The organism is Pseudomonas sp. AC255, from assembly GCF_979258175.1.
Map to the genome: position 1 here is coordinate 5001 of NZ_OZ409841.1, position 227034 is coordinate 232034.

218 protein-coding genes, 4 tRNA genes, 2 rRNA genes and 6 pseudogenes (2 of these 230 running past the window's edge) are annotated in these 227034 nt (G+C 60.1%); 134 read left to right on the forward strand and 96 right to left on the reverse strand.

The features are described from left to right. The 52 genes and pseudogenes from ACZZ0K_RS00025 to bfr all read left to right on the forward strand — a co-directional run. Positions 1 to 450 (forward strand): 23S ribosomal RNA (locus ACZZ0K_RS00025); it begins 2444 nt to the left of the window's first position. Between the two features lie 154 nt (positions 451 to 604). After that, positions 605 to 720, forward strand: a 5S ribosomal RNA gene (gene rrf, locus ACZZ0K_RS00030). Positions 721 to 852: 132 nt separating this feature from the next. Beyond that, positions 853 to 1806 (forward strand): bifunctional biotin--[acetyl-CoA-carboxylase] ligase/biotin operon repressor BirA, encoded by a 954-nt coding sequence (gene birA / locus ACZZ0K_RS00035; RefSeq protein WP_150742354.1) that lies wholly within the window; start codon positions 853 to 855, stop codon positions 1804 to 1806. Beyond that, complete coding sequence (locus tag ACZZ0K_RS00040; protein ID WP_056786910.1) at positions 1796 to 2548, forward strand: pantothenate kinase; 753 nt, start codon at positions 1796 to 1798, stop codon at positions 2546 to 2548. The genes birA and ACZZ0K_RS00040 overlap by 11 nt, the downstream gene beginning before the upstream one ends. A gap of 7 nt (positions 2549 to 2555) precedes the next feature. Next, complete coding sequence (locus ACZZ0K_RS00045; protein ID WP_463558925.1) at positions 2556 to 2987, forward strand: hypothetical protein; 432 nt, start codon at positions 2556 to 2558, stop codon at positions 2985 to 2987. Positions 2988 to 3129: 142 nt separating this feature from the next. Then, positions 3130 to 3214, forward strand: a tRNA-Tyr gene (locus ACZZ0K_RS00050). A gap of 25 nt (positions 3215 to 3239) precedes the next feature. Further along, positions 3240 to 3313, forward strand: a tRNA-Gly gene (locus ACZZ0K_RS00055). A 27-nt stretch (positions 3314 to 3340) separates the two neighbouring features. Continuing rightward, positions 3341 to 3416 (forward strand) — tRNA-Thr (locus ACZZ0K_RS00060). 85 nt (positions 3417 to 3501) lie between these two features. After that, complete coding sequence (gene tuf, locus ACZZ0K_RS00065; RefSeq protein WP_064361246.1) at positions 3502 to 4695, forward strand: elongation factor Tu; 1194 nt, start codon at positions 3502 to 3504, stop codon at positions 4693 to 4695. Positions 4696 to 4748: 53 nt separating this feature from the next. Further along, positions 4749 to 4824 (forward strand) — tRNA-Trp (locus ACZZ0K_RS00070). Between the two features lie 45 nt (positions 4825 to 4869). Further along, positions 4870 to 5238 (forward strand): preprotein translocase subunit SecE, encoded by a 369-nt coding sequence (secE, locus tag ACZZ0K_RS00075; protein WP_016772937.1) that lies wholly within the window; start codon positions 4870 to 4872, stop codon positions 5236 to 5238. 9 nt (positions 5239 to 5247) lie between these two features. Next, positions 5248 to 5781: a transcription termination/antitermination protein NusG gene (gene nusG / locus ACZZ0K_RS00080; RefSeq protein WP_007957598.1), complete on the forward strand. Its 534-nt coding sequence runs from the start codon at positions 5248 to 5250 to the stop codon at positions 5779 to 5781. A gap of 118 nt (positions 5782 to 5899) precedes the next feature. Next, positions 5900 to 6331 carry a 50S ribosomal protein L11 gene (rplK, locus tag ACZZ0K_RS00085; protein ID WP_003176435.1) on the forward strand — a complete coding sequence of 144 codons (432 nt, stop codon included), beginning with the start codon at positions 5900 to 5902 and terminating at the stop codon, positions 6329 to 6331. After that, complete coding sequence (gene rplA / locus ACZZ0K_RS00090) at positions 6331 to 7026, forward strand: 50S ribosomal protein L1 (protein WP_024014523.1); 696 nt, start codon at positions 6331 to 6333, stop codon at positions 7024 to 7026. Before rplK ends, rplA begins: the two co-directional genes overlap by 1 nt. Positions 7027 to 7224: 198 nt before the next feature. Further along, entirely contained in the window at positions 7225 to 7725 is a 501-nt protein-coding gene (rplJ, locus tag ACZZ0K_RS00095; protein WP_008081912.1) for a 50S ribosomal protein L10, read from the forward strand. 73 nt (positions 7726 to 7798) lie between these two features. After that, complete coding sequence (gene rplL, locus ACZZ0K_RS00100; protein ID WP_007962228.1) at positions 7799 to 8164, forward strand: 50S ribosomal protein L7/L12; 366 nt, start codon at positions 7799 to 7801, stop codon at positions 8162 to 8164. Between the two features lie 221 nt (positions 8165 to 8385). Next, positions 8386 to 12459 (forward strand): DNA-directed RNA polymerase subunit beta, encoded by a 4074-nt coding sequence (rpoB, locus tag ACZZ0K_RS00105; protein ID WP_016772939.1) that lies wholly within the window; start codon positions 8386 to 8388, stop codon positions 12457 to 12459. A 64-nt stretch (positions 12460 to 12523) separates the two neighbouring features. Next, positions 12524 to 16723 carry a DNA-directed RNA polymerase subunit beta' gene (rpoC, locus tag ACZZ0K_RS00110; protein ID WP_016772940.1) on the forward strand — a complete coding sequence of 1400 codons (4200 nt, stop codon included), beginning with the start codon at positions 12524 to 12526 and terminating at the stop codon, positions 16721 to 16723. Positions 16724 to 16939: 216 nt separating this feature from the next. After that, positions 16940 to 17311, forward strand: coding sequence for a 30S ribosomal protein S12 (rpsL, locus tag ACZZ0K_RS00115; protein WP_003186084.1), 372 nt, complete (start codon positions 16940 to 16942; stop codon positions 17309 to 17311). A gap of 107 nt (positions 17312 to 17418) precedes the next feature. Beyond that, positions 17419 to 17892: a 30S ribosomal protein S7 gene (gene rpsG, locus ACZZ0K_RS00120; RefSeq protein ID WP_016772941.1), complete on the forward strand. Its 474-nt coding sequence runs from the start codon at positions 17419 to 17421 to the stop codon at positions 17890 to 17892. A 30-nt stretch (positions 17893 to 17922) separates the two neighbouring features. After that, positions 17923 to 20028, forward strand: coding sequence for an elongation factor G (fusA, locus tag ACZZ0K_RS00125; RefSeq protein ID WP_016772942.1), 2106 nt, complete (start codon positions 17923 to 17925; stop codon positions 20026 to 20028). 31 nt (positions 20029 to 20059) lie between these two features. Further along, positions 20060 to 21253 (forward strand): elongation factor Tu, encoded by a 1194-nt coding sequence (gene tuf / locus ACZZ0K_RS00130; RefSeq protein WP_064361246.1) that lies wholly within the window; start codon positions 20060 to 20062, stop codon positions 21251 to 21253. Positions 21254 to 21407: 154 nt separating this feature from the next. Then, entirely contained in the window at positions 21408 to 21719 is a 312-nt protein-coding gene (gene rpsJ, locus ACZZ0K_RS00135; RefSeq protein WP_003186070.1) for a 30S ribosomal protein S10, read from the forward strand. Between the two features lie 80 nt (positions 21720 to 21799). Beyond that, positions 21800 to 22435, forward strand: a complete 636-nt coding sequence (gene rplC, locus ACZZ0K_RS00140; protein WP_003228738.1) for a 50S ribosomal protein L3 — start codon at positions 21800 to 21802, stop codon at positions 22433 to 22435. Positions 22436 to 22447: 12 nt separating this feature from the next. Further along, entirely contained in the window at positions 22448 to 23050 is a 603-nt protein-coding gene (rplD, locus tag ACZZ0K_RS00145) for a 50S ribosomal protein L4 (protein WP_003228735.1), read from the forward strand. After that, the gene (gene rplW / locus ACZZ0K_RS00150; RefSeq protein ID WP_002555488.1) at positions 23047 to 23346 is read left to right on the forward strand and encodes a 50S ribosomal protein L23; all 300 of its coding nucleotides are present in this window, start codon (positions 23047 to 23049) and stop codon (positions 23344 to 23346) included. The genes rplD and rplW overlap by 4 nt, the downstream gene beginning before the upstream one ends. Before the next feature lie 14 nt (positions 23347 to 23360). Further along, a pseudogene (rplB, locus tag ACZZ0K_RS00155) lies at positions 23361 to 24184 on the forward strand (50S ribosomal protein L2). A gap of 16 nt (positions 24185 to 24200) precedes the next feature. Next, positions 24201 to 24475: pseudogene (gene rpsS, locus ACZZ0K_RS00160) on the forward strand (30S ribosomal protein S19). A gap of 11 nt (positions 24476 to 24486) precedes the next feature. After that, a complete protein-coding gene (rplV, locus tag ACZZ0K_RS00165) occupies positions 24487 to 24819 on the forward strand; it encodes a 50S ribosomal protein L22 (protein WP_003103908.1) in 333 nt (110 codons plus the stop codon). A 13-nt stretch (positions 24820 to 24832) separates the two neighbouring features. Continuing rightward, positions 24833 to 25519 carry a 30S ribosomal protein S3 gene (gene rpsC, locus ACZZ0K_RS00170; protein WP_003176422.1) on the forward strand — a complete coding sequence of 229 codons (687 nt, stop codon included), beginning with the start codon at positions 24833 to 24835 and terminating at the stop codon, positions 25517 to 25519. A gap of 12 nt (positions 25520 to 25531) precedes the next feature. Then, positions 25532 to 25945 (forward strand): 50S ribosomal protein L16, encoded by a 414-nt coding sequence (rplP, locus tag ACZZ0K_RS00175; RefSeq protein WP_003228729.1) that lies wholly within the window; start codon positions 25532 to 25534, stop codon positions 25943 to 25945. Continuing rightward, entirely contained in the window at positions 25945 to 26136 is a 192-nt protein-coding gene (gene rpmC, locus ACZZ0K_RS00180; RefSeq protein ID WP_002555481.1) for a 50S ribosomal protein L29, read from the forward strand. Before rplP ends, rpmC begins: the two co-directional genes overlap by 1 nt. A 2-nt stretch (positions 26137 to 26138) precedes the next feature. Then, a complete protein-coding gene (gene rpsQ, locus ACZZ0K_RS00185; protein ID WP_003194644.1) occupies positions 26139 to 26405 on the forward strand; it encodes a 30S ribosomal protein S17 in 267 nt (88 codons plus the stop codon). 23 nt (positions 26406 to 26428) lie between these two features. Continuing rightward, complete coding sequence (rplN, locus tag ACZZ0K_RS00190; RefSeq protein ID WP_002555479.1) at positions 26429 to 26797, forward strand: 50S ribosomal protein L14; 369 nt, start codon at positions 26429 to 26431, stop codon at positions 26795 to 26797. A gap of 11 nt (positions 26798 to 26808) precedes the next feature. After that, positions 26809 to 27123 (forward strand): 50S ribosomal protein L24, encoded by a 315-nt coding sequence (rplX, locus tag ACZZ0K_RS00195; protein ID WP_003186046.1) that lies wholly within the window; start codon positions 26809 to 26811, stop codon positions 27121 to 27123. Between the two features lie 20 nt (positions 27124 to 27143). After that, positions 27144 to 27683 carry a 50S ribosomal protein L5 gene (gene rplE, locus ACZZ0K_RS00200; protein ID WP_003210069.1) on the forward strand — a complete coding sequence of 180 codons (540 nt, stop codon included), beginning with the start codon at positions 27144 to 27146 and terminating at the stop codon, positions 27681 to 27683. A gap of 13 nt (positions 27684 to 27696) precedes the next feature. Beyond that, entirely contained in the window at positions 27697 to 28002 is a 306-nt protein-coding gene (gene rpsN, locus ACZZ0K_RS00205; RefSeq protein WP_003186042.1) for a 30S ribosomal protein S14, read from the forward strand. 207 nt (positions 28003 to 28209) lie between these two features. Next, on the forward strand, positions 28210 to 28602 hold the full coding sequence (gene rpsH / locus ACZZ0K_RS00210; RefSeq protein WP_016772944.1) for a 30S ribosomal protein S8: 393 nt from the start codon (positions 28210 to 28212) through the stop codon (positions 28600 to 28602). An 11-nt stretch (positions 28603 to 28613) separates the two neighbouring features. Further along, a complete protein-coding gene (gene rplF, locus ACZZ0K_RS00215; protein ID WP_003228722.1) occupies positions 28614 to 29147 on the forward strand; it encodes a 50S ribosomal protein L6 in 534 nt (177 codons plus the stop codon). A gap of 10 nt (positions 29148 to 29157) precedes the next feature. After that, positions 29158 to 29508: a 50S ribosomal protein L18 gene (rplR, locus tag ACZZ0K_RS00220; protein WP_003186037.1), complete on the forward strand. Its 351-nt coding sequence runs from the start codon at positions 29158 to 29160 to the stop codon at positions 29506 to 29508. A 3-nt stretch (positions 29509 to 29511) separates the two neighbouring features. Continuing rightward, positions 29512 to 30012, forward strand: a complete 501-nt coding sequence (gene rpsE, locus ACZZ0K_RS00225) for a 30S ribosomal protein S5 (protein ID WP_007955637.1) — start codon at positions 29512 to 29514, stop codon at positions 30010 to 30012. A 2-nt stretch (positions 30013 to 30014) separates the two neighbouring features. Then, positions 30015 to 30191 carry a 50S ribosomal protein L30 gene (rpmD, locus tag ACZZ0K_RS00230; protein ID WP_003176408.1) on the forward strand — a complete coding sequence of 59 codons (177 nt, stop codon included), beginning with the start codon at positions 30015 to 30017 and terminating at the stop codon, positions 30189 to 30191. Positions 30192 to 30194: 3 nt separating this feature from the next. After that, positions 30195 to 30632, forward strand: coding sequence for a 50S ribosomal protein L15 (gene rplO, locus ACZZ0K_RS00235; RefSeq protein ID WP_258707259.1), 438 nt, complete (start codon positions 30195 to 30197; stop codon positions 30630 to 30632). Next, positions 30633 to 31961, forward strand: a complete 1329-nt coding sequence (gene secY / locus ACZZ0K_RS00240; protein ID WP_016772945.1) for a preprotein translocase subunit SecY — start codon at positions 30633 to 30635, stop codon at positions 31959 to 31961. 27 nt (positions 31962 to 31988) lie between these two features. Beyond that, entirely contained in the window at positions 31989 to 32105 is a 117-nt protein-coding gene (rpmJ, locus tag ACZZ0K_RS00245) for a 50S ribosomal protein L36 (protein WP_002555468.1), read from the forward strand. Positions 32106 to 32235: 130 nt separating this feature from the next. Next, a complete protein-coding gene (rpsM, locus tag ACZZ0K_RS00250; RefSeq protein WP_003186020.1) occupies positions 32236 to 32592 on the forward strand; it encodes a 30S ribosomal protein S13 in 357 nt (118 codons plus the stop codon). Positions 32593 to 32622: 30 nt separating this feature from the next. Beyond that, on the forward strand, positions 32623 to 33012 hold the full coding sequence (gene rpsK, locus ACZZ0K_RS00255; RefSeq protein ID WP_002555466.1) for a 30S ribosomal protein S11: 390 nt from the start codon (positions 32623 to 32625) through the stop codon (positions 33010 to 33012). An 18-nt stretch (positions 33013 to 33030) separates the two neighbouring features. After that, complete coding sequence (rpsD, locus tag ACZZ0K_RS00260) at positions 33031 to 33651, forward strand: 30S ribosomal protein S4 (protein ID WP_003176404.1); 621 nt, start codon at positions 33031 to 33033, stop codon at positions 33649 to 33651. A 22-nt stretch (positions 33652 to 33673) separates the two neighbouring features. Further along, a complete protein-coding gene (locus ACZZ0K_RS00265; protein ID WP_016772946.1) occupies positions 33674 to 34675 on the forward strand; it encodes a DNA-directed RNA polymerase subunit alpha in 1002 nt (333 codons plus the stop codon). A 42-nt stretch (positions 34676 to 34717) separates the two neighbouring features. After that, positions 34718 to 35104 carry a 50S ribosomal protein L17 gene (gene rplQ, locus ACZZ0K_RS00270; RefSeq protein ID WP_003176402.1) on the forward strand — a complete coding sequence of 129 codons (387 nt, stop codon included), beginning with the start codon at positions 34718 to 34720 and terminating at the stop codon, positions 35102 to 35104. 239 nt (positions 35105 to 35343) lie between these two features. Beyond that, positions 35344 to 36780, forward strand: a complete 1437-nt coding sequence (locus tag ACZZ0K_RS00275; protein WP_258707258.1) for a catalase — start codon at positions 35344 to 35346, stop codon at positions 36778 to 36780. Positions 36781 to 36947: 167 nt separating this feature from the next. Continuing rightward, a complete protein-coding gene (gene bfr / locus ACZZ0K_RS00280) occupies positions 36948 to 37415 on the forward strand; it encodes a bacterioferritin (RefSeq protein WP_016772947.1) in 468 nt (155 codons plus the stop codon). A gap of 65 nt (positions 37416 to 37480) precedes the next feature. Here the strand turns inward: bfr and uvrA are convergent, their stop codons facing one another. Then, the gene (gene uvrA, locus ACZZ0K_RS00285) at positions 37481 to 40315 is read right to left on the reverse strand and encodes an excinuclease ABC subunit UvrA (protein ID WP_039761937.1); all 2835 of its coding nucleotides are present in this window, start codon (positions 40313 to 40315) and stop codon (positions 37481 to 37483) included. Between the two features lie 191 nt (positions 40316 to 40506). Here uvrA and ACZZ0K_RS00290 point away from each other — a divergent pair, with 191 nt between their 5' ends. Both ACZZ0K_RS00290 and ACZZ0K_RS00295 read left to right on the forward strand, forming a co-directional pair. Beyond that, positions 40507 to 41904: an MFS transporter gene (locus ACZZ0K_RS00290; RefSeq protein ID WP_041477665.1), complete on the forward strand. Its 1398-nt coding sequence runs from the start codon at positions 40507 to 40509 to the stop codon at positions 41902 to 41904. A 9-nt stretch (positions 41905 to 41913) separates the two neighbouring features. Further along, positions 41914 to 42435 carry a single-stranded DNA-binding protein gene (locus ACZZ0K_RS00295; protein ID WP_041477666.1) on the forward strand — a complete coding sequence of 174 codons (522 nt, stop codon included), beginning with the start codon at positions 41914 to 41916 and terminating at the stop codon, positions 42433 to 42435. Between the two features lie 194 nt (positions 42436 to 42629). On the opposite strand, the gene ACZZ0K_RS00300 is transcribed toward ACZZ0K_RS00295, so the two are convergent. The 7 genes from ACZZ0K_RS00300 to ACZZ0K_RS00330 form a co-directional block, all read right to left on the reverse strand. Beyond that, positions 42630 to 43787 (reverse strand): glutathionylspermidine synthase family protein, encoded by a 1158-nt coding sequence (locus ACZZ0K_RS00300; protein WP_217852907.1) that lies wholly within the window; start codon positions 43785 to 43787, stop codon positions 42630 to 42632. Between the two features lies 1 nt (position 43788). Beyond that, positions 43789 to 44490, reverse strand: a complete 702-nt coding sequence (locus ACZZ0K_RS00305) for a DUF1190 domain-containing protein (protein ID WP_258707257.1) — start codon at positions 44488 to 44490, stop codon at positions 43789 to 43791. Between the two features lie 18 nt (positions 44491 to 44508). Next, positions 44509 to 44934, reverse strand: coding sequence for a DUF350 domain-containing protein (locus ACZZ0K_RS00310; RefSeq protein ID WP_016772952.1), 426 nt, complete (start codon positions 44932 to 44934; stop codon positions 44509 to 44511). Between the two features lie 15 nt (positions 44935 to 44949). After that, a complete protein-coding gene (locus ACZZ0K_RS00315) occupies positions 44950 to 45600 on the reverse strand; it encodes a DUF2491 family protein (RefSeq protein WP_041477669.1) in 651 nt (216 codons plus the stop codon). A 208-nt stretch (positions 45601 to 45808) separates the two neighbouring features. Then, positions 45809 to 46507, reverse strand: coding sequence for a PspA/IM30 family protein (locus ACZZ0K_RS00320; RefSeq protein ID WP_258707256.1), 699 nt, complete (start codon positions 46505 to 46507; stop codon positions 45809 to 45811). A gap of 17 nt (positions 46508 to 46524) precedes the next feature. Next, a complete protein-coding gene (locus ACZZ0K_RS00325) occupies positions 46525 to 47106 on the reverse strand; it encodes a YjfI family protein (RefSeq protein ID WP_225914461.1) in 582 nt (193 codons plus the stop codon). Positions 47107 to 47336: 230 nt separating this feature from the next. Continuing rightward, positions 47337 to 47891: a cysteine hydrolase family protein gene (locus ACZZ0K_RS00330; protein WP_258707255.1), complete on the reverse strand. Its 555-nt coding sequence runs from the start codon at positions 47889 to 47891 to the stop codon at positions 47337 to 47339. Between the two features lie 101 nt (positions 47892 to 47992). Here ACZZ0K_RS00330 and ACZZ0K_RS00335 point away from each other — a divergent pair, with 101 nt between their 5' ends. From ACZZ0K_RS00335 to ACZZ0K_RS00345, 3 genes are all read left to right on the forward strand, one after another. Next, complete coding sequence (locus tag ACZZ0K_RS00335; protein WP_258707254.1) at positions 47993 to 48973, forward strand: GlxA family transcriptional regulator; 981 nt, start codon at positions 47993 to 47995, stop codon at positions 48971 to 48973. 298 nt (positions 48974 to 49271) lie between these two features. After that, positions 49272 to 50381, forward strand: a complete 1110-nt coding sequence (locus ACZZ0K_RS00340) for a DUF3182 family protein (RefSeq protein ID WP_150742344.1) — start codon at positions 49272 to 49274, stop codon at positions 50379 to 50381. After that, positions 50371 to 51129 carry an alpha/beta hydrolase family protein gene (locus ACZZ0K_RS00345; protein ID WP_042610641.1) on the forward strand — a complete coding sequence of 253 codons (759 nt, stop codon included), beginning with the start codon at positions 50371 to 50373 and terminating at the stop codon, positions 51127 to 51129. The genes ACZZ0K_RS00340 and ACZZ0K_RS00345 overlap by 11 nt, the downstream gene beginning before the upstream one ends. A 103-nt stretch (positions 51130 to 51232) precedes the next feature. Here the strand turns inward: ACZZ0K_RS00345 and ACZZ0K_RS00350 are convergent, their stop codons facing one another. From ACZZ0K_RS00350 to ACZZ0K_RS00365, 4 genes are read right to left on the reverse strand one after another with little or no spacing between them, the layout of a single operon-like run. Then, on the reverse strand, positions 51233 to 52222 hold the full coding sequence (locus ACZZ0K_RS00350; RefSeq protein WP_041477676.1) for a lysylphosphatidylglycerol synthase domain-containing protein: 990 nt from the start codon (positions 52220 to 52222) through the stop codon (positions 51233 to 51235). Next, on the reverse strand, positions 52219 to 53493 hold the full coding sequence (clsB, locus tag ACZZ0K_RS00355; RefSeq protein WP_256810174.1) for a cardiolipin synthase ClsB: 1275 nt from the start codon (positions 53491 to 53493) through the stop codon (positions 52219 to 52221). The genes ACZZ0K_RS00350 and clsB overlap by 4 nt, the downstream gene beginning before the upstream one ends. After that, positions 53490 to 54287: an endonuclease/exonuclease/phosphatase family protein gene (locus tag ACZZ0K_RS00360; RefSeq protein WP_041477677.1), complete on the reverse strand. Its 798-nt coding sequence runs from the start codon at positions 54285 to 54287 to the stop codon at positions 53490 to 53492. Before ACZZ0K_RS00360 ends, clsB begins: the two co-directional genes overlap by 4 nt. Then, entirely contained in the window at positions 54284 to 55210 is a 927-nt protein-coding gene (locus ACZZ0K_RS00365; RefSeq protein ID WP_258707253.1) for a DUF72 domain-containing protein, read from the reverse strand. The genes ACZZ0K_RS00360 and ACZZ0K_RS00365 overlap by 4 nt, the downstream gene beginning before the upstream one ends. 387 nt (positions 55211 to 55597) lie before the next feature. On the opposite strand from ACZZ0K_RS00365, the gene ACZZ0K_RS00370 reads away from it, so the two are divergent. Beyond that, entirely contained in the window at positions 55598 to 57700 is a 2103-nt protein-coding gene (locus ACZZ0K_RS00370) for a mechanosensitive ion channel family protein (RefSeq protein WP_258707252.1), read from the forward strand. A gap of 123 nt (positions 57701 to 57823) precedes the next feature. On the opposite strand, the gene ACZZ0K_RS00375 is transcribed toward ACZZ0K_RS00370, so the two are convergent. Continuing rightward, complete coding sequence (locus tag ACZZ0K_RS00375; protein ID WP_258707251.1) at positions 57824 to 62110, reverse strand: DEAD/DEAH box helicase; 4287 nt, start codon at positions 62108 to 62110, stop codon at positions 57824 to 57826. A gap of 303 nt (positions 62111 to 62413) precedes the next feature. On the opposite strand from ACZZ0K_RS00375, the gene ACZZ0K_RS00380 reads away from it, so the two are divergent. Together ACZZ0K_RS00380 and ACZZ0K_RS00385 are read left to right on the forward strand one after the other, a co-directional pair. Continuing rightward, positions 62414 to 63298: a sugar nucleotide-binding protein gene (locus ACZZ0K_RS00380; RefSeq protein WP_041477681.1), complete on the forward strand. Its 885-nt coding sequence runs from the start codon at positions 62414 to 62416 to the stop codon at positions 63296 to 63298. Beyond that, positions 63291 to 64223, forward strand: coding sequence for an NAD-dependent epimerase/dehydratase family protein (locus tag ACZZ0K_RS00385; protein WP_243241573.1), 933 nt, complete (start codon positions 63291 to 63293; stop codon positions 64221 to 64223). Before ACZZ0K_RS00380 ends, ACZZ0K_RS00385 begins: the two co-directional genes overlap by 8 nt. Positions 64224 to 64594: 371 nt before the next feature. Here ACZZ0K_RS00385 and ACZZ0K_RS00390 read toward each other — a convergent pair whose 3' ends face one another. From ACZZ0K_RS00390 to ACZZ0K_RS00430, 9 genes are all read right to left on the reverse strand, one after another. Beyond that, positions 64595 to 65293 (reverse strand): OmpW/AlkL family protein, encoded by a 699-nt coding sequence (locus tag ACZZ0K_RS00390; protein WP_150638354.1) that lies wholly within the window; start codon positions 65291 to 65293, stop codon positions 64595 to 64597. Between the two features lie 246 nt (positions 65294 to 65539). Further along, the gene (locus ACZZ0K_RS00395) at positions 65540 to 66058 is read right to left on the reverse strand and encodes a DUF3299 domain-containing protein (protein WP_024014502.1); all 519 of its coding nucleotides are present in this window, start codon (positions 66056 to 66058) and stop codon (positions 65540 to 65542) included. An 11-nt stretch (positions 66059 to 66069) separates the two neighbouring features. Then, a complete protein-coding gene (locus ACZZ0K_RS00400; protein WP_056790749.1) occupies positions 66070 to 67335 on the reverse strand; it encodes an ABC transporter permease in 1266 nt (421 codons plus the stop codon). Between the two features lies 1 nt (position 67336). Further along, a complete protein-coding gene (locus ACZZ0K_RS00405; RefSeq protein ID WP_076567723.1) occupies positions 67337 to 68047 on the reverse strand; it encodes an ABC transporter ATP-binding protein in 711 nt (236 codons plus the stop codon). Between the two features lie 137 nt (positions 68048 to 68184). Then, a complete protein-coding gene (locus ACZZ0K_RS00410) occupies positions 68185 to 68778 on the reverse strand; it encodes a DUF2796 domain-containing protein (protein WP_056790744.1) in 594 nt (197 codons plus the stop codon). Positions 68779 to 68932: 154 nt separating this feature from the next. Next, the gene (locus ACZZ0K_RS00415; protein ID WP_024014498.1) at positions 68933 to 69499 is read right to left on the reverse strand and encodes a hypothetical protein; all 567 of its coding nucleotides are present in this window, start codon (positions 69497 to 69499) and stop codon (positions 68933 to 68935) included. After that, on the reverse strand, positions 69496 to 69903 hold the full coding sequence (locus ACZZ0K_RS00420; RefSeq protein ID WP_463558926.1) for a hypothetical protein: 408 nt from the start codon (positions 69901 to 69903) through the stop codon (positions 69496 to 69498). Before ACZZ0K_RS00420 ends, ACZZ0K_RS00415 begins: the two co-directional genes overlap by 4 nt. Positions 69904 to 70162: 259 nt before the next feature. Continuing rightward, on the reverse strand, positions 70163 to 70441 hold the full coding sequence (locus ACZZ0K_RS00425) for a hypothetical protein (protein WP_463558927.1): 279 nt from the start codon (positions 70439 to 70441) through the stop codon (positions 70163 to 70165). Beyond that, on the reverse strand, positions 70438 to 71019 hold the full coding sequence (locus ACZZ0K_RS00430) for a PAAR domain-containing protein (protein ID WP_225930982.1): 582 nt from the start codon (positions 71017 to 71019) through the stop codon (positions 70438 to 70440). Before ACZZ0K_RS00430 ends, ACZZ0K_RS00425 begins: the two co-directional genes overlap by 4 nt. A gap of 135 nt (positions 71020 to 71154) precedes the next feature. Here ACZZ0K_RS00430 and ACZZ0K_RS00435 point away from each other — a divergent pair, with 135 nt between their 5' ends. Next, positions 71155 to 71514, forward strand: coding sequence for a hypothetical protein (locus ACZZ0K_RS00435; RefSeq protein ID WP_258707250.1), 360 nt, complete (start codon positions 71155 to 71157; stop codon positions 71512 to 71514). Between the two features lie 112 nt (positions 71515 to 71626). On the opposite strand, the gene trxA is transcribed toward ACZZ0K_RS00435, so the two are convergent. The 3 genes from trxA to ACZZ0K_RS00450 all read right to left on the reverse strand — a co-directional run bounded on the left by trxA (position 71627) and on the right by ACZZ0K_RS00450 (position 73818). Next, positions 71627 to 72499 (reverse strand): thioredoxin, encoded by an 873-nt coding sequence (trxA, locus tag ACZZ0K_RS00440; RefSeq protein ID WP_258707249.1) that lies wholly within the window; start codon positions 72497 to 72499, stop codon positions 71627 to 71629. Positions 72500 to 72703: 204 nt separating this feature from the next. Then, positions 72704 to 73357: a class I SAM-dependent methyltransferase gene (locus ACZZ0K_RS00445; RefSeq protein WP_150742334.1), complete on the reverse strand. Its 654-nt coding sequence runs from the start codon at positions 73355 to 73357 to the stop codon at positions 72704 to 72706. Further along, entirely contained in the window at positions 73354 to 73818 is a 465-nt protein-coding gene (locus tag ACZZ0K_RS00450; protein WP_024014493.1) for a YbaY family lipoprotein, read from the reverse strand. The genes ACZZ0K_RS00445 and ACZZ0K_RS00450 overlap by 4 nt, the downstream gene beginning before the upstream one ends. Positions 73819 to 73946: 128 nt before the next feature. Between ACZZ0K_RS00450 and nrdR the strand changes: the two genes are divergently transcribed. The 12 genes and pseudogenes from nrdR to ACZZ0K_RS00510 all read left to right on the forward strand — a co-directional run bounded on the left by nrdR (position 73947) and on the right by ACZZ0K_RS00510 (position 82761). Further along, positions 73947 to 74411: a transcriptional regulator NrdR gene (nrdR, locus tag ACZZ0K_RS00455; protein WP_007910946.1), complete on the forward strand. Its 465-nt coding sequence runs from the start codon at positions 73947 to 73949 to the stop codon at positions 74409 to 74411. Next, entirely contained in the window at positions 74408 to 75541 is a 1134-nt protein-coding gene (gene ribD / locus ACZZ0K_RS00460; protein WP_258707248.1) for a bifunctional diaminohydroxyphosphoribosylaminopyrimidine deaminase/5-amino-6-(5-phosphoribosylamino)uracil reductase RibD, read from the forward strand. Before nrdR ends, ribD begins: the two co-directional genes overlap by 4 nt. Positions 75542 to 75588: 47 nt before the next feature. Continuing rightward, the gene (locus tag ACZZ0K_RS00465) at positions 75589 to 76251 is read left to right on the forward strand and encodes a riboflavin synthase (protein WP_016772981.1); all 663 of its coding nucleotides are present in this window, start codon (positions 75589 to 75591) and stop codon (positions 76249 to 76251) included. A 21-nt stretch (positions 76252 to 76272) separates the two neighbouring features. After that, positions 76273 to 77363: pseudogene (ribBA, locus tag ACZZ0K_RS00470) on the forward strand (bifunctional 3,4-dihydroxy-2-butanone-4-phosphate synthase/GTP cyclohydrolase II). A 90-nt stretch (positions 77364 to 77453) separates the two neighbouring features. Next, positions 77454 to 77930, forward strand: a complete 477-nt coding sequence (gene ribH, locus ACZZ0K_RS00475) for a 6,7-dimethyl-8-ribityllumazine synthase (protein ID WP_003228649.1) — start codon at positions 77454 to 77456, stop codon at positions 77928 to 77930. Then, complete coding sequence (gene nusB / locus ACZZ0K_RS00480; RefSeq protein WP_122506600.1) at positions 77927 to 78427, forward strand: transcription antitermination factor NusB; 501 nt, start codon at positions 77927 to 77929, stop codon at positions 78425 to 78427. The genes ribH and nusB overlap by 4 nt, the downstream gene beginning before the upstream one ends. Before the next feature lie 27 nt (positions 78428 to 78454). After that, positions 78455 to 79420 (forward strand): thiamine-phosphate kinase, encoded by a 966-nt coding sequence (thiL, locus tag ACZZ0K_RS00485; protein ID WP_258707247.1) that lies wholly within the window; start codon positions 78455 to 78457, stop codon positions 79418 to 79420. Beyond that, positions 79417 to 79920 (forward strand): phosphatidylglycerophosphatase A family protein, encoded by a 504-nt coding sequence (locus ACZZ0K_RS00490; RefSeq protein WP_024014487.1) that lies wholly within the window; start codon positions 79417 to 79419, stop codon positions 79918 to 79920. The genes thiL and ACZZ0K_RS00490 overlap by 4 nt, the downstream gene beginning before the upstream one ends. A 25-nt stretch (positions 79921 to 79945) precedes the next feature. Further along, a complete protein-coding gene (locus tag ACZZ0K_RS00495) occupies positions 79946 to 80683 on the forward strand; it encodes a substrate-binding periplasmic protein (RefSeq protein ID WP_258707246.1) in 738 nt (245 codons plus the stop codon). A 244-nt stretch (positions 80684 to 80927) separates the two neighbouring features. Further along, complete coding sequence (gene ribA, locus ACZZ0K_RS00500; RefSeq protein ID WP_041477692.1) at positions 80928 to 81545, forward strand: GTP cyclohydrolase II; 618 nt, start codon at positions 80928 to 80930, stop codon at positions 81543 to 81545. Next, on the forward strand, positions 81542 to 81961 hold the full coding sequence (locus ACZZ0K_RS00505) for an MFS transporter (RefSeq protein WP_073475718.1): 420 nt from the start codon (positions 81542 to 81544) through the stop codon (positions 81959 to 81961). The genes ribA and ACZZ0K_RS00505 overlap by 4 nt, the downstream gene beginning before the upstream one ends. Further along, positions 81961 to 82761, forward strand: a complete 801-nt coding sequence (locus ACZZ0K_RS00510; RefSeq protein WP_252882747.1) for a cobalamin-binding protein — start codon at positions 81961 to 81963, stop codon at positions 82759 to 82761. The genes ACZZ0K_RS00505 and ACZZ0K_RS00510 overlap by 1 nt, the downstream gene beginning before the upstream one ends. A 137-nt stretch (positions 82762 to 82898) precedes the next feature. On the opposite strand, the gene ACZZ0K_RS00515 is transcribed toward ACZZ0K_RS00510, so the two are convergent. The 4 genes from ACZZ0K_RS00515 to ACZZ0K_RS00530 all read right to left on the reverse strand — a co-directional run bounded on the left by ACZZ0K_RS00515 (position 82899) and on the right by ACZZ0K_RS00530 (position 88014). Continuing rightward, positions 82899 to 84758, reverse strand: coding sequence for a TonB-dependent receptor domain-containing protein (locus ACZZ0K_RS00515; protein WP_463558928.1), 1860 nt, complete (start codon positions 84756 to 84758; stop codon positions 82899 to 82901). Positions 84759 to 84897: 139 nt separating this feature from the next. Beyond that, positions 84898 to 86796, reverse strand: a complete 1899-nt coding sequence (gene dxs / locus ACZZ0K_RS00520) for a 1-deoxy-D-xylulose-5-phosphate synthase (protein WP_150638375.1) — start codon at positions 86794 to 86796, stop codon at positions 84898 to 84900. Between the two features lie 91 nt (positions 86797 to 86887). After that, on the reverse strand, positions 86888 to 87775 hold the full coding sequence (gene ispA, locus ACZZ0K_RS00525; protein WP_041477698.1) for a (2E,6E)-farnesyl diphosphate synthase: 888 nt from the start codon (positions 87773 to 87775) through the stop codon (positions 86888 to 86890). Further along, the gene (locus ACZZ0K_RS00530) at positions 87772 to 88014 is read right to left on the reverse strand and encodes an exodeoxyribonuclease VII small subunit (RefSeq protein WP_016772991.1); all 243 of its coding nucleotides are present in this window, start codon (positions 88012 to 88014) and stop codon (positions 87772 to 87774) included. Before ACZZ0K_RS00530 ends, ispA begins: the two co-directional genes overlap by 4 nt. 496 nt (positions 88015 to 88510) lie before the next feature. Between ACZZ0K_RS00530 and ACZZ0K_RS00535 the strand changes: the two genes are divergently transcribed. From ACZZ0K_RS00535 to ACZZ0K_RS00560, 6 genes are read left to right on the forward strand one after another with little or no spacing between them, the layout of a single operon-like run. Next, on the forward strand, positions 88511 to 89302 hold the full coding sequence (locus tag ACZZ0K_RS00535) for a YfaP family protein (protein WP_150742325.1): 792 nt from the start codon (positions 88511 to 88513) through the stop codon (positions 89300 to 89302). Between the two features lie 35 nt (positions 89303 to 89337). Further along, complete coding sequence (locus tag ACZZ0K_RS00540; RefSeq protein WP_252884891.1) at positions 89338 to 91050, forward strand: DUF2138 domain-containing protein; 1713 nt, start codon at positions 89338 to 89340, stop codon at positions 91048 to 91050. Next, positions 91035 to 91685, forward strand: a complete 651-nt coding sequence (locus ACZZ0K_RS00545) for a DUF1175 domain-containing protein (protein WP_041477701.1) — start codon at positions 91035 to 91037, stop codon at positions 91683 to 91685. Before ACZZ0K_RS00540 ends, ACZZ0K_RS00545 begins: the two co-directional genes overlap by 16 nt. Continuing rightward, positions 91682 to 96256 carry an alpha-2-macroglobulin family protein gene (locus tag ACZZ0K_RS00550; RefSeq protein ID WP_463558929.1) on the forward strand — a complete coding sequence of 1525 codons (4575 nt, stop codon included), beginning with the start codon at positions 91682 to 91684 and terminating at the stop codon, positions 96254 to 96256. The genes ACZZ0K_RS00545 and ACZZ0K_RS00550 overlap by 4 nt, the downstream gene beginning before the upstream one ends. Before the next feature lies 1 nt (position 96257). After that, positions 96258 to 97877: a DUF2300 domain-containing protein gene (locus ACZZ0K_RS00555; protein WP_258707244.1), complete on the forward strand. Its 1620-nt coding sequence runs from the start codon at positions 96258 to 96260 to the stop codon at positions 97875 to 97877. A 3-nt stretch (positions 97878 to 97880) separates the two neighbouring features. Then, entirely contained in the window at positions 97881 to 98693 is an 813-nt protein-coding gene (locus tag ACZZ0K_RS00560) for a YfaP family protein (protein WP_236168747.1), read from the forward strand. 6 nt (positions 98694 to 98699) lie between these two features. On the opposite strand, the gene ACZZ0K_RS00565 is transcribed toward ACZZ0K_RS00560, so the two are convergent. From ACZZ0K_RS00565 to exaC, 10 genes are all read right to left on the reverse strand, one after another. After that, the gene (locus tag ACZZ0K_RS00565; protein ID WP_224789911.1) at positions 98700 to 99134 is read right to left on the reverse strand and encodes a hypothetical protein; all 435 of its coding nucleotides are present in this window, start codon (positions 99132 to 99134) and stop codon (positions 98700 to 98702) included. A gap of 407 nt (positions 99135 to 99541) precedes the next feature. Beyond that, positions 99542 to 100288 carry a S24 family peptidase gene (locus ACZZ0K_RS00570; protein ID WP_041477707.1) on the reverse strand — a complete coding sequence of 249 codons (747 nt, stop codon included), beginning with the start codon at positions 100286 to 100288 and terminating at the stop codon, positions 99542 to 99544. Between the two features lie 319 nt (positions 100289 to 100607). After that, positions 100608 to 101135: an inorganic diphosphatase gene (ppa, locus tag ACZZ0K_RS00575; RefSeq protein WP_003205933.1), complete on the reverse strand. Its 528-nt coding sequence runs from the start codon at positions 101133 to 101135 to the stop codon at positions 100608 to 100610. A gap of 112 nt (positions 101136 to 101247) precedes the next feature. Further along, positions 101248 to 102060 carry a M90 family metallopeptidase gene (locus ACZZ0K_RS00580; RefSeq protein WP_258707243.1) on the reverse strand — a complete coding sequence of 271 codons (813 nt, stop codon included), beginning with the start codon at positions 102058 to 102060 and terminating at the stop codon, positions 101248 to 101250. Positions 102061 to 102064: 4 nt separating this feature from the next. Then, on the reverse strand, positions 102065 to 102715 hold the full coding sequence (locus tag ACZZ0K_RS00585) for a DedA family protein (RefSeq protein ID WP_016773001.1): 651 nt from the start codon (positions 102713 to 102715) through the stop codon (positions 102065 to 102067). A 228-nt stretch (positions 102716 to 102943) separates the two neighbouring features. Continuing rightward, positions 102944 to 103405 carry a GNAT family N-acetyltransferase gene (locus tag ACZZ0K_RS00590; RefSeq protein ID WP_007958617.1) on the reverse strand — a complete coding sequence of 154 codons (462 nt, stop codon included), beginning with the start codon at positions 103403 to 103405 and terminating at the stop codon, positions 102944 to 102946. Positions 103406 to 103520: 115 nt separating this feature from the next. Next, entirely contained in the window at positions 103521 to 104345 is an 825-nt protein-coding gene (eutC, locus tag ACZZ0K_RS00595) for an ethanolamine ammonia-lyase subunit EutC (protein ID WP_252878965.1), read from the reverse strand. Positions 104346 to 104350: 5 nt separating this feature from the next. Further along, positions 104351 to 105745 carry an ethanolamine ammonia-lyase subunit EutB gene (locus tag ACZZ0K_RS00600; protein ID WP_039761855.1) on the reverse strand — a complete coding sequence of 465 codons (1395 nt, stop codon included), beginning with the start codon at positions 105743 to 105745 and terminating at the stop codon, positions 104351 to 104353. Between the two features lie 52 nt (positions 105746 to 105797). Continuing rightward, positions 105798 to 107249 (reverse strand): ethanolamine permease, encoded by a 1452-nt coding sequence (gene eat, locus ACZZ0K_RS00605; RefSeq protein ID WP_024014466.1) that lies wholly within the window; start codon positions 107247 to 107249, stop codon positions 105798 to 105800. Between the two features lie 172 nt (positions 107250 to 107421). Then, positions 107422 to 108942, reverse strand: a complete 1521-nt coding sequence (gene exaC / locus ACZZ0K_RS00610) for an acetaldehyde dehydrogenase ExaC (RefSeq protein WP_024014465.1) — start codon at positions 108940 to 108942, stop codon at positions 107422 to 107424. Positions 108943 to 109244: 302 nt separating this feature from the next. Here exaC and ACZZ0K_RS00615 point away from each other — a divergent pair, with 302 nt between their 5' ends. From ACZZ0K_RS00615 to ACZZ0K_RS00630, 4 genes are all read left to right on the forward strand, one after another. After that, complete coding sequence (locus tag ACZZ0K_RS00615) at positions 109245 to 111158, forward strand: sigma-54-dependent Fis family transcriptional regulator (RefSeq protein ID WP_258707242.1); 1914 nt, start codon at positions 109245 to 109247, stop codon at positions 111156 to 111158. A gap of 266 nt (positions 111159 to 111424) precedes the next feature. Then, positions 111425 to 112774 (forward strand): UDP-N-acetylmuramate:L-alanyl-gamma-D-glutamyl-meso-diaminopimelate ligase, encoded by a 1350-nt coding sequence (mpl, locus tag ACZZ0K_RS00620; RefSeq protein WP_056790674.1) that lies wholly within the window; start codon positions 111425 to 111427, stop codon positions 112772 to 112774. After that, the gene (gene ubiX / locus ACZZ0K_RS00625; protein ID WP_041477713.1) at positions 112771 to 113418 is read left to right on the forward strand and encodes a flavin prenyltransferase UbiX; all 648 of its coding nucleotides are present in this window, start codon (positions 112771 to 112773) and stop codon (positions 113416 to 113418) included. Before mpl ends, ubiX begins: the two co-directional genes overlap by 4 nt. Continuing rightward, entirely contained in the window at positions 113411 to 113695 is a 285-nt protein-coding gene (locus ACZZ0K_RS00630) for a YceK/YidQ family lipoprotein (RefSeq protein ID WP_095181909.1), read from the forward strand. The genes ubiX and ACZZ0K_RS00630 overlap by 8 nt, the downstream gene beginning before the upstream one ends. A gap of 130 nt (positions 113696 to 113825) precedes the next feature. Here the strand turns inward: ACZZ0K_RS00630 and ACZZ0K_RS00635 are convergent, their stop codons facing one another. From ACZZ0K_RS00635 to ACZZ0K_RS00645, 3 genes are all read right to left on the reverse strand, one after another. After that, complete coding sequence (locus ACZZ0K_RS00635) at positions 113826 to 114467, reverse strand: oxidoreductase (RefSeq protein ID WP_016773010.1); 642 nt, start codon at positions 114465 to 114467, stop codon at positions 113826 to 113828. A 27-nt stretch (positions 114468 to 114494) separates the two neighbouring features. Then, positions 114495 to 116222 carry a C13 family peptidase gene (locus ACZZ0K_RS00640; protein ID WP_056790669.1) on the reverse strand — a complete coding sequence of 576 codons (1728 nt, stop codon included), beginning with the start codon at positions 116220 to 116222 and terminating at the stop codon, positions 114495 to 114497. Positions 116223 to 116324: 102 nt separating this feature from the next. Beyond that, positions 116325 to 116780 (reverse strand): MaoC family dehydratase, encoded by a 456-nt coding sequence (locus tag ACZZ0K_RS00645; RefSeq protein WP_016773011.1) that lies wholly within the window; start codon positions 116778 to 116780, stop codon positions 116325 to 116327. Between the two features lie 193 nt (positions 116781 to 116973). Between ACZZ0K_RS00645 and ACZZ0K_RS00650 the strand changes: the two genes are divergently transcribed. From ACZZ0K_RS00650 to ACZZ0K_RS00660, 3 genes are read left to right on the forward strand one after another with little or no spacing between them, the layout of a single operon-like run. Beyond that, entirely contained in the window at positions 116974 to 117336 is a 363-nt protein-coding gene (locus ACZZ0K_RS00650; protein ID WP_016773012.1) for a CidA/LrgA family protein, read from the forward strand. Beyond that, the gene (locus ACZZ0K_RS00655) at positions 117336 to 118052 is read left to right on the forward strand and encodes an LrgB family protein (protein ID WP_016773013.1); all 717 of its coding nucleotides are present in this window, start codon (positions 117336 to 117338) and stop codon (positions 118050 to 118052) included. Before ACZZ0K_RS00650 ends, ACZZ0K_RS00655 begins: the two co-directional genes overlap by 1 nt. Before the next feature lie 10 nt (positions 118053 to 118062). Further along, positions 118063 to 118653 (forward strand): LON peptidase substrate-binding domain-containing protein, encoded by a 591-nt coding sequence (locus ACZZ0K_RS00660; RefSeq protein ID WP_150742315.1) that lies wholly within the window; start codon positions 118063 to 118065, stop codon positions 118651 to 118653. Between the two features lie 87 nt (positions 118654 to 118740). On the opposite strand, the gene ACZZ0K_RS00665 is transcribed toward ACZZ0K_RS00660, so the two are convergent. The 4 genes from ACZZ0K_RS00665 to ACZZ0K_RS00680 all read right to left on the reverse strand — a co-directional run bounded on the left by ACZZ0K_RS00665 (position 118741) and on the right by ACZZ0K_RS00680 (position 126749). Beyond that, entirely contained in the window at positions 118741 to 122211 is a 3471-nt protein-coding gene (locus ACZZ0K_RS00665) for a calcium-binding protein (protein ID WP_258707240.1), read from the reverse strand. 69 nt (positions 122212 to 122280) lie between these two features. Continuing rightward, positions 122281 to 124152: a hypothetical protein gene (locus ACZZ0K_RS00670; RefSeq protein WP_463558930.1), complete on the reverse strand. Its 1872-nt coding sequence runs from the start codon at positions 124150 to 124152 to the stop codon at positions 122281 to 122283. A gap of 402 nt (positions 124153 to 124554) precedes the next feature. Further along, complete coding sequence (locus ACZZ0K_RS00675; RefSeq protein ID WP_041477718.1) at positions 124555 to 125871, reverse strand: bifunctional DedA family/phosphatase PAP2 family protein; 1317 nt, start codon at positions 125869 to 125871, stop codon at positions 124555 to 124557. Between the two features lie 152 nt (positions 125872 to 126023). Next, positions 126024 to 126749, reverse strand: coding sequence for a DNA-3-methyladenine glycosylase (locus tag ACZZ0K_RS00680; RefSeq protein ID WP_076564277.1), 726 nt, complete (start codon positions 126747 to 126749; stop codon positions 126024 to 126026). Positions 126750 to 126926: 177 nt separating this feature from the next. Between ACZZ0K_RS00680 and ACZZ0K_RS00685 the strand changes: the two genes are divergently transcribed. The 13 genes from ACZZ0K_RS00685 (at position 126927) to ACZZ0K_RS00745 (ending at position 139466) form a co-directional block, all read left to right on the forward strand. Then, positions 126927 to 128198 carry a glutamate-5-semialdehyde dehydrogenase gene (locus ACZZ0K_RS00685; protein WP_252868345.1) on the forward strand — a complete coding sequence of 424 codons (1272 nt, stop codon included), beginning with the start codon at positions 126927 to 126929 and terminating at the stop codon, positions 128196 to 128198. After that, positions 128167 to 128889, forward strand: coding sequence for a nicotinate-nucleotide adenylyltransferase (gene nadD, locus ACZZ0K_RS00690; protein WP_374046300.1), 723 nt, complete (start codon positions 128167 to 128169; stop codon positions 128887 to 128889). The genes ACZZ0K_RS00685 and nadD overlap by 32 nt, the downstream gene beginning before the upstream one ends. Positions 128890 to 128961: 72 nt before the next feature. Then, entirely contained in the window at positions 128962 to 129456 is a 495-nt protein-coding gene (gene rsfS, locus ACZZ0K_RS00695; protein ID WP_016773024.1) for a ribosome silencing factor, read from the forward strand. Between the two features lie 9 nt (positions 129457 to 129465). After that, positions 129466 to 129933, forward strand: coding sequence for a 23S rRNA (pseudouridine(1915)-N(3))-methyltransferase RlmH (gene rlmH / locus ACZZ0K_RS00700; protein WP_011063671.1), 468 nt, complete (start codon positions 129466 to 129468; stop codon positions 129931 to 129933). 10 nt (positions 129934 to 129943) lie between these two features. After that, positions 129944 to 131839, forward strand: a complete 1896-nt coding sequence (mrdA, locus tag ACZZ0K_RS00705; protein WP_071173699.1) for a penicillin-binding protein 2 — start codon at positions 129944 to 129946, stop codon at positions 131837 to 131839. A 31-nt stretch (positions 131840 to 131870) separates the two neighbouring features. After that, on the forward strand, positions 131871 to 132974 hold the full coding sequence (gene rodA, locus ACZZ0K_RS00710) for a rod shape-determining protein RodA (RefSeq protein WP_050977864.1): 1104 nt from the start codon (positions 131871 to 131873) through the stop codon (positions 132972 to 132974). 17 nt (positions 132975 to 132991) lie between these two features. Next, positions 132992 to 134002: a lytic murein transglycosylase B gene (gene mltB / locus ACZZ0K_RS00715; RefSeq protein WP_186532367.1), complete on the forward strand. Its 1011-nt coding sequence runs from the start codon at positions 132992 to 132994 to the stop codon at positions 134000 to 134002. Continuing rightward, complete coding sequence (locus tag ACZZ0K_RS00720; protein ID WP_463558931.1) at positions 134002 to 135009, forward strand: septal ring lytic transglycosylase RlpA family protein; 1008 nt, start codon at positions 134002 to 134004, stop codon at positions 135007 to 135009. Before mltB ends, ACZZ0K_RS00720 begins: the two co-directional genes overlap by 1 nt. Before the next feature lie 186 nt (positions 135010 to 135195). Beyond that, positions 135196 to 136353, forward strand: coding sequence for a D-alanyl-D-alanine carboxypeptidase family protein (locus ACZZ0K_RS00725; RefSeq protein ID WP_016773028.1), 1158 nt, complete (start codon positions 135196 to 135198; stop codon positions 136351 to 136353). An 86-nt stretch (positions 136354 to 136439) separates the two neighbouring features. Then, positions 136440 to 136715 carry a DUF493 domain-containing protein gene (locus ACZZ0K_RS00730; protein ID WP_024014446.1) on the forward strand — a complete coding sequence of 92 codons (276 nt, stop codon included), beginning with the start codon at positions 136440 to 136442 and terminating at the stop codon, positions 136713 to 136715. Next, positions 136715 to 137362, forward strand: a complete 648-nt coding sequence (gene lipB / locus ACZZ0K_RS00735) for a lipoyl(octanoyl) transferase LipB (RefSeq protein WP_076564273.1) — start codon at positions 136715 to 136717, stop codon at positions 137360 to 137362. Before ACZZ0K_RS00730 ends, lipB begins: the two co-directional genes overlap by 1 nt. 25 nt (positions 137363 to 137387) lie before the next feature. Continuing rightward, positions 137388 to 138386 (forward strand): lipoyl synthase, encoded by a 999-nt coding sequence (gene lipA / locus ACZZ0K_RS00740; protein WP_160768663.1) that lies wholly within the window; start codon positions 137388 to 137390, stop codon positions 138384 to 138386. Positions 138387 to 138518: 132 nt separating this feature from the next. Next, positions 138519 to 139466 (forward strand): S66 peptidase family protein, encoded by a 948-nt coding sequence (locus ACZZ0K_RS00745; protein WP_258707237.1) that lies wholly within the window; start codon positions 138519 to 138521, stop codon positions 139464 to 139466. A 94-nt stretch (positions 139467 to 139560) separates the two neighbouring features. Here the strand turns inward: ACZZ0K_RS00745 and ACZZ0K_RS00750 are convergent, their stop codons facing one another. From ACZZ0K_RS00750 to leuS, 5 genes are all read right to left on the reverse strand, one after another. Then, positions 139561 to 140883, reverse strand: coding sequence for a lytic murein transglycosylase (locus tag ACZZ0K_RS00750; RefSeq protein ID WP_123443274.1), 1323 nt, complete (start codon positions 140881 to 140883; stop codon positions 139561 to 139563). Positions 140884 to 140944: 61 nt separating this feature from the next. Next, the gene (arfA, locus tag ACZZ0K_RS00755) at positions 140945 to 141109 is read right to left on the reverse strand and encodes an alternative ribosome rescue factor ArfA (protein WP_016773035.1); all 165 of its coding nucleotides are present in this window, start codon (positions 141107 to 141109) and stop codon (positions 140945 to 140947) included. 145 nt (positions 141110 to 141254) lie between these two features. Further along, entirely contained in the window at positions 141255 to 142292 is a 1038-nt protein-coding gene (gene holA, locus ACZZ0K_RS00760) for a DNA polymerase III subunit delta (RefSeq protein ID WP_041477726.1), read from the reverse strand. A gap of 38 nt (positions 142293 to 142330) precedes the next feature. Next, a complete protein-coding gene (locus tag ACZZ0K_RS00765) occupies positions 142331 to 142936 on the reverse strand; it encodes an LPS-assembly lipoprotein LptE (protein ID WP_133339178.1) in 606 nt (201 codons plus the stop codon). Between the two features lie 88 nt (positions 142937 to 143024). Then, positions 143025 to 145631 (reverse strand): leucine--tRNA ligase, encoded by a 2607-nt coding sequence (gene leuS / locus ACZZ0K_RS00770; protein ID WP_252884882.1) that lies wholly within the window; start codon positions 145629 to 145631, stop codon positions 143025 to 143027. Between the two features lie 255 nt (positions 145632 to 145886). Here leuS and ACZZ0K_RS00775 point away from each other — a divergent pair, with 255 nt between their 5' ends. Beyond that, positions 145887 to 146210, forward strand: coding sequence for a hypothetical protein (locus ACZZ0K_RS00775; protein ID WP_024014441.1), 324 nt, complete (start codon positions 145887 to 145889; stop codon positions 146208 to 146210). A 104-nt stretch (positions 146211 to 146314) separates the two neighbouring features. Further along, complete coding sequence (locus ACZZ0K_RS00780) at positions 146315 to 147076, forward strand: YdcF family protein (protein WP_150742306.1); 762 nt, start codon at positions 146315 to 146317, stop codon at positions 147074 to 147076. A 115-nt stretch (positions 147077 to 147191) separates the two neighbouring features. On the opposite strand, the gene lnt is transcribed toward ACZZ0K_RS00780, so the two are convergent. The 5 genes from lnt to miaB all read right to left on the reverse strand — a co-directional run bounded on the left by lnt (position 147192) and on the right by miaB (position 152666). Next, positions 147192 to 148715 carry an apolipoprotein N-acyltransferase gene (lnt, locus tag ACZZ0K_RS00785; protein WP_150638417.1) on the reverse strand — a complete coding sequence of 508 codons (1524 nt, stop codon included), beginning with the start codon at positions 148713 to 148715 and terminating at the stop codon, positions 147192 to 147194. Positions 148716 to 148729: 14 nt separating this feature from the next. After that, positions 148730 to 149569 carry an HlyC/CorC family transporter gene (locus tag ACZZ0K_RS00790; RefSeq protein WP_024014438.1) on the reverse strand — a complete coding sequence of 280 codons (840 nt, stop codon included), beginning with the start codon at positions 149567 to 149569 and terminating at the stop codon, positions 148730 to 148732. A 5-nt stretch (positions 149570 to 149574) separates the two neighbouring features. Further along, positions 149575 to 150069 carry an rRNA maturation RNase YbeY gene (gene ybeY, locus ACZZ0K_RS00795; protein WP_016773042.1) on the reverse strand — a complete coding sequence of 165 codons (495 nt, stop codon included), beginning with the start codon at positions 150067 to 150069 and terminating at the stop codon, positions 149575 to 149577. Continuing rightward, positions 150062 to 151054, reverse strand: a complete 993-nt coding sequence (locus ACZZ0K_RS00800) for a PhoH family protein (RefSeq protein WP_016773043.1) — start codon at positions 151052 to 151054, stop codon at positions 150062 to 150064. The genes ybeY and ACZZ0K_RS00800 overlap by 8 nt, the downstream gene beginning before the upstream one ends. A gap of 283 nt (positions 151055 to 151337) precedes the next feature. Beyond that, complete coding sequence (miaB, locus tag ACZZ0K_RS00805; protein WP_041477732.1) at positions 151338 to 152666, reverse strand: tRNA (N6-isopentenyl adenosine(37)-C2)-methylthiotransferase MiaB; 1329 nt, start codon at positions 152664 to 152666, stop codon at positions 151338 to 151340. Between the two features lie 132 nt (positions 152667 to 152798). Here miaB and ACZZ0K_RS00810 point away from each other — a divergent pair, with 132 nt between their 5' ends. Continuing rightward, positions 152799 to 153128: a DUF1820 family protein gene (locus ACZZ0K_RS00810; RefSeq protein ID WP_016773045.1), complete on the forward strand. Its 330-nt coding sequence runs from the start codon at positions 152799 to 152801 to the stop codon at positions 153126 to 153128. Between the two features lie 124 nt (positions 153129 to 153252). Here the strand turns inward: ACZZ0K_RS00810 and ACZZ0K_RS00815 are convergent, their stop codons facing one another. The 4 genes and pseudogenes from ACZZ0K_RS00815 to ACZZ0K_RS00830 all read right to left on the reverse strand — a co-directional run bounded on the left by ACZZ0K_RS00815 (position 153253) and on the right by ACZZ0K_RS00830 (position 156769). Beyond that, complete coding sequence (locus ACZZ0K_RS00815; RefSeq protein WP_041477733.1) at positions 153253 to 153807, reverse strand: tetratricopeptide repeat protein; 555 nt, start codon at positions 153805 to 153807, stop codon at positions 153253 to 153255. Positions 153808 to 154031: 224 nt separating this feature from the next. After that, positions 154032 to 155315 carry a glutamate-1-semialdehyde 2,1-aminomutase gene (gene hemL, locus ACZZ0K_RS00820; RefSeq protein WP_073475652.1) on the reverse strand — a complete coding sequence of 428 codons (1284 nt, stop codon included), beginning with the start codon at positions 155313 to 155315 and terminating at the stop codon, positions 154032 to 154034. Between the two features lie 15 nt (positions 155316 to 155330). After that, complete coding sequence (gene thiE, locus ACZZ0K_RS00825) at positions 155331 to 155954, reverse strand: thiamine phosphate synthase (RefSeq protein WP_056790629.1); 624 nt, start codon at positions 155952 to 155954, stop codon at positions 155331 to 155333. Positions 155955 to 155972: 18 nt separating this feature from the next. Then, positions 155973 to 156769: pseudogene (locus ACZZ0K_RS00830) on the reverse strand (hydroxymethylpyrimidine/phosphomethylpyrimidine kinase). Between the two features lie 475 nt (positions 156770 to 157244). On the opposite strand from ACZZ0K_RS00830, the gene ACZZ0K_RS00835 reads away from it, so the two are divergent. The 4 genes from ACZZ0K_RS00835 (at position 157245) to ACZZ0K_RS00850 (ending at position 163741) form a co-directional block, all read left to right on the forward strand. Continuing rightward, positions 157245 to 159596, forward strand: coding sequence for a hybrid sensor histidine kinase/response regulator (locus ACZZ0K_RS00835; protein WP_258707236.1), 2352 nt, complete (start codon positions 157245 to 157247; stop codon positions 159594 to 159596). Positions 159597 to 159691: 95 nt separating this feature from the next. Beyond that, positions 159692 to 161341 (forward strand): acyl-CoA dehydrogenase family protein, encoded by a 1650-nt coding sequence (locus tag ACZZ0K_RS00840; RefSeq protein WP_150742300.1) that lies wholly within the window; start codon positions 159692 to 159694, stop codon positions 161339 to 161341. Between the two features lie 192 nt (positions 161342 to 161533). Further along, the gene (gene amn, locus ACZZ0K_RS00845; RefSeq protein ID WP_258707235.1) at positions 161534 to 163033 is read left to right on the forward strand and encodes an AMP nucleosidase; all 1500 of its coding nucleotides are present in this window, start codon (positions 161534 to 161536) and stop codon (positions 163031 to 163033) included. Positions 163034 to 163105: 72 nt separating this feature from the next. Then, the gene (locus ACZZ0K_RS00850) at positions 163106 to 163741 is read left to right on the forward strand and encodes a pseudouridine synthase (protein ID WP_258707234.1); all 636 of its coding nucleotides are present in this window, start codon (positions 163106 to 163108) and stop codon (positions 163739 to 163741) included. Here the strand turns inward: ACZZ0K_RS00850 and ACZZ0K_RS00855 are convergent. Together ACZZ0K_RS00855 and ACZZ0K_RS00860 are read right to left on the reverse strand one after the other, a co-directional pair. Continuing rightward, positions 163736 to 163945: a DUF2788 domain-containing protein gene (locus ACZZ0K_RS00855; protein WP_016773053.1), complete on the reverse strand. Its 210-nt coding sequence runs from the start codon at positions 163943 to 163945 to the stop codon at positions 163736 to 163738. The genes ACZZ0K_RS00850 and ACZZ0K_RS00855 overlap by 6 nt on opposite strands. A gap of 803 nt (positions 163946 to 164748) precedes the next feature. Beyond that, on the reverse strand, positions 164749 to 165228 hold the full coding sequence (locus tag ACZZ0K_RS00860; protein WP_007909658.1) for an Lrp/AsnC family transcriptional regulator: 480 nt from the start codon (positions 165226 to 165228) through the stop codon (positions 164749 to 164751). Positions 165229 to 165677: 449 nt separating this feature from the next. Between ACZZ0K_RS00860 and ACZZ0K_RS00865 the strand changes: the two genes are divergently transcribed. Then, positions 165678 to 166616, forward strand: a complete 939-nt coding sequence (locus tag ACZZ0K_RS00865; protein ID WP_463558932.1) for a DUF6515 family protein — start codon at positions 165678 to 165680, stop codon at positions 166614 to 166616. Here ACZZ0K_RS00865 and ACZZ0K_RS00870 read toward each other — a convergent pair. After that, positions 166610 to 167506 (reverse strand): cation diffusion facilitator family transporter, encoded by an 897-nt coding sequence (locus tag ACZZ0K_RS00870; RefSeq protein WP_252882728.1) that lies wholly within the window; start codon positions 167504 to 167506, stop codon positions 166610 to 166612. The two genes, ACZZ0K_RS00865 and ACZZ0K_RS00870, sit on opposite strands and share 7 nt — an antisense overlap. A 13-nt stretch (positions 167507 to 167519) precedes the next feature. Beyond that, a complete protein-coding gene (locus tag ACZZ0K_RS00875; protein WP_042610556.1) occupies positions 167520 to 167939 on the reverse strand; it encodes a hypothetical protein in 420 nt (139 codons plus the stop codon). 110 nt (positions 167940 to 168049) lie between these two features. Here ACZZ0K_RS00875 and hrpB point away from each other — a divergent pair, with 110 nt between their 5' ends. Then, complete coding sequence (gene hrpB / locus ACZZ0K_RS00880) at positions 168050 to 170569, forward strand: ATP-dependent helicase HrpB (protein ID WP_258707232.1); 2520 nt, start codon at positions 168050 to 168052, stop codon at positions 170567 to 170569. 29 nt (positions 170570 to 170598) lie between these two features. On the opposite strand, the gene ACZZ0K_RS00885 is transcribed toward hrpB, so the two are convergent. The 9 genes from ACZZ0K_RS00885 to ACZZ0K_RS00925 all read right to left on the reverse strand — a co-directional run bounded on the left by ACZZ0K_RS00885 (position 170599) and on the right by ACZZ0K_RS00925 (position 180692). Next, a complete protein-coding gene (locus tag ACZZ0K_RS00885; RefSeq protein WP_258707231.1) occupies positions 170599 to 171792 on the reverse strand; it encodes a hypothetical protein in 1194 nt (397 codons plus the stop codon). Positions 171793 to 171905: 113 nt separating this feature from the next. Then, on the reverse strand, positions 171906 to 173180 hold the full coding sequence (locus tag ACZZ0K_RS00890) for an aminotransferase class V-fold PLP-dependent enzyme (RefSeq protein ID WP_258707230.1): 1275 nt from the start codon (positions 173178 to 173180) through the stop codon (positions 171906 to 171908). Between the two features lie 92 nt (positions 173181 to 173272). Continuing rightward, entirely contained in the window at positions 173273 to 174169 is an 897-nt protein-coding gene (locus tag ACZZ0K_RS00895; protein ID WP_150742294.1) for an EamA family transporter, read from the reverse strand. 31 nt (positions 174170 to 174200) lie between these two features. Next, positions 174201 to 175430: an ATP-grasp domain-containing protein gene (locus tag ACZZ0K_RS00900; protein WP_252882725.1), complete on the reverse strand. Its 1230-nt coding sequence runs from the start codon at positions 175428 to 175430 to the stop codon at positions 174201 to 174203. Positions 175431 to 175461: 31 nt separating this feature from the next. Further along, positions 175462 to 176484, reverse strand: a complete 1023-nt coding sequence (locus ACZZ0K_RS00905; protein ID WP_463558933.1) for an ATP-grasp domain-containing protein — start codon at positions 176482 to 176484, stop codon at positions 175462 to 175464. 376 nt (positions 176485 to 176860) lie between these two features. Beyond that, positions 176861 to 178201, reverse strand: coding sequence for an ATP-grasp domain-containing protein (locus ACZZ0K_RS00910; RefSeq protein WP_252884875.1), 1341 nt, complete (start codon positions 178199 to 178201; stop codon positions 176861 to 176863). Between the two features lie 15 nt (positions 178202 to 178216). After that, complete coding sequence (locus ACZZ0K_RS00915) at positions 178217 to 178969, reverse strand: iron-containing redox enzyme family protein (protein WP_150742290.1); 753 nt, start codon at positions 178967 to 178969, stop codon at positions 178217 to 178219. A gap of 64 nt (positions 178970 to 179033) precedes the next feature. Next, positions 179034 to 179330 (reverse strand): 2Fe-2S iron-sulfur cluster binding domain-containing protein, encoded by a 297-nt coding sequence (locus tag ACZZ0K_RS00920; protein ID WP_150742289.1) that lies wholly within the window; start codon positions 179328 to 179330, stop codon positions 179034 to 179036. A 99-nt stretch (positions 179331 to 179429) separates the two neighbouring features. Beyond that, a complete protein-coding gene (locus ACZZ0K_RS00925) occupies positions 179430 to 180692 on the reverse strand; it encodes an MFS transporter (RefSeq protein WP_252882723.1) in 1263 nt (420 codons plus the stop codon). 148 nt (positions 180693 to 180840) lie between these two features. Here ACZZ0K_RS00925 and ACZZ0K_RS00930 point away from each other — a divergent pair, with 148 nt between their 5' ends. Next, complete coding sequence (locus ACZZ0K_RS00930; RefSeq protein ID WP_076564201.1) at positions 180841 to 181296, forward strand: winged helix-turn-helix transcriptional regulator; 456 nt, start codon at positions 180841 to 180843, stop codon at positions 181294 to 181296. Between the two features lie 13 nt (positions 181297 to 181309). Here the strand turns inward: ACZZ0K_RS00930 and ACZZ0K_RS00935 are convergent, their stop codons facing one another. Both ACZZ0K_RS00935 and ACZZ0K_RS00940 read right to left on the reverse strand, forming a co-directional pair. Then, positions 181310 to 182389 carry an endonuclease/exonuclease/phosphatase family protein gene (locus ACZZ0K_RS00935; protein ID WP_258707229.1) on the reverse strand — a complete coding sequence of 360 codons (1080 nt, stop codon included), beginning with the start codon at positions 182387 to 182389 and terminating at the stop codon, positions 181310 to 181312. A 75-nt stretch (positions 182390 to 182464) separates the two neighbouring features. Then, complete coding sequence (locus tag ACZZ0K_RS00940; RefSeq protein ID WP_016773061.1) at positions 182465 to 183139, reverse strand: YciC family protein; 675 nt, start codon at positions 183137 to 183139, stop codon at positions 182465 to 182467. Positions 183140 to 183316: 177 nt separating this feature from the next. Here ACZZ0K_RS00940 and ACZZ0K_RS00945 point away from each other — a divergent pair, with 177 nt between their 5' ends. The 5 genes from ACZZ0K_RS00945 (at position 183317) to ACZZ0K_RS00965 (ending at position 188151) form a co-directional block, all read left to right on the forward strand. Further along, positions 183317 to 184078: a DUF2076 domain-containing protein gene (locus ACZZ0K_RS00945; protein ID WP_236168723.1), complete on the forward strand. Its 762-nt coding sequence runs from the start codon at positions 183317 to 183319 to the stop codon at positions 184076 to 184078. A gap of 278 nt (positions 184079 to 184356) precedes the next feature. Next, the gene (locus tag ACZZ0K_RS00950; RefSeq protein ID WP_463559731.1) at positions 184357 to 184857 is read left to right on the forward strand and encodes a LabA-like NYN domain-containing protein; all 501 of its coding nucleotides are present in this window, start codon (positions 184357 to 184359) and stop codon (positions 184855 to 184857) included. 35 nt (positions 184858 to 184892) lie between these two features. Then, on the forward strand, positions 184893 to 185498 hold the full coding sequence (locus ACZZ0K_RS00955; protein ID WP_024014425.1) for a 3'-5' exonuclease: 606 nt from the start codon (positions 184893 to 184895) through the stop codon (positions 185496 to 185498). 324 nt (positions 185499 to 185822) lie between these two features. Next, on the forward strand, positions 185823 to 186758 hold the full coding sequence (gene yedA / locus ACZZ0K_RS00960; RefSeq protein ID WP_258707228.1) for a drug/metabolite exporter YedA: 936 nt from the start codon (positions 185823 to 185825) through the stop codon (positions 186756 to 186758). A gap of 52 nt (positions 186759 to 186810) precedes the next feature. Continuing rightward, positions 186811 to 188151, forward strand: coding sequence for a DEAD/DEAH box helicase (locus ACZZ0K_RS00965; protein WP_150742285.1), 1341 nt, complete (start codon positions 186811 to 186813; stop codon positions 188149 to 188151). A gap of 150 nt (positions 188152 to 188301) precedes the next feature. On the opposite strand, the gene ACZZ0K_RS00970 is transcribed toward ACZZ0K_RS00965, so the two are convergent. Further along, complete coding sequence (locus tag ACZZ0K_RS00970; protein WP_258707227.1) at positions 188302 to 189546, reverse strand: TIGR03862 family flavoprotein; 1245 nt, start codon at positions 189544 to 189546, stop codon at positions 188302 to 188304. A gap of 293 nt (positions 189547 to 189839) precedes the next feature. Next, positions 189840 to 190760: a histone deacetylase family protein gene (locus ACZZ0K_RS00975; protein WP_150742283.1), complete on the reverse strand. Its 921-nt coding sequence runs from the start codon at positions 190758 to 190760 to the stop codon at positions 189840 to 189842. Positions 190761 to 190842: 82 nt separating this feature from the next. On the opposite strand from ACZZ0K_RS00975, the gene ACZZ0K_RS00980 reads away from it, so the two are divergent. From ACZZ0K_RS00980 to ACZZ0K_RS00990, 3 genes are all read left to right on the forward strand, one after another. Continuing rightward, a complete protein-coding gene (locus ACZZ0K_RS00980; protein WP_024014420.1) occupies positions 190843 to 191412 on the forward strand; it encodes a GNAT family N-acetyltransferase in 570 nt (189 codons plus the stop codon). Between the two features lie 111 nt (positions 191413 to 191523). Beyond that, on the forward strand, positions 191524 to 192393 hold the full coding sequence (gene tesB, locus ACZZ0K_RS00985) for an acyl-CoA thioesterase II (protein ID WP_122610958.1): 870 nt from the start codon (positions 191524 to 191526) through the stop codon (positions 192391 to 192393). Further along, a complete protein-coding gene (locus ACZZ0K_RS00990; protein WP_056790576.1) occupies positions 192390 to 192983 on the forward strand; it encodes an HAD family hydrolase in 594 nt (197 codons plus the stop codon). The genes tesB and ACZZ0K_RS00990 overlap by 4 nt, the downstream gene beginning before the upstream one ends. A 133-nt stretch (positions 192984 to 193116) precedes the next feature. On the opposite strand, the gene ACZZ0K_RS00995 is transcribed toward ACZZ0K_RS00990, so the two are convergent. Together ACZZ0K_RS00995 and ypfJ are read right to left on the reverse strand one after the other, a co-directional pair. Beyond that, a complete protein-coding gene (locus tag ACZZ0K_RS00995; protein WP_258707226.1) occupies positions 193117 to 194070 on the reverse strand; it encodes an alpha/beta fold hydrolase in 954 nt (317 codons plus the stop codon). Continuing rightward, on the reverse strand, positions 194071 to 194955 hold the full coding sequence (ypfJ, locus tag ACZZ0K_RS01000) for a KPN_02809 family neutral zinc metallopeptidase (RefSeq protein ID WP_041477755.1): 885 nt from the start codon (positions 194953 to 194955) through the stop codon (positions 194071 to 194073). It abuts the gene before it with no gap. A 390-nt stretch (positions 194956 to 195345) separates the two neighbouring features. Here ypfJ and ACZZ0K_RS01005 point away from each other — a divergent pair, with 390 nt between their 5' ends. Then, complete coding sequence (locus tag ACZZ0K_RS01005) at positions 195346 to 196224, forward strand: DMT family transporter (RefSeq protein WP_041477756.1); 879 nt, start codon at positions 195346 to 195348, stop codon at positions 196222 to 196224. A 120-nt stretch (positions 196225 to 196344) separates the two neighbouring features. Here ACZZ0K_RS01005 and ACZZ0K_RS01010 read toward each other — a convergent pair whose 3' ends face one another. Next, a complete protein-coding gene (locus tag ACZZ0K_RS01010) occupies positions 196345 to 197679 on the reverse strand; it encodes an MFS transporter (RefSeq protein WP_041477757.1) in 1335 nt (444 codons plus the stop codon). Between the two features lie 361 nt (positions 197680 to 198040). On the opposite strand from ACZZ0K_RS01010, the gene quiC reads away from it, so the two are divergent. Then, complete coding sequence (gene quiC, locus ACZZ0K_RS01015) at positions 198041 to 199942, forward strand: 3-dehydroshikimate dehydratase QuiC (RefSeq protein WP_236168715.1); 1902 nt, start codon at positions 198041 to 198043, stop codon at positions 199940 to 199942. 102 nt (positions 199943 to 200044) lie between these two features. Further along, complete coding sequence (locus tag ACZZ0K_RS01020; protein ID WP_016773079.1) at positions 200045 to 200722, forward strand: TetR/AcrR family transcriptional regulator; 678 nt, start codon at positions 200045 to 200047, stop codon at positions 200720 to 200722. Between the two features lie 116 nt (positions 200723 to 200838). Here ACZZ0K_RS01020 and ACZZ0K_RS01025 read toward each other — a convergent pair whose 3' ends face one another. Both ACZZ0K_RS01025 and aroQ read right to left on the reverse strand, forming a co-directional pair. After that, a complete protein-coding gene (locus ACZZ0K_RS01025) occupies positions 200839 to 201693 on the reverse strand; it encodes a shikimate dehydrogenase (RefSeq protein ID WP_457265209.1) in 855 nt (284 codons plus the stop codon). A 5-nt stretch (positions 201694 to 201698) separates the two neighbouring features. Beyond that, the gene (aroQ, locus tag ACZZ0K_RS01030) at positions 201699 to 202139 is read right to left on the reverse strand and encodes a type II 3-dehydroquinate dehydratase (RefSeq protein WP_252884866.1); all 441 of its coding nucleotides are present in this window, start codon (positions 202137 to 202139) and stop codon (positions 201699 to 201701) included. Positions 202140 to 202466: 327 nt separating this feature from the next. Here aroQ and ACZZ0K_RS01035 point away from each other — a divergent pair, with 327 nt between their 5' ends. Further along, positions 202467 to 202895 carry a DUF4160 domain-containing protein gene (locus ACZZ0K_RS01035; protein ID WP_252884865.1) on the forward strand — a complete coding sequence of 143 codons (429 nt, stop codon included), beginning with the start codon at positions 202467 to 202469 and terminating at the stop codon, positions 202893 to 202895. Further along, positions 202892 to 203338: a DUF2442 domain-containing protein gene (locus ACZZ0K_RS01040; RefSeq protein WP_252884864.1), complete on the forward strand. Its 447-nt coding sequence runs from the start codon at positions 202892 to 202894 to the stop codon at positions 203336 to 203338. Before ACZZ0K_RS01035 ends, ACZZ0K_RS01040 begins: the two co-directional genes overlap by 4 nt. A 54-nt stretch (positions 203339 to 203392) precedes the next feature. On the opposite strand, the gene trmA is transcribed toward ACZZ0K_RS01040, so the two are convergent. Both trmA and ACZZ0K_RS01050 read right to left on the reverse strand, forming a co-directional pair. Further along, positions 203393 to 204472, reverse strand: coding sequence for a tRNA (uridine(54)-C5)-methyltransferase TrmA (gene trmA / locus ACZZ0K_RS01045; protein ID WP_252882712.1), 1080 nt, complete (start codon positions 204470 to 204472; stop codon positions 203393 to 203395). Further along, positions 204469 to 205764 (reverse strand): NCS2 family permease, encoded by a 1296-nt coding sequence (locus tag ACZZ0K_RS01050; protein WP_016773083.1) that lies wholly within the window; start codon positions 205762 to 205764, stop codon positions 204469 to 204471. The genes trmA and ACZZ0K_RS01050 overlap by 4 nt, the downstream gene beginning before the upstream one ends. A gap of 219 nt (positions 205765 to 205983) precedes the next feature. Here ACZZ0K_RS01050 and ACZZ0K_RS01055 point away from each other — a divergent pair, with 219 nt between their 5' ends. Then, positions 205984 to 206430, forward strand: coding sequence for a DUF4879 domain-containing protein (locus tag ACZZ0K_RS01055; protein WP_252878932.1), 447 nt, complete (start codon positions 205984 to 205986; stop codon positions 206428 to 206430). Positions 206431 to 206497: 67 nt separating this feature from the next. Further along, complete coding sequence (locus ACZZ0K_RS01060) at positions 206498 to 207049, forward strand: DJ-1 family glyoxalase III (RefSeq protein WP_056790548.1); 552 nt, start codon at positions 206498 to 206500, stop codon at positions 207047 to 207049. Between the two features lie 4 nt (positions 207050 to 207053). On the opposite strand, the gene ACZZ0K_RS01065 is transcribed toward ACZZ0K_RS01060, so the two are convergent. The 3 genes from ACZZ0K_RS01065 to ACZZ0K_RS01075 all read right to left on the reverse strand — a co-directional run bounded on the left by ACZZ0K_RS01065 (position 207054) and on the right by ACZZ0K_RS01075 (position 208969). Further along, positions 207054 to 207341 (reverse strand): HigA family addiction module antitoxin, encoded by a 288-nt coding sequence (locus ACZZ0K_RS01065; RefSeq protein WP_016773085.1) that lies wholly within the window; start codon positions 207339 to 207341, stop codon positions 207054 to 207056. Positions 207342 to 207355: 14 nt separating this feature from the next. Further along, positions 207356 to 207634 carry a type II toxin-antitoxin system RelE/ParE family toxin gene (locus ACZZ0K_RS01070; RefSeq protein ID WP_041477766.1) on the reverse strand — a complete coding sequence of 93 codons (279 nt, stop codon included), beginning with the start codon at positions 207632 to 207634 and terminating at the stop codon, positions 207356 to 207358. 99 nt (positions 207635 to 207733) lie between these two features. Continuing rightward, entirely contained in the window at positions 207734 to 208969 is a 1236-nt protein-coding gene (locus ACZZ0K_RS01075) for an MFS transporter (RefSeq protein WP_252882711.1), read from the reverse strand. Positions 208970 to 209437: 468 nt separating this feature from the next. On the opposite strand from ACZZ0K_RS01075, the gene ACZZ0K_RS01080 reads away from it, so the two are divergent. The 3 genes and pseudogenes from ACZZ0K_RS01080 to ACZZ0K_RS01090 all read left to right on the forward strand — a co-directional run bounded on the left by ACZZ0K_RS01080 (position 209438) and on the right by ACZZ0K_RS01090 (position 212145). Beyond that, positions 209438 to 210883, forward strand: coding sequence for a cytochrome ubiquinol oxidase subunit I (locus ACZZ0K_RS01080; RefSeq protein WP_041477768.1), 1446 nt, complete (start codon positions 209438 to 209440; stop codon positions 210881 to 210883). A gap of 3 nt (positions 210884 to 210886) precedes the next feature. After that, complete coding sequence (gene cydB, locus ACZZ0K_RS01085) at positions 210887 to 211894, forward strand: cytochrome d ubiquinol oxidase subunit II (RefSeq protein WP_016773089.1); 1008 nt, start codon at positions 210887 to 210889, stop codon at positions 211892 to 211894. Positions 211895 to 211978: 84 nt separating this feature from the next. Next, positions 211979 to 212145, forward strand: a pseudogene (locus ACZZ0K_RS01090) (DUF2474 domain-containing protein). Between the two features lie 72 nt (positions 212146 to 212217). On the opposite strand, the gene ACZZ0K_RS01095 reads toward ACZZ0K_RS01090, so the two are convergent. Both ACZZ0K_RS01095 and ACZZ0K_RS01100 read right to left on the reverse strand, forming a co-directional pair. After that, entirely contained in the window at positions 212218 to 213342 is a 1125-nt protein-coding gene (locus ACZZ0K_RS01095) for a methyltransferase (RefSeq protein WP_457265217.1), read from the reverse strand. Positions 213343 to 213516: 174 nt separating this feature from the next. Then, a complete protein-coding gene (locus tag ACZZ0K_RS01100) occupies positions 213517 to 214227 on the reverse strand; it encodes an autoinducer binding domain-containing protein (RefSeq protein ID WP_041477771.1) in 711 nt (236 codons plus the stop codon). A 314-nt stretch (positions 214228 to 214541) separates the two neighbouring features. On the opposite strand from ACZZ0K_RS01100, the gene ACZZ0K_RS01105 reads away from it, so the two are divergent. Next, entirely contained in the window at positions 214542 to 215318 is a 777-nt protein-coding gene (locus ACZZ0K_RS01105; RefSeq protein WP_095181864.1) for a ferredoxin--NADP reductase, read from the forward strand. 45 nt (positions 215319 to 215363) lie between these two features. On the opposite strand, the gene mscL is transcribed toward ACZZ0K_RS01105, so the two are convergent. After that, positions 215364 to 215777 (reverse strand): large-conductance mechanosensitive channel protein MscL, encoded by a 414-nt coding sequence (mscL, locus tag ACZZ0K_RS01110; protein WP_024014404.1) that lies wholly within the window; start codon positions 215775 to 215777, stop codon positions 215364 to 215366. Between the two features lie 285 nt (positions 215778 to 216062). On the opposite strand from mscL, the gene katB reads away from it, so the two are divergent. The 3 genes from katB to radA are packed head-to-tail and all read left to right on the forward strand — an operon-like array spanning position 216063 to position 219625. Beyond that, positions 216063 to 217604 carry a catalase KatB gene (katB, locus tag ACZZ0K_RS01115; protein ID WP_460094698.1) on the forward strand — a complete coding sequence of 514 codons (1542 nt, stop codon included), beginning with the start codon at positions 216063 to 216065 and terminating at the stop codon, positions 217602 to 217604. Positions 217605 to 217664: 60 nt separating this feature from the next. Continuing rightward, positions 217665 to 218210: an ankyrin repeat domain-containing protein gene (locus tag ACZZ0K_RS01120; protein WP_150742268.1), complete on the forward strand. Its 546-nt coding sequence runs from the start codon at positions 217665 to 217667 to the stop codon at positions 218208 to 218210. A gap of 47 nt (positions 218211 to 218257) precedes the next feature. After that, positions 218258 to 219625, forward strand: coding sequence for a DNA repair protein RadA (radA, locus tag ACZZ0K_RS01125; RefSeq protein ID WP_007909773.1), 1368 nt, complete (start codon positions 218258 to 218260; stop codon positions 219623 to 219625). Positions 219626 to 219723: 98 nt separating this feature from the next. Here the strand turns inward: radA and ACZZ0K_RS01130 are convergent, their stop codons facing one another. Beyond that, on the reverse strand, positions 219724 to 220092 hold the full coding sequence (locus ACZZ0K_RS01130) for a PilZ domain-containing protein (protein ID WP_071173654.1): 369 nt from the start codon (positions 220090 to 220092) through the stop codon (positions 219724 to 219726). 159 nt (positions 220093 to 220251) lie between these two features. Between ACZZ0K_RS01130 and ACZZ0K_RS01135 the strand changes: the two genes are divergently transcribed. The 3 genes from ACZZ0K_RS01135 to yjiA all read left to right on the forward strand — a co-directional run bounded on the left by ACZZ0K_RS01135 (position 220252) and on the right by yjiA (position 223660). Further along, on the forward strand, positions 220252 to 222318 hold the full coding sequence (locus tag ACZZ0K_RS01135) for a carbon starvation CstA family protein (RefSeq protein ID WP_041477781.1): 2067 nt from the start codon (positions 220252 to 220254) through the stop codon (positions 222316 to 222318). Between the two features lie 15 nt (positions 222319 to 222333). Next, positions 222334 to 222531 carry a YbdD/YjiX family protein gene (locus ACZZ0K_RS01140; protein ID WP_003228401.1) on the forward strand — a complete coding sequence of 66 codons (198 nt, stop codon included), beginning with the start codon at positions 222334 to 222336 and terminating at the stop codon, positions 222529 to 222531. Between the two features lie 151 nt (positions 222532 to 222682). Beyond that, positions 222683 to 223660 carry a GTPase gene (gene yjiA, locus ACZZ0K_RS01145; protein ID WP_041477783.1) on the forward strand — a complete coding sequence of 326 codons (978 nt, stop codon included), beginning with the start codon at positions 222683 to 222685 and terminating at the stop codon, positions 223658 to 223660. A 114-nt stretch (positions 223661 to 223774) separates the two neighbouring features. On the opposite strand, the gene ACZZ0K_RS01150 is transcribed toward yjiA, so the two are convergent. The 5 genes and pseudogenes from ACZZ0K_RS01150 to glyA all read right to left on the reverse strand — a co-directional run. Then, a complete protein-coding gene (locus ACZZ0K_RS01150; protein WP_463558934.1) occupies positions 223775 to 224116 on the reverse strand; it encodes an FCD domain-containing protein in 342 nt (113 codons plus the stop codon). A gap of 185 nt (positions 224117 to 224301) precedes the next feature. Then, a pseudogene (locus tag ACZZ0K_RS01155) lies at positions 224302 to 224478 on the reverse strand (GntR family transcriptional regulator); the annotation flags it as partial. A gap of 18 nt (positions 224479 to 224496) precedes the next feature. After that, on the reverse strand, positions 224497 to 225201 hold the full coding sequence (locus tag ACZZ0K_RS01160; protein ID WP_016773102.1) for a FadR/GntR family transcriptional regulator: 705 nt from the start codon (positions 225199 to 225201) through the stop codon (positions 224497 to 224499). Between the two features lie 49 nt (positions 225202 to 225250). After that, positions 225251 to 226564 carry a C4-dicarboxylate transporter DctA gene (locus ACZZ0K_RS01165; RefSeq protein WP_056790521.1) on the reverse strand — a complete coding sequence of 438 codons (1314 nt, stop codon included), beginning with the start codon at positions 226562 to 226564 and terminating at the stop codon, positions 225251 to 225253. Positions 226565 to 226898: 334 nt separating this feature from the next. Continuing rightward, positions 226899 to 227034 carry the 3' portion of a serine hydroxymethyltransferase gene (gene glyA, locus ACZZ0K_RS01170; protein ID WP_041477786.1) on the reverse strand. It continues 1118 nt past the right edge of the window, so 136 of the gene's 1254 nt are visible here — the last part of the coding sequence; the start codon falls outside the window, past its right edge; the stop codon is at positions 226899 to 226901.

A 227034-nucleotide genomic window follows, 5' to 3' on the forward strand; every position in this document is an offset into this window, starting at 1 on the left:
GCTGATACCGCCCAAGAGTTCATATCGACGGCGGTGTTTGGCACCTCGATGTCGGCTCATCACATCCTGGGGCTGAAGCCGGTCCCAAGGGTATGGCTGTTCGCCATTTAAAGTGGTACGCGAGCTGGGTTTAGAACGTCGTGAGACAGTTCGGTCCCTATCTGCCGTGGACGTTTGAGATTTGAGAGGGGCTGCTCCTAGTACGAGAGGACCGGAGTGGACGAACCTCTGGTGTTCCGGTTGTCACGCCAGTGGCATTGCCGGGTAGCTATGTTCGGGAAAGATAACCGCTGAAAGCATCTAAGCGGGAAACTTGCCTCAAGATGAGATCTCACTGGAACCTAGAGTTCCCTGAAGGGCCGTCGAAGACTACGACGTTGATAGGTTGGGTGTGTAAGCGCTGTGAGGCGTTGAGCTAACCAATACTAATTGCCCGTGAGGCTTGACCATATAACACCCAAGCAATTTGCTGACCTGAAAAGGCACCAGATTGCGGTGTGTGAAGACGAAACGAACCGAAAGTTCGAAATTCACAAACACCTAGCTGTCACATACCCAATTTGCTGAAGCGAGGCCGTCTGGTCCCGAGTCAGTACCCGAATTTCTTGACGACCATAGAGCGTTGGAACCACCTGATCCCATCCCGAACTCAGCAGTGAAACGATGCATCGCCGATGGTAGTGTGGGGTTTCCCCATGTGAGAGTAGGTCATCGTCAAGATTAAATTCCGAAACCCCAATTGCGAAAGCAGTTGGGGTTTTGTTTTGCCTGCGAGAAATGTGTCCGCTTGATTTCTATGCAACGGCCCGGGGCATGGCTATTATGCGGGCCTCATTGTGAGGCGATACCTGCATGCTGACGTTGTTGAATCTACTGAAGGATGGACGATTCCATTCCGGACAGGACTTGGGCGTTGCCCTGGGAATTAGCCGAAGTGCTGTATGGAAGCAGCTACAACAGCTTGAAGCTGAACTAGGCCTGTCGATCCATAAAGTTCGCGGTCGCGGATATCAATTGTCGGCGCCTCTGATGCTCCTTGATCCACTTGAAATAACCAGGAAGATGCCCGAATGGCCGGTGCGTGTGTTCGACTCCGTCGACTCGACAAATGCCGAAGCTTTGCGCTCCATCAGTGAGGGCGCCCCCGCGCCGTTTTTGGTGCTCGCGGAGCGACAATTGGCAGGCCGTGGTCGTCGAGGCCGCAAGTGGGTGAGCCCATTTGCGGAAAATCTTTATTACAGCCTGGTTCTTCGAATAGATGGCGGCATGCGTCAGCTTGAGGGGTTGAGCCTTGTTGTTGGCTTGGCCGTGATGCAGACCTTGCGAAGCGCCGGCGTGCCCAATGCCGGTTTGAAGTGGCCCAACGATGTTTTGGTGGGTAACAAGAAAATAGCCGGCATCCTGCTCGAACTCGTCGGCGATCCGGCGGATGTATGTCATGTTGTATTGGGTATAGGAATCAACGTGAATATGCAGGTTGCCGATGAGGTCGACCAGCAATGGACTTCTATAAAACTGGAGTCAGGCAAAGCCTGCGATCGCAATGCTCTGGTGGTTGAGTTGAGTAATCAACTCAAAGCTTATACCCATAAACACCAGCTCAACGGGTTCGCAAGTCTGCAGGCAGAATGGGCGGAAAATCATCTGTGGCAGGGTCGATCCGTGTCGTTGATCGCGGGTAACAGCCATATCGATGGGATAGTGCTCGGGATTGATAACCAAGGCGGGTTGCGCTTGATTGTAGATGGTGTTGAAAAAGTCTTTAGTGGTGGAGAGCTCAGCCTGAGGTTGCGTGATGATTCTTGAGCTTGACTGCGGCAATAGTTTTATCAAATGGCGCGTGCTGGATGCGTCGGCGAGTGGGCTGGTCTCGGAAGGAGTTGTAGATTCCAATCAGGCTTTGCTTGAGAGTCTACGGATCATAAAGTCGCTCTCGCTGCGCAAGTGTCGTTTGGTAAGCGTCAGGACTAACGAGGAAACCAGCGCTTTAACCGAAATGCTTGAGCGCGCGTTCGGTATTCCTATCGTGTGTGCGAAACCCGCCCGCGAGATGTCCGGTGTTCGAAACGGCTATGAAGACTATGAGCGTCTGGGGCTTGATCGCTGGCTGGCGATGCTCGGCGGCTTCCACCTGGCTGCCGGAAGTGCTTGCCTGGTTCTCGATTTCGGTACCGCGGTCACTGCCGATTTTGTCGCGGCTGACGGTGAGCATCTCGGGGGGTTCATTTGTCCTGGTATGCCTTTGATGCGAAACCAGTTGCGCACCCATACCCGTAAAATTCGTTATGGTGATGAAGCAGCAGAGCGCGCCCTTTCCAGTCACGTCCCGGGACGGACCACCGTTGAAGCGGTGGAGCGCGGTTGTTCTTTGATGCTGAGGGGCTTCGTTCTCACTCAATTAGAGCTGGCTCGAGCGTACTGGGGAGAGCAATTCGCCGTCTTTATCACGGGAGGGGATGCCGAGTTGGTTAAAGGCGTCGCGCCTGACGCCAGGGTTGTGCCCGACCTGGTTTTTGTCGGCTTGGCGATGGCTTGTCCCTTGTCTTGAGGTTTATATGCGTTGGTTGTTCCTGCTGCTGGTTGTACTCAATGTTTTTTACTATGTCTGGCATCAGCAGGAAGCGCCCTTGCGAGCCAAAGATGTAACGCCTCTTAATCTGTATCGTGGTTCGCAGCAGGATATCCGTCTGCTGAGCGAAACCGCAGGTGAAGGTCGAAGAGGCGAGGTGGCGCCGCGTCAGCAGTGCTTGTTCCTTGGTGGATTTTCTGACGAAGATTCAATTGCCAAGTTGCAACAGCGTCTGGTGGCGATGAAAGTCAATGTGCAATCCCTGCCGAAAGATGCTGCCGGAAGCGGGTACTGGCTGGCAGCTGCGCCGGACAGCCAGCGTTTGTTGGGCGATCTGCAGTTGCAAAACCTTTCCAAGGAATTCAATGAGTTAAAACATAAAATAATGCTGTGCGAAGGGGTTGCACCTGCTCAATAGTTTGCATAGAATGGCGCCCGCTCCACAGCGAACACCTTAAACGGGATTCGAAGTGAAGCGTGTCAACGCAGCTAACCTCAGGTTTTTAAATGAGAAAATGCTTGACAGGGGTTTGGCATGATATAGAATGCCGGCCTGATTAGGAGGGGTTCCCGAGCGGCCAAAGGGATCAGACTGTAAATCTGACGTCTACGACTTCGAAGGTTCGAATCCTTCTCCCTCCACCAGATTTAAGCGTGAGCTGCAGGCTCCGCGGGTATAGTTTAGTGGTAGAACCTCAGCCTTCCAAGCTGATGATGCGGGTTCGATTCCCGCTACCCGCTCCAAGTTTGCAGGTTGTGCAAAAGGGTTTTGCTCTTGTAGCTCAGTTGGTAGAGCACACCCTTGGTAAGGGTGAGGTCAGCGGTTCAAATCCGCTCAAGAGCTCCATATAACAAGGCAGATATGAAAATATCTGCCTTTGTTTTAATGGTTGATATTGTTTGTCTAATTTCTTCTGTAGAGGGTGATATCGATGGCTAAGGAAAAATTTGATCGTTCCCTGCCCCACGTCAACGTTGGGACCATTGGTCACGTTGACCACGGTAAAACCACTCTGACTGCTGCTCTGACTCGCGTTTGCTCCGAGGTTTTCGGTTCTGCAATCGTTGACTTCGACAAGATCGACAGCGCACCAGAAGAAAAAGCTCGCGGTATCACCATCAACACCGCGCACGTTGAGTACAACTCGAAGATCCGTCACTACGCTCACGTTGACTGCCCAGGTCACGCTGACTACGTGAAGAACATGATCACCGGTGCTGCTCAGATGGACGGCGCTATCCTGGTTTGCTCGGCCGCTGATGGTCCGATGCCTCAAACCCGTGAGCACATCCTGCTGTCCCGTCAGGTTGGCGTTCCGTACATCGTGGTCTTCCTGAACAAGGCTGACCTGGTAGACGATGCTGAGCTGCTGGAACTGGTTGAGATGGAAGTTCGTGACCTGCTGTCGACTTACGACTTCCCGGGCGACGACACTCCGATCATCATCGGTTCGGCTCGTATGGCGCTGGAAGGCAAAGACGACAACGAGATGGGCACCACTGCCGTCAAGAAACTGGTTGAAACTCTGGATGCCTACATCCCAGAACCAGTTCGTATGATCGACAAGCCATTCCTGATGCCAATCGAAGACGTATTCTCGATCTCGGGTCGCGGTACTGTTGTGACTGGTCGTATCGAGCGCGGTATCGTTCGCGTTCAGGATCCGCTGGAAATCGTTGGTCTGCGTGACACCACCGTTACTACTTGCACCGGTGTTGAAATGTTCCGCAAGCTGCTCGACGAAGGTCGTGCTGGCGAGAACTGCGGCGTTCTGCTGCGTGGTACCAAGCGTGACGACGTTGAGCGTGGCCAGGTTCTGGTCAAGCCAGGTTCGGTCAAGCCGCACACCAAGTTCACCGCAGAAGTTTACGTTCTGAGCAAGGAAGAAGGCGGTCGTCACACTCCGTTCTTCAAAGGCTACCGTCCACAGTTCTACTTCCGTACTACTGACGTGACTGGTAACTGCGAGCTGCCAGAAGGCGTTGAAATGGTAATGCCAGGTGACAACATTCAGATGACTGTTACCCTGATCAAAACCATCGCGATGGAAGACGGTCTGCGTTTCGCTATCCGTGAAGGCGGTCGTACCGTCGGCGCTGGCGTCGTAGCAAAAATCATCGAATAAGCGGTTGTAATGTATTTTTCGGGCCGGCATAATGGTCGGCCTGATTTTGTTTTAGGTCAGTAGCTCAATTGGCAGAGCGACGGTCTCCAAAACCGTAGGTTGGGGGTTCGATTCCCTCCTGACCTGCCAGATTCACTCGGTGTATCTGGCTTTCTTTTCACAGGATCTTCATAGATGACTCCTAAAGCTGAAGCTCAAGGCTCTCGCTTCGATCTGCTCAAGTGGCTTGTAGTAGTCGCTTTGGTGGTTGTTGGCGTTGTTGGCAATCAGTATTACGCTGCTTCGCCGATCCTGTACCGTGTACTCGCTTTGCTTGCCATTGCTGCCGTAGCTGCCTTTGTAGGCCTGCAAACCGCGAAGGGCAAGTCTTTCTTTGTACTGGTTAAGGAAGCTCGCACCGAGATTCGTAAAGTCGTGTGGCCAACTCGCCAAGAAACCACACAGACCACGCTGATTGTCGTGGCTGTTGTTTTGGTTATGGCGTTGCTGCTGTGGGGGCTTGATTCCCTGCTCGGCTGGCTTGTTTCCTTGATTGTCGGCTAAGGGTGTCCCGTGGCTAAGCGTTGGTATGTTGTGCATGCTTACTCGGGTTACGAGAAGCATGTGATGCGCTCGCTGATCGAGCGCGTAAAGCTGGCTGGCATGGAAGATGGCTTCGGCGAGATTCTGGTTCCCACTGAAGAAGTGGTTGAGATGCGTAACGGCCAGAAGCGCAAAAGCGAACGGAAGTTCTTTCCAGGCTATGTGCTGGTCCAAATGGATATGAACGAGGGTACTTGGCACTTGGTCAAGGATACTCCTCGGGTGATGGGTTTTATCGGCGGTACCGCTGACAAGCCTGCGCCAATTACAGATAAAGAGGCAGAAGCGATTCTGCGTCGCGTTGCTGATGGTAGCGACAAGCCGAAGCCGAAGACTTTGTTCGAGCCGGGCGAGACGGTACGTGTCAACGACGGTCCATTCGCTGATTTCAATGGCGTTGTGGAAGAAGTTAACTACGAAAAGAGCCGGATCCAAGTGGCTGTGCTCATTTTCGGTCGCTCTACTCCGGTGGAGCTCGAGTTCAGTCAGGTCGAGAAGGTCTAGCTGGACAAGCAATCCCAACCCCGCAGCCTTAGGCTGTGGGGTTTTGTCGTCACTGGGATAAACGCGCAAGTAACCGGGGAGCCTTTCGAGGCGTTCGAACCCGTAATTGGAGTGCCTCATGGCCAAGAAGATTACCGCTTACATCAAGCTGCAAGTGAAGGCCGCTCAGGCTAACCCAAGTCCACCGGTTGGTCCTGCTCTGGGTCAGCACGGCGTGAACATCATGGAATTCTGCAAGGCTTTCAACGCCCGTACTCAGGGTCTTGAGCCAGGTCTGCCGACTCCAGTGATCATCACTGTCTACAGCGACCGTAGCTTCACTTTCGAAACCAAATCCACCCCTGCTTCGGTTCTGCTGAAGAAGGCGGCCGGTCTGACCAGCGGTTCCGCTCGTCCGAACACCGTTAAGGTTGGCACTGTTACCCGTGCTCAGCTGGAAGAAATCGCGAAAACCAAAAACGCGGATCTGACTGCAGCTGATATGGATGCAGCCGTGCGTACTATCGCCGGTTCTGCTCGTAGCATGGGCCTTAACGTGGAGGGTGTGTAATGGCTAAGCTGACCAAGCGTCAAAAGGCTATCGCCGGCAAAATCGAAGCAGGCAAGGCCTACAACATTGTAGACGCCGCTGCTCTGCTGGCCGAGCTGTCGACTGTCAAGTTCAGCGAGTCGTTCGACGTTGCTGTAAACCTGGGTGTAGACCCGCGTAAATCCGACCAGGTTGTTCGTAGCGCTACTGTGCTGCCACACGGCACTGGCAAGACCGTTCGCGTTGCTGTGTTCACCCAGGGTCCAGCTGCTGAGGCCGCTCTGGCTGCCGGCGCTGATCGTGTAGGTATGGACGACCTGGCTGCCGAAATGAAAGGCGGCGACCTGAACTATGACGTAGTGATCGCATCCCCGGATGCCATGCGCGTTGTAGGTCAGTTGGGTCAGATCCTCGGTCCACGTGGCCTGATGCCTAACCCTAAAGTCGGCACCGTAACTCCAGACGTAGCCAACGCGGTCAAGAACGCCAAGGCTGGTCAGGTTCGTTATCGCACCGACAAAAACGGCATCATCCACACTTCCGTTGGCAAGATCGGCTTCGACGCCGTCAAGCTGAAGGAAAACGTTGAAGCCCTGATCGCTGATCTGAAGCGTATCAAGCCAGCTTCCTCGAAAGGTATTTACGTCAAGCGCGTTACCCTGAGCACCACTATGGGCCCAGGTCTGGTTATCGACCAGAGCTCGCTCGACGCGTAAGACAAAGGTTGGCGCGGATTGTCGCGCCAATTGAAAGATTGGGGTCCCTGCCTGGCGGGGGCTATCCAAGACCGTAGGCGGCGCAAGCCTTAAACCTCAAGCCTACGCAGATGGTGCTCCCGGTTCCTTACCGAATCAGACACCAAAACGACATTCGGTTCCGATCGAATGAAACGGTAACAAGCAGGAGTTAAACCCGTGGCAATTAATCTCGAAGACAAGAAGGCCATCGTCGCTGAAGTCAACGAGGCTGCCAAAGTCGCTCTGTCCGCTGTCGTGGTTGATGCACGTGGCGTAACAGTAGGCGCAATGACCGGACTCCGTAAAGAGGCTCGTGAAGCTGGCGTTTACGTACGTGTTGTACGTAACACCCTGCTCAAGCGCGCTGTTGCTGACACTCAATACAGTGTCCTCAACGACGTGTTCACCGGCCCGACCCTGATTGCATTCTCGAACGAACATCCGGGCGCTGCTGCCCGTATCTTCAAAGAGTTTGCCAAGGGTCAGGACAAGTTCGAGATCAAGGCAGCTGCGTTCGAGGGCAAGTTCCTCGCAGCTAATCAGATCGACGTACTGGCAACTCTGCCGACCCGTGACGAAGCAATTTCTCAGCTGATGAGCGTGATTCAAGGCGCAACCAGCAAATTGGCTCGTACTCTGGCGGCAATTCGCGACCAGAAAGAAGCTGCCGCAGCCTAAGGCTCGTCACTTCTCGCGTTTTTTGTTTATTTCGATGGTCGCGTAGGCCGTCCCCCAATTCAGGAATTGAGTCATGTCTCTGACTAACGAACAAATCATCGAAGCAATCGGCCAGAAATCCGTAGTGGAAATCGTTGAGCTGATCAAAGCGATGGAAGAAACCTTCGGTGTTACCGCTGCTGCCGCTTCGGCTGGCCCAGCTGTAGCTGCTGCTGCTGTTGAAGAGCAAACCGAGTTCAACGTTGTTCTGCTGGAAGCTGGCGAGAAGAAGGTTAACGTGATCAAGGCAGTTCGTGAACTGACTGGTCTGGGCCTGAAAGAAGCCAAAGAGAAAGTAGACGGCGCTCCTCAGGTTGTAGCTGAAGGCGTTTCGAAAGAAGCGGCTGAAGACGCCAAGAAGAAGCTGGAAGAAGCAGGCGCTAAAGTCGAGCTGAAGTAAGCATCGACTTTGCTCCTCCAGCCCGAGCGTCAAGCGACAGGCTGATGGCTGGTGGCTCTTGCCACCGGCCTTTTTCCGTTATTGGCAGCCGACTGGGTCGGTGCTGATAAAGGCGCTGTAACCACCCGATGCGGTGGCGCAAACCATGGGGTTTGCACGATTTTCTGGCTGCTCCCGTCGGGAGGGGCCAAACAAGCAGGTGACCAAGCTGGGGAACGCTGATGGCTTACTCATATACTGAGAAAAAACGTATCCGCAAGGACTTTAGCAAGTTGCCGGACGTCATGGATGTGCCTTACCTCCTGGCCATCCAGCTGGATTCGTATCGTGAATTCTTGCAAGCGGGAGCGACTAAAGATCAGTTCCGCGACGTGGGCCTGCATGCGGCCTTCAAATCCGTTTTCCCGATCATCAGCTACTCCGGCAATGCTGCGCTGGAGTACGTCGGTTATCGCCTGGGCGAACCGGCATTTGATGTCAAAGAATGCGTATTGCGCGGTGTAACTTTCGCCGTACCTTTGCGGGTAAAAGTGCGCCTGATCATTTTCGACAAAGAATCGTCGAACAAAGCGATCAAGGACATCAAAGAGCAAGAAGTCTACATGGGTGAAATCCCCCTGATGACTGAGAACGGTACCTTCGTAATCAACGGTACCGAGCGTGTTATCGTTTCCCAGCTGCACCGTTCCCCGGGCGTGTTCTTCGACCACGACCGCGGCAAGACGCACAGCTCCGGCAAACTGCTGTACTCGGCTCGCATCATTCCTTACCGCGGTTCGTGGCTGGACTTCGAATTCGACCCGAAAGACTGCGTCTTCGTGCGTATCGACCGTCGTCGCAAACTGCCGGCTTCGGTACTGCTGCGCGCACTCGGTTACACCACCGAAGAAGTGCTGGACGCGTTCTACACCACCAACGTATTCCACCTGAGCGGCGAAACCCTCAGTCTGGAACTGGTGCCATCGCGCCTGCGTGGTGAGGTTGCGGTTCTGGACATCCAGGACGAGAAGGGCAAGGTCATCGTTGAGCAAGGCCGCCGTATTACCGCGCGCCACATCAACCAGATCGAGAAGGCCGGTATCAAGACGCTGGACGTGCCACTGGACTACGTCCTCGGCCGCACCACCGCCAAGGCTATCGTGCACCCGGCTACCGGCGAAATCCTGGCCGAATGCAACACCGAGCTGAACACTGAAGTCCTGGCAAAGATCGCCAAGGCCCAGGTCGTTCGCATCGAGACCCTGTACACTAACGACATCGACTGCGGTCCGTTCGTCTCCGACACGCTGAAGATCGACTCCACCAGCAACCAATTGGAAGCGCTGGTCGAGATCTATCGCATGATGCGTCCAGGCGAGCCGCCAACCAAAGACGCTGCCGAGACCCTGTTCAACAACCTGTTCTTCAGCCCTGAACGTTATGACCTGTCTGCGGTCGGCCGGATGAAGTTCAACCGTCGTATCGGTCGTACCGAGATCGAAGGTTCGGGCGTGCTGTGCAAGGAAGACATCGTCGCGGTCCTGAAGACTCTGGTCGACATCCGCAACGGTAAAGGCATCGTCGATGACATCGACCACCTGGGTAACCGTCGTGTTCGCTGCGTGGGCGAAATGGCCGAGAACCAGTTCCGCGTTGGCCTGGTACGTGTTGAGCGTGCGGTCAAAGAGCGTCTGTCGATGGCTGAAAGCGAAGGCCTGATGCCGCAAGACCTGATCAACGCCAAGCCAGTGGCTGCCGCGGTGAAAGAGTTCTTCGGTTCCAGCCAGCTGTCGCAGTTCATGGACCAGAACAACCCGCTGTCCGAGATCACCCACAAGCGTCGCGTCTCTGCACTCGGCCCTGGCGGTCTGACTCGTGAGCGCGCAGGCTTCGAAGTCCGTGACGTACACCCGACTCACTACGGTCGTGTCTGCCCGATTGAAACGCCGGAAGGTCCGAACATCGGCCTGATCAACTCCCTGGCTGCGTACGCTCGCACCAACCAGTACGGCTTCCTGGAAAGCCCGTACCGCGTGGTGAAAGAGGGTGTGGTCACCGACGAGATCGTGTTCCTGTCCGCTATTGAAGAAGCCGATCACGTGATCGCGCAGGCTTCGGCGACCATGAACGAGCAGAAAGTCCTGATCGACGAACTGGTTGCCGTACGTCACCTGAACGAATTCACCGTCAAGGCGCCGGAAGACGTCACCCTGATGGACGTTTCGCCGAAGCAGGTTGTGTCGGTTGCAGCGTCGTTGATTCCGTTCCTCGAGCACGACGACGCCAACCGTGCGTTGATGGGTTCGAACATGCAGCGTCAGGCTGTACCGACTCTGCGCGCTGACAAGCCGCTGGTAGGTACCGGCATGGAGCGTAACGTAGCCCGTGACTCCGGCGTTTGCGTCGTGGCTCGTCGTGGTGGCGTGATCGACTCCGTCGACGCCAGCCGTATCGTGGTTCGTGTTGCCGATGACGAAGTTGAAACCGGTGAAGCCGGTGTCGACATCTACAACCTGACCAAATACACCCGCTCGAACCAGAACACCTGCATCAACCAGCGTCCGCTGGTACGTAAAGGTGATCGCGTTCAGCGTAGCGACATCATGGCCGACGGCCCGTCCACCGACATGGGTGAACTGGCACTGGGTCAGAACATGCGCATCGCGTTCATGGCATGGAACGGCTTCAACTTCGAAGACTCCATCTGCCTGTCCGAGCGTGTTGTTCAGGAAGACCGTTTCACCACGATCCACATTCAGGAACTGACCTGTGTGGCCCGTGACACCAAGCTTGGCCCAGAGGAAATCACTGCGGACATCCCGAACGTGGGTGAAGCTGCACTGAACAAGCTGGACGAAGCCGGTATCGTTTACGTAGGTGCTGAAGTAGGCGCAGGCGACATCCTGGTGGGTAAGGTCACTCCGAAAGGCGAGACCCAACTGACTCCGGAAGAAAAACTGCTGCGTGCAATCTTCGGTGAAAAAGCCAGCGACGTTAAAGACACCTCCCTGCGCGTGCCAACCGGCACCAAAGGTACTGTCATCGACGTACAGGTCTTCACCCGCGACGGCGTTGAGCGTGATGCTCGTGCACTGTCGATCGAGAAGTCCCAGCTGGACGAGATCCGCAAGGATCTGAACGAAGAGTTCCGCATCGTTGAAGGCGCGACTTTCGAACGTCTGCGTTCCGCACTGGTAGGCCACAAGGCCGAAGGCGGCGCCGGCCTGAAGAAAGGTCAGGACATCACCGACGAAGTACTCGACGGTCTTGAGCACGGCCAGTGGTTCAAACTGCGCATGGCTGAAGATGCGCTGAACGAGCAGCTCGAGAAGGCTCAGGCCTACATCGTTGATCGTCGCCGTCTGCTGGACGACAAGTTCGAAGACAAGAAGCGCAAACTGCAGCAGGGCGATGACCTGGCTCCAGGCGTGCTGAAAATCGTCAAGGTTTACCTGGCAATCCGTCGCCGCATCCAGCCGGGCGACAAGATGGCCGGTCGTCACGGTAACAAGGGTGTGGTCTCCGTGATCATGCCGGTTGAAGACATGCCGCACGATGCCAATGGCACCCCGGTCGACGTGGTCCTCAACCCGCTGGGCGTACCTTCGCGTATGAACGTTGGTCAGATTCTCGAAACCCACCTGGGCCTCGCGGCCAAAGGTCTGGGCGAGAAGATCAACCGGATGGTCGAAGAGCAGCGTAAAGTCGCTGAACTGCGCACTTTCCTGGACGAGATCTACAACCAGATCGGCGGTCGTAACGAAGATCTGGACAGCTTCTCCGATCAGGAAATCCTCGATCTGGCGAACAACCTGCGTGGCGGCGTTCCAATGGCCACTCCAGTGTTCGACGGCGCCAAGGAAAGCGAAATCAAGGCCATGCTGAAACTGGCAGACCTGCCGGAAAGCGGCCAGATGCAGCTGACCGACGGCCGTACCGGCAACAAGTTCGAGCGTCCAGTTACCGTTGGCTACATGTACATGCTGAAGCTGAACCACTTGGTAGACGACAAGATGCACGCGCGTTCTACCGGTTCTTACAGCCTGGTTACCCAGCAGCCGCTGGGTGGTAAGGCGCAGTTCGGTGGTCAGCGTTTCGGGGAGATGGAGGTCTGGGCACTGGAAGCATACGGTGCTGCTTACACTCTGCAAGAAATGCTCACAGTGAAGTCGGACGATGTGAACGGCCGTACCAAGATGTACAAGAACATCGTGGATGGCGATCACCGTATGGAGCCGGGCATGCCCGAGTCCTTCAACGTGTTGATCAAGGAAATTCGTTCCCTCGGCATCGATATCGATCTGGAAACCGAATAACACGTGACGCGAATCGAGAGCGGGGCAGGATTGCCCGCTCTCTGCTCCGCCAGGAGGAAAGGCCTTGAAAGACCTACTGAATTTGCTGAAAAACCAGGGTCAAGTCGAAGAGTTCGACGCCATCCGTATCGGATTGGCCTCGCCGGAGATGATCCGTTCGTGGTCGTTCGGTGAAGTTAAAAAGCCGGAAACCATCAACTACCGTACGTTCAAACCTGAGCGTGACGGCCTGTTCTGCGCCAAGATCTTTGGCCCGGTAAAGGATTACGAGTGCCTGTGCGGTAAGTACAAGCGCTTGAAGCACCGTGGTGTGATCTGCGAGAAGTGCGGCGTTGAAGTTGCACTGGCCAAGGTTCGTCGTGAGCGCATGGCGCACATCGAACTGGCTTCGCCGGTTGCCCACATCTGGTTCCTGAAATCGCTGCCGTCCCGTATCGGCCTGCTGATGGACATGACCCTGCGTGATATCGAGCGCGTTCTCTACTTCGAGAGCTATGTCGTTATCGATCCAGGCATGACCACCCTTGAAAAAGGTCAGCTGCTGAACGACGAGCAGTACTTCGAAGCGCTTGAAGAGTTCGGTGACGATTTCGATGCCCGCATGGGTGCTGAAGCTGTCCGTGAACTGCTGCACGCTATCGACCTGGAGCACGAGATTGGCCGTCTGCGCGAAGAGATTCCGCAAACCAACTCGGAAACCAAGATCAAGAAGCTGTCCAAGCGTCTGAAGTTGATGGAAGCCTTCCAGGGTTCCGGCAACCTGCCAGAGTGGATGGTGCTGACCGTTCTGCCGGTTCTGCCGCCAGATCTGCGTCCACTGGTCCCGCTGGATGGCGGTCGTTTCGCGACCTCCGACCTCAACGATCTGTATCGTCGAGTGATCAACCGTAACAACCGTTTGAAGCGCCTGCTGGATCTGTCGGCTCCGGACATCATCGTGCGCAACGAAAAGCGCATGTTGCAGGAAGCTGTCGATGCACTGCTCGACAACGGTCGTCGTGGCCGCGCTATCACCGGTTCCAACAAGCGTCCTCTGAAATCCCTAGCTGACATGATCAAGGGTAAGCAGGGTCGTTTCCGTCAGAACTTGCTCGGTAAGCGTGTTGACTACTCCGGTCGTTCGGTAATTACCGTAGGCCCGACGCTGCGTCTGCACCAGTGCGGTCTGCCGAAGAAGATGGCTCTCGAGCTGTTCAAGCCGTTCATTTTCGGCAAGCTGGAAATGCGTGGTCTGGCGACCACCATCAAAGCTGCCAAGAAAATGGTCGAGCGCGAACTGCCAGAGGTTTGGGACGTTCTCGCTGAAGTGATTCGCGAACACCCGGTTCTTCTCAACCGTGCACCAACCCTTCACCGTCTGGGTATCCAGGCGTTTGAACCGGTACTGATCGAAGGTAAGGCTATCCAGCTGCACCCGCTGGTCTGCGCCGCGTACAACGCTGACTTCGACGGCGACCAAATGGCCGTGCACGTACCGCTGACACTGGAAGCCCAGCTCGAAGCGCGTGCGTTGATGATGTCGACCAACAACATTCTGTCGCCAGCCAACGGTGAGCCAATCATCGTTCCGTCGCAGGACGTTGTATTGGGTCTGTACTACATGACTCGTGAAGCGATCAACGCCAAGGGCGAAGGTCGTGTGTTCGCGGATCTGCAGGAAGTCGACCGTGTGTTCCGTGCCGGCGAAGCCGCACTGCACGCCAAGGTCAAGGTTCGTATCAACGAAACCGTCAACGACCGTGACGGCAACAGCGTGAGCGGTACCCGTATCGTCGACACCACTGTCGGCCGTGCGCTGCTGTTCCAGGTTGTGCCGAAAGGTCTGTCGTTCGACGTCGTCAACCTGCCGATGAAGAAAAAGGCGATCTCCAAGCTGATCAACCAGTGCTACCGCGTGGTTGGTCTGAAAGAGACCGTGATCTTCGCTGACCAGTTGATGTACACCGGTTTCGCTTACTCGACCATCTCCGGCGTTTCGATCGGTGTTAACGACTTCGTTATCCCGGATGAAAAAGCCCGCATCATCGGTGCAGCCACCGACGAAGTGAAAGAAATCGAGAGTCAGTACGCCTCCGGCCTGGTAACCCAGGGCGAGAAGTACAACAAAGTGATCGACCTCTGGTCGAAAGCGAACGACGAAGTTTCCAAGGCGATGATGGCCAACCTCTCGAAAGAGAAAGTCATCGACCGTCACGGCGACGAAGTCGACCAAGAGTCTTTCAACTCGATGTACATGATGGCCGACTCGGGTGCGCGGGGTTCCGCAGCACAGATTCGTCAGCTGGCCGGTATGCGTGGTCTGATGGCCAAGCCGGACGGTTCCATCATTGAAACGCCGATTACTGCGAACTTCCGTGAAGGTTTGAGCGTACTTCAGTACTTCATCTCGACTCACGGTGCTCGTAAAGGTCTGGCGGATACCGCGTTGAAAACTGCGAACTCCGGTTACCTGACTCGTCGTCTGGTAGACGTGGCGCAGGATCTGGTTGTAACCGAGATCGATTGCGGCACCGAACACGGTCTGCTGATGACTCCGCACATTGAAGGCGGTGACGTTGTAGAGCCGCTGGGTGAGCGCGTATTGGGTCGTGTCATTGCCCGTGACGTATTCAAGCCGGGTACCGAGGACGTTATCGTTCCTGCCGGCACTCTGGTTGACGAGAAGTGGGTCGAGTTCATCGAGCTGAACAGCATCGACGAAGTGATCGTGCGTTCGCCGATCAGCTGCGAAACCCGCTATGGCATTTGCGCCAAGTGCTACGGCCGTGATCTGGCTCGTGGTCACCAGGTGAACATCGGTGAAGCGGTCGGCGTTATCGCTGCCCAGTCCATCGGTGAGCCGGGTACCCAGCTGACCATGCGTACGTTCCACATCGGTGGTGCGGCAAGCCGTACTTCCGCAGCCGACAGCGTTCAGGTGAAGAATGGCGGTACCGTCCGTCTGCACAACCTGAAGCACGTTGAGCGAGTGGATGGCCATCTGGTTGCTGTGTCCCGTTCCGGTGAGCTGGCAATCGCGGACGATTTCGGTCGTGAGCGCGAGCGTTACAAGCTGCCGTACGGTGCTGTGATTTCGGTTAAAGAAGGTGACAAGGTCGACGCTGGCGCAATCGTGGCCAAGTGGGATCCGCACACTCACCCGATCGTTACCGAAATGAAAGGTACCGTGACCTACGTGGGCATGGAAGAGGGCATCACGATCAAGCGTCAGACTGACGAATTGACCGGTATGACCAACATTGAAGTACTCGACGCGAAAGATCGTCCAGCTGCCGGCAAGGAAATCCGTCCAGCAGTGAAGATGGTCGACGACAACGGCAAGGATCTGTTGCTGCCAGGCACTGACGTTATCGCTCAGTACTTCCTGCCAGCCAACGCCCTGGTCGGTGTGGCTGACGGTGCGAAGATTGCGATCGGTGATGTTATCGCTCGTATCCCGCAGGAAACTTCGAAGACCCGTGACATCACCGGTGGTCTGCCGCGTGTTGCCGACCTGTTCGAAGCGCGTCGTCCGAAAGAAGCGTCGATTCTGGCTGAAGTCAGCGGCACCATCGCGTTCGGTAAAGAGACCAAGGGCAAGCGCCGTCTGGTCATTACCCCGAACGACGGTAGCGATCCGTATGAAGAGCTGATTCCGAAGTGGCGTCACCTGAACGTCTTCGAAGGCGAACAGGTAAACCGCGGCGAAGTTATCTCCGACGGTCCAAGCGATCCGCACGACATCCTTCGTCTGCTGGGTGTGAGCGCGCTGGCCAAGTACATCGTCAACGAGATCCAGGACGTTTATCGTCTGCAAGGCGTGAAGATCAACGACAAGCACATCGAGACCATCCTGCGTCAGATGCTGCGTAAAGTTGAGATCTCCGAGTCCGGCGATTCCAGCTTCATCAAGGGCGACCAGATGGAACTGACTCACGTTCTGGTCGAGAACGAACGTCTGAGCGCGGAAGACAAGTTTGTCTCCAAGTTCACTCGCGTTCTGCTGGGTATCACCAAGGCGTCGTTGTCCACCGAATCGTTCATCTCGGCGGCTTCCTTCCAGGAAACCACTCGCGTACTGACCGAAGCGGCAGTCACCGGCAAGCGCGATTACCTGCGCGGCCTGAAAGAAAACGTAGTCGTGGGTCGTCTGATCCCGGCCGGTACCGGTCTTGCCTATCACAGCGAGCGCAAGCGTCGCCGTGATGCCGACAAGCCGTTGCGCGTAAGCGCCAGTGAAGTGGAAGCTGCACTGACCGAAGCGCTGAACTCGAGCGGTAACTGAGTTCGGCGATAAACGAGAGTGAGGCCCTGATCGCTCCGTTCGTCGAATCGAGACATTAAGTCAAGGTTCGATGGGCGGGGAGGTCGGGGCCTTGCCTTGACTGGAATCAAGATCCTCTTTAGACTCTTGATCCCCTAAATTTGGCGGGAATTCGTTCCTGCCATTTTGCTTTTCTTGCAAGACAATAGCGTCGCAAGACAACAGTGGAGCTAGTAGATGGCAACTATCAACCAGCTGGTACGTCAGCCGCGTAAGCGTATCGTCGAGAAATCCGACGTACCTGCGCTGCAGAACTGCCCGCAACGTCGTGGCGTGTGCACCCGTGTGTACACCACCACGCCGAAAAAACCTAACTCGGCACTGCGTAAAGTATGCCGTGTGCGTCTGACCAACGGTTTCGAGGTTTCCTCGTACATCGGTGGTGAAGGCCACAACCTGCAAGAGCACAGCGTGGTACTGATCCGCGGCGGTCGTGTAAAAGACTTGCCAGGTGTTCGTTACCACACCGTTCGCGGCTCCTTGGATACTTCCGGCGTTAAAGGCCGTAACCAGGGTCGTTCGAAGTACGGTACCAAGCGTCCGAAGTAATCGGCCGTTTTGCAGATTTTTATTTTATTGAGTCGATAAGAGTAAGGTCGGGCACGCATCCTCTGGATCTGTCCCGAGCTAACCTGAAGACCGCTTGAGGGCTTATCATGCCAAGACGTCGCGTAGCAGCAAAGCGTGAGATTCTGGACGATCCGAAATACGGAAGCCAGATCCTCGCCAAATTCATGAACCACGTTATGGAAAGCGGCAAGAAAGCCGTTGCCGAGCGTATCGTTTATGGTGCCCTGGAAACCGTTGCGGCCCGTAAGGCTGGCACCGATCCCCTGGAACTCTTCGAAAAAGCACTCGACGCCATCGCTCCGCTGGTCGAAGTGAAGTCGCGCCGCGTTGGTGGTGCTACTTACCAGGTTCCGGTCGAGGTTCGTCCTTCCCGTCGTAACGCTCTGGCAATGCGCTGGTTGGTAGACTTCGCCCGTAAGCGCGGCGAGAAGTCTATGGCTCTGCGTTTGGCTGGCGAACTGCTGGATGCTGCTGAAGGTAAAGGTGCTGCTGTTAAGAAGCGTGAAGACGTGCACCGTATGGCCGAAGCTAACAAAGCTTTCTCGCACTACCGCTTCTAATTTTAGCTTCACTAATTTTGCGAGGGCTTTATGGCTCGTACTACTCCGATTAGCCGCTACCGTAACATCGGTATCGTCGCTCACGTGGATGCTGGTAAAACCACCACCACCGAGCGCGTACTGTTTTACACCGGCAAAAGTCACAAAATGGGCGAGGTGCATGATGGCGCCGCGACCACAGACTGGATGGTTCAGGAGCAGGAGCGTGGTATTACCATTACTTCTGCTGCCATTACCGCCTTCTGGAAAGGTTCCGAGAAGCAGTACTCTCACGAGCACCGTTTCAACGTAATCGATACCCCGGGCCACGTTGACTTCACCATTGAAGTTGAGCGTTCCCTGCGCGTACTCGACGGCGCTGTCGTTGTGTTCTGCGGTACTTCGGGTGTTGAGCCGCAGTCGGAAACCGTATGGCGTCAAGCCAACAAATACGGCGTTCCACGTCTTGTTTACGTAAACAAGATGGACCGTGCCGGCGCCAACTTCCTGCGCGTGATCGGTCAGATCAAGCAGCGTCTGGGTCACACTCCGGTGCCGATCCAGTTGGCCATCGGTTCCGAAGACAACTTCCAGGGTCAGATCGATCTGATCAACATGCAAGCTGTCTACTGGAACGACTCCGACAAAGGTATGGTTCCTGTTCGCAAGGACATTCCTGCCGAGCTGCAAGAGCTGGCGGAAGAGTGGCGCAACAACATGGTTGAAGCTGCCGCCGAAGCCAACGAAGAGCTGATGAACAAGTACCTGGAAGGCGAAGAGCTGTCGATCGAAGAGATCAAGGCTGCTTTGCGTCAGCGTACTATCGCCGGCGAAATCGTTCTGGCCGTTTGCGGTTCTTCGTTCAAGAACAAGGGCGTTCCCCTGGTTCTCGACGCCGTTATCGACTACCTGCCTGCTCCGACCGACATTCCTGCTATCAAGGGTTCCAACCCTGATAACGAGGAAGAAGAGATGGAGCGTCATGCAGACGACAACGAGCCTTTCGCGGCTCTGGCGTTCAAGATCGCTACCGACCCATTCGTGGGTACTCTGACCTTCGTCCGCGTTTACTCGGGCGTGTTGAACTCCGGCGACGGCGTGATCAACTCGGTCAAAGGCAAGAAAGAGCGCGTGGGTCGTATGGTGCAAATGCACGCAAACGCCCGTGAAGAGATCAAGGAAGTACGCGCTGGTGACATCGCGGCCCTGATCGGCATGAAGGACGTCACCACTGGTGAAACCCTCTGCAACGCTGACAAGCCAATCATCCTGGTTCGCATGGACTTCCCGGAGCCGGTTATTTCGGTTGCCGTAGAGCCTAAGACCAAGGATGACCAGGAAAAAATGGGTATCGCTCTGGGCAAACTTGCTCAGGAAGACCCGTCTTTCCGCGTTAAAACTGATGAAGAGACTGGTCAGACGATCATCTCCGGCATGGGCGAGCTGCACCTGGACATCCTGGTTGACCGGATGCGCCGTGAGTTCAACGTCGAAGCCAACATCGGCAAGCCTCAGGTTTCGTATCGTGAGCGCATCACGAAGAACTGTGAAATCGAAGGCAAGTTCGTTCGTCAGTCCGGTGGTCGCGGCCAGTTCGGTCACTGCTGGATCCGTTTTGCTCCTGCTGACGAAGGTCAGGAAGGTCTGCAATTCGTGAACGAAGTTGTAGGTGGTGTGGTTCCTAAGGAATACATCCCGGCTATCCAGAAGGGTATCGAAGAGCAGATGAAGAACGGCGTTGTTGCCGGCTATCCGCTGATCGGCCTGAAGGCTACCGTGTTCGATGGTTCTTACCACGACGTCGACTCCAACGAGATGGCGTTTAAAGTGGCTGCTTCCATGGCGACCAAGCAACTGGCCCAGAAGGGTGGTGGTGAGTTGCTCGAGCCGATCATGGCGGTAGAGGTTGTTACGCCTGAAGACTATATGGGTGATGTGATGGGCGACCTTAACCGTCGTCGCGGCATGATCCAGGGTATGGAAGACACAGTGTCCGGCAAGGTTATCCGTGCCGAGGTTCCACTGGGTGAGATGTTCGGTTATGCGACCGACGTTCGTTCCATGTCCCAGGGTCGCGCAAGCTACTCTATGGAATTCAAAAAATATGATACGGCTCCGTCGCACATCGTCGAATCCGTAACCAAAAAACAAGGCTGATTCAGCCCCTTTAGGCTAGGAGTTAATTGTCGTGGCTAAAGAAAAATTTGATCGTTCCCTACCGCACGTCAACGTTGGCACCATCGGTCACGTTGACCACGGTAAAACCACTCTGACTGCTGCTCTGACTCGCGTTTGCTCTGAAGTTTTCGGTTCTGCAATCGTTGACTTCGACAAGATCGACAGCGCACCAGAAGAAAAAGCTCGCGGTATCACCATCAACACCGCGCACGTTGAGTACAACTCGAAGATCCGTCACTACGCTCACGTTGACTGCCCAGGTCACGCTGACTACGTGAAGAACATGATCACCGGTGCTGCTCAGATGGACGGCGCTATCCTGGTTTGCTCGGCCGCTGATGGTCCGATGCCGCAAACCCGTGAGCACATCCTGCTGTCCCGTCAGGTTGGCGTTCCGTACATCGTGGTCTTCCTGAACAAGGCTGACCTGGTAGACGACGCTGAGCTGCTGGAACTGGTTGAGATGGAAGTTCGTGACCTGCTGTCGACTTACGACTTCCCGGGCGACGACACTCCGATCATCATCGGTTCGGCTCGTATGGCGCTGGAAGGCAAAGACGACAACGAGATGGGCACCACTGCCGTCAAGAAGCTGGTTGAAACTCTGGATGCCTACATCCCAGAACCAGTTCGTATGATCGACAAGCCATTCCTGATGCCAATCGAAGACGTATTCTCGATCTCGGGTCGCGGTACTGTTGTGACTGGTCGTATCGAGCGCGGTATCGTTCGCGTTCAGGATCCGCTGGAAATCGTTGGTCTGCGTGACACCACCGTTACTACTTGCACCGGTGTTGAAATGTTCCGCAAGCTGCTCGACGAAGGTCGTGCTGGCGAGAACTGCGGCGTTCTGCTGCGTGGTACCAAGCGTGACGACGTTGAGCGTGGCCAGGTTCTGGTCAAGCCAGGTTCGGTCAAGCCGCACACCAAGTTCACCGCAGAAGTTTACGTTCTGAGCAAGGAAGAAGGCGGTCGTCACACTCCGTTCTTCAAAGGCTACCGTCCACAGTTCTACTTCCGTACTACTGACGTGACTGGTAACTGCGAGCTGCCAGAAGGCGTTGAAATGGTAATGCCAGGTGACAACATTCAGATGACTGTTACCCTGATCAAAACCATCGCGATGGAAGATGGTCTGCGTTTCGCTATCCGTGAAGGCGGTCGTACCGTCGGCGCTGGCGTCGTAGCCAAAATCATCGAGTAAGACTTTTAAAGTCAGCTTGATGAATTGAAAAAGCCCCCGCTCAGCGGGGGCTTTTTTATTGGGTTGACACCTATCGGGGGCGTCTATAGAATTGCGCCTCCTTTTAACGGGCGTATTGCGCCCGGTGGGAATAGCAGCCGGAGTCTGAAATCCAATGCAAAATCAGCAAATCCGTATCAGGTTGAAGGCTTTTGACCATCGCCTGATCGACCAATCAACCCAGGAAATCGTGGAAACCGCGAAACGTACTGGTGCTCAAGTGCGTGGTCCAATTCCACTGCCTACCCGTAAAGAGCGGTTCACCGTTCTGGTTTCCCCGCACGTCAACAAAGACGCGCGTGACCAGTACGAGATCCGCACTCATAAGCGTGTTCTGGACATCGTCCAGCCAACGGATAAAACCGTTGACGCGCTGATGAAGCTTGATCTTGCGGCCGGTGTGGAAGTGCAGATCAGCCTCGGCTAAGACTCGGTCTTGGTCGTGTAACGCTCTGAAATGGGCGGCCATAGCGGGTGAAAGCCCCGTACACTCATGAGGTTTACAACATGACTATTGGTGTAGTCGGTCGTAAATGCGGTATGACCCGTATTTTCACCGAAGAAGGTGTCTCCATTCCGGTCACGGTCATTGAGATCGAGCCGAATCGCGTCACCCAGTTCAAAACTGAAGAGACCGATGGCTATCGTGCAGTGCAAGTCACTGTCGGCGAGCGTCGCGCTTCGCGTGTAACAGCAGCTCAGGCTGGCCACTTCGCTAAAGCGAACGTTGCCGCTGGTCGCACCACCATGGAATTCCGCCTTGAAGAAGGCGAGTACCAGGCTGGCGATCTGATCAACGCTGAAATCTTCGCCGCTGGTCAACTGGTTGATGTAACCGGTCAGTCCAAGGGTAAAGGCTTCCAGGGTACGATCAAGCGTTGGAATTTCCGCGGGCAAGATAACACCCACGGTAACTCCGTATCCCACCGCGTCCCAGGCTCTATCGGCCAGTGCCAGACTCCTGGTCGTGTATTCAAGGGCAAAAAAATGTCCGGTCATATGGGCGCTGAGCGCGTGACCGTGCAGTCCCTGGAAGTAGTGCGCGTGGACGCTGAACGCAATCTGTTGTTGGTCAAGGGTGCTGTTCCTGGCGCTACTGGCGGCAACCTGGTTGTACGTCCAGCAGCCAAGGCTCGCGGTTAAGGGGAAGCTGACATGCAATTAAATGTAAATGACGCTCAAGCGATCGAAGTTTCCGAACTGACATTTGGCGGCGAATTCAACGAGACGCTGGTTCACCAAGCAGTCGTGGCCTACATGGCCGGCGGCCGTCAAGGTAGCAAGCAGCAGAAGACCCGTTCCGACGTTCGTGGTGGCGGCAAGCGCCCATGGCGTCAGAAAGGTACTGGCCGTGCTCGTGCCGGTACTATCCGTAGCCCAATCTGGCGTGGCGGCGGTACCACTTTCGCAGCTCGTCCACAGGATCACTCCCAGAAGCTGAACAAGAAGATGTATCGCGCAGCAATGCGTTCCATCCTTGCTGAGCTGGTGCGTACTGATCGTCTGGTCGTGGTTCAGGATTTCGCTGTTGAAACTCCGAAAACCAAAGATCTGCTGGGCAAACTGAACAACATGAGCCTGACCGACGTTCTGATCGTGTCGGACGCTGTTGATCAGAACCTGTACCTGGCTGCTCGCAACCTGCCGCACGTAGATGTACGTGACGTGCAAGGTTCCGATCCAGTTAGTCTGATCGCATACGACAAGGTGTTGATCACCGTGTCGGCCGTGAAGAAATTCGAGGAGCTGCTGGGATGAACCAGGAACGCGTATTTAAAGTTCTGCTTGGCCCGCACGTTTCCGAGAAGGCTACGGTTCTGGCAGACAAGAAAGGCCAGTTCGTTTTCAAGGTTGCTACTGATGCAACCAAGCTGGAAATCAAGAAGGCCGTCGAAAGCCTGTTCAGCGTGAAAGTAGAGCGCGTCACTACCCTGAACGTTCTGGGTAAGAGCAAGCGCACTGCTCGCGGTCTGGGCAAGCGTAATGACTGGAAGAAGGCAGTTATCTCCCTTCAGCCAGGCCAAGATCTCGATTTCAGCAGCAGTGCTGAGTAAGGAAGGGGTGCATCATGGCAATCGTTAAATGCAAACCGACTTCCCTGGCCGCCGTTTTGTGGTCAAGGTGGTCAACCAGGAGCTGCATAAAGGCGCTCCTCACGCACCGCTGCTCGAGAAAAAATCGAAGTCTGGTGGTCGTAACAACAATGGCCGTATTACCACTCGTCACATCGGTGGTGGTCATAAGCAGCATTACCGTATGGTCGATTTCCGTCGCAACGACAAAGATGGCATCGTCGCCACTGTCGAGCGTATCGAATACGATCCAAACCGTACTGCTCACATCGCACTGCTGTGCTACGCAGACGGCGAGCGTCGCTACATCATCGCCCCTAAAGGCGTGAGTGCTGGCGACCAGCTGATCGCAGGCGCTCTGGCTCCAATCAAGCCAGGCAACGCTCTGCAACTGCGCAACATTCCAGTCGGTTCTACCGTACACGGCATCGAATTGAAGCCAGGTAAAGGTGCACAGATCGCTCGTTCCGCTGGTGCTTCGGCTCAGCTGATCGCTCGTGAAGGTGTCTACGTGACCCTGCGTCTGCGTTCCGGTGAAATGCGTAAAGTCCTGGCTGAATGCCGTGCGACCCTGGGTGAAGTCTCGAACTCCGAGCACAGCCTGCGTTCGCTGGGTAAAGCTGGTGCCAAACGCTGGCGTGGCGTTCGCCCAACCGTTCGTGGTGTTGCCATGAACCCGGTTGACCACCCACATGGTGGTGGTGAAGGTCGTACCTCTGGTGGTCGTCATCCGGTATCGCCATGGGGCTTCCCGACTAAGGGCGCGAAGACTCGTGGTAATAAGCGTACCGACAAAATGATCGTCCGTCGTCGCAAGTAAATAGAGGGATACGACAGTGCCACGTTCTCTGAAAAAGGTCCTTTTATTGATCTTCACCTACTGAAGAAGATCGAAGTGGCGGCGGAAAAGAACGATCGCAAACCAATTAAAACCTGGTCGCGTCGTTCGATGATCCTGCCACAAATGGTCGGTCTGACCATCGCAGTACACAACGGTCGTCAGCACGTCCCAGTTCTCGTTAACGAAGACATGGTCGGCCACAAACTGGGCGAGTTCGCCGGTACCCGCAACTATCGCGGGCACGTGGCTGACAAGAAAGCCAAGCGTTAAGGGGTAAGGAAATGGAAGTAGCCGCTAAGTTGTCGGGCGCTCGAATCTCCGCCCAGAAAGCCCGCTTGGTCGCCGACCAGATCCGCGGGAAGAAGGTGGGCGAAGCGCTCAACCTGTTGGCTTTCAGCAGTAAGAAAGCCGCCGAGATCATGAAGAAAGTGCTGGAGTCGGCCGTAGCCAACGCCGAGCATAACGAAGGCGCAGACGTTGATGACCTGAAGGTCAGCACCGTTTTCGTCAACGAAGGGCGTTCGCTGAAGCGCATCATGCCACGTGCCAAAGGCCGTGCTGATCGCATCGTCAAGCGGTCTTGCCATATCACTGTCAAGGTTGCTGACAAGTAACGGAGTCGAAGAGATGGGTCAGAAAGTACATCCCATTGGCATTCGCCTGGGAATCGTCAAGGAGCACACCTCCGTCTGGTACGCAGACGGTCGGACTTATGCGGACTACTTGTTCGCAGATCTGAAAGTGCGTGAGTATCTCCAAGACAAACTAAAAAGCGCGTCCGTAAGCCGTATCGATATCCATCGTCCGGCCCAAACTGCACGCATCACCATCCACACCGCTCGTCCAGGTATCGTTATCGGGAAGAAAGGTGAAGATGTTGAGAAACTGCGTCAGGACCTGACCAAGCAAATGGGTGTGCCTGTGCACATCAATATCGAAGAGATCCGCAAGCCGGAGCTCGACGGTATGCTGGTTGCGCAGAGCGTAGCTCAGCAGCTGGAGCGTCGTGTAATGTTTCGTCGCGCTATGAAGCGCGCTGTACAGAACGCCATGCGCATTGGTGCCAAAGGCATCAAAATCCAAGTGAGCGGTCGTCTCGGCGGTGCTGAAATCGCACGTACTGAATGGTATCGCGAAGGTCGTGTGCCACTGCACACCCTGCGTGCCGACATCGACTATGCCAACTACGAAGCTCACACCACTTACGGTGTGATCGGTGTAAAGGTTTGGATCTTCAAAGGCGAAGTTATTGGTGGTCGCCAAGAAGAACTGAAACCACAAGCACCAGCGCCTCGTAAAAAAGCTGCTAAGTAAGGGGTACGCCAAATGTTGCAACCAAAGCGTACGAAGTTCCGCAAGCAGATGACCGGCCACAACCGTGGTCTGGCACTGCGCGGTAGCAAAGTCAGCTTCGGCGAGTTCGCGCTGAAGTCTGTTGCTCGTGGTCGTCTCACCGCTCGTCAGATCGAGTCAGCGCGTCGTGCTCTGACCCGTCACGTAAAACGTGGCGGCAAGATCTGGATCCGTGTATTCCCGGACAAGCCGATTTCCAAGAAACCTCTCGAGGTTCGTATGGGTAAAGGTAAGGGTAACGTGGAGTACTGGGTTGCCCAGATTCAGCCAGGCAAAGTCCTGTATGAAATCGAGGGTGTTTCTGAAGAGCTGGCGCGTGAGGCTTTCGCCCTGGCTGCTGCAAAGCTGCCGCTCGCCACCTCCTTTGTTAAACGGACGGTGATGTGATGAAAGCGAATGAACTTCGTGAAAAATCCGCACAGCAGCTGAACGAGCAACTGCTCGGCTTGCTGCGCGACCAGTTCAATCTGCGCATGCAGAAAGCAACTGGCCAGTTGGGGCAGTCTCATCTGCTCTCGCAAGTTAAGCGTGACATCGCTCGCGTGAAGACTGTGCTCAACCAGCAGGCAGGTAAGTGATCATGGCTGAAGCCGAAAAAACTGTCCGTACGCTGACTGGCCGTGTTGTCAGCGACAAGATGGACAAAACCATCACCGTTCTGATCGAGCGTCGCGTAAAGCACCCGATCTACGGTAAATACGTTAAGCGTTCGACTAAGCTGCACGCGCACGACGAAACCAATCAGTGCCACATCGGCGACAAAGTCACTATTCGTGAAACTCGTCCGATGGCCAAGACCAAGTCTTGGGCGCTGGTTGATGTTCTCGAACGCGCTGTGGAAGTCTAAGGGCTAGGGGTCGGAGAAATTATATGATTCAGACTCAATCCATGCTCGATGTGGCCGATAACAGCGGCGCTCGCCGTGTTATGTGCATCAAGGTGCTGGGTGGCTCCCATCGTCGTTACGCTGGTATCGGTGACATCATCAAAGTTACCGTGAAGGAAGCAATTCCTCGCGGTAAAGTGAAAAAAGGCCAAGTGATGACTGCTGTTGTAGTCCGCACTCGTCACGGCGTACGTCGTGCTGATGGCTCCATTATCCGCTTTGATGGCAACGCTGCTGTTCTTCTGAACAACAAGCAAGAGCCGATCGGCACCCGTATCTTTGGGCCAGTGACCCGTGAACTTCGTACTGAGAAGTTCATGAAGATCGTCTCGCTCGCCCCAGAAGTGCTGTAAGGAGATCCGACATGCAAAAGATTCGTCGTGACGACGAGATCATCGTGATCGCCGGCAAAGACAAAGGTAAGCGCGGTAAGGTGCTGAAGGTTCTTGCTGACAACCGTCTGGTTGTTGGTGGTCTGAACCTGGTCAAGCGTCATACCAAGCCTAACCCGATGTCGGGCGTACAGGGCGGTATCGTCGAGAAAGAAGCGCCACTGCACGCTTCCAACGTCGCCATCTTCAACGGCGAAACCAACAAGGCTGACCGCGTTGGTTTCAAAGTAGAAGACGGTAAGAAAATTCGTGTCTTCAAGTCGACCCAAAAAGCGGTTGATGCTTGAACACTGCTAGGTAGAAGACCATGGCACGACTAAAAGAGATTTACCGGAAGGAAATCGCTCCGAAACTTAAGGAAGAACTTAAGCTTTCGAACGTGATGGAAGTTCCGCGCGTTACCAAAATCACCCTGAACATGGGTCTGGGCGAAGCGATCGGCGACAAAAAAGTCATCGAGCACGCTGTTGCTGACCTGGAAAAGATCACCGGCCAGAAAGTCGTTGTGACCTACGCTCGTAAATCCATCGCTGGCTTTAAAGTCCGCGAAGGATGGCCGATCGGCGTCAAAGTGACCCTGCGCCGTGAGCGTATGTACGAGTTCCTGGATCGTCTGCTGTCGATCTCCCTGCCTCGGGTTCGCGACTTCCGCGGCCTGAATGCCAAGTCCTTCGATGGTCGCGGCAACTACAGCATGGGCGTGAAAGAGCAGATCATTTTCCCGGAAATCGACTACGACAAGATCGATGCTCTCCGCGGTCTGGACATTACCCTGACCACCACTGCCAAGAACGATGATGAAGGCCGCGCTCTGCTGCGTGCTTTCAAATTCCCGTTCCGCAACTGATTGGAGTAGGAAAATGGCCAAGAAGAGCATGAAGAACCGTGAGCTGAAGCGTCAGCTCACCGTTGCCAAGTACGCCACCAAGCGTGCAGCGCTGAAAGCTATCATCGTCGATCTGAACGCAAGTCCAGAAGCGCGTTGGGAAGCTACCGTAGCTCTGCAGAAGCAACCACGTGACGCAAGCGCTTCGCGCATGCGTAACCGTTGCCGCCTGACTGGTCGTCCGCACGGCGTGTACCGCAAGTTCGGCCTCGGCCGTAACATGCTGCGTCAAGCTGCAATGCGTGGTGACGTGCCAGGTCTGGTTAAAGCCAGCTGGTAATTGTTGTCAAAGTCTCGATGTTCGGGTTCGCAAGAACCTGACCATCGGTGGCCTTGAATCTGAATCAAGCCCCTTTTGGGGCTTGATTCATTTCTGGGGTGTGTCTAGAATGACCGGCTCGCCTGAGCCCGTGTTTTTCTGCCCGGAAGTTCTCGGCGACAAGTAGTAGCCGCAAGGCTAATTTTTTGTATTAGGAGCGTCTAGCCCATGAGTATGCAGGACCCGTTAGCGGACATGCTAACTCGAATCCGTAATGCCCAGATGGCTGAAAAGTCTGTCGTAAGCATGCCGTCTTCCACGTTGAAGGCTGCTGTAGCAAAAGTCCTGAAGGACGAAGGTTACATCGCGGATTTTCAGATCACCACCGACGCCAAGCCGTCGCTGTCCATCTCGCTGAAGTACTTCGAAGGCCGTCCGGTTATCGAAGAAGTGAAGCGCGTTAGTCGTCCAGGCCTGCGTCAGTACAAGTCCGTTGAAGATCTGCCGAAAGTTCGTGGCGGTCTTGGCGTGTCTATCGTCTCCACCAACAAAGGTGTGATGACTGATCGTGCTGCGCGCGCTGCCGGTGTCGGCGGCGAAGTTCTTTGCACTGTGTTCTAAGGGGGATAAGCATGTCTCGCGTCGCTAAGAACCCCGTTAAGCTGCCAGCCGGTGTCGAAGTCAAATTCGCAGGCCAACAGCTTTCGGTGAAGGGTGCCAAGGGCACTCTTGAACTGAACATCCATTCGTCCGTTGAGATCGTTGAAGAAGCTGGTGAGCTGCGTTTTGCTGCTCGCAATGGCGATCAACAAACTCGCGCAATGGCCGGTACCACGCGTGCGTTGGTAAACAACATGGTCCAGGGCGTAAGCCAAGGCTTCGAGCGCAAGCTCCAGCTGGTCGGTGTTGGTTACAAAGCGCAAGCAAAAGGTCAGGTTCTGAACCTGGCTCTTGGCTTCTCGCACCCAGTGGATTACGAACTGCCGGAAGGCATCACCGCTGAGACTCCTAGCCAGACCGATATCCTGATCAAGGGCATCGACAAGCAGCTGGTAGGTCAAGTGGCCGCCGAGATCCGCGACTTCCGTCCACCAGAGCCGTACAAAGGCAAAGGTGTGCGCTACGCGGACGAAGTCGTCCGTCGTAAAGAAGCCAAGAAGAAGTAGGGCATAGCAAATGACCGACAAAAAAGTTACTCGACTGCGTCGCGCTCGCAAAGCACGCCTGAAAATGCACGAACTCGAAGTCGTGCGTCTCTGCGTGTTCCGCTCGTCGCAGCACATCTACGCCCAGGTCATCTCGGCCGACGGCAACAAAGTCCTGGCAAGTGCCTCGACTTTGGATAAAGAACTGCGTGATGGTGCCACTGGCAACATCGACGCGGCCACAAAGGTTGGCCAGCTGGTCGCTACGCGTGCTAAGGCCGCTGGCGTATCGCAAGTGGCTTTCGACCGCTCTGGCTTCAAGTACCATGGCCGCGTTAAAGCGCTGGCTGATGCTGCTCGTGAAGCTGGGCTGGAGTTCTAAGTTATGTCAAATAACGACCAAAAGCGCGACGAAGGCTACATCGAGAAGCTGGTTCAAGTTAACCGCGTAGCCAAAACCGTTAAAGGCGGCCGTATCTTCACTTTCACCGCGTTGACCGTGGTTGGTGATGGTAAAGGGCGTGTTGGCTTCGGCCGTGGCAAGTCGCGTGAAGTGCCTGCTGCGATCCAGAAGGCAATGGAAGCTGCTCGCCGTAACATGATTCAAGTGGACCTGAACGGCACCACTCTGCAGTACGCGATGAAGTCCGCTCACGGCGCTTCGAAGGTGTACATGCAGCCTGCTTCTGAAGGTACCGGTATCATCGCTGGCGGCGCTATGCGTGCTGTCCTCGAAGTTGCTGGCGTTCAGAACGTTCTGGCCAAGTGCTACGGCTCGACTAACCCGGTAAACGTGGTTCACGCCACTTTCAAGGGTCTGAAGGCTATGCAGTCTCCTGAGTCCATCGCTGCCAAGCGTGGCCTGCGTGTTGAGGAGATCAAGTAATCATGGCTACCGTTAAAGTTACGCTGATCAAAAGCATGACCGGCCGCATCCCTAACCACAAACTGTGCGTTAAGGGTCTGGGTCTGCGTCGCATCGGTCACACTGTAGAAGTCCAGGATACTCCCGAGAATCGCGGGATGATCAACAAGGCTTACTACATGCTGCGTGTCGAGGGTTAATCGATGAAACTCAATGATCTGAGTCCAGCGCCGGGTTCCCGTCGCGAAAAGCATCGTCCGGGCCGTGGTATCGGTAGTGGTTTGGGCAAGACTGGTGGCCGTGGTCACAAAGGTCAGACCTCCCGCTCCGGTGGCACCATCGCTCCAGGCTTTGAAGGCGGTCAACAGCCGCTGCATCGTCGTCTGCCTAAGTTCGGTTTCGTTTCCCTGAAAGCCATGGATCGCGCAGAAGTGCGTTTGTCCGAGCTGGCTAAAGTGGAAGGCAACATCGTTACTGTGCAGTCCCTGAAAGATGCCAACGTGATCAACGTCAACGTACAGCGTGTGAAAATCATGCTGTCCGGTGAAGTGACTCGCGCTGTCACTATCGGCAAGGGAATCGGCGCCACCAAAGGTGCGCGTGCGGCTATCGAAGCAGCTGGCGGCAAGTTCGAGGAATAAATGGCTAAGCAAGGTGCTCTCTCTGCGCTCGGCAAAGGCGGTATGTCTGAACTCTGGGCTCGTCTGCGTTTTCTGTTCCTGGCGATTATCGTCTACCGAATAGGCGCACACATCCCGGTTCCAGGTATCAACCCGGACCGACTCGCAGACCTGTTTCGACAGAATGAGGGGACCATTCTTAGCTTGTTCAACATGTTCTCCGGCGGCGCGCTGGAACGGATGAGCATCTTTGCACTGGGGATCATGCCGTACATTTCGGCATCGATCATCATGCAATTGATGACCGCCGTCAGCCCGCAGCTGGAGCAGTTGAAGAAGGAAGGTGAAGCTGGCCGTCGCAAGATTAGCCAGTACACCCGCTACCTCACCGTCGCTCTCGCTCTGGTCCAGGCTATTGGCATGTCCATTGGTCTGGCGGGGCAGGGCGTCGCGTTCACTGGTGACTTTGGCTTCCATTTCGTCGCGGTAACCACATTTGTGGCTGGTGCGATGTTCATGATGTGGCTGGGTGAGCAGATTACTGAGCGTGGTGTTGGCAACGGTATCTCGATGTTGATTTTTTCGGGTATCGTCGCCGGTCTTCCGAGAGCAATCGGGCAGTCTTTCGAGTCTGCGCGTCAGGGCGATATCAACATTTTCGCCCTGGTTGCCATCGGTTTGCTGGCAGTAGCGATTATCGGTTTCGTGGTGTTCATTGAGCGTGGTCAGCGTCGTATCGCTGTTCATTACGCCAAGCGTCAGCAGGGCCGCAAGGTTTTTGCTGCGCAGACAAGCCACTTGCCGCTGAAGGTGAACATGGCCGGTGTTATTCCGGCTATTTTCGCGAGCAGCATTTTGCTGTTCCCGGCTTCGTTGGGTGCCTGGTTCGGTCAGTCTGAAGGTATGGGCTGGTTGCAGGACATCTCGCAGTCGATCGCTCCTGGTCAGCCGTTGAATATTCTGCTGTTTAGTGCAGGGATTATTTTCTTCTGCTTCTTCTATACGGCGTTGATGTTCAATCCGAAAGACGTAGCGGAAAACCTGAAGAAGTCCGGTGCCTTTATTCCGGGCATTCGTCCAGGTGAGCAGTCTGCGCGCTATATTGATGGCGTTCTGACCCGCTTGACCCTGTTCGGTGCTCTTTACATGACGGCCGTGTGCCTGTTGCCCCAATTCCTGGTGGTTGCAGCAAACGTTCCGTTCTACCTTGGCGGGACCTCGTTGCTGATCGTGGTCGTGGTTGTGATGGACTTCATGTCCCAAGTACAATCGCACCTCGTTTCGCACCAGTACGAATCCCTGATGAAGAAAGCCAACCTGAAGGGTTACGGCAGCGGCATGTTGCGCTGAGTACCCATAAGGTTCGAGGAGTTGGTGATGAAAGTTCGTGCATCGGTGAAAAAGCTGTGCCGTAACTGCAAGATTATTCGCCGCGAAGGTGTTGTTCGAGTAATTTGCAGCGCGGAACCGCGTCACAAACAGCGCCAAGGCTGAGTGTGATTGTGCTTCAAGCCCGGTAGCTAGTGCGCTACCGGGTTGATTATTTGTTATTACAGCGATATTATCTCGCGCCCTATTTCTTGGCTTCCGGGGCGTAGGTAGCTGTCAATTGGAGTCCCACTGAATGGCCCGTATTGCAGGCGTTAACATTCCAGATAACAAGCATACTGTTATCTCGCTGACCTACATCTATGGTGTTGGTCGCACTACTGCGCAGAAGATCTGTGCAGTGACTGGGGTAAACCCAGCAGCAAAGATCAAAGATCTGAGCGACGAGCAAATTGAACAGCTGCGTGGCGAAGTGGCGAAGTTCACCACTGAAGGTGACCTGCGTCGCGAAATCAACATGAAAATCAAGCGCTTGATGGACCTCGGTTGCTATCGCGGTCTGCGTCATCGTCGTGGTCTGCCAGTACGCGGTCAGCGTACCAAGACCAATGCGCGTACCCGTAAAGGTCCGCGTAAGCCGATCCGCAAGTAATCGCCCCAGCGAATCGACAGGAATTTAATCATGGCAAAACCTGCTGCTCGTCCTCGTAAAAAAGTTAAAAAGACAGTGGTTGATGGCATCGCCCACATCCATGCATCTTTTAACAACACCATCGTGACCATTACCGACCGTCAAGGTAACGCTCTTTCCTGGGCTACCTCCGGTGGTTCGGGTTTCCGCGGTTCCCGCAAGTCCACCCCGTTCGCTGCTCAAGTAGCTGCTGAGCGTGCTGGTCAAGCTGCGCTGGAATACGGCCTGAAAAACCTCGACGTCAACGTCAAGGGTCCAGGTCCAGGTCGTGAATCCGCAGTCCGCGCTTTGAACGGCTGTGGCTACAAGATCGCCAGCATCACCGACGTGACGCCAATCCCGCACAACGGGTGCCGTCCGCCGAAGAAGCGCCGCGTGTAATCCAGGAGATTGTAAAGAATGGCTCGTTACATTGGTCCAAAATGCAAACTCGCTCGTCGCGAAGGCACCGATCTCTTCCTGAAGAGCGGCGTGCGCGCGATCGAATCGAAGTGCAACATTGAAGCAGCACCTGGTATCCACGGCCAGCGCCGCGGTCGCCAGTCCGACTACGGCACCCAACTGCGTGAAAAGCAGAAGGTCCGTCGTATCTACGGCGTTCTCGAGCGTCAGTTCAGCGGCTACTACAAAGAAGCTGCTGGCAAAAAAGGTGCAACCGGTGAAAACCTGCTGCAACTGCTCGAATGCCGTCTGGACAACGTTGTATACCGTATGGGCTTTGGTTCGACTCGTGCCGAATCCCGTCAACTGGTATCGCACAAGTCGATCAGCGTTAACGGTCAGACCGTAAACGTTCCGTCGTATCAGGTTCGTGCTGGTGACGTGGTTGCAGTTCGCGAGAAAGCAAAAAACCAGCTTCGCATTGTCCAAGCTCTCGATCTGTGTGCCCAACGTGGCCGCGTAGAATGGGTAGAAGTAGACACTGAGAAGAAGTCGGGCGTTTTCAAGAACGTTCCTGCTCGCAGTGATCTGTCCGCCGACATCAACGAAAGCCTGATTGTCGAGCTCTACTCCAAGTAAGGGCTAGAAAATAGGTGCATCCATGCAGATTTCGGTAAATGAGTTCCTGACACCCCGCCACATTGATGTGCAGGTTGTCAGTCCAACCCGCGCCAAGATCACTCTCGAGCCTCTCGAGCGTGGTTTTGGCCACACCCTGGGCAACGCGCTGCGCCGCATCCTGTTGTCCTCAATGCCCGGCTGCGCAGTAGTCGAGGCCGAGATTGACGGTGTGCTCCACGAGTACAGCGCCATCGAAGGTGTACAGGAAGACGTAATTGAAATCCTGTTGAACCTTAAAGGTCTGGCCATCAAGCTGCACGGTCGTGACGAAGTTACGCTGACCTTGTCGAAGAAGGGTTCGGGGGTGGTTACCGCTGCCGATATTCAGCTGGATCATGATGTCGAGATCGTTAATCCCGATCACGTAATCGCTAACCTGGCGTCTAACGGCGCCCTGAACATGAAGCTCACCGTAGCTCGTGGTCGTGGTTATGAACCAGCCGACTCGCGTCAGAGCGATGAAGACGAAAGCCGCAGCATCGGTCGCTTGCAGCTCGACTCTTCGTTCAGCCCGGTTCGCCGTATCGCTTACGTGGTGGAAAACGCCCGTGTCGAACAGCGTACCAACCTGGACAAGCTGGTTATTGATCTGGAAACCAACGGTACCCTGGATCCTGAAGAGGCTATCCGTCGCGCTGCAACCATCCTGCAACAGCAGCTGGCTGCGTTCGTCGACCTCAAAGGTGAAAGTGAGCCGCTGGTTGTCGAGCAGGAAGACGAGATCGATCCGATCCTGCTTCGCCCGGTTGACGATCTGGAACTGACTGTACGTTCGGCTAACTGCCTTAAGGCGGAAAACATCTACTACATCGGCGACCTGATTCAGCGTACCGAAGTAGAGCTGTTGAAGACTCCGAACCTGGGCAAGAAATCCTTGACTGAAATCAAGGACGTTCTGGCCTCCCGCGGTCTGTCCCTCGGCATGCGCCTCGACAACTGGCCGCCTGCAAGTCTTAAGAAGGACGACAAGGCGACTGCCTGATCGTCGTAATCACCGAACGTAGTGTTTGGTAAGGAATGAACCATGCGTCATCGTAAAAGTGGTCGTCACCTGAGCCGCACCAGCTCGCACCGCAAGGCCATGTTCCAAAACATGGCGGTGTCGCTGTTCGAGCACGAGCTGATCAAAACTACTCTGCCAAAAGCCAAAGAACTGCGCCGCGTTGCCGAGCCGCTGATCACTCTGGCCAAGACAGACAGCCTGGCTAACCGCCGTCTGGCTTTCGACCGTACTCGTTCGAAAGCTATCGTTGGTAAGCTCTTCAACGACCTGGGCAAGCGTTACGCTACCCGTGAGGGTGGCTACCTGCGCATCCTCAAGTGCGGTTTCCGCGCTGGCGACAACGCGCCTATGGCGTACGTCGAGTTGGTTGATCGTGCTACTGCTGGCGAAGCTGTATCCGCCGAGTAAGACGTCAGTCTGAAACGAAAAACCGGGCCTAGTGCCCGGTTTTTTGTGTCTGTAAGAAATGCGCCGTCCATACAAGTTTCTGACATGGTTGAACTGCCACTATGTGCCGGGAAAACATAATTAGTAATTATCTATCGATGCTTGCAGGTTAATGAATTTGTAGCTGTAACGTCGATGATCAATACTTCCCGCCAAGCCCATTAGCCGGCAGTTCAAGACTGACAGAGGAAGAAGACCGCATGAGCCAGACCAAGACGCTTACAACCGCCAGTGGCGCGCCAGTCGCTGATAACCAGAATTCCCGTTCCGCCGGCCCACGCGGTCCGCTGCTTCTCGACGATTTCCATCTGATCGAAAAACTCGCGCACTTCAACCGTGAAAACATTCCTGAGCGCCGTGTCCACGCTAAAGGCTCGGGCGCCTACGGCACGTTCACCGTTACCCGTGACATCACTGAATACACCAGTGCGAAGTTGTTCGAGACGGTAGGCAAACAAACGCCAACCTTTCTGCGCTTTTCCACCGTAGGTGGCGAGCGTGGTTCGGCCGACACCGAGCGCGATCCGCGCGGCTTCGCCTTGAAGTTCTACACCGAGGAAGGCAACTGGGACATCGTTGGCAACAACACGCCAGTGTTCTTCATCCGTGATCCGCTGAAGTTTCCGGACTTTATCCACACGCAAAAGCGTCTGCCGCAAAGCAACTTGAAAAGCGCGCAGATGATGTGGGATTTCTGGTCGCATTCGCCTGAGGCGCTGCACCAGGTCACTATCCTGTTTTCTGATCGTGGCATCCCTGACGGCTATCGCCATATGCATGGCTTCGGCAGTCACACTTACAGCCTGATCAACGCCAAAGGCGAGCGTCACTGGGTGAAGTGGCACTACAAGACTCAGCAAGGCATCAAGAACCTGGCACCAGCCGAGGCCGCCCGTTTGGCCGGTACTGACCCGGACTACGCGCAGCGTGACCTGTTCGAGGCCATCGAGCGCGGTGAATTCCCGAAATGGCGCGTGTGCATTCAGATCATGACGGAAGCGCAAGCGGCGGCTCATTACGAGAACCCATTCGACGTGACCAAGACCTGGTCGCAGAAGGAGTTTCCGTTGATCGAAGTTGGTGAGCTGGAGTTGAACCGCAACCCGCTGAACTACTTCGCTGAAGTTGAACAGGCTGCGTTTGGCCCGAGCAACATGGTGCCAGGCGTGGGGCTGTCGCCAGACCGCATGCTGCAAGGTCGCGTATTCGCCTACGCTGACGCGCACCGCTACCGTGTGGGCACCAACCACCAGCAATTGCCGGTGAACGCTCCGCGCAGCCCGGTGAATACTTATCAGCGTGACGGCTCTATGGCGTTCGGCAGCAATGGCGGCGCGGCGCCGAACTATGAACCGAACAGCTACGTTGAGTCGCCGAAGCAAGCGCCGCATTACGCGGAGCCAGCGCTGGCCTTGAGCGGTGCCGCTGATCGCTATGATCACCGCGAAGACACCGACTACTACAGCCATGCCGGTGCCTTGTTCCGCTTGATGAGCGACGAGCAGAAAGCATTGCTGGTCAGCAACATTGCCGGTGCGATGGCGGGTGTTTCCAGCGACGTCGTCGATCGTCAGTTGCAGCATTTCTACAAAGCCGATCCGGCGTATGGAGAAGCAATCGCAAAGCTGCTCAACTGACAGCTTAACGTAGTCTAAACGAGAAGCAGAACCGCCCTCATTTGGGCGGTTTTTGCGTTATTTGGCCTGCTTTTCTCAGAATATCTTCGCTTTTATTGCGTGCGGTGAGTGACCTTCCAGTCAGGTTGGTTCAAACTACAGACTTTCAGGAAGGGAGATGTCGGGCGATGCAAGGCCACCCAGATGTAATCGATTACCTCAATACGTTGCTGACCGGCGAGCTGGCCGCGCGTGACCAATATTTCGTTCATTCGCGGATGTATGAGGACTGGGGGTTTACCAAGCTCTACGAGCGCATCAACCACGAGATGGAAGAAGAGGCCGGCCACGCCGATGCATTGATGCGGCGGATTCTGATGCTCGAAGGCACGCCGCGCATGCGTCCGGATGATCTGGATGTCGGCACCACCGTGCCTACGATGCTCGAAGCTGATCTGCGCCTCGAGTACAAAGTCCGCGCTGCGCTGTGCAAAGGCATCGAACTTTGCGAGCAACACAAGGACTACGTCAGTCGCGAAATTCTGCGGGTTCAGCTCAACGACACCGAAGAAGATCACACCTACTGGCTGGAAAAGCAGTTGGGCCTGATCAAGCTAATCGGTCTCGAGAACTACCTGCAATCCCACGCGTCCTGATTGCACCAGCTACAAAAAAGCCCCTGGCACCTCAACGGTGACAGGGGCTTTTTCATGCCTGGCAGTTAAGCCCGATCGCGGATCAGCAGTGGCTTGAGGTAATGGCCGGTGTGAGATTGCTTCATCTCGGCGACTTCCTCCGGCGTACCGGTGGCAATGATCTGCCCGCCCTTGGAACCGCCTTCAGGACCGAGGTCCACCAGCCAGTCAGCGGTCTTGATCACATCGAGGTTGTGCTCAATGACCACCACGGTGTTGCCGTGGTCGCGCAGACGATGGAGGACGTCGAGCAATTGCTGGATATCGGCGAAGTGCAGGCCGGTGGTTGGCTCGTCGAGGATGTACAGGGTCTTGCCGGTATCGCGTTTGGACAGCTCGCGCGACAACTTGACCCGCTGAGCTTCACCGCCGGACAGGGTCGTCGCCGACTGCCCGAGCTTGATGTAGGACAGGCCGACATCCATCAGCGTTTGCAGCTTGCGCGCCAGTGCCGGCACTGCATCGAAGAACTCCCGAGCTTCCTCGATGGTCATTTCGAGGGTCTCGTGGATGCTCTTGCCCTTGTACTTGATTTCAAGGGTTTCGCGGTTGTAGCGCTTGCTCTTGCACACATCGCAGGGCACGTAGATGTCCGGCAGAAAGTGCATTTCCACCTTGATCAGGCCGTCGCCCTGGCACGCTTCGCAGCGACCGCCCTTGACGTTGAACGAGAAACGCCCCGGGCCGTAACCCCGGGAGCGCGACTCGGGCACGCCGGCAAACAGTTCGCGGATCGGCGTGAACAGCCCGGTATAGGTCGCCGGGTTGGAGCGCGGCGTACGACCGATCGGGCTCTGGTCGATGTCGACGACTTTGTCGAGATGTTCCAAACCTTTGATGCTGTCATGTGCGGCCGCTTCCAGCGTGGTCGCACCATTGAGCGCCGTGGCGCTCAGCGGGAACAGCGTGTTGTTGATCAGCGTCGATTTGCCCGAACCGGATACGCCAGTCACGCACGTCAGCAGGCCGATCGGGATGTCCAGATCGACATTGCGCAGATTGTTGCCGCGCGCACCTTTGAGCGACAGGTTGAGCTTCTTGTTGCGCGGCGTGCGCTTGGCCGGCACTTCGATCTTCACCCGGCCGGACAGGTATTTGCCGGTCAGCGAATCAGGGTGTGCCATGACTTCGTCCGGCGTGCCCTCGGCAACGATCTGCCCGCCGTGCACACCGGCGCCCGGGCCGATATCGACGACATAGTCAGCCAGACGAATCGCGTCTTCATCATGCTCGACCACGATTACCGTGTTGCCGATATCGCGCAAATGCTTGAGCGTACCGAGCAGCCGGTCGTTGTCGCGCTGATGCAAGCCAATGGATGGTTCATCGAGGATATACAGAACGCCGACCAGGCCCGCGCCAATCTGGCTTGCCAGACGAATCCGTTGCGCCTCGCCACCGGACAATGTGTCGGCACTGCGATCCAGCGACAGATAGTCGAGGCCGACGTTGACCAGAAATTGCAGACGCTCGCGGATTTCCTTGAGGATCTTGTCGGCGATCTCGCCACGCCGACCGGTCATCTTCAGCGCACCGAAGTATTCACAGGCATCGCCGATCGGCAGATTGGTCACTGCCGGCAGGGTTTTCTCGCCGACCCAGACGTGCCGGGCTTCGCGGCGCAAACGCGTGCCACGGCAATCCGGGCAGGCCTGATGGCTGAGGAACTTGGCCAGCTCTTCGCGCACGCTCGCCGATTCGGTTTCGCGATAGCGACGCTCAAGATTCGGCACGATGCCTTCGAACGGGTGCGAGCGTTTGACGATGTCGCCACGGTCGTTCAGGTATTTGAAGTCGACGTTCTGCGAGCCGCTGCCATGCAGGATGAACTTCTGCTGCTCGGCGCTCAGGTCGTTGAAGGGCTTGTCCAGACTGAATTTGTAGTGCGAGGCGAGTGAGCCAAGCATCTGGAAGTAATAGACGTTGCGCCGGTCCCAGCCGCGTATTGCACCTTCGGCCAGGGTCAGCTCGCCATTGACCAGACGCTTGATGTCAAAGAACTGCTTCACACCCAGGCCATCGCAGGTCGGGCAGGCGCCGGCCGGGTTGTTGAAGGAAAACAGCTTGGGTTCCAGCTCGCTGATCGCATGGCCGCAGATCGGGCAGGCGAAGCGTGCGGAGAAGATCATTTCTTCGCCGGGCTCGTCGTCCATCGGCGCGACCAGGGCAATTCCGTCGGCGAGTTTCAGCGCAGTCTCGAAAGACTCGGCGAGGCGCTGCTGCAGATCGGCGCGGACCTTGAAGCGGTCAACGATCACATCGATCGAATGCTTCTTCTGTTTATCCAGCTTCGGCAGCTCGTCGAGCTCGCAAATGCGTCCGTTGACCCGGGCGCGGACGAAACCTTGCGCACGCAATTCTTCGAAGACCGACAGGTGTTCGCCTTTGCGTTCGCGGATCACCGGTGCCAGCAACATCAGTTTGCTGCCTTCCGGCTGCGCCAGCACCAGATCGACCATCTGGCTGACGGTCTGCGCCTCCAGCGGAATGTCGTGATCCGGGCAGCGCGGCGTGCCCACGCGGGCATAGAGCAAGCGCAGGTAGTCGTAGATTTCGGTGATGGTGCCGACCGTCGAACGCGGGTTGTGCGAGGTCGACTTCTGTTCGATGGAGATCGCCGGCGACAGGCCTTCGATGGTGTCGACGTCGGGTTTTTCCATCATCGACAGGAACTGCCGGGCATAGGCCGACAGCGATTCGACATAGCGGCGCTGACCTTCGGCATACAGCGTGTCGAACGCCAGGGACGACTTGCCGGATCCGGACAGGCCGGTGATGACGATCAGCTTGTCCCGTGGCAGGGTCAGGTCGATGTTCTTCAGGTTGTGGGTACGGGCCCCACGTATCAGGATCTTGTCCAAAGTGGCCTCGCTTGGCGGGCGTCGAAAACGTAGGAGTATACGGGCAAATACTGGATGGATGCACACTATCCAACGAAGGGCGTTTTGCCGTTCATGAAGAGAGTTTCATCTATACGCGTCATAGCGTCGCGATATACCCCGTCTTCCGATGGGACTGGTAGAATCGCCGCCGGTTCACACGAGGTTTTTCCATGCACGATCCCCACAGCGAACGCATGAGTGGCAGCGAGACCCGCGCGGCGAGCGGTCTGGCCCTGGTGTTCGCCTTCCGTATGCTTGGCATGTTCATGGTGTTGCCGGTGCTGGCGACCTATGGCATGGATCTGGCGGGAGCGACCCCGGCCCTGATCGGGCTGGCGATTGGCGCTTACGGTCTGACCCAGGCAATTTTCCAGATTCCGTTCGGGATCATTTCCGACCGCATCGGTCGCCGACCGGTGATCTACCTCGGCCTGATCGTCTTCGCTCTCGGCAGTGTTCTGGCTTCCCAGGCCGATTCGATCTGGGGCGTGATCGCCGGGCGAATCCTGCAGGGCGCCGGGGCGATTTCCGCAGCGGTGATGGCGCTGCTTTCCGACCTGACCCGCGAGCAGCATCGGACCAAAGCCATGGCGATGATCGGCATGACCATCGGCCTGTCGTTCGCCGTGGCCATGGTGGTCGGGCCGTTACTGACCAGTGCGTTCGGGCTGTCCGGGCTGTTCCTCGCCACTGGCGCCATGGCGCTGGTCGGCATCCTGATCATCATGTTCATGGTGCCGCAATCCACCGGGCCGTTGCAGCACCGTGAGTCCGGCGTCGCCCGGCAGGCACTGATGCCGACGCTCAAGCACCCGGACCTGCTGCGCCTGGATCTGGGCATCTTTGTGTTACATGCCATGTTGATGTCGAGCTTCGTGGCCTTGCCGCTGGCACTGGTGGAAAAAGCCGGTTTGCCCAAGGAGCAGCACTGGTGGGTCTACCTCACCGCGTTGCTGATTTCGTTCTTCGCCATGATCCCGTTCATTATCTACGGCGAGAAGAAACGCAAAATGAAACGAGTTTTGCTCGGCGCCGTCATGACATTGATGCTGACTGAACTATTCTTCTGGCAGTTCGGCGACAGCCTGCGTGCTCTGGTGATCGGTACGGTGGTGTTTTTCACCGCGTTCAATCTGCTCGAGGCATCGTTGCCGTCGCTGATCAGCAAGGTTTCACCGGCAGGCGGCAAGGGCACGGCCATGGGCGTGTACTCCACCAGCCAGTTCCTCGGTTCGGCACTCGGCGGGATACTCGGCGGCTGGTTGTTCCAGCATGGCGGTCTGTCGGTTGTGTTCCTCGGATGCGCCGCGCTGGCTGCACTTTGGCTGGCCTTTGCTGTTACCATGCGCGAACCTCCCTACGTGACGAGCCTGCGCTTGCCGTTGTCGCCCGAAGCGATCCGCGAAGCGGGTCTGGTCGAGCGCCTCAAGGCCCTGGTAGGGGTAACAGATGCAGTGATAGTCGCCGAAGAGGCGGCTGTTTACATCAAACTGGACAAAGAATTAGTGGATCGCACCACCCTCGAACGCCTGGTCAACAACCCGGCCGGGGCTGCGTGCGACGCTTAGGAGAACGTTATGGCCCGTGGGGTTAACAAAGTCATATTGGTCGGCACTTGCGGCCAGGATCCCGAAGTTCGCTACCTGCCTAACGGTAATGCCGTGACCAACCTGAGTCTGGCCACCAGCGAACAATGGACCGACAAGCAGACCGGTCAGAAGGTCGAGAAGACCGAGTGGCACCGTGTGTCGATGTTCGGCAAGGTTGCCGAGATCGCCGGTGAATACCTGCGCAAGGGTTCGCAGGTCTACATCGAAGGCAAGCTGCAGACCCGCGAGTGGGAAAAGGACGGCATCAAGCGTTACACCACTGAAATCGTGGTCGACATGCAAGGCACCATGCAACTGCTCGGCGGCCGTCCACAACAGGGCGACCAGCAAGGCGGCGGCAACAACTACCAGCAGCAGGCGCCACGTCAGCAGGCACCGCGCCCGCAGCAGTCGGCTCCACAGCAGCGTTCGGCTCCGCAAGCACCGCAGCAGGCCGCACCGCAACCGGCTCCGGATTTCGACAGCTTCGATGACGATATTCCGTTCTGATTTGCCGCTGTAACCGTCTTGAATGAAAAAGGCCCGTCGCTTAAACGACGGGCCTTTTTTGTTCTGGAAATTCCTGGCTACTCACAATCTCCTGTGGGAGCGAGCCTGCTCGCGAAGGCGTCAGATCAGTCGATGCACCTGTAACTGACAGGACGCTTTCGCGAGCAGGCTCGCTCCCACAAGGTAACTTCGTCTTAATCCAGGATCAGGTGCGGCAGGAAGCGACTGGAATCCTTGGTGATCAGACTATTGTCTTCACGCACACCAATCCCCGCTGCCTCATCGCCAATCACCCACGAGCCAATCAGCGTGTAGCTGTCGCCAAACTTCGGCAGCGGTGCGAACTCCTGCAGGATGAATGGCGCATCGGTGTAAGGCCCGTCCTCTTTGACGATCAGACCTTCCACTGTTTGCAGTTCGATGTTGGCACCTTCGCGGGAAAAGTACGGCTTGCGCACCCAGCCCTTCGGCACCGCACTCTGCGGATTCGGATCAAGGTGCGCAGCGAGCAGATTCGGATGTCCCTTGTGCAATTCCCACAGCAGCGGCAGGGCACCTTTGTTCGACAGAATCGCCTTCCACGCCGGTTCGAAAAACTGCGTATCGCATTCGGCGATCGCTGCGCCGAACGGCTCGTGGAAGATGAATTCCCAGGCGTGCAGCTTGAACAGGTGCGGGATCCAGCGATCCTGCAGATCGACGAAACGACCTTCAGCCGTCAGGCCAATGTCTTCGATATCGATGTGGCGTGATTCGATGCCGACCTTTTCCGCGATCAGCCGCAGGTAATCGGTGGTGCCTTTGTCCTCGACCGAATCCTTCATCGACGCAAAGTAGAACGGCCGCTTCAACTGCAACTCGGCGAAGGCCTGATGCAGCTTGGTGTCGATGCTGTTGAACTGGTCAGCATGTGGCGGCAGCGTGCCACGCTCGATGCACTGTTCCAGCCAGCCCCACTGAAAGGCCGCCGCTTCATAGAGGCTGGTCGGCGTGTCGTAGTTGAGCTCCAACAGTTTCGCCGGCCCGTTGCCGCTGTAGGAAAAGTCCATGCGACCGTACAGATGCGGATGACCCTCGCGCCAGGAGGTGCGGATCATGTCGTAGTACCCCGCCGGGATACTCAGGCGATCGAGCAACTCCTCGCTGTTGACCACGCGATCAACCAGATCCATGCACATCTCGTGCAGTTCGGTAGTCGGGTCTTCCAGATCGTTTTCGATCTGCGCGAGGCTGAACTGGTAGTAGGCGCTTTCGTCCCAGTACGGTTCGTCGTCGATGGTGTGGAACAGGAAACCGAGGCTTTCGGCGGTGTGTTTCCAGTCGGGGCGCTCGGCGCAGTGGATCTTTTTCATGTCAGCTGCTCGAGCGTCCGGAACTGCTGCCCCAGCCACCCCAACCGCTGCGGGCGCTGGACTGGCTGCCGAAACCGCCGCGCGAACTCGACGACGCAACGTTCACCGGTTTGCTCTTGCTGCTCTCGTAATCCGATTGGCTGCGCGAGGTTGTGTCAGCTCGACGGTACTGCGTTGAGGTGTTGTACGGCTGGCGCGTTTCGCGATCACGGTAAACGGTGCGTTCGGCGTTGTTGCTCATTGCGTTGCCGATCAGCCAGCCGGTCAGCCAGCCATTGCCGCCGCCACCTGAGCCACCGGAATAGTGCGAGCCGCCGTGGCTGGCACTGCTGCTGGTGGTGGTGTCGCCCGCCGGCATTTGCGAATTGGCGATGGCATCGAGATCTTGCGGCGTCTCGGCATTGCCCGGCACTTTGAAGCCGCCGAGTTTCGGCACGAAACGGCCATCGGAATTTTTCTGACACCAGCCAGTGGCAAAGTCTGCGTCGCACTTGGCCTTGTCGGTGTAAGCCGGGGCGATGCGACGGTGCTCGTTCAGGGCGGCGACGTAGGCGCTGGAGCAGAGATCGGCGGCCAATTCGGCGTCGACACACTGTTCAACGCTTTGGAAGTTGCGCGGCTGATCCAGCGCCGCTGCTTCACCGGAAATCGCCATCGCCACCGATGCGGCGAGGGACAATTGCACGTATTTGCTGCGTTTCATCGAGAGGCTTCCTGCCGGTCAGTGGGACGGGGTCATGCACGCGGCATTGAGCATGCCGACGCTGATCGCCACGGCAGCCACATAGATGCCGGCCGCCACTTCGCCGTTGGCGATGCGCTGGGACGTGCCCTTGAGCACCAGCCCGGTCGCAACAAACGCCAACAGCTGCACGACTGCAGCGATGACTGCCCAGAGGACGAAGTCGAGCACGTTGACCGAGTAGGCGATCACGTTGCTCGCCGGAATGGCGAAACCGATGATCGCCCCGGACAGGGCAATGGCGGCGGCAGTGTTGCCGGCGCGGATCAGCTCGAATTCCTTGTGCGCGGTGATGCGCGTGTAGACGAATTGAAACAGCATGAACAGCAACACGGCGCCGATCAGGTAGACGACGAAACCGACCAGCGCGGTTTTGTTCAGAGAAACGGCCAAGACTTCCAGCATGAAAAACTTCCTTTTTTAGATGGCGCTCAAATCAGTCGTGTACAGCGAGATGCCCAGCGAGGTGCTCAGGCTGACGGTGCCTTCTTCGTCCTGTTCGACGGAGAACAGCAGCAGTTCGCGGCGATCGGTCAGGCCGGTGTCGCGGGCATACAGCATGGCGTGGTGCTTGATGGTGTAGGACTCGTCCGGATTGACCACGTGTTCGGTCATTGGCACCAGTTCAGTCTGCTGCAATTCGGTGCCCCATTCGCGGGTGTATTCAACACCGTCGTGGTGGTAGGTCGGCAGACCGATCAGGCTGTTGGGGCCGGCCAGACGCTGCAGTTCGGCGTCACTGTTGACCGTCACGTAGCTGAGGTAATTGAACAGGGTGACCGACTCGACCTGATCATCGCCGGTGACGTGGATCTGCACCCAGAAATCCTCGTCGTTCATGTAATAGCGGTGCAATTTATTGGACTGGCCGAGATCGACCCAGCCGGCGCTCCACACCGCTTGATCGAATGGCACCCGCACCGACGTCGAGCCTTCCAGCAGCAACGCCAGGGTCGTGTCGAAGCGCACGCCTTTGCCTTGAGCCATGCCCAGTGGGCCGCTGGCGGCGGTGGTCGTTGGCGCAGCGGTCTGCCAATTGCTGGTGCCGAGCAAGTCTTTAAACCATCCCATGGGTACGTTCCTTGAAGCGGGTGGAGGTGTTCGGGTGAAAAAGTGGCGGTAGTGTAACGGGCGAAGCGGTGAACGAGCAGGGGCAATTACGCCGCAAAACCATGTGGGAGCGAGCCTGCTCGCGAATGGGTTGTGTCAGTCACTCGATTATTTGACTGTCACGACGCTTTCGCGAGCAGGCTCGCTCCCACAAGTTACCGTTCAGTCCTTACTGCGCGGACTTCTGCTTCAGCCGCTCAAGGATTGCATTGGCGCTGCCTTCGTTCGGCGTGATGCCGGCGTCGCGCAGTTTGCGTTCCAGGTCGTTGCCGGTGGAGGCATCGGCCAGTTCGTCCGCTGCGCTCAGCTCGGCAGCGCGTTGCTGCTGCTTGGCTTGCAGGCGGTTCAGGGTGCCGACTGCGGTTTCCAGTTTGCCGTTGGCGCCGCCGCTGGCAATCGAGGCGCTGACCTGGGCTTTCTGCACGCTGTCGCGGGCCTTGGCCATGTCCACTTGCTGGCGCAGGCTCTTGATCCGCGATTCGGCTTTGCTGATGTCTTTGCGCATGTTGTCGGCGTAGGCGCCGAATTCATCGCTGAGTTTCTTCTCGGCAGCGAGGTCGTTGTTCAGGGTCGAAATCGCTTCGGCCACTTCCAGCGCCAGGTCTTCGCGGCCGGCATTCAACGCGGCCACAGCCTTGGCTTCGAGGTCCTTGATCTTGGCGTCGTATTCGCTGACGCGGTCGGCGGCCAGTTTGTGCTTGGCCATGATCGTTACCAGTTCGCGGCGGGCATTGGACAGCGCGGTGTCCGCGTCGCGAATTTCCTGATCGAGGATGCGCAGGGCCTGCTGGTCGGCGATGGCTTCGCCAACTTCATTGGCGCCGCCGCGCAGTGCGGTGAACAACTTGCTCCAGATGGACTGAGTCATTGGATATTCCCTGTTGATTACTTGAAGAAGTGTTCGAAGGCTTCGCTGGCGCGCTGCACGTTGTCGACCAGGGTTTTCACCTCGGTGACGACGTTGGTCAGGCTCGAATCAGCACTGAGGGCGCCGAACATGTTGTAGACGGTCTGCCCGTTCGGCATCGATTCGATCCCGATCGAAGACAGCGGGAACATCTCGCGGCTGCGCAGTACGGCATCGTTGAACGCCTGGACATTGCTGATCGAATCGATGTCCACCAGCACGGTGTCGACGATGATCTGCTGGCCGGCCAGGGCGATGTGAATCGGCAGACCACCGAATTCGTTCATTTCCAGCTTGATGCTCGGCTCGGAGCTCTGGATCAGGGACAGCGAAATCTCTTGGGAAGCCACCTCGTCCAGCGCCTTGAGGGCATTGAAGAGGCTGTCGATGGTCCAGTTGTTGCCTGCGCTCATGTATTTCTCCGACATGAAAGAGCCAGCCAGAATCGGTTGGCGTAGCTGTTGCTCCATTTGCTTGAGCAAGCTTCGGTTTTCCGGAAGCACCCAAGTTTCGTGTTTCACATAACCGGCGGCGGCCAGGCCTGCGCGCATCTGCTTCATGTAGAAGCTCGACGGTTTTTTCGCTGACGTCTTGCCACGTTCGCCCTTGGGGCTGGCTGCGGCAGGCGTCGGAGTGCGGCTTGTCATGGCTGGAATCCGGTTATGAGCGTCTCACGCGTGGGCCACACTACAACCAATGCAAAGTGCCATCAATGACTCACGCGTGAGATTTTCATGACAGACGCAAAAAGGCCCGCAACGCGGCGGGCCTGTGGATTGCGCAGTTGTTGCTAGGCGTTGCTGTGCAGGAACTGCTCAGTCGATACCACGCTGGCGTAGGCAAAACCCAGCGCCGACATGAATGCTGCGTGCACATGAGCGGCCGGCACCGTCAGGCCATTGAATTCCAGATCACGGCTGGCGCAGGCATCGTGAATCACCGTGACCGCATACCCCATGTCTGCCGCGGCGCGGGTGATGCCATCGACGCACATATGGCTCATGCTGCCGACCACCACCAGGTCGGTGATGGCCTGTTCGTCGAGCACCGCTTTCAGTTCGGTTTCGCGGAACGAGTTGACGAAGTGCTTGAGCACCACCGGCTCGTCGGCGCGGTTGAGCACTTTCGGATGCAGTTTCGCGCCCTCGGAGCCGGGAGTGAAAAACGGCGCGTCTTCGGAGGTGAATTCATGCCGAATGTGCACCACCGGATCGCCCGTTTCGCGAAAGGCTGCGATCAGCCGTGCGGCGTTATCGGCAGCGGCGTCGGCGCCGACCAGCGGCCACTTGCCTTGGGGGAAGTAGTCGTTCTGGATATCGACTACGATGAGCGCTTGCTTGGCCATGGGATTGTCCTCGAGACGGTGATTGGGTGTGGCCTCAGTATTGACGCTGGCCGAGGATTCGAGGATTGGCCGCACCGACAATAGGCAGGGGAAAACTGACAATGGCTGCACAAAGAGCCGCCACCGCTGAACTGGGCGTGCTGATTTACCCCGGCGCGCAACTGGCGGCGGTGCACGGTCTGACCGATCTGTTCGCCGTGGCCAATCGCATCGCTGCCGAGTATCAGGCTGTGCAATTGCCCGTGCTGCGGGTCAGTCACTGGCAGGTCGATGGCGAGCAGTTGCCGGCGCGGGTCTATGACAGTCATCCCGGCGACGAGGACGCTTTGCTCGCCGTGCTGATTCCGCCGTCCCTCGGCGGGTTCGATGCGGCGCAGATGACCGCGAGTCTTGCGCAGTGGCTGCGCGATCAGCATGCACACGGCGCGACCCTCGGTGGTGTTTGTGTGGGCTCGTTGATGCTCGCTGAAAGCGGCTTGCTCGACGGTCGCAGCGCCACCACCCACTGGACCTCGGCCCAGGCGTTTGCCGAGCGTTACCCGAAGATCAAACTGAAGGCCGACACGCCGATTGTCGACGACGGTGACCTGATCACCACGGCCGGGCTGATGGCCTGGTCGGAGTTGGGGTTGCGCCTGGTCGATCGCTTGCTCGGCCCAAGCATCGCCACCGCGACCGCGCGTTTTCTGGTGATGGAACACAGCGACAGCGCCAGTGAATGCGGAAGCAATTTCGCACCGATCCTCAGCCATGGCGACGCGGCGATTCTCAAGGTCCAGCACTGGCTGCAAAGCACCGGGGCGACGGATGTTTCGCTGAACGCGATGGCCGAGCGTGCGGGACTTGAAGAGCGTACTTTCCTGCGCCGATTCCGCGCCGCGACAGGCTTGAAACCGACCGAGTACTGCCAGCACCTGCGGGTCGGCAAGGCGCGGGAAATGCTCGAGTTCACCAATGGCACGATCGACCACATTGCCTGGACTGTCGGCTATCAGGATCCGGGCGCGTTTCGTTCGATCTTCAAGAAGATCACCGGGCTGGGGCCGAGTGATTACCGTGGGCGGTTTGGTCTGACGCGGTAGCCTGGGCACTGGAGTAACCCTGTGGGAGCTGGCTTGCCAGCGATGCGATCAATCAGTTGCAAAACAGGTGACTGATCCACCGCCATCGCTGGCAAGCCAGCTCCCACAGGTTTTTGCACAGGACCACGGATCGTGCAATTTGCCGGAGTTTTGCGCGCTGTCGTGCAGTTTGAAACAGGCGTGATGCCAGCACTTATCTGGCAAACGCCTGTTAACCGGGCGATTGCGGCCGATTGCTCATTGGCCTGATCTCTGCAATTTCCCTGAGTGAACCCATCGACTGATGCAAGGGGAACGCATGACCCCGACACCCAGCAACAAAATCGTCGTGGCCCATTCGGTGCGTGCCGAGGCGCCGCAACATGAAGTCGAGACCAACAAGGCTCTGGCGCGCTGGTTGGCGCAGATTCTCGGCTGCAAATTCGGCGGCAGTTACGATCCGGCCAAACATCAGGGCCGCGAGCTGTATCTGCTGCCGACACAAACCATCGTTGGCGCCGCCCACGCTCAAGCGCTGGGCATCAACGGCCCCGATGACTTGTGGGGCGGTTACGTCGAATACGATTTCATCTGCACCAAAGCCATCAGCCACGGTTTGCGCAGTCATCTGGCGCACGCGCCGCAGGGCTGGTCGCCGCTGTTCTCGGAGCGGGTGCGCAACGTTGTGCTCGACGGTCTCAGCGTATTTGCCCTGGAAGATGCACGGCCCGCCGCCGAACATCTGCTGTACGCCGGGCCGATTCGCTTGAAGCCGATTCACGCTTGCGCCGGTCGCGGCCAGGAAGTGATCAAGAGCCTCGACGCGTTCGATGAAATCCTCGCTCGCCCAGAAGCGGAGAGCGTGTTCAGTGACGGCGTAGTGCTGGAGCAGGATTTGCGCAACGTCGTCACCCACAGCGTCGGCCAGTCGTTCATCGGCGGCAAAGTGTTGAGCTACTGTGGTGATCAATACTTGACTGAGGACGGTCAGGGCGAAGAGGTCTACGGCGGCTCGAATCTGCTGGTGGTGCAGGGCGGCTATGACCAATTGCTCGCGCTGGATCTGCCTGACGATGTGCGTCTGGCCATCGAGCAGGCGCAGGTCTTCGACAGTGCCGCCAACGAAGCCTACCCACGCTTCTTCGCCTCGCGGCGCAATTACGATATCGCCCAAGGCCTCGACGCCAGCGGCAACCCGCGCAGCGGCGTGCTCGAACAATCCTGGCGCATGGGTGGTGCCAGCAGCGCTGAAGTGGCGGCGCTGCAAAGCTTCGTCAACGATCCACAGATGCGCGCCATCCGTGTGTCGTCGGTGGAAACCTATACCGATCAGGCGCTGCCGGCGGACGCCATCGAGGTCTATCGCGGCCCGGCGGAAAACAGCGCATTTCTTCTCAAATATGTGACGGTCCAATCCTATGACGGCTAGAAGCGAAAGCATTCAAATCGACATTGATGACGAACAGATGAGCGGGACTTTTCTCAGTCCCAAATCGAAAGTCCCGGGGGTGTTGTTTGTTCACGGTTGGGGCGGCAGTCAGGAACGTGATCTGGAGCGGGCCAAAGGCATCGCCGGCCTGGGTTGCGTATGCCTGACCTTCGACCTGCGCGGGCACACCGGCGGCACAGGAATTCCGCTGACCCGGGTGACCCGTGAAGACAATCTGCGTGACTTGCTGGCGGCCTACGATCGCCTGCTGGCGCACCCGGCCCTCGACACTTCGGCGATCGCCGTGGTCGGCACCAGTTATGGCGGTTATCTGGCCTCGATCCTGACGTCACTGCGCCCGGTGCGCTGGCTGGCGCTGCGCGTGCCGGCGCTGTACCGCGACGAGCAGTGGCACACGCCCAAGCGCGATCTGGACAAGGCCGACCTGCGCGATTATCGCAATACGCTGGTGCGCGCCGACAGCAATCGCGCCCTGCATGCCTGTTCGCAATTCACTGGCGACGTGCTGTTGGTGGAATCGGAAACCGACGACTTCGTGCCCCACGCGACGATCATGAGTTACCGCGCCGCATGTCAGCAGACTCACTCGTTGACCCACCGGATCATCGATGGCGCCGATCACGCATTGAGTGATCCGGTGTCACAGCAGGCCTACACCTCGATCCTGGTGGACTGGATTACCGAGATGGTGGTGGGGGAGCGGTTGAGCATTATCCAATCCAGATGATCTGTCGCATGTACCGGCCCCTTCGCGAGCAGGCTCGCTCCCACAGGTTGAACGCATTTCAAATGTAGGAGCTGCCGAAGGCTGCGATCTTTTGATCTTGATTCTAATGTGTGGGTTTCTTCTCGATCCGCAGCGCCTTGGCCTTGGCCTCGACCACCAGATACATCACCACCGTGATCAACAGCGGCAGCAGAAAATAAATCGCCCGATATGCCAGCAATCCCGCGACCAGACTGCCGCGCGATGCCTCATGCTGCAGCAACGCCACGAACACCGCCTCAAGCACACCCAGCCCCGCCGGAATGTGCGTAATGACCCCGGCAATCGCGCTGATCAACAGCACGCCAAGCACCAGCGGATAATCCAGTTTGCTCGGCAGCAGAGTGAAGATCACCGCCGCCATCAGCGACCAGTTCAACGCGCCCAAGAGCAATTGCAGCACCGCCATGCGCAGCGACGGCAGGTTGATTTCCACGCCGCGTATCGACCACTCGCGGCGCTTGGAAAACTGACACGCCGCCAGATAGCCGGCACTGACCAACAGCAATAACACCCCGACCAGTTGCAAGGCCGAACTGCTGAGTTTCCAGCCCGGCGGCATCGTCACCAGACCGCTGCTGAACACTACGCCAGCGATGGTCATGTAGCCGAACCAGTTGGTTGCCAGGCTCAGGCCGAGAATCTTGGCGATGTTGCCTTTGCTCACCCCCAGCCGCGAATACAGGCGATAACGCATGGCGATGCCGCCGACCCAGGCGCTGAGATTGAGGTTGAAGGCGTAGCTGATGATGCCCACCGGCAGGATCTGCTTCCAGGTCAGGTCTTGCCGAATGTAAGTGCGGCCGATCAGGTCGAAACTGGCGTACACCAGAAAGCTCAGCAGGGTCAGGCTGGCGGCGATGATCAGCGTGCGCACCTTGAAATCGGCGAGGGTCTCCAGCACCTCGGCCCATTCGATGCGCGTAGCGAACATCGTCAACAGGACGATGAGCGCGAGGAAAAACAGGATGGTCAGCGGACGTTTCCAGCGGCTCCATTTCGACGGCGCCGCTTGTGTCGAATGGCTATCGGAATGGACTTCGGAATGACTCATGGACGCGCACCTCGGTAAGGCTTCAGACGCGGTTTATGCGCCGGCAGCCAACCGGCCATGGCCGGGAAGTGCCGCAGGAAGTGGAACACCAGAAAACCCACGGTCATGTGCCAGATACGCCCGCGCGGCAACAGCTTGGCGTCCATGGCTTTGCAGTGGTTCTGGCTGAGATCTTCGAGGCGTTCGTACAGGTGCTGATTGAACGCGCGGTCGCGGATCAGCACGTTGGCTTCCAGATTCAGCGACAGGCTCAGCGGGTCGAGATTGCTCGAGCCCACGGTGCTCCAGTCATCGTCGACCAGCGCGACCTTGCCGTGCAGCGGGCGTTGGCAGTATTCGTGAATCTGCACGCCGGCACGCAGCAGATAATCGTAGGTCATGCGCGCTGCCAGTTTGGCTACGAGCATGTCCGGCTGGCCTTGCAGGATCAGCCGCACCTCGACGCCACGGCGGGCGGCGTTGCGGATTTCGCGCAGCAAACGATAGCCGGGAAAGAAGTAGGCGTTGGCGATGATCACCCGGCGCTTGGCCTTGCGCAGCACCTGCAGATACACGTCTTCGATATCGGTGTTGTGTTGATCGTTATCGCGGAACACTAAGCGCACCTGGCCGTCGTGGTCGGTGAAGGCCATTTCCTCCAGACGCTGGCGCCGGCGCTGCCACCAGAACCGCGCGCGTCCGGGACGACCGCTTTGCAGCAGGGCGAAGTGATGAATATCGGCGACCACCGGGCCCTGGATCTCCACCGAATAATCCTGCTTGGCTTCAGGGCCGAAATCGGCCAGGTGATCGCCGGAAAAATTGATCCCGCCAATGAACGCGATCAAGCCGTCGACCACTACGATCTTGCGGTGCAAGCGGCGGAACCAGTTGGTGCGGATGCCCAAATGCTTTGGCGCCGGATCGAAGATTTGCAAATGCACGCCGGCATCGCTCAAGGCCGACAGATAGCCAGTGCTCAGCTCGCCACAGCCGAAGCCGTCGAGGCTGACCGTGGTGCGCACGCCGCGCTGGGCGGCTTCGATGAGGATTTGCTGCAACTCGGCGCCGACCTTGTCTTCGAAAACGATGAAGGTCTCCAGCAGGATCTCGCTCTTGGCTGCGCGCATCGCTTCGAATACCCGGGGGAAATATTCCTCGCCGTTCTCCAGCAGCTCTACGCGGTTATTGCTGTGCCATTGATACTCGACGTCAACGTGGCCGGGCTCGCGCACCGGCGGGTTCAGCGGGACCGGGTCGACGGCGGATTTTTCCAGTGGCGCACTGTTCATAGTTCAATCTCCACCGATAACGGTGCGTGGTCGGAAAGGTGGGACCAGGGCCGGTTGGTCAAAACTTTCGGGCGGCTGGCCTTGAGGTTGCGTACGTAGATGCGGTCGAGTCGTAGCGCTGGCAGCCGCGCGGGAAAACTGCGCGCCGGCTTGCCGTACTGCTCGGCGAACACTTCGCGCAGGCCACAGGGCTTGAGCTGCGCATCGGCACGCTGGCGCCAGTCGTTGAAATCGCCAGCGACGATCACCGGGGCATCAGCGGGCAATTCGGCGAGACGTTGCATCAGCAGATCCAGTTGCGCGTTGCGGTGGCTCTCGCGCAGGCCCAGATGCACGCAGATCGCATGCACTTCGGTGCCGTCGCCAGGCAGGCGCAGCACGCAATGCAGCAGGCCACGGTTTTCATGGCCGCTGATCGACACGTCGAGGTTGTCGTGGCGGATGATCTGGAATTTCGACAGCAGCGCATTGCCGTGATCGCCCGCCGGGTACACGGCGTTGCGCCCGTAGGCGAATTGCGGCCAGAGGCTGTCGGCGAGGAATTCGTATTGCGGCATCGTCGGCCAGTTGTCGTAGCGTTTCGGATGCTGCTCGTGCGTGCCGTGCACTTCCTGCAGAAACACCACGTCGGCGGCGACGCTGCGCACCGCTTCACGCAGCTCCGGCAGGATGAAACGCCGGTTCAGCGCGGTGAAGCCCTTGTGGGTGTTGACCGTCAGTATGGTGAAGGTGCGCACCGAGGGCGCAACCACGGAGCCTTCGTCGGTGAAACCGACCGGTTCGGGAATGCTCATGACAGAACTCCTTCTGCGGCGACTTGCCCGGGAGTTGTGGCGAGGTCTTTGTCGAGGTCCAAGCGCTGCAACAAGTTGCGTGCGTCGTAGGGCGCGCGGACTTTGATGTCGTTGTCGAAGTAGCAGAACACTTCGCGGGATTTGCGCGCACGGGGTTTCAGGCGTGGGGCTATCAGGTGGGCGTCCTCTGGCTGTTTACCGTGATGCCAGGCGTCGATGCGCTCGGCCCAGCGCTTGAGCGCTTGTTCGGAATAACCGCTGGCGTAGAGCTCTTCGGCGCCGTGCAGGCGCAGATAGACGAAGTCGCTGGTGAGGTCTTCGCGGTACGGCCATTTGCCGGCGGTGTCGGCAATGACCAGCGCGGTGTTATGGCGCTTGAGCAGGCGCAAGAATTCCGGATCGATGAAACTTTCATGACGGATTTCCACGGCGTGGCGCAGCGGCTTCTTGCGCCAGACTTTGATGCTGGCGTGGCCGGGCAGATGCGAGTCGTGCTGGCGGGCGAGGGCGGCTGCGGCTTGGGTATCGTGGGGCAGTTGCGCGAGAAAGTGATCGAAGCGCTCGGCGTCGAATTTGAAATTCGGCGGAAACTGCCAAAGGATCGGCCCGAGTTTTTCCTTCAGTTCCAGAACGCCCGAGGCGAAGAAATTCGCCAGCGGCTTTTCGATTTCGCGCAAGCGGCGCACGTGGGTGATGAAGCGCGGCGCCTTGACGCTGAACACGAAGTCATCGGGCGTTTCGGCGTACCACTGGGCGTAACGTTCGGGGCGTTGCAGGGCGTAGAACGATCCATTGATTTCGATGCTGTTGACCGCGCGGGAGGCGAACTGCAATTCGCGCTTCTGCGCCAGTCCCTTCGGGTAGAAATCCCCGCGCCACGGGGCGTAGCGCCAGCCTGAAATACCGATGTGAATCGTCGCCATCCCATCCTCCCGTAGAAAGTCCTCGTGTTGCCGATGTTCTGTGATGACTGCGGCGGGGGCGGGAAAGTTTCGATGGCGTTACGGACGGTCGCGGGTGAAGCGAAGATCAAGAGCTTACCCCCTCACCCCAACCCTCTCCCCCAAGGGGGCGAGGGGGAAGGGAGCAGATCTTCATGCCTCCTGAAATCGCGTACGACTGTGAAGGGAGCAGATTTTCATGGTCTTCAGGACTTGAGTTCGACTCAAGACGTGCAGTTGGTGATTTTGGTCATGCAACTCGGTCGGCTCCCTCTCCTGGGGGAGAGGGCTGGGGTGAGGGGGCTCTTGAACTTGCCGCGCAATTACCGATCAGTTCCTTACCAGGGTCAGCCACGGGAGATCGGAGCTTTGCGCAATTTCAGGATCGCCATTCTGCTGGGAGCGCTGCTGTGCTTGGGCGTCAACACATCGCAAGCCGTCGCGCTGCCGGGCGTTCCGGCTGCCGCCGATACGGCGGAAAAAACCGCCGAACCGGAACCGCTGGTGCAGGGCGGTCTGCTCGGGGCGATCAGTACGAGCATCGACGATGTGCAGGAAAAACTCGATCTCAACGAACACCTGGTCGATGCCTGGCGGCTGCGCGCTGACCGCGCGGCGGATGAGGTCGATCGGCTGGTCAAGCAACCGTCGAATCGCTCGGGCTGGAGCGTGGCAGGGGATTTCCTCACGCTGTCGGGAGTGTGGCTGGGCAGTTTTGCCCTATTGACGGTGCTCGGCAGTCTGTTGGCCAAGCGTCTGCGTGAGGGCCGCTGGTTGCGCACCCGCCAGCGCAGTCAGGATCTGCTCGGCTACGTGCTGCCTTACACGGTGCCGGCGCTGATCTGCCTGCCGCTGACGCTGTATGTCAGCCATTTTCTGCAAGCTTCGGTGGGCCGTGCGCTGGCGCTGTGTCTGGCCTATGCCACCAGCAGTGGCATTTTCTCCACGTCGATGTTGTTGTGCGTGGTGGTGATGTTCAACGTCGGGCACAAGCGCGCCGCCGCGCGAATCATCCGTGAATACTGCCCGCGACCGCTGTTCCTGATCGGCTTTCTCGCCGCCCTCAGCGATGCCCTGACCAGCCCGCAGATCGCCCGGCAACTGGGCGGCAATATCACCAGCAGCATCGCCGTGTTCACCGGGCTGATCGCCTCGGTGATTTTCGGTTTGCTGGTGATTCGCCTGCGCCGGCCGGTCGCGCATCTGATCCGCAATCGCCCGCTCGCTCAGCGTTTGAAACAACCGTCGCTGCAGGAGTCGCTGCGGATATTTTCCGGGCTGTGGTATTGGCCGATCGTGCTGATGGTGCTGGTCTCGGCAGTCAGCCTGATCGGCATCGGCGAGGACAATCAGAAAGCCCTGCGCTGTGCCTTGTTCACCACCGTGCTGCTGATCGCCACGGTGTTTCTCAGCACGGTGTTGCAGCACCTGTTCAAGTCGCGCAAAGCCGAGGCGATCCAGCGCAGCAGTGCCTACAAAGAGCGCTTTCTCAGCCTGTTGCATGCGTTGCTGCGCATCGTCATGGCGATTGTGTTCATCGATATTCTCGGGCGGATCTGGGGCGTGTCGTTGCTCGATTTCGCCCAGAGCAGCACCGTCGGTCGAGCGATCAGCAACGCCTTGAGCAGCATCGGCCTGATCTTCCTGGTGACGTGGCTGCTGTGGGTGGTGCTCGACACGGCGATTCAGGAAGCACTGAAACCGCCGCTGAGCAAACGCGCGGCACGCCAGCCGAGCACGCGGGTGAAAACCATCCTGCCGCTGTTGCGCAATGCGATCAAAATCATCCTCGTGGTGATCTGCGCGATTACCACCATGGCCAATCTCGGCATCAACGTTGCGCCTCTGTTGGCCGGTGCGGGCGTGGTCGGTCTGGCGATCGGTTTCGGTTCGCAGCAACTGGTGCAGGACGTCATCACCGGGCTGTTCATCATCATCGAAGACACCCTGTCGATCGGCGACTGGGTGGTGCTCGATTCCGGCCACGCTGGCACGGTGGAGGGTTTGACCATCCGCACCCTGCGCCTGCGGGACGGCAAGGGTTTTGTGCACTCGGTGCCGTTCGGCCAGATCAAGGCTGTGACCAACCAATCACGGCAGTTCGCCTTCGCGTTTTTCTCGGTGCAGTTCACCTACGACACCGATGTCGACAGAGCCATCGAGCTGATCCGCGAGGCCGGCGATTCGATCCGCGAAGACCCGTTCCTCAAGTACAACCTGCAAGGGCCGCTGGATGTGTTTGGCGTGGACAAAATGGATCTCAACGGCGTGGTGTTGACGGCGCAATTCCGCACGGTGTCCGGTGGCCAATATGCGGTGAGCCGCGCATTCAACCAGCGCTTGAAGAAGCTTGTGGATAACACGCCGAATGTGCATTTTGCGCAGACTTATCCACAACAGGTTCTGTTGCCGAAGCGGCAGGAGGAGGGGGCGGTGGTTGCGGGTGAGGTGCCGCAGGAGTCGCGGACCTGATCTGAATTTTTCGTTGCATGTCCCGGCCTCATCGCGGGCGAGCCCGCTCCCACATTGGGTTTGTGTACGCCGCAGAACCCTGTGGGAGCGGGCTTGCCCGCGATGAGGCCAGAACAGACACCCTCAATTGCGGATGAGTTTCCTGCCTATCTGCTCAACGACCACCTGATCCCATTCCCCCCAGATCTGCGGCTTGCCCGCAACCATAGCGGCCACCGGCACCCCATCGCGATAAACCAGCCGATTGCTCACCAGCGCCGGTACTTTCGCTCCCGGCAACAACGTCCCGGCCAGATTCAATGGATCAACCCCACACACCGCCACCAGGCTGCCGTCCTGCGGGCGGCGGCGTACTTCGCGCAGCAAGGGAATGGCTTCGGGCAAGGCAAACTGCTCGCCAGCCAGACCACTGACAAACCGCCCGCCACGAATCTCGCCCCGCGCCTCCAGACGATGAAAGGTGCGCAGCAATTCCCGCCAGCTCGGCAACCAGTCCGCTTCGCGTTCGAGCAAGCGCCAGAACACCACGCCGTAGCGGCGCAGCAGGGTCATGGCGACATGTTCGAGCGTCTCGGCGGCATCGGCTGACGAACCCCGGCGCAGCAATGCCCAGCGCCCGGCATCGTCCATGCCGCCGATAAACGCGCCGCGCCCGCGTCGGCTACTGCGCTGCTGGCGCTTGCTTGCCGGCGTGATCAGCGCGCGCAGGCCGGCGAAGCTGTCGGCGTTCACCAAACCTGCGGCGACCAGTTCCTGCAAGGCGATTTCCAGTTCGCTGCGCAGCAGGCGCGCTTCATGAATCAACTCATCGAAAAACAGCGCGCCATGCTGACTCAGCGCCTCAAAGACTTTCTGTGTTTTCGGCGATAACTCGCTCACTGGCGTCTGCTCAGCCAACGCACTCCACAAACCCACCTGGCTACGCGGCAGCAGCACAATCGGTGTACTGCGCAATGCCGAGCCGCTGACTTTCTGCCGTGCACTGATGCGCGTCCACACCAGTTTGCCGTTGCGGCACAGTTCATCCAGCCAGCTCGGCGAATAGTCCTTGAGGCGTGCCGGCAGGATGTCGCTGTCCCATGCCGAGGCTGCCGCCGGATAACCTTCGAACTGGCCGACAATCGCCGGCAGCACCGCACTGCCCTGACCTTGGGTGGCCGGCGTCAGATGCTGCCAGTCGAACAGAAAACGCATGAAGTCCTGCAATGCCACCGGTTCGATTTCCCGGCGCAGGCGCTTGACCGTGTAGCGATGGATGCGCGCCAGCAGATGGCGTTCGCACCATTCTTCAATCGCGCTGTTCGGCGTGAACTGGCCGCGCAAGACGTAGCCTTCACGCTCCAGTTGCGCGAGGGCCTGATTGACTTGCGCGGCTGGCAAGGCCAGCGGCTCGGCGATGGCCGGCAACGGGATCGGCCCAAAGGCACCGAGGCGGGCGCGGATCACTTCGACCAGCGCCTCATCGAATGCCCATGCGTCGTCGAAGCCGGGCAGCACGACTGCTGCGCTCGCCAACGTGGCCTGTGGATAAAGTGCCTGCAGGCAACTCAGGCGTTCGCGAGCCAGCCACAACTGATGCTCGGCGTCGATCTGCAACCGGCAGGCGCGGCCGCTGGCCATCAGCGTTTGCAGCCAGTCCGGCCAACCCGCGTTGGCGCGCGCTTCGGCGTCACTGATGCAGGCGAGGCTCATCAGCGCTTCGTGCATTTCATCCATGGAATTGGGCGACGGCCAGGCTTCTTCGCGCACTGCGGTGATCGCATCGGCATCGAGCGCGCCGAGATCATCGGTCGATTGCGGATCGCTCCAGCGTCGATTGATCACCGCTTGCGTGCGGCGTTCCTCCAGCGGCGCGTCGTCGAGAAACGTGTAGGGGCGGGCGCTGAGGATTTCTGCCGCCAGCGGCGACGGCGCAGGTAAATCCCGGGCGATCAGGCGCACCTCGCCACGCTCCATGCGCCGCAGCAGGGTCAGCCAGCCTTCGCTGTCCATCGCTTCGTGCAGGCAATCGTCGAGGGTCTGTTCCACTAACGGATGTTCGGGGACTTCGCGCTCGCCGGCGAGGTTTTCCAGGCAGGCGATCTGGTCGGGAAACACACTGGCGATGAGGTCTTCGCTTTTCATCCGTTGCAGTTGCGGAGCGACTTTGCGCCCGCCGGTAAAACGCGGCAACGCCAGCGCCACCCCGGCATTCCAGCGCCAGCGCACGCCAAACAAGGGCGCATCGAGCACGGCTTGAATAAGGGTGTGTTCGGCGCTGTTGCTGTGCAGGTAACGCCAGACTTCGTCGAGCTCGAAGCTGTGACTGGTGGACAGCGACAGCACGATCGCGTCTTCGCTGGCGGCGGCCTGCAATTCGAAGTTGAAGGTGCGGCAGAAACGCTTGCGCAGGGCCAGGCCCCAGGCGCGGTTGATGCGACTGCCGAATGGCGTGTGAATGATCAGTTGGGTGCCGCCGGACTCGTCGAAAAACCGCTCCATCAACAGCGTGTCCTGCGAGGGCAGGGCGCCGAGGGTTTGCCGCGCGCGGGCGAGATATTCGACCAGTTGCTCGGCGCTGGCGAGGTTGAGGCCGAGTGTGGCGGTCAGCCAGTCGAGCGCCGGTTGCAGATTACCGGGGCTGGCGCTGAGCAATTCGTCCAACTGCGCTTGCAGGCGCGCGACGGCCGCCGACAGTTCATCACTGCGCCCCGGCGCTTCGCCGAGCCAGAACGGAATGGTCGGCGGCATGCCCTGCGCATCCTCGACCCGCACCTTGCCGCTCTCTACCCGCAGAATGCGATACGAGGTATTGCCGAGCTGGAACACATCGCCGGCGATACTTTCCACGGCGAAATCTTCGTTGACGCTGCCGATGTTCAAGCCCTGGGGTTCTAGCAATACGCTGTAGTCGGCGTTGTCCGGGATGGTGCCGCCACTGGTCACGGCGGTCAGTTGCGCGCCACGCCGGCCACGTAATGTGCGGCTGACGGCGTCGCGGTGCAGGTAGGCGCTGCGGATGCCCTGACGGCCGTTGTAACCCTCGGCGAGCATGCTCAGCAGGGCCTGATAGTGTTTTTCGTCGAGATCGCGATAGGGCCAGGCTCGGCGGAACATCGCCAGCAACGCGTCCTCCGACCATTCCTGGCAACTGACCTCGGCAATGATCTGCTGCGCCAGCACATCCAGCGGTTTTTCCGGAATGTGCAGCGTATCCAGCTCGCCCCGGCGCACGCAGTCGAGCAGGGCGGCGCACTCGATCAGGTCGTCGCGGGTGGTGGCGAACAAACGACCCTTGGGCATGCCGCCGACCTGGTGTCCGGAGCGACCGACTCGTTGCAGAAACGCAGCAATCGAACGCGGTGAACTGATCTGGCAGACCAGGTCGACTTCACCGATATCGATGCCCAGCTCCAGTGATGCAGTGGCGATCAGCACTTGCAGCTCGCCGCGTTTGAGGCGCTGTTCCGCATCGAGGCGAAACTCTTTGGCCAGGCTGCCGTGGTGCGCCGCCACGGCCTGCTTTCCTAGGCGGTCGCTCAGATGCCGGCTGAGGCGCTCGGCAAGGCGTCGGGTGTTGACGAAAATCAGCGTGGTGCGGTGCTCGCGAGCGAGTTCTGCGAGGCGCTCGTACACCAGTTCCCAGACATCATTGGCCATCACCGCCGACAACGGCACCGGCGGCACCTCGATGCCCAGATCCCGAGGGCGGGCGTGGCCGATGTCGACGATTTCGCAGGGGCGATCGTGACCGACCAGAAACCGCGCCACGGCTTCTACCGGTTTCTGCGTGGCGGACAGGCCGATGCGGGTCAGCGGTTCGGCGCACAACGCTTGCAGCCGTTCAAGGCTCAAGGACAGATGACTGCCGCGCTTGCCGGCGGCCATGGCGTGGATTTCGTCAATGATCACCGTGCGCGTGGTGCCGAGCATCCTGCGCCCGGATTCCGAGCCAAGCAGCACGTACAGCGATTCCGGGGTGGTCACCAGAATATGCGGCGCGCTCTTGCGCATCGCGGCGCGGTCTTTTTGCGGCGTGTCGCCAGTGCGTACGGCGGTAGTGATGGTCAGCTCCGGCAGGCCCATCTCGCGCAATTGCGCGATAATGCCGGCGAGCGGATTCTGCAGGTTGATCTGGATGTCGTTGGACAGTGCCTTCAACGGCGAGACATAGACCACCAGGGTTTCGGCGGGCAGACCATCGGGGTGTTCCAGACCACGATGGACAAGCTCATCGAGCACGGCGAGGAACGCGGTCAGGGTTTTGCCGGAGCCAGTGGGCGCGGCGATCAGCGTCGACCGGCGCTGGCGAATCAACGGCCACGCACGGGCCTGAGCGGCGGTGACCGCCGGGAAAGTCTTGTTGAACCAGGCGCTGACGGCGGGGTGAAAACCGGCCAGCGCGCTGTTGGCGGGGAGGGGCAGATTCATGACTGGAGTTATGCGGGCGGGGGCGGGAAGATGCAAGTACCGCTGGGGATCTTCAGCGACAGTCAGGCCCTCATCGTCGGCAAGCCAACTCCCACAGGATTCATGCCTGGCACAAAACCTGTGGGAGCTGGCTTGCCAGCGATGGGGCCGGTGGCCTCGATACAATTTCCAGCTTCTACACTTTACGGATGACGGTTGCGCACTAAACCCGCAAAATGCAACGATTCCGGCAATTATCGACGACTGTTCCACAAGAACCGTCGCTAAAGCCATCGTTCCAATCAGACTGGGCCTGCTGACTCTATGCGAATGCGCCTTATGTTACTGGGCGGCGGAAATGCCCTTGGGCAGGCGCTGATTCGCCTCGGTGCGGAAGAAGACATCGGTTTCCTCGCCCCCCGCCCGCCCGAAAACGGCTGGGATGCCGCGAGCCTCACCCAATTGCTCGACGACACCCGTCCCGATGCGTTGATCAACCTCGCCTACTATTTCGACTGGTTCCAGGCCGAGAGCGTCAGCGAAAGCCGCATGACCGGTCAGGAACGCGCCATCGAGCGTCTGGCCGAACTGTGCCAGCACCACAACATTGTCCTCGTGCAGCCGTCGAGCTATCGCGTGTTCGACGGCTCACGTGCTACCGCTTACAGCGAAAAAGACGAACCGGTGCCGCTGGGCCTGCGCGGTCAGGCCTTGTGGCGCATCGAGCAAAGCGTGCGCGCGACCTGCCCGCAACATGTACTGCTGCGTTTCGGCTGGCTGCTCGACGACAGCCCGGACGGCACCCTCGGACGCTTCCTCGCTCGCGCGGAAAAACCCGAAGAGTTGCTGCTGGCCGATGATCGGCGCGGCAATCCGACTCCGGTCGATGACGCCGCTCGAGTGATCATCTCCGTGCTCAAGCAACTCGACTGCGCCGCGCCGCTGTGGGGCACTTACCATTACGCCGGCCACGAAGCGACCACCCCGCTGGCGCTGGGCCAGGCGATTCTCACCGAAGCACGCAGCCTGCATCCGCTGGCGATCGAAGCACCGACCGCGCAGGCCCACGCCGCGCGCCCGGACGCCGCCGAAGAGCCGCAACATGCAGTGCTGGCCTGCAAGAAAATTCTCCACACTTTCGGGATCAAACCGCGCGCCTGGCGTGCCGCACTCCCGGGTCTACTGGACAGGTTCTACCGACATGGCTGAAGCAACGGTTTTAATCACTGGCGGAGCCGGCTTCATCGGCTCGCACCTGACCGATGCCTTGCTCGCCAAGGGCTATGCGGTACGCGTGCTCGACGACCTGTCGACCGGCAAGCGCAGCAACCTGCCGCTGGACAATCCCAAGGTTGAACTGGTGGTCGGCGATGTCGCCGATGCCGCCCTGGTCGCCCGCGCCATGCAAGGTTGCAACGCTGTCGCGCATCTGGCGGCCGTGGCCTCGGTGCAGGCCTCGGTGGACGATCCGGTGAAAACCCATCAGAGCAATTTCATCGGCACCCTGAATGTCTGCGAAGCCATGCGCCTGGCCGGGGTCAAGCGTGTGGTGTACGCCTCCAGCGCGGCGGTGTACGGCAACAATGGCGAGGGCGAGTCGATCGACGAAGACACCCCGAAAGCGCCGCTGACACCCTATGCCTCGGACAAACTGGCCGGTGAGCAGTACTTCGATTTCTACCGTCGCCAGCATGGTCTGGAGCCGGCGATTTTCCGCTTCTTCAACATCTTCGGCCCCCGCCAGGATCCGTCCTCGCCGTATTCCGGGGTGATCAGCATCTTCAGCGAACGCGCGTCGAAAGGTTTGCCGATCACCGTGTTTGGCGATGGCGAGCAAACTCGGGATTTCCTCTTTGTCGGGGATCTGGTGGATTTGCTGGTGCAGGCGCTGGAAAAGCCCGAAGTGCAGGAAGGCGCGGTCAACGTCGGCTGGAATCAGGCGATGAGCCTGAAGCAGATGCTCGAAGCTTTGAAATCAGTGGTCGGTGAACTGCCGCCCGTGAGCTACGGGCCGGCGCGTTCGGGTGATATCCGCCATTCGCGGGCTGACAACCGACGCTTGCTGCAGCGCTTCGAAATGCCGCCGCAGACGCCGATGAGTGTGGGCTTGGCGCGGTTGCTCGGGCGCTCCTGAGAAGCCCCTCACCCTAGCCCTCTCCCAGGGGGAGAGGGAACTGACCGAGGTGTTTGTGAGAAGTACGCCGACTTGCGATACCCAGTCGAACTCAGGTTTTGAACAACACACAAATCGGCTCCCTCTCCCTCGGGAAAGGGCTGGGCGGGCGGCGTTCCGATGAGGGGCTTGGATCTCGAACACCGCACATGACTCAGCACCAAATGAAAAAGGCGCCCTTCATCAGGCGCCTTTTTCACGGCCGGAATATCGCTATCCCTGTGGCGAGGGAATGTTATCCCCCGATCAACTGCGTACGGTCGTCGTCAGGTCTGTGCCTGCCCGCCACCAAGCCTCATTCACCACCACGTGAACGTTCGGTCAAAGTCAGCTTAGAACTTATAGCCCAAACCGACCATGTAGATGAACGGATCGACATCCACATTCACCCGTGCACGGGTGCCCGGTGCGACGGCGTTGTTCTCGACGGTCGCGCGGGTATCGATATCGATATAGCGCACCTGGGCGTTGAGCATGATGTTGTCGGTGATCATGTAGTCGGCACCGACCTGCCAGGCCAGGCCCCAGGAGTTTTTCGCCTTGAAGTTGCTGAAGCCGTTGGCGCTGGCTTCGCTGCCGACGTGTTCGTCGTAGATCCAGGTGTAGTTGATGCCACCGCCAACATACGGCTGGAAAGCCGATTTCGAATCCAGCGGGTAGTAGACGACGCTGAGGGTCGGCGGCAGGTGTTTCAGGGTGCCGAGCTTGCCGTTGGCGGCGGGCAGGGCGGTGCCCTTGAGCTTGACGTCGTGCTCGAACGGCGTGGCTGCCAGCAGCTCGATACCGATGTTGTTGGTGAGCATGTAAGCGAAGTTCAGACCCAGTTGGGTGTCGCTGCTCATGGTCGCCTTGCCGCCCAGATCAGTGCCGCTCAGCGGACCCTGATCGACCTTGACGCTGGAACTGTCGGCCTTCGGGTTGACGGTGATCGCACCGGCGCGCACAAGGATGTCACCGGCTTCGTGGGCGTGGGCTAGCGGGGCTGCGAGCGCGAGGGCAAACAGCGAGGCGCTGAGCAAGGACTTGTTCATGGGGGCTCCGAAAGGACATAAAAATTCGATGTCCTAGGGTACGAAGCCGTCTGATACGGTGTTTTGACTCAGCTCAATGAAACAGTGAAGGCCCGTTTTTTTGTGGCGTTCATCTCGGCCCCATCGCTGGCAAGCCAGCTCCCACAATGATCCCGTTGTTTGTCAGTTTTTTGCTCACCCACATAACCTGTGGGAGCGGGCTTGCCCGCGATGGGGTCTCTGCGGACAATACAATACTACCGGGAATTACTCCGGCAGTTCATACGCATAAATCTTCTCCGCCTCCATCTGATACCCGGCATCGGCCAACTCACTGCTTGAGGCTTTCACCTGCAACGGTCCTTCGACCCAGTACGGCTGATACAGCTCATCAAGCTTCACGCCCAGTTCGCTTTTCACGTGGACGATCTGGTTCGACGGCGGTGGCGGGACGTGGATGCAGGCGCCGAAATACGGCACCAGCAAGAAGTCCGTGGTGCGCCCCTCTTCGCTGACTTCCAGCGGCACGATGTAACCCGGCAGGCGAATGTTCTGCCCGTCGAGGCTTTTCACTACCGGAGCGTTGGGCATGTCCTGCTTGGCCGCCGGCGCGGACTCGGCAGAGAGTGCGTCGCCCATCTTCGACAGGTCGTGCAGCGGGGTCATGTTCGGCACTTCCGGCGCGGCGTCCGGCGGGATCATTTCCGACCAGGTCAGGTCTTTCGGCGCCGCCGCCCACACGGGCAGGGCGACCAGCATCAGCAGCGCAAGCAGGGCGCGGGGCATGGTGAACATCCTCATAAACGGATCGACAGGCCATCGGCCAGGGATTGGCGATACGCGCGCCAGGCCGGCACGCTGCCCATCAGCAGCGCGGCCGCCAGAATGCCACCGAGCAGCGTCCATTCATACTCGCTCGGCCATGCCAGCGGCAGGTACAAACCATAATTGGCCTGCACGTACCCTTGCGCAGCGGCGATGCCGACGTACAGCAGCGCCAGCCCGGCGATCACCCCGGTCAGGGCCAGGGCGAAAGCTTCCAGCACCAGCAGACTTGCGATGTGCCACGGCCGCGCGCCCACCGAACGCAGAATCGCCATCTCGCGGCGGCGCTCGTTGAGGCTGGTGAGAATCGCCGTGAGCATGCCGATCAGCCCGGTCAGCACAACGAACAGCGAGACCACGAACAAGGCTTTCTCGGCCGTACTCATCAGGCTCCACAATTCCTGCAAGGCCACGCCCGGCAGGATCGCCAGCATCGGTTCGCCACGGTATTCGTTGATCTCGCGCTGCAAGGCAAAGGTGGAAATCTTGCTGTTGAGGCCGAGCATGAACGCGGTGATCGCTTGCGGCGTCAGGTCCATGTTGCGCGCCTGATCAGCGCTGATCCTGCCGTTGCCGCGCGCCGGCACGCCGTTGTGCCAGTCGATGTGGATCGCCTCCATGCCGCCGAGGCTGATGTGCAACGTGCGGTCCACCGGGGTGCCGGTACGCTGGAGGATGCCGACCACGGTGAAGGGTTTGTCGTCGTGCTTGACCAGGCTGATCGCCGCCACGCCGTGGGCCAGTACCAGTTTGTCGCCGAGCTTGTAGTGCAGCGCTTCGGCGACTTCGGCACCGAGCACCACTTCGAAAGGATCGGTGGCAAACGCGCGACCGTCGGCCAGCGCCAGGTGTTGCTGGCGCCCGTACTGGTAGTGCTGGAAATAGGCTTCGGTGGTGCCCATCACGCGATAGCCGCGATGGGAATCGCCGAGGGACATGGGGATTGCCCACTTCACTTTCGGGTTGTTGGCGAAGTGTTCAAAGCTGTCCCAACGGATGTTGTTGGTAGCGTTGCCGATGCGAAACACCGAATACAGCAGCAGGTTTACCGACCCCGAACGAGCGCCGACGATCAGGTCAGTACCGCTGATGGTGCTGGCGAAACTGGCCTTGGCTTCGGTGCGCACGCGCTCGACGGCGAGCAGCAGGCACACCGAAAGAGCAATGGCGAAAGCAGTGAGCAATGCGGTGAAACGGCGGTTGGCCAGGCTGGCCATGGCCAGACGAAACAGATACATCTCAGACCTCGGCGGACGTGGCGGCGCGATTGAGTTCGGCCAGGGACAGATGACGGTCGAACAGCGGCGCCAGGCTCTGGTCATGGCTGACGAACAACAGACTCGATCCGGCCTCGCGGCACTCGGCAAACAGCAGGCGAATGAAGTTTTCGCGGGCGTCGTAATCCAGCGCCGAGGTCGGTTCGTCGGCGATCACCAGCTCCGGTTGGCCGATCAACGCGCGTGCGGCGGCGACCCGTTGTTGCTGGCCGATCGACAGCGAGTCGGCGCGGCGGCTGAGGATGCTTTCGTCTTTCAGACCCAAGTGGGCGAGCAACGTGGCGGCGGCTTGATCGACGCTGCCGTGGCGCTGTTTCGCCCGTTGCGCACGCAGTTTTGAAAAATGACACGGCAACTCAACGTTCTCGCGCACCGAGAGAAACGGCAGCAGGTTGAATTGCTGGAAAATGTAGCCAGTGTGATCGACACGAAACGTATCGCGCTTGCCGGCAGAAAGCTCGGTCAGCTCCTGGCCGAGCAGGCGAATGCTGCCCCGATTGGGCTTCTGCACCCCGCCAAGCAGGCCGAGCAGCGTGGTCTTGCCACTGCCGCTGGGGCCTTTGAGAAACAGGGTTTCGCCGGCTTCCAGACGAAACGCCGGGATGTCCAGCAGCGGCGGGTGACCGGGCCAGTTGAAGCCAAGGTCGGAAAGTTCGATGAGTGCTTGGGTCATGGCACCGATTTTCATGAAGTGAACACAACCCTGTGGGAGCGAGCCTGCTCGCGAAAGCGCTGGGTCAGACACCCACCTGTCAGCTGACACGCCGCCTTCGCGAGCAGGCTCGCTCCCACAGGGGATTTCGGTGGATCCTAGAATTTCAGCGCAGCTGACTTGGCCGTCACTTCGGTACCTTGCTGGCCGGTCGCGCTGATCAGTTGTACCTGAATCTTCTGCGTCGCCGGGAAGGTCTTGAAGATGTTCGTCAGGTTCAGCGTGCTCAGCGCGCCCGGTGTGGCGCAGCTGAATTGGTAATGCGCGTGGATTTCGCTGTGGTCGTGGTGATGCTCGTGACCGTCCTTGTCCGCTTCATCTTCGTCGTGATCATCGGCGTCCGGCTTGTCGCCGAACAGCGGGCTTTCCAGTTCCTGGCTGACCACCTTGCAGCCGGCCGCAGCGGGCAGGCTGAACAGGGCCAATGGTTTTTCCAGCTGCGCACGAGCGGCAGCGACTTTGGCCTTGTCGGCATCCGACGTCGCGGCGTGTTCAAAACCCACCAGATTCATCGCCGGGCTTTCCAGCTCAAGCTCCAGGGTCTGACCGTCGAGCGCGGCATTCAGACGACCCACACCATGCTCATGGGCGCCGAGGCTGCCGTGCTCATGATCGTGATCGTGCTCATCCACCGCATGAGCAGCGGCCAGCGGCAACAGGGCAAACGGCAAAGCGAGCAACAGACGACGCATGACGGACTCCGAGAAAAATGAAAGTTTGTTATGTAATCTTATAACGAAAGTGCGCAGAGTGTGCCCGTGCGCTTGAGATTGCGCAAGACATGGCTAAGCACCGCCCGGGATGAGGTCGCGGGCGGTGCTGGGATTGAATGTCATGCTTGCAGAATCAGAAGCCTGCGCCGGGATAGTCGAACCAATAGTGTCCCGAAAGGACATCGTTGATCAGATTTGCGTCGAGCACGCTCGGGGCATCGCGACTGAAACGCTGTCGCCAAGCCGGAAGCCACCAGTAGTTGATGGCTGTTCCGCGCGGAAATACCACCAGAGTCAGCACCTCCTTATCCATTTTGCCCTGCGTGTAGAGTTGATGACTGCGATCCATCAGGGCCATGTACTGGTCGATTGGCAGTCTGAACATAAGTGCCATGGTGAAGATTTTTTCACTCTGACTGAACGCCGGACTCTGCAGTACCCGCAATGCTTCGCAAGTGTGTGAATTCGGTTGACTCGCTATGCTCTGGCCTTCGGGGGTTGAAAGTATGTCGAAACGATCATCCATGTCTCGCCAGTCGGTCCGGCTATTGCGCTCAAAGTAATCACGAATAACAAGGGTCAGTGGACCTGCAGTTTCCCCGTCAGCGGGACAAGCCGAAAGATCGGCAGGCAACCAGATGCGCCATGCCACGATGAGCAAAAACGGAATTATGAGGAGGAGCGAATAAGGGCGTTTCATTGTGGCGTGCTGTGTTTGTAGCGTCGGAAAATAGTGAAGTCATGGTCGCTGGGATTTGCATTACCGGTCGCATGGCGAAAACCTGCGTCGTTAACTTCAACTTTTTCCCACCCTGCAGAAATGCATACGCCCTTCGTTAGAACGAAGCCGACATGGCCGCTGGCGTCGGAATAATTCATTGCGTAAGCGCCGACGTCCCCGGGCAACGGCGTGCGCTCGACTTTCCAGCTGTTGAGCAATCGTTGTCCATTCGCCCATTCACCCGCGAGCGGAGGACTAACCTTGGAGAAATATGGCAGGTATTTCGATTTGCCATGTTCAATCAACGCCACGTTGACCCCAATTGCGGTCAGCACGTCGTAGACGAACAGATTGCATTTATTTGTGTTTGGTGGAAATTCCACGCTCTGCCTTAGAGTAGGGTGTGGCAGCGACTTTTGCTTTTATTCCCTGCCCACTGTGTTGATCCCCGGTGTGACAGCGCCTCCATCAGTATCCTGCGCGGCATGTCCTGAATGACGACTTTCACCGTTCGGGTTTCATTTGTACGTTTCACACCATATTCGACTTCGTAGAACGCGTCGTTCGAGACAGCGCCGCTGGTCGTTAGCGGGACTTTTACCCACGGTGATATCGCTACGATCGAAAGAGACTTCCCTGGATTCAACGTAGCAGTGTGCATACCTTTTTTGTACCGGAGTTCCCCACAATCTGAACCGTCACTTCGTGGGTGTCTCGGGTTTTGATCGACGGTAGTTCCTTGCCCGCGAGCGTTATAGCGATCTGGCCGTTTTTGGATATCAATGAATAAATGCGAGGCCTGTCATCGTTTTGAACGATGTTGTCATCTACGACCTGACCGTCGATAAGCAGCTGAAATTTTACGCCTGGCGGTGGCTGCATCAGAAAGTCTTTAAAGATGAGTTTGATTTCCGATTTCATGACAAATCCTGTGTCAGGGGCTCTTCATAGGCATAGAAAGTCCATTCGGAATCTTCCCCTACCAACAGGGTGTCGTAATCCGAAGCGTTTTTTACCGGGTGTTCGCAGCCTTCGCCTGTGAGGTTGCAAGTGCTGTCTTGTAAAACGGCAACCTTCGCCTTGTCCTTGAGTTTGTAAGCCAAACCTGGCTTTTCCGTGTCATCAAGGCGTTCGATGATGACCTGCAAGTAGCGATAAGAGGTCAGGGCAGCAATCGGTGGCCCCATGTCAATTGGAGCGGGCCGGCCAATTCCTGCGAAACCACTGTGTTGCTGAGTGAGCAGCTTATTGGTCATGGGCGGACAACCGCAGGCGACGTAGTCACCCTCTAGCGCAGCTGGTCCGGCAGGTAAAATCAGCGTTCTTTCACCCACTGCTACGATGGGGCCTTTGCCAGGCCCACAGACCGGACAACTGGCGAGTTGTCCAATGGAAGCGATTATTCTTCCTTCGATATTGAGGTTCTCATTTCCTTCAAGTATCACGCCACCTGTAGAGGTCGGGCCTCCTTTAGAGGCCAGTTTTCGTCCTGAAGACATTGGGAATCCTTCCCGCAAAAAGAGATTAATTTAGCCGATTAACCGGGAATTACCAGATGTGTTTGGCGCCCTTTACTTGGCGTTGCACAAGTCCCATGGGAGCATGCAGGTCAGAAAAGTGCAGGAGCGAACTCGATGTTGCGGATACGCGGAACGGTCGGCGAGGTGCCGGTGGATTTGACGGTGGAGCTGGATGACAGCGATTGGGCGAGGCTGGGTTCGGCACTGAGCGGGCAGGCGCCGGTCGCGCAGTCTGAGGCAGTGGCGTCGGCCCCGGCGGCGAAGCCGGTGAATCAGGACGATGCGCTGTGGCAAGTGGCCAAAGACTTGCTGCGCAAGGCCGGGCAACTCAGTGGACCGGATCTGCTCGATCAACTGGAAGCGCTGACCGGCAGTGCGGTGGCGGGCAAGCGTTTGCTCGTGCGCTTGCGCCACAGTGCCGATGTGCAAGTGGCGAGCGGCGGGGATACGCCGCTCTATAGCTGGATCGGGTAAGCCTTAAAAGATCGCAGCCTTCGGCAGCTCCTACAGAATCAGCGTTCATCCGCAAAAACCGCGGTGAACACGATCGGATGTAGGAGCTGCGGCCCGCTGCGATCTTTTGCTCTCAATAAAGCGCAGCAAACATCTTGCGGCGATACACCGTCACCAACGGATGATCATTGCCCAGCAGTTCGAACACCTGCAGCAAGGTCTTGTGCGGCAAGCCTTCGCCATAGTTGCGGTTGCGGATGAATAGCTTCAGCAAGGCGTCCAGCGCCGCTTCGTATTGCTGGCGCGCCAGTTGCTGGATCGCCAGTTGGTACACCGCTTCATCATCCTGCGGATTTTGCGCCAGGCGGCTCTTCAGGTCGGCGGCGTCCGGCAGGTCGCGGGCGAGGCCGAGGAACTGGATCTGCGCCTTGGCCCCAGCGAGTGCGGCTTTGTGCTCATCGCTCTTGACCGCGTCGAGCACGGTTTGCGCTTCGCCCAGCTCACCGCGTTCGGTCAGGCAGCGTGCGTAAAGGATCAGCGCTTTGGCGTTGGTATTGTCTTCATTGAGAATGGTCACCAGCACCGCTTCCGCCTCGGCGAAGTGACCTTCGTCGAACATCGCTTGGGCCTGTTCGAACGGGTCGGCAGCGGCCGGTGGCGGCATCTGCACATGCGGTTCGAGCAGGGCGCGCACGGCGGATTCCGGTTGTGCGCCGGCAAAGCCATCGACCGGCTGACCATCCTTGAACAGCACCACGGTCGGCAGGCTGCGAATGCCGAAGCGGGCGACGATGTCCTGCTCGATGTCGCAGTTGACCTTGGCCAGCAGCAACTCGCCCTGATAGCTCTCGGCAATGCCTTGCAGCATCGGCATCAACGCCTTGCACGGCGCACACCATTCGGCCCAGAAATCCACCAGCACCGGTTTGTTGAAGGAGGCTTCGATCACCGACTGGTCGAAATCGGCAGTCGTGGCGTCGAAGATATACGGCGTTTGCTCACTCATGGGGGATCTCGTCGAAGAAGCTTGGAATGGGGCAACTATACGGCGTGGTGGGGTGCGGCCGGAAGCCGGGCAGGTTTTGAGATATGTGTCGCCTGGAAGGACGCTATCGCGGGCAAGCCCGCTCCCACAGTGTTTTGGGTATTACGCAAAATCTGCGGACGACTTCAGACCCTGTGGGAGCGGGCTTGCCCGCGATGCTTTTAACTAACGGCGCGCATGGTAGAGGCTGACATGTCTGAATTCTTCGGGCTCGGCCAGATCGGGGAGGGTCATCGCCTCCAGCATCTCGATCCGTTCATACAACGGATGCCGAAAATCCCGCACCCGTGAATCCGCCACCAGCGCCTCGCGTCCGCGACTGAGAAACGCGTCGAGCAGCGGCAAGTTCGCCCGGTCGTACAGCACGTCGGCGACCAGGATCAGATCGAAGCGATCGGCTTCGGCAAAGAAATCCGTCGAGTAGCTCATCTGCACAGCATTGAGCTCGGCATTTGCCCGGCAAGCGGCGATCGCCAACGGATCGAGATCGCACGCCACCACTTCCAGCGCCCCGGCCTTCACCGCCGCGATCCCGGCAATCCCGGAACCAGCGCCGAAATCCAGCACGCGCTTGCCGCGCACCCAGTCGGGAAACTGTGCCAGATAACGCGCCACGGCCAGGCCGCTGGCCCAGCAAAAACTCCAATACGGCGGTTCATGCAGGATGCGCCGGGTTTCTTCCTGGCTGAATTCGCGGGCCATGTTGTCGCCGTCGATCAACCACAGCTGCAAATCGGTGCCCGGCAACGCGCAGGCTTTCAGTCTGGCGTCGCCGAGCAACTCCCCCAAGGCCTGTTGCAGGTCGAGCGGTGCTGTCATGGCGCTTTGACGAATTGCAGCTGGCCCAACGCCTGAGTGGTCGGTTGGGTGATGGTCTGCGACGGTAGATGCAGGATCAGTTGCCCGGACTGGCTGGCGCGACCGCGCAGCTCGACCCGTGCGCCGGCCGGAAATGCCTCGGGGTTGAACCGCAGGTGAAACGGCAGGATCTGGTTGTTGCCGATCAGGCTGGAACTGGCGAGCAGTTGCTGTGGGCGGTCCTTTTCATCGATCACCAGCAGCGCCAGTTCGACTTCGGCGCCGGCCGGCACCCCTTGCAGGCTGCCGCTCAATTCGCGCTGATGCGCCGGCAGCGGGCCGAGTTCGGCAGCCTCTTTGGCTTTTTTCTGCGCCTGCTGCGGCGCGGGGCCTGGCGTCGGCGGTTGCGGCTTGGGTGCGTCGCTGCCACAGGCCACCAGCAGGCTGAAAAGACTGAGCAGAACGAGCGGACGTAACGGCATTGGAGGCTCCGGCAGAATGAATTCCATGGATCAGACGATCATGCCGTTCTGTATACCGCAAAGCCTATGGCTTGTCTTGCCACGGGGATGCGCTACCATGGCCCTCCCATTTTTTGTTGCCAGCCACCATGCACTGTCCCTTCTGCGGTGCCAACGACACCAAGGTCATCGACTCGCGTCTGGTCGCCGAGGGCGAACAGGTGCGCCGCCGGCGTGAATGCCTGGCCTGCGGCGAACGTTTCACGACGTTCGAGACGGCCGAACTGGTGTTGCCGCGCCTGATCAAAACCGACGGCAGCCGCCAACCGTTCGACGAAGAAAAACTCCGCGCCGGCATGCAGCGCGCGCTGGAGAAACGTCCGGTCAGCGTCGAGCGCCTCGAATCCTCTCTGGTCCACATCAAGCACAAGCTGCGCGCCACCGGCGAGCGCGAGGTCAAGTCCCTCGTGGTCGGCGAACTGGTCATGGCCGAGCTGCAAAAGCTCGATGAAGTCGCCTATATCCGTTTCGCTTCGGTGTACAAGCGCTTTCAGGACCTCAATGAATTCCGCGAAGAGATCGACCGCCTCGCCCGCGAACCGGTGAAAGAATGACCACCGCCGCCGAGCAGGCGATCCTCGACGCGCATTTCATGGCGCGCGCGCTGGAACTGGCGCGCAAGGGCCACTACACCACTCATCCCAATCCACGAGTCGGTTGCGTGCTGGTGCGTGACGGGCAGATTGTCGGCGAAGGCTGGCATGAGCGCGCCGGCGAACCCCATGCCGAAGTCCACGCCCTGCGCGCGGCCGGTGAACTGGCCCGGGGCGCGACGGCGTATGTGACCCTCGAACCTTGCAGCCACCATGGCCGCACACCGCCGTGTGCCGATGCCTTGGTGACTGCTGGCGTTGCCCGGGTCGTGGCGGCGATGCGTGATCCCAATCCACAAGTCGCCGGGCGCGGTTTGCAGCGCCTGGCCGAGGCCGGTATCGCCACGGAAAGTGGTGTGCTGGAAGCTGAGGCGCGCAAGCTCAATCAAGGTTTTCTGAAACGCATGGAACATGGCTTGCCGTTCGTGCGGGTCAAGTTGGCCATGAGCCTCGACGGGCGCACGGCGATGGAAAGCGGCGAGAGCCAATGGATCACCGGCCCGGCGGCGCGTTCGGCGGTGCAGCGTTTGCGCGCTGAGGCGGCGGTGGTGCTGACCGGCGCCGATACGGTGCTGGCCGACGGCGCTCGGTTGACCGTGCGCGCGGACGAACTCGGTCTCGACAGCGAGCAAACCGCGCTGGCCATGAGTCGCCCACCATTGCGCGTATTGATCGATGGCCGCCTGCGAGTGCCGCTGGATGCGCCGTTCTTCAAGGCCGGGCCGGCGCTGGTCGCCACCTGTGTCGCGGTCGAGGAGCAATACGCCAATGGCCCGGAATGCCTGATCGTGCCGGGTGCCGACGGCCAGGTCGATCTGCATCAATTGCTTATCGAACTGGCTAGTCGTGGCACCAACGAGGTGCTGGTCGAGGCCGGTCCGCGTCTGGCCGGCGCCTTTGCGCAACTGGGGCTGGTCGACGAGTTCGTGATCTTCATTGCCGGCAAATTCCTCGGCTCCACGGCGCGTCCGCTGCTCGACTGGCCGCTGGCGCAGATGAAAGAAGCGCCGGAACTGAAAATCACTGAAATCCGCGCGGTGGGCGATGACTGGCGAGTCACTGCGATCCCTGTCCCTTCAGCCCGCGTATAATTCCCGGCCATTGCGTTAGCGCTGGCCTCGTTCTCAAGGAGAACCCCATGTTCACCGGCATCATCGAATCCATCGGCAGTATCCGCGCACTGACCCCAAAGGGCGGTGATGTGCGGGTGCACGTCGCAACCGGCAAGCTCGATCTGAGCGACGTCAAACTCGGCGACAGCATCGCGGTCAACGGCGTTTGCCTGACCGCCGTCGAGTTGCCGGGCGACGGCTTTGCCGCCGACGTCAGCCGCGAAACCCTTGATTGCACCGCCATGAATGACCTGAAAAGCGGCAGCCCGGTCAATCTGGAAAAAGCCCTGACCCCGACCACTCGCCTCGGCGGGCATCTGGTCAGCGGACACGTCGACGGCGTCGGTGAAGTGGTATCGCGCAGCGACAATGCCCGCGCCGTGGAATTTCGCATCCGTGCGCCGAAAGAACTGGCCAAGTACATCGCCCATAAAGGCTCGATCACCGTCGACGGCACCAGCCTGACCGTGAACGAAGTCGATGGCGCCGAATTCATGCTGACGATCATTCCGCACACCCTCAGCGAAACCATCATGGCTTCTTACAAGCCGGGCCGCCGGGTGAATCTGGAAGTCGACCTGCTGGCGCGTTATCTGGAGCGTCTGCTGCTGGGTGACAAGGCTGCGGAAAAGACCGCCGGCAGCACCATCACCGAAAGCTTTCTGGCCCAAAACGGCTACCTCAAATAATTCAAAAGAAGGGGGTGCCTTGTGGCGCTCAATAGCATCGAAGAACTGGTTGAAGACATCCGCCAAGGCAAGATGGTCATCCTCATGGATGACGAAGACCGCGAGAACGAAGGCGACCTGATCATGGCCGCCGAATGCTGCCAGGCCGAACACATCAACTTCATGGCCAAGCACGCCCGTGGCCTGATCTGCATGCCGATGAGCCGTGAGCGCTGCGAACTGTTGAAGCTGCCGCTGATGGCGCCACGCAACGGTTCCGGTTTCGGCACCAAGTTCACCGTTTCGATCGAAGCCGCCGAAGGCGTGACCACCGGCATCTCCGCCGCCGATCGCGCGCGCACTGTGCAAGCGGCAGCCGCCAAAGACGCCAAGGCTGAAGACATCGTCAGCCCGGGCCACATTTTCCCGCTGATGGCCCAGGCCGGCGGCACCCTAGCTCGCGCCGGCCACACCGAAGCCGCTTGCGACCTGGCGCGCATGGCCGGTTTCGAGCCCAGCGGAGTGATCTGCGAAGTGATGAACGACGACGGCACCATGTCCCGTCGCGCTGAACTCGAAGCATTCGCCGCCGAACACAACATCAAGATCGGCACCATCGCCGACCTGATTCACTACCGGATGATCCACGAACGTACCGTTCAGCGGATTGCCGAGCAGCCGCTGGATAGCGAACTGGGCCAATTCAACCTGGTGACCTATCGTGATTCGGTGGAAGGCGACGTGCACATGGCCCTGACGCTGGGCACTGTCTGCGCTGAGGAGCCGACGCTGGTTCGCGTGCACAACATGGATCCGCTGCGCGATCTGCTGATGGTCAAGCAACCGGGCCGCTGGAGCCTGCGCGCCGCCATGGCTGCGGTCGCCGAGGCCGGCAGCGGTGTGGTGCTGCTGCTCGGTCACCCGCTTGATGGTGACGTGCTGCTGGCGCATATCCGTGAAACCGGCGAGCAGGCAGCGCCGAAAAACCGACCACCTACAGCATTGTCGGGGCCGGTTCGCAGATCCTGCGTGACCTCGGCGTGCGCAAAATGCGCTTGATGTCGGCACCAATGAAGTTCAATGCGATATCCGGTTTCGATCTGGAAGTTGTAGAATACGTGCCCTCCGAATAATGACCGGCTGTTTCCGGACTCCGATTCGCGGCAAATAATCACTGAGGGGCGCGTAGCAGACGCGTCCCGGCTCTTTAAGAGAACTGACGAATGACCCTGAAGACCATCGAAGGTACCTTCATCGCCCCTAAAGGCCGCTACGCTCTGGTAGTGGGCCGCTTCAACAGCTTCGTGGTTGAAAGCCTGGTCAGCGGTGCCGTTGATGCCCTGGTTCGCCACGGCGTGAGCGAAAGCGACATCACCATCATCCGCGCACCGGGCGCCTTCGAAATCCCGCTGGTTGCGCAGAAAGTCGCCCAGAAAGGCGAGTTCGCAGCGATCATCGCCCTTGGCGCGGTCATTCGTGGCGGTACTCCGCACTTCGAATACGTGGCTGGCGAGTGCACCAAAGGCCTGGCCCAGGTCTCCATGGAATTCGGCGTACCGGTTGCGTTCGGCGTGCTGACCGTCGATTCCATCGAGCAAGCCATCGAACGTTCCGGCACCAAGGCCGGTAACAAAGGTGCCGAAGCTGCCCTGTCCGCTCTGGAAATGGTCAGCCTGCTGGCGCAGTTGGAGGCCAAGTGATTAGCGACGAAAGCGATCGTTTCAACCCGCGCGATCCGAAACCTGCGGATGCCGGCAAGCCGTCGAAAAGCGCCAAGCGTCGCGAAGCCCGTCAGCTCGCGACTCAAGCGCTGTACCAGTGGCACATGGCCCGGCAATCGCTGAACGAGATCGAAGCGCAGTTTCGCGTTGATAACGATTTCTCCGATGTCGACGGCGCCTACTTCCGTGAAATCCTTCACGGGGTTCCGCAGTTCAAGACCGAAATCGACACCGCCCTGACGCCGTGCCTGGATCTGGCGATCGAAGAGCTGGACCCGGTTGAACTGGCGGTTCTGCGCCTGTCGACCTGGGAACTGCTCAAGCGCGTCGACGTGCCGTACCGCGTTGTGATCAACGAAGGTATCGAACTGGCCAAGGTGTTCGGTTCGACCGACGGCCACAAGTTCGTCAACGGTGTGCTCGACAAGCTGGCCCCGCGCCTGCGTGAAGCTGAAGTGAAGGCGTTCAAGCGCTGATCGGCGCTTGAATACTTTTTCTCGGCCATGGGCGAGTTTGAGCTGATCCGCAATTTCTTCGCCGCCGCGCCTTGTGCGCAGGGCGGCGAGGGCGTTGCTCTGGGGATCGGTGACGACTGCGCCTTGCTGGCAGTTCCCGTTGGGGAACAGCTGGCGGTTTCCACCGATACGCTGGTGGCCGGTGTGCATTTCGCCGACCCCTGCGATCCGTTTCTGCTCGGTCAGCGCTCGCTGGCCGTCGCGGTCAGTGACCTGGCCGCCATGGGCGCCGCGCCCGTTGCCTTTACCCTTGCCCTGACCTTACCGACGGTAACTGCCGATTGGCTGCAAGCCTATGCCCGGGGTTTGAACCGCATGGCGCAAAGCTGCGGCGTTGCCCTGGTCGGCGGCGACACCACGCGCGGGCCGTTGAGCCTGACGGTCACCGTGTTCGGCCGCGTACCCGCTGGCCAGGCCTTGACCCGCAGCGGTGCGCAGGCCGGTGATCTGCTCTGCGTCGGCGGCGAACTGGGCAATGCCGCCGGCGCCTTGCCGCTGGTATTGGCTCAACGTGATGCCGAAGCGCATATCGCCCAGCCGCTGCTCGAGCATTACTGGTCGCCACAGCCGCAACTGGCGCTCGGTCAGGCCCTGCGCGGCAAGGCCACGGCGGCACTGGACATCTCCGACGGCCTGCTCGCCGATTGCGGGCATATCGCGCTGGCGTCGAAGGTGCGACTTGAGATTGAACGCGAGCGTGTACCGTTGTCGGATGCTTTAGTCGCGTTTCTCGGCCAGCGCGGTGCCGAGCGCGCGGCATTGAGCGGTGGTGATGACTACATACTGGCCTTCACCTTGCCGTCCGCCGAGTTGCCGGCACTGCTGGCCGACGGCTGGCCGATCCATGTGATCGGGCAAGTGCTGCCGGGCCAGGGCGTGGTGCTGCTGGACCGCGACCGACGCGACATCACTCCGCAGATTCGCGGCTACCAACATTTTCAGGAGACACCGTGACAGATCACCCGAAACAGGTTCCTGCCGAATTCGTGCCTCCTTCGGTCTGGCGCAATCCGTGGCATTTCCTCGCGTTCGGCTTCGGCTCCGGCACGTTGCCAAAAGCCCCGGGCACGTGGGGCTCGCTGGTGGCGCTGCCGTTCATTCCGCTGTGGCAGATGCTGCCCGACTGGGGCTACTGGCTGATGCTCGGCATCACCATGCTGTTCGGCTTCTGGCTGTGCGGGAAAGTCGCTGACGATTTGCGCGTGCACGACCACGAAGGCATCGTCTGGGACGAAATGGTCGGCATGTGGATCACCCTGTGGCTGGTGCCGGAAGGCTGGTACTGGTTGCTCGCGGGTTTTCTGGTGTTCCGCTTCTTCGATATTCTCAAGCCGTGGCCGATCCGCTGGATCGACAAGCATGTGCATGGCGGCGTCGGCATCATGCTCGACGACGTGCTGGCCGGTGTGTTCGCCTGGCTGGCGATGCAAGGGCTGGTATGGATATTCGCCTGATTCGACTCACGTGAGGAACCACGCAATGCTGCGACGCGGGTTGGCGCTGCTGCTTCTGGCTCTGCTGGGCACGTTCGCCCACGCGCAGGCCGCCGCGCCTGTGCCTGCGGTCATCCACCTGGCCAGCGAAGACTGGGAGGATTACACCGCCGCCGATGGTCACGGTCTGGCGTGGGACGTGTTGCGCAAAGTGTTCGAGCCGGCCGGGGTCAAGCTGGATATTCGCACGGTGCCGTACACCCGTTCGATCGGGCTGGTGCAGTTGAAGGAGGTCGACGCACTGGTCGGCTCCTACCGTGACGAAGCCGAGCACGTGCTGTACCCGCAATCGAAGTTCGATTCTGATCACATCTACGCGCTGGGCCTGGCCAGCAGCCCGCCGCCGACCCTGGCGACCCTGGGCAGATACCGTTTGGCCTGGGTGCGCGGCTACCGTTACGAAAACTACTTGCCGAACATCCAGCGCTTCAACCAGATCGAACGGCGCACCGGCATTCTGCTGATGCTCAAGCAGGGCCGGGCGGATTACTACATCGATGCATTGACCGAGATTGAAGCGGTCGTGCGCGATGCCGCAGATCCAGCGCAGTACCGCTATTCGCATCTGGCTGAGTTGCCGCTGTTTCTCGGTTTCGCTGATACCCCGCAGGCTCGCGCGTTAATGGCGCTGTATGACCGGCGCATGGCGGAACTGGTCAAGAGCGGAGAGTTGAAGCCGGTCTTCGAAAAGTGGCAGCAGCCGTATCCGTTCAACCCGAACTGAAGCCGACTCAAATCTCTGTAGGAGCTGTGGCACGCTGCGATCTTTTGATCTTGATATCAAGCCAGATCAAAAGATCGCAGCCTCGTTGCACTCGACAGCTCCTACAGGGAGCGGCGGTGCTGGCGGCAGCTGTCATCAAACTTTTTGATGTTTATGCCCGATAATTCAGCCTAAGCGTCTACAGGAACCTGCTGTTACAATGCCCGCCTGCGAATTTTCAGTCTTCTAGATCAGGAGCACATCGGTGCCTGTCGTCTTCGTCGCCGCTTCCAAGCTGCCAACGCCTTTTGCGCAATTCACCATGCACGGCTTTCTCGATGAGAGCACCGGGCGTGAGCACGTCGTGCTGAGCCTCGGTGAAATTGCCGATGGCGCCCCGGTACTCGGTCGTCTGCATTCCGAATGCCTGACCGGCGATGCCTTGTTCAGCCAGCGTTGTGACTGCGGCTCGCAACTGGAAGCCGCGTTGCAGGCGATCGCCCGCGAAGGCCGTGGCGTGCTGCTGTATCTGCGTCAGGAAGGGCGCGGCATCGGTCTGCTGAACAAGATCCGTGCCTACGAGTTGCAGGATGGCGGCGCTGACACCGTGGAAGCCAACGAGCGTCTGGGCTTTGCTGCCGATCAGCGCGACTACGCCATGTGCCTGCCGATGCTCGAACACCTGGGCGTGAAATCCCTGCGTCTGATGACCAACAACCCGCGCAAGGTCAAAGCGCTGACCGACATGGGCATCGTCGTCGCCGAACGCGTGCCGCTGCACACCGGCCACAATCCGCACAACAAACTCTACCTGGCGACCAAGGCCAGCAAGCTCGACCACATGATGGGCAACGAGCATCAGGGCGAGGCCGACCGCGCGTGACCCGCGGCCAGGTGCGGCGGCGGTTGTCGGTGGCCTGGTGGCAATACCTGGCGCTGGCGCTGTTGCCGCTGTTCGTGCTCAACGCGCTGTTCGGTGAAGGCCAGGGCCTGTTGCCAGTGCTGGCGATGCCCTTGTTCATCGCTGGCGTCGCCTCGATGTTTGTCAGCCTGAAGTATTTCGCCCGCTACAAACACGCCCTGATCGCCACGCAAAAAGCCCTCGATACCGCCGAAGAACCCGCCGCCTGGATTGCCCTTGCGGCGCGTCGGCGTACGGCGTTGCTGGTAGCGTCCCTGCCGGCCTGGATTGGCGCACTGGCGGTGTTCGTCGGCCTCGAAGCCGTGCCGTTGATGCTGCTGGCGCTGTCCACCGCCGTGCTGTTCTACCTCTACCGTATTCCGCGTCAACTCGGTTGATGCCTCGCCTGTGGCTGGCGGTTGTGCTGCTCGCCCTGAGCAGTCAGGTGCCGGCCGCATTGCGGGTGGTCAGCCTCGCGCCGTCGCTTTCCGAAATCGTCGTTGAACTGGACTCTGCCGACCTGTTGGTCGGCGTGCTGGATGCGGGCGAGCGGCCGCCGGCAATTGCCGATGTTGCGTCTGTGGGGCGCTACGGTCAGCTCGACATGGAGCGCTTGCTCAGCCTGAAACCGGATTTGCTGCTGCTCTGGCCCGGCAGCGTCGGCGCCGGGCAGCGTGATCAGCTCAAACGTCTGAACATTCCGACCTTCGTCGCCGAGCCGCACACGTTGACGCAACTGGCGACGCAAATTGAAGCGATCAGCAAACAGCTGGGGCGTCCTGAACGTGGGGCGAAACGAGCGGCCGAATTGCGCGAGCAGCTGAATGATCTGCGCCAGCGTTATCGTCGTGATGTGCCGCTGCGGGTGTTTTATCAGGTCTGGGACAAGCCGCTGTACACCGTCGGGGGAGGGCAGATCATCAGCGATGCGCTTGAGGTGTGCGGCGCGCGCAATATCTTCGCCGAGCTGAATCTGCCGGCACCACAGGTGAGTATCGAGGCGGTATTGCAGCGTGATCCCGAGGTGATTGTCGCCGGTGATCAGGCCCAGCTAGGGGCGTGGAAGGCCTGGCCGCAGGTGGCGGCGGTCAGGCAGGGGCGGTTGTTGCTGGTCAGTGACAAAGGCCTGGAAAGGCCCAGTGGTCAGATGATCAGTGCGACCGCCAAACTCTGCCAATTGATCGCGCCGGATCGGTAGACCGCATCGCCTGTATTCGCGAGCAGGCTCGCTCCCACACTGGATTTTCGCTGAAAACAAAATGTGTGGCCGCACTCAATCTACTGTGGGAGCGAGCCTGCTCGCGAAGAGGCCTGCCAACCAACACAAATGTCAGTTCAGAGTTCAGGAGTCCAGGTGACCCCGAACATCCATGCCCGACCTTCCTCACGATAGCCATACTGCGCACCTTCATAGCTGTAGTTCGCCCGGCTGTAACCCTTATCCAGCAGGTTATCCACCTTCAGATCCAGCTTGATCTCACGGCTCAACGCCCAACTGCTGCGCAGCCCGAGCGTGCCGTAGCCGCCCAGCGACTGGGTGTTGTTCAAATCATCGTAACTGCCACTGACCAACTGCCAACTGGCGCCCACTCCCAAGCGATCGAACTGCCGGTCAAGATCCCAACTGGCCGTGCGCCGCGCCCGTCGCGCCAGCGTATGCCCGGTATCGCGATCTCGCGGGTCAATGATTGCCACGCCGAGATTGCTCTGCCAGCCAAACAGCTCCTGCTTCAGCGCTGCTTCAAAACCGTTGATGCGCGCTGACGCAACGTTCTGTGGAGGCCTGCCGTCCGCGTAGATAATCGCGTCCTTCAAGTCTATTTGGTAAAGCGAGGCCTCTACACGGCTATTTTCACCGAGCTTGCTGCGCCATTGCAGTTCGTAGCTCTTTGAGGTTTCGGGTTTCAAATCCGGGTTGCTGTAGCTCGGGTAGTACAGGTCGTTGAAGGTCGGCGCGCGGAAACCTTCGCTGTAGCTCAGCAGCACGTCGTTATCCGGATTGAGCGGCAGGGTGAAAGTGCCGCTCCAGGTGTTCTGGCGGCCGAACTGCTGATTGTCGTCGTGGCGCACGCCGATCTCGGTGGAGAAGCTGTCGGCCTGATAGCGATGCTGGATGAACGCTGCGCGGTTCCAGCGGCTGTCTTTGTCGAATGCAGCGTTGCTATTGACGCGATCCTCGTACCAGTCGCCGCCGAGGATCAGACTGTTTTGGGCATTTAGCGTCAGGTCATTCTGCCAATTTACCGAATCGCGATAAGTGTTGAACGAATAGTGTTCGTCGAAGAGTTTATCCAGGGTCTTCTCGCGGTTTTCGGTATGGCCAAACTCGACGCGGGTTTTCCAGCTTTCATTGACCCGCGCATCGACATAACTGCTGATGCTGCTGACATTGAAATCACTATAGGGCTGCTGTTGCACCGATCCGGACGGACTGTCGAATTCGCTCCTGCCACGGTTATCCAACAGATTGGCGCCGACTTCGATGTCCTCGTTCAGCGCGTGGCTGAGGCTCAGGCTCAGGGATTTGTTGCGGTAGGCGTCATGGTCGCTGTCGCTTGGATACGACTCGTGGGTACGGTCGATCCCCGCAGTTTCGTCGAGGCTGGCGCCGAGGTTGAAGCGGGTCTTCTCGTCACCGCCGGACAAACCGAGGCTGCGCTCCCATGTCTGCTGACTGCCGAAGCCCAGATGCAGGCGTGGCTGCAAGCCTTGCCCAGTGCCACGCCGGGTGAAGATCTGGATCACCCCGCCAATCGCGTCGCTGCCATAAATCACCGAGCGCGAGCCGCGCAGCACTTCGACTCGCTCGATCTGCTCGATGTTCAGATGTTGCAGATTGCTGTCGCCGGAAGTCGAATTGCCGATGCGCTGGCCATCGACCAGCACCAGGCTCTGCGCCGATTGCGTGCCGCGAATGTAGATCCCCGGCAGACTGCCGCGCCCGCCAGTCTGCGCCACTTGCACGCCGGGCACGCGACGCAGCAGATCGGGCACGTCGCTTGGTAGCAGGCGATCAATGTCTTCGCGGGTGAACACGGTGTTGGCGGCGCTGCTGTCGTTGCGCGCCTCGACCTGACGATTGGCGCTGATCAGCGTGTCCGGCAGCTTCAGCGCCTGATCGCGCTCGAAGGTGTCGGCGACGGCACTGGCGGTTGGCAGCAGGAAGAAGGGCAGGGCGAGGCGGGAGAGTTTCATGGCAATCTATGGTCTTTGCAAAACCATGTAGGAGCTGCCGAAGGCTGCGATCTTTTGATTTTGCTTTTTAAAGGTTCCGGAGCTGCCGAAGAGCAAGATCAAAAGATCGCAGCCTTCGGCAGCTCCTACAAGGATTGCGTCAGCTATTGAGCAAATCCAGCCGCTGGCGAATCGACGCTTCGATCCCGGCCTCATCCAGCCCGCACTCGGCAAGCATCTGCGCCGGTTTCGCATGCTCGACGTAAATGTCCGGCAAGCCCAGATGCAGCATCGACTTGAGGATGTTCTCGCGGGCGAGGAATTCGCTGACCGCGCCACCGGCGCCGCCCATGATTGCGTTCTCTTCGATAGTCACCAGCAACTCGTGGTTGCCGGCGATCTCGCGCACCAGCGCTTCATCCAGCGGTTTGACGAAACGCATGTCGACCACGGTGGCGTCGAGTTTCTCGGCGACTTTCAAGGCTTCGCTCAGTTGCACGCCGAACACCAGCATGGCGACCTTGCTGCCCTGACGACGGACGATGCCCTTGCCGATTTCGATCGCTTCGAGATCTTTTTCGATGACTGCATTCGGGCCGCTGCCGCGTGGGTAACGCACCGCCGCCGGGCCGTTGTAGAGGTGGCCGGTGGTGAGCATCTTGCGCAATTCGTTTTCATCGCTCGGGGTCATGATGAGCATGCCCGGGATGCAGCGCAGGTAGGACAGGTCATAGCTGCCAGCGTGGGTCGGGCCGTCTTCGCCAACCAGACCGGCGCGGTCAATGGCGAACAGCACGTCGAGGTTCTGCACGGCGACGTCGTGTACCAGTTGGTCGTAACCGCGTTGCAGGAATGTCGAATAGATCGCCACCACCGGTTTCGCGCCTTCGCAGGCCATGCCGGCGGCGAAAGTGACCGCGTGCTGCTCGGCAATCGCCACGTCGAAATAACGCTCCGGGAAACGCTCGCTGAACGCCACCAGATCCGAGCCTTCCTTCATCGCCGGGGTGATCCCGACCAGACGAGCGTCAGCCGCCGCCATGTCGCACAGCCACTCGCCGAACACCGCCGAATACTTCGGCCCGCTGGCGGCTTTCGGCGCAGCGGCCGGGGCGTCCAGAGGTTCGAGTTTGGTGATGGCGTGGTAGCCGATCGGGTCGACTTCCGCCGGGGCGAAGCCTTTGCCTTTCTTGGTGACGATGTGCAGGAACTGCGGGCCTTTGAGATCGCGCATGTTGCGCAGGGTGGCGATCAAGGTTGGCAGATCGTGGCCGTCGATCGGGCCGATGTAATTCCAGCCCAGCTCTTCGAACAGGGTGCCGGGGACCAGCATGCCTTTGGCATATTCTTCGGTACGACGGGCGATTTCCCAGGCGCCGGGCAGGCGCGAAAGGACTTTCTTGCTGCCCTCGCGCATGCTTGCGTAGGTGCGGCTGGAAAGGATCTTCGCCAGATAATTCGACAGCCCGCCGACGTTGCGCGAGATCGACATATCGTTGTCGTTGAGAATCACCAGCATGTTGGCGTTGACTTCAGGCGCATGGTTGAGCGCCTCGAAAGCCATGCCGGCGGTCAGCGCGCCGTCGCCGATCACGGCGATGGCCTTGCGATCGCTGTCCTGCAGGCGGGCAGCAATGGCCATGCCCAGCGCAGCGCTGATCGAGGTGCTGGAGTGGCCGACGCCGAAGGTGTCGTACTCGCTCTCGGAGCGGCGCGGGAATGCGGCAATGCCGTCCTTCTGACGCAGGCTGGCCATGCGCTCGCGGCGACCGGTGAGGATCTTGTGCGGATACGCCTGATGCCCGACGTCCCACAGCAGACGGTCGTCCGGGGTGTCGAAGACGTAATGCAGCGCGATGGTCAGCTCGATCACGCCCAGGCCGGCACCGAAATGCCCACCGGTCTGGCCGACCGTGTAGAGCAATTCCAGGCGCAACTCATCGGCCAGGGTTTCCAGCTCGGCTTCGCCTAACCGGCGCAGGCCGTCCGGCGTGTTCGCGCGGTCGAGCAGGGGCGTGGTCGGGCGCTTGCGGGGAATCTCATGAAACGTCGTGGGCATCAGGCGAATCGTTATAGGTATAAAAGATGCGGCAGTTTACCTGATGCATCGGCCCCTGCCCACGCGTTGGTCTTTTTTGGCCGATACGCCGTCAGTTGCGCCGCTCGACGATATACCGCGCCAGCTCGCGCAGCGGCTCGGCAGCCGCGTCAAACGGTCGCAGCGCCTGCAGGGCCTGATCGCGCAGTTCCAGAGCGTAGGCCTTGGCAGCGTCGAGGCCGAGCAGGGCCGGGTAGGTCGGTTTGTCCCGGGCAATGTCGGCGCCCTGACGTTTGCCGAGGGTAGCGGTGTCGCTTTCCACGTCGAGGATGTCGTCCTGCACCTGAAAGGCCAGGCCGATGGCCTGTGCATAAGTCTGCAATGCCTGCAGCTGATCAGGCTGGGCGCGGCCGCTGGCCAGTGCACCAAGCTTGACGCTGACTTCAATCAGCGCGCCGGTCTTGTGTCGGTGCATCTGCTCGAGGGCCGTTTGATCGAGCTTGAGACCGACCGAACCGAGGTCGATGGCCTGGCCACCGACCATGCCCGCCGGACCGGCTGCGTGGGCCAGCGCCGTGACCATCTGCAGACGGATTTCGCTGCTGCAATCGCTCAGGCGCGGGTCGAGCAGGGCGCTGAAGGCCAGGCTCTGCAAGCCGTCACCGGCGAGGATCGCGCAGGCTTCGTCGAATTTCTTGTGGGTCGTCGGCTGGCCGCGACGCAGATCGTCGTCGTCCATCGCCGGCAAATCGTCATGCACCAGCGAGTAGGCGTGGATCAACTCGACCGCACAGGCCGCGCCACTGGCCTGTTCAGCCTTTCCGCCGAGGGCTTCGCACGCCGCGTAAGCCAGCAACGGGCGCACGCGCTTGCCGCCGTTCATCACGCTGTAGCGCATCGCTTCGTAGAGCCGCGCCAGTTCCGGCAGCGGCGCGTTGAACAGCGTTTCCAGCGCCGCGTTGACCCGGGCCTGACTGCTCGCCGAATACGCCGCGATCATTCTGGCTCATCCGCGTCGAAGGGTTCCTCGGCGAGCTCGCCATCGCGCTCCAGCAGCACCTGCACTTTCTGCTCGGCCTGGGCCAGCGCCGCCTGGCAGTCACGGGTCAGGCCGATGCCCTGCTCGAAAGCGGTCAGCGAGTCTTCCAGCGACAATTCACCGTTCTCCAGACGCTCGACCAGTGTTTGCAGGTCGGCGAGGGATTGTTCGAAATCCAGTGCAGCTTTTTTGCGGGCCATGGCGGCAATTTCCGGTAGACGTTAAACCGGCGCGACACTAGCAGATAGGGGGTATGGGCAAATGAGACGCCCCACCCAAAGCCGCGCACATGACCCCGTGGCGAGGGGATTTATCCCCGCTGGGTTGCGTAGCAACCCTAAAACCAGACAACCGATACTCTCAGGAAAATCGAAGTCGCCGGTTTTACGACTGCTGCGCAGCCGAGCTGGGATAAATCCCCTCGTCACAAAGTTAATGTGAAGTTTCGGGGCTGAGGCTTATTCGGCTCATTTTATGAGCCGAATAACTTCGCTATTCGGCTCACGCCCTCTCGAAAGCGAGATTCCTACAGCAATCACACATGTATCCGATTGTTAAAAAACTGCCGAATCGCTAATCTTCGCGGCTTCTACGGCCCCGACAGTTGCGGGGCGTTCAGACGAAACGCAGTTCACCGCTGTGAAGTACCGAGGATCGGGTGCAAGGTTTCGTTCAAGGCATGGCAGGAGGCGTCACATGCGTTCATTTCTTTTGCTGCTGATCGGCTTCGCCTGCGCGCCTGTGCTGTGGGCCGCGCCGGCTGCGCAATTGTCCGAGCCGGTCGGCGGCTGGCGTTATCACGGCCTGCTCGATCGCTCGGAAAATTCGCAGGTCGCCTACCCGACGCCGCCGATCGATCGCGGCATTCAGCGCAATCGCACGATGATCCAGGGCCAGCTCAAAGCCCTCGGCCACATGCGTCCGCCGCACAGCCTCGCCGTCAACGGCAATCCATTGAATCTGTACACCGATGATCAGGGACGTTTTGCCCGGCCCTACGCATTTGGCGCCGGTTCCAACAGCGTCGAAGTGATCAGCGCCGAGGGCCAGTCGCTCAAGCGCGTGCAATTTTATGAAGCAAATAATCTGCGCACGCCGGCGCGGATTCGTCTTGTCTTGGGATGGGACGACCCTAAAGCCGAGCTGGATCTGCATATTGTCACCCCCGACGGTCAGCATGCCTTTTGGGCACGGCCGGCGCTGAGCAATGGCGGCGGCCTCGACCCGGATGGTGTCGACGGCCCCGGCCCGGAAATGTTCACCATGACCGCGCCGCTGCACGGCACGTATCTGGTCTACGTCAACTATTGGGGCAACTACGGCGATGGTGGCTATAACTTCGAGGAAACCAGTAATCAGAACGAGGTGATCACCTCGCAGATCACCCTGGTGCTCAACGAAAACACCGTCGACGAAAAACGCGAAACCTTCATCGTGCCCCTGCGGGCGATCGGTGATTTGTTGCTGGTCAAGACTTTCAACTATTAAGCATCCCGCCACGGATGAACTCGGATGTTGTGAACATGAGCGATAACACTGTGACTCCAGCTGCCGCGACACCGGCGGCCAAACCTTCGCGGCGCTGGCCGCTGGTCGTGCTCGGCCTGTGCCTGGTGGCCGGTGTGGCGGGCGGTTTCGGCTGGCTGCTGCTCAAGCCCAAAGCGCCGCCGGCGGCACTTGCCAGTGACAAGCTCGGCCTCGGCCGTCCGGATGCCTTGCTCGAAACCCGTTCACTGAGCCAGTTGCCCAAGGACCTGCTGACGGTGCCGTTCCTCAAGGCCACGCTTACCGAGGATTTCGTCTTCTATTACGAAACCCACGCCGATCGCCTCGGCCTGATCGGCAGCCTGCGGCGGATCATCTACGAGCATGACCTGAAGTTGCAGGACAGCCTGATCGAGCAGCTTTTCGATCAACCGGCCGATGTTGCGCTGTGGCGTGGCGCCGATGGTCGTTTGAAGGATTTCCTGCTGGTGATGGATCGCGGCGGGTTGGCCAAGCTGCTCGAGCCATTGGCGAAAGTGGCGCTGGATGACACCCAGCTCAGCATCTTCGGCACTCTCAAAGTCGGCAGCGACGAAGTGCCGCTGTATCAACTCAGCTACAACGCCAGCAAATCGCTGCTGTTCGCGTCGCGCGGCGACAAACTGGTGGTGCTGTCCAATCCAGCCAAGTACTACGACCCCGAGAGCGGCGTCTCGGAGGAGTCGGGCCGCGTTTCCGCGCAAGCGCTGGCGGCGTTGCTCAATGGTGAAAAACTCTTCCCCGAAGCGTTCGGCTTGCCAGCGAAAAGTCCGGAAACCAAGCAGCGTCTTTCGGTCAATTCCAGCGTGCTCGCCATGGGCTATCAGCGCTTTATCCCGAATTTCGCCGGACTGCGTTTCGACATGGACGACAAGGGCTGGCACAGCTATCTGGCCATGGATGAACTGGAAAACCAGCCGGACTTCGATTTCAAACCGGTCTGGCAAGCGATGCCGCTGGGGGCGAGCGCTTGCGTGACCCTGCCAGTGGCGGCCGAACCGCAGAAGCCGATATTGATCAAACTCGGCGCCGAAGAAGCGGTGGCGCAGACCCTCACCGAACATGTCGCCGGCGCGGCCGGCCTGTGCTGGTACGCCGATTCGCGGTTGTACACACCGTTGCTGGTCGCCAGCCTCAAAGACGAAGACAGCAGCAAGCTTGACGGTGATCTGGGCAAGTTGTTCGGTTCGATGGTCGGCGCATTCGAAGCCAACGTCGCCGAAAGCGTATTCCCGGTGATCGACAAGCAGGAAGGCGAGAGCCACGTCTGGCAGCGGCAGGTCAGTTCCAGTTTCGGGCCGTACGCGGCGAAGACCGCCGAGAACCCAGAGGCGATTTCCGGCAAGGCGTTCATGAAAGTCAGCCTCGCCCGTCATGGCTCGACGCTGCTGTTTTCCCTCGACGACAAACTCGTCGACAAAGCCCTCGGCACCCTCGACAAGCGCTTCCCGCCGATGGCCGACGTGCTGCCAAAAGACGTATTGATGCCGATCTACTTCGGCCCGGACGCGATGGCGCAACTGATGCAGCGCGAAACCCTCGACAGCCTGCCGCAGGACATGGAGCCGGTGTTCTACAACGCCGCGCAAACCTACCTGATGCCGAAACTGCGCACCCTCGGCGGCTACGGCAAATATGCCCTGACCCTGCCCGAAGGCAGTGAGCCTGACGGCCACTGGCAATGGCTGCCGCTGGAATGGAAGGCGCTGTGAGCGCACTGATCCGCAGCCTCGGCTTGCTTGCTTTGCTGCTGAGCGCAGGCGCCCGTGCGGTTGAAGCGCCAGCGCTCGACCCGGCGCAATCCCAGGTGTTTCGCGCCTGGTTTGTGCGTATTGCTCAAGAGCAATTGAGCCAAGGCCCAAGCCCGCGCTGGTATCAGCAGGACTGCGCCGGCCTGGTGCGCTTTGCCGCCAACGAAGCGCTGAAAGTCCACGACGACAAATGGCTGCGCAGCAATGGTCTGTCCAATCGCTACCTGCCGCCGGAACTGACGCTGAGCAACGAGCAACGCAAGCTCGCGCAACAGTGGCAGCAGGGCGGCGGCAAGGTCGGGCCGTACGTCAACGCGATCAAACTGATTCAGTTCAACAGCCACCTGGTCGGCCGCGATGTGGCGCAGGCGCGGCCCGGTGACCTGATGTTTTTCGATCAGGGCGACGATCAGCACCTGATGATCTGGATGGGCCGCTACATCGCCTATCACACCGGCACCACCACCCCAACTGACAACGGCATGCGTTCGGCAAGCCTGCAGCAACTCATGACATGGAAGGACACCCGATGGATACCCGACGCAGCCAACCCCAACTTCATCGGCGTCTATCGACTGAACTTTCTCTCCCAATGACCGGTGCCCGCATGTTGCGTATCTGTTCGCGAATTTCTTTGCTGTTGGCGTTGTTGCTGCCGTTTTCCTGCGTCAACGCCGAAGACTCGGTGGAGCCGAGCAATTACACGCCGGTGGCCGGTGAGAGTTTCTTCCTGCTCGCCGACAGCAGTTTTGCCAGCGACGAGCCGGCGATGGTCCGCCTCGAAGCCCCGGGTCGTGAATACCGGCGCTTTCGCATGGAGCCGTACGGCGGCGCCGACATTCGCGTGTATCGCATCGACAAGCCGCTGGATTTCCTCAAGCGCCAGAAGAACCTGCACCGCGTCGTCAGTGACGGCCAGTTCAAGGGCGAAGGTTTGTCCAACACTCTCGCGTATCTATGGGACAACTGGTATCGCAAATCCCGGCGGGTGATGCAGCGTGCGTTCTCTTACGAGTCACGCAAGCAGGTCACCGAAGAAGTGCCGGAACTGAAAATGGGCGAGGCCATGGCCGCGCCGACGCCGTACGACGCGCAGCCGCAATTTGCGCTGATCCCGGGTCTGCCGGTGGTCAGCCAGTTCCGTTATCCACTGTGGCAGGCCAAGCCGATCCAGCCACCGACCGGGGTCAATCTGGCCGGCTCGTCCAGTGACTTCGTCAGCGTCTCGCCGGGCAACGTTTACATTCCGCTGGGTAATCTGAAACCGGGGCTGTATCTGGTCGAAGCGCTGATCGGCAAGTACCGCGCGACCACCATGGTTTTCGTCTCCAACACCGTTGCGGTGAGCAAGATTGCCGGTGATGAATTGCTGGTCTGGGCCGCGCGCAAACACGAAGGCAGCTCGGTGCCGAAGGTCAACGTGCTGTGGACCGATGGCCTCGGCGTCATGAGCAGCGGTGCTACCGATGCCGACGGTCTGCTGCGTCTGAAACACGTCAGCCCGGAGCGTTCGTTCGTCATTGGCGAGGACGAAGAGGGCGGCGCGTTCGTCTCGGAAAACTTCTACTACGACAGCGAAATCTACGACACCAAACTGTATGCCTTCACCGATCGGCCGCTGTATCGCCCGGGCGATTGGGTGTCGCTGAAAATCGTCGGTCGCGAGTTCAAGAATGCCCGGGATTCGGTGCTGCCGGGTGCGGCGGATGTCAGTGTCAGCGTGCTCGATGCCACGGGGACCGAACTGCAAACCCTCAATCTGAAGCTCGATTCGAAAGCAGGTACCCAGGGTCGCTTCCAGTTGCCGGATAACGCCGTGGCCGGTGGTTACGAGATCCGTTTCAACTACAAGGATCAGGCCTACAGCAGTGCTTTCCGCGTCGCTGAATACATCAAGCCGCATTTCGAAATCTCGCTGAATCTGGCCAAGCAGGATTACCGCACCGGTGAGCCGGTGAAAGGCAGTCTGGTGCTGCTCTATCCGGACGGCAAACCGGTGGCCAACGCCAAATTGAGCCTGAGCCTGCGCGCCCAGCAACTGTCGATGGTCGACAACGAGCTGCAATACCTCGGGCAATTCCCGGTGGAACTAACCAGCACCGAACTGACCACCGACAGCAAAGGCAACGCGACCCTCGATTTGCCGGCAGCCGATAAACCGAGCCGCTACATGCTCACCGTGTTCGCCAGCGATGGCGCGGCGTATCGGGTCAAGACCACCAAGGAAATCCTCATCGACCGTGGCGCGGCGAGTTTTCGCTTGAGCGCGCCGCAACGCTTCAGTGCAGTCGGTGACAAGGTTGCGTTCAGCTACGCCAACGAGGGCGGCACTGAGCAAAGCAAAGCGGTGACCCCAAGCACGTATGGTTGGGTGCGTCTGGAAGACCAGAGCACAGGCGAGGGCAAACTCGCGGCGAATGACAAAGGCTTCAGCATGACCTTCGAACGTCCGGGCACGTACAACCTGACGCTGAAGGATCAACACGGTCGCGTCCTCGGCGCCACCGGCCATTCGGTCACCGGCGACGGTGTGAAAGCGGTGCCGGGCACAGTGGAAATCGTCCTCGACAAGCCCGAGTACAAGGCGGGCGAAGAAGCGCTGGCGCTGATCACCTTCCCTGAGCCGGTCAGCGACGCACTGCTGTCGCTGGAGCGCGACAAGGTCGAGGCCACTGCGCTGCTGGCCAAGGGCGCCGACTGGCTGAAACTGGAAAAACTCAGCGACACCCAATACCGCGCGCGCATTGCGGTGAAAGACAGCTTCGCGCCGAACCTGACCTTCTCCGTGCTCTACACCAAGGGCGGTCAGTACAGCTTTCAGAACGCCGGGATCAAAGTGGTCGCGCCGCAAATCGACGTGGCGATCAGCACCGACAAAGCGGTGTACCTGCCGGGCGATACGGTCACGGTCGACCTGACCACGCAGTTCGCCGGCAAAGCGGTTCCGGCACACTTGACGGTCAGCGTGGTCGACGAAATGGTCTACGCGCTGCAACCGGAAGTCGCGCCGAGCATCGACCAGTTCTTCTATCACCCTCGGCGCAACAACGTGCGCACCAGTGCCAGCCTGTCATTCATCAGCTACGACGTGGCATTGCCGGGTAGCCCCGGCGCTCCGGGCAAGGCCAATCGCAGCGAACGCGGCGTGAAGGTGCTTGAGCGTCCGCGCCGTGAAGACGTCGACACTGCTGCGTGGCAGCCGGAGCTGTTGACCGGCGACGACGGCAAAACCCGCTTCACCTTCAAGATGCCGGACTCGCTGACCCGCTGGCGCATCACCGCTCGGGCGATTGCCGATGACGGTCAGGTCGGGCAGAAGAAGCAGTTTGTCCGTTCGGAAAAACCGCTTTACCTGAAGTGGAGCGGGCCGAGCAAATTCCGCAAGGGCGATCAGCCGCAACTGGGTGTGTTCGCTTTCAGTCAGGCAGAGAAACCGGTCAAGGCGGAACTGGTGACTCACTATGCCGGTACCGAACAACGTCTGCCGGTGACCCTGAACAGCGGCATCAATTACCTGCCACTGCCGGCGTTCGCTTTGGCCTCTGGCGAGTGGACGGCGGAATTGGTGCAGGACGGCAAAGTCGCCGATGCCCTGGCTGTGCGCTTGAGTGCCACCGGTGATGGCTGGCAAGTCACGCAAACGCAAAGTCTCGATGTGGTCAGCGGCGATACACCCTTGAGTTTGCCGGCGGATGCCACGGATATTCGCCTGCGTCTGGATGACAGTCCGCAAGCGCTGTTCCGTTCCGCCCTCGATGATCTGCTCAGCTACCCGTACGGCGGCGTCGAGCAGACGGCCAGTCGCTTGCTGCCGCTGAGCATCGCTTATCCATCGCTGGCGTCGAACCCGCAGATTCGCGATCGCTTGCGCCTGATCATGCAGAACAGCCGCCTGCGTCTGGTGCAAATGGCCGGGCCGTCGGCGAGCTTCACCTGGTGGGGCTACGACGGCGAGCCGGATGCATTTCTCACCGCCTATGCCTATTACGCTGACTGGAATGCCAGCCGCGTACTCGACCTGACCCTGCCGCCGGAGCACTGGCAGCGCGTACTCGAGGTGTACGCCAAGCAAGCGCCGAATACGCCATTGCTGCAGCGGGCGCTGATTCTGTCGTTCGCCAAACAGATGCAGCTGCCAGTGAACACGCTGCTCAGCGGTCTGATCGACGATCTGGTCAAGGCCGGTGAAGGCAGTGCCGAAACCTTGCTCGACGACGGCCAGGACAGTCTGGTGATGAACGACCCGGATTCGGCACTTGGTCTGGCGACGGCGCGGGTACTCACTGCATCGTTGGCCACGCAGGCGAAAGTTGCTTTGCCGGAGGCGTTCAATCGGCAACTGAGCGCAGCGCAACAACGTCTGGCCGTCAGCTCGCAGCCCTTCGTTGAAGCACTGAACCTGTCGCTGCAACCGTTCGATCAGGCTCGCGCCACGGCGTTGTTGCAACGTCTGTTGCCGCAGCAATCGACACTGGAACGTGCACTGGCGCTGACCTGGCTGCAACGCAGCATCGCTCAGGCCTCGCCGACCATCGCGCTGATGCCGGGTGAGGGCTGGAAGAAAAACTACGGCGCCAGCGGCGAGATGTACTGGACATGGCAAGGCGCGACGCCGTCGCCGAACGTACTGAGCGTGTCCGGCGCGCAAGAGCGGCCGTTGCGTGCAGCGCTGAGCTTCCAGACTCAACAGCCGCAGGTCGATCCGATGGCCGTGAGCGTCACTCGGCGTCTGTCGCGGCTGGTGCCGGGCGACGAAGCGTTCACCTTCAAACTCGAGCCGGTCGGCACCAAGCCGCTGTCCAGCGACAGCCTGTACCTGGACGAGGTGATCCTCACCAGCAAGGCACCGAAACCGCTGCGCTACGGCATGCTCGAAGTGCCGCTGCCACCGGGCGCGGATGTCGAGCGCACGACATGGGGCATCAAATTGCAGGGCAAGGACGGCACCGAACCGACCGCGCTGGAGAAGGCGCGTTTCGAACCGGGACAACTGGCATACGCGGTGCCGGTCGACGCGCTGAGTGGTGAGTTGCGCCTGCGTCATCTGGTGCGCTTCTCGCAGAAGGGCCAGTTCAACCTGCCGCCGGTACGCTTCAAGCAAGTGTATGCACCGCAACATCAGGCCCAGGAGGCGAAAGCCGCCCTCGGTCAGGTCACGGTCAACTGACATGCGCCGGCCGCTGTTGTGGCTGCTGATGGGTGTGATGCCTGCGCTGGCGACAGCGCAGGACGAGCCGTTGCGCGTGGCCTATCAGGGCGATTTGTTGTCGTTGAGTCAGACGCAACTGATCAAGCGCGAACCGTTGCCAGCGTCGCTGGATGCGCCGCTGGGCAGTCTGTGGAAGTTGTTCGTCTACGCGTGGCTGGTGGATACCGGTGCACGGGAACCGGCTTATGAATGTCGCGGGCAGTCCAAAGAAGAAGTTTATTGCTGCTCGGCGGGCGGCAAGATCGAGCGGGATCAGGCACTGGTGAAATCCTGCGGTCTGTATTTCGACCCCGCGCGGTTGGGCATTGCAGCGACGGATTGGCGAGTGTATTGGCAGGCGCGGCAGGCGCCGTCATGGTTGCTGGATTTGCCAGCCGTTCAACCGGCAACAAGAGTCTCGGTCGCTGAATTATTGGGTGTTCTGGCGTTGCTGCCAGCGCAGGATCAGATGCGTCGCGTGCTGCTCGATGTCGTGCTGAACGCGGCGGACGGCAATGTCGTCGGCGAGTTGGGCGGACGCCTGCGGGTGAAAACCTGGAGCTGGCTCGGCGACCAGGATGCACAATCACGCCAGGGTGGATTCGCCGGCTGGAGCGCCGACGGCGCACCGATCTGGGCGGGTGGGCGCGGTACCAGTCAAATGGTTCTGCGTCACTACGGTCAGGCGCTGGCCAGCGTGTTGCCGACGGCGTGGCCAGCGGACACGGGGCGTTGTGTGGAAGTCGGGCTGTTTTCGAAATATCCGGTTTCGAAGGTTCTGGTCGGGGATCGTGTCGCCACGTCCGGCCCATTGCGCGGCGACTACCGCGTCGAATTCGCCAACGGCAACGCGCTGGACATCCACAGCGATGGCGAGCTTTTTCTGCTCAACGACAAACTCGTCGCAAGACTTGATCGCGAAGAATATGTCGCTCGCGTTCTCGAACGCGAAGCCAAACCGCAACCCGCCGAAGCCGCCAAGGCGCTGGCCGTAGCGATCCGCACTTATCTGCTGCAAAACGCCACGCGCAACGGCGACTGCCTGAGCATCGACGACAGCAGCAATCGCCAGCGCGTCGCCCCGCGTCCAGCCTCGGCCGAGTCACGCAACATGGCGGCGTGGACGGCGGATCTGGTACTGGCCGGCAGCACCGTCACCTATCACTCCGACCAGCCGGGCCCAGACAAACTCGCTTGGCAGCAAGCCGTCGAGCAAGCGAACGCCGGCCAGCGCTACGACGCGATTCTGCTGCACGCCTATCCACGCGCCAGCCTCAGCCGCTGGGATAACCCGGTCGCCTCCTGCGAAGCATTGCCCGCCGCGCAAGACTGGCTGCAGAAGCAGCGACGCAGCTGGCGTCCGAGGCTCGAAAGCGAAACCGGCTACAACGAAGTCAGCACTTTCGCCGTGTGCAAACTCGCCTTCGGCCGGCCCTTCGTCGACCGCGAACGCCAGCGCATATACGTGCGCGGCGTGCTGAGCCTGCAGGATCGCCTCGATCTGACCCACGAATATCTGCACCTGGCCTTCGAAGCACACCCCAACGGCCAGGATGAAACCTACATCGAAGGGCTCGCCCGTCACCTTTTGCTGGAATAGACCATGACACTCCGTTATCCACAGGTCTTGCTGCTGCTCTGTGCCCTCAACGTGCTGCCGCAAGCGTTCGCCGCCGATGGCGTCAAACTCGACACCCCGGTGGGCGGCTGGCGCAGCGGCGCACCGCAAGGCGAGGGCGAGAGCTTTCGCCAGACCGTCAACTACCCGGCCTCGTCGGTCAACACACCGCTTGGCCAGGCCAATACCGCCAGAATCAGCGGCCAGATCAAAGCCGTGCCGAAGAACAACGAACCCGGGCGCCTGATCGTCAACGGCGTCAGCATGCCACTGAAAATCGACCCCGCCGGCGGCTTCGATCGCCCGTTCTCCTTCCCCAACGGCAGCAACAGCGTCGAAGTGCGCAGCGCCGACGGCCAGCAACGCCACCGCACGCAATTCCTCAACGCCCGCGGCGGCTCCACCCCGGCCAAACTGCGCGTCCTGCTGGCCTGGGACAGCGACGGCACCGACCTCGACCTGCACCTGATCACCCCCGACGGCGCCCACATCTGGTACGGCAACCGCAGCGCCGCCAACGGCGCCGCCCTCGATGTCGACGTCACCACTGGCTACGGCCCGGAAATCGCCGCCATGCCCGCGCCGATCAAGGGGCAGTATCTGGTGTATGTGAATTATTACGGCGGCGGATATCGCGGGGATGACGAAGGTGGGGATGAAGCGGTGCAGGCGCTGACCACGGCGCAGGTGACGGTGATTACTGAAGAAGGCACGCCGAGCGAAAAGATGGAGACGTTTGTAGTGCCGATGCGGACGGCGGGGGAGCTGACGTTGGTGAAGTCGTTCAGTTATCCGTGAATCCGGCTAATCAGGAAAAACGCCGCAAAGCGCGTTGCCCTGATAACCATGCACAATCGGCCCCAGCATCATGAACGGGCCGCAGGCGTAGAACGGCGACGGCACCGTTTGTTTTGAATAGAGCAAAACGATTTCATTTCCAGATTCGTTGCTGCCAAAGGACTGCTCGGAGTACGACGTACACACGGGCAATTTCAGCGGAACAGGAATGATCAACGCCCAAACCGTGATGCCACACCATTCTCGGGTAGGCGCTGATTGCGCGGTTCGGGTAATCGCTGGCGTCAGCGAACGAGCGCTTAGAGCTTTGTACTCGTCAGTTCTGAGTGTGGTTTTCTCAGGCAAAGCCACGATGGCACCGACGCAGCCTGAGAGATAAAAACTCATCGCAGCGATCAGGATGACCGGTCCAAGCAGTGTGAAACGAGGGGTGAATCGCACGTTTTAACTTCCTTGTGAAGCGCTTCGGAACTGTAGTGCCCAGCTTGTTCGATTCCTTCCAAGCGAGAGGCGTAGCCTTTTTGCAGGCATTAAAAAGCCGGCTTGTGGCCGGCTTCTCGGGGACTGGCTTGGTTTATTTTTGGTAAACCGCGCCAGCCTTCAAAACGTACATCCGGATCTGCGTCCGGCTGTGGGACTTGGTCAGACGTTGGTCTGCCGCGTCGGGCGTCATCCGAGCCGCTGGGCGGGTCGATGCGCGAATGTGGGGCGCAGGATACTGAGTTTTGCTTTGGATTCCCAGCCTCAAGTGCGGTTTAGAGCGACTGAAGCGGTACAAACTCAGGATTTGTACCGGTTGTCAGGGCCTCTTCGCGGGCAGGCTCGCTCCCACAGGTTCGAGTGAAATGTCATAGAAACGGCACCACCGGCCGGCGCTTGCCCAGTGTCGACCACCAGAACACCCAGCCAAGAATGTGAATCCGCTGCTCTTCGATCTGCGCCGGCCGGAAGACCTCGTCGGGGTATTCGGCGCTGTTGTGGCTGCGCATGCGCAGGCCATTGCCGGGCATGCGGTGCAGGTATTTGATGCGCAGCATGCCGTCGTGCTCTACGGCATAGATTTCGCCGTCGACGACTTGGGTCAGGCCGCGGTCGATGGCGACAATGGAGCCGTCTTCGATGCGATCGGCCATGCTGTTGCCGATCATGTGCGCGCAGATGGCGTTGGCGTGCTGGATGTCGAGTTGATCGAGGTGGGCGCGGGGCAGGCGCAGGGACTGGTCGGGGTCGAGGATGACGTGGGTTTTACCGTCGCCGTTGGCGATCGGGGTTTCCTTGAAAAATGCCAGGTCGATGTCGCTGGGGTTGATGACGGTGTAGACGCCGCAGATGGCCTGGGCATCGAACGTGTCGCCATTGCTGGCGGGTGGGTGCAGGCGCGCGACCTCCTTGACGCCTTCCCCGGTTTTCAGCCATTCACTATTGACCGACAACAGGCGTGAGACTTCTTCCATGCGATACGCCGGGACGCCCCGGGTGTACCAGTTATGAACGTTTTGGGCTTCCGTGCCCCAGAACCTTGCGAAATCCGTGGTGCTGATGTTCGCTGCTTCCAGGAGTGCCTTGAATCGTGGACCGCTAGTGTTCTTTCTCATAAACACGGAGTCTACGGCCGGACTAGAGCGGTTTGAATAAACCGGGCGTTCAAAAAAAGCCTGTATTTTGCGACGGGATGTAAGACGTACTTGTGGGAAATTAAACAGATTAAAACTGCATGTAGGAATTTAAACGGTTTGTTTAGTCGGGCTTTTTCAAGAGCCCCTCACCCCAACCCTCTCCCGGAGGGAGAGGGGGCCGACCAAGGTGTATTTCGAGTTACATCGACCTGAACAACCGAGTCGATTATGCAGACGCCAATAACAAAAAACCCCGGAAATCCGGGGTTTTTTCAAGCGTCACGCAAGGCGCAATTGCTTAGCCCTTGTAGGCGGCAACCGACTTGGTGATCGCTTCGCGGGCGGCGTCTGCACCGGCCCAGCCTTCGATCTTGACCCACTTGCCCTTCTCGAGATCCTTGTAGTTCGCGAAGAAGTGCTCGATCTGCTGGATCAGCAGAGGTGGCAGGTCGGTGTATTCCTTCACATCGACGTACAGCTGCGACAGCTTGTCGTGTGGCACGGCGATGACTTTGGCATCGCCGCCGCCGTCGTCGGTCATGTTCAGGATGCCGACTGGACGGGCGCGGATTACCGAGCCTGGAGCAACCGGGTAAGGAGTCACGACCAGCACGTCGAGGGGATCACCGTCGTCAGCCAGGGTGTTCGGGATGTAACCGTAGTTGGCCGGGTAGAACATTGGGGTGGCCATGAAACGGTCAACGAACAGGCAATCGCTGTCTTTGTCGATTTCGTATTTGATCGGCGCGTGGTTGGCCGGGATCTCGATCGCGACGTAGATGTCGTTCGGCAGGTCTTTGCCAGCCGGAATCTTGCTGTAGCTCATTGGGCGTTGCCCCCGTAGTTGACCAAAAACACTTGGCCGGATTGACCAAAAAGTGGCGGCGATTATAGGCACATTCCTACGCCGACGCCACGTACCAGAAGTCGTGCAGAGCTCAGTCGTGCGCCTGATAGACCGGGTCTGTGGCCTGAAGTTGCCGCAGTCTGCCCAACGGATCCTGCCGGTAGAAAAGCTGCAGTTGCAAGTAGACCTGTGGATAAGCCTCGTGGAGCAGATCCGGGGCGCTGAAGAAGTATTCGCTGGTGACGGCGAAGAACTCCGCCGGGTTCTCGGCGGCGTAGGGATCGATGGCGGTTTCGGCGTCGGGATCGTGGTCGAGCTGGCGGTTGAGGTCGTCGTAGGCGGCCTGCATCACTTCGGCCCAGTCGCTGACGCGCATGTCGGTGTGCAGTGGCGGCAGGCCGTTGGCGTCGCCGTTGAGCATATCGAGCTTGTGCGCCAGTTCGTGGATCACCAGGTTGTAGCCTTCCCAGCCACCGCTGGCCTGTACGCCGGGCCAGGCGAGAATCACCGGCCCCTGCTGCCAGGCTTCACCGCTGTGTTCGCCGTCCCACTCATGCTCGACGCCGCTGGCATCGCGATGGCGTTGCGGGCTGAGGAAGTCGTCCGGGTACAGCACGATTTCGTGGAAACCCTGATACCAGTTCAGATCGCTGAGATGCAGCAACGGCAACTGCGCCTGGGCGGCAAGTAGCAGGCGTTGTTCCTGATGCAATTCGACGCCGGGCAGGGCGGTCAGGTGTTTGTCGTCGAGAAACAGCACACAGGCTTCGCGCAACCACTGGTCTTCAGCAGCGCTGATGCCGTCGAGGAAGGAGAGTTGATGGCGCACCCGTTGCCACAGGTCGTCGGCAATCGGGTGCCTGGCCAGGAGGCGCCGGCGTCGCCAGGCGCTCAGTGACCACATCGAATCAGTGCGATTGCACTTTGGTGCCGCCGAACCGGCTGCGCACCACGCCGATGATCATCGGCACCAGCGACAGCAGGATGATTGCCACCACCAGCAGCGAGAGGTTTTTCTTGATGAACGGCACGTTGCCGAAGAAGTAACCCAGAGTGACGAGACCGCCGACCCAGAGGATGGTGCCGAGCACGCTGAAGCCGAAGAAACGCGGGTACGGCATCCGCGCGACACCGGCGACGAACGGCGCGAAGGTGCGGATGATCGGCAGGAAACGCGCCATGGTCACGGTCTTGCCGCCGTGCTTGTCGTAGAAGTCGTGGGTTTTTTGCAGGTAGTCGCGACGGAAGATTTTCGAGTTCGGGTTGCTGAACAGCTTCTCCCCGGCCGTGCGTCCTATCACGTAGTTGGTACTGTCGCCCATGATCGCCGCCAGCATCAGCAGGCCACCGAGCAGCACCGGATCCATGCCGCCGCCGGCCGCCACCGCGCCAGCGATGAACAGCAGCGAGTCGCCCGGCAGGAACGGCATCACCACTAGACCGGTTTCACAGAAGATCACCAGAAACAGGATGGCGTAGATCCATGGCCCATAGTTGTTCACCAGCAAATCGAGATACACATCGAGATGCAGGATTAGGTCGAGCGGGTTGAAATCCATGGGGGCACCTGTATGACGGCCCGACTCGGCAGGCCTGTGCGGATGACTTCGTGTAAGCCTACAGCGGGGTGTAGTTTTTCTTACAAGCCGGAAAGATCGGGATTATACGGTCTGAGCGATGAAAAGCGCGTCGGTTTTGTAGCGGGGAGTGTCGCGAAGTGAGCAATTGTCAGGGAAAAGGTGGCCGTGGCGAGGGAGCGGACTCCCTCATCACCGAAGCCGTTGGAGTCAGAGCTCGTCGCTGATCGGCAGTACGTAGTTCTTGAACTCGGTGTCTTCCTTGAAGCCGATCGATTCGTAGGTTTTCTGCGCCACTTCGTTGTCTGCGCTGGTCGAGACGCGCATGCGCACGGCCTGGGTTTCCTTGGCCATTTTCTTCGCGGTACGGATCAGGTTGTCGGCGACCAGTTGCCGGCGCGCGTCTTCAGCAACGTAGATATCGTTGAGAATCCACACGCGTTTGAGCGACAGCGACGAAAAGCTCGGATAGAGCTGGCAGAAACCCATGAGTTTCTTGTCGTCATCGTCGGCCAGGGCCAGATAGATCACCGACTCTTTGCGGCGCAGGCGCTTTTCGAGGAACGCGCGGGAGGAATCCGGGTAAGGCAGGGAGCCGTAGAACTCGCGATATTTGACGAACAAAGGAGTCAGCAAATCCAGATGTTCGAGGGTCGCTTGAATAATCCGCATGATAGGTCTCGTCTTCAAGTGGCTGTCTTCAACTGCTCTGACGGCGATGGGAAACCCGGGCGGCCGTGCGTCGATCCTGCCTGAAAGCAGCGCAGAAAGGCAATGCGGAAACGGTTCAGGCTGGCGGTGGATCGAGCAGGAAATTGCCTTTCATGTCGACAGCGTCGTCCGCCTCCAATGTGTGCAACTGAGCTTCATCCTTCAGGTTGACCCCCGACAGCTGCCGCCGACAGGCCTCGCGCATCAGATACAGCAAGCGATGCGCCGCCATGCCGTAGCTCAAACCTTCAAGCCGAACATTGGAAATGCAGTTGCGATACGCGTCGGTGAGGCCGACCTTCGGCGCGTAGGTGAAATACAGCCCGAGGCTGTCCGGCGAACTCAGGCCCGGACGCTCGCCGATCAGCATCACAACCATTTTCGCCCCGAGCAGCTGGCCGATTTCGTCACCGATGGCGACGCGGCCCTGCTCGACCAGCACCACCGGTGCCACGGACCAGCCGTCGCCGCTCATCTGTTCTTCCAGGCGCGTCAGGAACGGCAGGGTGTGGCGATGCACCGCCAGCGCCGACAGGCCATCCGCGACGACCATCACCAGATCGACGCCGCCCGGCTGGGCGCTGGCGTAGTCGCGCAAGGTCTGCGCCGATTCATCGCTGAGCTTGCGCCCCAGATCCGGGCGTTGCAGATAGGTGTGTCGGTCCGGCGCGGCGCTTTGCAGCGCCAGGGTTTCCCGCCCGCGCTCGCTCAGTTGTGCGCTGATTTCGCTGTGATCGAAGGCCAGATGCACGGCATCACGGGCTTGGGCGTGGGCAAACTGAAAATCCAGCTGCGCCCGCGTCGGCAGGCTGGTGCCGGTGCGGCCCAGGGCAATCCGCGCCGGGGTCAGGCGGCGCAGTTCCAGCCAGGGGTTTTGCGGATCGACCGGTGGTTTTTCCATAAGACTCATCCCAAGTGCGCCAAGGCCTGGCGGAAGGCCGGCGGCAGGTTGTTGCCGAAGCGAACCTTGCCGTCCGCCTGGGTGAAGATGCCCATGTTGGCCAGCCATTGCTCGAACTCCGGCGCCGGTTTCAGGCCCAGGGTCTGGCGGGCGTACAAGGCGTCGTGAAACGAAGTGGTCTGGTAATTGAGCATGATGTCGTCGGAGCCGGGGATGCCCATGATGAAGTTGATCCCGGCGACGCCGAGCAACGTCAGCAGGGTATCCATGTCGTCCTGGTCGGCTTCGGCGTGGTTGGTGTAGCAGATGTCGCAGCCCATCGGAACGCCGAGCAGCTTGCCGCAGAAGTGATCTTCAAGGCCGGCGCGGATGATCTGCTTGCCGTTGTAGAGGTATTCCGGGCCGATAAATCCTACGACGGTGTTCACCAGGAACGGCTTGAAATGTCGCGCCACGGCGTAGGCCCGTGTCTCGCAAGTCTGTTGATCGACGCCGTGGTGGGCGTTGGCCGACAGCGCGCTGCCCTGACCGGTTTCGAAATACATCAGGTTCTGCCCGAGGGTGCCGCGCTTGAGACTGAGCCCGGCGTCGTAGCCTTCCTGCAAGACATTCAGGTTGATACCGAAACTGGCATTGGCTGCCTCAGTGCCGGCAATCGACTGGAACACCAGATCCAGCGGCACGCCACGGTTGATCGCCTCGATCGAAGTGGTGACGTGGGTCAGCACGCAGGCCTGGGTCGGGATGTCGTAGCGCTGGATGATCGCGTCGAGCATTTCCAGCATCGCGCAGATCGAAGCGATGCTGTCGGTGGCCGGGTTGACCCCGATCATTGCATCGCCGTTGCCGTAGAGCAGGCCGTCGAGAATGCTCGCGGCAATGCCGGAAGGCTCGTCGGTCGGGTGGTTGGGTTGCAGGCGGGTCGACAGGCGCCCGCGCAAACCGAGGGTGCCGCGAAATTGGGTGACCACGCGGATTTTCTGCGCGACCAGCACCAGATCCTGTACACGCATGATCTTCGACACGGCGGCGACCATTTCCGGGGTCAGGCCGGGGGCGAGGGCGCGCAGGCTGGTTTCGTCCGCCGCGTCACTGAGCAGCCAGTCGCGAAAGCCGCCAACGGTGAGGTGACTGACCACGGCGAAGGCTTGTTTGTCGTGGGTGTCGATGATCAGCCGGGTGACTTCGTCGGCTTCGTAGGGGATCAGCGCTTCCTGCAGGAAGTGGGTGAGCGGGATGTCCGCCAGGGCCATTTGCGCGGCCACCCGTTCGCCGTCGTTGAGCGCGGCGATCTCGGCGAGAAAGTCCCCCGAGCGGGCGGGGCTGGCCTTGGCCATGACGTCTTTGAGGCTGTCGAAGCGGTAAGTCTGCGCGCCGACCGTGTGAGCAAAACTGGCCATTCAGCGTTCTCCGTGACGGCGCAGAACAGCTCTGCGCCGTGGTTTTCGACAATCAGTGCAAGGCTTGTTCAGCTTTTTGAATCGCCGCGAATTCTTCTTCCGGCGTGCCCGCTACCAAGTGATGCCGACTGTAGAAAGCAAAGTAAGCAATTAACACTCCATAGATGATCGCGGCGCCGATCACCACCCGTGGATCGACGAGGAAACCCGCCACCACGGCGATGCACGCCAATACCAGCGCCACACCCGAGGTGAAAATGCCGCCCGGCGTGCGATACGGCCGGTCCATTTTGGGGCGCCGGATACGCAGGGTGATGTGTGCGGCCATCATCAGCACATAGGAAATGGTCGCGCCGAACACCGCGACCAGAATCAGCAAATCGCCCTGGCCGGTCAGCGACAGACCAAAGCCGATGATGCCGGGAATCACCAGAGCCAGCACCGGTGCCTTGCTTTTGTTGGTCTGCGACAGTTTGCGCGGCAGGTAACCGGCCCGCGACAGCGCGAAGATCTGCCGCGAGTAGGCGTAGATGATCGAGAAGAAACTGGCAATCAGCCCAGCCAGACCTACAAGGTTGACGAAGCTGCCCATCCAGGTCGAGCCACCGTAGGCCTTGCTCAGTGCTTCGACCAGTGGATTACCGGAGGTCAGCAGCGAATTCGCACCAGCGCCGCCAGGGCCGACGATCAGAATCAGCAGGGCAAACATCAGCAGCACCAGCATTGCCCCGATCAGGCCACGCGGCAGATCGCGCTTGGGGTTTTTGGTTTCTTCTGCGGCCAGCGGCACGCCTTCGACGGCGAGGAAAAACCAGATCGCATAGGGAATCGCCGCCCACACGCCGACGTAGCCGAACGGCAGAAACGGACTGGCGCCGACCGCAGTGGTCACCGGGATGTCGAGCAGGTTGGCAACGTCGAAGTGCGGCACCATCGCCACCAGAAACACCCCCAGCGCCAGTGCGGCGACCGCGGTAATGATGAACATCAGCTTGAGCGCTTCGCCGACCCCGAAAATATGGATGGCGATGAAGATGATGTAGAACGCCAGATAGATCATCCAGCCGCCAATACCGAACAGCGACTCGCAGTAGGCGCCGATGAACACCGCGATGGCGGCGGGGGCGATGGCGTATTCGATGAGGATCGCGGTGCCGGTAAGAAACCCGCCCCACGGCCCGAACGCACTGCGGGCGAAACCGTAGCCGCCGCCAGCGGTGGGAATCATCGACGACAATTCGGCCAGGGAAAAACACATGCACAGGTACATGGTCGCCATCAGCAGCGTGGCGAGAAACATCCCGCCCCAGCCACCCTGGGCGAGGCCGAAGTTCCAGCCGGCGTAATCGCCGGAAATCACATAAGCGACGCCGAGGCCCACCAGCAGGACCCAGCCGGCGGCGCCTTTTTTCAGTTCGCGTTGTTGGAAATAATCGGTGCCGACTTTTTCGAAGTCGACGGAGGAGCCGGTCGCCGGAGCGCCGGCCGGGGATTCGCTTGGCATAGGGTTCACCATTTTTATTGTTTTATTGGCCCGGCTACAGCCAGGAACCTGATCGTTCCCACGCGCAGCATAGGAATGTATCAACGGACGCTCCGCGTTCGGCTTTGAAGGAACGCGGAGCGTCCCGGGCTGCATTCCCACGCAGAGCGTGGGAACGATCAGCATCGCAGGATCAGAAGAATCCCAACGGATTGATGTCGTAGCTCACCAGCAGGTTCTTGGTCTGCTGATAATGGTCGAGCATCATTTTGTGGGTTTCACGCCCGACGCCGGACTTCTTGTAACCGCCGAACGCGGCATGCGCCGGGTACAGGTGATAGCAGTTGGTCCACACGCGACCGGCCTTGATCGCCCGGCCCATCCGGTAGGCGCGGTTGATGTCGCGGGTCCACAGGCCGGCGCCGAGGCCGAACTCGGTGTCGTTGGCAATCGCCAGGGCTTCGGCTTCGTCCTTGAAGGTGGTGATGCTCACCACCGGGCCGAAGATTTCTTCCTGGAACACGCGCATCTTGTTGGTGCCCTTGAGCAGGGTTGGCTGGATGTAATAACCGGTGGCCAGGCTGCCCTCGAGTTTTTCCACCTTGCCGCCGGTCAGCAGTTCCGCACCTTCGCCCTTGGCGATTTCCAGGTACGAGAGGATCTTGTCGAATTGCTGCTCCGATGCCTGGGCGCCGACCATGGTGTCGGTGTCCAGCGGGTCGCCACGTTTGATCTGGCTGACTTTCTTCATCACTGCCTGCATGAATTCGTCGTAGATCGATTCCTGCACCAGCGCGCGGGAAGGGCAGGTGCACACTTCGCCCTGGTTGAAGAACGCCAGCACCAGGCCTTCGGCGGCTTTTTCGATGAAGCTCGGCTCGGCCTGCATGATGTCTTCGAAGAATATGTTCGGCGACTTGCCGCCCAGTTCCACGGTCGACGGAATGATGTTTTCCGCTGCGCATTTCATGATGTGCGAGCCGACCGGGGTCGAGCCGGTGAAGGCAATTTTGGCGATGCGCTTGCTGGTCGCCAGCGCTTCGCCGGCCTCTTTACCGAAGCCTTGCACGACGTTGAGCACGCCCGGCGGCAGCAGGTCGCCGATCAGTTCCATCAGCACGCAGATGCCCAGCGGGGTTTGCTCGGCAGGTTTGAGCACCACGCAGTTACCGGCGGCCAGCGCTGGCGCAAGTTTCCACGCGGCCATCAGCAGCGGGAAGTTCCACGGGATGATCTGGCCGACCACGCCCAGCGGTTCATGGATGTGATAGGCCACAGTGTTGCCGTCGATTTCCGCAGCGCTGCCTTCCTGGGCGCGCAGGCAACCGGCGAAATAACGGAAATGGTCAGCGGCCAGGGGGATGTCGGCGTTGAGGGTTTCGCGGATGGCTTTACCGTTGTCCCAGGTTTCGGTGATCGCCAGCAGTTCGAGATTCTCTTCGATGCGGTCGGCGATTTTCAGCAGGATCAGCGAGCGTGCCTGCACGGAAGTGGCGCCCCACGCATCGGCGGCGGCGTGGGCAGCATCCAGCGCCTTGTCGATGTCTTCGGCGGTGGAGCGGGGGAATTCGGCGATTGGCTGGCCATTGACTGGAGAGGTATTGGTGAAGTACTGACCTTTGACCGGCGCGACGAATTCGCCGCCGATGTAGTTACCGTACTTGCTCTTGAACGAGACTTTGGCGCCGTCGGTACCGGGATGGGCGTAACGCATGATGATGTTCTCCTTGGCTTTGTACTTATTAGAGAAACGCGCAAGTGCGCTTGCTTTAAGCGTAGAGCAAGGGCCGGGCCACTGCCGTGCAGGTCAGGCAAATCAAGGGCTTGGCCGGTTTGTCTCGGACGAATGGAGAGCCGCTGTGACGGTTTCGGTACAGCGCGGGTGACAATTTGTACCGCTTGCGACACAGCCCGTGACCGGACGGTCTTGCCAGCATTGCAATGCGTCGGTGGCTGGAGGATGCTGGGCGTCACCTCATGCTTTGGGCCGTCGCGCCCCGGGGAGAACAATAAGAAATGCACGACAACCATTTGAGTCGCCATGCCCGCCAGGTTCTCACCGTCACCCAGGGCAAACCGCACGTGCACGGCCCCGGCGCCGATCCATCGATCGCCCGTTCGTGGCTGCGCTGCCTTGAGGACTATCACCTCGATCCTTCTGTGACCATGGCGCCGACCGTGCTCGAGCATGGCCGAGTGCTGGAAAGTCGCGAACGTCTGCAGCAAGTGCTGCAAATCGCCGGCACCGAGATGAGCAGCCTGCATCAGCAACTGTCCGGCGCCGGCCATGCGGTGCTGCTGACTGACGCGCGCGGTGTGATCCTCAATTGCGTGACCGCGCCGGCCGAACGGAAGATTTTCGAGCGCGCCGGTCTCTGGCTCGGCGCTGACTGGAGCGAAGCCTGCGAAGGCACCAACGGCATCGGTACCTGCCTGGTCGAGCGTCAGGCGCTGACCATTCACCAGGACGAGCATTTTCGCGGCCGCCACACCGGGCTGACCTGTTCGGCGAGCCCGGTGTTCGATCCGCACGGAGAATTGCTGGCGGTACTCGACGTGTCCTCGGCGCGGCCGGACGTTTCACGGCAAAGCCAGTTCCACACCATGGCGCTGGTCAATCTGTCGGCGAAGATGATCGAGAGCTGCTACTTCCTGCGCTGTTTCGACAATCAATGGTTGCTGCGTTTTCATCTGCAGGCCGAGTCCGTCGGCCTGTTCAGTGAAGGGCTGCTGGCGTTTGACGGCGAAGGGCGGATCAGCGCAGTCAACCAGAGTGCGCTGAACCTGCTCGGGCATATTCGCGGCGGTTTGCTCGGTAAATCGGTGGAAGCGTTTTTCGATTGTTCGCTGGATGACCTGCTTGGTCGCGCGAGTGCCAACGCCAGCGCCAGTTGGCCGCTGCGCACCCGTGATGGCCGGCATCTGTTTGCCGTGTTGCGCGGTGAATCGCGCAAACCTACTGCCATTGTTCCAACGCCAATCACTGCTCCAGCGCCCCGCCTGTCCGGCATTTGCCTCGGCGACGAAGCGTTGCAGGCGGAGTTTCGCAAAGCCCTGCGCGTGTTCGAGCGCGACGTGCCGCTGTTGATCAACGGCGAAACCGGCTCGGGCAAGGAGGCGTTTGCCAAGGCAGTGCATCAGGCCAGCCAGCGCTGCGGCAATGCTTTTGTCGCACTCAATTGCGCAGCCATTCCGGAAAGCCTGATCGAGAGCGAACTGTTCGGCTATCGCGGCGGCAGCTTCACCGGCGCACGCAAGGACGGCATGCGCGGCAAGCTGCAACAGGCCGATGGCGGCACCTTGTTCCTCGACGAAATCGGCGACATGCCACTGGCCTTGCAGACGCGCTTGCTGCGGGTGCTGGAGGATCGGCAAGTGGTGCCGATTGGCGGCGAACCGCAAACGGTGGACGTGCGCATCATCAGCGCGACGCACCGCAATTTGCTCGAACGAGTCGAGGACGGCAGTTTCCGTGAAGACCTGTATTACCGCTTGAACGGGCTGGAAGTGGCGTTGCCGGCATTGCGTGAGCGCAGTGATAAATCGCAGTTGCTGGATTTTCTCCTGGCCGAGGAGGCAGGGGGCGAAACGATTCTGATCGACGAACCGGCGCGGCAGGCGTTGTTGGCATTCAACTGGCCGGGCAATGTGCGGCAGTTGCGCAATGTCCTGCGCACCCTGGCGGCGTTGTGTGATGGCGGGCGGGTCGGCGTTGAGGATTTACCGGTGATGATTCGGCAGGCGCGACCGGCGGTTGTGGCGGCGCAGATCGCCGCCCAGCCACTGGACGACGCCGAGCGTCTTGCATTGCTCAATGCGCTGGAGCAGACGCGCTGGCACATGACCCATACAGCGCAGCAACTGGGCGTAAGCCGCAACACCCTTTATAGAAAACTGCGTAAACACGGAATTGAGCGGCGTGTCAGCTGAAAGCCCTCACCCTAACCCTCTCCCAGAGGGAGAGGGGACTGACCGAGGTGTTTTGGCGATTTACGCCGACCTGAAATATCGAGCCGAACTAAAAATTTGAAAGCGACCGAGATCGGCTCCCTCTCCCTCGGGAGAGGGCTGGGGTGAGGGGCTGCGGTCTGAAACCGTGCGCAGATGTAGCCGCCAACCCGTCTCCATCCTTCAGCTAAAGAGTGCCATTTCCCCCTCCCTACGCTAACCTGCGGCCATGTTTTACGAGGTCGACTATGCACATTCATATTCTGGGTATCTGCGGGACTTTCATGGGCTCGATGGCAGTGTTGGCCAAAGAGCTGGGTCATCACGTCACCGGCTCCGACGCCAACGTCTATCCGCCGATGAGCACGCAGCTCGAGGCCCAGGGCATTCAGCTGACGCAGGGTTATGACCCGGCACAGCTCGATCCGGCGCCGGATCTGGTGGTGATCGGTAATGCCATGTCCCGTGGCAACCCGGCGGTGGAATATGTGCTGAACAAAGGCCTGCCGTACGTCTCCGGCCCGCAGTGGCTGGCTGACCACGTGCTGCAAGGTCGCTGGGTATTGGCCGTGGCCGGTACGCATGGCAAGACCACCACCAGCAGCATGCTCGCCTGGGTGCTGGAGCATGCCGGGATGAGCCCGGGTTTCCTCATCGGCGGCGTGCCGCAGAATTTCTCGGTGTCGGCGCGCCTGGGCGGTACGCCGTTCTTTGTGATCGAGGCTGATGAATACGACAGCGCCTTCTTCGACAAGCGCTCGAAATTCGTCCACTACCGTCCGCGCACCGCGATCCTGAACAACCTTGAGTTCGATCACGCCGACATCTTCCCCGATCTGCCAGCAATCGAACGTCAGTTCCACCACTTGGTGCGCACCATTCCGAGCGAAGGGCTGGTTATCTATCCGACCACCGAGCCGGCCTTGCAGCGCGTGATCGAGATGGGTTGCTGGACCCCGGTGCAAACCACCGGCGCCGGCGGTCAGTGGCAGGTCAAGCTGCTGAGCGAGGACGGCTCGGCGTTCGAAGTGATGTTTGAAGGCGTGTCCCAGGGCACCGTCGAGTGGGAATTGACCGGTCAGCACAACGTCGCTAACGCCCTGGCTGCTCTGGCCGCCGCGCGTCACGTTGGCGTCGTGCCGTCGATGGGCATCGCCGGGTTGAGTGCGTTCAAGAACGTCAAACGCCGTATGGAGAAAGTCGCCGAGGTGCGCGGCATCACCATTTACGACGACTTCGCTCACCACCCGACCGCTATCGCCACCACGCTTGATGGCCTGCGCAAACGCATCGGCGACGCGCCACTGATTGCGATCATCGAGCCGCGCTCCAATTCGATGAAGCTCGGCGCCCACCGTGACGGTTTGCCGGACAGTGTGGTCGATGCCGATCAGGTGATCTGGTACGCCCCGGCCAACCTCGGCTGGGACCTCGGCGCCACTGCAGCGTTATGCACCGTGCCGTCAATCGTCAGCGATTCGCTGGAAGGCATCATCGAGCGCGTGAAGAGCCAGGCGCAGCCCGGCACGCACGTAGTGATCATGAGCAACGGCGGCTTCGGCGGCCTGCACGGCAAGCTTGCCGAGGCGCTGCAATGAATACGTTTTCCCAGGCCGGCGGACCGGAACGCATCACCCTGGCGATGACCGGCGCCTCGGGCGCGCAGTACGGTTTGCGCCTGCTCGATTGCCTGGTGCGCGAAGATCGCGAAGTGCACTTTCTGATCTCCAAGGCCGCGCAACTGGTGATGGCCACCGAGACCGATGTGTCCCTGCCGAACAAGCCGCAGATGATGCAGGCCTTTCTGACCGAATACACCGGCGCCGCTGCCGGGCAGATTCGGGTGTATGGCAAGGAAGACTGGATGTCGCCGGTGGCTTCGGGCTCCGGCTCGCCGGCAGCCATGGTGGTGGTGCCGTGTTCGACCGGCACGCTGTCGGCGATTGCCACCGGCGCCTGCAACAACCTGATCGAACGCGCGGCGGACGTTACGCTGAAAGAGCGCCGCCAGTTGATTCTGGTGCCGCGCGAGGCGCCGTACTCGAGCATTCATCTGGAGCACATGCTCAAGCTGTCGAATCTGGGCGTGACGATTCTGCCGGCCTCGCCGGGCTTCTATCACCAGCCGCAGACCATCGATGATCTGATCGACTTCGTTGTGGCGCGGATTCTCAATCTGCTCGGCATCCCGCAGGACATGCTGCCGCGTTGGGGCGAGCATCACTTGAGCAGCGATGAATAAGCTGCTGGTGCTTGTGCTGGCGCTGCAATTGGGTGGATGCGCTACCGTGCGCACGCTGGATGCAGCGAAACCCGGCGCACCGGTGGTGTATGCCGGGACGCGGCTGGATTTGTATGCGTTGAACGGCGGGTGTTGTGCGATGGACCGGTTCGGTGCCGAGGCGCCGAGCTATCCGGGAGTGGACCTGCCGGCCAGCGCGTTGCTCGATACGCTGTTGTTGCCGTTGTCGTTGCTGACGGTGATTGGAGTAGGTTTTCAAGCGACTGGTGGATTGTAGCGACTGATCGTTCCCACGCTCTGCGTGGTAACGCATCCTGTGACGCTCCGCGTCACGCTTTTTAGGACGCAGAGCGTCCATGGCTGCATTCCCACGCAGAGCGTGGGAACGATCTTCATGGGTGGATGGATTATTTGCCGAGCTTCCTCAGTTCATCCGATTCGATCACCCGCACCCCATCCTGTTCTTCCAGCGCCAGGCGCCACATCGCTCGCGCCAACTGGCACGCTTCGATGCCGTGGTATTTCCCCGGAATCAGCTTCGACAATGGCCCGGCCAGTTGCTCGACCAGGCGTGGTTCGGTGCGTTCGCCAAGCAACAGCGAAGGTCGGCAAATGGTCAGCTGCGGCCAGTTCTGCGCGCGCAGGGCCTGTTCCATTTCACCTTTGACCCGGTTGTAGAACACCGAGGAATTCGGATCGGCGCCAATCGCACTGATCACGATCAGGTGCCGCGCGCCCATCTCCCGGGCGCGCTTGGCGAACGCCACGACCATGTCCAGATCGACTGCGCGAAAGGCTTCTTCGGAGCCGGCCTGCTTGATCGTGGTGCCGAGGCAGCAGTAGGCGATATCGACCCGGCCACTGAGCTGCGGTAGAAACGCTTGCGGGTCGCCGACCGGGTTTTCCAGATGGGGATGCTCGGCCAGCGGCCGGCGCGAAGGGGCGAGGACACGGGTAATGGTTGGTTCGTTGAGCAAACGGTCGAGCAGATGTTCACCGGTCAGTCCGGTGGCTCCGGCAAGCAATACGTGCTGAGGCGTCAAGTACATAGTGTCTCTCCCTTGATACTGTTCAGCTTAGTTGCCTTTTTTCGCCGCGTCGTTCAATGCGCTGCTTTGCAACGCTTTGCGCGCCTGCTGTTTTCGCAGCAGCTGCCAATGCGACAGCACGGTTTTCGGCGCCCAGATCTGCGGCTCCGAGGCTTCGAAACCGTCGGCCAGCTCGCGTTCGGCAACGGTGGCCTTGGCCAGTTTGAATGCCTGTTCGAGGTCGTCGGTCTGATTCAGCGCCTGGGCGAACAGCGCGTCGCCGAAATAAGTGAAGTTGGCTTCTTCCGAGCAACCGAACGACACCCGATCGGCGCGCGAGGCAGTCATGATCAGCGTGCGTTCGTCCTTCAGCGCCGGGATAAATCCACCGGAATAGCACGAGGAAATCACGATGACCTTGTCGCGATGCTTCAGCGGCGCGAGCACGGCGGCGAGCTCATCGGCTGGCAGGTCGGCCAGTTCCATGCGTGGCTGATCGAGCACCAGTTCATGTTCGGCGGTGCCGTGGCTGGTCAGATAAATGAACAGCAGGTCTTCCGGCCCGCTGCGTTCGGCAAGGGCTTGCGCGGCGCGGCGCAGGTTTTCCCGGGTGGCCATCGGCCGGTCGCCGAGATGATCGCGATGATTGACCAGGCGGATCTGGCCGTAGGCGCCGAAGCGCGTACTGAGCATGTTGGCGACGTAATCGGATTCACGCAGGAACACGCTTTGCTTGCCGTCGCCACCGAGGGTCAGGGTGTACAACTCGACTGCCGGAGTCGAAGCGGGGATCGCCGCCAGTGCCTCGTCGAGCAGACGACCCTGGGCGAGCAAACCGAGTTCGAGAGTGTCGGGGAGTAATTTGCCGTCGGCGTCGCGTACGCGTTGGCCGTTGATCCAGGTGCCGCTGAGCACGCTGCCATCGGTCAGCACCAGAGTACCGCGTCCTGAATAGCTGTCGTTGTCGAAGCCGCCGATGTAGAAGCTGCCATCGGCCAGGTTCAAACGGCCCTGGCCGGTGAAGCGCCAGTCATTGAACACACCGATGTAATGGCTGCCATCAGCGCCGATCAGTTCGCCCTTGCCGGTCAGCGCGCCTTCCTTGAACTGGCCGAGCCAGACGTCGCCGTCGGCGTTCTCGTAGCGGCCTTTGCCGTGCAATTGATTGTTCTTGAAGCCGCCGACGTAGATATCGCCGTCGGCGCTGTTGTAAGTGCCGTTGCCTTCCAGTTGACCGTTGACGAAATGGCCCGTGAACGAATTGCCGCTGGCATCGCCGCGCTGGCCTTCGCCGTTGGGTTTGCCGTGGGCGAACTGGCCTTGATAGGAGCTGCCGTCGTCCATTTCCAGACGGCCGAGGCCGGAATACTGGTCAGCCTTGAACTCGCCGCGATAGGTCATGCCGTTTTCTTTCAGCGTGCCTTCGCCATCGCGCCGGCCCTGCTTGAAACCACCGGTATAACTGCTGGCATTGGTGCTCAGGCTGCCCTGTCCATCAAACAGACCTTGCTGGAACTGGCCGCGATAGACCTCGCCGTTGCTGCCATGCCATTCGCCTTGCCCGTGCCACTGACCCTTGTCGAACTCTCCGGCGTACCAGCTGCCGTTGGGGTAGTCGACGCGGCCCTGACCTTGCAGCAAGCCGTCGACCAGTTCACCGCGATAGCGACCGCCATCGGGCAGGCGCGCATCCGGCGGCAACAGCGATTCGCCGTCGCCGCAAGCGGTGAGCATCAGGGTCAGGGCAAGGGGTGCAAGTCGAGCGATTGAGCGCATAGCGGGATCCGGGCAATTAGGCGACCGAGTATGCCGCAGCTATGCGTCGCATATATACAGACGTGACGCGAAACAGCGTGCGCTGCTTCGCATCCGGGATGATCAGACGAAGCAGAGTGACAGCGGCTCGGCGATGTAGGCCGGTTTGTCCGAGCCTTCTATCTCCAGTGTCGCGGTGGCCTTGAGCAGCCACTGGCCGGGTTTTTTCTCGGTCACTTCGACCATGTCGACCTTCAGTCGGACTTTCGAATTGACCTTGACCGGCTGGATGAAACGCACGCTGTCCAGGCCATAGTTGACGACCATCTTCACGCCTTCGGGCAGCACGAGGATGTCTTCCATCAGTTTCGGCATCAGCGACAGCGACAGGAAACCATGGGCAATCGTGCTGCCAAACGGCGTTTGCGCGGCCTTGACCGGATCGACGTGAATGAACTGAAAATCACCGGTGGCTTCGGCGAACAGGTTGATGCGCTCCTGATCGATGGTGAGCCATTCGGAACGTCCAAGTTCCTTGCCGACATAATCTTTGAGCTCTGCAACGGGAACATAGGGCATTGAGACTCTCCTTGGGTTCATCGGTTTTATAGTTTTTCAGGGGGCGGATTTGACCGGCCTGCGAACCACTGTAGATCATCATGGCGATTTGCTCAGGTCAACCGACCATGCTTTTGGCGAATGCCGGTCCATAGCGCCGGCATGCTTATAATGCCGAGCCCCTGCTGGGTGAAATAGAAGACGGAGATGTCAGATGTTGTTACGTGGCCTGACCCTGCTGGTGCTGTTCCAACTGCTCGGCACGGCGCTCAATCATTTGCTGTTGCCGATATTGCCGGGGCCGATCATCGGGCTGCTGCTGTTGCTGGTGTTCCTGATCATTCGCGGTGAAGTCGGCGAGCCGCTGAATCAGGCGGCGGGCAGCCTGCTGCGTTATCTGCCGTTGCTGCTGGTGCCGCCAGCGGTGGGCGTGATGGTGTATGCCACGGCGATTGCCGCCGATTTCTGGGCGATCGTCGGCGCGCTGGTGGTCTCGCTGATCCTGTCGATGGCCTTTGCCGGCGTGCTTATGCAACGGCTGGTCAAACGTCATGCGCCGCCGGCGGAGGAATCCTGATGCTGTTCGACTGGCAAGGCGCGTGGGCGTCGGTGATTCACCATCCGCTGTTCGGCATTGGCATCACCCTCGGTGCCTATCAACTGGTGCTGGCGGCGTTCGAGAAAACCCGCTGGATCTTTCTGCAACCGGTGCTGGTCTCCATGTTGTTGGTGATCGGTGTGCTGGTCGGCTGCGGCCTGACCTACGCGGAGTATCGCAAGAGCACCGAAATCCTCAGCATTCTGCTGGGGCCGGCCACGGTGGCGCTGGCGGTGCCGCTCTACCTGAATCTGCGCCGCATCCGGCAATTGTTCTGGCCGATTTTTACTACGCTGGTGATAGGCGGGGTGGTCGCAACGGGCATGGGCGTGGCGCTGGGCTGGTGGTTCGGTGCCGATCACATGATCCTGATGACCATGGCGCCTAAATCGGTGACTTCGCCGATCGCCATGCTGGTTGCCGAGCAGATCGGCGGTGTGGCGGCGCTGGCAGCGGTGTTTGTATTGATCACCGGGGTCATCGGCGCGATCTTCGGCCCGGCGCTGCTGACCCGCCTCGGCGTGCACAGCCCTGAAGCGCGCGGCATGGCGCTGGGCATGACCGCTCATGCGGTCGGCACGGCGGTGGCGATGCAGGAAAACGATGAGTGCGGCGCGTTCGCCGCGCTGGCAATGAGTCTGATGGGCGTGGCCACGGCGGTGTTCCTGCCGTTGGCGGTGTCGATGGTGGTGTAAGGAAATGTCTATGAGTCTGCCGCTTTTTCCGCTGAACACGGTGCTGTTCCCCGGCTGCAACCTCGATCTGCAGATCTTCGAGGCGCGCTACCTCGACATGATCGGCCGCTGCATGAAACAGGGCGTCGGCTTCGGGGTGGTGTGCATCCTTGAGGGCAGCGAAGTCGGCGTCGCGCCGGAAGGTTTCGCAATGGTTGGCTGCGAAGCGCGGATCACCGATTTCCAGCAACAGGACAACGGCCTGCTCGGCATTCGCGTCCAGGGCGGGCGGCGTTTCACGGTGTTGCGCACCGAAGTGCAGCGCGATCAGTTGATCGTCGCCGACGTCGAATGGCTGGACGATGAGCCCGAGCAACCGTTGCAGGACGAGGACGCCGATCTGGTCGCGCTGCTCAAGGCGCTGGCCGAACACCCGATGGTCGAAGCGTTGGACATGGGCACTGAAGCTGCCGGTCAACAGTCACTGGCCAATCAGCTTGCCTACCTGTTGCCGTTCGCCGAAGAAGACAAGATCGATCTGCTGCAACTCGACGACCCTCAGCAACGGCTGGATGCGATCCAGGCATTACTCGACGAGTTGCAGGGCGAACTGTTCGCCTAGTTTCACTTGCAAAACGCATGACTCAAGGCGCAAACGAAGATCAGCGCAGGCCCACCCTGGCACGATGTTGAAACCGGCAGCGCACCGTCAGCTCATGTTGACTGGGATGAACAGACCGTCGCGGTTGACGCGCTCTTGCGGATCATTGAGCAGGCTCCATTGATTGCTCACCGAGTTGTAAACCAGCGTGCCCACTGTCTCGGGTTTGTAGCCGATGTGGGTGACGTAGACCCGCGCGGCCAGTTCGTGGCGTTGTTTGTGCTTGTCGATATCCGTCAGCAATGCCTCGACACTGGCGTAGCCACGAGCATCGATCACATACAGCTGCAACACCTCAAACAGCAGCGAGACTTCATAAATGTTGCCGGCTGACGTCACCACACCGATGCACTCCACCGGAGTGTCATCCAAGATGTCCGGCAACTCCACCGTGACGCTGGCAATGCGCAGGCGGTTGCCCTGGAGCTGAATGTCGGCGCGCGTGACGGTTTCTGTCAGGGTACGGGTGAACAGATTCCATCTCGATGCATTGGCCGTTTTTGCCGCAGCGCCCGGTGTGGCCAGACGCAGGATGCTGTTGCTGGAGAGATAAACGTCGTAAGTCGCGCTTTTGCCTTCGAGCAGATAAATCCCGGTGTGCGGCCGCGATTCGATGACCACTTTGCTGTTCTGGGCGCCCAGTGATGGTTTCTCGCTGACCAGCGGGCGGATGAATGGATATTTTCCGTTGCGCCGCTTCAACCAGCTCCGCGAGCTGAGCACTCGGATGCCGGGATTTCTGGCGTCGTCCCGGTAATCGAACGCGGGCACCTGCACGCGGTATGAAACGTCATCCTGCATGACCAGCACGATGTCCCGGGCCAGAAGCGGTGTCGTGACCTTCAGGCTGTTTTGGCCACTGTAGCCCGTCGCGGCGGCAATCGTCTGGATCACGCCTTTGAAGGCCAGCACTCTGGATGGCAGCAGAATCGACAGGCTGATGTTGTTGTAGGTCAGGTGCGTATTGCCCGAAACACCCTGGCGCAATTCCACGCCATAGCTGACCACCACGTCGACGATCTCGCTGTCCTGGTAATCCAGGTAAATGGTACGGGCGCCGGTAGCGTTGCCTGTGGCGACGAATTCGACCCTGTGCTCGGTACGTGCGACGAAGTGGCGCTGCACGCCCTGACCGTCCAGCGCCACCGTGCCACCGTTGACGATTGCCGGGGCGGGTGCCGGCCGTCCGCTGACAGTGACGGCAACCTCGATGTCCTGACTCAACGCTTCACCAGGTCGAGTGGGCAGTTGCGCGCGCAGTTCATAGCCATCGAGAGTGCGGAACACCCACCGAGCATTGTTCAATTGGCGCTGACCGTTGACTGTCCGATAGACGTTTTCAAGGGTCAGCACATGGTCGGGGTCGCTGCCGTCCCTGCCGCGCAAGGAGTTGACCACCAGTGAGGTGCCGATGATTTGCCAGCGTTGAATGACCGCCATCGGCCAGCCGAATTCGATCAGGCTCGAATGGTCGCCACACTCGATGATCGTTGTACGTGCATTGGTGTCGGCGATGTAATAGCGATCTTCGCCGCCGCCGCCCTCTATCGTGCACTCGGTACCAGAGATTGCGATCGTGTCGTTGCCGTCGCCGGCGCTGATGCGGTCGTAACCGTTGGCGGAAATCTGGTTGGGCTGGTCATTGCCCGTGATAGTGCTCGTGCCTTTGCGCAAGGTCGCAACGTTTTCAATGGAGGTCAGGTGGGCGACTTCGAGGGTGTCGTTCGCAGAGTCCGGGCCGCGAAGTGAGACCTTGCCGGTTTGCAGGTTGACGTCGTGACCGATGTAACGCGTGTCGGTAATCGGGCGGACGCCTTCGAACGCAACCAGGTCGTTGCCCGAGCCGCCATCCAGCACATTGATGTGCGGCGGTTTGCTCGATCGATCCAGTTCCTGATCAGAGACTTCCTGGTAGAACGCATCATTTGTGTCGCCGCCCGTCAGTGCCTTATGGCCGTCGCGGTAGGTGAAGAGGTTGGGCCGCGCCTTGACGCCAACCACGCGGTCGTTGCCATCACCCAGGCGCCAGAACACGCCTTTGCCTTCGCCTGGGCTGCCGCTGACCATGCCTTTGAGGTTGTCGGGTAGTCCGAGGCTTGCGTCGACTGCATCGTCGCCGCCGACGATCACCGCCTGGCTGTCGAGTCTGAACGGCAACTGCCCGGCGCTTTCGTCCCACTGGTAACGCCACAGTTCGACAGGGCGCAGTTCAGCGCGAAACGCGCCATTGACTACCTGTGCGATGGAGTCCTTGTAAGCACCGGCCAGCATGTCTTTCGCCGACAGTTCGAGCTGTTTTCCATAGTCACTGTAAAGCCTGGACAGTTTGAAGCGATCCATCACCTCGGTGTCCAGTTCCTTGCCGGTGAAGGCGAACCATCCCGAGCGCAGACGCTCGAGTGTCGTCAGTTCGATGTAGTCGTCGATATCGTCGACGACCCTGGCGGCCTGATAAACCATCGATCCGCTGATGAGCAGCGCAGCGGCCGCAAGGCCGAGCGGGCCGGCAACGCTGCCGAAGCCGGCCAGCGCGGCGACGCCCAGCACCAGGCTGATACCCGCGCCCGCTACACTCAGGGCACCGCTGAAATAATGATCCTGAGCTTGTTTGCCCGATGTCGCGGCGGCGGCGTTGAAGGATTTGATCGCGTCAACGATGTCGAACGGCAAGGTAATCGCGCTGGCGAACAGTCCCGCACCACGGCTCATGTATTTGCCGATTGAGGTCAGCGCAAAACCCTTCAGTACGTTGCTGCCCTGAGTGAGCATCGCCTGGCCTGTTCTGGTCAGGCCCTGCTCGATGATCAGCGAGCCGAGTTCTGCAGCGATGGATCCGCCGTAGTACAGCATTTCCAGTGCCTCGCCTTTCTTGATCGCATCGGTCAGCGCCATGTAGCTGCTGTAGATGCCGAAGGCTTGCATGCCGACTCCCGCGCCGCTCATCAAATAGCTTTTGCTCTTGTTGATCCAGCCCGGTGCGTTTTCAAACGCGTCCGCACGGTGGATTTCCAGCTTTTGCGCAGCCTTGCCCAGCTTGTTGAGGCGATCCATGGCGCTGCCGGAAACCAGCGGCCTATCACTGATGAACAGTGGGCCGGCATCCACCGAGCGCTTGCAGGCAATTTCGTAAAACAGCATTGCCGCCATGTCATTGTCTGGGAAATCCACGGCCTGCAAGCGCGACTGCACCTGCGCCGATTGAAAATTGAGTCCGTCGAGAAATGCCTGATCCACGCTCTTGATGTGGGCGTTCGCCGCACTGACCGGTTGACCGTCAATGGTCGCCCCCAGCGCTTGCAATTCGACCCGACTGATCATGATCTCACCGATGCGTAGCAGGCCCAGATGCTTGTCCAGGGCTTTGAGGGTTTTGCGAAGCGACGGATCAATGTCAGGCGCCTGCGTCTGATTGCGCATATGGGTGGGCGGCGCATGGGGATTCGCCGAGACGTCGATGGGGGTAACTTCAAGTGCGCGAACGTGGGCGATATGGGTCGCAGGGACGATGAGTTTCGACACGTATTAATCCTTTAATGGTGTGCATGAGGGGGCCGGTCTCCTCTCCGGCGTTGTATGGGCGTGCCCGGTTCAGGGCCAGGCGATGTCGTATGCAAACTCGTTCTTGTTGCCCGACAGCCTGAGGATTGGCAGTCCCGCCGCTTCCACTTTGTCGATCAGTCGGTCGTATTGGAATTTGTTGGCATGCCCGGCATGGGTCGCCGCCTCGATGCGCTCAGCGTCCGCGCCGGCCTGTTCCTTGATGTCTGCGACTCTGGCGCCTTTGCTCAGGTCTGTGTTCAGTAACCAGATACGCTCGGCTGGAACTCCGCTGCGGGTGACCGAAATCAGCCCCTCGAAATCGTCGGAGGGAAACCAGGTCGGCGGGTTCTCACGCGCAGCGGAATTGAACGCCATGTTCTCTTCGTGCGGGACGACTTCCAGATTGCGCGTGTCGAGGGCGTACATGAACATTTCTGTCTGCCGCGTGCGTGAGGACCGATAACCCCGCTCGTGATCCCAGGCGACTGGACTCTCAGGATCAGACCAGTCGGATGAGGAACTGCTTGAATCATCGGCGTCGCTTGCGCCGCTGTCTGAGCTGCTGTCACCCGCGTCGCGTCCCGGATATTTATGGGTCTGGCTGTTGAAACGCAGGTATGCGGGATCGGGGGCGCTGGCATACATCTGGCCCTGCTCGAGACTGAACGTCGCGCTGATCGGCTTGTGCGTGGTGGCGCCGGGTTTGTGGTGGTAGCGGGGCAGCATGGTGCCGTCATTCGCCAGCTCGAACGGCGTGCGCTCGTCACCGCGAAACAGTGCCGGGATGTCCGTGCGATACAGGCAATTGTGTTTGTTGCGCAGGTAACCGAGCTGTTTCAACAGCGCCTCGCGGACCTCGGGGGTCAGGCCTTGTTCGGCGTCGTACCAGTCGTGGCGGGCATTGTGCTTGAGGTTGAGCTGCTCGACCGCATCTGTGGCCAATTGCTCAAAGCGTTGCGGGTGGGTGATGTCATCCAACAGGCGCTTGTGCGCCAGTGCCCAGGCTGGAATCGCCAGATGGTCGCTCATCTCCTGCTGCAAGCGGGTCAATTGCCTGGGCAGCAGATTGAACGATTGCAGAAAGGCTTCGCGCTCTGCACGGCTCATCTGCGGATGCAGCCAGCGCAGTGAGTCGCGCAGCAGATCGGTCAGCGGATTTCCGGTGGTTGTGGGATGTGCCCACTGTGGCGGCATGCCGCTGGCCTGAGCTTCGACACGAAAGCGCGCGATGTCCTGGCCCTGCAAGCCATATAGCTGCCAGATCTCATGATCGGTCCACTGTTTGAGGTGGGTCGGCGACGCCGCGAATCCGCCCAACGGAGGATCTACCGGAATGAAATTGCCAAATGAATCCCTGAAGGCGAACAGGGGGGCGTCTGTGCGCGCTGCAAAAAGCGGATGCATTTCGTAGTAACCCTGAGCATCCGGCGAACGCCCCGATGGACTGTAACGGCTTTGATTGATGGGCGTTGTCGCGGGGGCGAGCCGTGCTCGCTTCGGCGCTGGATGTTCGGTCAGGCGCCAGGTGGGGCTGTCTGCGTTTTTATACAAAAGCGGTCCGGAGGGCACGCGCTCGGTCAGCAACTTGCTGCGCCATGCGCCGGTTTCATCCACGCCGACGTGAGTGGTTTGCAAAGCGCCCTGATATTCGACGTCGACGAACTTTCTGCCAACGACCCAGCGAAATCCATCGGGGTCAGCGGGCTTCATCCCACGCAGAAAAGCCTCTGACAACCAGTAATCGTTTATTGAAGTGGAATGTTCCGAACGATAAGCGCCGTGTGTCGGTAACTGAAAGATTTCGATCGCCGGAAGTCTCGGGTTTGCATCGGCGAGGGGGCTGCCGGAAGTTGTTGTGGGCAGCGTCTGGTCGTGACCACCGGTCCTTCTCGATATTTCAACGGCGCTGGCATCGATCAAGGGGCGATGTGGTGCCGGTGCGTGCGGATCAGTTTGATGCGGCGTTGTAACAGGCGTCTTGCGGGGTATCTTTGGACTCATGAATAACTCGACAAAGAATGAATTGATAAATGCCTCGGCAGAACTTCAATGCCGGGTCCGGATAAATATTGATTGTTGGCAAGTGCTCAAGCCGGGCGGATTGAACTCACGGATTTTCTTTTGCGCGAAATACTTCGCCACCGTGTACCGGCTGGACTATGTAACGCTAGTTTGGCGTCGATTGGGAATGCGGAAACGTCGGTTTTATAACCAGGAAAGTTAACCGCAGGAGGGGAAGTTTGCGTAGGTAATCAACGCCGCTCTTGTCGGAATATTCCAAAAGAGCGGCGTATAAAAAATCTGGCTTGTGAGTTGTCTGTTTTAGTAGGCGTAACGCAACAATGTATGTGGCAAGTGGCGCAGTACGAAGAAGCCGAACAGAGCAACCATCGATGGCAGGATCAGCCACCAGATCTTGAACGGCATTGCATTAAGGGACGCCTGACGTTGGCTCAACCACAGCATCGCAGCACACACGCAACTGGCGAGCATCGCCCCGGCCAATATGTCGGTTGGCCAGTGCGCGCCCAGATACACCCGCGACAGGGCGATAGAGAGGGCCGGGATGCAGGCAATCAGCAGCCAGGTCAGGCGCATGCGCGGCGGCTGACCGCGCCCGGCCAGCACGCCCAGCGTCAGGAACAGAGCGAACGCGCCAGAAGCGTGGCCGCTGGGCATGCTGTAGGTGGTCAATGGATCGCTGAGCACTTCCGGGCGCACCCGGGCGAAAAAATACTTGGTTCCGGTATTGGCCATTGCGGTGACCAACATGGTGGCGCCCGCGAACATTGCCTGGCGCCACTGCTTGCACAGCACCAGCAGAATGACGAGCAGGGCACTGAACAGCAGCATGTTGCGGAATTCGCCGATCAGGGTCAGCGTCACGGCGATTTCGTCCAGCGCTGGCTGGCGGTGCTCCTGCACCAGGGTCATCACGCCGTTGTCGAGCGCGGTGAGGTATGGATAGCCGATGAACAGACCGATCAGGATCAGCAGGCTCATGCCGCCGATCCAGATCGTCGCGCGACGATGGCGGCGCACGCTGCTGTTGACGCTCAGGCCGACCATCACCGCGATGCTGGCGGCGACAATCCCGGCCTCCAGCCAGAACCCTTCAGGCAATGGCAGACGGAACGCCGCGCCGGTGGCCCAGCCCGGCAGCAGATAAGCCAGGCTCCAGCCAGCAGCGGCCAGCAGGCTGACGGCGAAAAAACGCGGGAAGGGCATGTCGCACATCCCGGCGACCATTGGCAGCATTGGTCGTAGCGGGCCGATGAAACGCCCGACCAGCAAGCTGGCGATGCCATAGCGCTGGAAGTACGACTCGGCGCCGGCCATCCATTCCGGGTGATGGCGCAGGCCCGGCAGGCGGCGGATGTTCTGATGGAAATGCCGCCCCAGGAAGTACGAGATCAAGTCGCCGAGGATGCCGCCGAGAAAGCCCAGCAGCAGCGTTTCGCTCAATGACAGCGCGCCACTGCCGGCCAGTACCGCCACGCCGAACAATAGCACCGTGCCCGGCACGATCAGCCCGGCGATCGCCAGACATTCCACGCACGCAACGATGAACACCGCTGCGGCCAACCATTGCGGATTGGCGCCGAGCCATCCGGTGATGCTATCGAGCCATGGGCCCATACAGAAAAACTCCATTCATTCTTTAAGTAATTGTTACGCGTTTCACTGCTGATCCGTGGGAGCGAGCCTGCTCGCGAACGCGGTGTGTCAGGCGTTAGAAGCGTTGGCTGGCACAACCCCTTCGCGAGCAGGCTCGCTCCCACAGGGGGACATCATTTATTTGCGGATTCGGCTTCAGCGCCGGGAAGCAGGCAATAATCCCGGCCTTCGACCTGACCCCGTCGCAGCGGGTTCCGCGTGCACCATTGCGCATACGCAGCGTCAACGAAGCGATACATCAAGTGTTCATCACGGCCCAGCGGAATGCCCAACCGGGTGGTTTGAATGATCTGCGCGGGTGGCGGTCCCGGGTCCTCGACCAGCAACAGTTCATGATCGAAACGCTTGGCGTCCCACATCGGCACTTTCAAACCCAGCGCCTTGCACAGCAGGGTCTGTCCGGCGCAGAGCTTCTGTGTCGGACGCGGTCGGCCCTGGGCATCGGGATTGTTCAGCAGCATCTGCGCCAGACTCGCCGGACCGCTCACTTCATCGACCCACGGATAGGCGGATTTGATCAGCACCGCGTTGCCCGGCCCCTGCGCACTGAAGTTCAGCGAATCACCGCCGCGTGCGTAGTACATATAGATGTGGCCGCCATCCAGAAACAAAGCCTTACGCTTTTCTGTATAGCCAAGCGAGGCGTGGCTGCCTTTTTCCGCGCAGTAATAGGCTTCGGTTTCGATGATTCGCGCACTCAGCCACAGATCGCCGACGCGATGGCGGATGACTTTGCCGAGCAGCGCCTGCGCCAGCACCTGGGCGTCGCGGTCGAAAAAACTGTCCGGCAGGCCCACGGGCAGGCGCGCGGACTCGGGGCAAAGGGGCACGTTGGTCATGATGGGCAAGGTTGATCCAGGCTCAAGAGGTCGTGATGATAACAACGCTGAGCTTAATTACGTCTGAACGACGGGCAAACGCAGCTCATTTCGACCATCCGCCCGTCACCGCTGTTAGTCCCGGGACGCGACAGCTATAATCTGCCGCTTTCCTCTTTGCCAAGACCCCAGCAGACCATGACTGAGTCCGTTCTTGACTACATGACCCGATTGGGTCGCGCCGCCCGCGCTGCCTCCCGGGTCATCGGTCGCGCCAGCACCGCGCAGAAAAACCGCGCCTTGCAGGCTGCCGCCAATGCTCTGGACGCTGCGCGCGCCGAGCTGGCCGCCGCCAATGAGCTGGATCTGGCTGCCGGTCGCGCCAACGGTCTGGAGCCGGCGCTGCTGGAGCGTCTGGAACTGACCCCGGCACGCATCGACGGCATGATCGTCGGCTTGCGTCAGGTTGCTGCACTGGCGGATCCGGTCGGCGCGATTCGCGACATGAGCTTCCGTCCGTCGGGTATTCAGGTCGGCAAGATGCGCGTGCCGCTGGGCGTGATCGGGATCATCTACGAATCCCGCCCGAACGTGACCATCGATGCCGCCAGCCTCTGCCTGAAGTCCGGCAACGCGACCATCCTGCGCGGTGGCTCCGAGGCAATTCATTCCAATCGCGCGATTGCCGCGTGCATTCAGCGCGGTCTGGCCGAGGCCGAATTGCCCGCCGCCGTGGTGCAAGTGGTCGAAACCACTGACCGTGCCGCTGTCGGCGCGCTGATCAGCATGCCGGAATACGTTGACGTCATCGTGCCCCGTGGTGGCCGTGGCCTGATCGAACGCATCAGCCGTGATGCCCGCGTGCCAGTGATCAAGCACCTGGACGGCATCTGCCACGTTTATGTCAGCGAACACGCCGATCTGGCCAAAGCCCAAAGCATCGCCTTCAACGCCAAGACCTACCGTTATGGCATCTGCGGCGCGATGGAAACCCTGCTGGTCGATCAGGCCGTTGCCAGGGATTTCCTGCCTTCGATGGCCGCGCAGTTCCGCGAAAAAGGCGTCGAGCTGCGCGGTTGCGAGCGCACCCGGGCGATCATCGAAGCGGTCGCGGCCAGCGAAGACGACTGGCACACCGAGTACCTGGCGCCGATTCTGTCGATCCGCGTGGTCGACGGTCTGGAGCAGGCGATCGAACACATCAACCATTACGGCTCCCATCACACCGACTCGATCGTCAGCGAAAACCTCGCTGACACCCGCCGGTTCGTGGCGGAAGTCGACTCGGCCTCGGTGATGATCAACACGCCGACCTGCTTTGCCGATGGATTTGAATACGGATTGGGTGCCGAGATCGGCATTTCTACTGATAAGCTGCACGCCCGCGGCCCGGTCGGGCTTGAGGGGCTGACCTGCGAGAAGTACATCGTGGTCGGCGATGGCCAGTTGCGCGGCCAGGCGACGGTCTGACTTGACCGACCTCGACCTGACAGCGCCGCACACCGGCAGCGAGTCGCGCCCGCAACGCATTGGCGTGCTGGGCGGTACGTTCGACCCGGTGCATATCGGCCATTTGCGTGGCGCGCTGGAAGTTGTCGAAGCGCTGGCGCTGGACGAGTTGCGCCTGATGCCGAACGCGCGGCCGCCACATCGCGGGACGCCGCAGGTATCGGCGCAGGACCGGCTGGCGATGGTCGAGTGCGCGGTGGCCGGATTGCCGCCGCTGGTGGTGGATGCCCGCGAATTGCAGCGGGACAAACCGTCCTGGACCATCGAAACCCTGGAGTCGCTGCGCGCAGAGATGCCCGCCGAGACCCAGGTTTTTCTGCTTTTGGGCTGGGACGCATTTTGCGGCCTGCCCACTTGGCACCGCTGGGAAGAGTTGCTCCAGCATTGCCACATCCTGGTGCTACAGCGCCCGGACGCCGACAGCGAACCGCCGGATGCCTTGCGCAACCTGCTGGCAGCGCGTTCGGTGAGCGACCCGCTGGCCCTGAAAGGGCCGAGCGGACAGATTGCATTCGTCTGGCAGACACCGCTCGCGGTTTCCGCCACCCAGATCCGTCAACTGCTGGCCAGCGGTAAGTCGGTACGTTTCCTGGTGCCCGACGCGGTCCTGGCCTACATCGATGCGCACGGTCTGTACCGTGCGTCGAACTGAACAAGGCGTGCTTCACCGATACGGATCACCGTATCCCCAAGCCGCCGAATACATGAGCAAAACGAGTTACATATGACTGATAAAGATCTACCTAAAGTAAAGCGCAAAGGCACGTTCAAGAGCGCACCACTGCCGGAAGCCGTCAACACCAACGAGCCGCTCAAGGGCGACGAACTGGTCAAGATTGCCGTCGCTGCGCTGGAAGACGTCAAGGCCCAGGACATCCAGATCATCGATGTGCGCGACAAGCAGAGCATCACTGACTACATGATCATCGCCACCGGTACCTCCAATCGCCAGATCAACGCGATGCTCGACAAGGTCCGCGAGGAAGTGAAAAAGCAGGGCGCCAAGCCGCTGGGCGAAGAAGGCAAGGGCGACAGCGATTGGGTACTGCTCGACCTCGATCTGGTGATCGTGCACATGATGACTGCCTCGGCGCGTCAGTTCTACGACCTGGAGCGCCTGTGGGCCGGTGCCGAGCAAAGCCGTGCGGCCGATGCCAAGCACCACAGCCCGGAGAACACCCACGAGCATTTCACCAAGCTCAATAAAGACCAGTTCTAAGGGATTGCTGTGCGACTGCGCCTGATCGCCGTCGGTTCACGCATGCCCAAGTGGGTGGAAGAAGGCTGGCATGAATATGCCAAGCGTCTTCCGTCCGAGCTGGCGCTGGAACTGGTGGAAATTCCGCTCAATACCCGTGGCAAGAATGCCGACGTGGCCCGTTTCATCCGCCAGGAAGGCGAAGCCATGCTGGCCAAGGTCGGGCACAACGAGCGGATCGTCACGCTGGAGGTTCACGGCAAGCCGTGGAGCACCGAGCAACTGGCGGTCGAACTCGATCGCTGGCGCCTGGATTCGCGCACGGTCAACTTCATGGTCGGCGGCCCGGAAGGGCTGGCACCGGAAGTCTGTGCCCGCGCTGACCAGCGCTGGTCGTTGTCGCCGCTGACCTTGCCGCACCCGCTGGTGCGGATCCTGATCGGCGAACAGTTGTACCGTGCCTGGACCGTGTTGTCCGGCCACCCTTACCACAAGTAAGCCTGCCCTCATGTCTCAGCCGATCCGCATCAAGGACCACGAAAAGGACGCCCGTCTGGTGCGCAGCCGTGTCGTGTTCGGTGCGATCGTGATCGTGGCGCTGATCTGTGTGCTGATCGCGCGTCTGTATTACCTGCAGGTGATCCAGTACGAGTACCACTCGACCCTGTCGGAAAACAACCGCGTCCACGTGCAGCCGATTCCGCCGACGCGCGGGCTGATTTTCGACCGTAACGGCGTAGTTGTGGCCGACAACCGGCCGAGCTTCAGCCTGAGCATGACCCGCGAGCGCTCCGGCGACTGGCAACAGGTGCTCGACGTCATCGTCGAGGTGCTGGAGCTGACGCCCGAGGACCGGGTGATCTTCGAGAAACGCATGCGTCAGGGGCGTCGGCCGTTCGAGCCGGTGCCGATCCTGTTCGAGCTGACCGAAGAGCAGATCGCCCGCATTGCGGTGAACCAGTTCCGCCTGCCCGGGGTGGAAGTGGTCGCGCAACTGGTCCGGCATTACCCGCAGGGCGCGCATTTTGCCCACTCGGTGGGCTACATGGGGCGGATCAACGAGAAAGAGCTGAAGTCGCTGGATCCGGTCAACTACAGCGGCACCCACCACATCGGCAAGACCGGCATCGAGCGTTTCTACGAGCCGGAATTGCACGGTCAGGTCGGTTACGAGGAAGTCGAGACCAACGCCCGTGGCCGCGTATTGCGCGTGCTCAAGCGCACCGATCCGATTCCCGGCAAGGACATCGTCCTGAGCCTCGACATCAAGTTGCAGGAAGCCGCCGAGGCCGCGCTGGGCGGGCGCCGTGGCGCGGTGGTGGCGCTCGATCCGAAAACCGGCGAAGTGCTGGCGATGGTCAGTCAGCCGAGTTTCGACCCCAACCTGTTCGTCACCGGCATCAGCTTCAAGGCCTACGCCGAGTTGCGTGATTCCATCGACCGGCCGTTGTTCAACCGCGTGCTGCGCGGTCTGTACCCGCCGGGCTCGACGATCAAACCGGCGGTGGCAATTGCCGGTCTCGACGCTGGCGTAGTCACGGCTTCGAGCCGGGTGTTCGACCCGGGCTATTACATGCTGCCCAACTACGACCACAAGTATCGCAACTGGAATCGCACTGGTGACGGCTTCGTCGACCTCGACACGGCGATCATGCGTTCCAACGACACCTACTTCTATGACCTGGCGCACAAGCTCGGCATCGATCGGCTGTCGACCTATATGAACAAGTTCGGCATCGGCCAGAAGGTCTCGCTGGACATGTTCGAAGAGTCCCCGGGCCTGATGCCGTCCCGCGAATGGAAACGGGCGACGCGCAAGCAGGCGTGGTTCCCCGGCGAAACCCTGATTCTCGGGATCGGCCAGGGCTACATGCAGTCGACGCCGCTGCAACTGGCCCAGGCCACGGCGCTGGTGGCCAACAAGGGCATCTGGAACCGTCCGCACCTGGCCAAGTCCCTCGACGGGGTCAAGCCGGTGGATGAAAACCCGATGCCGAACATCGTCCTGCGCGACCCGTCCGACTGGAACAAGGTCAACCATGGCATGCAGCAGGTGATGCACGGTGCCCGTGGTACCGCGCGCAAAGCGGCGATCGGCGCGCAATACCGCATCGCCGGCAAGTCCGGTACCGCGCAGGTGGTGGCGATCAAGCAGGGCGAGAAATACGACCGCTCCAAGGTCCAGGAACGCCACCGCGACCACGCCCTGTTCGTCGGCTTCGCCCCGGCCGATGATCCGAAAATCGTCGTGTCGGTGATGGTCGAGAACGGTGAGTCCGGTTCCGGCGTTGCCGCGCCCGTGGTGCGCCAGGTCATGGACGCCTGGTTGCTCGACCAGGACGGCCACCTGAAAGCCGAGTACGCCAGCCCTATCACTGCGGAGGCCCCGGCCCGTGATGAATAACTTCGATCGCATGCTCTCCAGCGAGGATGTGATGCGTCGCCGCGCGACGTTGCTGCAAAGACTGCATATCGATGGCCCGCTGTTGATCCTGTTGCTGATCCTCGCCGCCGGCAGCCTGTTCGTGCTGTATTCGGCCAGCGGCAAGAGCTGGGACCTGCTCGGCAAGCAGGCCACGTCGTTCGGCATCGGTCTGGTGGCGATGATCGTCATCGCCCAGTTCGAACCGCGTTTCATGGCGCGCTGGGTGCCGCTCGGTTACGTGATCGGCGTGATATTGCTGATCGTCGTCGACATCATGGGCCACAACGCCATGGGCGCCACGCGCTGGATCAACATCCCCGGGGTGATCCGCTTCCAGCCCTCGGAGTTCATGAAAATCCTGATGCCGGCGACCATCGCCTGGTATCTGTCCAAACGCACCTTGCCGCCGCAGCTCAAGCACGTCGGCATCAGCCTGATGCTGATTGGCGTGCCGTTCATTCTGATCGTGCGCCAGCCGGATCTCGGTACCTCGTTGCTGATTCTTGCCGGTGGCGCCTTCGTCCTGTTCATGGGCGGCCTGCGCTGGCGCTGGATTCTCAGCGTGCTGGCGGCGGCGGTGCCGGTGTCGGTGGCGATGTGGTTCTTCGTCATGCACGACTATCAGAAGCAGCGTGTCCTGACTTTCCTCGACCCGGAAAGCGATCCGCTCGGCACCGGCTGGAACATCATCCAGTCGAAAGCCGCGATCGGCTCCGGTGGCGTATTTGGCAAAGGCTGGCTGCTCGGCACCCAGTCACACCTGGACTTTCTCCCGGAAAGCCACACCGACTTCATCATTGCTGTGCTTGGCGAAGAGTTCGGTCTGGTGGGGATTTGCGCGCTGCTGCTGATCTATCTGTTGTTGATCGGTCGCGGGCTGGTGATCACCGCTCAGGCGCAAACGCTGTTCGGCAAATTGCTCGCCGGCGCGTTGACCATGACTTTTTTTGTTTACGTTTTCGTCAACATCGGTATGGTCAGTGGCCTGTTGCCGGTCGTGGGGGTGCCGTTGCCGTTCATTAGCTACGGAGGAACTTCGCTGGTGACGCTGCTGTCAGCGTTTGGGGTTTTGATGTCGATCCATACCCATCGCAAGTGGATCGCACAGGTTTGAATAAGGTGAAGAGTGCAATGCAAGTAATGCGTGGCTGGGCGACTCGATGCGCGCCGCTGGTTGGCCTGATGGGCCTGCTGGGGAGCGTGCAGGAAGCGCTGGCCGGCGACTATGAAGGCTCGCCGCAGGTGGCCGAATTCGTCGGCGAAATGACCCGCGACTACGGTTTCGCCGGTGAACAACTGATGGGTGTGTTCCGCGAGGCGCAACGCAAGCAGTCGATTCTCGACGCCATCTCCAGACCCGCCGAACGGGTCAAGCAGTGGAACGAATATCGTCCGATGTTCATCACCGACGCGCGCATCGCCCGTGGTGTCGACTTCTGGCGTCAGCACGAGGCGACCCTGGCCCGTGCCGAGCAGGAATACGGCGTGCCGGCACAAGTGATCGTGTCGATCATCGGCGTCGAGACCTTTTTCGGACGTAATACCGGTAATTTCCGCGTGATCGATGCTTTATCGACCCTCGGCTTCGACTATCCTCCCCGTGCCGAATTTTTCCGCAAGGAACTGCGTGAGTTCCTGCTGCTGGCCCGCGAAGAGCAGGTCGACCCGCTGACCCTGAAAGGCTCGTACGCCGGGGCCATGGGCCTGCCGCAGTTCATGCCGAGCAGCTTTCGTGCCTACGCGGTGGATTTCGACGGTGACGGCCACATCAATATCTGGAACAACCCGGACGATGCCATTGGCAGCGTCGCCAGCTACTTCAAGCGTCACGGCTGGGTCGCCGGTGAGCCGGTGGTCAGCCGCGCCGATGTACGCGGCGAGCAGGTTGATGAAGGCCTGACCACTGGTATCGAACCGGTGAAAACGGTCGCAGAGTTGCGGGCGCTGGGCTGGTCAAGTCATGATGCGCTGCGCGATGATATGCCGGTTACCGCATTTCGCCTCGAAGGCGACAACGGCCCTGAATACTGGATGGGCCTGCAGAATTTCTACGCGATCACGCGTTATAACCGCAGCGTGATGTACGCCATGGCCGTACATCAACTGTCTGAACAGCTGGTACAAGCACGGGGCGTCAAGTAATGCAGGCATTGCCTAACAATAAACCCCTGAAGCTGGTGGCTTTCGCTGCGTTGGCAGTCCTGGTCGCCAGTTGCACGACCAGCCGCACGCCGACGCAGAAAACCCCGTCCACCGCTGTCCGCGCCCAACCGGGCCTGGACATCAACCGCGCGCACAAAGACGGCGCGCCGTGGTGGGATGTCGATGTTTCGCGCATCCCGGATGCGACACCGACCCTGCACACCGGCCCGTACAAGGCCAACCCGTACACCGTGCTGGGCAAGACCTACTTTCCGTTGCAGGAATCCAAGACCTACGTGGCTTCGGGCACGGCGTCCTGGTACGGCACCAAGTTCCATGGCCAGAACACCGCCAACGGCGAAGTGTATGACCTGTACGGCATGAGTGCCGCGCACAAGACCTTGCCGCTGCCAAGTTACGTTCGGGTGACCAACCTGGACAACAACAAGACCGTGATCCTGCGCGTCAACGACCGTGGGCCGTTCTATTCCGATCGAATCATTGACTTGTCTTATGCTGCGGCGAAGAAGCTCGGCTATGCCGAAACCGGCACCGCACGGGTCAAGGTCGAAGGCATCGATCCGCAGCAGTGGTGGGCGGCCAAGGGCCGTCCGGCGCCGCTGATGCTCAATGAGCCGCAAGTGGCGCAGAATAGCGCCCCGGTCATCACCGCGTCGGCCGGTACCGTCGAGCAATGGACGCCGCCGCCGCAGCAACACGCCGCGGCCGTGGTGCCCGTGCAGATCGATGCAAAAAACGCTTCTGCACCAGCGTCTGGCCAGTATCTGCAGGTGGGCGCGTTCGCCAACCCGGACGCTGCCGAGCTGCTGAGGTCGAAGCTCAGCGGGATGGTGAGCGCGCCGGTGTTCATCAGCTCGATCGTGCGCAATCAGCAGACCCTGCACCGGGTACGCCTGGGGCCGATCGGCTCGCCGGGTGAGATCGCCCAGGTGCAGAACAGTGTGCGGCTGGCCAATCTGGGTTCGCCCAGCGTGGTCACCGAGTAACACGTAGACCTTGATTGACGGTTCACTTGCGGTATTCGGGGGTGAACCAGGTTGTTGGCTCGTCGAAGAACAAAAGCCCGGCAAGGGTGACTGGAGTGAGCAACTGAACACGCGATGGCCCGTTAGAAGGCTGTCTGAATAAGTTTTGCCTTCGGGCAAGTTTCCATTAGCGATTTCGAGAGACGGATGAACATCACCACCTTTGCCAAACGCCTGTGTCTGCTAGTCCCGCTGCTCCTCTCGCCAGCCGCCTTCGCGGCCGAGATGATGCCGTCGCCACCACAACTGGCCGCCAAGGCCTACGTTCTGATGGACGCCAGCAGCGGCAACGTGCTGGTCGAAAACAACGGCGACCAGCGTCTGCCACCGGCCAGCCTGACCAAGCTGATGACCGCGTACATCGCGACCCTGGAAATCCGTCGCGGCCAGATCGGTGAAAACGATCCGGTGACCGTCAGCGAAAACGCCTGGCGCACCGGCGGTTCGCGGATGTTCATCAAGGTCGGTTCGCAGGTGACTGTCAGCGACCTGCTGCACGGCATCATCATCCAGTCCGGTAACGACGCCAGCGTCGCCCTGGCCGAGCACATCGCCGGCAGCGAAGACGCGTTCGCCGATCTGATGAACAAGACCGTCACCGAACTGGGCATGACCAATACCCACTTCATGAACCCGACCGGTCTGCCAAACCCTGAGCACTACTCGTCGGCGCACGACATGGCGATCCTGGCCCGTGCGATCATCCACGAAGACCCGGCTCACTATGCGATCTACTCGCAGAAAGAGTTCTTCTGGAACGGCATCAAGCAGCCTAACCGCAACCTGCTGCTGTGGCGCGACAAGACCGTTGACGGTCTGAAAACCGGCCACACCGATGAAGCCGGCTACTGCATGGTGTCCTCGGCTGTACGTGATGGCCAGCGCCTGATTGCCGTGGTGTTCGGTACCAACAGCGAAGTGGCTCGCGCCGCTGAAACCCAGAAGTTGCTGACCTATGGTTTCCGCTTCTTCGAAACCCAGACCTTCTACCAGAAGGGCACTGAACTGGCGCAGGCGCCGGTATGGAAAGGCACCACCAGCCAGGTCAAGGCCGGTCTGGCGCAAGACCTGACCATGACTCTGCCAAAAGGCCAGCTGAAGAAGCTCGCTGCCAGCATGACCATGAACCCGCAACTGGTTGCGCCAATCGCCAAGGGCGACGTGATCGGTAAAGTCGAAGTCAAACTGGAAGACAAGGTGGTGCACAGCGCTGACCTGATCGCTCTGGACGGCGTCGAGGAGGGTGGTATCTTCCGTCGCATGTGGGATAGCATCCGTCTATTCTTCTACGGCTTGTTCAACTGATTTTGTGTTGACCTGCATGGCCCCGCCCCGATCCGGTGCGGGGCCATGTGCGTTACCACGGCTTGCGCTATAGAGGCCGTTACGCCATGACCGATACCGAAGTAAAGGCGCCAAAGATCGAATTTCCCCAGACCGATTATCCGATCAAGGTGATCAGTGATACGGGTGTTGGCAACAAGGACAAGATCATCGCGATCGTCCTGAAACACGCGACCATCAATGATGAGCGCATCGACGAGCGTCAAAGCAGCAACGGCAAATACACCACCATCCAGTTGCACATCGTCGCCACCGACCAGGATCAGCTGTACAACATCAACAGCGAACTGCGGGCTTCCGGCATCGTGCACATGGTGTTGTGATGCACGGCACGCTGGGCTTTCGCGAGCTGGGCCAGATGGCTTACGAGCCGGTCTGGCATGCCATGCAGCGCTTTACCAACGAACGCGGCAATGCAGCAGCCGACGAAATCTGGCTCGTCGAACACCCGCCGGTGTTCACTCAGGGCCAGGCCGGCAAGGCCGAGCATCTATTGCTGCCGGGAGATATTCCGGTGGTGCAGGTCGATCGTGGCGGCCAAGTGACTTATCATGGCCCCGGGCAACTGGTGGCTTATCTGTTACTGGATGTGCGCAAGCTGGGTTTCGGCGTGCGCGATCTGGTCAGCCGCATGGAAGCCTGCCTCATCGAACTGCTGGCCAGCTACGGCGTTAGCGCCGCCGCCAAGCCAGATGCTCCCGGCGTGTACGTCGATGGAGCGAAAATCGCTTCTCTGGGTTTGCGCATTCGCCACGGTTGTTCCTTTCATGGCCTGGCCCTGAACGTGGATATGAACCTGGAACCGTTTCGACGGATTAATCCCTGCGGCTACGCCGGGCTGGCCATGACCCAGCTGAGCGATCACGCAGGATCGATTGAATTTGCCGAGGTAAGTGCCCGGCTGCGCGCGCAGCTCGTCAAACACCTCGACTATGCTGAGCAGACGACCCTTACGGGCGGAATCGACTGATATGACTACTGATGCAGTGCAAACCATGATCCCGACGCTCGACGTGACCGAGCGCCCGGCCCCGCGTCCCAAGGTTGAAGCCGGCGTCAAGCTGCGCGGCGCCGAGAAGGTTGCACGCATCCCGGTCAAGATCATCCCGACTACCGAACTGCCGAAGAAACCCGACTGGATCCGCGTGCGCATCCCGGTTTCGCCGGAAGTCGACCGCATCAAGAGCCTGCTGCGCAAGCACAAGCTGCACAGTGTCTGCGAAGAAGCGTCCTGCCCGAACCTCGGCGAATGCTTCTCCGGCGGCACCGCAACCTTCATGATCATGGGCGATATCTGCACCCGTCGTTGCCCGTTCTGCGACGTTGGCCACGGTCGTCCGAAGCCACTGGACGTCAACGAGCCGGAAAGCCTGGCCATCGCCATCGCCGACCTCAAGCTCAAGTACGTGGTGATCACTTCGGTGGATCGCGACGACCTGCGTGATGGCGGTGCCCAGCACTTCGCCGACTGCATCCGCGAAATCCGCAAATTGTCGCCGAACGTGCAGCTCGAGACCCTGGTCCCGGACTACCGTGGCCGCATGGACATCGCCCTGGAAATCACCGCTGCCGAGCCGCCGGATGTGTTCAACCACAACCTGGAAACCGTGCCACGCCTGTACAAGGCTGCGCGTCCGGGTTCGGACTACCAGTGGTCGCTGACCCTGCTGCAACGCTTCAAGCAGATGATGCCGCATATCCCGACCAAATCCGGCCTGATGCTGGGTCTGGGCGAGACTGACGAAGAAGTCATCGAAGTCATGAAGCGCATGCGCGAACACGACATCGACATGCTGACCCTCGGTCAATACCTGCAGCCGTCGCGCAGCCACTTGCCGGTGCAGCGTTTTGTGCACCCGGACACCTTCGCCTGGTTCGCCGAAGAAGGTTACAAGATGGGCTTCAAGAACGTTGCGTCTGGCCCGCTGGTACGTTCCTCGTACCACGCCGACGAGCAGGCGAAGCTGGTCAAGGCCGAGCTGCTGGGTTCCTGATTCACTGCTGATGTAAAAATGCCCGCCGAGGACGGCTCCTCGGCGGGCATTTTTTTGCCTGAGACAAGGGCCTTTTGTTTGCCTCTTCAGCTGACTACTGTGTGTGCATGACTTTACCGATGGAGCCCAAGGATGACCGTTCGACCAAGCCACACCCTCGTTGCCCACCGACCCGTACCGGCACTGCCCGCTGAGGGGACGATCGGCGTCATCGCGCCTGCCGGTCCCGGCACTCTCGATACTGAGAAAGCGCTGCAATGGATGCGCGCGCGCGGCTATGGGCTGAAGGTGTTTCCCGGTGTCTATGAGAAGGACGGCTATCTGGCGGGCAGTGACGACGTACGCCTGCGCGATCTGCACGCGGCATTCGCTGATCCTGAAGTCGACGCGATCATTTGCCTGCGCGGCGGCTACGGCACGCCGCGCCTGCTGGACCGAATCGATTACGACCTGCTCAGCCGGCACGCCAAACCCTTTATCGGCTACAGCGATATCACCGCGCTGCACCTGGCCATCAGTCGCTACGCCGGGTTTGTGACCTTTCACGGGCCGCTGCTCAGCGCCGACCTGCTGGGCGACAAGGAGCCGCCGACCGTCACGTCATTCTTCGCCATGCTGCGCGGGCAAATGAAGTCAGGGAGTGTGCTGAGCCATCCGGCGGCTTATCCATTATCAACCGTCGAACCGGGCATCGCTCACGGGCGGTTGCTTGGCGGCAATCTGGCGATGATTGCTGCAACCCTCGGCACGCCCTACGAGATTGATGTCGAAGGGGTGATTCTGTTTATCGAAGACATCAACGAGCCGCTGTATCGGATTGATCGCCTGCTGACCCAGATGCGTCTGGCCGGCAAGCTGGCCAGACTGCGCGGTGTGCTGGTCGGTGATATCGCCGGCGTGGAGGTCGACGCGCTGAATCGCCTGCTCAAGCAAACCTTTGAGCCGTTACGGATTCCGGTGCTGTCGGGTTGGCGCAGTGGCCATTGCGACCCGAACCTGACACTGCCGTTGGGCGCGCTGGTGCGCCTGGATGCAGGGAAGCAGGAGTTGCTGCTGGAGCAGGATGTGGTCATCCGATAATTCGGGAGGCAAAGATCGCAGCCTTCGGCAGCTCCTACATGGGATTGATGATCGTCCTGTAGGAGCTGCCGAAGGCTGCGATCTTTGATTTGCTCTATTGGTTGCGCAGGCTCTCAAGCAACTTGTGCGTCGGATAACCATCCGCCGGCCAGCCCAGCGCCTGCTGGGCACTGCGAATCGCTTTGCGCGTATTTGCGCCGATAATCCCGTCCGCCGTGCCAGCGTCGTAATTACGCGCGCTCAATAGCGTCTGCAGTTCGATGCGTTCGGTGCGGCTTAGCGGCAGATCATCTTTCGGCCAGTCGCCATTGATCAGGCCCGCTCCTTCGAAACGCTCGGACAACAGGCTCACCGCCAGCGCATACGACGACGAATTGTTGTACTTGAGAATCGCCCGGAAGTTGTCGAGGATCAGGAACGCCGGGCCGCGATAACCGGCCGGCAGCAGCAGGGCAGCGGACAGTTGTTCGGAGCCGGCTGGCACCTGCGCACCATTGGGCAGGTTCACACCCAGTTGCCGCCATTCGGCGACGCTTTTGCGAATCGCGCCATCGGCCAGGGTGTAGTTGAAGCCGCTCGGCAATTGCACTTCGAAACCCCACGGCTGGCCACGCTGCCAGCCCGAGCTTTGCAGGTAATGGGCGGTCGAGGCCAGCGCATCGGCCGGGCTGCCCCAGATGTCGCGGCGGCCGTCACCGTCAAAGTCCACGGCGTGGGTGTTGTAGGTGGTCGGAATGAATTGGGTCTGGCCCATCGCGCCGGCCCAGGAACCGAGCATCTTCTCCGGGGTGATATCGCCCTGTTGCAGAATCTGCAGGGCGGCGATCAGTTGCGCGTGAGCAAAGCCCGGACGACGCCCCTCGTAGGCGAGTGTGGCCAGCGAATTGATCACCGACTTGCTGCCCTGGAACTGGCCGAAATTGCTTTCCATGCCCCACACCGACACCAGCGCCTGGCGATCAACGCCATAACGCTGCTCGATGCTCTGCAGAATGTCGGCGTACTGATTGATCAGCGCCTGGCCCTTGCGTACGCGCAGCGGCGACAGTGCGCCGTCGAGGTATTCCCACACCGGCCGAGAAAACTCCGGCTGACTGCGGTCGGCGCGAATCACGCTGGCATCGAAGCTGATATTGGCAAATGCCTGATCGAACAGCTCGGGGCGAATCCCGGCGGCGAGGGCGTCCTTGCGGAAACCCGCCTGCCATTCGGCAAAGGTCTGGGTCGGTTGAATATCGAGCGGGTCGGCGGACGGCACTACCGGCGGAATGATCGCTGGGGCCGTGGTGACCGGGGCGGCTTGAAGCGGTTGTGCATCGGCGGCGGTGGGTTTTTCCGCGCAGGCGACAAGCAGGATGAAGCTGGAGGCAGCGATCAATTGGCGCACGGGCCAACGACGGGAAAGACTTGGGGGCATGCACAGTTCCAGGGGAAACGAATCAGGTGCAGACCTTAACATGAGCGAGGGGTAGTGCGCTTCAGGCAGCCAGAAAGTAAAAAGCCTCCCGGTTGTCAGACCGGAAGGCTTCGCGGCGGTAGCTGCCTTTGCCCTTGGCTGGTCGTTCCTGGCGGCTGCGGAACAAGGGCTGGGCGACGATGGATTTGGCCTTGTTGGGGCCATGCTTTGCTGGCTTTTTGCTCATGAGGGTTCTCTGGGTGTGGTGGGTTTCGCGTTGCGGATAATCTGCTCATGCTAAAGAAAAGTCAAAAGATCGCAGCCTCTGGCAGCTCCTACAGGGGGAATGCATTCCAAATGTAGGAGCTGCCGAAGGCTGCGATCTTTTGATCTTATTCGGCAGGCAAAGACAGGCGTTGGCCCGCCATCAACAACGCCAACCGACTCAGGCTCATCCACGGCGAACCCGCCGCCTGGCCCTTGATCTGCGCATCGATGCGCTGCGCTTCGAGCAGCAACTGTGCCCAGCGTTGCGCCGAGTAACGTTGCAGCGCCTTGCTCATCAGCGGCTTGCGCTTGTCCCAGACCGGCGGTTTCGACTGGCTGAAGCATTTGTCCAGTGGCGTGCCCTGGCTGTATTGCAGGGAGATGTTGGCCAGCAGGCGCAACTCCCGCGCCAATGCCCAGAGGATCACCGGCGGTTCGACGCCTTCACCGCGCAGGCCTTCAAGCATGCGCAACGCGTGCGCCGGTTCGCCGTTGAGTACCGCGTCGGTCAGGCCGAACACGTCAAACCGGGCACTGTCGGCCACGGCGGCCTGCACGGTTTCGACGGTGATCTGCCCACCTTCGGCCATCAACTTGAGCTTTTCGATTTCCTGGGCGGCGGCGAGCAGGTTGCCTTCGACACGCGCGGCAATCAATTCGACCGCGTCCTGACTGGCCGACAGGCCTGCCTGGGACAGGCGCTGACGAATCCAGCTCGGCAGCTGATTGGCATCCACCGGCCAAATCTGCACGAACTGGGTCTGTTGGCCTTCGACCAGTGCCTTGCCCCACTTGGTTTTCTGCGCGCTGCCATCGAGCTTCGGCAAGCTGATCAGCAGAACCGTGTCTTCCGCAGGACGTGAGCAATATTCGATCAGCGCGGCGGCGCCTTTGTCGCCAGGCTTACCGGACGGCAGGCGCAGTTCCAACAGGCGTTTTTCGGCGAACAGCGACATGCTTGCGCCGGCCTGCAGCAACGTACCCCAATCGAAATTGGCGTCGGCGGCGAAGACCTGACGTTCGTCGAAACCTTGCTGGCGAGCAGCGGTGCGGATGGCGTCGGCGGCTTCCTGACACAGCAACGGATCATCGCCGCTGATGATGTAGACCGGCGCAAGTGCGCCTTGCAGGTGTTTACCGAGTTGCGCGGGAGCGAGCTTCATAAGGAGGGCGAGCGGGGCGCCTGGGCGCCCCGGCCGTCTTACTGCTGCGGGATTTCGAGCGGCGACTGACGCGGGGTTTCCGCTTCAGCCTTTTGCGCCGCTTCCAGCGCATCGGCTTCAGCCTTGGCGCGGTCATTGGCGGTTTGCTGCAACTGCTGCAACTGGCCCGGGGTCAGCTGCGACAGGCGCAGCATCATGCGCTGAACCAGTTCACGACGGGTCTCGCGCCGGGCGTCACTGGCTTCCTGATCGGAGCCGACAAGGTTGTTGCCGTCATGAATGAAGACCTTCTGCACTTCAAGCTTGTCGCTGATCAGTGACAGATTGTTCTCGCCGCGAATGTCGTAGCTCAGCACGGTGCTGACCTGGTACTCGCCTGTGCGACCGGCACCGGCATAGCTGAGGATGCGCTGGCTTTCCTGTTCGTCAGCCAGGTACAGCTTGTACGGCGCGCCGGTGTAGACCTTGACGCCGCTGGACTCCAGCACCTGGCGCAGTTGAGTCACGGTTTCGCCGTAAGCGTTGCGCGCACTCAGATCAAGCTCCTTGATCGACAGTTCGTTGGTGCCGGTACCACGCAACTGGAAACCGCAGGCGCTCAGCAGAACGGCGAGGCCCATCACCAGCAGATTGCGTTTGATCATTGTGTTGCTCCCCTTGAAACCAGGTGAGCCGACTCTGCGGCCCGAAAGGTTTTACTGGGTGCCAGGCGAGCCCGGCACCCGATCCAATTTAGCTGGCGACGATGTTGACCAGTTTGCCCGGCACCACGATCACTTTGCGAATGGTCAGGCCATCGACGAAACGCAGCACGTTCTCGTTGATGCGCGCGGCGGCTTCGATCTCTTCGCGAGTGGCACTGGCCGGCATTTCGATCTGCCCGCGCAGCTTGCCGTTGACCTGAATGACCAGGGTCAGGTTGTCCTGCACCAAGGCACTTTCGTCCACGGCCGGCCAGCCTGCATCGATCACCGCATCGGCGTGACCCAACTGCTTCCACAGTTCATGGCTGATGTGCGGAGTGATCGGCGCCAGCAGCAGGGTCACCGCTTCCAGGCCTTCGTGCAGCAGCGCGCGGTCTTGTTCGGTGCCTTGGGCGGCTTTTTCCAGCACATTCATCAGCGTCATCACCTGAGCGATGGCGGTGTTGAATTTGTGGTTCTGGCCGACGTCATGGCTGGCCTGCTTGATCGCCAGGTGAATCGCACGACGCACGGTTTTCTGCTCGTCGCTCAGCGCGGCGATATCCAGGTTGCCCGGCAAACCCAGGGTGACGTGGGCTTGCGCCAGACGCCAGACGCGCTTGAGGAAGCGGTGCGAACCTTCAACGCCGGAATCGGACCATTCCGCGCTCATGTCAGGCGGCGAAGCGAACATCATGAACAGACGGCATGTGTCGGCGCCGAACTGGTCGATCATCGACTGCGGGTCGACGCCGTTGTTCTTCGACTTGGCCATCTTCTCGGTGCCGCCGATTTCCACCGGCAGGCCGTCGGATTTCAGCTTGGCGCTAATCACCTTGGCTTTGCTGTCACGCTCCAGTTCCACGTCCGCCGGGTTGAACCAAGTGTAAGCGCCATTGGCTTCGCGACGATAGTAAGTCTCGGCGATCACCATGCCCTGGGTCAGCAGGTTCTTGAACGGCTCGTTGGAGCTGACCAGACCTTCGTCACGCATCAGCTTGTGGAAGAAGCGCGCGTAAAGCAGGTGGAGAATGGCGTGTTCGATACCACCGATGTACTGATCCACCGGCAGCCAGTGATCGGCTGCGGATTTCTCCACCAGGCCACCTTCAAAGTGCGGCGAGGCGTAGCGGGCGTAGTACCACGACGACTCGACGAAGGTGTCCATGGTGTCGGTTTCGCGCTTGGCCGGCGCGCCGCATTTCGGGCAGCTGCACTCGTAGAACTCGGGCATGCGCGCCAGCGGCGAACCGGCGCCGTCCGGCACCACGTCTTCCGGCAGAACGACAGGCAGTTGATCTTCCGGCACTGGCACGTCACCGCACGCGGCGCAATGGATGATCGGGATCGGGCAGCCCCAGTAGCGCTGGCGGCTGATGCCCCAGTCGCGCAGGCGGAACTGGGTGCGCGAGGCGCCCAGTTGTTTCTTGATCAGCGCCACTTCCATGGCGTCGAACGCGCCGGCGAAGTCGAGGCCGTCAAACTCGCCGGAGTTGATCAGCGTGCCGTGCTCGCCATAGGCGTCCTGCCACGGCGCCGGGTTGGTGTCACCGGAGCTGGTGCGCACCACCGATTTCACCGGCAGGTTGTATTTGTGAGCGAATTCGAAATCACGCTCGTCGTGCGCCGGAACGGCCATGACTGCGCCGTCGCCGTAGTGCATCAGCACGTAGTTGGCGACCCACACCGGGAGCTTTTCGCCGGTCAGCGGGTGCTCGACGAACAGGCCGGTCGGCAGGCCTTTCTTTTCCTGGGTGGCGACGTCTGCTTCGGCAACGCTGCCGCCCTTGCATTCAGCGATGAACGCTTGCAGCTCGGGATTGTTTTGCGCGGCCAGGGTGGCCAGCGGGTGCTCGGCAGCCACGGCGACGTAGGTCGCGCCCATCAGGGTATCCGGACGGGTGGTGAAGACTTTCAGGGTGCCGGCTTCGCCGATCGAATCGACGTTGTACGGGAACTGCACTTCCATGCCACGGGACTTGCCGATCCAGTTGCGCTGCATGGTCTTGACCTGTTCCGGCCAGCCAGTCAGTTCGTCGAGGCTTTCCAGCAGCTCGTCGGCGTAAGCGGTGATCTTGAAGTAGTACATCGGGATTTCGCGCTTTTCGATCAGCGCGCCGGAGCGCCAGCCACGGCCGTCGATGACTTGCTCGTTGGCCAGAACGGTCTGGTCGACCGGGTCCCAGTTCACCGTGCCGTTCTTGCGGTAGATCACGCCTTTTTCGAACAGGCGCGTGAACAGCCATTGTTCCCAGCGGTAGTAGTCCGGCTTGCAGGTGGTCACTTCACGGGACCAGTCCACCGCGAGGCCGAGGCTGCGCAGCTGCGACTTCATGTAGGCGATGTTCTCGTAGGTCCACTTGGCGGGCGCTACGTTGTTTTTCATTGCGGCGTTTTCCGCCGGCATGCCGAACGCATCCCAACCCATTGGCTGCAGAACATTCTTGCCCTGCATGCGCTGGTAGCGCGAGATCACATCGCCAATGGTGTAGTTGCGCACGTGGCCCATGTGCAGCTTGCCGCTGGGGTAAGGGAACATCGACAGGCAGTAGTAGGTTTCCTTGCCTGGCTGTTCACTGACTTCAAAGGACTTTTGCTCATCCCAGAACGACTGGGCGGCGGCTTCGATCTCACGTGGCTGATATTGTTCGTGCATGGCTACTTTTGTACTGGATAGGGGTGGCCTAATCCTCTTCGACGGCAGCATCCGGGATGGCCCGGGTGCGCTGGAAGTGGAATGACAGGAAGCGCCGTAGCATACATGACCGCGCTTGGCCGAGGGAAACCCTGATTACAGCTGTTTGCCCGACCTTTTGGACGACGAGGGCCGTTGGTCGCGGCGTGTAGCCGGTTCGTGCAGCGAAGCTAAGCTCTAATTGGGGAGTGAGTCTTATCTTCAATGAGGTGAGGGATGGTGGAGCAACGGAAAAAGAACGTAACGAAACCCGAGTTGTATGAAAGGTTGATCGATCGTCTGGGCATGGCGCTGGACGCCGTGAAAACCGCTGACCGGCTGCGCGACGAGCGCCCCCTGGAACTGGAATTGCGTGGCTTGAGCCCCGCCGAGTTCAAACTGGTCAAGGCCTATCTGGATCGCAGTGAACGTGAAACGCAGGGATGCCTGTCTCAAGCAGTGAAGCAGCTCGATGCAGCACATTCGGCCAAGGTCATCTGGCTCAAGGACAAGGCGCCGCGCAGAGACACCGGCAAGGTGCGCTCTGTACAGGCCAAGTAAGCGCATGGCAGGTCATGAAACGGATCTTTTGCAACCGGATCCGGCCTACTGGTTGTAACTCGTAATCAACACTCTTAGGCTTCGGGCATCTTTGGAGATGCCCGATGCCCTTTCGCTATTTCATCAAACAACTTTTATTGCCGCCCGGCATTCTTTTGCTGCTGTTGCTGGTCGCCTGGTGGCTGCGCCGCTCGCGGCCACGCCTGGCTGGCGTGTGTTTTGCCGTCGGTTTTGGTGGCCTGCTGCTGATGAGCCTGCCGGTGGTCGTGCAGTGGAGCGCCAAGGCGCTGGAGCGTGAGCCGCCGCTGGCGCGGTCAGAGTGGACGACCCTGGCGCAACGTGCCGATGCGATTGTGGTGCTGGGCTCGGGACGCGAGCGCGGTGACATCGCCTGGGGCGAAGACCAGCCGACCGGCATCGGACTGGAGCGGCAGCGTTACGCGGCGCGCCTGGCCAAGGCCTCGGGCCTGCCGATTCTGACCAGCGGTGGCCTGCACTACGGCACGCCGCCGACCGAAGCGAAGTTGATGGCAGATTCGTTGCGTGATGATTTCGCCGTGACGGTGCGCTGGCAGGAAGGCGAGAGTCGTACCACATGGGAGAACGCGAAGATGACGGCAGATATCCTCTTGCCGCAGGGGATCAAGCGGGTCGTCGTGGTGACGCAGGCGTGGCACATGCCGCGCGCGGTGTGGAGCTTTGAGCAGGCGGGTTTCGAGGTGGTGCCGGCGCCGGTGGGTTTCCTCGGTACCGATAACGCCCGGCCGTTTGGCGGCTGGTTGCCGGAATTCAAGTCGATCTGGCAGAGCGGGCAATTGCTCAATGAAGCGGTGGGGCAGGTGGGGTATTCGTTGTTTTACCGCTGAAGATCATTGTGGCGAGGGGATTTATCCCCGATGGGGCGCGTAGCGGCCCTTCTCTTACCTTCAGAAGAGGGACTGCTGCGCACTCCAGCGGGGATAGATCCCCTTGTCACATTTCTCAGAGGGTCTTCGACATCCGGCTGGCCATCAGCGCCCAGCCAAACAGCAGCAGGCACAACGCGATCAACGGCCACGAGCGCCATTGCAGATACGGCGTCAGATCGTGCATCGGTACCACTTCGCCGTACAGCACGCCTTGTTCGAACTGCGGAATCTGTTCGGTGATCTGCCCAAACGGGTTGATCAGGCCGGTGACGCCATTGTTGGTCGCGCGGATCATCCAGCGTCCGGCCTCCAGCGCGCGCATCTGCGCCATCTGTAAATGCTGCAGCGGGCCGATCGACGTGCCGAACCAGGTGTCGTTGCTGATCGTCAGCAGCAGGTCGCTGCGTGCCGACAGCCCGGCGGCGAATTCCGGATAGACCACCTCGTAGCAGATGAACGGTGCAATCTGGTAACCCTTGGCTTGCAAGAGCGCTTGATCCGACGGGCCGCGGGCGAAGTCCGACATCGGCAGGTCGAAGAACGCGATCAAACCGCGCAACACATCCTGCAACGGCACGTATTCGCCGAACGGCACCAGTTTCTGCTTCAAGTAAGTGCCGTCGCCTTCGCCGACCACGGTGATGCCGTTGAAGAAGCGCCGTTCGTGATGCACGGTCTGGCGGATCGGCACACCGGTGATCAACGCTGATTTACGCTCGGCGGCGAAGTTGCCCATCATCGTCAGGTAGCCCTCGGCGGACTCCTTCAATACCGGCACGGCGGTTTCCGGCCAGATCAGCAGATCGACCGGTTTGGAGCGGAAGCTCAGATCACGGTACAGCGCCAGTTGCGCGTTGAGCTCGGCCGGGTCCCATTTCATGCTCTGCGCGACGTTGCCCTGAATTGCGGCCACGGTCAGCGGTGCGCCGGACGGGCTGGTCCACGCGTGGCCTTTGAGGGCGATGCCTGCTACCCAAGGCCCCGCCAGAAGTACCACACCGGCCGCGATAAAACCCTTGCGGCGCGCCTGCAACAAGCGCGGCGCGTTGTAGATCAGCGCTGCGGTCAGTGCCAGAACAAACGAGACCAGCCACATCCCGCCCACCGGCGCGAGCCCGGCCAGCGGGCCGTCGAGCTGGCTGTAACCGGAATAAAGCCATGGGAAACCGGTGAGGAACCAGCCGCGAAAGGCTTCCTGGCCGACCCACAACGCCGCAAACGCCAAGGCATCCGCCAGCGGTGCTTCGTTACGCCGCAACCAGCGTGCCCACAGCCACGCGGGCAGGGCGAAGAACCAGGCAATCGCCGCGGTGAACAGCAGCATCAGGAACCCGGCGAGCAACACCGAAGCGCCACCAAAGTGGTGGATGCTGTAATAGATCCAACTGGTGCCGGCACCGAACAGGCCGAAGCCGAAGCACCAGCCACGGCCGAGCGCCTGACGCGGGCTCAGCTCACGCAAACCGGCATAGAACAGACCAACCGCCAGCAATGCCAGCGGCCAGATGTCGAACGGTGCGAGAGCGAATGTGGTGATTGCACCGGCCGCCACGGCCAGCAGGTTACCGGGCCAGCCGGGGCGGGTTGTCCAGCGCATTTCAGTCCTTAGAATTAACGAGCGATAGGCGTCAGTCGCAGCAAGTGAATCCGACGGCTGTCGGCGTTCAGGATGCGGAAACGATAAGCGCCGATTTCAGTGGTTTCGTTGCGTTTTGGCAAGTGCCCGAACGCGCTCATCACCAGGCCGCCGACGGTGTCGAATTCGTCGTCGGAGAACTCGCTGTCGAAGAACTCATTGAAGTTCTCGATCGGCGTCAGCGCCTTGATCAGGAAATCACCGCTGGGCAGCGGCTTGATGTAGCTGTCTTCTTCGACGTCGTGCTCGTCCTCGATGTCGCCGACGATCTGCTCAAGCACGTCTTCGATGGTCACCAGACCGGCCACACCGCCGTATTCGTCGATGACGATGGCCATGTGGTTGTGGTTGGCGCGAAACTCACGCAGCAACACGTTCAGACGCTTGGACTCCGGCACGAAGGTGGCCGGGCGCAGCAGGTCCTTGATGTTGAAGCTGTCGCCGTTCTCCTTGAGGATCAGCGGCAGCAGATCCTTGGCCAGCAGCACGCCCATCACGTCGTCATGGCTTTCGCCGATGACCGGATAGCGCGAGTGGGCCGAGTCGACCACGGCGGGGAGGAATTCGCGGGGTGTCTGGGTCGCCTTGATGCTGACCATCTGCGAGCGCGGCACCATGATGTCGCGCACTTGCAGGTCAGCCACCTGGATGGCGCCTTCGACGATGGCCAGCGCTTCGCTGTCCAGCAGTTTGTTCTGATGTGCATCACGCAGCAGCTCGAGGAGCTCCTGACGGTTCTTCGGCTCGTGGGCAAAAGCCTGGGTCAGCTTACCCAGCCATGACTTCTGCCCGTTGCTCGATCGATCTTCGCTCATAGCGATTACTCTGAATCCTTTGTTGTAACGATGGGGGAGTGTTCGGTTTCGTCGTCCGCGTACGGATCGGGATAGCCCAGTTCAGCAAGCAACTCGCGTTCCAGTGCTTCCATTTCCTCGGCTTCGTCGTCATCTATATGGTCGTAACCCAACAGATGCAAGCAGCCGTGAATGACCAGATGTGCCCAGTGCGCCTTTAGTTCCTTGCCCTGCTCGGCGGCTTCGCGTTCGACCACGGCCACGCAGATGACCAGATCGCCGAGCAGCGGGATATCGAGAAACTCGTCAGGCACTTCCGCCGGGAACGACAACACGTTGGTCGCGTAATCCTTGTGGCGCCAGGTGTGATTGAGCTCGCGGCCCTCTTCCTCGTCGACCAGACGAATGGTCATTTCCGAATCAGCGCTGCGCTGGCGCAGGGCCAGTTCGCACCACTGGCGGAACTCGGCTTCACTCGGCGCGCTGGCCTCAGTGGCGATTTGCAGATCCAGCTCAAGCATCGCGCGAGGCTTCCTTCGCGGCTTCGGCACGGGTTTCGAAGCGCTCGTAGGCCTCGACAATCCGCTGCACCAACGGGTGGCGCACGACGTCCTTGGGCTGGAAGTGGGTGAAGCTGATGCCCGGCACGTCTTTGAGCACTTCGATCACATGGTGCAGCCCGGACTTGGTGCCGCGCGGCAGGTCGACCTGGGTGATGTCGCCGGTGATCACGGCGGTGGAGCCGAAGCCGATGCGCGTGAGGAACATCTTCATCTGCTCGACGGTGGTGTTCTGGCTTTCGTCGAGAATGATGAAGCTGTTGTTCAGCGTACGACCGCGCATGTAGGCCAGCGGCGCGACTTCGATCACCTGTTTCTCGATCAGCTTGGCGACGTATTCGAAACCGAGCATTTCGTACAGCGCGTCGTAGAGCGGGCGCAGGTACGGGTCGATCTTCTGCGACAGATCGCCGGGCAGGAAGCCGAGCTTTTCTCCCGCTTCGACTGCCGGACGCACCAGCAGGATGCGGCGGATCTGCTCGCGCTCCAGCGCATCCACCGCGCAGGCCACGGCCAGATAGGTCTTGCCGGTACCGGCCGGGCCGATGCCGAAGTTGATGTCGTTGCCGAGGATTTCCTTCACATAGCGCTGCTGATTCAAGCCGCGCGGGCGAATCATGCCTTTCTTGGTGCGCAGGGCGACTGTCGCTTCGGCAGGGGCCGGGTTGTCGATATCTGCTGATTCCTGAATGAACAGGTGCACCAGGTCTGGCGACAGCTCGGTACCCTTGGTTTCCCGGTACAGGCGGCGCAGCAGGTTTTCCGCGGACGTGGTGAGTTTTGGATCGCCAATCAACTCGAACTGGTTTCCGCGATTGCGGATCTCGATGGCCAGGCGCTGTTCGATCAAGCGCAAATGCTCGTCGAATTGCCCGCACAGATTGGCGAAGCGGCGAGCCTCAAAAGGCTCGAGGAGAAAACGATGTGGTTCGATGGGTGCGTTCAAGGTCGTATTTAGCCGCCCTGGGGCAATTAGGATGAAATCAAGGATAACGCCAGTGGCCTGGGTGCGAAAGCTCTTAAATATCGACGCTGCTTTCGAACCCATTCTCTGTGGCTGGCGGGTTCTTTTGTGGTGAGGGGATTTATCCCCGATGGGGCGCGAAGCGGTCCTGAAACCATTATCAGAGGTGTATCAGATCACCCGGAGTGCAGGTTTTGGGTCGGCTGCGCCAACCATCGGGGATAAATCCCCTCACCACAGAAGCCCCATCCACAATGCGATGGTGTTATTGAACCAGCGAGCCACGCAGCGAGTGCGGTTGCGCGGCGTCGATGTGCACATCGGCGAACTGGCCGATCAGGGTGGGATTGTCGCAGCGGAAGTTGACGATACGATTATTCTCGGTGCGGCCCTGGAGCTCGCCTGGGTCTTTCTTCGAATAATCGGTCACCAGAATGCGCTGGATCGAGCCGACCATTTGTCGGCTGATTTCGAAGCCCTGTTGATTCAAACGATGTTGCAGCGCGTTCAGGCGTTCTTTCTTCAATTCTTCCGGTGTGTCATCGGCCAGATCGGCAGCGGGCGTGCCCGGGCGCTGGCTGTAGACGAACGAGTAGGAGAAATCGAAGCCGACATCGGCAATCAGCTTCATGGTCTGCTCGAAGTCTTTCTCGGTTTCACCGGGGAAGCCGACGATGAAGTCCGAACTGATGCAGATCCCCGGCACGGCAGCGCGCAATTTGCGCAGCTTGGATTTGTACTCCAGCGCCGTGTGGTTGCGCTTCATCGCCGCGAGAATCCGGTCGGAGCCCGACTGCACCGGCAAGTGCAAGTGCTTGACCAGTTCCGGCACTTCGGCGTGGGCCTGGATCAGGCTGTCGGAGAACTCCAGCGGGTGCGACGTGGTGTAGCGGATGCGGTCGATGCCATCGACAGCGGCGACCACGCGGATCAGTTCGGCCAGATCGGCCAGGCGACCGTCGTGGGTCTGGCCGCGATAGCCGTTGACGTTCTGCCCGAGCAAGGTCACTTCACGCACGCCGTGTTCGGCAAGGTGAATGATTTCCGCGATCACGTCGTCGAACGGCCGGCTGACTTCTTCACCACGGGTATACGGCACCACGCAGAAGGTGCAGTACTTGCTGCAACCTTCCATCACTGACACATAAGCGCTCGGGCCGTCGATACGCGGCTCGGGCAGGTGGTCGAATTTTTCGATTTCCGGAAACGAGACGTCGACCTGCGGCAGCTTGCTGCTGCGCGCGGCGTCGATCATTTCCGGCAGACGGTGCAGGGTCTGCGGGCCGAACACCACGTCAACGTAGGGAGCGCGATCGCGGATCGCCGCGCCTTCCTGGCTGGCCACGCAACCGCCGACAGCGATGACCATGTCCGGGTTGGCCAGCTTCAGTTCGCGCCAGCGGCCGAGCTGCGAATACACGCGGTCTTGCGCGCGTTCGCGGATCGAGCAGGTGTTGAGCAGAATCACGTCGGCGTCTTCCGCGCGAGCGGTGACTTCCAGGGCCTGATGTTCGCCCAGCAGATCGACCATGCGCGAGCTGTCGTACTCGTTCATCTGGCAACCGTGGGTTTCGATGTAAAGCTTCTTGGCCATGGATTCGGGTCGTCACGTGATTCAAAGAACCGCGCATTATAGGGAACAAGCCGTCAGGTTCCTACCGCTGTGCGTCCGGTGGCTATGCTATAGTTCGCGCCCTCATTTTTACCCCGATGTTATCCGCCCGCCATGACCAAACGCGAAGCTCCAATCTACAAGGTGATTTTCCTCAACCAGGGCCAGGTGTTCGAAATGTACGCCAAGCAGATCTATCAAAGTGATCTGTGGGGTTTCCTGGAAGTTGAAGAATTCGTCTTTGGCGAGCGCACGCAAATGGTCGTCGATCCGAGCGAAGAAAAGCTCAAGGCGCAATTCGAAGGCGTGGTGCGCAGTTTTGTGCCGATGCATTCGATCGTGCGCATCGATGAAGTCGAACGTCTGGGCACGCCGAAAATCAGCGAGGCCCGGGGCGCGGTCGGCAATGTCATGCCGTTTCCGATGCCGATGCCTGAAAAGTAAGCTTCAAGACCGCGTAGCCCCCATTCGCGAGCAGGCTCGCTCCCACAGTAGATCTCCAGTGTTCAGAAGATCCTCTGTGGGAGCGAGCCTGCTCGCGAAGAGGCCAGAATGGTCGGCGCAAAAATCAGGGAAGAGGTGAAAACGGCGTACGCCCATCGGCGTTCTGCAGTTCCATCAGGTATTTGCGGAAAATCTGCCCGAGCACCTGAGTGGCGGTTTCGAGATCTTCGCGGGACATCTTTTCCGAGACTTCGTCGGCCGTGTCCAGCGCCTCTTCGGCACCGTTGACCGCTGCCATCTTCAGCACGATGTAGGCCTGGATATTGTTGGCCTGCACACCTTCACCGTGGAAGAACATGCTGCCGAGCTTGTATTGCGCCTGGGCGTGGCCTTGCAACGAGGCCTTTTCGAAATAGCTCAGGGCTTGATTGAGGTCGCGCGGCGCGTTCTTGCCGTCGTAGTAGAACTCACCCAACTCGTATTGCGCTTGTGCATCCCCTTCGTCCGCCGCTTTCTGGCAGGCGGCCAGTGCCTGCGTGACATCTTGCGGCTGAGTATTGAGGGTGCAACGACCCATCGCCGGGATCAACAACGAGTTGCCGCCTGCTTGTGCATGCGCGAGCAGGGGCTGAAGGAGCAACAGGCAGCCCAATGCAAGGGTGCGGCCGGTGCGGTTCATGGGAATCGACTTACCTCTGAAGGGCACGCGGACCCGTCGAGGGATCCAATAAGCGCGCATTATGAAATAAGCAGGGCCAACCTTACAAAGTCTTTACTCGTTTTTCTGCTGCGTGGGGAATATATCGCCCGATTCGGGCAGGATTTTCGCAGGCACGTCGGAAAAACCGAGCGGATGTAGGTGAAAGCTGACGCTGGCCATAGCCAACGTCAGCGGTACGGCGATTATTTCAATGCGGCGAAGGCGCGCTCGGCGGCGTCCAGTGTCAGTTGCAACTCGGCTTCGCCATGGGCGATCGAGGTGAAACCGGCTTCGAAAGCGCTCGGCGCCAGGTACACGCCACCTTCCAGCATCAGGTGGAAGAAGCGACCGAACATTGCTGCGTCGCTGGCCATCACGTCGTCGAAGGTGACGATGTCGTCGGCGCCGCTGAAGTACAGACCGAACATGCCGCCGGCCTGAGTGGTCACGAACGGGATGCCCGCAGCATCGGCACGCTGCTGCAGACCGTCGAGCATGCGCGCGGTGTAGTCGGTCAATTCGGCGTGGAAACCCGGGCGGCTGATCAGACGCAAGGTCGTCAGGCCGGCAGCCATCGCCAGCGGATTACCCGACAACGTACCTGCCTGATACACCGGACCGAGCGGGGCGATGCGCTGCATGATCTCGCGCTTGCCGCCGAAGCAGCCCACCGGCATGCCGCCGCCGATGATCTTGCCGAACGTGGTCAGGTCCGGCGTCACGCCGTAGTGCGCCTGGGCACCGCCGAGGGCGACGCGGAAACCGGTCATCACTTCGTCAAAAATCAACACCACGCCGTGCTTGTCGCACAGCGAACGCAGGCCTTCGAGGAAGCCCGGCGCTGGCGGCACGCAGTTCATGTTGCCGGCGACCGGCTCGACGATGATGCACGCCACCTCTCCGCCCACTTCGGCGAGCATCGCTTCAACCGCGTCGATGTCGTTGAACGGCAGGGTCAGGGTGTGTTTGGCGAACGCTGCAGGCACGCCGGCCGAGCTCGGTACGCCCTGGGTCAGAGCGCCGGAACCGGCCTTGACCAGCAGGCTGTCGGAGTGGCCGTGGTAGCAGCCTTCGAATTTGATGATGCTGTCGCGACCGGTGTAACCACGGGCCAGTCGGATCGCGCTCATGGTCGCTTCGGTGCCGGAGCTGACCATGCGCACCATCTCCATCGACGGCACCAGCGAGCAGACCAGATCGGCCATCTCGGTTTCCATCGACGTCGGTGCGCCGTAGGACAGGCCGTGTTGCAGCTGATTGCGCACCGCGTCGAGCACGTCCGGATGGCTGTGGCCGAGGATCATCGGGCCCCACGAACCGACGTAATCGACATAACGCTTGTCATCTTCGTCGGTGACGTAAGCGCCTTCGGCGTGTTTGAAGAACAGCGGGGTGCCGCCAACGCTCTTGAACGCGCGCACCGGCGAGTTGACGCCGCCGGGAATGTGTTTCTGAGCATTGGCAAACAGGGTTTCGGAACGAGACATGATCGGGCTCTCAAATCAGATTTTCAGAAGTTCGTTGAAGGCGCGGGCGCGGCGGGTCACTTCGGCGCTGCTCTCGGCGCCGAACAAACCGTGGATCACGGCGAGCAGATCGACACCGTGCTCGACCAGGGGCGCGGCGTTATCGAGGGTGATGCCGCCGATCGCGCAGATCGGCAAGTGCAGCGTGCGTTTGGCTTCGTCGAGCAAGTCGAGGCTGCAACTCGGCGCACCGGGTTTGGTGGTGGAATTGAAGAAGCGGCCGAAGGCGACATAACTCGCACCTTCTTTGGCAGCCTGTTCGGCCAGAGCGATTTGCCCGTGGCAGGTCGAACCGATGATCGCTTTCGAACCGAGCAGGGCGCGGGTCGGCGACAGCGGGCCGTCGGTCTGGCCCAAGTGCACGCCAACGTTGAGGCGCGCGGCCAACTCGGCGTCGTCGTTGATGATCAACTGCGTTTTATAGCGCTCGCACAAGTTGCGCAGCGTTTCGGCCTCGCGCAGACGGCGGGCCTCGTCGCTGCTCTTGTCGCGGTATTGCAGCAGGGTGACGCCGCCGTCGAGCGCCGCCTCCACGTAAGACAGAAACTTGCCGGCCAGCAACTGGCTGTCGGTAATGGCATACAGGCCACGTAGTTTCATCGGGCAGACCTCACGACGTTACGAGCAGAAATCCAGCGGCAGGCGACGCGGCACGAACTGGCCTTTGCCCAGTTGTTCGGCATCGCGCAAAGTGCGCCAGGTGTAATCCAGCGCACTGCGCACGGCACTGGCCAGGTGTTCGCCCTGAGCCAGACGACCGGCGAGGGCGCTGGCCAGCGTACAACCGGAGCCGTGATAGCTGCCCGGCAGGCGCTGGCAGATAAAGGTTTCGCGCAGGCCGTCGCGGCTGTACACGCGGTTGTGGATTTCAGTTTCGTCGCCATGGCCGCCGGTGATCAGCAGGTTTTTGACGAATGGCAGGAGTTTTTCTGCGCACTCGTCGGCCGTGCCTTCGGGCAGTTCGGCGAGGATGCGCGCTTCAGGAAGATTGGGGTAGCAATGATCGACAGCGGCAGCAGACGCTCGCGCATCGCATAGCCGACCTCGTCCTTGCCCAGGCGTCCGCCGCCGCCGGCACGCAGCACCGGGTCGCAGACCACCGGCAGATGCGGGTGCGCCGAGAGCAGTTCGACGACCGTGTCGACCATCTCCAGCGAACCGAGCATGCCCAGTTTCACTGCGGCGACTTCGGAGTCGTTGAGCACGGCGTTGGCCTGGGCCAGTACCCACTCACGGTCGAGGACGCGGAAGTCAGTGACGTTGACGGTGTCTTGCACGGTCAGGGCGGTGACGGCCGGAGCCGCATGGCAACCCTGCGCGAGCAAGGCTTCGATATCTGCCTGCAAGCCGGCGCCACCACTGGGGTCGTGGCCGGAGAGACAGAGGACAACGGGGCGGGAGCTGTAGATATTCATGGTGCGCGAGCTTACCACCAAAGCTGATTTTGGGGTTCAGTACTCACGGTGTTTGCGAGCAGATTGTCGGACAACCCCGCAGTCTTTATTTGGAGCACATTTGTGGCGAGGGGATTTATCCCCGTTGGGCTGCGAAGCGGCCCCAAACCCTGCAATCCGGTTCTTTCTGACACACCTCGCTGGATGGACTTGCGACTGCTTCGCAGCCGAACGGGGATAAATCCCCTCGCCACAATTGGTCATCTATCAAGGAGGCTGTCGTCGCGAGTTGACCAACCCAACAGCTCTATCTCGGTGCTTTGCCCTGGAACGCCCGTTCTAGAGCCGTTGTAGGAAAAATTTCCATGGTGCTCAATGGCCATCAACGGCTATGCTAGGCTGGATCCAAACAATCACAGGTAATACCGGTTTTACGTCTACTCAAAGGGAATGGGGGGCTTCCTGACACAACCGGACGAGCCACGCTGGGGCTTCAATGCGCTATTTGCTGATGTTGCTGTTCTGCTTGCCCCTCATGGCGAGCGCTGTCGAATTCGACGAATTCACCCAGAGCCTGCCACTGGGCCGATCGCTGCAAGTGTTCGAAGACCCGAGCGGTCAGGCGACGATTGCCGACGTCCGCGCGCAAGACGCCGCCGGCCAGTTCAAAGCCCACGACAAAGCCACGCTGAACGCCGGCTACTCGCGTTCGGCGTTCTGGCTGAAGATCGACCTGCATTACCGCCCGAGCAACCCGGCCGCCCAGCGCACGTGGCTGCTGGAACTGGCGTATCCGCCGCTTGATCACCTCGACCTGTACTTGCCTGACACCAGCGGCGAATACCGACTGGTGCGCCAGACCGGCGATGCCTTGCCCTTCGCCAGTCGCGAGATCCGCCAGAACAACTACCTGTTCGACCTTCCCTTCAAACCGGATCAACAGCAGACGCTGTACCTGCGCCTGGCCAGCGAAGGCTCGATCCAGGCGCCGGTGACGTTGTGGTCGAGCAGCGCATACCTCGAAGACCAGCCGGTGCGCCTGTACGTACTCGGCATCATTTATGGCGTGCTGCTGGGGATGCTGGTCTACAACCTGTTCATCTACTTGAGCGTGCGCGACACCAGTTACCTCTATTACATCTTCTATATCGGCTCGTTCGGCCTCTATCAATTGTCGGTCAATGGCGCGGCGGTCGAGTATTTCTGGCCGGACAACCCATGGTGGGCCAACGCCGCGACACCGTTCTTCATCGGTTGCGCCGGACTGTTCGGCAGCCAGTTCGCCCGCAGTTTCCTGCAGACCAAGACCCACAGCCCCTGGCTGGACCGCTTGCTGATCGGCCTGATTGCCTTCAGTGCACTGGTGATCGGCCTGTCGCTGATGACCAGTTATGCTCTGGCCCTGCGCCTGGCGACCACACTGGCGCTGACCTTCACCGTGGTGATCTTTGCCGCCGGGATTCTTGCCTGGTGGCGCGGCCTGCGGGTGGCGCGTTACTTCATCATCGCCTGGTCGGCGTTCCTGCTCGGCGGCATCGTCAACACGCTGATGGTGCTGGGGTTGCTGCCCAATGTGTTCCTGACCATGTACGCCAGCCAGATCGGCTCGGCCATCGAGGTGGCGCTGCTGTCGCTGGCGCTGGCCGACCGCATCAACGCGATGCGCGAACAACAGGCGCAGACCTTGTTCGACGCCGGGCAGAAACTCGAAGTGCTCAACCAGCAACTGGCCCACAGCAACAAGCTCAAGGATGAATTCCTCGCGACGTTGACCCACGAACTGCGCACGCCGATGAACGGCGTGATCGGTTCGCTGGAGCTGATGCAGACCGTCGACCTCGATCCCGAGCTTGAGCAATATCAACAAACCGCCGCCGGTTCTGCTCGCGACATGATGCGCATGGTCAATGGCATCCTCACGCTCACTGAATTGCAGGCCGGCAAACTCAAGGCGACGCCGGGCAGTTTCAGCCTGCGCGCAGTGGTCGAGGCGTTGCGCGTGCAGTTCGAAGGTAATGCAGCGAGCAAGTCGCTGGACTTCAAGGTCGAGGTGCTGCCGACCCTGCCGGATCGCTTGCTCGGCGACAGCGCGAAACTGGCGCAGTGCCTGGAATGCCTGCTGGACAATGCGATCAAGTTCACCCGCGTCGGCGGGCTGGCGTTGCGCGTTACCGGGCGGCCGTCGGCGGATGAGCGCATGGCGCTATCGTTCGCGGTGATCGACACCGGTATCGGTTTCACTGATCTGGGCGAGGCGACCCTGTATCAGCGTTTCTTCCAGCTCGACGGCTCGATGACTCGCGAATACGGCGGCCTGGGGGTGGGTCTGGCGATCTGTCGGCAACTGGTCGAATTGCTCGGCGGCAAACTCACCCATCGTTCCGAGCCGGGACGCGGCAGCCGCTTCCAACTCGATGTCGAATTCGAACTGCCGGTGATCGAAGCGCCTGCGGATCAGCCGACCCGCGATTGCATTCGTGCGCCGCAGGACTGCACGGTGCTGCTGGTGGATGACAACAGCGTCAATCAACTGGTCATGCGTGGCATGTTGCTCAAGCTCGGTTTCCGCGTGCGCTGCGCTGACAACGGCGCCGCCGCGCTGGACTGCCTGCAACGGGAAAGCTTCGATGCGGTGCTGATCGATTGCCAGTTGCCCCGCCACGAAGGCGCATCGCTGTGCTGCCAGATCCATGCATTGCCGGGCTGTGCGCACTTGCCGGTATTCATGCTGGCGCTGGGTGCTGATCGCGAGCAATGCGCCCCGGGCGCGCCCATCGACTATCTGCACAAACCGGTGAAATTCGAGGATCTGCAGGCTGCATTACAGCGCCGCGTGCTCAGTTGCTGATGGGGTAAAAGCGCCGCAAAAACGGCGTCTATGACACTTTGTTCAAAAAAGCACCAGTGCTTAACTGGTGTCATTGCTGAACAAGGAGTGCCGTCATGAACCTGCATCAGTTCGCCGAAACCCACGAAGTCACCAATCAGCCGCCGTCGCTGGACGGCACCAACCTGTACCGCATCGATCTGCCGTTACAGGAGTGGTCGCGGCGTTTTGGCGCCGGTTGGGCCGAGTCGCGCATCGATGCCTATGGCGCACTTGCGGGTGGGCCTTTGATGGAAGCGGGGTTTCTCGCCAACCAGAACAAACCGGTATTCGCCAGCCATGATCGCTACGGTCATCGCATCGATCTGGTCGAATTTCACCCGGCCTACCACGAGCTGATGCGCACGGCGATCGAACATGGCCTGACCTCGCTGCCTTGGGCACACCCGCAGGACGGCGCACATGTCGCCCGCGCGTCGATGACCTATCTGCACAGCCAGGCCGAGGCCGGCAGTGGTTGCCCGTTGACCATGACTTTCGCCAGCGTGCCGGCCCTGCGCTTGCAGCCGGACCTGGCCGAACAGTGGCTGCCGAAAGTCCTCGCCACCGACTACGACCCGCGCAACGTCGGCATGGCGCACAAGGCCGGCGTGACCATCGGCATGGCGATGACCGAGAAGCAGGGCGGCACCGATGTTCGCGCCAACACCACCAAGGCTTATCCGGTCGGCGCCAGCGGCCCGGGTCAGGCTTATGAACTGGTCGGGCACAAGTGGTTCTGCTCGGCGCCGATGTGCGACGCCTTCCTGACATTGGCGCAAACCGACAAGGGCTTGAGTTGCTTCCTGCTGCCGCGCCATCGCCCGGACGACACGCGCAATCAGTTCTACATCCAGCGTCTGAAAAACAAACTCGGCAACCAGTCCAACGCCTCCAGCGAAGTGGAGTTTCGTGGGGCGCTGGCGTGGATGATCGGCGAAGAAGGGCGCGGCGTGCCGACCATTATCGAGATGGTGGCGATGACCCGCTTCGATTGCATGGTCGGCTCCAGCTCGCTGATGCGCCAGGCGCTGACCCAGGCCAGCCATCACTGCGCGCACCGCAAGGTCGGCGGCAAACTGCTCAGCGAGCAACCGCTGATGCAAAACGTGCTGGCCGATCTGGCGCTGGAGAGCGAAGCCGCGCTGGCCCTGAGTCTGCGCATGGGCAAGGCGCTCGATCATCTGGATGATCGCCACGAAGCGCAGTTCGCGCGGCTGGTGACGGCGGTGGGCAAATACTGGATATGCAAACGTGCGCCAGGAATGATCAACGAAGCCGCCGAATGCATGGGCGGCGCCGGTTATGTCGAAGACAGCATCCTGCCGCGCCTGTACCGCGAAGCGCCGGTGAATTCGACGTGGGAAGGGTCGGGGAATGTGCAATGTCTCGACGTGCTGCGCGCATTGTCAAAAGAACCGGGCGTGCTCGATGTGCTGTTCAGCGAACTGGGCGACGGCCATGGCGACAAGCGTCTGGCCGCACATATCCAGCAGTTGCAGGCGCAATTCAAGGACACCAGTGATATTCAGTATCGGGCGCGGCAGTTGACCGAGGACATTGCGCTCGGTTTGCAGGCCAAGCTGTTGCTCGAGGCGGGCAACTCGGTGGTCAGTGATGCCTTCATTGCCAGCCGCCTGAGCGGTGGTGGTCGCGTCTACGGCGGCTTGCCGCGTGGGCTGGACGTCGAAGCGATCGTCGCGCGCTCGACTCCACAGCTTTTCTGACCGCAATTTTCCCGACACCACAAAACCCTGTGGGAGCTGGCTTGCCAGCGATGGCGGTCTGTCAGTCAACATCGATGTTGAATGTGACGGCCTCATCGCTGGCAAGCCAGCTCCCACAGTGATTCGGGTTACCTGAAAGATTTCGGTACACCCACAACGCCACTGTTCCCGTGCGTCCACGATGCAGGCAAGATGAAGCTCTGCAAGTCAGAACACAGGAAGCTGATCGTGACCGAAGCGTTTATTGTCGTTCAAACCGCCGAACAAGCCGTGGATCGTCTGGCCGAGCTGCATGAGCAGGCCACCACTGCGCTGAATTCTGCCCTCAAGCGTTACCTCAAGGACCGCGTCGAACCCGACGCCGAACAGCGTGCCCTGTTTCGTTATCCCGAACTGCGTCTGACCTACCACTGCCAGGGCGAAGTGCCGCAGACCACCCGCGCTTACGCCAAGGTGCAGTTGCCGGGCACTTACAGCGTCACCGTCACCCACCCGGCGGCCTTTCGCAAATACCTGCTCGAACAACTGACGCCGTTGATGCACGACTTCACCGTGACCGTCGAAGTCGGCGTCAGCCAGCAGAATATTCCGTATCCGTATGTGGTCGAGCAGGGCGATGAACTGGCCGGTTCCGGTGTCACCGCGGCGGTGCTGGCGCGGGTGTTCCCGAGTACGGATCTGTCCGCCGCGACCGATGGCATTGCCGACGGCCTCTACGACTGGGAAAACACCGATCCGCTGCCGCTGGCGCTGTTTGATGCGGCGCGCGTGGATTTCTCGCTGCGCCGTCTGGTGCATTACACCGGCAGCGACTGGCGCCATGTGCAGCCGTGGATTCTGCTGACCAACTACCATCGCTACGTCGATCAGTTCATCGTTCATGGTCTGGAGCAGTTGCGCCGCGATCCGCGTTTCGTGCGCATGGTCCTGCCGGGCAACGTGATCATCGAGAAGAGCATGGATCACGGCGAAGCCTCGGCGATTGCCGCCGGTGTGGTCTGGCACCGGTACCAGATGCCGGCCTATCACCTGATCGCCAGCGACGGCCACGGTGTCACGCTGGTGAACATCGGCGTCGGCCCGTCCAACGCCAAGAACATCACCGATCACTTGGCCGTGCTGCGTCCGCATTGCTGGCTGATGATCGGCCACTGCGGTGGCCTGCGTCAGTCGCAGACCATCGGCGATTACGTGCTCGCCCACGCCTACATGCGCCGCGACGGCATTCTTGATCGTGTGGTGCCGCCGAATATTCCGATCCCGGCACTGGCCGAAGTGCAGCTTGCTCTGCAGCAGGCGGCGGCGAATGTCACCGGCGAGAAGGGCGACGACCTGAAAAAACGCCTGCGCACCGGCACGGTTCTGACCTACGACGACCGTAACTGGGAACTGCGCTGGGCTCAGGAACGACCGCTGATCAACCTGTCCCGCGCGGTTGCGGTGGACATGGAAAGCGGCACGATCGCAGCGCAGGGTTATCGCTTGCGGGTGCCGTACGGCACGCTGCTCTGTGTCTCGGACAAACCACTGCACAGCGAAATCAAACTGCCGGGCTCGGCCAACGCCTTCTATGAACGCGCGGTCAGCCAGCATTTGAAAATCGGCATCGAAGCGGTGGATCTGCTGCGTACCGAACTCAACTCGCTGCACTCGCGCAAACTGCGCAGCTTCGACGAGCCGCCATTCCGTTAACGGTTAGTCGTGGTCATTTGGCGGTCGGGGCACTAGCATTGTCAGCCCTGATCGCTAAATGTTCTGTCTCTTATGTCCCGTCCCCCGCGTCCACCTTCCCGCCGCCCCGGCGTGAAGCCTCAGTCTTCTGCCCCGCGCCGTGTTGCCAAGGCACCACCGGCCGAGCCGAAACTGATCCTGTTCAACAAACCCTTCGATGTGCTGACGCAATTCAGCGACGGTGAAGGGCGGGCGACGCTCAAGGATTACATCGATGTGCCGGGGATTTACCCGGCCGGACGTCTGGATCGCGACAGCGAAGGTTTGTTGCTGCTGACCAACGACGGCCAGTTGCAGGCGCGCATCGCCGATCCGAAACACAAACTGGCGAAGACCTATTGGGTGCAGGTGGAAGGCGAGCCGACGGCCGAGCAGTTGCAGCGCCTGCGTGATGGCGTCGAGCTGAATGACGGCATGACCCTGCCCGCTGAAGCGCGGCAACTGCCTGAGCCGCAGTTGTGGCCGCGCAATCCGCCGGTACGCTTTCGCGCGACCATACCGACTTCGTGGCTGGAACTGGTGATTCGCGAAGGGCGCAACCGTCAGGTGCGGCGCATGACGGCGGCCGTCGGGCTGCCGACGTTGCGTCTGGTGCGAGTCAGGATTGGTGACTGGACCCTTGAAGGGCTGGATCAGGGCCAGTGGCGGGAAGTGCCGGCGCGCTTATAAGGCGCCGGATTCGATCAGGCCGATCACCACACTCTTGATGATGAACGCGGCCACGCCCAGGCCCAGCACGAAAAACAGAATGAACGAGCCGAACCGCCCGGCCTTGGACTTCTTCGCCAGATCCCAGACGATGAAACCCATGAAAATGATCAGGATGCTGACCAGACCGGTCATCATCCACTCTTCGAACAGTGCTGGATCCATTGGCGATCTCCGGCGCGGACAGGGCTGAAAGGGCGGCGGCGAGTATACGCCAAGGGCGGATGGCGGGGCATTGATCTGGATCTGATCCGCAATTGTTGCCCTCACCCTAACCCTCTCCCGGAGGGAGAGGGGACTGACCGAGGTGTCTGGCGTCTTACATCGACCTGAAATATCGAGTCGATTATGGATTCACAACAGAACTTTCAGGTCGGCGTACTTCTAGAGCATCTCTAGGTCGGCTCCCTCTCCCTCCGGGAGAGGGGACTGACCGAGGTGTCTGGCGTCTTACATCGACCTGAATATCGAGTCGATTATGGATTCACAACAGAACTTTCAGGTCGGCGTACTTCTAGAGCATCTCTAGGTCGGCTCCCTCTCCCTCCGGGAGAGGGGACTGACCGAGGTGTCTGGCGTCTTGCATCGACCTGAAATATCGAGTCGATTATGGATTCACAACAGAACTTTCAGGTCGGCGTACTTCTAGAGCATCGCTAGGTCGGCTCCCTCTCCCTCCGGGAGAGGGGACTGACCGAGGTGTCTGGCGTCTTACATCGACCTGAATATCGAGTCGATTATGGATTCACAACAGAACTTTCAGGTCGGCGTACTTCTAGAGCATCTCTAGGTCGGCTCCCTCTCCCTCCGGGAGAGGGGACTGACCGAGGTGTCTGGCGTCTTACATCGACCTGAATATCGAGTCGATTATGGATTCACAACAGAACTTTCAGGTCGGCGTACTTCTAGAGCATCTCTCGGTCGGCTCCCTCTCCCTCCGGGAGAGGGCTGGGGTGAGGGGCTTTTGCTTAGCTACGCAAATGAGTCAGCGGCAATTCAGTACTGTTCAAAACCTGATTCAGCACAAAACTCGACCGCACGCTGGTGACCCCCTCGATCCGGGTCAGATGCCCCAGCAGCAACTTTTGATAGTGATCCATATCCGGTACGACCACTTTTAACTGGTAGTCGGCATCCACTCCGGTCACCAGACTGCATTCCAGCACTTGCGGCAATGTGCGGATTGCCGCCTCGAAATTCTCGAAGCGCTCGGGGGTGTGCCGATCCATGCCGATCAGCACATACGCCGTCAGGCTCAAGCCGAGCATCTTGCGATCGAGCAGCGCAACCTGGCGCGAAATATAGCCATCGTCTTCCAGCTGCTTGACCCGGCGCGAGCAAGGCGAGGGCGACAGACCGATGCGCTCGGCCAGTTCCTGGTTGGAGATACGGGCGTCGCGCTGCAATTCCGCCAAAATACTCAGGTCATACCGGTCAAGTTTGCTCATCAATCTGTCCTTGGTCGTAACTATTGCGGCAGATTATCTATCCAGGGTTAAAAATTGCGCAAGCGGTGTTTAATTGAGCAATTTTCGCAATCCTCTGTCGCAGCCTCAGGCTTATTCTTAACACCAGAATCACTGCTCGGTAACACAGTCCACGCGGCCCGCCCAATCAGGCCCGCCGCGGCCGCCACCCCCACCGGGGATGTGCCGGCCCCCGAGCTGCACACTGTCCAGAAGACGGTGTGAGGTGAGCCGACGTCAAAAGCGTCGAGCCAGGACGAAGTTCTCCAGAAGGGAGGCCGACGGGTCTCCCTTTTTCTTGCCTGCGATTTCATGTTGGCGCCTCAATAAATAAGTCGCGCGACTGATAACCTGTTGCAGAACCCGATGGGGCTGTTTCGAGTCTCAGCAACAAGCCCTGCCAACGACAGGCTCCCGCAGTGAGGAAAAGCATGAATTCGCGCATCTGGCGTCTGGCCGGTGTTGGTTTGCTGTGTGTGGGTGTCAGTGCGCAAGCGCTGGCCGATGAGCCGCAGAATCGTGGGCCGGGCAACGGGCCGCAGAACGACGGGATCATCCGTGGCGACAACAGCCGTCAGTTCGAGCACAACGGCCAGCCGCACAACAATGACGGTCAATGGCAGAACCGCAACCGTGTCGATGATCGTCCAGAACCGCCTCGCCAGCCGGGCAACAACCTGCCGGTCCAGCCGCGACCCGACGCCGTGCACCAGACTCAGGAGCCGCGTCAGGGTTACTACCGCGACGAGCGCCCGCAGAACGGTTACCACAATCAGCAATGGCAGACGCGGCCACGTCCCGATGACAACCGCTGGCCGGGACGGCCGAACGGTCATGGCAATGGCTGGGGGCCTGGCCCGCAATATCGTCCGGGCCATGTGATCGATCGTTTCCCGGATCGTGATTACCGCGTGCCGTATCGCGGTCAGGATTACTTCTATTCCGGTGGCTATTGGTATCGCCCGCAAGGCCCGCGCTACATCGTCGTGCAGCCACCGCGCGGGATCCGCATCCAGTATTTGCCGGATTACGCCCGTGAAGTGTGGATCGGCGGCTCGCTGCTATTCCTCGCCGCCGGCTCGTATTACGCCTATCAGGAGGCGACGCAGGATTACGTGGTGGTCGAGCCGCCGCTGCAGCAACAGCCACAACCGCAAGCTCAGGGCTATGACGTCGAAGCCTATCCGGCCAACGGCCAGTCACCGCAGCAGGTGCAGCAGGACGGTTACCAGTGCTCGCAGTACGCGGTGCAGCAAAGCGGTTTCGACCCGCGCACCGCGACCTACCAACCGGCACCCGAAGTGGTTCAGGCCTATCGCCAGGCGCAGGGCAACTGCCTGAGCAGCCGCGGTTATCAGGTCAATTACTGAGTGCGGGCGGCGAGCACCACTTCCTGTGGGTCGGCGTGCACCAGCACCTCGGCCTTCGGATATTCCTTGTGAATCGCCGCCGCCGCTTGATCGCTGATGCCATGGGCGACTGACAGGGTCAGTTCGCCCGGCAATTCCAGGTGCAATTGCACGAACCAGTGATTGCCGGAAATCCGCGTACGCAGGTCATGTGCACCGAGCACCCCCGGCACGCTGCACGCCAGTTCGAGCATGTGCTGACTGACATCGGTGGGCAGTTCCTCGTCCATCAACACCGAAAAACTTTCCCGGGCGATCTGAACCGCGCTCCAGAAGATGTACACGGCGATCCCCAGCCCGAACCACGCGTCCAGTTGCGCAAAACCCATCCCGGCCAACACCAGCGCGATCAGGATGCTGCCGTTGAGCAGCAGGTCCGAACGGTAATGCAGGGAGTCGGCACGCACGGCGTTGGAGCCGGTCTGCTTGATCACCCGGTGCTGCAACATCAGCAGCGCCGCCGTCAGCAGCAGGGAAAACACGATCACACCGATGCTCAGCCACGGCGCGCCAAGCGGCTCCGGCGTCTGCAAGCGTTGGTAGGCCTGGAACGCGATCAGCACCGCGCTGCCACCGATGAACAACGCCTGCGCCATGCCCGCCAGCGATTCGGCTTTGCCGTGGCCATAACGGTGATCGTCATCCGCCGGACGCAAGGCGTAATGCACCGCCAGCAGATTGAGCATTGAAGTGACGCCATCCAGCGCCGAGTCGGTGAGGCCGGCGAGCATGCTCACCGATCCGCTGAGCCACCAGGCAATCGCTTTGGCGACGATCAGCGTGCACGCGACCGCCACCGAGGCGCGGGTCGCCAGCCGCAGCAGGCGGGCGTGTTCGGGGCTGGAGGTCATTGAACGTCCTTATTCAAGCGGCGGGTTGCAGGCCGAACATCGCCAGTTGCTGAGTGCTGCCCTTGTGCTGGATCAGGCGCGGGTCGTCGAGAGGAAAGTCTTTACCCAGTTCGCTCTCGAGAATCGCCTGCAACTTGTGATTGTCGACCTGACCGTCCGGGCCGATGGCTTGCTTGAGCTTGGCCGGATCGATCTGCGCGGTGTGGCCCGGTTCGAAATAGATCGCCCCAGTGGCGAAGTCGACGGCAAACGCGATCAGCCCGGGAATGATGTAGAACAGCAGGCCGACGGCATCGAGCACGGCAATCGCCGGGTCGATCTTGCCGTCGATCTGGCCACGGCGGTCCGGGTAGAAAATCGAACCGCACGCCGACAGTTGCGTGAGCAGAGTGGCAACCAGAACACCGCCAATCAGGCGAGAGGGTAAGCGCATGGAAATGTCTCCTGAGTCATCAAATAACGAAGCTTCGTCTTGTGAAGTTAAGACCCTGACGAACGTCAGACAGTTCGTCGTTATACTCGCCGCTCTGTTTGGGAGCCAGCATGATTTCTTTGCCGATCGATGATGTTTTACCCGCCCTGCGTGAAGCCCTTGCGTCACGCCACGAAGCCGTGCTCGAAGCACCGCCCGGCGCCGGTAAGACCACCCGCGTGCCCTTGGCCTTGCTCAACGAAGCCTGGCTGGCCGGGCAGACCATCGTCATGCTCGAACCACGGCGTCTGGCCGCGCGCGCAGCGGCGGAACGTTTGGCCAGCGAGCTCGGCGAGCAGGTCGGTGAAACCGTCGGCTATCGCATCCGCCTCGACAGCAAAGTCGGCCCGAAAACCCGTATCGAAGTGGTCACCGAAGGCATCCTTACCCGGCGCTTGCAGGACGACCCGGCGCTGGAGGGTGTGGGCCTGCTGATCTTCGACGAATTTCATGAACGCAGTCTCGACGCCGATCTGGCGTTGGCGCTCAGTCTGAACGGTCGCGAGCTGTTTCGCGCTGAACAGCCGCTGAAGATTCTGCTGATGTCGGCGACCCTCGAAGGCGAGCGCCTGTCGGGGTTGCTCGATGACGCGCCGATCCTGCGCAGCGAAGGCCGCATGTATCCGGTGACGATGCGCTGGGGCCGGCCGTTTCAGCCAGGCGAATACATCGACCAGCGCGTTACCCAAACCGTGCTCGAAGCGCTGCACGACGAGACCGGCAGTCTGTTGGTGTTCCTGCCGGGGCAAGCGGAGATCCGTCGCGTACATCAGCAACTGGTCGACGCAATCGGCGAGCGCAAAGACGTTTTGCTGTGCCCGTTGCACGGCGAACTCGACCTCAATGCGCAACGCGCGGCAATCGATCCGGCGCCGCCCGGTCAGCGCAAAGTGGTGCTGGCAACCAACATCGCCGAGACCAGCCTGACCATCAACGGCGTGCGCGTGGTCATCGATGCCGGGCTGGCGCGGGTGCCGCGTTTCGACCCGGGCAGTGGCATGACCCGCCTCGACACTCAACGCATCTCCAAGGCCAGCGCCACCCAGCGTGCCGGCCGCGCCGGGCGATTGGAGCCGGGCGTGTGTTATCGCCTGTGGTCACCGGATCAGCACGAACAACTGGCGGCCTATGGCAGCGCGGAAATTCTCTCGGCGGATCTGGCCAGCCTCGCTTTGCAGCTGGGGCGCTGGGGCGTGACCCCGGGCGAACTGGTTTGGCTGGATGTGCCCCCGGCCGCCGCGTATGCGCAAGCGCAGGAACTGCTGCAACGCCTCGGCGCCTTGCACGGCGACACGCTGACGGCCCACGGCCAGGCCATGGCTGAACTGCCGGCGCATCCGCGCATTGCGCATTTGCTGTTGCGCGGTCAGGCGCTGGGGCTGGCGGCGATGGCCTGTGATGTGGCAGCGCTGCTCGGCGAGCGCGATATCCTGCGCGGCGCTGGCGCGGATCTGCACAGCCGATTGGTCCTGCTTTCCGGCCAAGAACGTGCCGGTCGTGGGGCGCAGGGCGGGGTGCAACGTGCCCGGCAATTGGCTCGGCAATATCGCGGCTACTTGCGCGGCAAGCCGAGCGAGCCGGTCAGCGATGCCGAGCATCCACGCTGGCTCGGCGCGCTATTGGCGCTGGCCTACCCGGATCGCGTCGCCCAGCAACGGCGTGCCGGGGGTGCCGAATACCGGTTGGCCAACGGTCGCGCCGCGCTGTTCGCTGAGGCCGACAGCTTGATGAAGCATGAGTGGATTGTCATCGCCGACCTCGGCAGCCGTCAGGGCCAGCGCGAAGAACGTATCTATCTGGCGGCGGATTTCGATCCGGCGCTGTTCGATTCGGTGCTCACCGAGCAAGTGCGCAGCGTCGACCAACTCGATTGGGATGAACGCGAAGGCGTGCTGCGTGCCGAGCGCCAGCGCAAGGTCGGCGAGCTGATTCTCAGCCGCGAACCGTTGACCGGTCTCGATGAAAACACGCGCAGTCAGGCCCTGGTCAATCTGGTGCGACGCAAGGGTCTGGAGCTGCTGCCATGGACGCCGGAACTGCGCCAGTGGCAAGCGCGGGTGGCGCTGTTGCGCCAGCTCGATCTGCGCACTCAGGACGACAGCCAATGGCCGGATGTCAGCGATGCAGCGCTGCTCAATACCCTGGAAGACTGGCTGATGCCGTATCTGGGCAAGGTCTCGCGGCTGAGCCATTTCGCCAACCTCGACCTGTCGAGCATCGTGCGCAATCTGCTGCCGTGGCCGCTGCCACAGAAACTCGACGAGCTGGCGCCGCATCATTTGAGCGTGCCGTCGGGTTCATCGATTCGCCTGGATTACAGCGACCATCCACCGATTCTCGCGGTGCGCTTGCAGGAGTTGTTTGGTCTGGCCGATACGCCACGGATTGCCGGCGGCCGGCAAGTGGTCAAGCTGCATCTGCTCTCGCCAGCGCGGCGGCCGGTGCAGGTCACGCAGGATCTGGCCAACTTCTGGCGCAGTACCTATGCCGAGGTGAAGAAGGATCTGAAGGGGCGCTACCCCAAGCATTACTGGCCGGATGATCCGCTGGTGGCTGAAGCCACGGCGCGGGCGAAACCCCGGGGCACCTGACCGGGGTTACGCCAATGCCGGGCGCTGATTCAGGCGCCTGCGGCAGCGGTGTCTGCCTGACCTCGGGCGAAACGTGTAGCCGAGGTCTGCAACAGCAACGCGGCACTCAATGTCACCAGCAGGAAGGGCAGCAGCCAGGCGTTTTCGATCATGGCCAATTGCAGGCTGAGTATCAGCAGCAGCACGGGTGTCGCCAAGGCGTTCGCCCGGCTGACACACAGACCCACCGCCGCCTCGCTGTACCGGCAGGCGATGGCGACGCGGATATGCACGCGCGCACCGCCAAATGCCATACCGAGGATCAACAGGCTCAGCGACTTGAGCATCAGATTGTCCGGCAGCAGCAACCACATCGAAGTGGCGATCAGCGCCAGTGCAATCAGGCCTGACAGATAGGCCGTCAGGTTGCGACCGGTATTGGCAATGATTACCAGCACCCCGATTAGCGCCATGCCCAGGCCGAAGACGGCATCGAGTATGCCCAGTTCGAACAGTGCCCAGCCGTGGCTCGCCACATACACTGGCAGCATGAAGTTGAATGCGCCGAGGATCGGCCAGATCAACACCATCGGCACAAACAGCGTCAGCGGCAACCTGGCAGGTGCAGCAACGTCGGCCATTGCCTGCACCGCTGTAGGTTGACTGTTGCGGGTGAAGCAAATCGCCGCAACCATAAAAAAGCCAGCGCTGAGCACTATCGAGAAACCCATGCCGGGTAGAATCGGCATCAAGCCTGCCGCGAGCAAAGGTCCGATCATCAGCGCGGCCTGACTGGTAGCTGTGGTTGCACCACTGATTCGCCGGACCTTGGTTTCATCCATGCCGCGTTGAATCTGGGTGAACCACATATCCAGGCTGGCTTCGAGCGACATGACCATCAGCCAGGCAAACAGGTTGGTGATCAGCAAACCGACAGTAAAATCTCGCGACACGCCCGATATCAGCGCGATGCCGGTCAGCCCAAGCACAAACCAACTGCTCATCTGCCGACCGTTCATGCGCAGCGACAGGCGCCTGATCATCGCAGGCGTGATAAACGCCGGAATGAACGAGCAAAAAATCGCTAGTGCCAGTGGCAGATATCCGCCTTCTTCCTGGTTGAGGATGGTCCATGTCAGCGAGACCATCAGCGCACCGGAAAACAACCGATATACCGTCGAGCAGAACAGGAACATGGCCAGCTCTTTTGCAGCTTTTTGGGGGACGGCGTTTATTTCATTCATTTGATCGATCCTTGCCCTTGAGTACGCGGCGATTCTTCAACAGGAAGGCGGACGCGAGCGACCCGAACCGGCCTTGACCAGGTGCAGGCAACTGACGTCGGTTCGGGCGGATGTCAGACCAGAGTGCGCATCACTTTGAGGGTCTTTTCGATGTCTTCGGGCGTATTGATGATCCCGGCGGAAAAGCGCACGGTCGAATGCCGATAAGGCGTGGCGCTGGCAATGATTTTCTGCTCTTTGAGCCTGGCGACGATCTCTTTGGGGTCGCGGTCTTTGACATCACAGCAGACAAACCCGGCCGAGAACTCTGCAGACTGCGGCGTGTGCAAATACACGTTGGGCAGCTTCGCCAGTCCCTCCTTCAACTGCCCATTGAGTTCGGCGACCCGGTCGGCAATGCGCTTGCGGCCGATCTGCTCGATGAACTTGAACGCCTCGATCATGGCCCACTGGTTTTCGAACGCGAGAAAGCCACCGGGACTGACCCAGGCTGCCTGCGTCTGGCCCTGTGGATCGCGCTGTTGGCGCCAGGCATTGGCGGGTTCGGCGGCCATAATGGTGGGAATGGTCGGTGTGATGTGCGCCCACTGACCTTCGCGAGCCCAGACCAGACCGGTCCCGTGCGGGCCGAGAATCCATTTGTGTGTACCGGCGCTGAAAAAGTCGCAACCCAGGCTCGCCACCTGCGCCTCGGAACAGCCGAAGCCGTGCACGCCGTCGATCACGTAGATGATTCTGTCCGCTTCGGACCGATCACGGTTGATCCTCGCTACCAATGCACCGATTTCTCGCGCCGGCAAGCGTACGCCAGTGCCCGAATGCACCCAGGTCATGGCAAGAATGCGGGTTGCCGGTTTGATGGCTTTTTCAATGCGCGCGACGATGGCGTCGACACTGACATCGTCTGGTCCTTGATACAGGTCGATCCGGCGAATGCTGCCGCCCCACTTGAGGACCGCCAGACGCATCGCTTCGTCGTGGGTGTACCACTCGTGGTTGGTCGTCAGGATTTCCTGTTGGGGGGCCAGCTTCAGTCCGTTGTAGATCATCGACAGACCCTGCGTGGTGCTGGTCGTCAGTGCGATGTCCTCAGCGCGTCCGCCGGTATAGTCGGCAGCCGCGGCGCAGACCTTGCGCCAGACCATGTCCTGCGGTCTGGCGAACATGTTGTCTTCGAGGTAGGTGTACGGATTTTCGTCGAATGCCTGCCGGTGGCGCGCCATGGCATCGCGAACCGGCTTGGGGTTGGAAGCGAGAAAAAAGTTGGAAATGTGCACGAATTCAGGCGACAACTTGAACTGCGCTCGCACGGATGCCCAATCGTTGGGGTCCAGCACCGTCATCACGTCATTCTGAACAGGCTGGTTACCCGCCTGTGCGTTCGTCACACCTGCAATCATGCTGCCTCCAACCAGGGTCGCGCCAACCGAGACCCTCACGAATTCACGTCTTCCCAGACTCATACCTACTCCCTGTCGATTCATATTGAAGTGCGCGCAGGACGCGCAAACATAGCATTGAAAATACGCTGCCCATAGAGGCCGACGGCCAGGCCGAGCACAATCAGTACCACCGCCATCACCTTGCTCGCCGGCACTTGCTCATGAAAGATCAAGACCGAGCCGAGCATGCCGAAAATCGGCACCAGCAGCGACAGTGGCGCGACGGTGGAAACCGGATAGGTTTTGAGCAGCGAGTTCCATATCCAGTAGGCGAACAATGTGTTCGGGTAAACCTGAAACAGGATCGACAGCACGGCGGTCGTATCGACCTGATTGACAAACGTGGTGTAGCCGGAGCTGCCGTTCACTGCGTAGTCGAGCGCGAACAACGGGATTGGTGCGAAGGCGCTGGACCAGACCAGAAACGCGAAGACCTCTTTGGTGCTGGCCTTTTTGTTGATGATATTGGCGACGCTCCATGAGGCTGCGCCCACCAGCACCAGCAGCACACCCGGCAGACTGACCGAACCGTCGCTGATCATGATGATGCACAACAATCCACCGAGTGCGATCAGCATGCCCAGTACCTGAAAGCGTGTCAGCGCTTCCTTGAACACCCAGCCGCCCAGCAGAATCGTGAAAAACGCGCTGAATTGCAGCACCAGCGAAGCGATGCCTGCCGATAGCCCGGCCTTGATGCCCAGGTTCACGATGCCCCACAGGCCGATGCCGAACACCAGTCCGTAACCGATGATGTAGCGCCACGGCACATTCGGTTTGCGGATGAAAAAGATCGCCGGTAACGCACAAAGACTGAAGCGGATGCCCGCCAGAATAAACGGGTCCACGGTGGCCAGTCCCAGCTTGATGACCGAGAAGTTGACACCCCAGATCGCCGTGATCAGGACAGCCAGTACTACGTGCAGTGGTTTCATTGCTGTGTCGCCTTCATGAGGGTGGGCGGTGTCATGCGACGGATGTCAGGTTTGCCGTCAGGCGTACCCGGGAAAACAGAGTGTGCATCCAGGCCTTGGTCTGTAGCGGTTCGTAGGTTTTGACGATGCCTGCCAAGGGCGCCTCAAACGCCGAATAGGTCACATGGCCCGGCAGCGAGGCGCCCGGTTGCAACTCATTCCACTGCACGATGAAGGGACACGCGCGCAACTCGTCCGCCCCGTCGAGGCCCTGATAGATGCGCTCGCCGTGAGTGTGCCCGGGGAACACAAACCAGCCGAAACCCAGGTTGGGCTGCTGCTCGGTAAGCGGTGCAATATCCACTTCGCCCTCTACATGGATGCGCAACTCCAGCGACGGCAGATGGATGCCGGTGGCAAGCTCGTAGGTCGCGACGACGTCGGCGCCACCGACCCGGTTGCCGACTTCGAGGAACACCGGCTCGTCACCTTCCATAATGGCCTCCAGATGGAACGCGCCATTGCGGATCTGCACGGCTTCCAGCGCGGCACTGACCCATGCCTGCATCGGCGCGGTGGTCTCCAGATGCCAGGAACCCAATGGCTCGCCGCGCTCCATGTAATCCAGGCAGGTGCCGACATATTGGCTGGAAAGCAGGGTGAGGATTCGCCCGTTCTGGACCAGACCGTCGAAGTGGCGGATGGGGCCGCTGATAAATTCTTCGACCTGAAATTCATCGATGCGCAGGGACAGATCACTGATCTTGCGACGGATCTCGTCAAGGGCGCACGCAGGTTGCTGGTGAATACTGACGTCCATGCTCGAGGCGCCGCTGTGGGGCTTGAGCACGGTCGCGCCGTGCCACGGCACCTGCCCCTCAAGTGCCAGATAACGATCAAGCGCCATGAATCGCGGCACGCGTAGCTGCCGGGCCGCAACGGCAGCCTTCATGTCCAGTTTGTTGCGCGCCAGATTCACCGCCGTCAGCGAAGCCCCTTCGACGTTCAGTGCTTCGCGAAGGCGTGCGGCGTCGAGCAATTCGTACTCGGACATCGAGATGATCCGGTCGAACCGCTGTGGCGACCGGGCCAGCCACTGTTGCGCTTCATCGTAAGCGCTGGCCTCGCCCGGCCGGGTCACTCGATGGCAGCGTAGTTCGGCCGGCAGCGTGTCGATCGCGGCTTGTTTGCCCAAATAGGTGACGTCGTGCAGGTCATGATCGATGCCACGGTGGTATTCGATGCGCGGGTAGGGCACCCGGTGAAGAATGAGAATTTTCATGCAAGCGGTCTCAAAGCGAAAAAGACAGGGATCAGGACGCAACCTTGAGGAGCAATCCGGACGATAGATTGCGCTCCAGCACAAGCAGCCACTGCTCGCGCAGCACTCGCACCAAGTCGCGGATATCTACCGATGAGTCATGCAGCGCAACGCAGGCATGGGCGACGAAGTCACTGTTGTCGCGGGGAGTGGCATGAATCAACCGCGTCTCACCAGCAACCCACGCGGTTTCGAGCAGGACAATATCTTGCTGGGCCAGCTTCAGTTGTTGTGCCGCCAGTGCCAGCGTTTGGTGAACCAGAGCCTCGATGTCGCCCAGTTCGGTCACATCGATCGTCACATCGCGCGGCACACCGAACATCACCGTCGCGGCGCTGCATGTGGCAGCAGGCAGCATGTCCGGCACTGGCCCGGCAAAGACCGAATCAACCCATGCCGCATAGAGGTCAAGGCCGTGTACGGCGTGTGCCAGCGTCCAGATTTTCATGCCGCCGGGACGCCGGTTCGGCTCGATCACAGCGGTCTGGTAGCCGCTGTCGCTGAGTTTGATTTCATTGTGAAACGGCCCGATACGCTGGCCTACCAGCCGATTGACCTGCTCGCCAGCGTTGCGAATGGCTTGTCGTTCTTGCTCGGTGATGCGCGCCGGCAAAATTTGTGCGACCTCAACCGGGTAGCGTCCGCTGGCGCTGACCTTCTCAGTGACGAACCATAGCTTGCCCAGGCCGTCATAGGAGTACTCGCGGGTGAATGTGAGGAACGCTTCTGCCAGCACGCCACCGTCCAGATAAGGCTTCACTTCCTCAAACGCCTGCTCGCAGTCACCGCCCGGAGATACCACTACCACGCCACGATTGTTGCCCTCGCACGCAGGCTTGATGACGAAACTGCCTTCCTGGCGCACTGCGAAATTGCGTACATCGTTCAAGCAGTCGATCCGCACGAAGTCCGGCAGCGTGACCCCCAAAGGGTGAAGCTGCGGGCGGATGCGATCTTCGGCGATTCGATACGCCAGTTTGTCAAAGGCACCAAGTGCCAGCGCGGCATCATCCACCGGCAGTCCAAGGCGCTCCAGTAGCGCCGCGCCACTGGCCACGGCGTTGTCGGAAAAACCATCCCTGCGCTGATCCGTGACGCATCTTCGCCCAAATGATCGAGCACTCGGCTGACGAAGTCCGGGTGCAATGGATCGGCATCGATCACTCGATCGCTGATGGTCTGGTCATGGTCCTGGGGGTTGGCCCTGATCAGCCAGGTCTGCGCGCCCCATTGCTGGAGTGCGTAGTCACGCAGGTGCAGTACATCGCCGATCCGGCTCAGGTTGTAATCGACAATCAGCAATACAGGCGCTTGCAACGGCATGTTCGTCATCCTCATCCGTGGGGTGGTCATGGGCAGGAGTCATGTTCAGGTGATTGCTCACCGGTTTATCAAGCGCTCGGGACCTGATAGCGAATATCCAGCGCGGTGGCGCTGATGCTGGCCAGTCGTTCAAGCTCGGCTGTCCGGTTGCTGCGGTCGAACGTCCATAACAATTGCCCCAGGAACACTTCGCGTGCGTGTGCAGGAATCACATCGCCTGCTTTCAACAGGATGTGCTGCACGACCGGGTCGAGCGGCAGCGCGTTGAGCGTCACTGAACTCAGCGTTCCGGGTTTGGCGAAATACACCCGAAAGAACGTCGCCACGGACTGTTCGCTGGTGCCATCGGCACGCCAGCCAAGCTGTGCCAGACGCTGGACGAGCGCTTCGCGCGGGCGCGCATCGTCCTGACTGGCGAGCAGTAGATCGAGCCACAGTGAAAGCATGCTGTGACCGTCGGTTACCGCCTCGACACTGTGCGAGATAAGGCTGCCGCCGACGCGCGGATTGATTTCGATCAGGTCCCAGTGCTGCCCGGTGAAGCGTGCTTCCACGTGATAGCAGCCCCACTTGAGCTCCATGCAGCTCAGTACGTTTTTCAGCCATTGCAGGCCTGCGGCGATCTGCGCCTGGTCGAGACTTGCCGGCGGCGTGGTGCAACTGTCTTCAAGCACCGTGTCGGCGGTCTCGGTGACTTCGTATTTCTCATGGATGGCCACCACACTCGGCTGACCATCAACCAGCAGAGTCTCGAAACTGAATTCATTGCCGGCGATGTAATCTTCCGCCATGAACGTCAGCCCATCGTTGAACGCCGAGGCATACACCGTGTCGTCGGCCGAGGCCAGACGCAGGCTCTCGAGGGCATTCCACGTCGTGTCCTTGCGCATGGGGAAGGCCGCGTAGGAAGCGATCCCATGAATCGGTTTGATGAAATAGTGCTGATCCTTTGCTTTGAGCCGTTCCAGCACGGGCTCGGTCAGGGCGTAGGCGTTAGCGTGCGACAGGCCCGCTTCGGCCAGTCGGTTGCGTACATTGAGCTTGTTGCGCAGCGCCAATGCCTGGTCTGCGTCGATGTCATAAGTGCCGAGCGCAGCGTTGGCCGACGCCATCAGGTGGCGATAGCCTTCCCACACACTGATGCAGCAGGTGACCTGCTCGCCGGACTTGCGCAGTGTATCGAGGGCGATCTGCACATCTTCCAGTTTCAACTGGTGTGAGTCGCTGGTATAGAACCGGTCCGCCCAAGCATGAATCTGCTCCAGGCGAGCCGGTACATGTTCTGGAAGCGGCAATGAAGACAGCACGAAGCACCGGAGCTGCCGTCGATGAAGTTCCTGCTTGAGGTCTTCCAGGAAAGAAAAGCCGCAGTGGCTCAGGATCAGAACACCGGGTCGATTTGAATTCATTGCCTGCTCCATGGCTTAAGCTGCCTGTTCTTGCGGCTTGGCCAGGGTGTTGATGTACAGCTCGCTGAAATACATCGCGAGGATCTTCTGGTGCTCCTCGAGGTAGCGTTTCAGTGCCGCGATGTCCTGCTCGCCCTTGATCAGGAAGCGCAGTGCCGCCCAGACTTCGCCAGGATGGTCATCATTGATATCGGTGTGCGAGTGCGAAACCTGACCCACGATCTTGGTCTCCCCAACCGAGGTCTTCAGCGCTTCGAGTTTGCGCGGTTCAAGCTTCACGTTGACGTACTCGACCAGGTAGGAGTAAGCGACCACGCCGAGCGGTCCCTCGTGGTCCAGCAAATACGAGAAGAAACCGGCCAGCAGTTTGGTCGACAGGTACGGTTCGGTGGCGAGGAACTCCTCACGGCTGACGCCGACGCGCTTCAGGTCATCGATGAACAGTTCGTCATGGAGCATTTCTTCCTGCTCGTAGTGCGCCCAGATCTGCGCCGCCGCCGGGCTGACCTTGGCCACTTCCACCAGTGCCTTGGATTCGGCTACTCGCAGCAGGCGGATACGCCAGGCGGTTTCGATCAGGTGGCGCTTGTAGTACTCACTATTAACATCCTTGCCTTCCAGGTGAGCTGCTTGAGGTACGGTTGCGTACCATTGCTCTACTTGCACGTCGATAATCTTGTCGATCTCTGCGCGCAGATTTACCGAGCCAGCGGCGTTGAGGAAAGGAGTGGTATCACCATAGCCAACATTCTTTACACGGTTAAACATGTACTAAGTCCTTTTTTTAGTTTATTGAAACGCTTTAATTACAACCACAGTTCAATCGCAACGCTTAGCCAATAACATCAATGGCCACTTCACCTTTTAACCGGCATTGACACGCCAGTCGGTACTCTTCACCGCTGAAGCCCAATATTTCGATGAAGGCTTCTTCGTCGTCATCGCGAGGACTAATTGCCTCGATGCCTGATGTCACCTTAATCAGGCATGCGCCGCACGCACCTACACGACAGCCCAGCGGTATTATATTTTTGCCCCCGGATTCATACTCGATATCGGTGAATGGGGAATTAGTCGGCAACACGAACTCAAGTTGATGCGATGTGATCGTTAATGTGTGCAGTGCCATACATGCCTCATGTCATTATTAAAGTTTGTGTGGCAGGCACACAGTTTCTCACCACGTATATTCGGGCTATGCAAGAACGTTTCAGGGGGTGGCTGGAACTTAACCGGAAGTTAGCTCCAGATATAACCAGTACAACAATGCTGTTGCGCTGAAGGCTGCGCCTAACAGGCAAACGGCAACCCAGCCCAAGTGCACATACGTGTAGGTCGCCGTAATTGCGCCGACACCGCTGCCCACGGAGTAAAAGCACATATAGGCGCCCACCAGCCGGCTTTGCGCATCGGGCCGGGCGGCGAAGATCAGGCTTTGGTTGGTCACATGCACCGCTTGCACAGCGAAGTCCAGCAGTACCACGCCGATGACCATGGCCAGCAGTGAGCTTTCAACAAACGCGGTGGGCAGCCATGACATGGTCAACAGCGCCAGCGCGATGCCTGTCGTGCGATTACCCAGGCCTTGATCGGCCAGCCTTCCGGCCCTTGCCGCAGCCAGCGCGCCGGCTACCCCGGCCAGACCGAACAGGCCTATCTGAGTGTGTGACAGCGACAGGGGAGGTGCGCTCAACGGCAATACCATTGCGGTCCACAGTACGCTGAATGCGGCGAATATCAGCAGGGCGAAGGTGCCCCTGACGCGCAGCGTCCGTTCGGTGAGATACAACTGCAGGACCGACCGCAGCAACTGCAAGTAACTGCCCTTGGCCGGTGGTTTGGTCGATGCTGGCATGGTGCGATACAGCACCAGTGCCATGCCGATCATCAAGGCTGCCGAAACGAAGTAAACGCCGCGCCATCCAGCCAGATCGGCTACCGCGCCCGATACGAAGCGCGCAAGCAGAATGCCCAGCACGACGCCACTGGTCACCGTGCCAATGGCTTCGCCACGTTGTTCCGGGCTGGCCAGCGTCGCAGCGTAAGCGACCACCACTTGCACGACGACCGCCATCAGCCCGACCAGCACCATCGCGCCGAGCAACATGCCCCAATCCTGTGCCAGCCCAACCGCGCACAAGGCAATGGCCGACAGCAGCATCTGCGTCAGGATCAGTCCCTTGCGATTGAGCAGATCCCCCAGCGGGACGATGAACAAAAGGCCCACTGCGTAACCAGCCTGAGTGGCGGTGACCACCACACCGATAGTGCCGGGCGACACCGACAGGCTCGCAGCCATCGACTCCAGCAAAGGTTGTGCAAAGTAGACGTTAGCCACGGCCATGGCGCAGGTGATTGCGAAGAGAAATGTCTGGTAACGACTTAATCCGGTATTGGCCGCCTGTGTCAGAGGTGCTCGGACGCTGCCGCTGCTGGCTGATTTTTCGGCTTCGACGTCCATTTTCGAAGGCTTTTGAGGGTTCAACGTCATCATTCCATCCTTGGGAATCTGGTTTCCAAAGAAAACCGGTGCGTTGATTTTTATCAAAACTGGTTTTAATCTACAACTAGTTTTTACAGAATATTTTCTTCTGACGTTAGATCCTGTCTAACGCGTTCTTTTTCAAAATTGGAGACTCATGGCCAGACAGTTGCTACTGGCACAAAGCGAATGTCCCGTGGCCCGCACTCTCGAGGCCATCGGTGATCGTTGGGTGTTGATGATCATCCGTGATGCTTTCGATGATGTGCGTCGTTTCAGCGAATTCCAGAAACGTCTGGGGCTGGCGAAAAACATCCTCACGGTGAAACTCAAGAGATTGGTCGAGCTGGGCGTGTTCGAGGTGCAGCCAGCCTCCGATGGCACCGCTTACAAGGAATACGTGTTGACCGAGATGGGCCGTTCGGTTTTTCCCATTGTCATCAGCATGCGCCAATGGGGCGAGCGTTTCCTGTTCAGTAAGGGTGAGAGTTATTCGGTGTTGCTGGACAACGAACAATCGGAGCCGGTCGAGACCATTACGGTACGCTCCCGCGCGGGCAAGGTCTTGGGCCCGGCGGATTGCCATCGGCGCGTGGTCCGGCGCCGAAGTTGATGGCTGTCATTGTCTATGGCGCGGCAGGAAGCAGGAATCGCGCAATCACTGGCAAATGATCGGAAATGCGCAACGTATCGTCCTGGCGCACCATCGCTTCGATCCGTTTGATCTTCGGGCTGTAGAAAAGATAGTCGACCGTGCGATCCGGGCCGTTGAGGCCGGGGTCGTTGGGGTAATGGGTCAGCCATTTGGCCCGGTCGATGCCGCCAGCCTCGTTGTTGGTCGGGATCATCGGGTACTTGTCCCACAGCAGATGCAGTTCGCTGTCGGCAGAGTAGGGCGTGCGTCGCTCGGCGGGCAGCCGTCGATATTGGCCAAGCGGCAGCAGATTGAAATCGCCACCGATCAGCCAGGGCAGGCCTTGGCTTTCATATTTGTCGAGGACTTTGGCCACGGCGGCGACTTGCGCCTGCAAGTGGCCGTCCGCCTGGCTGGCGCGCTGCAGATGGGTGTTGAATACGGTCAGTTGTCCGCCATCACTGAGCGGCAGTTTGACGGCCAGCAAAGCGTCTTTGGGCTGGAACTGGCGGCTGATGAAGTTGCTCGGGGCCACGGGCAGTTGCAGGCGTTCGGCGTGTTCGATGCGATAGCGACTCAACGTCGCCAACTGGCGGCCGACGCTGCCGTAGATATGGGGCTCGGGGACGAAATCGGCTTTCCAGTCGAAGGCGCTGGTGCTGCACGGGTACAGATCGGCGACACGTTCCTGCAACAGTTTGAGCTGGTTCTGGTAATCGCTGGCCTTGGCGCCGTCGTCGAGCTCCTGCAACAACACCACATCGGGTTGTTCGTCGCGGATCACCCGCGCCACTTCGTCGAGGCTAAACGCCATGTCTTCCGGGGTCGGCGCTTCGTCGTCGCCCTGAGCCAGGTCATTCCAGAATACGTAGCGCTTGCCGGCGAGGAACTGCACGTTCCAGGTCATGACTTTCAGTGCTTGCCCGGGCACCAGCGTCGGCGCCGTGGCGCTGCAACTGACCGGCAGGGTTTCGCGGGCATCGGGGCGCCAGGTCAGGCTGAACAGCAGTACGCCGAACAGGACGACGGCAAGGATGACGAGAAGCAGGGTGTAGCGCAGCAGACGGGTCATGGCTCGGCTTATAGCGTTACAGGAAGTGGCCCCGAGCATACCTGACGGCAGCCGCGAAGCCCAAGCACGGCGCGGTCAGACCGCTCCGTTACGTTTGTCAGGCAATTCGCTGATCAGCATGAACAGGCGGAACAGCACCACACTGGTGAACAGTTGCAGAAAGCTGTGAGCGCTGTCGATCAGCCCGGCAATCAGCGGATTCTGCGGTTCGGGGTACACCGCCAGCGTCGCGCCCTTTAGCAACCACAACGGAGTCATCACGCAGAGAATGCACAGCAGGATGCGCCAGAAGTGCCCGCGCGTCAGGCGCAGGCTTTCCTTCATCGCCTGCAACGGCCCGAGGCCGCGCAGCACCAACAGGTATTCAGCGAAGGCGAGCATGACCATCAGCATCAGGCCCGGCAGGAAGTAAAGCGACAGGCCCAGCAGAATCAGCAAGGTATTGAGCGCGGTCAGCACGGCGAAGCGTGGCCACAGGGTTGCGGCCATCGCCAGCAGGTCGCGGTTGCGCGGCGACTCGCCACGGCTGCGCGCATCGAGAAACAGGATCAGCGCGGCGGTGTACAGCGGATACACCAGCAGGCCGACGATGATGCTGACGCCGGCGAAGGTGTCCGGCCCGGTGGCGTGATCGACCGCCTGCTGCAAGAAAGCTTCGACAATCACCAGCGGCAGGCACAACTGCACGATGCTGCCCAGATGGCGTTTGAAAAAATACAAAGAGTCGCGCAGTACTTCGAGGGCATTCATCAGTCGGTATCGCAGGTCGAAAACAGTGGCTCACTTTAACCGATGCAACGCGGGGCGACACAAACGTAAACATTCGGTAAAGGTCATTGAAACGTTTTGTCACTGTCTCCATTACAGGAGAGCACCGCGCCCAGAGTGGGTGCGGGCATGTTATTACCGGCAATCTACGAGGTCGCCATGAACAGCGAAGAGCAAACCCTGATCGATGGACTGTTTTCCCGGCTGCAACAGGCCGAGACGGAGGCAGCCCCGCGCGACGCCCAGGCCGAGGCGCGGATCAAGGAACACCTGACGCGCCAACCGGCGGCAGGCTATTTCATGACCCAGGCGATTCTGGTGCAAGAGGCCGCGCTGAAAAGCCTCGACGAGCAGAACAAGCAACTGACCCAGCAAGTCCAGCGCCTGCAGGCCGAGCTGCAATCGGCCAAGGCCCAGAGTGGCGCACCGGCAGCGAGCGGTAGCGGTGGCTTCCTGTCGAGCATTTTTGGTGGCGGCAATTCACGTCCGGCGCCGAGCCAGAGCGCAGCGCCGTCGTCCTCCGGCGGCTGGCGTGAACCGGCACCGCAGCAGAGCTACCAGGCACCGGCGCCACAACAGAGCTTCGGCGCCGCGCCGCCCAACTATGCGCAGCAGGCAGCCCCGGCGGCGGGCAACAGCTTCCTCGGCGGCGCGCTGAAAACCGCCGCTGGCGTGGCCGGCGGTGTGATGCTGGCGCAGGGCATCAGCAGCCTGTTCCACCACAATCAGCAACCGGAAGAAATCGTCGAGGTCATCAAGGAAGAACCGGCGCAGGTCGCCGATCAGAGCAACAACGGCTGGGGCGATGATCAGCGCGTGGCGGACAACGGCTTCTCTGGCAATGACCAGGGCGGTTTCAGCGACGCCGATTACAGCAGCGACAATTCGTCGTTCTTCGATGACGACGACTCCTTTGTCTGACATTGCCTTTAAAGGCTGACATGGACCCCTGTGGCGAGGGATTTAGCGAAACGTCGCACCGCCCCGTTGGCTGCGCAGCAGCCCCGCTTTTCCTGATTGAAGCGAGGACTGCTGCGCGGCCCAGCGGGGCGGTGCGACGTTTCGCTAAATCCCCTCACCACAACACCGTTTGTCAGGGACACCTCGGCGCCAGCCGGTGATTATTCGCTGAATCTTTCTCCTGGCTGGCATACTGAGCGCCTTTTTCAGGCCTGATCGCCTGACCCCGCTTCGTGCGCTTGTGCGCCCACAGGAACTCCGGTGAAAAAATCGCAGTGTTCGCCGATGTGCAGAACCTCTACTACACCGTGCGTCAGGCCTATGGTTGCCACTTCAACTACGCTGCATTGTGGGCGGACATCAGCAAGAACGGGCAGATCGTCGAGGCCTATGCCTACGCCATCGACCGTGGCGACAGCAAGCAGCAACAGTTTCAGCAGATCCTGCGCAACCTCGGTTTCACCGTGAAGCTCAAGCCCTACATCCAGCGCAGCGACGGCTCGGCCAAGGGTGATTGGGACGTGGGCATTACCCTGGACATCATGGACGCCGCCGACCATGTCGACGAAGTGGTGCTGGCCTCCGGTGACGGCGATTTCGACATGCTGCTCGAACGCATCATCAACAAGCACGGCGTGCAAGCGGTGGCCTACGGCGTCCCCGGCCTGACCGCCAACTCGCTGATCCGCGCCGCCAGCCGCTACGTGCCGATCGAAGGCGCACTGTTGCTCAAGAGCTGAGCTGAACAATAGATTTGAACGGAGTACACCCCGGTTTGGAACGCATTGCAGTCATCGACTTTGAAACCACCGGCCTGTCGCCGAACAGCAGCTGCCGCGCCACGGAAATCGCCGTGGTCATGCTGGAAAACGGCCGCATCGTCGAGCGTTACCAGAGCCTGATGAACGCCGGCGTGCGCGTCCCCGCGTTCATCGAGCAACTGACCGGCATCAGCAACGCCATGCTGCGCACCGCGCCGCCGGCCGAGCGGGTGATGGAAGAGGTCAACGAATTCGTCGGCTGCACGCCGTTGCTGGCGCACAACGCCTCGTTCGACCAGAAGTTCTGGGATTTCGAACTGGGGCGGATCAAGCGCACACGCCTGCAGAATTTCGCCTGTTCACTGCTGCTGGCGCGGCGCCTGATGCCGGCGGCGCCGAATCACAAGCTCGGTACGCTCACCACGTTCGCGCAGTTGCCGCACACCGGCCAGGCTCACCGGGCCATGGCCGATGCCGAGATGGCGGCCAATCTGATGGCGCATTTGGCGCAAGAGTTGCGCGGCAAGCACGGGGTGCGCGAGTTGAATCACGACCTGCTGTGCAAGTTGCAGAAAGTCCCCGCAGCGAAAGTTGGCGAGCATTTGCAGCGTTATCGCTGATCCCGGGTACTCCGACTGATCGTTCCCACGCTCTGCGTGGGAATGAAGCCCGGGACGCTCCGCGTCCCTTTCAAAGCCGAACGCAGAGCGTCCGTTGAGGCACTTCCACGCGGAGCGTGGGAACGATCCATGCGGTGTGTCATTCAACGCAACTGTGACTGATACACCGCTTTCGCGAGCAGGCTCGCTCCCACAAGGACCTTGTCGGTCTCAGTTGCTTTCATGCAAAAGTGTACCGGCGCGATAAACAGGTTTTGTAACTTATTTTTGCGCGGCAGCCTTTCTAGAATAACCCGTTCACCGAATCTGACTGTCGAGCTGCCCATGCCTGCCTTGCGCCGTTTTTCCCTGCCGTTGATCGCTGCGTTTTTTGCGTTGTACGTGATTTGGGGATCGACCTATCTGGTGATTCGCATTGGCGTCGAATACTGGCCGCCGCTATTGCTGGCCGGGGTGCGCTTTGTCATTGCCGGCAGCTTGATGTATGCCTGGCTGCGCTGGCGCGGGGCTGCGGCGCCGACCTGGGCGCAGTGGAAAGCGGCGGGGCTGGTCGGCATTCTGCTGCTCAGTTTTGGTAATGGCGCGGTCAGCGTGGCCGAGCACACTGGTGTGGCTTCCGGCGTTGCCGCGCTGGCGGTGGCGACGGTGCCACTGTTCACCTTGTTGTTCGGCTACTTCTGGGGCGCGCGCAATACGCGGCTGGAGTGGGCCGGTGTGGCGTTGGGGATTATTGGCATCGCCATGCTCAACATGGGTTCCAACCTGCAATCGAGCCCGCTCGGCGCGATGTTGCTGATCTTCGCGGCGGCGAGCTGGGCGTTCGGTTCGGTATGGAGCAAGCATCTGCCGCTGCCAGCAGGGGCGATGGCCAGCGCTGTGGAAATGCTCGTCGGCGGCGTGGTCTTGCTGATCGGCAGTGCGCTGAGCGGCGAGCACCTGCAAGCCATGCCGCCGCTCGAGGGTTGGCTGGCGCTGGCCTATCTGATCTTCTTTGGCTCAATCATCGCCTTCAATTCCTACATGTATCTGCTCAAACACGTGCGCCCGGCGGCGGCGACCAGTTATGCCTACGTCAACCCGGCGGTGGCGGTGTTGCTCGGCGTGGTGTTTGTCGGCGAGACCATCGGCATCGAAGAAGCGCTGGCGATGCTGGTGATCACCAGCGCCGTGCTGCTGATCAGCCTGCCGCAGTGGCGTCGACCTGCACAGCCACCCGTGGAAGAGGCGAAAGCCGTTCCGACGGAAGCGCGTACGAATTAGGGTAAACTGCGCGGCATTGCATCCCCGCGTCATTTTTTCCTACGGTACTCCCATGACTTTCGCCTCCCTTGGCCTGATCGAACCCTTGCTGCGCTCCCTCGAGACGCTCGGCTACCAGACCCCGACGCCGGTGCAGGCGCAAGCCATTCCGGCGGTGCTGGCCGGTCGCGACCTGATGGCAGCGGCCCAGACCGGCACCGGTAAAACTGCCGGTTTCGCTTTGCCGCTGTTGCAGTTGCTGACCATGGAAGGGCCGAAAGTCACCGCCAATTCGGCGCGTGCGCTGATTCTGGTGCCGACCCGCGAACTGGCCGAGCAGGTCCATGAAGCCGTGCGCCAATACGCCGAGAACCTGCCGCTGCGAACTTATGCGGTGTACGGCGGTGTCAGCATCAACCCGCAGATGATGAAGCTGCGCGGCGGCGTCGATGTGCTGGTCGCCACCCCTGGTCGTTTGATCGACCTGTTCCGCCAGAACGCGCTGAAACTCAATCAGCTGCAAACGCTGGTGCTGGATGAAGCCGATCGTATGCTCGACCTGGGCTTCTCGGAAGAACTGGCGAATATTTACCGCATGCTGCCGAAAAAGCGCCAGACCCTGCTGTTTTCCGCGACCTTCTCCGATGACATCCGCCTGCTCGCCGGGCAGATGCTCAATGATCCGCTGAGCGTCGAGGTCAGCCCGCGCAACGTCGCTGCCAACACGGTCAAGCAGTGGATCGTGACGGTGGACAAGAAGCGCAAGGCCGAACTGTTCGTGCACCTGATGCGCAAGAACAAGTGGAAGCAGGTGCTGGTGTTCGCCAAGACCCGCAACGGCGTCGATGCGCTGGTGGAAAAACTTCAGGGCCTCGGTGTGAATGCTGACGGCATCCATGGCGACAAACCGCAGGCCACGCGCCAGCGCGCGCTGGACCGTTTCAAGCTCAGCGAAGTGCAGATTCTGGTGGCGACCGACGTCGCCGCCCGTGGTCTGGACATCGAAGACCTGCCGCTGGTGGTCAACTTCGATCTGCCGATCGTCGCCGAGGATTACATTCACCGCATCGGCCGCACTGGCCGCGCGGGTGCCACCGGTGAGGCGATTTCGCTGGTGTGTGCCGATGAAGTGAACATGCTCTCGGCCATCGAAATGCTGACGCGGCAGAACCTGAAGCGCCAGAACGAGCCGGATTTCGAACCCGAGCACCGCGTGCCGGACACCGATGCCAGCGGTCAGGTGATCAAGAAGCCGAAGAAACCGAAGAAGCCGAAAGCATCGGGCGGTGGCGGTGGAAAACGCAATCTGGGCAAGTGGGTCGACAGCGGCGAGACCTCGGCACCGGAGCCATCGATCAAGCCGGTGCGCAAAGTGCCGGTGTTCAATACCGGACCGCGTAAGCGCAAGCCTTGATTTGATGAAGCGTTTGTAAGGACGTCTTCGCGAGCAGGCTCGCTCCCACATTGGGGATGCGTTTCCCTGTAGGAGCTGCGGAACGCTGCGATCTTTTGATGTTGATTTTTGAAGATCAAAAGATAGCAGCCTCGTTTCACTCGTCAGCTCCTACAGGGGTTTGTGCTTAAGCCACTGCACAATACCCAACCCAGCCGCCCGCCCGCTGGCAAAACACCCGGTCAGCAAATAGCCTCCGGTCGGCGCTTCCCAGTCGAGCATCTCGCCCGCACAAAACACCCCCGGCAGCGCCTTGAGCATCAAGCGCTCATCCATCGCTTCGAACCTTACGCCACCGGCACTGCTGATCGCTTCATCCAGCGGACGGGTTTTCACCAGTGTCAGCGGCAACGCTTTGATCGCTCGGGCCAGGAGCGCCGGATCGGCGAAGGTTTCGGCATCGGTCAGCTCGCGCAACAACGCTGCTTTAACCCCATCAATCCCCACCTGACTGTGCAGATGCTTGGCCATTGAGCGCGAGCCACGTGGTTTGCTCAGCGCCGCCTGCAATTTATCCACAGGCCGGCCGGGCAGCAGGTCGATGTGGATAACCGCTGCGCCATAGCGGTTGATCGCCTCGCGAATCGGCGCCGACAGGGCGTAAATCAGGCTGCCCTCGATCCCGGTCGCGGTGATCACGCATTCGCCCAGACGCGGGATATCGTCGTTTAACCCGATGGCGATGTTTTTCAGCGGCGCGCCGGCGAACTTGCTCACCATCAGCTCGCTCCAGGCTTGCACCTCGAAGCCGCAATTGCTGGGCTGCAACGGCGCCAGATCCACGCCGCGCTGCTCCAGCGGCAACATCCACGCGCCATCCGAGCCCAGCCGCGACCAACTGCCGCCGCCCAGGGCGAGCAGGGTGGCTTCGGGGTTTACGCTGATTTCGCCTTCCGGGCTGGCGATGCGCAGTGCACCGCTTGCGTCCCAGCCGAGCCAGCGATGGCGTGTGTGGATAACCACGCCACCGTCGCGCAGGCGCTTGAGCCAGGCGCGCAACAGCGGGGCGGCTTTCATGTCGGTGGGGAACACGCGGCCGGAGCTGCCGATGAAGGTTTCGATGCCCAGATCGTGAATCCACTGGCACAAGGCATCGGCATCGAATGCGCGCAGCAGCGGGGCAATTTGCGGTGCGCGTTCAGCGTAGCGGGAGAGAAACGCCGGGTACGCTTCGGAGTGGGTGATGTTCATGCCGCCGACCCCGGCCAGCAGGAACTTGCGCCCCACCGAGGGCATGCCGTCGTACACGTCGACGCGGATTCCGGCCTGGCTCAGCACTTCGGCGGCCATCAGGCCGGCGGGGCCACCGCCGATGATGGCGACGTGGGTGTTGGCGGGGGCGGAATTCTGGGTCATGGGCGTGCGCTGCGGTATGGCGGGACAAGGCGCGCATTCTAACAGCGCTGAACCCTGTGGGAGACCCCATGTGGGAGCGAGCCTGCTCGCGAACGCGGTCTTTCAGTCAATTAGATGTTGTGGCTGCTAAAGCTTTCGCGAGCAGGCTCGCTCCCACCGGGGCTGCGGTGTATTTCGAGGTTGGTTAAAAAATAAACAGTGCGCTGGGCGCCATGCCCAGCCTGGCCTGCAGTCCCTTTCACTCAGGTTATCCACAGCCAGTTCCACAGCCATTGTGGGTAACGCAGCACGTTTCAATGACAGCCGTATGACTCCCAGACCCGTTGCGCGCTGTGATGGAGGATGCCGTGGCGGCGGGCGAGGGCGTGGCGATCCTTGCTGTAGCCGCCGCCGATCACCCCGACCACCGGGATGTCGCGGCCCAGGCAGTGGCGCATCACCCGTTCATCACGCTCGGCTACGCCCTCGTCGGTCAGTTGCAGATAACCGAGGGCATCGTCCTTGTGCACATCAACGCCAGCGTCGTAGAGCACCAGATCCGGTTGATACAGCGGCAACAGGTAATTGAGCGTGTCATCCACCACCTGCAGATAGTCGGCATCGCCCATGCCCTTGGGCAGTGGAATGTCCCAGTCACTTTCGGCTTTGCGTGCGGGAAAATTCTTTTCGCAGTGCAGGGAAACGGTAATCGCCTCCGGCGTGTCGTGCAGAATCCGCGCGGTGCCGTCGCCTTGATGCACGTCGCAATCGAAGATCAGCACGCGATTGACCCGGCCGCTCTGTAACAGGTACTGGCTGATGATCGCCAGGTCATTGAAGATGCAGAAGCCGGCGGGGTAATCGTAGTGAGCGTGATGGGTGCCGCCGGCCAGATGACAGGCCAGGCCATGCTCCAGCGCTTGCTCTGCCGCCAGGATCGAACCGCCCACCGCACGCACGGTGCGTCGCGCCAGCGCCTCGTTCCACGGCAGGCCGAGGCGCCGTTGGTCTTCGCGGGACAACTCGCCGCTCATGTAGCGTTCGATATAGCTGCGGTCATGGGCGAGGGCGAGGATGTCGTTGGGGCAGATCTGCGGGCGCAGCAGGTCGGCGTCGCGGGTCAGGCCGCTGTCGACCAGGTGATCGCGCAACAGACGAAACTTGTCCATGGGGAAGCGGTGCTCCGCAGGAAACTCGGGGCTGTAGTCTTCGTGATAGATCAACGGCAAGGGCATGGCTTGTTTCGCGCAGAACCTGGGAAAGAATGAACGATCCTACCAGCGATGTAGACTCAACGGCATGGAAATGGAGGGGACGATGGAGCCGATACTGGAGCTGCAAAGCGCGCGGTTATTGATGCGTCAGTGGCAGGACGAGGATTTGCCGGCATTCGCCGCGATGTGCGCCGATCCGCAGGTGATGCGCTACTTTCCGGCGCCGTTGACCCGGCTCGAAAGCGCCGCATTGATCGGCCGTGTGCGCGGGCATTTTGCCGAGCACGGCTTTGGCCTGTGGGCGCTGGAGCGCAAGGACACGGGCGAGTTCATCGGTTTCACCGGGTTGGGCGTGGTCGGCTTCGATGCGCCGTTTACCCCGGCGGTGGAGATCGGCTGGCGTCTGGCCAAGGAACATTGGGGCCTGGGTTACGCCAGCGAAGCGGCGTGGACCGCACTTCGCGCGGGTTTCGACCAGTTGAAACTGGAGGAAATCGTCTCGTTTACCGCCGGGCAGAACGCGCAGTCGGAGAAGGTCATGCAAGCGATCGGCATGCATCACGATCCACAGGATGATTTCGATCACCCCAAGCTTGCGCTCGATCACCCGTTGCGCCGCCATGTTCTGTATCGCATCAGCCGCGAACAATGGCTGCAAACCTTGCATGAATAAGCCGACACGGACGTTTACAATGGCCGCCATCGTATTTGGCCCGTGCCAGAACCTGAATCGTCCGCCGCAGCCAAGACTGCGCGGCCATTGCTTTGTGTGAGGAGAGTCTGAATGAGCCAAGTGCTGGAAGATCTGGTCGATCTGCTGACCCTGGAACCGATCGAAGAAAACCTGTTCCGTGGTCGTAGTCAGGATCTGGGGTTCCGCCAGTTGTTCGGCGGTCAGGTGCTCGGCCAGTCGCTGTCGGCGGCCAGTCAGACGGTGGAAGAGGCGCGTCATGTGCACTCGCTGCACGGTTATTTCCTGCGCCCGGGCGATGCCAAGTTGCCGGTGGTCTATTCGGTTGATCGCGTGCGTGATGGCGGCAGTTTCAGCACCCGCCGCGTGACGGCGATCCAGAAGGGCCACCCGATCTTCACGTGCAGCGCTTCGTTCCAGTACGACGAACAAGGCTTCGAGCATCAGGGCCAGATGCCGGCGGTGGTTGGTCCGGAAAACCTGCCCTCGGAACTGGAACTGATCCAGCAGCGAGCGCACCTGATTCCCGAGCACATGCGTGAAAAACTGCTGTGTCCGAAACCGATCGAAGTACGCCCGGTTACCGAAAAAGACCCGTACAACCCGCAACCGGCCGATCCGATCAAATATGTGTGGTTCCGCGCCGACGGCGCCTTGGCCGACATCCCGGCGCTGCACAAATACCTGCTGGCGTATGCCTCGGACTTCGGCCTGCTGACCACTTCGATGCTGCCCCACGGCAAGTCGGTCTGGCAGAAAGACATGCAGGTCGCCAGCCTTGATCACGCGCTGTGGTTCCACAATGATCTGCGCGCCGATGACTGGTTGCTCTACGCGATGGACAGCCCGTGGGCCGGCAACTCCCGTGGTTTTTCCCGTGGCAGCGTGTTCAATCGCGCCGGGCAACTGGTCGCTTCGGTGACTCAGGAAGGTCTGATCCGCCATCGCAAGGACTGGGCATGAGCCTGACCGAGGTTCGTCATTGGGTGTTCGACATGGACGGCACGCTGACTGTCGCCGTGCATGATTTCGCGGCGATTCGCGTGGCACTGGCGATTCCGCCGGAGGACGACATCCTCACCCACCTCGCCGCATTGCCAGCGGATGAAGCAGCGGCCAAGCATGCCTGGTTGCTCGAGCATGAACGCGATCTGGCGCTGGGCTCGACCCCGGCCACCGGCGCGGTGGAGCTGGTGCGCGACCTGCATGCGCGCGGTTATCGCCTCGGCATTCTCACGCGCAATGCGCGGGAGCTGGCGCACGTGACGCTGGAGGCGATCGGCCTGGCCGACTGCTTCGCGGTCGAGGATGTGCTGGGTCGCGACGAAGCACCGCCGAAGCCGCATCCGGGCGGTTTGCTGAAACTGGCCGAGGCCTGGCAAGTGCCGGCCAGTGACATGGTGATGGTCGGCGATTACCGCTTTGATCTGGATTGCGGTCGAGCAGCGGGGGCGCGGACGGTGTTGGTGAACCTGCCGGATAACCCGTGGCCGGAGTTGACCGATTGGCATGCGAAGGATTGTGTCGAGTTGCGGCGGATGCTGCAGGCCTGAGATCGTTGTTGTCTGATCGGACGCCTTCGCGAGCAGGCTCGCTCCCACAGGGGAATGCATTCCGAGTGTGGCATTTATTCCAAATGTGGGAGCGAGCCTGCTCGCGAAGGGGCCGGTGGATTCATTAGAAAACTCACTGATCAAACAAAGCCTTCTGCCCCTCCGCCGACGTCAGCATGCCATCCCCGTCATGCCCGACCCCAGGCACTTCAATCAGCCGCTGATTGACCCCCTCGGGATGCCGGCGCAGTAAGTAGCCGAAATACATTTTTCCGCGCATCAAGCGGTAAGCCCCTTGCGCCTCGGCTGCGCAGCTCTTGTCCAGCGCCGGGTGTTCCGGGTCGACGTCCTGCTGCCCGAGCAGATAAATCACCTCGCGTTTGACGTAAGCGCTCTCGACCTGCAACGGCGTTTGCCCTCCGGCATACACCGGCATGTCCGCCAGGCCGTACTTCCAGCGATTGAAACCCGGGCATTGTGCGTGGTCGAACGCCACTGGCCGCTGCTCGTTGAAGTACGCATAAGAAGAAGGATTGGCCACTACATAGCGCAAGCGAATACCGTTGGCCTTGAGCGCCGGCTGATCCTTGGCCAGCAGGGCGTAACGCTGCACCACCTGACCACCGCCGGAGTGGCCGAAGATCACGATCTGCTTCACGTCCGGAAACTGTTTGCGGTCGCTGAGCCGCGCGACGATTTCGTCCAGCGCCGCGTAGGAACTCAGCGGATTCGGCCCGGTGGACAAGCCGCCGCCCATCCACTCGTTGCCCTGCCAGCGCAGCACCGTCGGCGGCAAGGAATACAGGGTGACGTCGCTTTCATTGAGAAACTGCGGAGCGATCACCAGCGTGTGCGCGGTCTGCCCGGCGAGTTCGGCGGCGCTTTCCGCGCTTTTGCGGTAGGTCTCGGCGTTGCGCAGGCGACCGTGAATGACGATCAGCACCCGCTCGATCTTCTCAGGTGCCGGGCCGATGCCCACTGCCATTTCCCCGGCCTTGAGTTGCAGGCGACCGGCGCTGATCGCGTCGACGCCGGCCGCTTGCGCGGTGCCGGCGATGAACAGTAACGCCACAAGCCATTTATGCATTTACAGGGTTTTCGCCGCGAAGGTGTCGCACTGGCTTACCTGGCCTTGCGCGAATCCGGTTTTGAACCAGCGCACCCTTTGCGCTGACGTACCGTGGGTAAACGAGTCCGGGACCACACGGCCCTGGCCCTGTTGCTGCAAGCGATCATCGCCGATGGCGTTGGCGGCGTTCAAGGCTTCTTCGATGTCGCCGGGCTCCAGCCAGTTCAGGCGTTTCTGCGCGTTATACGCCCAGACGCCGGCGAGACAGTCGGCCTGCAATTCCTGGCGAACCAGCAAGCCGCCGTCGCCTTCCATCTGCCGGCCTTGCTGACGCGCCGCCTGCATCTTCGCCGAGACGCCCAGCAGCGTCTGCACATGGTGTCCGACTTCGTGCGCAATCACGTAAGCCTGAGCGAAATCGCCGGCGGCTTTGAAGCGCTGCGACATTTCCTGAAAGAAGGCCATGTCCAGATAGACCTTCTGGTCTGCCGGGCAATAGAACGGGCCGGTGGCAGAAGTGGCCATGCCGCACGCGGAGTTCACTCGATTGCTGAACAGCACCAGTGTCGGGTCTTTGTATTGGCGTCCGGCCTGCTGGAAGATCGGACCCCAGGTGTCTTCGGTGTCGCCAAGGATCGAACGGACGAATTCGGCCTGTTCATCATTGGCCGGTGGCGCCTGACGGGTTTGCGAGGAGGGCGCCGGTTGGTCCATCTGGCCGGTCAACTGGCCGAGGATCTGCATCGGGTCCTGGCCGGTGAGCCAGCCGATGCCGACAATCAGCACGATGGCCGTCAGGCTCAGGCCCTTGCCGCCACCGAAGCGCATGCCGCCGCCACCGCCTGCGTCATCACCCCGGGCGTCGACGACGTTGTCACTGCGTCGGCCTTTTTTCCATAGCATGTGGGAATCCTCTTTATTGCCGGTGATGAATCTGCTGGTGATGAGTGTTGCCGCTGTGTGAGTGTGGCGCCAGTCCGGTCGTCCGTCCATGCACACGCGCCCACATGGTGCGGGCCTGGTATTGACGGTCGAGCGGGCCGTGAATTCAATCCCGAGTGGAATTTCTTCCGTCGAATTCATGAACCCGCTGTTTCGACGGCAGTCTGTGATGTTGCACACTGGCCGGACGCCGAAGTGGCGGGAATCTTGCCTCAGGGTTTTGCCTGGCGGCGGTTTCCCGGCGAAGAAGAGTGCAACCTGTGCGGTTGCTGAAAGCTCGGCCGACTATGATTGCCACAACGATTGCCGCCAGCGCGAACGCTCGCCCGGGTATTTTTTCAGAGATTGCCAATGACCGTCAGCACCCCGCTCTCCGGTGTCAACCAGCCCTTCAAGGGGATTCTGCTGATTGTCGTGGCGACGTTCCTGTTTTCCAGCCACGACGCCTTGTCGAAATACCTCTCCGGTTTTTATCCGATCGTGATGGTGGTGTGGGCGCGCTATGTGGTGCACACCTTGTTGATGGCGGGGATTTTCCTGCCGCAGTCCGGTTTGCGCGTGCTGCGCACCAAGAAACCGTTATGGCAGCTCGCCCGTGCCCTGTGTCTGCTCGGCACCAGCCTGTTTTTCACCACGGCGCTGCTGTACATCCCGCTGGCGGAAGCCACGGCGGTCAACTTTCTCGCGCCGGTACTGGTGACGGCGTTATCGGTGCCGCTGCTCAAGGAACGAGTGACGCGCGGGCAGTGGATCGCGGTGATCTGCGGCTTCATCGGCGTGCTGATCATCGTCCACCCGGGCGGCGAACTGTTCACCCCGGCAATCCTGCTGCCGTTCTGCTCGGCGCTGTTCTTCTGCTTCTACCAGCTGCTGACGCGCAAGCTCGCCGAAGTGGACAGCCCGACCACCAGCAACTTCTTTGCCGGGCTGTGCAATACCTTGGTGATGAGCGCGCTGGTGCCGTTCTTCTGGCAGGTGCCGACGTTGCCTCATGCCGCGCTGATGCTGGCGCTGGGCAGTTGCGGGATGACTGCGCACTTGTTTCTGACTCAGGCCTTCCGTCACGCCGCGCCGGCATTGCTGGCGCCGTTCGGCTATTGCCAGATCGTCTTTGCCGGATTGTTGGGCTGGCTGCTGTTCAATCACACACCGAGCGGGTTGACGGTGATCGGTATTGCGGTGATCTGTTGCAGCGGATTGGCGGCAGCGTGGCAGCAGAGCCGGCGCTAAGGGGGAGCAAAGATCCCTTGTAGGAGCTGACGAGTGAAACGAGGCTGCGATCTTTGATCTTAAACAGCAAGATCAAAAGATCGCAGCGTTCCGCAGCTCCTACAGGGGCGATTTAGCGGGTTATTCGACGGTCGGAATCTTGCGCGGTGCCATGAAGTACATCCACGTCAGTGCGAGGAAGTACATTGCAGGGATCAGCGTGAACAGCACCGTGTAGTTGTTGTTGGTAACGGTGAGGATGTGGCCGACGATCTGGGTCATGAACATCCCGCCGATCGCCGCGCACATGCCGCCGAAGCCGAACACCGTGCTCATCATGTGCTTGGGCGTGTAGTCCATCACCAGGCTCCAGATGTTCGCAGTCCAGGCCTGATGCGCGCCGATCGCCAGCGAGATCGCCGCCACCGCCACCCACAGATTCGCCGAGCCGGCGGCCATGACCACGCCGATGATGCAGCAGGCAAACAGCAACATCGACAGCAGCCGCGCCTTGATCGAGTTCATCCCGCGACCGATCAGGAACGAGGACAGAATCCCGCCGCCGACACTGCCGAAGTCAGCCGTGACGTAGATGATGATCAGCGGAATACCCATCTGCGTGACGTTGATGCCGAGGTTGTATTGCTGATTGAGAAACGGCGGCAGCCAGTACAGATAGAACCAGAACACCGGCGCGGTCAGCGAGTAAGCGAGGGCGAAGGCCCAGGTGCCGCGCATGCGCAGGATCTTGCTGAACGGCACGCGGGCCTGTTCCGGTTCGACTTGCTGCTGGATGTAATCGAGTTCCGACTGTTTAACCGTCGGGTGATCTTCCGGATTGAAATACTTCAAGCCCCAGAACAGCAGCCAGATGCCGCCGAGTGCCGCCATGCACAGGAACGCCGCTTGCCAGCCCCACACGTGCAGGACCAGTGGCAGCAGCATCGGCGTGAACATCGCGCCGACGTTGGTGCCGGCGTTGAAGATGCCGGTAGCGACAGCGCGTTCACCGGCCGGGAACCACAGGCGCGTGGTTTTCACACAGGCCGGGTAGTTGGCCGCTTCCGTCAGGCCGAGGATGAAGCGGCAGACCATGAAGCCGACTGCCGAGGTCGCCAGGCCATGGGCGCCAGTGGCCAGGCTCCAGAGCAGTACGGCGCAGAAGAACACGCGCTTGACGCCGACCCGGTCGATCAGGCGTCCCTGCAGGACAAAACCGATCGCGTAGCCGACCTGAAACCAGAAGTTGATGTTGGCGTAGTCCATCGCCGTCCAGCTCATTTCCTTGGCGAGGATCGGCTGCATGACGCCGAGGGCGGCGCGGTCGATGTAGTTGAGGGTGGTGGCAAAAAACACCAGCGCCAGCATGCCCCAGCGGGTCTTGCCGACAGCCATGGCGCCGCGGATCTTGTCGCCTATGCCACCCGTGGCAGTGCTCATGGCCGGAGCCATGCGGGAAGTCTGTGAAGGAATCATGTGTTCCACCCGTTTTTGGATTTGTTATTTGGTGTTCTTTTCTGTCGAACACCTTGCCCGGTGGTTAGTGGCCGGACTCGATGTGCAACCGATGTTGGGCAGTGAACAAAAAATCGTCAATTCGCCAAATCGCCTTAGTGTTCGATAATCGCACGCAAAACTAACCGGGTAGTACACTTTAAATTGCTGCGCGCAGGGATGCAGCCAATAATTTCCCTCACTATAAAAACCCATTCCCCGGTAGGAGCTGCCGAAGGCTGCGATCTTTTGATTTTGCTGTTTTGGTAATCAAGATCAAACGATCGCAGCCTTCGGCAGCTCCTACAGTAAAGATAAAGCGGCGCAGTCCGGGAGTTGAAACATGCAGCGTTCCATTGCCACCGTTTCCTTGAGCGGCACCCTGCCGGAAAAACTCGAAGCCATTGCCGCCGCCGGGTTCGACGGCGTGGAGATTTTCGAAAACGACCTCCTGTACTACGACGGCAGTCCCCGGGAAATTAAACAGATGTGCGCCGATCTGGGGATCGCCATCACCCTGTTTCAGCCGTTCCGTGACTTCGAAGGTTGCCGCCGCGATCGCCTGGCGCGCAACCTTGAGCGTGCCGAGCGCAAGTTCGATCTGATGCAGGAACTTGGCACCGACCTGGTGCTGGTCTGCAGCAACGCCTCGCCGGACAGTGTCGGCGATCAACAAATCCTCGTCGATGATTTGCGCCTGTTGGCCGAACGCGCCGGCGCCCGTGGCTTGCGCATCGGTTACGAAGCGCTGGCGTGGGGCCGTCACGTCAATACTTATCAACAGGTCTGGGACATCGTCCGTCAGGCTGATCACTCCAACCTCGGCGTGCTGCTCGACAGCTTCCATACCCTGTCGCTGAAGGGCGATCCCAGCGCGATCGCCGACATTCCCGGCGACAAGATCTTCTTCGTGCAAATGGCCGACGCGCCGATCCTGGCCATGGATGTGCTGGAGTGGAGTCGGCATTTCCGCTGTTTCCCGGGGCAGGGCGAATTCGATCTGCCGGGTTTCCTCGCACCGATCATCAAGAGTGGTTATACCGGCCCGTTGTCGCTGGAAATCTTTAACGATGGCTTCCGCGCCGCGCCGCCACGGGCCAATGCCGCCGACGGTTTGCGCTCGCTGCTGTATCTGGAAGAGAAGACCCGTCAGCGTCTCGAGCAGGAAGCGGCGCCGGTGGCCAACCGTGAGATTCTTTTCGAAACGCCGCCGGCCAGCGAATACAACGGCGTGGAATTTCTCGAATTTGCCGTCGATGAAGCGCTGGGCGCTAAGCTCAGTCACTGGCTGCAACGCCTCGGTTTCGCCAAGGCCGGGCAGCATCGCTCCAAGAGTGTCAGCCTGCTGCGTCAGGGCGATATCAACCTGATCCTCAACTCCGAGCCGTATTCGTTCGCCCACAGCTTTTTCGAAGCCCACGGCCCGTCGCTGTGCGCCACGGCGGTGCGGGTCAAAGACAGCGCCAGTGCGCTGGCCCGCGCGGTCGCTTACAAGGGGCAGCCCTATCGCGGGTTGGTCGGGCCGAATGAACTGGAGCTGGCGGCGGTGCGCGCACCGGACGGCAGCCTGATTTATCTGGTCGATGCGGAAGCCGACGTGTACGGCACCGATTTCAATCTGTTGCCGGACGCGCAGACCGGCGGCGGCCTCAAGCGTATCGATCACATGGCCATGGCGCTGCCGGCGGACAGCCTCGACAGTTGGGTGCTGTTTTACAAAAGCCTGCTGGATTTTGAAGCCGACGATGAAGTGGTGCTGCCCGATCCATACGGTCTGGTGAAGAGCCGCGCACTGCGCAGCCGCGACAGCTCGATCCGGCTGCCGCTGAACATTTCCGAGAACCGCAACACCGCCATTTCTCATGCGCTGTCGAGTTATCGCGGCTCCGGTGTGCATCACATCGCTTTCGATTGTGACGACATCTTCGCCCAGGTCAGTCGCGCCAAGGAGGCCGGCGTGCCGCTGCTGGACATCCCGCTGAATTACTACGACGACCTCGCGGCGCGTTTCGATTTCGACGATGAATTCCTCAGCGAACTGGCCTATTACAACGTGCTCTACGACCGTGACGCCCAGGGCGGCGAGTTGTTTCACGTCTACACCGAGCCGTTCGAGGGGCGTTTCTTCTTCGAGATCATCCAGCGCAAGAATGGCTATGCCGGCTACGGCGCGGCCAACGTTGCGGTGCGGCTGGCGGCGATGGCCAAATCCCGCAGCGGTGCGGTGCGTCAGGCGAAGTTGTAGGGAATTCGTAAACGCGGGATTAAACACCGGCTGCGCGGCTTCCTTCACTGTCCCGCGCGGCCCATAATCGCCAGCTTGTGCAGTGATGGCCGTGAGCCCGCGATGACCATGAATTCAGAACTTTCCGCCGCTGCTGTCGAGTCCGACGCAGTGCCGCGCAAGAGTCGCAAGAACAATCCGGAAAAGACCCGCGAAAACATTCTGCAGGAGGCGATCGTCGAGTTCGTCCAGCAGGGCTTGTCCGGCGCCCGCGTCGACGCGATCGCCGAGCGCATCCACACCTCCAAGCGCATGATCTATTACTACTTCGGCAGCAAGGAGCAGTTGTACGTCGAGGTGCTGGAGAAGCTTTACGGCGATATTCGCAGCACGGAAAACCGCCTGCACCTGGACGAGCTGCCGCCCGAGCTGGCGATCCGTCGGTTGGTGGAATTCACCTTCGATCACCATGACCACAACGTCGATTTCGTGCGCATCGTCAGCATCGAAAACATCCACAACGCCGAGTACGTAAAGCGTTCCGATGCGATCAAGGCGCTGAACAACACGATCCTCGACACCTTGGGCGGGATTCTGCAACGAGGCGCGGACGAAGGTTTGTTCCGGCGTGGCATCGATGCGCTGGACGTGCACCTGCTGATCAGTTCGTTCTGCTTCTATCGCGTGTCGAACCGCCACACGCTGGGAGAAATCTTCCAGATCGACCTGCCGGACGAAACCATCAAGCAGCGCCACCGCGAGATGATCTGCGAATCGGTGTTGCGCTACCTGAAGGCCTGACTCGATCCCCCTGTGAGAGCGAGCCCGCTCGCGAAAGCGGTGTGTCAGTCGCCCTGTTCGTTGACTGAATCGACGCCTTCGCGAGCAGGCTCGCTCCCACAGAGTTACCCTGTTGTTCAGCCATTCATGCTCTGAAAATGCTCAAGCATGCGCTGCGCATCCGGCACCACGCCGCTGAACAGTTCAAACGCCTTCACCGCCTGAAACACCGCCATGTTGCCGCCATCCAGGGTGCGGCAGCCCAAGGCGCGGGCATCGCGCAGCAGCTCGGTTTCCAGCGGGAAATACACAATTTCCGCGACCCACATTGCCTTGCGTAGCAAGCCGGCCGGCACCGGTGAACCCGGCAGCTTGGCCATGCCCATCGGCGTGGTGTTGACCAGGCCATCGGCCTGCGCCAGCGCCCCGGGCAAATCCCGTCCCGCCTGCGCGCGACCGGCGCCAAAATGTTGATTCAGATTGTTCGCCAGGCTCTCGGCACGCTCGCGGTCGACATCAAAAATCGTCAATTGCCGTACGCCTTCACTGAGCAGCGCGTGGGCCACCGCCGCGCCAGCGCCACCGGCGCCCATCTGGACGACACGTTCTCGGGCAGCGTCCGGCAGACCTCGGCGAAAACCCTCGGCGAAACCGAGGCAATCGGTGTTGTGGCCGACACGCTTGCCGTCCTTCAGCACCACGGTGTTGACCGCGCCGATGCCACGGGCTTCCGGCGACAACTCGTCGAGCAGCGGGATGACCGCCTGTTTGCACGGGAAAGTGATGTTCAACCCGGTGTAATTCATCCGCTCCGCCGCTTGCAGCAAGTCGGGCAGAGCCGTGCTGTCGAGGTGCAATTGATCGAGGTCGATGAGCTGGTACAGATAACGCAGGCCCTGCGCATCACCTTCGTGCTCATGCAGTGCCGGCGTACGTGAAGCCTGAATCCCGGCGCCGATCAGCCCGGCGAGTATCACCTTGGAACGCGACATGGTTCTTACCTCTGCAACCGCTGACCGAAATGCTCCAGCGCCAGGCGGTAGCCATGGCTGCCGAACCCGCACATCACCGCCGTGGCGATGCTGGAAACAAACGAATGATGACGAAACGGCTCACGGGCATGCACGTTGGACAGATGCACCTCGATCACCGGCAATTCACTGGCGACCAGTGCATCGCGAATCGCCACGGACGTATGCGTCCACGCCGCCGGATTGATCACGATCCCGGCACAACGACCACGCGCGGCGTGAATCCAGTCGAGCAGCTCGCCTTCATGATTGGTCTGGCGAAATTCCACAGTCAGGCCGAACTCGTCAGCCGCGCGACCACACAGTGCAGAAATATCGGCCAGGGTTTCATGACCATAAGTCGCCGGCTCGCGGGTGCCGAGCAGGTTCAGGTTCGGGCCGTTAAGCACCAGAACGATAGGGGACATGGGGGCAACTCCACTTATTGTTTTTGGCATTGGCCGAGAGGGTTCGGCCTGTGGAGATAAAATGTACTAGATGGTTACATCGGTCAATTGAACAGAAATGACCTTGGCGTTTTATGTTCGGTGATCGCACAGGCAAATTCAGGCGAGCCCTGATTTCAAGACGTAACGACAGCTTTTCTTACGTTTTTTCCGATCATTTCCCAGGTCCCGCCCCCCATGCGCGCTAGCCTTGGATGACCTCCGACAGGTTCGCATGTGGCAACCGGTCGTCGGACTCGAAAGGAAATTCGAGCTCTGGAAATCAATTAACCTAACGGATGGGTTAGGATGAAGATATGCAGCTACAAAGGAATGTCGATTCGCATCATGTTGAGAGACGAACACTGCCCACCGCACGCCCATGTAGATGCGGGTGCCTGGAATGCCCGCTTCCGGTTCAGCTTCTGGCACAACGAAGTTGATCTGTGGGATGTCGTGCCGCTGTCCCGACGACCACCGCTCGCTGTGCTGAACGGCTTGTGTCTGTCACTTGGACAACCGGCGCACCTGCGTCGAGCACGAGGGATCTGGTGGTCGGGCTTGAAGACCGTTTGTCTCGATAATCAGATATGGGACTGCCAAGCAAATGAAGTGCCCGTGATGAAGCCAGTCACCGACGAGACCTACAGGATCGGATCGGCGCGCTATGAACCCGATGAAGACAAGGTGCTGCTGTCCTTGATCGGCAAGTTGGAAGGAGTTGAGATCGGATTATGAAAGTCATCAAGGCGAAACCGTCGGTGCATCGCCCCCTGACGGAAGAAATGCTCGATGCCGCCATCACACTTGGCGAAGTACGACAGGCCAATAGTTTGCAGGCCGTGTCAGTGAGCTTCGAAGAATTCTCTTTGGTCATTCGTTTCGAGGACGGCAGCGGTGTGTTGCTTCCGGTGAAGCTGTATCCCGAATTCGCGGGGTTTGAAGCGGCCGATTATGCAAGCCTGACGATCGGCCTCGGCGGCACTGCGCTGTGCCATGAGGGCAAGGATCTGGATATTTCCATTGCCGGCATGATTTCAGCAAGCCCGCCGCTTATGCGGATGGCCGCGTCGGTCGTCGCCTCGCGCAACGGGCGTCAAAGCAGCGCTGCGAAATCTGCGGCAGCGCGAGCCAATGGCAAAAAAGGCGGGCGTCCACGCAAAACTGATATCGCGCCATAGCGCCCACAAAAAAGCCGTCAATCACGACGGCTTTTCCGTATCCGCTACCCGCAATCAACGCCGGGTCAGCAGCACACCGGATTCCATGTGGTGGGTCCACGGGAACTGGTCAAACATCGCGCACTTGGTAATGCGGTGGGTGTCATGCAGCTGGGCGATGTTGGCCGCGAGGGTGTCAGGGTTGCAGGAGATGTAGAGGATGTTGTCGAAGCGTCGTGTCAGCTCGCAGGTGTCCGGATCCATGCCGGCGCGTGGCGGGTCGACGAAGACGCTGCCGAATTCGTAGCTCTTCAGATCGATGCCGTGCAGGCGGCGGAACGGGCGCACTTCGTTGAGCGCTTCGGTCAGCTCCTCGGCGGACAAACGCACCAGCGTGACGTTATCCACAGAGTTTTCGCTGAGATTGCTCAGGGCCGCGTTGACCGAAGTCTTGCTGATCTCGGTGGCGAGCACTTTGCGCACGCGCGTCGCCAGCGGCAGGGTGAAGTTGCCGTTGCCGCAGTACAACTCGAGCAGATCGTCGCTGCGATCGCCCAGCGCGTCGTATGCCCAATTGAGCATCTTCTGGTTCACCGTGCCGTTGGGCTGGGTGAATGCGCCCTCGGGCTGGCGATAGCTGAAGGTGCGGCCGCCGACTTCGAGTTTCTCGACGACATAGTCCTGACCGAGCACTTCGCGCTTGCCTTTGGAGCGGCCGATGATGCTCACGCCGAGATCGGCCGACAACTGAGTGGCTGCCGCATGCCAGTGCTCGTCCAGCGGACGGTGATAGCACAGGGTGATCATCGCGTCGCCGGCCAGCGTGGTCAGAAATTCGACTTGGAACAGCTTGTGGCTCAGCGCCGAACTGGCTTGCCACGCGGCCTTCAACTGCGGCATCAACTGGTTGATGCGCAGGCTGGCAATCGGGAATTCTTCGATAAGGATCGGCGTGCGTTTGTCGTCCTGAGAGAACATCGCGTAATGCCGTTCGCCGCCCTCGCGCCAGAGGCGGAATTCGGCGCGCAGGCGAAAGTTCTGCAGAGGCGAATCAAACACCGTCGGCGCAGGTGCATCGAACGGTGCCAGCAGATCACGCAAGCGCGTGACCTTGGCTTCGAGTTGTTCGGCGTAGGCTTGGGAATCGAAACTCATGCGTTGAACCAACCCAACTTGATCACAAACAGAATCGACAGAATCACCAGTGCCGGGTTCAGCTCACGGGCGCGGCCGGACAGCAGCTTGATGGCGGTCCAGGCGATGAAGCCGAAAGCGATGCCGTTGGCGATCGAATAGGTGAACGGCATGGCCAGCGCGGTAACCACAACCGGCGCCGCCACGGTGATGTCGTCCCAGTCTATTTCCGCCAGGCCGGAAGTCATCAGCACGGCGACGAACAGCAGCGCTGGCGCAGTGGCGAACGCCGGAACGCTGGCCGCCAGGGGCGAGAAGAACAGCGCCAGCAGGAACAGGATTGCCACGACGATGGCGGTCAGGCCCGTGCGGCCACCGGCACTGACGCCGGCAGCGGATTCGATGTAACTGGTCGTGGTCGAAGTACCCAGCAGCGAGCCGGCCATGGCCGCAGTACTGTCGGCGATCAGCGCGCGGCCCATTTTCGGCATGTGGCCGTCCTTGCCCATCAGGCCGGCGCGCTTGGCGACGCCGATCAGGGTCCCGGAGTTGTCGAACAGGTCGACGAACAGGAAGGCGAAAATCACGCTGACCAGACCGATGTCCAGTGCGCCTTTGATGTCCAGTTGCAGGAAGGTTGGCGCCAGCGACGGCGGCATTGACATGATGCCGCCGAACTCGGTGACGTTCAGTACGATCGAGGCGATGGTCACTGCCAGAATGCCGATCAGCACCGCGCCGCGCACTTTCAGCGCTTCGAGGGCGACGATCACGGCAAAGCCGACGGTGGCCAGAATCGGTGCCGGTTTGGTCAGATCGCCGAGGCCGACCATGGTCGCCGGGTTGCTGACCACGATACCGGCGTTGTGCAGGGCGATCAGCGCCAGGAACAGGCCGATACCGGCGGCAATCGCCGAGCGCAGTGGCAGCGGAATGGCGTTGATGATCCATTCACGGATGCGGAAGATCGACAGCAGGAAAAACAGCACGGCGGAAATGAACACCGCACCCAGCGCCACCTGCCAGGTGTGGCCCATGTGCAGCACCACGGTGTAGGTAAAGAAGGCGTTCAGGCCCATGCCCGGAGCGAGAGCGATCGGGTAGTTGGCGATCAGGCCCATCACGGTCGAGCCGATTGCAGCCGCCAGACAGGTGGCGACGAAGATCGCGCCTTTGTCCATGCCGGTCTCGCCGAGGATGCTCGGGTTGACGAACAGAATGTAAGCCATGGCCAGGAAAGTCGTGACGCCCGCAAGAATTTCGGTGCGCACGTTGGTGTTGTGTGCCTTGAGTTGAAACAGCCTTTCCAGCATGTCTGCTCCCCGTGGCGCGCGTGGCGCCGTGAATGTATCGACCTCAACAGCAAAGCACAGACCGTCGCAAGCGCCTGGAAAATTGTCGTGGGCCGGAAAAAGCCGCGCATCATACCAGCCGCGTGAGGAATTTGGCGGATGTTGGTGTCGATCGTCGGCGAAGTTTTGCGCAGCCAACAACTGCGCCATACTGCGCGCTGATTTTTGGAGTGGGCAGGCATGCGCAACGGTTGGATCAGGATTTTCGGATGGATTGCAGCACTGCTGCTGACAGCTCCGGCGTTCGCGGCATCGGCGCCGCCGCTCACCGAGGTGAAGGTGATCAAAGTGCAGTCACCGTCCTGCGGCCTGGAAGATATTGCCGATAACCAGCCGCAAACCCAATGCAATCACAGCGGGCCGAATATCAAAGTCTTCGTGCTGGAAGTCGGCTATGGCCAGAACCAGCCACACGTGACTCTGGATGGCTTCGAGGTCAACGGCACCAAAGGTCCGGTGTGCGCCTTCGATAATGGCAATCTCACCGAATGCACCCCCGGCAGCAAAACCGTCGGTTCTCTTTATACCTTCGATCTGGCCGGCAAACAGGAAGGCAGCTTCAACTTCAGCAACACCTCGATCAACGCCCCGCGCAACACGCTTTCGACCCAGCTTTACATCAAGTAACGGCTGTCTGCGAACAGGGTGGGACAAAGCTGACTACGCTTGACTGACTATCCAGCGGAAAGCGCCCATGACTTCCAGAGCCCTGATTGCCCTCGCCGAGGGCATCGACGATTTGCAAAGCGTGACCCTGATCGACGTGCTGCGCCGCGCCGGCATCGAAGTGGTCGCCGCCAGCATCGAAGGCCGACGCATGCTGACCTGTGCGCGCGGCACCCGGCTGACTGCCGACGGCATGCTGGTCGATGTACTGGCACAGACTTTTGACCTGATCGTCCTGCCAGGCGGTGCCGTCGGTTCCCGGCATCTGGCGGCGCATCAGCCCTTGCAGCAATTGCTCAAGGACCAAGCCAGCGCCGGCCGCCTGTTCGCCGCCATCGGCGAAGCCCCGGCTGTCGCGCTGCAAGCATCAGGCGTGCTGCGCCAGCGACGCATGACCTGCCTGCCCGGTGCCAGCCACCAACTATCAGGCTGTACGTTTGTTGATCAAGCGGTGGTAGTCGACGGCAACTGCATCACCGCCCAAGGCTCGGGACCGGCGCTGGAGTTTGCCCTGACCCTGGTCGAGCAACTTGGTGGCAAGGCGTTACGGGCGAGGGTGGCGGGGGAGTTGATGGCCTGACGGTTCAGCCGTGGGCTGCGAGGGGTTCTATCATTGGTTGCTCACGGTGCTCCGCTTGCCAAAGATCGTAGTCGGTTTGGACGCCTAGCCAAACGCGCGCCTTGCCGATCCCTGCACGCTCAAGTCGTACTGCCAGATCCGGGCTGATCGGCGCGTGTCCGTGCAGTACGCGCGAAAGATGCGGGCGTGCAAAGCCAAGGTGCCGGGCCAATTCGCTCACGCTGATACCAAGCTCGGGCAAGACATCCAGCAGCAGGGTTTCACCGGGGTGTGGCGGGTTGTGCATGGGCATGAGCCTGCCTCCTGTCAGTGGTAGTCCAGATAATCGACCAATTCGATATCCGAACCGACAAAACGAAAGATCACTCGCCAGTTGCCTGAAACGCTGAGCGACCAATATTCGCTCAGCTCACCTTTCAACGGATGCAGGCGCCAGCCGGGCAAGTCCAGGTCTGCGGGAAGCGTCGCTCGATCCATGAACTGCAACATGCGCGAAAGCCGTTTTGCATGGTCGGCACGAATTCCACGAGTCGTACCTGTTTCATAGAAGCCACGAAGGCCTTTGTGCTGAAAGGATTTGATCATGGCGGCGAGTGTAAGGCGATACATTACACCCGGTGCGGTAACTATGTACCGCACGTTGTCGCTTAATAAGTGCTAAGCAGGTGAGTTTTTTCCAAAAACTCAGACCTTCTCTTCCACCGGCACATGCATCCGATCCCGACTCGCCAACGTCGGAAACAGTTTGATCCACGTCCCCGTTACCACCAGCGTGCCGATCCCGCCCATGACCACCGCCGGCACGGTGCCGAACCAGTGGGCGGTGAGGCCGGATTCGAATTCGCCCAACTGGTTCGATGCGCCGATGAACAGGCCGTTGACCGCACTGACCCGGCCGCGCATTTCGTCGGGGGTTTCCAGTTGCACAAACGAGGCACGGATGACCATGCTGATCATGTCCGCTGCGCCGAGCACCACCAGCACCGCCAGGGAGAACCAGAACGAGGTCGACAGGCCGAACGCGATGGTGGCGACGCCGAAGATGCCGACGGCGGTGAACATCACCCGGCCGACATTGCGTTCCACGGCAAATCGCGCCAGAAACAGTGACATCAGCAACGCACCCACCGCCGGCGCCGAGCGCAACAGGCCAAGGCCCCACGGGCCGGTCAGCAGAATGTCCTTGGCGAACACCGGCAGCAACGCCGTGGCGCCGCCGAGCAACACGGCGAACAGGTCCAGCGAGATCGCTCCGAGGATGTCCGGGCGGCTGCGGATGAAGCGAATCCCTGCCAACAGCGAGTCCAGCGTGGCTTTGCCTTTATTCAATGGCGTCTGGCGTGCCGGTAGGTTGAGCATCAGCGCGCAGGCGATCACGTACAGCAGCACGGTCGGGCCGTAGACCCAGACGCTGCCGAACGCATAGAGCAAACCGCCAAGAGCCGGAGCGACGATAGTGGCCGACTGCTGCGCCGATTGCGCGGCGGCAACTGCACGGGGGAAAAGCGCACTGGGGACGATGCTGGGCAGCAAGGCCTGAGTCGTCGGCATCTCGAACGAACGGGCGGCGCCGAGCAGGAAGGCGAGGATGAAAATCATCTCGCGGGTGACGTGATCGGTGGCGCTGCCGATGGCCAGCGCCAAGGCAATCAATGCCTGCAACGACTGGCAAAGCGCGGCGACCTTGCGCCGATCATAGCGATCGGCAACGTGCCCGGTGTGCAGCATGAAAAGCACGCGCGGGGCGAATTCGACCAGCCCGACCAGGCCCAGATCCAGCACGTTGCCGGTCAATTGATACAGATTCCAGCCGATCGCCACGGTGAGCATCTGGAAACCGCTGGCGGTGAAAATCCGCGCCAGCCAAAAGGCCATGAATGGACGATGGTGACGTAGCAGCAGGGGCTCTTGAATGGGCATCTGAAGGCAGTCTTGGGCGAGTGAACGGCGAGATTATCACCAGTCTGTAACAGGAAGTTGCTACGAGAAACAATTCAGTTAGCCAGACATCGATCTTTCATGCTGACAATCAACCCTGTGGTGAGGGGATTTATCCCCGCTGGGTCGCGCAGCGGCCCCAAAAGCTGGAAGCGACGACTGCTGCGCAGCCCAACGGGGATAAATCCCCTCGCCACAGGAGAGTGAGGCAACTTGTCACGCGGCAAACCACCACGCAGTTCATTGGTAAAAATGGGACTACTCTTTCAACGTTGCTTGATCCAGATCAAGACTCCGATCGGAACTGATCTGGCGGCCATTTGGCCAGACTCCCTGCGTTGCGATGGTTGCAAAAAAGAACGAATCCGAATTCGCCGCACTCCATATCCGTGGGGGCAGTGGTGCAGGCCTCCGGGCCAGCTACCCGTATTACCTGACAGAGGAAGCCATATGTTCGGTTTAGAGGCTCTGGATCTCGCCCGAATTCAGTTCGCGTTCACCATCTCGTTCCACATTCTGTTCCCGGCCATCACCATTGGCCTGGCGAGTTACCTGGCGGTGCTCGAAGGCTTGTGGCTGAAGACCCGCAACGACACCTACCGCGATCTCTACCATTTCTGGTCGAAGATTTTTGCCGTCAACTTCGGCATGGGCGTGGTTTCCGGGCTGGTCATGGCTTATCAGTTCGGCACCAACTGGAGTCGTTTTTCCGACTTCGCCGGTGCCGTCACCGGGCCGTTGCTGACCTATGAAGTGCTCACCGCGTTCTTCCTTGAGGCCGGTTTCCTTGGCGTCATGCTGTTCGGCTGGAACAAGGTCGGGCGCGGCCTGCACTTCTTCTCGACGGTGATGGTAGCGATCGGCACGCTGATTTCGACCTTCTGGATTCTCGCCTCCAACAGCTGGATGCAGACCCCGCAAGGCTTTGAAATCGTCAACGGTCAGGTCATCCCCACCGACTGGCTGGCAATCATCTTCAACCCGTCATTCCCTTACCGGCTGATGCACATGGCCACGGCGGCGTTCGTCGCCACTGCCTTCTTCGTCGGCTCGTCAGCGGCCTGGCATCTGCTGCGCGGCAGAGACAACCCGGCGATCCGCACCATGCTGTCGATGGCCATGTGGATGGCATTGATCGTCGCGCCGATTCAAGCGGTGATCGGCGACTTCCACGGCCTCAATACGCTCAAGCATCAGCCGGCAAAAATCGCTGCGATCGAAGGCCACTGGGAAAACCATGGCGACGAAGCGACGCCGCTGATCCTGTTCGGCTGGCCGGACATGAAAGAAGAGCGCACCAAGTTCGCTGTGGAGATTCCCTACCTCGGCAGCCTGATCCTCACCCACTCGCTGGATAAACAAGTACCGGCGCTGAAGGAATTCCCACCGGAAGACCGGCCGAATTCGACCATCGTGTTCTGGTCGTTCCGGATCATGGTCGGCCTCGGCTTCCTGATGATCTTCACCGGGTTGTGGAGTCTGTGGCTGCGCAAGCGTGACTCGCTGTATACCTCACGGCCGTTCCTGCATCTGGCCTTGTGGATGGGGCCGTCCGGTCTGATCGCGATTCTCGCCGGGTGGTTCACCACGGAAATCGGCCGTCAGCCGTGGGTGGTCTACGGCCTGATGCGCACTGCCGATGCTTCGTCGAACCACAGCTTCATGCAGATGAGCATCACCCTGATCATGTTCGTCGTGGTGTATTTCGCGCTGTTCGGCGCCGGGCTCGGCTACATGATGCGCCTGGTGCGCAAAGGGCCGAAGATCAGCGAAGGCAGCGCAACGCCGGACGGTGGTCCAGGCAAGAAACGCACCCCGGCGCGTCCGTTGTCCGCAGCCGATGATCCGGCCGAGGGCGAGCACGAAGACAACACTCGCTTGACCAAGGAGATTTGACTCATGGGTATCGATCTTCCGCTGATCTGGGCCGTGATCATCATCTTCGGCATCATGATGTACGTGGTCATGGACGGCTTCGACCTGGGCATCGGCATTCTCTTCCCGTTCGTGCCCGGCAAGACCGATCGCGACGTGATGATGAACACCGTCGCCCCTGTGTGGGACGGCAACGAAACCTGGCTGGTGCTGGGCGGGGCGGCGTTGTTCGGCGCCTTCCCGCTGGCCTATTCGGTGGTGTTGTCGGCGCTGTACCTGCCGCTGATCTTCATGCTCATGGGCCTGATCTTTCGCGGTGTGGCCTTCGAGTTCCGCTTCAAGGCGAAGGATGAAAAACGTCACCTGTGGGACAAGGCATTCATCGGTGGTTCGATCGCGGCGACGTTCTTTCAGGGCGTGGCGCTGGGAGCGTTCATCGATGGTCTGCCGGTGGTCAATCGCCAGTTCGCTGGAGGTTCACTGGACTGGCTGACACCGTTCACGCTGTTTTGCGGCGCGGCGCTGGTAGTGGCTTATGCCTTGCTCGGCTGCACCTGGCTGATCATGAAAACCGAAGGCAAGTTGCAGGAACAGATGCATGATCTGGCGCGGCCGTTGGCGTTCGTCCTGCTGGCAGTAATCGGTATCGTCAGCCTGTGGACACCCCTGTCGCATCCGGAAATCGCCTCACGCTGGTTCAGCATGCCGAACCTGTTCTGGTTCATGCCGGTGCCGATTCTGGTGCTGGTCACCTTGTACGGCCTGATCCGCGCGGTGGCACGTAACGCCAACTACACGCCGTTCCTGCTGACCCTGGTGCTGATCTTCCTCGGCTACAGTGGCTTGGGCATCAGCCTGTGGCCGAACATCGTGCCGCCGTCGATCTCGATCTGGGACGCCGCCGCGCCGCCGCAAAGTCAGGGCTTCATGCTGGTCGGCACGTTGTTCATCATTCCGTTCATCCTGGGTTATACGTTCTGGAGCTACTACGTGTTCCGCGGCAAGGTGACCCACGAAGATGGTTATCACTAATCCAATGCTGGGCTTGCCCTGTGGGAGCGAGCCTGCTCGCGAAGGCGTCCGCAGTGACGCCTTGGCTTAACGGAGATCGATGCAATGACCGGCAAACATTCCCTGCACGACATTGAAGAAGCCGAAAAAAGCCGCTGTGGCAGCGGCTTGGCTGGTTGGCCCTGATCTGGGTTGGCAGTGTCGGCGTGTTGTTCATCGCCGCCAGCCTGATGCGCATGTTCATGAATGCCGCAGGTTTGACCACCCACTGAAATATCCCGTCCCGGCGCCTTCGGGTATGGACTTGCGACCCTCCTCACGGAGGGTTTTTTTATGCCGCAGATTTATTTGCGCGCCTTGAGGATGACAAATTTCGGTGTGGCCGCCACTTGCTCGACACCACGAAACAGGCGCGCCAGTTTGCTGTGATAGCCCAGATGCCGATTGCCGACAATGTACAGCGCACCGCCGACCACGAGTGCCTCGCGCGCCTGCTGGAACATGCGCCAGGCGAGGAAATCGCCGACCACCTGTTGCTGATGGAAGGGTGGGTTGCACAGCACCACGTCCAGCGACTGCGGCGCCTGCCCGGCCAGACCATCGCCAGCGCGCACGATGACTTCGCGATCGCCCAATGCCGCGCGCCAGTTCTCGGCAGCCGATTGCACCGCCATGAACGATTCGTCGACCAGCGTGTAATGCGCATCCGGGTTCTGCAAGGCGCTGGCGATTGCCAGAACACCGTTGCCGCAACCGAGATCGGCGACCCGCGCGTGGCCAAGGTTTTTCGGCAGATGCGGCAGAAACGCGCGAGTGCCGATGTCGAGGCCTTCGCGGCAGAACACATTGGCGTGGTTGAGCAATTCGATCGCTGGTTCGTCGAGACGATAACGAGTCGGATAGGGCGATGTAGCGGGCGCTTTGCTTTCAGGCGTGGCGATCAGCAGTCGGGCTTTCTTCACGGCCAGCGACGCCTGCACCGGGCCAATGTAGCGCTCGAGCAGATCGCCGGCAGCGCGCGGCAGATGCTTGACCATGGCGGCGGCGATCACTTGCGCGCCCGGCGCGAGTTGCCCTTGCAGGCGGATCAACTGCTCTTCCAATAGCGCCAGCGTCTTGGGAACGCGGATCAGCACCCGGTCAAACGGCCCGACCAAGGGCTCACTGGCCGGAATCGGACGAATCGCATCGAACGCCTGGCCATTGCGTAGCAGATTCTTTTCCAGCCCGACGAAACCCAGGAACGAATCGCCGCTGCTGCTCACCTCGACCTTGCCCAGCAGGCTGATCGCCAAGGCGCCGAAGCTGTCATTGAGCACCAGCACGCGGGTGCTGCTCTGAGGTTGTTCGCTGGCGAGATGATTGAGCAGGTATTCGTCCGCCGCATCGAACGCTTGCAGCGGTTCATTCTGCTGTTCAGGCTGGCGGATCAGGTCGAGCTGGGCGAAAGGCGTTTCGAGCAAGGGCATGGGGCGGGGACTCAGGATATTCGGCAGATATCCCGTTGCCGGCAGATGGTGCGACGGGATCCGACCGAGTGGACTGCGATGCAAGCAGGTTGCGTCATCACTCGGAAAGGCCTGAATGGTACGTTTTTTTGCGCGTAAATACTCGCAGGATTACCGTGCGATATCGCTCGTCAGTCAGATAATCCCGGCACGAGCGGCGGCAATCACTGCGGAAATCTTGTTGCAGACGTTGAATTTTTCGATGACGTTTTGCACATGATAGTTAACGGTGCGTTCGCTCAGGCTGAGGATTCTCGAGATATCGTGAGCGGTCTTGCCCATGGCGGACAATTTCATGATCTCCAGCTCCCGGGACGATAGCCTCGGCTTGCTGGGTTTGGCCGGTGTGGGCACGGTGCGGGCATACAGGTCACTGAAGTGTCGGTTGGCAAAAAACAGATAACCGTAATGCTCATACAGTTCGAGCGGGCTGATCGGGCAGTGGGTTCGAGCCAGACTGATGATGCTGCACAAACCGCTGGTTTCGTCATGAAAGGCCTGCGACCAGCCATGCTGCAGCCCATTCTGTTTCAACGCCTGCCACAACTCGGGTGCATCGTTGAAGACTCTTTCTTCCCAGACGATGGGTAATATTGAGTGATTGCAATGCGCTATTACCGGATCAATATTGCGGAAGTTCTCTTTGTTGTACTGAATGTTCCATTCTTTAGGGTAGTTATTGATCTGCAAGGCATTCAGGTGGACATCACGATGAGGGGACGTCACTGCTATTGCACAGTAGTTAAAGCCCAGATTCTCGGCAAATCTCAGCAGTATCGGGTATGCCGCTTCAATGCCTTTGGCAAATGTCAGTTGTTTCAATTGTGATTCCTTCCACGTTTCCATGAACTTTGCCTCTGTATCTTGATATCGGGGTGCGGAATGGATCCAAAAGATCCGGCACGAATCGAAGTGTAGGATCTTTCCTGCGAAACGCCTTACATTTTTTCGAGATTGAAACTTTGATGTTTTTTTATAAAGTGTTCTTAGCAATACGCGCTGTTATATTTTAACTGCCATCTTAAAGTTATTACTCTAGATCTAAAATTGACATCACATCGAATGTGCAGCGCTGATTCTGTCAATATCATTACCGTTGGCAGGTGTTTGGCAGCGCGGTTTTGCGGGACACTGTGGGGAATCGTTTCAAGGAGTGCCTCATGACTGCCAGTGCCGAGAAGTACACCACCCAGACCTTGCTCGATGTGCAACCGTTGACGCCGAACCTGTTCACGCTGCGCACCAGCCGCGACCCCGGCTTTCGCTTCCGTGCCGGCCAGTTCGCCCGGCTGGGCGTCACCAAGGCCGATGGGAGCATGGTCTGGCGCGCCTATTCGATGGTGTCGTCGCCGTTCGACGAGTTTCTCGAGTTCTTTTCCATCGTCGTGCCGGGCGGCGAATTCACCAGTGAGCTGAGCCGGCTCCAGGTCGGCGACAGCTTGATGGTAGAACGCCAGGCGTTCGGCTACCTGACGCTGGATCGCTTTGTCGATGGCCGAGACCTGTGGTTACTGTCCACCGGCACCGGGGTGGCACCGTTTCTGTCGATCCTGCAGGACTTCGAGGTCTGGGAGAAATTCGAGCGGATCATTCTGGTTTACAGCGTGCGGGAGGCGCGGGAACTGGCTTATCAGGAGTTGATCGCCGGGTTGGCGCAACGGGACTATCTGAGCGAATACGCCCACAAGCTGCAATTCATCCCCACTGTGACCCGCGAAGCGCATCCAGGCGCGCTGCAGGGCCGGATTACTACGCTGATTGAAAACGGCGAACTGGAACGCGCGGCGGGCGTTGAGCTCTCGCCAGAGCATTCGCGTGTGATGTTGTGCGGCAACCCGCAGATGATCGACGACACCCGCGCCTTGCTGAAACAGCGCGACATGCGCCTGAGCCTCACGCGCAAGCCGGGGCAGGTTGCGGTGGAAAATTACTGGTAACGAAAACGGCACCCGCGGGTGCCGTTTTGATGACTACCGAATGCCTCAGGGCCGCTCGTTCTGCGCCTTGAGCAGGTCGCGAATTTCGCCCAGCAGTTGCTCTTCCTTGCTCGGGATCGGCGGCGCGGTCGGTGCTACGGCTTCTTCGCGCTTGAGGCGGTTGATGGCTTTGACACCCATGAAAATCGCGAAAGCGACAATCACGAAATCCAGCACCGTCTGCAGGAATTTGCCGTAAGCCAGCACCACTGCGGGCGCATCGCCCTGGGCTGCTTTGAGCGTGACAGCCAGATCACTGAAGTCCACTCCACCGATCAACAGGCCAATCGGCGGCATGATCACGTCGCCGACAAACGACGAAACGATTTTGCCAAACGCCGCGCCGATGATGATACCGACGGCCATGTCGACCACATTGCCTTTGACCGCGAAGGCCTTGAACTCGCTAAGCACGCCCATAGTTATTTCCTTGTTACAGATGAGTTTGGTGTTGGCAGTGTAAATCAGCGAAACGCCTCCTGCGCGAAACACCTTCTTACAATGCCCGTTTTTATCGACACATCAATTGAAGATTAGTTTGCAAAATGCCAGCAATCGCGCGCGGAATACGCGCTAACCCGCTGACGGGAAAGCCAATTTCTTCAATCATGGTGTTACGTTCTTTCTATTTATGTTCTGCGGCACAGGCCTCTAGCCTTGGTATGGCGCACCTGGATGCGCCCAATAAAACCAGAGGAACCTGATATGACATCCACTCCTGGACTGGGGGCTTTTCCCTTCCGCCGCACCTTCGGCGTACTGACTGCCGGGCTGCTGACCTTCTCGGTCAACGCCGCTCCGCTGACCCGCGATAACGGCGCGGCAGTCGGTGACAATCAGAACTCGCAAACTGCCGGCGCCAACGGCCCGGTGCTGCTGCAGGATGTGCAACTGATCCAGAAGCTGCAGCGCTTCGATCGTGAACGCATCCCCGAGCGCGTCGTACACGCACGCGGCACCGGCGCTCACGGCACCTTCACCGTGACCGATGACCTCAGCGACCTGAGCAAGGCCAAGGTGTTCGCCGCAGGCCAGAGCACGCCGGTATTCGTGCGGTTCTCGGCGGTGGTGCATGGCAACCATTCCCCGGAAACCCTGCGCGACCCGCGGGGTTTCGCCACCAAGTTCTACACTGCTGACGGCAATTGGGATCTGGTCGGCAACAATTTCCCGACCTTCTTCATCCGCGATGCGATCAAATTCCCGGACATGGTGCACGCCTTCAAGCCCGATCCGCGCACCAACCTCGATGACGATTCGCGCCGGTTCGATTTCTTCTCCCATGTACCGGAAGCCACCCGCACGCTGACCGAGTTGTATTCCAACTACGGCACTCCGGCCAGTTATCGGGAAATGGATGGCAATGGTGTTCATGCCTATAAGCTGATCAATGCCAAGAATGAAGTTCACTACGTGAAGTTTCACTGGAAGAGTCTTCAAGGCATCAAGAATCTCACGCCAAAACAAGTCAGCGAAGTTCAGGGTCAGGATTACAGTCATATGACCAACGACTTGGTCAGTAATATCAACAAGGGCAACTTTCCGAAGTGGGACTTGTACGTGCAAGTTCTCAAGCCACAGGATTTGTCCAAGTTTGATTTCGATCCATTGGATGCAACCAAGATCTGGCCGGGTATTGCCGAGCGCAAAGTTGGACAAATGGTCCTGAACCGTAATCCGGCCAATGTCTTCCAGGAAACCGAACAAGTTGCCATGGCTCCAGCCAACGTAGTTCCGGGTATCGAACCTTCGGAAGATCGTTTGTTGCAGGGTCGAGTGTTCTCCTATGCCGATACGCAGATGTATCGCCTTGGCGCCAACGCTTTGCAATTGCCGGTCAATGCACCGAAAACCGCAGTGAACAATGGCAATCAGGATGGTGCGATGAATTTCGGCGCCAGCCAGTCCGGTGTCAACTACCAGCCAAGCCGCCTGCAACCGCGTGAAGAAACATCATCGGCGCGTTACAGCCAGTCGGCGCTGTCGGGCAGCACGCAGCAGGCGAAGATCCAGCGTGAGCAGAACTTCAAGCAGGCCGGTGATCTGTATCGCTCGTACAGCAAGCAGGAACGCCGCGACCTGATCGACAGCTTCGGCGGCTCGCTGGCCACCACTGATGACGAGAGCAAGCACATCATCCTGTCGTTCCTGTACAAGGCCGACCCTGAGTACGGCAGCGGTGTGACCGAAGTGGCCAAGGGCGACCTCAGCCGTGTGAAAGCACTGGCGGCGAAACTGACCGACTGATAGCCATGCGGCGCACGCGAGGGCCAGTGCGGCCTCGCGTGCGTTCAAGGAGAGAGCCCGATGCGTATTTTTCTTTTGTGCCTGGCCGGGTGCCTGTCGCTTACTGCGTGGGCAACCCCGGTCGAGCAGAGCCCCGAAGCGATCAAGGCGCAGTTGCAGGATTACTACTTCGACGCCGCCCGCCGGGGTGATGTGCCGATGCTCGAGACCTTTATCGAGTCCGGCTATTCCCTCGATACCCGCGATAGCAAGGGGTACACCGCGCTGATTCTGGCGGCCTATCACGGTCAGGCGCCGGCGGTTGAACGCCTGCTCGCCGCTGGCGCGGATGCCTGTGCTCAGGACCAGCGCGGCAACACGGCGCTGATGGGTGCGATTTTCAAAGGCGAATTACAGATCGCCCGGCGCCTGATGGCCACCGATTGCAGCCCCGACCAGCGTAACGGCGCCGGGCAGACAGCGGCGATGTACGCCGGGCTGTTCAAGCGTCTGGAATTGCTTGATGCGTTGAAAGCCAAGGGCGCTGACCTCAATGCCGAGGATCCGCTGGGCAACAGCGCCGCGCGTCTGGCCAGCGGCGAAATCCGTACTGCTGCGCCGCGCTGATCGGCGGTGGCTGCGTTATCATCGCGTCTTTTGTTCCGGGGGTTCTGATGGCCAAGGCCAAGCGCATGTACGGCTGCACCGAGTGCGGCGCAACCTTTCCCAAGTGGGCCGGGCAGTGCGGCGAGTGCGGTGCCTGGAACACCCTGACCGAAACCATGATCGAAAGCGGCGGCGCCACGGCACCCACCGGGCGCACCGGTTGGGCTGGCCAGCAGGCGCAGATCAAGACGCTCGCCGAAGTCAGCATCGAAGAGATTCCACGTTTTTCCACCGCTTCCGGTGAGCTCGACCGCGTGCTCGGCGGTGGTCTGGTCGATGGCTCGGTGGTGCTGATCGGCGGTGATCCGGGGATCGGCAAGTCGACAATCCTGCTCCAGACCCTGTGCAATCTGGCCAAAAGCATGCCGGCGCTGTACGTCACTGGTGAGGAATCCCAGCAGCAGGTGGCGATGCGCGCCCGCCGTCTCGGCCTGCCGCAGGATCAACTGCGGGTGATGACCGAAACCTGCATCGAAACCATCATCGCCACCGCTCGCCAGGAAAAGCCCAAGGTCATGGTGATCGACTCGATCCAGACCATCTTCACCGAACAGCTGCAATCGGCGCCGGGCGGCGTGTCGCAGGTGCGTGAAAGTGCGGCGCTGCTGGTGCGATACGCCAAGCAGAGCGGCACGGCGATCTTCCTCGTCGGCCACGTCACCAAAGAGGGCGCCTTGGCCGGTCCGCGTGTTCTGGAACACATGGTCGATACCGTGCTGTATTTCGAAGGTGAATCCGATGGTCGTCTGCGTCTGCTGCGTGCGGTGAAGAACCGTTTCGGGGCGGTCAACGAATTGGGCGTGTTCGGCATGACCGACAAGGGCCTGAAAGAAGTCTCCAACCCATCGGCGATTTTTCTCACCCGCGCTCAGGAAGAAGTCCCGGGCAGTGTGGTCATGGCGACATGGGAAGGCACCCGGCCGATGTTGGTGGAAGTGCAGGCACTGGTCGATGACAGTCATCTGGCCAACCCGCGTCGGGTGACGCTGGGGCTGGATCAGAACCGATTGGCGATGTTGCTCGCGGTGTTGCACCGTCATGGTGGGATCCCGACCCACGATCAAGACGTGTTCCTCAACGTGGTCGGTGGCGTGAAGGTGCTGGAGACAGCGTCGGATCTGGCGTTGATGGCGGCGGTGATGTCGAGTTTGCGCAATCGGCCGTTACCGCATGATCTGCTGGTGTTCGGCGAAGTCGGCCTGTCCGGCGAGGTGCGCCCGGTGCCGAGCGGGCAGGAGCGGCTGAAAGAAGCGGCCAAGCACGGCTTCAAACGCGCCATCGTGCCGAAGGGTAATGCTCCGAAGGAATCGCCTCCCGGCTTGCAGATCATCGCCGTGACGCGTCTCGAACAGGCCCTCGACGCACTCTTCGAGTAACCACAATCCCCTGTGTAGGAGCTGCCGAAGGCTGCGATCTTTTGATCTTGAAACAAAATCAAAATATCGCAGCCTTCGGCAGCTCCTACAGGGGCAAGTCAGATTTCGATCAGCGCACCCAGTTCGCGCTCCAGCTCGGCCTCATCCGCCAGATTCAGTTCGATCAACCGGCGCAGGCGCTGGATCGATTCCAGGCTGATGTGCCGGCAGATGAACCCCAAGTGGCCGTTTTCCTCGTGGGCCAGATGCACGTCCATTTCGATATCGACGTCTTCGCTCAGATGAATGTCGACGAAGAAGTCCTGCTCTTTATCCCCGAGCCACGGCTCCGGTCGCTCGATCAGCAGGCCCTTGAGCGACAGGTCGATCAGTTTGACCGGCCAGATGTACTCGCCCTGTTTCAGCTCGGTTCGGGCATCGAACGCAATACGTTTGAAACGACGTCGATTGGCGGGGTGCTCGCTCATGGCGCAATCCTCATGAAGGTTCGCTGACTATAGACCGCGAATGCGGGCGCCAGCCAATCGCTCAAGCGTCTAGACCTATGTCGGGGTATGGCCTTTGGCGCCGTAAGCGCTAAACTCGGGGTGGCTGTCTTTCTTGTCCACCCTGGCTGGAATAATAAAATGAAAAATAATAATAGCCTGCTGCGCCACTTACCCTGGCTCGTGCTGGCAATCGTAGGAGCGTGCGCCCTGGGCGTAGTGGCATTGCGCCGCGGCGAGGCGATCAACGCCTTGTGGATTGTGGTCGCTGCCGTGGCCATTTATCTGGTTGCGTACCGTTACTACAGTCTGTTCATCGCCAACAACGTGATGCAACTGGATCCGCGTCGGGCCACCCCCGCCGTGCTCAACAACGATGGTCTGGACTATGTGCCGACCAACAAACACATTCTTTTCGGTCACCACTTCGCGGCCATCGCTGGCGCGGGGCCGCTGGTCGGTCCGGTGCTGGCGGCGCAGATGGGGTATCTGCCCGGCACACTCTGGCTGATTGCCGGTGTGGTGCTGGCGGGCGCGGTGCAGGACTTCATGGTCCTGTTCATGTCGACCCGACGCAACGGCCGTTCCTTGGGCGACATGGTGCGTGAAGAGATGGGCCGGATTCCCGGGACCATCGCACTGTTCGGCTGCTTCCTGATCATGATCATCATCCTCGCGGTGCTGGCGCTGATCGTGGTCAAGGCCCTCGCCGAGAGCCCGTGGGGCATCTTCACCGTGATGGCGACCATCCCGATCGCGATGTTCATGGGCATTTACATGCGCTACATCCGCCCGGGCCGCATCGGCGAGATCTCCGTGGTCGGTGTGTTGCTGCTGCTCGGTTCGATCTGGCTGGGCGGGCAGATTGCTGCCGATCCGGTATGGGCCAAAGCCTTCACCTTCACCGGTGTGCAAATTACCTGGATGCTGGTCGGTTACGGTTTTGTCGCCGCGTCGCTGCCAGTGTGGCTGATTCTGGCACCGCGTGACTATCTGTCGACCTTCCTCAAGATCGGCACCATCGTCGCCCTGGCGATCGGTATTCTGGTGACCATGCCCGAGCTGAAAATGCCGGCACTGACCCAGTTCGTCGACGGCACCGGCCCGGTGTGGAAGGGCGGTCTGTTCCCGTTCCTGTTCATCACCATCGCCTGCGGTGCGGTTTCCGGTTTCCACGCGTTGATCTCGTCGGGCACCACGCCGAAGCTTTTGGATAACGAAACCAACGCCCGCTACATCGGTTACGGCGGCATGCTGATGGAATCGTTCGTGGCGATCATGGCCATGGTTGCCGCTTCGGTGATCGAGCCAGGCGTGTACTTCGCCATGAACAGCCCGGCCGCCGTGGTCGGCAGTGATGCCGCGTCAGTGGCGCAAATGGTCACCAGCTGGGGCTTCGCGATCACGCCGGAAGCGCTGCAAGCCGTGGCCCACGACATCGGTGAAACCACCATTCTGGCCCGTGCTGGCGGTGCGCCGACCCTGGCGGTCGGTATCGCGCAGATCCTGCACAGTGTCCTGCCGGGTGAAAACACCATGGCGTTCTGGTACCACTTCGCGATCCTGTTCGAAGCGCTGTTCATCCTCACCGCTGTGGACGCCGGTACCCGTGCCGGGCGTTTCATGCTGCAGGATCTGCTCGGCTCCTTCGTACCGGCGCTGAAACGCACCGAATCGTGGACCGCCAACCTGATCGCCACCGCCGGTTGTGTGGCGATGTGGGGCTGGTTGCTGTATCAGGGCGTGATCGATCCACTGGGCGGCATCAACACCCTGTGGCCATTGTTCGGCATCTCCAACCAGATGCTCGCCGGTATCGCGCTGATGCTCGGCACCGTGGTCCTGATCAAGATGAAGCGCCAGCGCTACATCTGGGTCACCCTGTTGCCGGCCACCTGGCTGTTGATCTGCACTACCACTGCTGGTTTCATCAAGCTGTTCGACGCTAACCCGGCGATCGGCTTCCTGTCCCTGGCCAAGAAGTACAGCGATGCGCTGGCCAACGGTCAGGTGCTGGCACCGGCGAAGAGCGTCGAGCAGATGCAGCACGTGATCTTCAACGCCTACACCAACGCCACACTCACCGCGCTGTTCCTGTTCGTGGTCTTCAGCATCCTGTTCTATGCGCTCAAGGTCGGCATCGCCGCCTGGGGCAAGAAAGAACGTACGGATAAAGAATCGCCATTCCAGGCCCTGCCGGATGCGTAACCAGAGGATTGCAGCATGTTCAATGACCTGAGTCGCCTCGGTAAATACCTCGGTCAGGCCGCGCGCCTGATGGTCGGCATGCCCGACTACGACACCTACGTCGAGCATATGCAAACCAAACACCCGGACAAACCGGTGATGAGCTACGAGATGTTCTTTCGCGAACGTCAGGAAGCCCGTTACGGTGGCAAGGGTGGGCCGAAGTGCTGTTGAGCTGACAGCCTTCGGTTGAGGTAATCCCTGTGGGAGCGAGCCTGCTCGCGAATACGGAGTGTCAGTTGATGAAGGATTTGACTGACACACCGCTTTCGCGAGCAGGCTCGCTCCCACATTTGTTTTTGTATTCTTTTCAGGAGATCGGGTTTTGTCTTCTCCCATTCCGGTAACGGTCCTCAGCGGTTTCCTCGGCGCCGGCAAGACCACTTTGCTGCGTCATTTATTGAAAGCCGAGCACGGCCTGAAAATCGCCGTGATCGAAAACGAATTCAGCGACGCCGGCATCGACACTCAGTTGCTGGGTGACGAGCCGGTGCAGGTCATGACCCTGGCCAACGGCTGCGTCTGCTGCACCATTCACACCGATCTGACCAAGGCGCTGTACTTGCTGCTCGAGCGCCTGGACAGCGGCGAGATCGCCTTCGATCGTCTGGTGATCGAGTGCACTGGTCTCGCCGATCCGGCACCGGTGGCGCAGACCTTTTTCATCGACGAAGAGCTGCGCGAGCGTTACCTGCTCGACGGCATCATCACCCTGGTCGACGCCGCCCACGCCGACGTGCACCTGACCCAGACCATCGCCCAGGCGCAGATCGGTTTCGCCGATCGTCTGCTGGTAAGCAAGACCGATCTGGTCGATGAGGCGACGTTCACCGCGCTGAGCGAGCGCCTTACGCGAATCAACCGCCGCGCGCCGATCCGCGTGGTCGAGCATGGCAACATCGATCTGGCTGAACTGCTGGATGTGCGTGGTTTCAACCTCAATGCTGACCTGGGCGGCGGTTTGAGCTTGCGTCCGGTGAGCAAGGCGCCGTCGATCGATCGCATCTCCAGCCTGGTGCTGCGCACCGATCAGGCGCTGGATATCGATCAGCTCAGCGAGTTCATGAACGAGTTGCTGGAAGAGCACGGCAAGCAATTGCTGCGCTACAAAGGCGTGCTGAATATTGCCGGGGAAGATCGGCGCCTGGTTTTTCAGGGTGTGCTGAAACTCTATGGTTTCGACTGGGACACCGAATGGGCCGAGGGCGAGACGCGGGAGAGTGTGATCGTGTTTATCGCCGATGACTTGCCGGAAGAGAAGATTCGGGCGGGGTTTGCCAGGGTTGCAGCGCAACAAGCCTGATAATTTCAATAGCTCAACGGGTCTCTTCGCGAGCAGGCTCGCTCCCACAGTAGAACGCATTCTGTCAGAAGGAATGCAATCCACTGTGGGAGCGAGCCTGCTCGCGAAGGCGGTCTAACCGACAGCACAATGCTCAAGATCTGAACCCAGCAGTGTCTGCTCAAGACGATCCAGATGCCGATCCATCAACATGCCGGCCTTGCAAGCATCACCTCGCTCCACAATCTCAACCAACGCCAAATGCTCCTGCCACGCGCAACAGCTGCGCGTCGGGCACCGACTCCGCGCAATCGCCAACGACGTCAGCGGCACCAGACTGCGCAGAAAATGCGCCAACGGCAGATTTCCCGCCATCCGTGCCAACTGCAAATGAAACTCCCCGATAACCGAATCGCCGCCCCGCGCCGATCCTGCTCGATGGCGCGCTTCTCGCGCTCTATCAACGTGCGCAAGCATTTGAAATCGTCTGGCTGCGAACGCTGACAGGCCAACCGCACCAAGGTGTTCTCAGCCAACCGTCGCGCATGCAAGGTCTGCCGGATCAGCTCCCGATCAGGCGCAGCCACTCGTGGTCGATGATTGGCGCGCAATACCACGATCTGCTCATGGGACAACTGCGTCAGCACCCGTCGTACATCGGCGCGGCCGGCGCCGAACATCGCTTGCAGACTGTCCTCGGTGAACCGGCTGTCTTCATCGATACGCTGCTCGAGAATCGCGTCGAACAGTCGCGGATACAACTCCTCAACCGGCATGCGCAGGCGAGAGACGGGCAGGGCGGTCGAATCGGCATGCGAGGCTAAAGCAAAACTGTTCATGGCCGTTCTCCTGGCAAATCAGGTGGGCAGGTTGTCGTCCGGAATATTCAGCTCAACGCCCATGCGCTGGCCTTCGCGCAGAATGTGCCGACGCATTTCGGCGCTGGCCTGAGCGCTGTTCTTGCTGCGGATCGCGCGGACTACGGCTTCGTTTTCTTCCAGGCGTTCGGCCAGATGTTCCGGTGAATTGCGCAACACTTCGGCACTTTGCTTGAGCGCGTTGCTGGTCTGCTGCACCACGCTCTGGAAAATCGGGTTCGAGGTCAGCGTGAACAGTTCTTCGTGAAAGGCGATGTAGGCGCTGACCCCGGCTTCACTGTCACCGGCCTCGAGGGCTTCGCGCATGTCCATCAGGGTCAGGCGCAACTGGCCGACCTCCTTGCTGCTGATCGATTGCGCAACCAGCCCGACAATGAACGGTTCCAGGGTGTAGCGCAGTTGCAGCACATCTTCCAGGCTGGCGCCGGCCACCGCGCTGTCGTGGCTCTGGCTGTCGCTGAGTTGCGCATCGAGGACGACCACGCCTTTGCCCGGCATCGAGCGCACCAGGCCGAGTGTTTCCAGCACGATCACCGCTTCGCGCAGGCTCGGCCGGCTGATGCCCAGTTGTTCGGCCAGTTCACGCTGGCCCGGCAGCATGTCGCCGGAGCGCCACTGGCCTCGGGCCAACGCGGCGCGGAGTTTTTCCACCACTGAATTGACGACGGTTGAAGTTGTAATCACGTATTGGCTCCCTGCGCCGTGCCTGCGCATTGGCAGGCACGGCACTCATTCAAAATTCTTTGGCCGCCGCCGGAGCGACGGTTTTTCGCGGTTGAAAGTTATAGCCCTGCTCGCCGTTGAGCACCTTGTTCGCGCGCTGCACGTCGATGTCCTTTTCCCAGCGGGCGATGGCCACGGTGGCGACGCAGTTGCCGATCAGATTGGTCAGCGCGCGGCCGATGCCCATGAACCAGTCCACGGCCAACACCAGCACCAGACCGACCACGGGAATCGCCGGGATCGCCGTCAGCGTCGCGGCGAGAATCACCAGCGCCGAACCGGGAATGCCGTGGGCGCCTTTGGAGGTAATCAGCGACACCAGCAGGATGGTCAGCAAGTCGGTCATCGCCAATGGCGTGCCGGTGGCGTTGGCGATGAACACGATGGCCAGGGTCAGGTAGATCGAGAAGCCGTCGAGGTTGAACGAATACCCGGTCGGAATCACCAGACCGACGGTGGAGCTGCCGATACCGAGGTGTTCGAGCTTGCGCATGATCTGCGGCAGCACGGCGTCGGAAGAGGCGGTGCCCATCACGATCAGCAGTTCTTCACGCAGGTACTTGAGCAGCGGCCACATGCGCAGGCCGGAGACCCGCATCACCAGACCGAGGATCAGCGCGACGAAGGCGACGCAGGTCAGGTAGAACAGACCGACCAGACTGCCCAGGTGCTGCAGAGAGTCGAGACCGTATTTGCTGGTGGTGAAGGCGATGGCGCCGAACACGCCGATCGGCGCCAGACGCACGATCATGCCCATGATGCGGAAAATCACGTGGCTGAGTTCGTTGATCAGTCGCGAAATCCCGGAAGCCGCTTCGCCAACCAGATTCAGCGCACTGCCGAACAGCACCGAAAACAGCAGCACTTGCAAGATATTGTTGTCAGCGAAGGCACCGATCACCGAGGTCGGGATCAGATCCATCAGAAATTGCGTGGTGGTGTGCATGTGCTGGCCGCGCTCGGCGAGGTCGCCCATGTCGGCGCTGGAGAGCTGCTCCAGATGAATGTTCGCGCCGCTGCCAATGCCGGTGCTGAAGGCGAACACCAGACCAATCACCAAGGCGATGGTGGTCAGCACTTCGAAGTAGATCACCGACTTCAGGCCGATGCGCCCGACCTTCTTCAGATCGCCCGCGCCGCTGATGCCGCTGACCACCACGCAGAACACGATCAGGCCAATCAGCATCTTGATCAGTTTGATGAAGCCATCGCCGAGCGGTTTGAGCTGAGCGGAGTATTCAGGAAGGGTCAGCCCGCAGACGATGCCGAGCATCAGTCCGAGAACCACTTGAAGGAAGATTGAACGCGAGCACCATCTGAGCATGGGAGGAATCCTGGGTCGGTGTCCTGGCTGCCGCACGCGTTGCGCATCGGATGCAGGACTTAATTATTGTGGTCTTACCGGTATGTCCAGTGCAGGCGCAGTCTAGGCTTGGGTTTTTCCTGATTACAAGGGGAAAGCATGAAATTGGCATGACCGGTCTGACCAGCGGCCAAAGCCGCGTAGGAGCTGCCGAAGGCTGCGATCTTTTGATCTTGTTTTTAAAATCCAGATCAAAAGATCGCAGCCTTCGGCAGCTCCTACAGGTGAATTGCAGGCGAAAAAAAACCGGCCAATCACTTGGCCGGTTTTCCATACTGCGGGTTTAACGTCGCATTTAAGCGCCGTACACCGGCAGTTTCTTGCAGATGGCTTTGACTTTCTCGCGAACGGCGTCGATCACCGCTTCGTTGTTCAGGTCAGCCAGGATGTCGCAGATCCAGCCGGCCAGCTCTTTGCACTCAGCCTCTTTG

Coding starts and splice junctions, on each gene's coding strand:
- birA (WP_150742354.1), top strand. CDS start 853: ATGCTGACGTTGTTGAATCTACTGAAGGATGGACGATTCCATTCCGGA.
- ACZZ0K_RS00040 (WP_056786910.1), top strand. CDS start 1,796: ATGATTCTTGAGCTTGACTGCGGCAATAGTTTTATCAAATGGCGCGTG.
- ACZZ0K_RS00045 (WP_463558925.1), top strand. CDS start 2,556: ATGCGTTGGTTGTTCCTGCTGCTGGTTGTACTCAATGTTTTTTACTAT.
- tuf (WP_064361246.1), top strand. CDS start 3,502: ATGGCTAAGGAAAAATTTGATCGTTCCCTGCCCCACGTCAACGTTGGG.
- secE (WP_016772937.1), top strand. CDS start 4,870: ATGACTCCTAAAGCTGAAGCTCAAGGCTCTCGCTTCGATCTGCTCAAG.
- rplK (WP_003176435.1), top strand. CDS start 5,900: ATGGCCAAGAAGATTACCGCTTACATCAAGCTGCAAGTGAAGGCCGCT.
- rplA (WP_024014523.1), top strand. CDS start 6,331: ATGGCTAAGCTGACCAAGCGTCAAAAGGCTATCGCCGGCAAAATCGAA.
- rplL (WP_007962228.1), top strand. CDS start 7,799: ATGTCTCTGACTAACGAACAAATCATCGAAGCAATCGGCCAGAAATCC.
- rpoB (WP_016772939.1), top strand. CDS start 8,386: ATGGCTTACTCATATACTGAGAAAAAACGTATCCGCAAGGACTTTAGC.
- rpsL (WP_003186084.1), top strand. CDS start 16,940: ATGGCAACTATCAACCAGCTGGTACGTCAGCCGCGTAAGCGTATCGTC.
- rpsG (WP_016772941.1), top strand. CDS start 17,419: ATGCCAAGACGTCGCGTAGCAGCAAAGCGTGAGATTCTGGACGATCCG.
- fusA (WP_016772942.1), top strand. CDS start 17,923: ATGGCTCGTACTACTCCGATTAGCCGCTACCGTAACATCGGTATCGTC.
- rpsJ (WP_003186070.1), top strand. CDS start 21,408: ATGCAAAATCAGCAAATCCGTATCAGGTTGAAGGCTTTTGACCATCGC.
- rplC (WP_003228738.1), top strand. CDS start 21,800: ATGACTATTGGTGTAGTCGGTCGTAAATGCGGTATGACCCGTATTTTC.
- rplD (WP_003228735.1), top strand. CDS start 22,448: ATGCAATTAAATGTAAATGACGCTCAAGCGATCGAAGTTTCCGAACTG.
- rplW (WP_002555488.1), top strand. CDS start 23,047: ATGAACCAGGAACGCGTATTTAAAGTTCTGCTTGGCCCGCACGTTTCC.
- rplV (WP_003103908.1), top strand. CDS start 24,487: ATGGAAGTAGCCGCTAAGTTGTCGGGCGCTCGAATCTCCGCCCAGAAA.
- rpsC (WP_003176422.1), top strand. CDS start 24,833: ATGGGTCAGAAAGTACATCCCATTGGCATTCGCCTGGGAATCGTCAAG.
- rplP (WP_003228729.1), top strand. CDS start 25,532: ATGTTGCAACCAAAGCGTACGAAGTTCCGCAAGCAGATGACCGGCCAC.
- rpmC (WP_002555481.1), top strand. CDS start 25,945: ATGAAAGCGAATGAACTTCGTGAAAAATCCGCACAGCAGCTGAACGAG.
- rpsQ (WP_003194644.1), top strand. CDS start 26,139: ATGGCTGAAGCCGAAAAAACTGTCCGTACGCTGACTGGCCGTGTTGTC.
- rplN (WP_002555479.1), top strand. CDS start 26,429: ATGATTCAGACTCAATCCATGCTCGATGTGGCCGATAACAGCGGCGCT.
- rplX (WP_003186046.1), top strand. CDS start 26,809: ATGCAAAAGATTCGTCGTGACGACGAGATCATCGTGATCGCCGGCAAA.
- rplE (WP_003210069.1), top strand. CDS start 27,144: ATGGCACGACTAAAAGAGATTTACCGGAAGGAAATCGCTCCGAAACTT.
- rpsN (WP_003186042.1), top strand. CDS start 27,697: ATGGCCAAGAAGAGCATGAAGAACCGTGAGCTGAAGCGTCAGCTCACC.
- rpsH (WP_016772944.1), top strand. CDS start 28,210: ATGAGTATGCAGGACCCGTTAGCGGACATGCTAACTCGAATCCGTAAT.
- rplF (WP_003228722.1), top strand. CDS start 28,614: ATGTCTCGCGTCGCTAAGAACCCCGTTAAGCTGCCAGCCGGTGTCGAA.
- rplR (WP_003186037.1), top strand. CDS start 29,158: ATGACCGACAAAAAAGTTACTCGACTGCGTCGCGCTCGCAAAGCACGC.
- rpsE (WP_007955637.1), top strand. CDS start 29,512: ATGTCAAATAACGACCAAAAGCGCGACGAAGGCTACATCGAGAAGCTG.
- rpmD (WP_003176408.1), top strand. CDS start 30,015: ATGGCTACCGTTAAAGTTACGCTGATCAAAAGCATGACCGGCCGCATC.
- rplO (WP_258707259.1), top strand. CDS start 30,195: ATGAAACTCAATGATCTGAGTCCAGCGCCGGGTTCCCGTCGCGAAAAG.
- secY (WP_016772945.1), top strand. CDS start 30,633: ATGGCTAAGCAAGGTGCTCTCTCTGCGCTCGGCAAAGGCGGTATGTCT.
- rpmJ (WP_002555468.1), top strand. CDS start 31,989: ATGAAAGTTCGTGCATCGGTGAAAAAGCTGTGCCGTAACTGCAAGATT.
- rpsM (WP_003186020.1), top strand. CDS start 32,236: ATGGCCCGTATTGCAGGCGTTAACATTCCAGATAACAAGCATACTGTT.
- rpsK (WP_002555466.1), top strand. CDS start 32,623: ATGGCAAAACCTGCTGCTCGTCCTCGTAAAAAAGTTAAAAAGACAGTG.
- rpsD (WP_003176404.1), top strand. CDS start 33,031: ATGGCTCGTTACATTGGTCCAAAATGCAAACTCGCTCGTCGCGAAGGC.
- ACZZ0K_RS00265 (WP_016772946.1), top strand. CDS start 33,674: ATGCAGATTTCGGTAAATGAGTTCCTGACACCCCGCCACATTGATGTG.
- rplQ (WP_003176402.1), top strand. CDS start 34,718: ATGCGTCATCGTAAAAGTGGTCGTCACCTGAGCCGCACCAGCTCGCAC.
- ACZZ0K_RS00275 (WP_258707258.1), top strand. CDS start 35,344: ATGAGCCAGACCAAGACGCTTACAACCGCCAGTGGCGCGCCAGTCGCT.
- bfr (WP_016772947.1), top strand. CDS start 36,948: ATGCAAGGCCACCCAGATGTAATCGATTACCTCAATACGTTGCTGACC.
- ACZZ0K_RS00290 (WP_041477665.1), top strand. CDS start 40,507: ATGCACGATCCCCACAGCGAACGCATGAGTGGCAGCGAGACCCGCGCG.
- ACZZ0K_RS00295 (WP_041477666.1), top strand. CDS start 41,914: ATGGCCCGTGGGGTTAACAAAGTCATATTGGTCGGCACTTGCGGCCAG.
- ACZZ0K_RS00300 (WP_217852907.1), bottom strand. CDS start 43,787: ATGAAAAAGATCCACTGCGCCGAGCGCCCCGACTGGAAACACACCGCC.
- ACZZ0K_RS00305 (WP_258707257.1), bottom strand. CDS start 44,490: ATGAAACGCAGCAAATACGTGCAATTGTCCCTCGCCGCATCGGTGGCG.
- ACZZ0K_RS00310 (WP_016772952.1), bottom strand. CDS start 44,934: ATGCTGGAAGTCTTGGCCGTTTCTCTGAACAAAACCGCGCTGGTCGGT.
- ACZZ0K_RS00315 (WP_041477669.1), bottom strand. CDS start 45,600: ATGGGATGGTTTAAAGACTTGCTCGGCACCAGCAATTGGCAGACCGCT.
- ACZZ0K_RS00320 (WP_258707256.1), bottom strand. CDS start 46,507: ATGACTCAGTCCATCTGGAGCAAGTTGTTCACCGCACTGCGCGGCGGC.
- ACZZ0K_RS00325 (WP_225914461.1), bottom strand. CDS start 47,106: ATGAAGCAGATGCGCGCAGGCCTGGCCGCCGCCGGTTATGTGAAACAC.
- ACZZ0K_RS00330 (WP_258707255.1), bottom strand. CDS start 47,891: ATGGCCAAGCAAGCGCTCATCGTAGTCGATATCCAGAACGACTACTTC.
- ACZZ0K_RS00335 (WP_258707254.1), top strand. CDS start 47,993: ATGGCTGCACAAAGAGCCGCCACCGCTGAACTGGGCGTGCTGATTTAC.
- ACZZ0K_RS00340 (WP_150742344.1), top strand. CDS start 49,272: ATGACCCCGACACCCAGCAACAAAATCGTCGTGGCCCATTCGGTGCGT.
- ACZZ0K_RS00345 (WP_042610641.1), top strand. CDS start 50,371: ATGACGGCTAGAAGCGAAAGCATTCAAATCGACATTGATGACGAACAG.
- ACZZ0K_RS00350 (WP_041477676.1), bottom strand. CDS start 52,222: ATGAGTCATTCCGAAGTCCATTCCGATAGCCATTCGACACAAGCGGCG.
- clsB (WP_256810174.1), bottom strand. CDS start 53,493: ATGAACAGTGCGCCACTGGAAAAATCCGCCGTCGACCCGGTCCCGCTG.
- ACZZ0K_RS00360 (WP_041477677.1), bottom strand. CDS start 54,287: ATGAGCATTCCCGAACCGGTCGGTTTCACCGACGAAGGCTCCGTGGTT.
- ACZZ0K_RS00365 (WP_258707253.1), bottom strand. CDS start 55,210: ATGGCGACGATTCACATCGGTATTTCAGGCTGGCGCTACGCCCCGTGG.
- ACZZ0K_RS00375 (WP_258707251.1), bottom strand. CDS start 62,110: ATGAATCTGCCCCTCCCCGCCAACAGCGCGCTGGCCGGTTTTCACCCC.
- ACZZ0K_RS00380 (WP_041477681.1), top strand. CDS start 62,414: ATGCGAATGCGCCTTATGTTACTGGGCGGCGGAAATGCCCTTGGGCAG.
- ACZZ0K_RS00385 (WP_243241573.1), top strand. CDS start 63,291: ATGGCTGAAGCAACGGTTTTAATCACTGGCGGAGCCGGCTTCATCGGC.
- ACZZ0K_RS00390 (WP_150638354.1), bottom strand. CDS start 65,293: ATGAACAAGTCCTTGCTCAGCGCCTCGCTGTTTGCCCTCGCGCTCGCA.
- ACZZ0K_RS00395 (WP_024014502.1), bottom strand. CDS start 66,058: ATGCCCCGCGCCCTGCTTGCGCTGCTGATGCTGGTCGCCCTGCCCGTG.
- ACZZ0K_RS00400 (WP_056790749.1), bottom strand. CDS start 67,335: ATGTATCTGTTTCGTCTGGCCATGGCCAGCCTGGCCAACCGCCGTTTC.
- ACZZ0K_RS00405 (WP_076567723.1), bottom strand. CDS start 68,047: ATGACCCAAGCACTCATCGAACTTTCCGACCTTGGCTTCAACTGGCCC.
- ACZZ0K_RS00410 (WP_056790744.1), bottom strand. CDS start 68,778: ATGCGTCGTCTGTTGCTCGCTTTGCCGTTTGCCCTGTTGCCGCTGGCC.
- ACZZ0K_RS00415 (WP_024014498.1), bottom strand. CDS start 69,499: ATGAAACGCCCTTATTCGCTCCTCCTCATAATTCCGTTTTTGCTCATC.
- ACZZ0K_RS00425 (WP_463558927.1), bottom strand. CDS start 70,441: ATGAAATCGGAAATCAAACTCATCTTTAAAGACTTTCTGATGCAGCCA.
- ACZZ0K_RS00430 (WP_225930982.1), bottom strand. CDS start 71,019: ATGTCTTCAGGACGAAAACTGGCCTCTAAAGGAGGCCCGACCTCTACA.
- ACZZ0K_RS00435 (WP_258707250.1), top strand. CDS start 71,155: ATGTTGCGGATACGCGGAACGGTCGGCGAGGTGCCGGTGGATTTGACG.
- trxA (WP_258707249.1), bottom strand. CDS start 72,499: ATGAGTGAGCAAACGCCGTATATCTTCGACGCCACGACTGCCGATTTC.
- ACZZ0K_RS00445 (WP_150742334.1), bottom strand. CDS start 73,357: ATGACAGCACCGCTCGACCTGCAACAGGCCTTGGGGGAGTTGCTCGGC.
- ACZZ0K_RS00450 (WP_024014493.1), bottom strand. CDS start 73,818: ATGCCGTTACGTCCGCTCGTTCTGCTCAGTCTTTTCAGCCTGCTGGTG.
- nrdR (WP_007910946.1), top strand. CDS start 73,947: ATGCACTGTCCCTTCTGCGGTGCCAACGACACCAAGGTCATCGACTCG.
- ribD (WP_258707248.1), top strand. CDS start 74,408: ATGACCACCGCCGCCGAGCAGGCGATCCTCGACGCGCATTTCATGGCG.
- ACZZ0K_RS00465 (WP_016772981.1), top strand. CDS start 75,589: ATGTTCACCGGCATCATCGAATCCATCGGCAGTATCCGCGCACTGACC.
- ribH (WP_003228649.1), top strand. CDS start 77,454: ATGACCCTGAAGACCATCGAAGGTACCTTCATCGCCCCTAAAGGCCGC.
- thiL (WP_258707247.1), top strand. CDS start 78,455: ATGGGCGAGTTTGAGCTGATCCGCAATTTCTTCGCCGCCGCGCCTTGT.
- ACZZ0K_RS00495 (WP_258707246.1), top strand. CDS start 79,946: ATGCTGCGACGCGGGTTGGCGCTGCTGCTTCTGGCTCTGCTGGGCACG.
- ACZZ0K_RS00510 (WP_252882747.1), top strand. CDS start 81,961: ATGCCTCGCCTGTGGCTGGCGGTTGTGCTGCTCGCCCTGAGCAGTCAG.
- ACZZ0K_RS00515 (WP_463558928.1), bottom strand. CDS start 84,758: ATGAAACTCTCCCGCCTCGCCCTGCCCTTCTTCCTGCTGCCAACCGCC.
- dxs (WP_150638375.1), bottom strand. CDS start 86,796: ATGCCCACGACGTTTCATGAGATTCCCCGCAAGCGCCCGACCACGCCC.
- ispA (WP_041477698.1), bottom strand. CDS start 87,775: ATGATCGCGGCGTATTCGGCGAGCAGTCAGGCCCGGGTCAACGCGGCG.
- ACZZ0K_RS00530 (WP_016772991.1), bottom strand. CDS start 88,014: ATGGCCCGCAAAAAAGCTGCACTGGATTTCGAACAATCCCTCGCCGAC.
- ACZZ0K_RS00535 (WP_150742325.1), top strand. CDS start 88,511: ATGCGTTCATTTCTTTTGCTGCTGATCGGCTTCGCCTGCGCGCCTGTG.
- ACZZ0K_RS00540 (WP_252884891.1), top strand. CDS start 89,338: ATGAGCGATAACACTGTGACTCCAGCTGCCGCGACACCGGCGGCCAAA.
- ACZZ0K_RS00545 (WP_041477701.1), top strand. CDS start 91,035: ATGGAAGGCGCTGTGAGCGCACTGATCCGCAGCCTCGGCTTGCTTGCT.
- ACZZ0K_RS00550 (WP_463558929.1), top strand. CDS start 91,682: ATGACCGGTGCCCGCATGTTGCGTATCTGTTCGCGAATTTCTTTGCTG.
- ACZZ0K_RS00555 (WP_258707244.1), top strand. CDS start 96,258: ATGCGCCGGCCGCTGTTGTGGCTGCTGATGGGTGTGATGCCTGCGCTG.
- ACZZ0K_RS00560 (WP_236168747.1), top strand. CDS start 97,881: ATGACACTCCGTTATCCACAGGTCTTGCTGCTGCTCTGTGCCCTCAAC.
- ACZZ0K_RS00570 (WP_041477707.1), bottom strand. CDS start 100,288: ATGAGAAAGAACACTAGCGGTCCACGATTCAAGGCACTCCTGGAAGCA.
- ppa (WP_003205933.1), bottom strand. CDS start 101,135: ATGAGCTACAGCAAGATTCCGGCTGGCAAAGACCTGCCGAACGACATC.
- ACZZ0K_RS00580 (WP_258707243.1), bottom strand. CDS start 102,060: ATGTGGTCACTGAGCGCCTGGCGACGCCGGCGCCTCCTGGCCAGGCAC.
- ACZZ0K_RS00585 (WP_016773001.1), bottom strand. CDS start 102,715: ATGGATTTCAACCCGCTCGACCTAATCCTGCATCTCGATGTGTATCTC.
- ACZZ0K_RS00590 (WP_007958617.1), bottom strand. CDS start 103,405: ATGCGGATTATTCAAGCGACCCTCGAACATCTGGATTTGCTGACTCCT.
- eutC (WP_252878965.1), bottom strand. CDS start 104,345: ATGGAAAAACCACCGGTCGATCCGCAAAACCCCTGGCTGGAACTGCGC.
- ACZZ0K_RS00600 (WP_039761855.1), bottom strand. CDS start 105,745: ATGGCCAGTTTTGCTCACACGGTCGGCGCGCAGACTTACCGCTTCGAC.
- eat (WP_024014466.1), bottom strand. CDS start 107,249: ATGCCAAGCGAATCCCCGGCCGGCGCTCCGGCGACCGGCTCCTCCGTC.
- exaC (WP_024014465.1), bottom strand. CDS start 108,942: ATGCGTTACGCCCATCCCGGTACCGACGGCGCCAAAGTCTCGTTCAAG.
- ACZZ0K_RS00615 (WP_258707242.1), top strand. CDS start 109,245: ATGCACGACAACCATTTGAGTCGCCATGCCCGCCAGGTTCTCACCGTC.
- mpl (WP_056790674.1), top strand. CDS start 111,425: ATGCACATTCATATTCTGGGTATCTGCGGGACTTTCATGGGCTCGATG.
- ubiX (WP_041477713.1), top strand. CDS start 112,771: ATGAATACGTTTTCCCAGGCCGGCGGACCGGAACGCATCACCCTGGCG.
- ACZZ0K_RS00630 (WP_095181909.1), top strand. CDS start 113,411: ATGAATAAGCTGCTGGTGCTTGTGCTGGCGCTGCAATTGGGTGGATGC.
- ACZZ0K_RS00635 (WP_016773010.1), bottom strand. CDS start 114,467: ATGTACTTGACGCCTCAGCACGTATTGCTTGCCGGAGCCACCGGACTG.
- ACZZ0K_RS00640 (WP_056790669.1), bottom strand. CDS start 116,222: ATGCGCTCAATCGCTCGACTTGCACCCCTTGCCCTGACCCTGATGCTC.
- ACZZ0K_RS00645 (WP_016773011.1), bottom strand. CDS start 116,780: ATGCCCTATGTTCCCGTTGCAGAGCTCAAAGATTATGTCGGCAAGGAA.
- ACZZ0K_RS00650 (WP_016773012.1), top strand. CDS start 116,974: ATGTTGTTACGTGGCCTGACCCTGCTGGTGCTGTTCCAACTGCTCGGC.
- ACZZ0K_RS00655 (WP_016773013.1), top strand. CDS start 117,336: ATGCTGTTCGACTGGCAAGGCGCGTGGGCGTCGGTGATTCACCATCCG.
- ACZZ0K_RS00660 (WP_150742315.1), top strand. CDS start 118,063: ATGAGTCTGCCGCTTTTTCCGCTGAACACGGTGCTGTTCCCCGGCTGC.
- ACZZ0K_RS00675 (WP_041477718.1), bottom strand. CDS start 125,871: ATGGGCCCATGGCTCGATAGCATCACCGGATGGCTCGGCGCCAATCCG.
- ACZZ0K_RS00680 (WP_076564277.1), bottom strand. CDS start 126,749: ATGACCAACGTGCCCCTTTGCCCCGAGTCCGCGCGCCTGCCCGTGGGC.
- ACZZ0K_RS00685 (WP_252868345.1), top strand. CDS start 126,927: ATGACTGAGTCCGTTCTTGACTACATGACCCGATTGGGTCGCGCCGCC.
- nadD (WP_374046300.1), top strand. CDS start 128,167: ATGGCCAGTTGCGCGGCCAGGCGACGGTCTGACTTGACCGACCTCGAC.
- rsfS (WP_016773024.1), top strand. CDS start 128,962: ATGACTGATAAAGATCTACCTAAAGTAAAGCGCAAAGGCACGTTCAAG.
- mrdA (WP_071173699.1), top strand. CDS start 129,944: ATGTCTCAGCCGATCCGCATCAAGGACCACGAAAAGGACGCCCGTCTG.
- rodA (WP_050977864.1), top strand. CDS start 131,871: ATGCGTCGCCGCGCGACGTTGCTGCAAAGACTGCATATCGATGGCCCG.
- mltB (WP_186532367.1), top strand. CDS start 132,992: ATGCAAGTAATGCGTGGCTGGGCGACTCGATGCGCGCCGCTGGTTGGC.
- ACZZ0K_RS00720 (WP_463558931.1), top strand. CDS start 134,002: ATGCAGGCATTGCCTAACAATAAACCCCTGAAGCTGGTGGCTTTCGCT.
- ACZZ0K_RS00725 (WP_016773028.1), top strand. CDS start 135,196: ATGAACATCACCACCTTTGCCAAACGCCTGTGTCTGCTAGTCCCGCTG.
- ACZZ0K_RS00730 (WP_024014446.1), top strand. CDS start 136,440: ATGACCGATACCGAAGTAAAGGCGCCAAAGATCGAATTTCCCCAGACC.
- lipB (WP_076564273.1), top strand. CDS start 136,715: ATGCACGGCACGCTGGGCTTTCGCGAGCTGGGCCAGATGGCTTACGAG.
- lipA (WP_160768663.1), top strand. CDS start 137,388: ATGATCCCGACGCTCGACGTGACCGAGCGCCCGGCCCCGCGTCCCAAG.
- ACZZ0K_RS00745 (WP_258707237.1), top strand. CDS start 138,519: ATGACCGTTCGACCAAGCCACACCCTCGTTGCCCACCGACCCGTACCG.
- ACZZ0K_RS00750 (WP_123443274.1), bottom strand. CDS start 140,883: ATGCCCCCAAGTCTTTCCCGTCGTTGGCCCGTGCGCCAATTGATCGCT.
- arfA (WP_016773035.1), bottom strand. CDS start 141,109: ATGAGCAAAAAGCCAGCAAAGCATGGCCCCAACAAGGCCAAATCCATC.
- holA (WP_041477726.1), bottom strand. CDS start 142,292: ATGAAGCTCGCTCCCGCGCAACTCGGTAAACACCTGCAAGGCGCACTT.
- ACZZ0K_RS00765 (WP_133339178.1), bottom strand. CDS start 142,936: ATGATCAAACGCAATCTGCTGGTGATGGGCCTCGCCGTTCTGCTGAGC.
- leuS (WP_252884882.1), bottom strand. CDS start 145,631: ATGCACGAACAATATCAGCCACGTGAGATCGAAGCCGCCGCCCAGTCG.
- ACZZ0K_RS00775 (WP_024014441.1), top strand. CDS start 145,887: ATGGTGGAGCAACGGAAAAAGAACGTAACGAAACCCGAGTTGTATGAA.
- ACZZ0K_RS00780 (WP_150742306.1), top strand. CDS start 146,315: ATGCCCTTTCGCTATTTCATCAAACAACTTTTATTGCCGCCCGGCATT.
- lnt (WP_150638417.1), bottom strand. CDS start 148,715: ATGCGCTGGACAACCCGCCCCGGCTGGCCCGGTAACCTGCTGGCCGTG.
- ACZZ0K_RS00790 (WP_024014438.1), bottom strand. CDS start 149,569: ATGAGCGAAGATCGATCGAGCAACGGGCAGAAGTCATGGCTGGGTAAG.
- ybeY (WP_016773042.1), bottom strand. CDS start 150,069: ATGCTTGAGCTGGATCTGCAAATCGCCACTGAGGCCAGCGCGCCGAGT.
- miaB (WP_041477732.1), bottom strand. CDS start 152,666: ATGGCCAAGAAGCTTTACATCGAAACCCACGGTTGCCAGATGAACGAG.
- ACZZ0K_RS00810 (WP_016773045.1), top strand. CDS start 152,799: ATGACCAAACGCGAAGCTCCAATCTACAAGGTGATTTTCCTCAACCAG.
- ACZZ0K_RS00815 (WP_041477733.1), bottom strand. CDS start 153,807: ATGAACCGCACCGGCCGCACCCTTGCATTGGGCTGCCTGTTGCTCCTT.
- hemL (WP_073475652.1), bottom strand. CDS start 155,315: ATGTCTCGTTCCGAAACCCTGTTTGCCAATGCTCAGAAACACATTCCC.
- thiE (WP_056790629.1), bottom strand. CDS start 155,954: ATGAAACTACGTGGCCTGTATGCCATTACCGACAGCCAGTTGCTGGCC.
- ACZZ0K_RS00835 (WP_258707236.1), top strand. CDS start 157,245: ATGCGCTATTTGCTGATGTTGCTGTTCTGCTTGCCCCTCATGGCGAGC.
- ACZZ0K_RS00840 (WP_150742300.1), top strand. CDS start 159,692: ATGAACCTGCATCAGTTCGCCGAAACCCACGAAGTCACCAATCAGCCG.
- amn (WP_258707235.1), top strand. CDS start 161,534: ATGAAGCTCTGCAAGTCAGAACACAGGAAGCTGATCGTGACCGAAGCG.
- ACZZ0K_RS00850 (WP_258707234.1), top strand. CDS start 163,106: ATGTCCCGTCCCCCGCGTCCACCTTCCCGCCGCCCCGGCGTGAAGCCT.
- ACZZ0K_RS00855 (WP_016773053.1), bottom strand. CDS start 163,945: ATGGATCCAGCACTGTTCGAAGAGTGGATGATGACCGGTCTGGTCAGC.
- ACZZ0K_RS00860 (WP_007909658.1), bottom strand. CDS start 165,228: ATGAGCAAACTTGACCGGTATGACCTGAGTATTTTGGCGGAATTGCAG.
- ACZZ0K_RS00865 (WP_463558932.1), top strand. CDS start 165,678: ATGAATTCGCGCATCTGGCGTCTGGCCGGTGTTGGTTTGCTGTGTGTG.
- ACZZ0K_RS00870 (WP_252882728.1), bottom strand. CDS start 167,506: ATGACCTCCAGCCCCGAACACGCCCGCCTGCTGCGGCTGGCGACCCGC.
- ACZZ0K_RS00875 (WP_042610556.1), bottom strand. CDS start 167,939: ATGCGCTTACCCTCTCGCCTGATTGGCGGTGTTCTGGTTGCCACTCTG.
- hrpB (WP_258707232.1), top strand. CDS start 168,050: ATGATTTCTTTGCCGATCGATGATGTTTTACCCGCCCTGCGTGAAGCC.
- ACZZ0K_RS00885 (WP_258707231.1), bottom strand. CDS start 171,792: ATGAATGAAATAAACGCCGTCCCCCAAAAAGCTGCAAAAGAGCTGGCC.
- ACZZ0K_RS00895 (WP_150742294.1), bottom strand. CDS start 174,169: ATGAAACCACTGCACGTAGTACTGGCTGTCCTGATCACGGCGATCTGG.
- ACZZ0K_RS00900 (WP_252882725.1), bottom strand. CDS start 175,430: ATGAAAATTCTCATTCTTCACCGGGTGCCCTACCCGCGCATCGAATAC.
- ACZZ0K_RS00910 (WP_252884875.1), bottom strand. CDS start 178,201: ATGAATTCAAATCGACCCGGTGTTCTGATCCTGAGCCACTGCGGCTTT.
- ACZZ0K_RS00915 (WP_150742290.1), bottom strand. CDS start 178,969: ATGTTTAACCGTGTAAAGAATGTTGGCTATGGTGATACCACTCCTTTC.
- ACZZ0K_RS00920 (WP_150742289.1), bottom strand. CDS start 179,330: ATGGCACTGCACACATTAACGATCACATCGCATCAACTTGAGTTCGTG.
- ACZZ0K_RS00925 (WP_252882723.1), bottom strand. CDS start 180,692: ATGACGTTGAACCCTCAAAAGCCTTCGAAAATGGACGTCGAAGCCGAA.
- ACZZ0K_RS00930 (WP_076564201.1), top strand. CDS start 180,841: ATGGCCAGACAGTTGCTACTGGCACAAAGCGAATGTCCCGTGGCCCGC.
- ACZZ0K_RS00935 (WP_258707229.1), bottom strand. CDS start 182,389: ATGACCCGTCTGCTGCGCTACACCCTGCTTCTCGTCATCCTTGCCGTC.
- ACZZ0K_RS00940 (WP_016773061.1), bottom strand. CDS start 183,139: ATGAATGCCCTCGAAGTACTGCGCGACTCTTTGTATTTTTTCAAACGC.
- ACZZ0K_RS00945 (WP_236168723.1), top strand. CDS start 183,317: ATGAACAGCGAAGAGCAAACCCTGATCGATGGACTGTTTTCCCGGCTG.
- yedA (WP_258707228.1), top strand. CDS start 185,823: ATGCCTGCCTTGCGCCGTTTTTCCCTGCCGTTGATCGCTGCGTTTTTT.
- ACZZ0K_RS00965 (WP_150742285.1), top strand. CDS start 186,811: ATGACTTTCGCCTCCCTTGGCCTGATCGAACCCTTGCTGCGCTCCCTC.
- ACZZ0K_RS00970 (WP_258707227.1), bottom strand. CDS start 189,546: ATGACCCAGAATTCCGCCCCCGCCAACACCCACGTCGCCATCATCGGC.
- ACZZ0K_RS00975 (WP_150742283.1), bottom strand. CDS start 190,760: ATGCCCTTGCCGTTGATCTATCACGAAGACTACAGCCCCGAGTTTCCT.
- ACZZ0K_RS00980 (WP_024014420.1), top strand. CDS start 190,843: ATGGAGCCGATACTGGAGCTGCAAAGCGCGCGGTTATTGATGCGTCAG.
- tesB (WP_122610958.1), top strand. CDS start 191,524: ATGAGCCAAGTGCTGGAAGATCTGGTCGATCTGCTGACCCTGGAACCG.
- ACZZ0K_RS00990 (WP_056790576.1), top strand. CDS start 192,390: ATGAGCCTGACCGAGGTTCGTCATTGGGTGTTCGACATGGACGGCACG.
- ACZZ0K_RS00995 (WP_258707226.1), bottom strand. CDS start 194,070: ATGCATAAATGGCTTGTGGCGTTACTGTTCATCGCCGGCACCGCGCAA.
- ypfJ (WP_041477755.1), bottom strand. CDS start 194,955: ATGCTATGGAAAAAAGGCCGACGCAGTGACAACGTCGTCGACGCCCGG.
- ACZZ0K_RS01005 (WP_041477756.1), top strand. CDS start 195,346: ATGACCGTCAGCACCCCGCTCTCCGGTGTCAACCAGCCCTTCAAGGGG.
- ACZZ0K_RS01010 (WP_041477757.1), bottom strand. CDS start 197,679: ATGATTCCTTCACAGACTTCCCGCATGGCTCCGGCCATGAGCACTGCC.
- quiC (WP_236168715.1), top strand. CDS start 198,041: ATGCAGCGTTCCATTGCCACCGTTTCCTTGAGCGGCACCCTGCCGGAA.
- ACZZ0K_RS01020 (WP_016773079.1), top strand. CDS start 200,045: ATGACCATGAATTCAGAACTTTCCGCCGCTGCTGTCGAGTCCGACGCA.
- ACZZ0K_RS01025 (WP_457265209.1), bottom strand. CDS start 201,693: ATGTCGCGTTCCAAGGTGATACTCGCCGGGCTGATCGGCGCCGGGATT.
- aroQ (WP_252884866.1), bottom strand. CDS start 202,139: ATGTCCCCTATCGTTCTGGTGCTTAACGGCCCGAACCTGAACCTGCTC.
- ACZZ0K_RS01035 (WP_252884865.1), top strand. CDS start 202,467: ATGAAGATATGCAGCTACAAAGGAATGTCGATTCGCATCATGTTGAGA.
- ACZZ0K_RS01040 (WP_252884864.1), top strand. CDS start 202,892: ATGAAAGTCATCAAGGCGAAACCGTCGGTGCATCGCCCCCTGACGGAA.
- trmA (WP_252882712.1), bottom strand. CDS start 204,472: ATGAGTTTCGATTCCCAAGCCTACGCCGAACAACTCGAAGCCAAGGTC.
- ACZZ0K_RS01050 (WP_016773083.1), bottom strand. CDS start 205,764: ATGCTGGAAAGGCTGTTTCAACTCAAGGCACACAACACCAACGTGCGC.
- ACZZ0K_RS01055 (WP_252878932.1), top strand. CDS start 205,984: ATGCGCAACGGTTGGATCAGGATTTTCGGATGGATTGCAGCACTGCTG.
- ACZZ0K_RS01060 (WP_056790548.1), top strand. CDS start 206,498: ATGACTTCCAGAGCCCTGATTGCCCTCGCCGAGGGCATCGACGATTTG.
- ACZZ0K_RS01065 (WP_016773085.1), bottom strand. CDS start 207,341: ATGCCCATGCACAACCCGCCACACCCCGGTGAAACCCTGCTGCTGGAT.
- ACZZ0K_RS01070 (WP_041477766.1), bottom strand. CDS start 207,634: ATGATCAAATCCTTTCAGCACAAAGGCCTTCGTGGCTTCTATGAAACA.
- ACZZ0K_RS01075 (WP_252882711.1), bottom strand. CDS start 208,969: ATGCCCATTCAAGAGCCCCTGCTGCTACGTCACCATCGTCCATTCATG.
- ACZZ0K_RS01080 (WP_041477768.1), top strand. CDS start 209,438: ATGTTCGGTTTAGAGGCTCTGGATCTCGCCCGAATTCAGTTCGCGTTC.
- cydB (WP_016773089.1), top strand. CDS start 210,887: ATGGGTATCGATCTTCCGCTGATCTGGGCCGTGATCATCATCTTCGGC.
- ACZZ0K_RS01095 (WP_457265217.1), bottom strand. CDS start 213,342: ATGCCCTTGCTCGAAACGCCTTTCGCCCAGCTCGACCTGATCCGCCAG.
- ACZZ0K_RS01100 (WP_041477771.1), bottom strand. CDS start 214,227: ATGGAAACGTGGAAGGAATCACAATTGAAACAACTGACATTTGCCAAA.
- ACZZ0K_RS01105 (WP_095181864.1), top strand. CDS start 214,542: ATGACTGCCAGTGCCGAGAAGTACACCACCCAGACCTTGCTCGATGTG.
- mscL (WP_024014404.1), bottom strand. CDS start 215,777: ATGGGCGTGCTTAGCGAGTTCAAGGCCTTCGCGGTCAAAGGCAATGTG.
- katB (WP_460094698.1), top strand. CDS start 216,063: ATGACATCCACTCCTGGACTGGGGGCTTTTCCCTTCCGCCGCACCTTC.
- ACZZ0K_RS01120 (WP_150742268.1), top strand. CDS start 217,665: ATGCGTATTTTTCTTTTGTGCCTGGCCGGGTGCCTGTCGCTTACTGCG.
- radA (WP_007909773.1), top strand. CDS start 218,258: ATGGCCAAGGCCAAGCGCATGTACGGCTGCACCGAGTGCGGCGCAACC.
- ACZZ0K_RS01130 (WP_071173654.1), bottom strand. CDS start 220,092: ATGAGCGAGCACCCCGCCAATCGACGTCGTTTCAAACGTATTGCGTTC.
- ACZZ0K_RS01135 (WP_041477781.1), top strand. CDS start 220,252: ATGAAAAATAATAATAGCCTGCTGCGCCACTTACCCTGGCTCGTGCTG.
- ACZZ0K_RS01140 (WP_003228401.1), top strand. CDS start 222,334: ATGTTCAATGACCTGAGTCGCCTCGGTAAATACCTCGGTCAGGCCGCG.
- ACZZ0K_RS01150 (WP_463558934.1), bottom strand. CDS start 224,116: ATGCTTGCGCACGTTGATAGAGCGCGAGAAGCGCGCCATCGAGCAGGA.
- ACZZ0K_RS01165 (WP_056790521.1), bottom strand. CDS start 226,564: ATGCTCAGATGGTGCTCGCGTTCAATCTTCCTTCAAGTGGTTCTCGGA.